The organism is Pseudaestuariivita atlantica (genome assembly GCF_001205715.1).
Lineage (GTDB): Bacteria > Pseudomonadota > Alphaproteobacteria > Rhodobacterales > Rhodobacteraceae > Pseudaestuariivita > Pseudaestuariivita atlantica.
This window is the reverse complement of record NZ_AQQZ01000001.1, coordinates 222,617-449,547: the sequence shown is the minus strand read 5'-3', so window position 1 is coordinate 449,547 and position 226,931 is coordinate 222,617. Positions and strand designations below refer to the sequence as shown.

Genomic DNA, 226,931 nt, shown 5'->3' with positions numbered 1-226,931 from the left:
CGCGGTCAGCGCGGTGACCAGCGCCTGCGTCAGCCGCGCGTAATAGGGCCGCACGGCCAGCGGGCGCGGGCCGTCGCTTTCGGTGGCATCGCCCGCGTCGTAGATCACGATGAGGTCAAGGTCGGACCGGGCGTGCAGACGCGCCGCGCCAAGCGATCCCATGCCCAGCAAGGCAACGCCCCGGCCCGGCGGGGTGCCGTGCTTGGCCGCGAAATGCGCGACGATCACGGGCCAGAGCGCGCGCATCACGGCCTCGGCCAGGTCGGCATAGTGGCGCGCGGCCTCCTCGGGTGGAACGATCCCGCGCAACAGGTGCACGCCGATGCGGAACTGCCAGTCCTTCCGCCACCGCCGCGCGGTATCGAGCTGCGCCTCGTAATCGCGCTCCTCCGCGAGTGCTGCCGCGAGCGCCTCGTGCATGGTCTCGACACCCGGCCACGGCGTGAAGAACTCGCCGGCGATCACCGCGTCGAATACCTCCGCATGGCGCGACAGGTAGCCTGCCAGTTCCGGCCCGACCGACACGATTTCCACAAGCAAGTCAATAAGTTGCGGATTGGCGTCGAACAGCGAGAAAAGCTGCACCCCCGCCGGCAGCCCGGACAGGAAGCGATCGAAGGCGGCGCGCGCCTCGTCGGGGCGGTCGGCGGTGGCGAGGCGGGCCAGGATGCCCGGTTGCAGACGGCGAAAGATCTGCGCCGCCCGGTCCGACCTGAGGGCGGGATAGCGCAGCCAGCTTTCATCGGCGACGGCGGGCGCCACCGGCGCCGGATCCGATGGCAGGCGCCCGGCATCGCGGTCGAAGAAGCGGTCGGTGATCTCGTTCACCTCTTCCAGCGCCTCCGACAGGTGCCGTTCCAGCGCCGCGCGGTCCATGTCCATGAAGGCCGCCAGCCGTTCGAACCCCGCCGCGTCGCGCGGCAGGTCGTGGGTCTGCGCGTCGCGCAGCATCTGCACCCGGTGCTCGGCCTCGCGCAGCGTGCGGTAGTGCCGGGCGAGCGCACCCGCGGCATCCGCATCGACCCACCCCTTGCGCGTCAGGCGCTCCAGCCCCTCGGCCGTGCCGCGCAGGCGCAGCGACGGATCGCGCCCCCCGGCGATGATCTGCCGGGTCTGGGTGAAGAACTCGATCTCGCGGATACCGCCGCGCCCCAGTTTCAGGTTGTGACCCGGCAGGGTGATCGGCCCGTGCAGCCCCTTGTGTTCGCGGATGGCGAGGCGCATGTCGTGGGCGTCGCGCACCGCCGCGAAATCGAGATGCCGGCGCCAGATGAAGGGCCGCAAATCGGCGATGAACCTGTCCCCCGCCTCCATGTCCCCGGCACACGGCCGCGCCTTGACCCACGCCGCGCGTTCCCATGTGCGCCCGTGGGTCTCGTAATAGGTCTCTGCCGCGGACATCGCGATGCAGACCGGCGTCGCGCCCGCATCGGGCCGCAGGCGCAGATCGGTGCGAAAGACATATCCCTCGTCGGTGACGTCGTTCAGCCAGCCGGTCATGCGCCGGATCACGCGGGCAAGGCCCGAGCGCGCCTCGGCCACCTCGGCCGGGCCAAAGCCGCGATCGTCGAACAGGCAGATGAGGTCGATGTCAGAGGAATAGTTCAACTCGAACGCGCCCATCTTGCCCATCGCGAAGATCGTGGGCATCGGCGGGGCACCGCGCGCCCGCGCCATCGCCGCGCCAAGTGCCACGGAACAGGCGGTATCGGCAAGTTCGGTCAGGGCATGGGTGATGTCCGCCAGCGGCCAGAGGCCACCCAGATCCGCCAGCGCCGTCAGCAGCGCCGCCCGGCGCTTGGCGGTGCGCAGGGGGCTGGACGGGTCGGCCTCGGGCGGCAGGTCGCGCAATACGGCCAGTTCGGCATCGAACGCGGCGCGCGGATCGGGCGCGGCGGTTTCCAGCCAGTCTCCCTCCGCCGCGACAAGCTGCGCGATATAAGGCGCGCATCCCGCCGCGCCCGCGACAAGATCGGCCAGCGGGGCATCGGCCCATGGCACGGCGGCGCGTGCCTCTGCACCACGGTCGGCATTGTAGGGGCGCGGGCAGCGCGTCACGGGGGCAAGCGCGGTCATGCGTCCAGCGTGTGGCGCGCGGCCAGCGGCGTCAATGGCTTGACCTTGCGCGCCGTCCCTTGGACGGTTCCCGCGACAGGCGAGCAACAGGCAAGGCGGCCCACGGCATGAGCAAGAGTTTGAAACGCGTGCGCGCGGCACTGCAGGCCGAAGGGCTCGCGCCCGAGATCGTGGAACTGGTCAATGCGCGTACCGCGCAGGAGGCCGCCGACGGGGTCGGATGCATGCTCGACCAGATCGCCAAGTCGATCATCTTTCGCGGGGAGACGAGCGGCACCGCCGTACTGTTCCTGACGGCGGGCGGTAACCGGGTGGACGCGGCCAAGGCCTCGGCCATTGCGGGTGAGGCGCTTGGCAAGGCCGACGCCGCGCTGATCCGGGCGCAGACGGGTTTTGCCATCGGCGGGGTCGCCCCGGTCGGTCACCTCTCCCCGATCCGCGCCTTCTGGGATCCGCGCTTGTCGGAGTTCGACGTAATCTGGGCGGCAGCCGGCACACCGCGCCACGTTTTCGCGGTCTCCCCGGCGGTTCTGCTGCGAATTTCCGGTGCGCAAATATCTGAATTCACGTCATAAAACCGATTAATGTAAAAAACCTTCACATAACCCCTTGTCAGACCCGACCCCGCCCCCCATCTTCAGTGATGTGAAAGGCATTTACATTGCCCGCCACAGTAACCTGACATTGAACATGGAGACCCACATGACCTCGCTCGCCCCCACGGCTTCCCCCACCACCCACCGGATGGGATGGTTTGCCCGGTCCGAGGCCTGGCTGGACGAGAAAGGCAAAGGCGCCTGGATCGCGGCCATGGTTCTTGGCTTCATCTTCTTCTGGCCTACCGGCCTCGCCCTTCTGTTCTACATGATCTGGAGCAAACGCATGTTTTCCAAAGGCTGTTCGCGGTCATCCTATCGCTCGGCGCGGTACGCGATGACGAAAACCACCGGCAACACGGCGTTCGACGCCTACAAGGAAGAAACGCTGCGCCGCCTGCAGGACGAGCAGGAGAATTTCGAGGCCTTCCTCGAACGCCTGCGCGCCGCCAAGGACAAGGCCGAGTTCGACCAGTTCATGGACGAACGCGAAGAGGCCACCAAGAAACACGACGAAGAGGCATAATCCGCCCGTCGTCCCCTCCGCGCCCGGCCTGTCCGGGCGTGGACACACGTTTTCAGCAGGGAATTTCCAAGATGACCCACACCCCGGATACCTCCGCCGCCCCGGCAACCGCGCCCCGCATGAACGGCTTTGTCCTGATCGTGACGATGGGCATGTACGCGGGATTTGCCATCCCCGTATCGATCATCGCGATGGACCAGTCGTTCTACGTCGGCATCGTGCTGGCCGCGTTCCTTGCATGGCAATGGGGCAACCTGCCCCGGATGCTGATGGGTGCGCCCGCGCAGATGCCGTGGTCGTCCATCGCCCCGCAGACACCGTCACCGGCAGAGCGTCCGTCGGGCAATGCCAGCTTCGACGCCTACCGCGCCGAGCTTCTGGACCGGCTGGAGCATGAACAGGAGCGGTTCGACGGTTTCCTCGACCGTCTGCGCGCGGCCAAGGACCAGGGCGAGTTCGACCAGTTCATGGATGATCGCGCCGAAACCGTGCGCCAGGCCAATCCCGCTCCGATCCTTCCGGCGCGGGCCTGACCCCTCCCCCACCCTTCACAGGCTTACACGATGAGCTATACCTCCCACTCTCCCGATCCCCTCGCGCAACCGGATTTCTATGACAGCGTGCCGACCAAGCGGTTCTTCGCGTGGCTGGTGGACGTGGCGATCATCACGCTTGTCTGTCTTGTCCTGACGCCCTTCACCGGGTTCCTGAGCCTGCTTGTCTGGGCGCCCTTCTGGTTCCTCGTCAGCTTCCTCTACCGGTGGGGCACGCTGGCCGGAGGCTCGGCCACCTGGGGCATGCGGCTGATGGCGGTGGAGATGCGCGATGCCGACGACCGGGCGTTCAGCGCCGGCACCGCCTTTGCCCACACGCTGGGCTACACGGTGTCCATCGCGATCCCGGTGCTGCAGGTGATCTCGATCATCCTGATGCTGACCTCGGCGCGTGGACAGGGCCTGACCGACCATGTCCTGGGCACGGTTGCGATCAACCGCCGATTGCGCCGGGGGCTGTAACCCTGCGACCATTCGGGGGTTGGCGCGGCGCGGCGGGATTGCTAGGCTTTTGAGACAAGCTTGACCGGACCCGCATGCGCCACACTCTTCCCATCGCCCCGCAGTTCTACGTGACTGCGCCGCAACCTTGCCCGTATCTGGAGGGCCGGATGGAGCGCAAGCTGTTCACGGCGCTGCAGGGCGAAAGCGCGAAGAAGCTGAACGATTCCCTGTCGAAACAGGGGTTTCGCAGGTCCCAGAACGTCCTTTACCGCCCCTCCTGCGCCGATTGCGCGGCCTGCCTGTCGGCGCGGATCGACGTGTCGAAATTCTCGCTCTCGCGCAGCCAGAAGCGCATCCTGCGCCGCAACGACGCCCTTGAACGCCGCGCCACCAGCCCGTGGGCGACCGAAGAGCAGTATGACCTCTTCCGCACCTACCTCGACAGCCGGCACGCCGATGGCGGCATGGCGGACATGGACGTGTTCGAATTCGCCGCGATGATCGAGGAGACGCCGGTGCGCTCCCGCATCGTGGAATACGTGGACAAGGGCAGCAACGAGTTGATCGGGGCCTGCCTGACCGATGTGCTCGATGACGGGCTGTCGATGGTCTATTCCTTCTACAACCCCGACATGGTGAAGAATTCGCTGGGCACCTACATGGTGCTCGACCATGTCGACATCGCGCGCGAGGCGGGATTGCCTTACGTCTACCTTGGCTACTGGGTGCCCGGATCGGACAAGATGGGGTACAAGGCGCGCTTTTCGGGGCTCGAGGTCTATGCCGGGAACCGCTGGCAGGCGCTGACCGATCCGCACGAGTTCGATGCGCGCCGCCACCCGCTGTCGAACGACCCGATTGCCGAGCAGGTGGCCAACATCTCCCTGCCCGGTTCGGAACCGGCGCGCGGAACCGAGTGAGCCAACACCTTCACGCCATCGCCATCCTCGTGCCGGACTACGATGCCGGGATCGCGTTCTACGTGGGCAAGGCCGGGTTCGACCTGCTGGAAGACACCGACATGGGCGGCGGCAAGCGCTGGGTGCTGGTGCGCCCGCCGGGTGGGGAGACCGCGCTGCTTCTGGCGAGGGCCGTGGGCGAGCAGGCGCGCGGGATCGGCGACCAGTTCGCGGGCCGCGTGGGCCTGTTCCTGCACACCGACGACTTCGCGGGCGACCACGCCCGCATGCGCGCCGCCGGGATCACGTTCGAGGAAGAGCCGCGCCACGAACCCTATGGCACCGTCGCCGTCTGGCGCGACCCGTGGGGCACACGGTGGGACCTGCTGCAACTGGCGCGTCCCTAATCCTCGGGCAGGTATTCGAGGATGTCACCCGGCTGGCAGTCGAGGGCGGCGCAGATCTTTTCCAGCGTCTCGAACCGCACGCCTTTGACCTTGCCCGATTTCAGCAGGCTGACATTCGCCTCCGTCAGGCCGATCCGTTCGGCCAGCTCCTTGGACCGCATCTTGCGACGGGCCAGCATGACGTCGAGTGTTACGTTAATTGCCATGCGTAAACCTCAGACAAAGCTGCGATTTTCGGCGTCGACCCGCGCGGCTTCTGCCAACACGTGGCCGAAACAGACGACGATCAGGCCGGACAGGATCGTGTGCAGGTCGAAGGCCTGGAACGACAGCGACACGCGCCCCTGCCCGCCGATCCCCGCAAGCACGGTCAGCGCGCCCGTGCCCAGCACCTCGGCCAGCATCCCGGCAGGTGCCAGCGCCACCATCAGCCAGCCGATCCGCCGCACCCCGCGCGCCGCGTCCAGATCGAAGATCCGCCCGCGCGCCATGCCCGCGAACAGCCGCGCCCCGAGGATGAAGAGCCACAGCGCCAGCCCCGACGGCGCGAGGATCAACGCCGCGCCGATCGCGCGTTGCGGCAGGCTCAGAGGCGTGACCTCTCCGGCGACGCCGAACACAGCGGCGATGTCGAAACCGAAACGCGGGACGGCCACGGTGACAAGCACGAACAGCATGGCGAGCACGACGCCAAGCGCCGCGACGGTGCACCCGATCGAGGCGATGCGCGCGAAACGCTGCGCGGGGTTGGCTGGGGTTTGCATCGGGACCTCCAAAATCACGTTACAGAAATTGATTATTGCAAAACAATAATTTTTGCAAGTAAGGAAATAGGTATTCGATTCCTCGGAAAGGATGCCTGACATGATGAAAACCCTGCCTGCCGTGGCGCGCGCCACGGCCCGATCCCTTGCGGCCTGCGCCGCGCTCGCCGCCTGCGACACGACACCCGTCAAAAGCGCCCTGGCGCTGGCAAAGGTCGATCCGCTGACGACGCGCGCCGATGCCCTGCAGCTTGCCGTTGCCGTGCCCGACACGGTGCGCCTGCGCGAAAACCGGCTGCCGATGACGGCGACGCTGGCCTATCGCGACGGGCGACCGGGCAGCGTGCACCGGTTCGACCTTGTCCCCGTCAAGGCCGGCGCGCCGGGGCTTGGCGACGCGCCCGGAGAGGTCACCGTGTTCGCGCTGGACGGCGCCGAGGCGCAGGCGCGCTTCACCGCCTTCCAGTCCGAAGTGCGGGCGGCGGAGTCGGCGGGGCTGAAAGGTTCGGGCGCGCTCAGCACCGATCCGCCCCTTTGCCGGACCACGACTGACCTGCCGCCGACGCTGCCGGTGATCGTCTACATCAAGACGGCGGAGCTTGCGCGGTTCGTGCCGCTGAACCGACCCCTCGACACCCTGCAGGATGCCCGGCGCGCAGGCGCGGATGCCGCGATCATCGACGCCGCCCTGCCCCGCTGCACATGAAAAAGGCCGCGTCCCTTGCGGGGCGCGGCCGTCTGTCCGGGTATGCCCGTTAGGATCAGGCTTCGTCTTCCATCTCTTCGATGGCTTTCTGAAGCTCGCCCTTGGACACTTCCTTTTCGGTCACCTGCGCCAGTTCGGCGATGTAGTCGATGACCTTGTCCTCGAAGATCGGCGCGCGCAGTTGCTGCTGCATCTGCGGGTTCTGCTGCACGAATTCGAAGAACTGGCGTTCCTGTCCGGGATACTGGCGCGCCTGCGCCATCACCGCCTGGCTCATCTCGGCATCCGACACCTCGACCTCGGCCTTCTGGCCGATCTCTGCCAGCAAAAGACCCAGACGCACGCGGCGTTCGGCCAGCTGGCGATGCTCGTCCGTCGGCTCGATCTTGTCGTGGTCGTGGCCCTCAACATCGGGGTTCTCGTCATGCCACAGCTGGTGCGCGATCTGGTCGGCCTCGGCATCCACCAGCGACGGCGGAAGCTCGAACGACACCAGCTTGTCCAGCTCGTCCAGCAAGCCACGCTTCATGACCTGCCGCGCGGCACCGGCGTATTCGGCTTCCAGGCGCTCCGCGATCTGGCCTTTCAGCGCGGCGAGGTCCTCAGCACCGAATTTCTGCGCCAGCTCGTCGTTGATTTCCGCCGCGGCGGGGGCTTTCACCTCTTTCACCGTGCAGGTGAAGACCGCTTCCTTACCGGCCAGATGCTCGGCCTGGTACTGTTCGGGGAAGGTCACGGTGACCTCTTTCTCCTCACCGGCCTTCACGCCGACCAGCTGCTCTTCGAAGCCGGGGATGAAGGAGTTGGAGCCCAGAACCAGCGGGTAATCCTCGGCCGAGCCGCCTTCGAACGCCTCGCCATCGACGCGGCCGACGAAATCCATCACGACCTGGTCGCCGTCTTTCGCCTTGGAGCCCTTCTTGCGCGGCTCGAAGTTCTGCGCGGTCTCTGCCAGGTTGCCCAGCGCCTCGTCGACGGACGCGTCGTCCGCCTTGGCGACCAGACGCTCCAGCTTGACCGATTTCAGGTCGACGTCGGGAATTTCGGGCAGCGCCTCGTAGGACATCTCGACGGTGACGTCGTCGCCCTCTTTCCATTCCTCGCCGTTCTGCATCTCCACCTTGGGCTGCAGCGCGGGCTTGTCGCCGGATTCCTCGAAATGCGCGGACATCGCGCCGTCGATGGTCTCCTGCATCGCTTCGCCCAGCACGCGGGGGCCGAACTGCTTCTTCAGCAGCGCCATCGGCACCTTGCCCTTGCGGAAGCCCTTCATTTCGACTTCGGGCTGCGCCTCGGCCAGCTTGGCGTTCACCTTGTCTTCCAGCTCGGCGGCGGTCAGGGTGATGGTATAGGCGCGTTTGAGGCCTTCGTTCAGCGTCTCGGTGACCTGCATTGTCGCTCCCACATAGCAGAAAGAGGCCCCACGCTGGAGCCCCGGTCAAAATCTGCGCCTTACTAGTGGCCGCCGGGTGCGGGTTCAAGGCGAAAGTTGCGCGTTCAGCGGGCCCATGCAGGGCGCGAAAGCCGTGCAAGGCACGCAATCATTGACATGTCACATGACACAAAATACCGTTAAGGTTGTGGTCGAAAGGTTCGGACACGTCTGTTTTGAAATCGTTTCACCCGGTGCGCGGCCCCACCGCCCCTCACCGCCCGTTCATTGCCCGTCGCGAGCCTTCCCTTCCGCGCAACGCAACTTTGAACAGCGAGTCATTTCATGCACCCCTCTCTCCACCGTCTTGCCGCCGCCAGCGCCTGCCTGATCGGCGCCTCCACCCTTGCACAGGCCGACGGGCACCTGCCCGACTGGGTCACGATGAGCGACCGCGAATTCGCCGAGGCGCATGTCGACATGGCGTTCTCTGACGACCTCGAAGCGCAAAGCGCCGTGGCGTGGATGCTCTTTGCCCGCGCCAACCAGCAGGTCGACACCGCGACCGGGCAGATTTCGGCGTGGCACACGTGGCCGACGGATGCCGATACCTTCCCGGCACCGGGCGGGACCGCCTCTTGCGCGGTCACACCGGTGATGCGCGACATTCCCGCTTTCGTGAAGTCCAAGAAGGTGCTGGCGGGCAAGGCCGACGCGCAGGCCAGTGCCGCCAAGGGCGGAGAGGAGGTCACCCGCAGCCCCGAAGGGTGCGAATACCTCGTGAACAAGGGGCTCAACACAAAGGCGGGCGTGGCCGGGTATTTCCAGGACCCCGACGCCTTCGTCGACATGCCGATCGGCGCGGTCGAGATCAAGGCACGCTGGGCCGAACCGGGCACCCCCACGACCGAGGGCGCCTATTCCTACCGCGGCGCCTCGGGTGAATACGCGCTGGTGGGGCTGCACCTGATGGTCAAGATGGCCCCGACGCCGCGCGACATGTATACCTCGGAACAGCCAAGCTGGTTCTGGACGACGTTCGAGTTCGGCAAGAATCCGGGCCTCGCCAACGTCCGGTCCCTCGTCACCTACAACGACGCGCTGCCGCAGGATGCCGCGCTGGAGTTGCTGAACGAGGCGGGGCTGGATGTGGACACCTTCGGCCTCTATTCGCCCAACGGCACGCAGATCCGGTTCTCGGACAACGACGGCAAGACCGGCATCGTGCTGGGCCATTCGATGATGGAGGATTTCGCGGGCGTGAACATCAACATGAAGGATCCCGGCCCCTTCCCGGCGGACTGGACGATGTTCAACTCGTCCTGCCATGCCTGCCACGCAACGGCCGCCTATGACACCGCCAATGCCAGCTTCACCCAGATGCCGCTGGTCGTGGGCCGCCTGCCGAAGTCCGAGATGGACATCCTCGCCACGCACAAGCCGCTGGATTTCATGTGGCCGATCGCCTTCCAGGCGAAGTGACGGGTCAGCTTTCCGCCCGGGCCAGCGGTCCGGGCGTTTCCCGGATGGGCAGGTGCAAGAGGGTCGCCAGAAGGCCCAGCGCGATGGCCGTCCACCACATCGCGTCATAGCTGCCCGTCGCATCGTAAAGCCGCCCGCCCAGCCATGCGCCGACGAAGCTGCCGGTCTGGTGTGACAGGAAGACGAGGCCCGCAAGCGTCGACAGGAAGCGCAGCCCTTGGGTCTTGGCCACCAGCCCGGTGGTCAGGGGCACGGTCGCCAGCCACAAAAGCCCCATGACGGACGAGAAGATGACCACGCTGGCAAAGCTGATGGGCAGCAGGATGAAGGCCGTGATGACGACCGCGCGGCCGGCATAGATGCCCGCCAGCACATTTTTCGACGACAGGTGCTGGCCCGACCATCCGGCTCCGAACGAGCCGACGATGTTGAACAGCCCCAGAAGCGCAAGCGATATTCCTCCTATCGCCACCCCGAGGCCCTCGTCCTGCAGGTAGGCCGGCAGGTGGGTCTGGATGAAGGCGACGTGGAAACCACAGACGAAAAACCCGAAGAACAACAGCACGTAAGAGCGGTCGCTGAACGCCATGCGCACCGCGTCCCCCACCCCGCCGCTGGAGGCCGACGCCGTCGGCGCAGACACGCGGGCGATGAAGATTACCGCCGGAAGGATCAGCAGGAACGAGGCGGCGATGATCAGGATCGCGGCCTGCCACCCGAACACCGACATCAGGCCAACCGACAGGGGCGCGCCAAGAAGCATGCCGGTGGACGCGGCGGCGGTTCCAAGTCCCATGACGAACGGGCGTCTTTCCGGGGCGACGATCTTGCCCAGTGCGACGATGACAACCGGGAAGCTCGACGCGCCGGTGCCGATGCCGACGATCACACCGGACGCGACAAAGACTTCAGGGCTTTCGGTGACCCCCCGGATCCAAAACCCCAGCGCCGCCATGAGCGCACCGAAGGCCAGCACCCGGCCCGTGCCGCGCCGGTCTGCCACGATACCCGCGAAGGGTTGCGTCAGGCCCCAGCACAGAAGCTGAACCGCGATGGACAGCGAAAAGACCTCCCGCGACCAGCCCAGCGCCTCGGACATCGGGCGCAGGAAGACGCCGAAGGCGGCGACCATGCCGAACCCCACCAGCGCGATGAAACAGCCCGCGATGATGGCGGCATTGATTGCAGAGGACGACAGGCGTGTCATGTAATCGGCTCCGGAACGATCCGGGCCACGCTGACATGCACACGGTCGTTGCACCAGCCGAAAGTGTGAAATGACGGGCCTCCGACCACGCGGGGCGGAGGCCCTTCTTCAGGTCACGCCGAGAGCAGGACGCGTGCCTGGTGTGCGTTGAGTGTCGCGCGGGCGGCAGGATAGACCTGCGCCGGTTGCCCGTCCGACAGTTCGGGGAACAGGGCGAGGATCTCGTCCCGCGCCTCGGTCCCGATGGCGCCCAGCGTCAGGTCGCCCGGCTGGAAGCTTTCGGTCCAGCAACCGTCCGACATGACGACCTCGTGGGTGTCGAACATGAAGTGGATGTAGGTCACCGCCTCGACATCGACCTCGTCGACACCGTCCAGCAGCGTCAGGTGGCGTGCGGCGACCAGCACCTCGTCCTCGCCGAACCACAGCTCGGTCATGGCGCTGCCGATCAGCACGCGGTGCTGCGGGGAGACCAGCATGTCCCGTTCCGGAACGCCCATGCCCAGCGCGCCCGCGCGGATGCGGATCGGCTTGAGCCCCTTGTTCTGCGCCAGCATCGCGGCGTCCACGTCGCGCGCGCCGGCCCAGACCACCGCCTGGTAGCCGTGATCGCGCGTCAGCACCCGCGTGCCCGGCGCGATGTCCTCGACCGGCATCTCGCCCCGGTCGGTCTTGACCAGCGTGCCCGGCGTGAAGCACGGCACGTAATTGATGGTCTCGATTTCCGAGAAGGTGACGACCTCGCCCGTGTCGTAATAGGTGATCGTCCCGCTCTCGTTGTCGAGAGAGGTATAGACGATCTCGGCCGGGCCGGTGATGTTCAGCGTGTCGCCGACCGTCTCGCCCGTCTCGCCGCCGACGATGGTGAGGTTCGTACCGTCCAGGTCGGCGGGCGTGAGGTTGAAGACGTCGTCGCCGTCGCCGCCCGTGGCGATGTCGCCGGAGCCCACGTTCAGCGTGTCGGCACCGGCACCGCCCACCAGCGAATCCGCGCCCGCGCCGCCGGTCAGGACGTCCGCGCCGCCGCCACCGACAAGGGTATCGGCCCCGGCACCGCCAACAAGGCTGTCCGCGCCCTCGCCGCCCGCAAGGCTGTCGTCGCCCGAGCCGCCGATCAGCGTGTCGGCACCCGCGCCGCCATCGACATCGACGCCCAGCGTGTCGAGCGTCGCATCGACGCTGTCGTCGCCCGCGCCCATGCGCAGGGCCTCGATTTCCGAGAAGACCGCGCTGTCGGTACCCGTGACCATCGTGCCGGCTTCGTCGCCGGTATAGGTGACCGTCGTGGCCGAGGTTGCGGTGGCGTCGATCGTGTCGGCGTCAAGGCCGGTCTCGCCACCGATGATGGTGTCCTGGCCGTAACCGTCCGCCACCGCGATGACGTCGGCATCCGCGCCACCGTCAAGGGTGTCGAGGCCCGCACCACCGACGAGGCTGTCGCCGCCGCTGCCGCCGACAAGGCTGTCGGCACCCGCGCCACCCACAAGCGTGTCATCGCCCATGTTGCCGAAAAGCGTGTCGTCGCCCTCGCCGCCCGCGATGCTGTCATTGGTATCGGCATCGTCGATGACGACGGTCTGGTTGCCGCCCAGCGCCAGCCTGATGTCAGTGCCCGACGTGTCGCGGATGATGAAGTTGTCACCTGTCAGCGCCGGAGCAGAGCCCGACCCGCCCGCGTTCACGCTCGAAACGAAGACCGGTGTCCCGGTGGCGTCGATCTGCCAGATCTCCAGCACCTCGGCCGTCTGGTTCGACAGGACGAAGGTCGTCGCGGTGCCGGTTCCGGCAGAGGCATGCTCGGCCGGGTCGATGGTGACGCCGTCGCCGAGGACAAGGTCGTTGTCCGCACCGGCAAGCACGGTGTCGCTGCCCGCGCCAGCCTCGATGATGTCCTGGTCGGCGGTCTGGCCCGCGAATTGCGCGTCGTTCGCATCGACGCGGTCGCCGTCGGGATCGCCAAGATAGGCCGTGTCGATCAGGTCGGAGGCCGCGGTGCCCGACACGATCCCGTCGGTTCCAAGCGGGATGCCCATGGCGTTCAGCGCCAGCGGATCGGTGACCGAGGCGGGCGCGATGCCCGCAAGCGTGACGCTTTCGCCGTTCGGGAAGGTCAGGACCGCGTTACCGAGGCCGTCGTCGGTGACGGTGACGTCGTTGGTGTTGACCGGGTTGCCGAGGTTGTCGTTCAGCGCCGTGACGTCGAACTGGTCCAGCCCGGTGAAGGTGCCGTCGCCATTGTCGATGGGACCTTCGAAATCGGCGACCGTGTCGTTGCCCGACCCGTCCTGCAGCACCACCGTGTCCACCGCGCCATCGGCGGGGCCCACGTTGATCATGTCGTCGCCGGTGCCGCCGTCGACGGTATCCGCGCCCGACCCGGTGACAAGGCTGTCATTGCCCGCCCCGCCCGACACGCTGTCGGCGCCGATGCCCGAGAAGACGGTGTCGTCACCGCCACCCGCGATCACGGTGTCCGACCCGGCGCCCATGATCAGCGTCTCGTTCCCGGCCGACCCAGTCACGCTGTCATTGCCCGACCCGGCGGTGACCTGTTCGATTTCCGAGAAGGTGGTGGTCGCGGTGCCGTCGGTGATGGTCCCGGCCTCGGGGCCGGTGAAGTCGATGGTCAGGTCCGCGGTCTGGGACGAGGCGTCGATCACGTCGCCGGTGGTGTCCTCTGCCGCCTCGCCGCCGACGATCGTGTCGTTCTGCAGCGTCTGGTCGAGCGCGATGGTGTCGTCGCCCGCGCCTGCGTCGATGCTGTCATCGGCAAGGCCGCTGTCGATGACGTCGTCGCCCGCGCCCGCGAGGATCGTGTCGACGTTGTCGCCCGACCCGTTAACGTTGTCGTTGGCATCGACCCGGTCGCCGTCCGGATCGTCGGTATAGGCGGTGTTGATCGTGTCGTTGCCCGCGGTGCCCGACACGATGCCGTCCGACAGCGGGATGCCGATGGCGTTCAGCGCCACGGCGTTGTTCTGCACGTCCGCAACCGGCAGGCCGAAGAGCGTGATCGACTCGCCGCCCGGGAAGGACAGGACCGCGTTGCCGGTGCCGTCATCGGTCACCACGACGTTCGAGGTCGTGACCGGGATGCCGCTGAGGTTGTTCAGCGCCGACACGTCCAGCTGGTCGAGCCCCGTCCAAGTGCCGTCGCCATTGTCGACCGGACCCTGGAAAGCATAGACGGTGTCGTCGCCCGACCCGTCCGCCAGCGCGATCGTGTCATTGCCCGCGCCGAGGACGATGTTCTCAATTTCTGCAAAATTAGCTGTATCGGTGCCGCTGGTAACGATGCCCGCCTCGGGGTCAAAGGCCGTCAGGTCGACGGTTACGCCGGTGGTGGTGCCGGACAGGTCCAGCGTGTCGCCCACCAGTTCGCCGGTCTCGCCGCCGATGATGGTGTCCGCGCCGAACCCGTCGGTCAGCACGATGGTGTCGTCGCCGCCCTCGCCGAGGATGCTGTCCGGCCCGGTGCCGCCATCCAGCAGGTCAGCGCCGTCACCGCCCAGAAGCGTATCGCTTTCGCTGCCGCCGAAGATCGTGTCGTCACCCGTGCCGCCCAACAGGCTGTCGGCCCCGGCATCGCCCGAGATGAAGTCGTCCTCGATCCCGCCGTCGATCGTGTCGGCATCGTTGCCGCCGTAAAGCGTGTCGTTGAAGGCGCCGCCGAAGATGCTGTCGGTGCCCGCCCCGCCGAGGATGCTGTCGCCCGACAGGCCGCCCGACAGGGTGTCGTTGCCGAGGCCACCGATGATGGTGTCGGAATCCTCGCCGCCGAAGACACTGTCATTGCCGTCCCCGGCATCGACATAGTCGGACCCGATGCCGGCATCGATAATGTCGGCGCCGTCACCCCCAAGTATCGAATCGTTGCCGGCCCCACCGAGGATGTTGTCGTTGCCCAACCCGCCGGACAGCGTGTCGGCATTGTCGCCGCCGTCGATCGTGTCGTTTCCGATGCCGCCAACGATGCTGTCCAACCCGGCCCCGCCGACTAGGCTGTCGTCGCCCGCTTCGCCGAAGATCGTGTCATTGCCCGCGCCGCCATCGATCGTGTCGGACCCGGCCAGACCGGCGGCATCGCCGCTTGTCCCGAAAAGGCCACCGTCATTGCCACCGACGATGTAGTCGTTACCCAAACCGCCCGAGATCGAATCCGCGCCCGCGCCACCGGCAATCGAATCGTTACCGGCCTCGCCGAAGATCGTGTCGTTGCCGAGTTCGCCAAGGACAGTGTCGTTGCCACCGCCCGCGGTGATCAGGTCGGCGTCGCCGCCGGTCTGGTTGTCGCCCGCATCGACCATGTCGCCCTGCGGGTCGCCGACATAGGTCCCGTCGATCAACTCGCCCGCGGCGGTGCCTTCGACGATGTAGTTGGGCGCGGGAATACCCATCGCGACCAGCGCGGCCGGGTCCGTCACGTCCGCCGGGGCCACGCCGCGCAGGGTCAGCGATTCACCGTTCGGGAAGGTCAGGACGGCGTTGCCGCCGCCATCGTCCGACACCACAACGTCATCGGTGTTGACCAGCGCGCCGTTGGCATCGTGCAGGTTCGAGACGTCGACCTGGTCGGTGCCGGCATAGACGCCGGGCGAGACCTCGATCGGGGCCTCGAAATTCATGATCGAATCCGCGCCATCGCCGTCGGACAGGACAACCACGTCCACTTCGGCGTCGTTCGCGCCAAGGTCAAAGATGTCGTCGCCCGCGCCGCCTTCGACGGTGTCGGCGCCCGCACCCGTGGCAATGCTGTCATTGCCGTCCGAGCCGATGACGCTGTCACTGCCCGCGCCCAGCGTCACCGTCTCGATTTCCGAGAAGGTGGCGGTGCTGGTGCCGTCGCTCAGCGTGCCGGATTCGGGATCCGCGCCCGACAGGTCGAGCGTCGTACCAACCGTCAGGCCCGAGGCGTCGATGGCGTCGAAATCAAGCCCGGTCTCGCCACCGGTGATCAGGTCGTTGCCGAATGCGTCGCCGATGACGAACGTGTCGTTGTCCGCGCCGCCTTCCAGCGTGTCCGCCCCGGCGCCGCCGAGGAGCGAATCCGCGCCGGCATCGCCCATCAGCGAGTCCGCGCCCGCGCCGCCGAGAATGGTGTCGTCGCCGGTGCCGCCCGACACGGTGTCGTCGCCCGCCCCGGCATCGACGCGGTCGGCGCCGCCGCCGGCCTCGATGGAATCCGCGTTCGATCCGACAACCTCGCCATGGGTGCCCAGCGCATCGCTGCCATCGACCGCGGTCCCGTCATGGTCGACATAGCCCGCGCCGATCACCTCGCCCGCATCGGTACCGGACACGATGTTGTCGTTGGCGTTCAGCTGTTCGATGTTCTCGAACTGCATGGTCGTGCCGTCGGCGAAAGTCACGATGCCGTTCTCGGTCGGGCCGGTGACCGGGTTGCCCGCGTCGTCGAAATACTGGATCGCGGCGACGTTGGTCAGGTTCAGAACGTCGATATCGCCGTTCAGCGGGTCCTCGCCGCCATCGACGCGGTCGCCCGCATCGGCGGTGATCGTGTCGCTGCCCGTCCCGCCAAGGACCACGTCGCCCTGCGTCGCGGCCAGTTCGGCCGGGGTATAGGCACCGTCCCAGATCTCGAAATGGCCGATCGTGCCGTCCATGAATTCCTGCACGCCGACGTCGGTCGCGTCGCCCGAAACGGTCTGGCCCGCGCCCAGCGTCCACGGCTCGGCATTGCCTTGCAGCGTCACCGGGGCAGCCACGGTGCCGACCGAGGCGCCGTTCAGGAACATCTCGATCTGGCCGGTCGCGTTGTCGAACGAGACGTGGATCGAGTAGTCGACGCCGGTCTGGATCGTGCCCGGCGCGGTGGTGATGTTGTAGCTTGCCGTGTCCGACTGCCAGCGCAGGTCCAGCGTTCCGTCGGCCAGCGTTTCGATGGTGAAGTGGCCGCCACCGTCAAAGCCCGAAGAGTCGCGCGACAGGATGCCGGTGGTACCGGTCAGCGTGTCGAGCGTGAAATCGACCCGGACGGTTGCGCTCGTCAGGTCATAGGCGGTGTCGTGCGGGATGCGGACATAGTCGCCCGCCCCGTCGAGCGCGATGCCGCCCGCGCCATCGGGCGTCGCGCCACCGACGAGCTGCGCGTCGTTGTCGAGCACCGCCTGGTCATCCAGCGGATCGGCATTGTCGAATTCCCACAGACCGACAAGCGTCGGCGTGGGCGTGACCCCGGCACCGCCGCTCAGGCCGTTATCGGCCGCGTCGATGATGTCGTCACCCGCGCCGCCGTCCAGCGTGTCGGACCCGACGCCGCCATCGACCGTGTCGGCGCCCGCCCCGGCCTGTACGAAATCGTCGCCGCCGCCCGCGGTGATCGAATCCGCGTCGGACCCGATAACCTCGCCATGGGTGCCAAGCGCGTCGCCCGCGTCGACCGTGGTGCCGTCGGCATCGGTATAGCCCGCGATGATCGCCTCGCCCGCGTCGGTGCCGGACACGATGTTGTCCGGGACCACGGGGTTGCCGTTGATCACGAAGTTCTCGATCTCGGTGAAGACCGCGGTGGTGCCGTCGTTGAAGGTGACGACGCCGTCATAACCGTTGCCGTTGGAGTCGACGCCGGTGATGTTGAAAGACTGGACGTTGTTGGCGATCAGCGTGTCGTTGTCGACGCCGGTCGTGACCGCGCTGCCGCCATCGACCGTGTCGTTGCCGCCCGCGGTGATCGTGTCGGCATCGGCGCCACCCACGAGGCTGTCATTGCCGGTGCCGCCGGTGATGCTGTCGGCGCCGTCGCCCCCGTCGAGGACGTTGTTCGACCCGCCCGTGACCGAGATCGTGTCGTTGCCCGCGCCACCCAGCAGCGTGTCGTTCGACCGTGCGTCGGTTTCGGCCGAGGTGATGACGTCGTCGCCCGCGCCGCCGTCGACAAGGTCGTCGTCGCCGATGTTGCGTTCTTCGCCCGCCTCGATCGTGTCGTTGCCCGCGCCGCCCAGCAGCGTGTCGTTGCCGTCGCCACCGTCTATCAGGTCGTTGCCGGTGCCACCGTCGATGGAGTCGCCCACGGCGTTGTTGACCGATGCGATGACGGTGTCGTCCCCGCCGCCAGCGTCGATCGTCATCGGCCGGTTGACCGAGATTGACTGGTCGATCAGGTCGGCCTGATCGGTCGCGATGATGCTTTCGATCTGGGTGAACGTGACGCTGTCGGTGCCGGCGGTGGCCGTGCCCTGTTCGGCACCGGTGAAGGTGACATTGACGCCGGTCGTCAGACCGCTGAAATCCAGCGTGTCGTTGTCGATGCCGGTGGTCGCGGTTTCGCCGCCGACGACGGTGTCGGTGCCGAAGCCGTCGGTATAGGTGAAGGTGTCGGCATCGGCGCCGCCGATCAGCGAGTCGTTGCCCGCGCCGCCGACCAGCGTGTCGCTGCCCGCGCCGCCATCGACGCTGTCCGACCCCGCACCGGCCAGCACAAGGTCATCGCCGGCGCCCGCCTCGATGCTGTCGGCCTGCGATCCCGCAACCTCGCCGAAGGTGCCGGTTGCGTCCGAATTGTCGACGAAGTTGCCGTCCGGGTCCCCGGCATAGGTAGCGTCGATCGTGTCGGCGCCTGCCGTGCCGGACACGATGTTGTCGCTGACAAGCGCGTTCAGCGTCTCGATGTTCGAAAACGTCGCGGTGCCGCCGTTGATGAAGGTGACGATCCCGAATTCCGAGGTGCCGCCAACCGGGTTGCCCGCCGCGTCGGTATACTGGACCGAGGCCACGTCGTAGACATTCAGGATGTCGGTATCGCCGCCATCGGGGTCTTCGCCACCGTCGATCACGTCGCCCGCGCCGCCGGTGATGACGTCGTTGCCGGAGGCGCCATAGATCGTGTCGGCACCAAGGCCGCCGTCGATGGTATCGGCCCCGCCATCGCCCGAGATCAGGTCGTCGCCTTCCCCGCCATAGATGCTGTCGTCGCCGTGCAGCATCTCTGTGAAGACGGGGTTGGGCAGGACTTGCCCGTTGAAACCATAGCCCGCGCCAAATTCCACGACGCCCAGCGTGACGTTGATCTCGCCCTGCGCCTCGAAATAGCCGGTGAACCAGGCGTCGGTATCGGCCGCGCCATTGCCTTCGGTCCCGGTCGCGGTCGCGCCCGAGGCGGTGGTCGTCGTGGTCAGCGACGAGCCCTGGTTGACGGCCGAGCCGTAGAAGTTGTTGGGGCTGAACGTGACGAATTCTTCACCGGCGCCAGTGTTGTTGTCGATATCCATGACCGTGGCCTGGCCCGAGATCACGATGGGCTGGTCGGTGGCCTGGTCGAGGAATTCGATGTTGAACGTCGCGGTCTGGCCGGCATTGGCCGCGCCGTTGCCCGTCAAGAGGATCGGGCCGTTGGTGGCGTTGTAGTTCAGCTGAACCGTCACCGTGGGGGAGGTCAGCTCGGTCAGCGTGACGCGCATCGCGACCACGGTGCCGTCCGGCAGCGTGCCCGCGTTGTCATAGATGATGCTGTCGCCTTCGACGGCATTGGCCGGGTCGCCCGTGGCCGATCCCGCCCGGATGTTGCCCGCCGTCATCAACAGCGACCCGGCATCGCCGAGGCTGGGCGTCGGCGCCGCCGCGGTGTCGCCATAGATCACGTCGCCGCCGCTGCCGCCTTCGATCTGGTCGGCGCCCATCGCGCCCGTGATCGTATCGGCCCCCGCACCCGCATCGATGGTGTCGTTGCCGAACGTGGCCGAGATCAGGTCGAAGAATTCGAACAGCGTCGTGCCGCCAAGCGTCGCGTCGTAGGTCCCGGTCGCGTTGGCGTCACCCACGGTGAAGGTGGTGGCACCATCGGACAGGGTCAGTTCGCCCGAGGCCGCGTCGAGCGCAACCGAGTAGGACGACGGCAGGGAATCGAGGTCGAGGTCATGCCCACCGGCCGCCTCGTTGATGCCGGACCAGAAGGTCGGCGAATTCCAGTTGGCGGTGGTGACGGTATAAATTGCCATCTCGTGAACCCCTTACGTGCCGGAACCGGTCGCGGAACACACGTGCGACCGGGCGTGAAAAGACGAGGTGACCTGCAGATGCAGCGACGCGTTCCGGCCTTGCCCAAGGTGATCGATCAGCGGCTTGCGTGCCGCGCACGCGAAGATAGGTGACCTGTTTGGGAAGCGCCTGTCGTACATTCTGCCTGGTCCTCGATAGTCCTGTGCCTGCAAGCCAAACCGGAAAACCGGGACCGGCCCACGACACATGCCTGGCTCTACTCCAGACACATCGAGCGTTTTCGACGCAAAAGCGGGCTCCTTGATGGGCCAATCGGGACAATTTTAGGAATGATGCCGGGACGCGGCTGCCGAATTGCGGTCATGAACTGACCCTGCGGAATATTGAAAATTTGACATCATCGGCGACGGCAAACCGGTCGCTTTCCTTTGAAATTTGAAGATTTTTCAACCATTAGGCGCAAAGGCGAAACTGTGTGTCGCGTGAAAGGAAACGCGCGATTCATGCGGAAATGTGACGCGATTGCCCGATTTGCGCCTTGATCGCCCGATTGTCCCGAAAAGAAGGCGCATATCGCGCGAAACCGGGAAAGGGCGGAGCCATCGGCCCCGCCCTTCGCGGTACAGGGGCTCCTCCCCCGCACCAGTGTCGTGCTGCATATATGTGTCGGCCGCCCCCGGCGCTTATTTCACAAGCAGCTTTGCTTCGTGCTTTTTCAGCGTCCGGCGGGCAGCGGCGTAGTCCTTGAGCCCTTCGGTCGTCTCCAGTTCAGGGAACAGTTCGAAAATCTCGTTGCGCTGCGAGTTGCCCATGCCGCTAAGGGTGTAGTCACCCGGCTGGAAGCTTTCGGTCCATGCGCCGTTCGACAGGACCACCTCGTGGCGGTCGAACAGGAAGTGCATGTAGGTGACACCCAGCGTCCCCACCTCGTCCACACCGTCAAGACCGGTGAGGTGCTTGGCCGCGACCAGGACTTCGCTTTCTTCAAAGTAAAGCGCGGTCTTGTCGTTCGACACCAGCATGCGGTGGTTCGGCGACACCAGGATGTCCTGCTCGGGCAGGTTCGGGCCAAGCGACCCGGCCTGGATGAGGATCGGACGCAGGTGCGGGTTGCGTGCCAGCTCGTGGCCCGTCAGCTCGCGCTTGCCGACCCAGCGGATTTCCTGCAGCCCGTTGTCGCGGGTGATGATCCGGTCGCCTTCGCGCAGGTCCTCGACCAGGCGTTCGCCCAGCGGGGTTGCGATCACGGTGCCCGGCGTGAAGCAGGGGATCACGTTCTCGATCTCGACGAAGTTCAGGACCTCGCCCACCTGGTTGCCGTCGGCATCCTTGAAGCGGACGAAGCCGTCTTCGCGGTCTGCCGAGGTGTAGGTGATGTTGAGGCTGCCACCCGTCGGCGCGGAGCCGGTCAGGTCGAGCGTGTCGAAGTCGTCGCCGCCTTCCGAGCCGTCAACGAAGTCGCCTTCGTTGCCGCCGATGAAGACGTCACGGTCATCGCCACCCGTCAGGCTGTCGCGGCCCTGGCCACCGGTGATGGTGTCGTTGCCCGACCCGCCGAAGACGGTGTCTTCGTCGATGCCCGCATCGATCAGGTCGTCATCCGCGCCACCGTCGATCGAGTCGTCGTCGTCGCCGGTGGTGATGGTGTCGTCGCCCGCGCCGCCGAGGACTAGGTCGCGGTCGTTGGCGTCGTTGATGTCGACATCATCGGTCTGCGCCAGGTCGATGCCGTTGGTGATGACCGACGAGGTCGTCTCGATCCCGGCGGTGATCAGGTCATCGCCCTGGCTGCCGTCGATCGTGTCGTTACCGTGGCCGCCCAGGATCGTGTCGTCACCGGTCGCGCCGTCGACGCTGTCGTCGTCGATGCCCGCGTCGATGAAGTCGTTGTCGGCACCGCCGTCGATGGTGTCGTCGTCGTCACCGGTCACGATCGAGTCGTTGCCCCGGCCACCCATGACGAAGTCGCGTCCGTCCTCGGTGTTGGTGTCGAAATCGACGTTCGCCGCGGTCAGGATCGGGTTGTCGACATCGGTGTCGTCGAGGAACGTGTCGACGCCCGCGAGGATCGTGTCGTCGCCCTGCCCGCCATCGATACTGTCGGCACCCTGCGGGTCGGTGATCAGGTCGTTGCCCACGTTGCCGAACACGGTGTCGTTGTCGATGCCGCCATCCAGCGTGTCGTCGCCGCCACCACCGGTGATGAGGTCGGCGTCGTCGCCGGTCGAAATCACGTCGGCGCCCGCGGTACCGGTTTCGGTATCCTGATCGTCGGTGGGATCGGGGTCCTCGTCGGTGCCGGCAAAGGCATCAAGGCCACCGCCGACCGGCGTCAGGATGTCGGCGTCGATCAGCGGGCCTGCGCCCACGTTGATCGTGACGGTCGCCATGTCGGTGCCGCCATTGCCGTCATCGATCGTGTAGACCACGGTCGCCGGGCCGGTGAAGCCTGCGTTCGAGGTGAAGACGATCGATCCGCCTTCGATCACGACCGTGCCATCGGCCGAGGTGGCCGAGGTGATGGTCAGCGTGTCGCCATCCGGATCGGTGTCGTTGGCCAGCACGGGCACGGTGATCGGCGCGCCAGTGGCACCCGAGCCCGTGTCGTCGTTCGCCATCGGCGGCTGGTTCACGTCGGTCACGTCGATCGACACGGTCGAGGTCGCGGTGCCGCCGTTGCCGTCGCTGATCTCGTAGGTCAGCGAGGCGATGCCGGTGAAGCCCGCGTTCGGCGTGAAGAACACGCTGTTGGGCGTGCCCGCGTCGATGGTCACAGTGCCGTCGGTCGAGGTGGCCGAGGTGATGGTCAGCGTGTCGCCATCGGCGTCGGTGTCATTGCCCAAGACGAAGATCTGGACGGTCGTCGCTTCGGGCGTGGTCGCGTCGTCAGGGTTGGCGACCGGCGGCGTGTTGCCGCCGCCACCGCCATCGTCGTTCACCGTGATGTTCACGGTGCCCATGTCGGTGCCGCCGTTGCCGTCGGACACGGTGTAGGTGAAGCTGTCGGACCCGACATAGCCCGGATTGGGCGTGTAGGTGACCGACCCGGTATCGCTGCTGAGCGCGATGGTGCCGTTCGCCGGGCCCACAACGCCGACCGTGGTCAGCGTGTCGCCATCGGCGTCGGTATCGTTCAGCAGGTGCGCGACGGTGACCGCTTCGCCGACCGTGGTGGTCGCGAAATCGTCAACCGCGACAGGCGCTTCGTTGGTGTCATCGGTGTCAACGGTGGAGAAGTGCACGTCCGAGACAAGCACGCCCTGTTCGCCGGTATCACCGTTGTCGTAATCGATCTCGATCCGCGCGACGGGGCCCGTGATGTTCACGAGGACCGAATTGTCGGGATCGGTGTTGGAGCCGTCACCCGAACCGGTCAGCGTGCCGCCGGTATTGGTCACGTCGGCGCCTTCGGTCAGCGACACGGGCACGAGGTTGCCCATCGCGTCGTAGGCACGCACGGTCACGATGTCGAGGAAGCTGAGCCCGCCTCCGCCACCACCGCCATCCGCGCCGCCGGACGCCGCAAAGGAAGGGCCGCCATCGATGTCGTTGAACATGCCACCGTCGATATCGCTGATGCGGAACGACACGTTCTGCACGTTGTCGGTGAACATCGGATCAGTCGATGCGAAGGTCATGGTGGTGGTCGAGGTGTTGTCGACCCCGCCTTCACCGCCCTGGCCGAACAGCTTGAGGCCCGAGAACGGGTCGAACGGCTCGCCGCCGGCCACGTAGCCTTCGCCGTTGAACGTGGTCGCGGACGCGTATTCGTCTTCTTCCACGACGTCGACCGTCACGGCTACGCCGCCGGTATCCACCGTGTTGGTGCCGTTGATGACAGAGCCGTAGCCGCCGCCGAACAGTCCCCAATCCAAAATCAGATCAGCCATTGCCTCGATCCTTCTCCTTCAAGCCGGGGCGTGCCCCATGGCCGCAAGCGGCCAATGGCAGCGCGCGGCCACCAGATGACGGTTTCATGCGACGGTTGAGATGAAGGACAGCGGGCCGTCTTGCGCAAAACGCGCTGACTGCCACACCAATCGGTCTGAATGGACCTGTCCCGCACCCCTCACGTGATGCACAACGATGTGGTGGTCGCCCCCGTGACCAGCAGACTTTGGACCCCCCCAGTCGAGGTCTCAGGCATATTTGTACGCGGGGCATTCCGATCAACAAAGGAAAAAGTGTCTGAAAAGTGTCGTGAAGGGTCGGGAAAGAGGCGCAATAAGGGCAAGTTGCCGCCACAATTTTCTCGCTATGGTTGCTGAAATTTGGAATACGCACCACTTTTTCGAGAAAATGTGGCGCGGAACCGAGTTAATCGCTGGTTAATTCGACGTTTTTAGCGAAATTGATCGCAACTGGGCAACAACCGGAGAATGTGGCGTGCCAACACACCTGTTGCCCATTTTTCGCCACGGGTTCCAGGCGCACTGTTTCCGTCGGTCGCTCAATCCGCGACCTATCCCCGACTGTCCCCGGTTTCCGAAACAACGCCCCTCCGAATCGCGACGGAACCGGGGCAGGCCCTGCCTTGATGCCGTCACATTCGGGAAAGTCGCTGGTGCGGGTGAAGGGACTCGAACCCCCACGCCTTGCGGCGCCAGAACCTAAATCTGGTGCGTCTACCAATTCCGCCACACCCGCACAGGCCTGCGATGGGGCCGCTCTATCAAAGGGTTTCGGGGCAGGCGAGCAAAAAACGGGCCATTTTGGTCACGACATTTACCGAATTTTGTCGTATTCTGCGGATCAATAAGAGGCACCAGAGCAGGATTGCCCCCATGTCGAACGATGTGTCGCGTCTGGCGGCCGAGGTTGCGTGCCTCGGTGCTGACGCCGTTAACGTGAATGAAACCGGCCTTGTCGAAGGCAGCCTCGTCCTCACGCGGGACGGCGAGTTGCCCGTCGAATACGTGGGGCTCAGCGACCACCTGATCACCCGCGATGCCGGATACGTGCCCGTCAGCGCGGTCTATGCCGAGCGGCGCGACATGCGCATGGTACGGATCGCTCCGGGTTCGCTGGGCCATACCCGTCCCGAGGTGGAGATGCTGCTGCCCTGGTCGCAACTGGTGCTGGTGCGCGACTGGCGCGCGTCGGCGCTGTACAACACGCGCACCGCCATGGTGCCCGCCTACCGCCTGATCGATGGCGAATTCGTCACCGATGCCGGAGTGCGGGACGTGACGATCTACAGGCTGTCCTGCGATGCGCCGCACGTGATGTATGCGGGTGGGCTGGAACTGGCCACGGGCGTCCGCCAAGCCGCCATCGCCGCCTAGGCCATCAGCGCGCGCAGGACCTTCGGCAGCTCCTCGGGAAGATCTTCGGCGATCAGGCCGGGACCGAAGGACCGCGCACATTCCACATGCAGCCAAGCCGCCGCTTCGGCAACGCAGAACAGGTCCGGACCGGTGTGCGAGGCGGCCTGCCCCGTGATCATTCCCGCCAGCACGTCCCCTGCCCCGGCGGTCGCCAGCCACGGCACTTCGCGCCCGTAGGCGGCAGAATGCAGCGATGCGCCGCCTCCCGGTTCGGCGATCACCGTATCGGCGCCTTTCAACAGGATCACGCACCCGGCCCGCGACGCGGCAGCGCGAACGGCATCCACCTTGGACAGGCCCGGCCCGCGACGCGATTGCGCGAGGTCGGGGAAGAGGCGCGCGAACTCGCCCTCGTGCGGGGTAAGGATCGCCCGCGGGTGCAGCTGGTCGAACAGCGTCTCGGGTGCGTGCGCGAAGGCGGACAGCGCATCGGCGTCCAGCACCACCGCGGGCGCACGCCATCGTCCTTCGGTTTCGCCCTCGGCCAGCGCGGCAAGCACAAGGCCGCGCGTCCGTTCGCCGGTGCCCATGCCGGGGCCAAGGCAGAACGCGGTCACCCGGTCGTCGATCACCGCGCCCAGCCCATCGGCATCCGCGACCGCCCGCAACATGATCGCATCGAGGTGACAGGCGTTTTCCTGCAGCGCCGATGGCGGGCACAGCACGGTGACGAGCCCCGCCCCGATCCTCAGCGCCGCACGCGCCGCCAGCCGCCCGGCCCCGCCACTGCCCACGCCGCCGGCCATCACCATCGCGTGGCCGAAATCGAACTTGTGCCCCGAGATGCCGCCGATCTTGGGAACGAGACTGCCGGGCCAGATGCGCGCTGGAACGGATTGGCGCCTCAAAACGGGCGATGCCAGCCGCAGGCTGTCGGGGGCAGGCGCCGTGCCCAACGGTGACACCGCCACGTGAGGCAACCCGATATCAACGACCTCGAGCGCGCCGCACATCATCGGGCCAAGGCCCAGGTAGTGCCCGCATTTCGGCGCGTGGAACGTGACCGTCAGATCGGCGCGCACCACGTGGTGCGGCCATGGATCAAAGTCCGGGTCATCGGCCTGACCCGTGAAAGGCACCATCCCGGTATCGAGGTCGAGACCCGATGGCCCGTCGACCGCGACCCGCCGGATCGCGTGACCGCGCTTCCAGCTGGGCGCACCTTTCTGGTCCAGAACCTCGGCGACTTCGGCCGGCAAGGGCCGCGTGAGGCCGATCCCGAACACCGCGTCGACGATCAGGTCGGGCCGGTCGGTCCCGTGGATCGCGTCCACGTCCCAGCCGTGGATATCGACATCGGCGGCCAGAAGATCGTGCATCTTTTTCGCATCGGGCGGCAGACGCGCGGCCTTGCCATAGAGAAAAACGGCCACGCTCCAGCCCCGGTCCCGCAGGCGCCGCGCGATCACGAAGCCGTCGCCGCCATTGTTTCCCGGCCCGCAAAGCACCAGCGCCCGGTGCGGTCCGGCCCCCAGATCGGGCCAGCGATCCAGCACCGCCGTGACGAGACCGCGCCCCGCGCGCTCCATCAATTGCAGACCCGTCACGCCGCCTTCGGCCATGGTCTGCTCTTCGATTGCGCGCATCCGTGCGGCGGTCAGGATCTGGGTCATGGGGGAGTTTTCACAAACTGAGTAAATTTTGTGCAGATTGCACGATTCACAGGCGGTCCCTCTGGATTCTCGGTGGGACGCCATGCCAAGGCAACCTACGCGATTGTGGGCCTACAAGAGAAGTGGTCTCACGCCCCTTAGCGCTGCGGAGGACATCACATGAAAAAGATCGAAGCGATCATCAAGCCGTTCAAGCTCGATGAGGTGAAAGAGGCGCTTCAGGACGTCGGCGTTCAGGGTCTGAGCGTTCTCGAGGTCAAGGGTTTCGGCCGCCAGAAAGGCCATACCGAGCTGTATCGCGGTGCGGAATACGTGGTGGATTTCCTGCCCAAGGTGAAAATCGAGGTCGTGATCGACGACGGTGCGGTCGATGCGGCAATCGACGCGATCGTCGCGGCGGCCAAGACCGACAAGATCGGCGACGGCAAGATTTTCGTCTCCCCCGTCGAACAGGCGATCCGCATCCGTACCGGCGAAACCGGCCCCGACGCGCTGTAACCCGCGCGCAGGGCCCGTCACCAGAACAACCTCAACTTAGGGACTTAGGGAAAAGATGAGTGTAGACAACGTCTTGAAGACGATCAAAGACGAGGACGTCGAATACGTCGACATCCGTTTCACCGACCCGCGCGGCAAGCTGCAGCACGTGACGGTCATGTCGGACCAGGTCGATGCCGATTTCCTCGAAGAAGGCTTCATGTTCGACGGTTCGTCGATCGCCGGCTGGAAATCCATCGAAGCGTCGGACATGAAACTGATGCCCGACACCGAAAGCGCCTATATCGATCCGTTCTACGCCGAAAAGACGCTCTGCGTACACTGCTCGGTCGTCGAACCCGACACCGGCGAAGCCTATGACCGCGACCCGCGCGGCACCGCCGAGAAGGCAGAGGCCTACCTGAAATCCTCGGGCATCGGCGACACCGCGTTTTTCGGCCCCGAGGCAGAGTTCTTCCTGTTCGACGACGTCAAGTTCTCGACCGCGATGAACAAGGTCTCCTACGAGGTCGATGCCACGGACGCGTCGTGGAACACCGACACCGATTACGAGATGGGCAACATGGGCCACCGTCCCGGCGTCAAGGGCGGCTACTTCCCGGTGAACCCCACCGACGAGGCGCAGGACCTGCGTTCGGAAATGCTGTCGACGATGAAGCGCATCGGCATGAAGGTCGACAAGCACCACCACGAGGTGGCGTCGTGCCAGCACGAGCTTGGCCTGATCTTCGACTCGCTCACCAAGCAGGCGGACGAGCTGCAGAAGTACAAGTACATCATCCACAACGTGGCGCACGCCTACGGCAAGTCGGCGACGTTCATGCCGAAACCCATCGCGGGCGACAACGGCACCGGCATGCACTGCAACATGTCGATCTGGAAAGACGGCAAGCCGCTGTTTGCTGGCGACAAGTACGCCGACCTGTCCCAGGAAGCGCTGTACTTCATCGGCGGCATCCTTAAGCACGCCAAGGCGTTGAACGCGTTCACCAACCCGTCGACCAACAGCTACAAACGCCTGATCCCCGGCTTTGAAGCACCGGTTCTGCGCGCCTACTCGGCCCGCAACCGTTCGGGTTGTGTCCGTATCCCGTGGACCGAGTCGCCGAAAGCCAAGCGCGTCGAGGCCCGCTTCCCCGATCCGTCGGCAAACCCCTACCTGTGCTTTGCCGCACTCCTGATGGCCGGTCTGGACGGCATCAAGAACAAGATCGATCCCGGCGAGGCGATGGACAAGAACCTCTACGACCTGCCTGCCGAGGAACTGGCCGACATCCCGACGGTCTGCGGCAGCCTGCGCGAGGCGCTCGAGGAGCTGGAGGCCGACATGGACTTCCTGCTGGCGGGCGACGTGTTCACCAAGGACCAGATCGCCGGTTACATCGACCTGAAGATGGAAGAGATCGAGGCGTATGAACACACGCCGCACCCGATGGAATTCCAGCTTTACTACAGCTGCTGACCGCCTCTCCCTGCCGCGTGCCTTCTTTTGCTGGCGCGCGGTTTCCACAGGTCGGCAAATGCGAAGGCGCTCCGTTCCGGGGCGCCTTCTCTCTTTTCAGGGAAACGAAAAAGGGCGCCTCGCGGCGCCCCTCGCTTCCTGTCCCGACCTGATCCTATTCGGTGGATGTCTTCAGCTTGACGACGATCTCGCGTCCCGACCAGCTCTTGCCTTCGGCGGCGCGGTCGAGCACCAGCCGGTGCAGCGTGTCGACGCATTTCTCGCCCGGATTGATCCCGGCCTTGATGAGGATCTCGCGGCCTTCCCGTGATTGCGCCCATTCGACGATGGCCGTTCCACCGGAACCATCGCGTTTTTCATCTTCAGCGGCTTCCTCAACGGCAGTAACCACGAAACCGGCAAAAACTCGTTTAACTCTATCCGCCTGAGTACGGCTTTGCTTGGGAAACTGAGTGTCCCTCGGCATCCTGTCTGCTCCTTTTATTGTCTTTGGAGATGCGCCGATGCCATACACCCGACCCGGACCACCCCTCGCCCAAAAACAACTCTAAAGGGAAATGTGGCAGCAATGTGGCAAGACCTACGATTCTGTTAGTATTTCGTTAACTTTCGTTAAAATTGCGTTGTTTCTGTAAGCTGCAGGCCGTGGGTTGTGACAGAATGTCGCTCCGGAAAAGGTAACACCCTGCAATCCCGACACTTCGTTGCGCGTAATCTGCAAGGCCACGCCGCCTCGGGACCGGATGCGCGGGACCTTGCTGACCCAAGTCGGCATCTTGCCGGATGGAGGCGGTCTGTTAATCTCCGGGAAATCTTGTTCCGGAGACCATTCATGCGCCGTATCCTCGCTACCCTTTGCCTTGCCGCCCTTCCCGCCCTGCCCCTGCAAGCCGCCACCTGCATCACGTCGAAAGGTGCGTTCGACGGGTACAAGAACGGCCTCGCGCAGGACGCACGCGCCAGCGGCGTGCAGCAACGGGGTTTGCAAGCCCTCGCAAACGCGCGCCTGTCCGGCATCACGTGGCGGTTCGAAAGCCGCCCCTCGAGCCAGTCGGGCACCTTGCAGGCAGACCCGGCGACGTTCCTCGCCAAGCGGTCCGGCTCGACGGCCGAGGCGTTCATTCGCGCCGCGCGGAACAAGAAGGCGCGCAATCCCAACACCTTCGCCTCGATCGAGCGCCGGTTCGGCGTGCCGGCAGGTATCCTTGCCACGATCTGGGGACTGGAGACGTCGTGGGGCGGCTATCTTGGCGAAACGCCCATCGTCGGCGGCGCGGTCACGCTGGCCAGCTATTGCCGCCGTCACCCCCGGTTCGAACCGCATGCCATCGCGGCGTTGCAACTGGTGGATCGTGGCGTGATCTCGGCCAATACCCGCGGCGGCCCGTCGGGTGAACTGGGGCACATGCAGTTCCTCGCGGGCAACTGGGTGCGCTACGGCGTCGACGGCAACGGCGACGGCAAGGTCGATCCCTATTCGGCGGTCGATGCGCTCGCCTCGGCCGCGAACATGCTGGCCCGGAACGGCTGGCAGAAGGGCGCGCCCTATGGCGAAGGCACCCGCAACTACAACGTGCTGTCGGTCTGGAACGACAGCGGCAACTACCTGCGCGCCATCGTCTACGCGGCGCAGCGGGTCGACGGCTGACCGCAGTCCGGACGCACGGAAACGCACAATCCCCGCCAGGGCCTCTGGCGGGGATTTTTCATTCTGAAGAGACGCTTAGAGCGCGTTCTCCATCTTCCCGATGAAGTATGAAGGTGTGGATCGCAAAGACGACCGCGCCGGTGCGTGGCAGGCGCCGCAACGTCTGGCGTTCGGTGCGCAGGTAGTCGCCGTGGCCGTAATCCGGCTTGTCGCGCCGCGCATGGATCGACCGGGGCTGGAACAGGGCCGGGTCGTGGTACCAAAGCGCGTTGTGGCGCATCAGGATCGTGCCGGGTCTGATCGCGTCGAACAGGCGCTGCACCCGCCGTTCGAGCGTGCCGTCATACTCCTCCACCGGATCGTGGATCCCCGACAGGGGCCGCCCGATCTTTTCCGACAGCATCCATGACGCGGGAAAACACAGCACCGCCCCCGTCATGACGTGACCGTCGGGCCCTTCCTCCATCAGGCACAGGTCCTCCTGCACGATCCGCGCGGCCGTGCCGAGCGGATCGGACCTATCGATCGCAACCCCCCGCCCGTCCGGACATGCCACCCTGTCCGAGCTCACCTCGAACCCCGGCCAGCCCGACACTTCTGCAAGGATCGCCTCCAGCAATTCCTCCGCCGCGGCGCGACCCTCCGGCAGCAGCGCGTGAACCTCGTCCCGCCGGTCGCGCAACAGCCGCACCCGCTCGGCCATCTGCGCGGCATAGGCCTCGTCCCGGTGCAGCCAATCCTGCGTCGGCCCGATCCCCGGCAGACGCGCATGCGGATCGACGGGATAGGGAACGGAGGTTTGCAGGATCGCCATGGCCCTACCCTGCCCCGCCGGGTGACGGAGGAAAAGAGGGGGTGACCGCCCAGTCCCGCCTTCCGAAAACGGCATGGATCGGGTCGCAATCTGACACGACGGCCCATACGCGCGCACGCAACCTTGCCCAAAAGGGAGGCACTGCGCATGAATCAGCACTACCGCGACACCCGCAAGATTGATCCGACCCGTGGCGCGACGCTGGGCGACGGCTCTCCGAATGATTCCGACCGGATCGAGATCGGGCCGACGCAGCTGGCCTTCCGCGAATGGGAAGCCGCCGGGCTGGAATTGCCGAACCTTGCCGCGATGCGCGAATACCGCTGGAAGCGCTTGACGCAGCACATCGTCGACCGCGATTACGCGGGCCTTCTGATGTTTGACCCGCTCAACATCCGCTACGCCACCGACTCGACCAACATGCAGCTCTGGAACACGCACAACCCGTTCCGCGCCGTGCTGGTCTGCGCCGACGGCTACATGGTGATCTGGGACTACAAGAACTCGCCCTTCCTGTCGTCATTCAACCCGCTAGTGCGGGAGGCGCGGTCGGGCGCGGACCTGTTCTATTTCGACCGGGGCGACAAGATCGACGTGGCCGCCGACGTCTTCTCGAACGAGGTGCGGCGTCTGTGCGCCGAACACGCGCCCGGCAACATGCGGCTCGCCGTCGACAAACCCATGCTGCACGGCCTCCGCGCGCTGGAGGCGCAGGGGTTCGAGGTGATGGAGGGCGAAGAGGTCACCGAAAAGGCCCGCTCCGTCAAAGGCCCGGACGAGATCAAGGCGATGCGCTGTTCGTCTCACGCCTGCGAGGCCGCGTGTTACGCGATGGAGGATTTCGCCCGCAGCCAGATCCCCGGCGGCGGCGTGTCCGAGGATGACGTCTGGGCGATCCTGCATGCCGAGAACATCCGGCGCGGCGGCGAATGGATCGAAACCCGCCTGCTCACGTCAGGCCAGCGCACCAACCCGTGGTTCCAGGAATGCGGGCCGCGCATCTGCCAGAACAACGAAATCCTCGCCTTCGACACCGACCTTGTCGGCGCCTACGGCATCTGCACCGACATCTCGCGCACGTGGTGGATCGGCGACGAAAAACCCCGCCCCGACATGATCTATGCGATGAACCACGGGATCGAGCATATCCAGACCAACATGGAGATGCTGAAACCCGGCGTGATGATCCCTGAACTGACGGCGAACTGTCACAGGCTCGACGACAAGTTCCAGGCCCAGAAATACGGCTGCTTGATGCACGGTGTGGGCCTGTGTGATGAATGGCCGCTGGTCGCCTATCCCGACAAGGCCGTGCCGGGCGCCTTCGACTATCCGCTGGAGCCGGGCATGACGCTTTGTGTCGAGGTTCTTCTGGGCGAGGTCGGCGGCGATTTCTCGATCAAGCTGGAAGACCAGGTGCTGATCACCGAGGACGGGTACGAGAACCTGACGAAGTACCCGTTCGATCCGCGCCTCGTGGGATAGCGGCCCGCGCTATTCCAGCGCGTCGAGGATGGTGCCGAGGTTGTGGCGGAACATCGCGACATAGCTGGTCGCCGGCCCGCCACGTTCGGACAGGGCATCGGAGAAGAGCCGCCCGCCTATCTCTAGCCCGGTCTCGTCGGCGATCTGACGGACCAGCGCGGGGCTGGTGATGTTTTCCACGAAGAGCGCCGCAACGCCCTGTTGCCGGATTTGCGCGATCAGCGCGGCGAGGTCGCGCGCCGACGGTTCCGCCTCGGTATCGATGCCGACGGGTGCGAGGAAGGTCAGGCCGTAGGCATCGGCGAGGTACCCGAAAGCGTCATGCGCGGTTACAACCGTGCGTCTGTCGGTGGGCAAAGCGGCCAGCCGCGCCCTGGCCTCGTCCTCCAGCGCTTCGAGTTCGGCGATGTAGGCGGCCGCGTTGGCCTCGAATTCGGCAGCGTGGTCCGGCATCACGTCTGACATGGCCTCGGCGATGTTGCGGACGTAGAGGACACCGTTCGACAGCGCGTTCCAGGCATGCGGATCGACGCCGCCCTCGATCATGACGGGGTCGATGCCGCGCGTCGCCACAAACACGGTCGCCGCGGTCCCGGACTCGGCGATCAGCGTGTCCGACCACGTCTCGAACCCCAGCCCGTTGACAAAGATCACGTCGGCCCCAGCCACCGCGCGCGCATCTGCGACCGAGGGCTGATAGACATGGGCATCCGCGTCCGGCCCCACGATGGTCGTGACGCTGGCGCGTTCGCCCACCACCTGTTCGACCATGTCGCCGAGGATCGAGAAGCTGGCGACAACGTTCAGCTTGTCGGCCTGCGCCGGCATTGCTGCCAGCCATAGAAGCGCCGAAGCGAGGAAAGGTGCAAAGATGGCGCGCAGGATCATTGGCGTGTTCTTTCGGTGGCAGAGCGTGACAGCGCCGATGGCCGTCGCCGCACCGACCGGCGCGGCGACAGGCCAAACCCCAGCGGCCCGGCAAGGACGGACAGCAGGAAGAAACCACCCGCCGTCAGCACGATGGCCGGGCCGGACGGCGTTTCAGGAAAGAGGTAGGACAGGGTCAGCCCCAGCCACGAGCTGGCCAGCGCGAACAGGAACGACAGGACAAGCTGCCCGGTGATCGTGCTGGACCAGTACCGCGCCGAGGTCGCGGGCAGGATCATCAGGCCGACCGCCATCAACGTCCCCAGCGTCTTGAACGCGGCCAGCAGGTTGAGGACAAGGATCAGCATGAATGCCTGCTCCACCAGCATCGGCCGCCGCGTCTGCGCCTCGAAGAAGACCGGGTCACAGGTGCTGACGATCAGCGGCCGCAACAGCACGGCGAAAGACACCAGCGTGACCGTCGCGACGGCGCCCACAAGGATCAGCGACGCGTCGTCGATGCCAAGGATCGACCCGAAGAGGAAGCTTTTCAGTGGCACCGCCGACCCGGCGGCGGACAGGATGAAGATGCCAAGCGCCAGCGCGATGAGATAGATCGAGGCAAGGCTCGCATCGCTGCGCAGGATGGTCTTGCGCGCCAGCACCGCCGTCAGGATTGCCGCCCCGACCCCGGCGATCAGACCGCCGATCAGGAGCGAGAACACCGACAGGCCCGCCACCACGAACCCGATCACCACGCCGGGTGATATCGCATGCGCCATCGCCTCGCCCGCAAGCGACAGGCGGCGCAGGACGAGGAACGCACCCACGGGCGCGACCGAGGCCGACAGCACCGTTGTCGCCACGAAGGCGCGCTGCATGAAGGCATAGCTCCACATCTCGGCCAGCAGATCAAACATGCGCGGCCTCCGGCGTCTCGGCCCGGAACATCCAGTCGGCCTGGCTGCGGGACATGTAGGCCTGCGACACAAGCCGTTCCGGCGTCAGCAGCGACCGGACCGGGCCGAAACTGGCCTCCCCGTTGCCCAGAAGCAGCGCGTGGTCGCAATGGTCGAGCACCGACGACAGGTCATGCACGACAAGGACCACCACGCGGCCCTCGTCGCGCCAGCGGTCGAGAATGGTGAGAAGATGCGCCTCGGTGCTTTGATCGACGGCGGCAAAGGGTTCGTCCAGCAGGATCAGCGGCGCGTCCTGCATGATGACGCGCGCAAAGAGCGCCCGTTGCAACTGCCCGCCCGACAGCGAATGCAGCGACCGGTCCGCGATATCCAGCACGCCCGCCGCATCAAGCGCCGCCGCGACCTTGTCCTGCATCCCGCGATCGAGCCGCCCGCGCGCACCAAAGCCTTTCCACGCCCCCATCGCGGCAAGGTCGCGCACGCGGATCGGGAAACGCCGGTCGAATTCGGTCATCTGCGCAAGGTAGCCGATCTCGCGCGGTCGCCCGCCGGTCCATGTCAGGCGTCCGGCCAGCGGATCGACAAGGCCGAGGAGCATCTTGACGAAGGTGCTTTTCCCCGACCCGTTGGCGCCCAGCACGGCCAGCGTCGTTCCGGCTTCAAGATCCATCGACAGGCCGCGGAACAGCGTCAGGTCGGGATACCCCAGCGCGAGGTTGCCGATTTCAAGGACGGCCGCCATCAAAGCACCGCCCAGATGCCCAGCCACAGCACGGCGGACACCACCAGCGCGCCAAGGACGAGCGTTGCGATGCTCATGTTCGTCAGGCAGAAGCTCTGCCGTTCATGTGTCAGGTCTGGTTGCTGATGATCGTCTGCACCGCGCATCGCCGCCTCCGCTGCGGCGGGGATATCGAGATACATCTATGTAAGTCAGCGACGTGCGCGTCGAACATGCTTGTCTCCCTCCAGGACACCCCGCCTGGGTCAGTTGCTATTCGCGATGGCAGGTCTCCTGACTTGCGGGTCTAGGCTTTCCCGAACCTTCCCAGACGTCCCGAACCGGGAGCCCAGTGGTTTTTGCCGGGGTCGCTCACCGCCTACAGTTGCGGGGGCAGTCACGGATTTGGCGCCTGTTGGCTACACCTCACCGTGTTCCCATTTCATCTCGCCGACTCAACGTCCTGTGAGAACCATCCCAAGCAGGTAAAGCGGTCGCGTCTTGGGGGTCAAGAACAAATGCCACCGTTGCGGGCGCGCCCCGTGCCTGCCGTTACGGCGGCCTGACATGTCGCGCGGCTCGGCTGTGGCAGTGTTCTACCCTCGGGGTGCAGTCGGGATGCGGCGCTCCTTGCGCAAGCGGCACGCTATGCGGATAGACTTGGGGCCTGCGTGGCCGGCCCGGCCCAAGATGAGAAGGAAGCGCGCCCCATGGACCAGTTCTTCACGACCCGCATGCCGGGCCTGCGCTTTCTGCGCAACGTGCTGATGTTCAGCGTGGCGGGCCTGCTGCCGGTCCTTATCGTCTATGTCCTTTTGACCCCCGGCTTCGCGGCGGCGCTCGGCAAGGGCGGCGCGAACCTGTCGCGCTTCGTGCGGCAGGTTCTGACGAATGGGCTGCCGGTCGTCTTCGTGGTCAATTACATCGGGTTCTTCATCTACGCGCTTTCCCGCGAACCGGGGCGGACACAACGGGACCCGGCGTGGTTCATCGCCGTGGACGTCGTCTTGCGCGTCTCCGTCTTCTTCGCGCTTCACGCGGTCATTTACGTGCTGTCTGCCGACTGGTTCGGATCGTTCGGCGGCAGTCGCGCGACCGCGCTGTCGGTCGTGGCGCCGACGCTGGCGCGCTCCGCGATGTTCGAGAATATCTCGGGCGTCTACCTGTATGCGACGCTGGTCAGCGCCGTGCCGCTATACGTGTCGCTCGCGGGACGCTCGACGGCGCTGCGCCCGGTTCTCACCCCCCTGCCCACGCGTTCCGGTCCACTCGTTGTCGCCGTGATTGCCTTTGTGGCTGGCGTTGCCTTGCTGACCGTCTTGGCGCGCGCCGTCGTCTGGTTACAATCCTTGCCGACCTGAGCCAGCCTCGCAAAAAAGGGTGTTGGCCAACCGAGGGCTCTTCCCCGGTTGGCCGGTTCGTGTCACGCGGTGCAGGTCCAGTAGCCGGTGAAGCCGACTGCCAGAGGGGTGTCGCCGGTCAGTTCGAACAGCAGAGTCGCGTCTTCGCCCTTGTCCTCGCCACCCGGTGTCAGCGTCATGCGGCCGCCATCGGCCTGAAGAACGCCACCATCGGCCACGCTGCCAGCGGCATTGAACATCACCAGCGCGCCCGAAACCTTGGCCACGCCGCGCCCGTTGCCGTCGGTGGCAAGCACCGGATCGGCGTTGACGGCGCGTTCGAACACGCAGGCGGGCGTCGAGCCAAGCGCGCGGGTGATCTCTTCATCCGTCAGCGTCGCCGGGCGGATGCCCGCGATCACCGGCGTTGAGACGGCCTGCGTCAGCCCCTCGATCGGTGCGGGGCCCTCGGTTTTGCCAAGCGGCCAGTCCGGACCGGCCTCACCATTGGCCGCGATGTCGTCCAAGAGGAAGCGCATCTCGGAAATCTCGCGGTTCTGGGCATGCACGATCTCTGCCGCCAGCGTCGCAACGCGCGGATCGGTGATCTCGGCGCGGCTGCTGGTCATGATCGCGATCGAGTGGTGCGGGATCATCGCGCTCATCCAGCTTTCGTCCTGGATCGTTTCCTGGCTGCGGACGAGCCAGAGAGTCGCCGCGAAAAGCACGGCGGACCCCGCAAGGATCGCCACGTTGGCGGCCCGGTTGCGGTACATGCCCCACATGAAGAGCAGCATGACAACCGCCATCACGGCGCCCATCACGAAGGTCATGTAGAAGCGCGTTTCGCTCCAGTAGACGTGTTCCCACGCATAGGTGTTGAGATACATCAGCCCGAACATCAGTGCCGTCGAGGTGCCCACCATCAACAGGAAGCGGCCATAGCTGCTGCCCGAATGGCTGTCATCCTTGCTCGTCGCGGCGTGATTGGCTGAAAACGAACGGTTGTTGTAGCTTCCGTCGGTCGTGCTGGCCATTTCCATCTCCTCTTGACGATTTGATGGCTAACGACGTTCCAGTGCTGGAAGGTTCCGGATTTTGTGCAAAAGGTTGGGCACAAATGCCTTCACGGCGCATGCAATCCGCCGTTCAGGACCGGGATCCGCTGCCCGACAGATCGCTCAGGATCGGGCAATCCGGGCGGTCGTCGCCGTGGCAGGACCGGACGAGGTGGGCGAGCGTGCCGCGCATGGATTGCAGCTGCGCGATCTTGTCGTCGATCACCGCCAGGTGCTCTTCCGCGATGGCCTTGACCTGCGCGCTTTCGCGGCCCTCGTCCTCGTACAAGTCCAGCAGCGTGCGGCAATCCTCGATCGAGAACCCCAGCGCGCGGGCCCGTCCCAGGAAGGCGAGCTTGTGCAGGTCGGATTCGCGGAAGGCCCGGTAGCCGTTGCCGCTCCGTTGCGGACGGACCAGCCCGATATCCTCGTAATAGCGGATGGTCTTGGGCGGCAGGCCCGAACGCTCGGCGACTTCTCCAATGTTCATGGGCATAGTCTCCTATTCTGCGGGCTGGGCCTGGGGGATGGTGCGCGCGGGCGCGGGTCCCGGCGCCTGCTCGGACAGTGCAGGGACAAGGCGGCGCAGGCGCAGCGCGTTCGTCAGGACGGAGACCGACGACAGCGCCATCGCCCCGGCGGCAAAGACCGGCGACAAAAGCAGGCCGAACGCGGGGTAAAGCACGCCCGCCGCGACCGGGATCAGCGCCACGTTGTAGCCGAACGCCCAGACAAGGTTCTGGCGGATGTTCGACATGGTGCGCCGCGAGACGTGAACCGCGTTCACCACCCCGCGCAAATCACCCGACATCAGCACCACGTCGGCGGATTCGATGGCGACGTCCGTTCCCGTGCCGATGGCGATGCCCACGTCCGCATGGGCCAGCGCCGGGGCATCGTTGATGCCGTCGCCCACGAAGGCGAGCTTGCCGCCCCCTGCCCTCAGATCGTCCAGCGCCGCGACCTTTCCGTCGGGCAGCACCCCGGCGATCACGTGGTCGATGCCGGTTTCCCGCGCGATGGCGTCCGCCGTATCCTGCTGGTCGCCGGTGATCATCGCCACCTTGAAGCCGAGGTCGTGCAGCGCGGCGATGGCGGCGCGGCTTGACGGCTTGACCGGGTCGGCCACGGCGATCACCGCGGCGAGGACACCATCCACCGCCGCGAAAAGTGCCGTGCGTCCGCGGCGCGCAAGATCGCGTTCGGAATCCGCCAATGGTCCGACATCCACGTTCTCGCGGGTCATGTAGCGTTCGGCTCCGACAATGACCCGCCGCCCCTCAACCACCGCGGACACGCCATAGCCGGTGACCGACTGGAAGCCGGTCGCGGTCGGCACTTCGACGCCATCGGCCTCCGCTCCCCGCACGATGGCCTCGGCGATGGGATGTTCGGACTGTGCCTCGACCGCCGCGATCAGGCGCAGCACTTCGTCGCGCGCGAGCCCGTCCGCGACCACCACGTCCGTCAGCGTGGGCTGGCCCTCGGTCAGCGTCCCGGTCTTGTCGAGCGCGACGATGTCCACCTCGGACAGCGCCTGCAGCGCATCGCCCTTGCGGAAGAGCACGCCCATCTCGGCGGCTCGCCCGGTGCCCACCATGATCGAGGTCGGTGTTGCCAGCCCCATCGCACAGGGACAGGCGATGATCAGGACCGACACGCCCGCCACCAGCGCGAAGGTCAGCGCGGGATCGGGCCCGACCGCCAGCCAGACCGCGACCGTCAGCGCGGCCAGTGCCATCACGGCAGGCACGAACCAGAGCGTCACGCGGTCGACAAGGCCCTGGATCGGCAGTTTCGCGCCCTGCGCGTCCTCGACCATGCGGATGATCTGGGCCAGCGTCGTGTCGGCCCCGACGCGCGTCGCGCGGAAGGTGAGGCTGCCGGTGCCGTTCACCGTCCCACCTGTGACCGTCGCGCCCGTCGCCTTGGCCACCGGCACTGGCTCGCCGGTGATCATGCTTTCGTCGACATTGCTCGCACCGTCCACGACCTCGCCATCGACGGGGATACGCTCCCCCGGCCGGACGAGGATCACGTCGCCCGCCGCCAGCGCGTCCACATCGGTCTCGACCGTCGTGCCGCCCCGGACCACGCGCGCCGTGCGCACCTGCAGCCCCAGCAGCGCCTCGATCGCCGCGCCGGTCCGACCCTTGGCGCGGGCCTCCAGCCAGCGACCGACAAGAATCAGGACGACGATGACGGCGGCGGCCTCGAAATAGACGGCGCGCACGCCCTCGGGCAGAAAGCCCGGCAGGAAGGTCGCCACCACCGAATAGGTCCACGCCGCCCCGGTCCCGAGTGCCACGAGGCTGTTCATGTCGGGCGTGGCGCGCATGAGCGCCGGAAAGCCCTTGGCGAAGAACTGGCGCCCCGGTCCGAAGAGGACCAGCGTGGCAAGAACAAACTGGATGATCCACGAGGCGCGCATCCCGATGCTCGTCTCAACCAGCGCGTGAAAGGCCGGGATCAGGTGAGCGCCCATCTCCAGCACGAAGACCGGCAACGTCAGCGCCGTGGCCACCAGCACCTTGCGGCGTAGGTGGTTGGCCTCGTCCGACTTGCGGGCGGCGCGCGACGCGCTCGCATCGGCCTCGGCGATCTCGGCGGCATAGCCAATGCCTGCCACCGCCGCCACGAGGTCAGCGGGGCTGACCGCCCCTTCAAGGTATTCGACCCGCGCATTCTCTGCCGCGAGGTTGACTGCGACCGACAGCACGCCCGGCACCTCGGCCAAGGCCGCATCGACCCGCCCGACGCAGGACGCGCAGGACATTGACGCGATGTTCAGCGTGATGGTCGCGGTGCGCGGCGGGTAGCCCAGCGCCTCAAGCGCATGTGCCACGTCGACAAGGCGCCGGGGCGCGTCGACACTCACCTGCGCCTTTTCGGATGCAAGGTTGACGGATACGCCCGTCACGCCATCCAGCGCCCCAAGGGTTCGTTCGACCCGTCCAACGCAGGACGCGCAAGACATCCCCTGGATGTCGAGCGTTGCTTGTATTTCCCGAGACATCGCCTGTCGCCTCTGATTGTTCGTCGGGTGGATATAGGGCTTCCAGTAACTGGAAGCTCAAGACCCGGCCAGAAGAAAATGCGTCAGAAAAGAACGGCGAGGCTGATCGCCACGACCGCCCCACCCGCCAGCACCTGGAACAGGCCGGCTGCCACCGACAGTCCACCAAGGTTACCGACGCCCGCCAGCTGGCGCGCGAAGACACCGGAGACGGCGACACCGCCGTTCAGAACGGCGGTGCCCAGCCCCATCGTCAGCGTCGCCAGCGCGCCCAGCCAGAACAGGTCCAGCCGCGCCGCGATCACCAGAAGGATCAGCGCGCCGGTGCAGGGCCGCACCGCGATGCTGAGGATGACGAAGGCGGCCTCCTGCCAGTTCGTGACCGCGTCGGCCTGTTCGGCGGTGGGGCCGTGGGCGTGGGAACATTCGCCGTGGCCACCGTGCGATCCGTCTTCGCGCAAGCGCAACAGGTTGATGCCACGCAGAACAAGGACGCCACCGATCAGGAGGAACAGGGCATAGCTGAACGGTCGCAACCAGTCCTCGGCCAGCGCGACCGCGTCGCGCCCACCAAGCCACCGCGCGCCCTCGACCAGCGCGCCGACCAGCAGGATCGCGCTCAGCGCCTGCGCCAGCGCCGACCCCGTCGACAGCAGCACCATGCGCCCTACGCCGGACCGTGTCGCAACAGCCGTCGCGCCAAGGATGATCTTGCCATGCCCCGGCCCCGCCGCGTGCACAACGCCATAAAGGAACGTCGCAAGGCACAGCGCCAGCACGGCGGCGACATCGCCACTCCGCGCGGCGCGGAGGCTGGACGCCATCGCGTTCTGAAACCCGCGCTGCGCGTCCGACGTCAGGGCGATGAGCGCCGGCCATTGCAGGTACAGAATGAACGCGGCGGCCACGATCACGACGACGACGACGATCGCCCTCACTTGCATGTCACCACCATCCGGTCGGCCAGAAGGGCACCGACATTGCTGTTCTCGGGCGTTTCTTCCCGTCCCAGCTTGGCCAGGGCCGCGCGCATCTCGTCCGTCTGCGACGACGGTTCGAACTTGGTGATCGTCGCGCTGCACCTGTCTTCGGCCTCGCCGAAGCGCGGCTCGTCCGTCAGGCTGAACGCAAAGAAATAGGTCCGTTCGTAGAACGCGGCATGCAACTCGGTCGCTTCCAGCGCCAGCGGCTCCATGAGGTCCCGGTAGAACGCCACTTCCAGCCGGTCGCCCACCATCCGCGCCGTCAGGTCGCGCGGCCATGCCAGCAATATCGGCTCACCCTTGGCCCGAAGGTGCACCGACCCGTCGAAATCCGGCGCGAAGCGGCCCAGTTCGCGTTCGACCAACGCGCGTTCGGAATCCGTGAAATCCGCGCCCGCGGCGGGCGTCACGTCCAGATCGGACAACAGGAACAGCGTCTCAAGCTCGTCATAGCGCCACGTCACGCGGATGGCTTCGAGCGTGCCATCCTCGGTGATCTGGAAATCCACACCGCCATCGACGAAGACGTGCGGGTGCGCGCGCGCGGGACCGGGGCCGAACACGACCCACCCGGCCGCAACCAAGGCGAGCCCCCTCAGAACGTTCTGGAAAATGGAGATTACCATGCCCCCGCCTTTCCGGTTCGCAGGCCGATTTGCCCTGAAAGCCCGATACCGGCCAGCGGTACCGGTGTCACGATTTGTGTCGCGTCCAAAAGACATCCCGGCCAATACCCGCGCAAGCCCGGCAGCAGGCCACGACGACCCACCCTATTGTAAGTTTTTGTCACACCCGGCCGGTCAAGCGGGGTCTTCACCCTTGACCTTCCGGCTTGTGACCGCAGCATCTGCCCAAACCCGATGCGATCGGAAATCGCAGCCCCCGATTCGGGACATGCCCGGTACCAGTGCAGGAAAAGACGCCACGCCATGACGAACACTTGGAACATCACCCTCCCCAAGCCATTGAAAACAATCGCGTTCGGCCTTGTCGTTGCCGGATGCACGACGGCGCCCGAAGTCGATATCGACGGGGCCTACGTGGAGCTTCCCGAACCGCTTGTCGGGCTTGCCGCGCCTTACCAGAACCTCCAGAAGGTCCGGCTGAACCCGGACGACAACTGCTTCTGGTACCTGCATGACGGCCCGGTCGAGGCGACCTGGCTGCCCCTGCGCACGGCAGCGGGCAACCCGATCTGCCAGGCGAGCGAGGACTAGACCGGACGCGGTGGCGGTCCGGTCCGCCCACCCTTACGCGCTGACGGAGTCTTCGGGCGGGTAAAGGTAGACCGTCTTGCCCGTCTCCACGTTCTCGTAAAGGTCGATGATGTGCGCCATGACCATGCGCACGCAGCCCGAACTGGCCCGCCCCCCGATCGAACGCGGCAGCGGCGTCCCGTGAATGCGCAGATACGTGTCGCGGTTGCCCTCGTAGAGGTACAGCGCCCGTGCCCCGAGCGGGTTGCGCGGCCCGCCGTCCACCCCGTCGGCATCCCGCGCATACTTGCCCGGCTCGCGTTCGATCATCGCGTCGGTCGGGCGCCATGTCGGCCACTTGGCCTTGCGCCGCAGCGAATAGGTGCCCGGTTCGTACAGGTTGCCCTTGGCGATGGCGACGCCATAGCGCATGGCGGTGCCGCCTTCCTCGATATGGTAGAGGTAGCGCGCGACCGCATCGACATGGATGTCACCCGGCGTCAGCCCGGCCTTGGCCTCGACCCGGACCGGCAGCAGCCGCGGGTGCAGGCCCCAGGGGTTGTAGGACGCCGGATCGTATTCAGGCGGGCGCACCAGCAGATCCCATGCATCCCACTTGGACCGGTCAGACACCGGCGCGGCGATGGCCTGTCCCGCCAGCGGTCCGGAAAACAGCAGGGCGGTCCCGCCCAGGAAATGTCGACGTGTAAGACGTGTCATGTGGGTACTCCGTTCACTGCCCGCACATTAAACGCGCCAAGGCCGGAAATGGTAGCGGCGATCTAAAAATGTCTCGGAATGTATTCTTGACCTTCCCGGCGGTGCACCCGCCATAAAGTTCGCAAAACGGAGGGCAAGATGGCTGAAAACACGGGCGAACCCGCGAAAAGGGGCTTTGGCCTCATGCATGCCGGAATGGCGGTCTGTTGCGCGGTGATGCTGCTTCCGGTGGCGGGATTTCTGATCGCGGGCGGCACGCTGGCGGGGCTGGTGGGCAACCTTGCCCTGTTTGCGCCCATCGCCGCCTGTATCGCGATCCACGTGGCCATGTTCGCCGTCTTGGGACGATCCTGCCACGGCGACGCGAAACGCGAAGAGGCGGCCGAGGCGACAAGCACGCTGCAACCCACGCGCATACCGGCGATCCGCACGAAATGAGGCAGCCGGCGGCTTCGCAGGACGCGCCGGGCCCTTGCGGTCCGGCGCGTCCTTGCCGAAGCTGCGGCCTGAAGCAGTCCCGTTGCACGGGAACCGGGTCGCGCCGCTTGTTCAGCGCGGCCCGAACAAGGACAGGGAACACACGCCGATGGTGGACATGACAGCCGAACACCGAACCACGATCCCTCGCCGCGCGTTTCTTGCGGGTGCGTCAGGCGCGGCGGTGCTCGCACCTTTCGCCGCCTCCGCGCAAGAGGCCGACATCTGGTCCGCCGCCCGAGCGCGCGAGGCAATGCAGGCCGACACGGTCCGCCTGATCGACATCCGCTCGCGCGAGGAATGGGAAGAGACCGGCATCGCCCAAGGCGCATGGCCGATCAGCCTGCACGAGCCGCGCTTTGCCGAGCGGCTGTTCGCGGCACGCATGGCAGCGGACGGACGCCCGGTCGCGATCATCTGCGCGACCGGCGGGCGGTCGGGGTTCGTTCTGCGGCAATTGCGCGAGGCCGGGTATGGCGGGTTCATCGACGTGTCGGAGGGGATGCTGGGCTCTGCCCGTGGTCCGGGCTGGATCGCGGCGGGACTGCCGGTCGTGACGCTGGACGAGGCGCTCGCCGTTTTGCCCGCGAACCTGCTTTAGCGGCCCCTACCCGACCCGCAGCCACGTCGCCATGCCGTCCGCCTGGTGGCTCAGCATGTGGCAATGCAGCATCCAGTCGCCCGGATTGTCGAGCACGCACAGGATGTCGCGCGCCTCCCCGGCGCCGACCAGTGTGCCATCGCGGTAATCGCCGGGCGCGCCGTCCGCCGACAGTTCCCGGAAGTGATGGCCGTGCAGGTGCATGACATGGTCGAAGGCGGTGTCGTTGCGCAGCGTGATCCGCGCCGTCGTCCCGCGCCGCACGTTCAGAAGCGGTTTGCGCGGAAGGCCCGACACGTCGTTCAGCGCCCACGTGCCGAACCCGGCATGGGCGGACCCGCCCGCCCCGCCCTGCATCACCACCGTGGCGCGCGCCTCCCGCCCGTTCGGGCGCGGCATCGGGTTGGGGACCAGCGCCGGGATCGCGGTTGCCCGCCGGGGACGCTGACCGGACGACGCGATCCGGCCGAGGTCCGGCGCATCCGCGTCCCGGAACACGATATCGCCTGTCACGTCACCGATCAGGTCGCAACGCTGCCCCGGTGCCAGCACGATGCCGGGCGCGGCGCGCGGCGCTTCCAGCGGCATCCCGTCCAGCGCCACGATACGCCCGTCCAGCCCGTCGATGCGCAGGTCGTAGACGCGGTCGATCGAGGGGTTGATCAGGCGCAGCCGCACCCGCTCCCCCACCGTCACCCCGTCGGATGACGCGAGCGCCATCGCCACGTTGCCAAGACGCCCGGCGGCAGTGAACTGTTCGGGGCCCGTGTCCTCGTCATAGACCCCATCCGCGTCCACCAGCATGTCGAACAGCTGCACGGTGATGTCGCGGTCCACGTCCGGTTTTTGCCGTTCGTCGATGATGAGAGGCCCGAACAGCCCACGGCTCACCTGGTCGTAAGAGATGTAGTGGGAATGGTACCAATAGGTGCCCGCATCCGGCAGGTCGAAGCGGTAGTCAAAGCTGCGTCCGGGCGGGATCACGTCCTGCGTCAGGACGTTCACGCCGTCCATCCGGTTGGGCACGCGAAGTCCGTGCCAATGCACCAGCGCCCCGTCCTGCAAGCCGTTTTCGACGCGGATCCGCATCTCGTCGCCCTGCCGCGCGCGCAGTTCCGGGCCGGGCCACGAGCCGTTGAACCCCAGCAACTCCTGTTTCACGCCGCCGATCCGGGCGGTCACCGCGCCCGGACGCAACACGAAGGACCGCGCGCCGGCAAATGCCGGGCCATGCCCCGCCGCAAGCGCGGCGAGACCTGCGCCCAGAACTTTCCGACGCGTCCAGAACATGCGTCAGTTCGCGGCCTCGCGCGCGACCTCGACCTGTTCGATCAGGACATCCGCCTCGACATAGCCGGGGATCAGGGCGTCGCCGATCACGAAGGACGGCGTGCCGTTGAACCCCAGCGCGCGGGTCAGTTCCATCGATGTCTGGATGTGCTCATCGACCTCGGGCGCCTCCATGTCCTCGCGCAACCGGTCGATATCGAGCCCGACTTCGCGGGCGATCCGCAAGACGCTGGCCTCCACCGCGCGGCCTTCCATCCCCATCATGGCGACGTGGAATTCCTCGTACTTGTCCTGCTTGCGGGCCGCGAGCGCGGCGCGCGCGGCAAAGACGCTGCCTTCGCCAAGGATCGGCCACTCGCGGTAGACCAGCCGCACGTTCGCGTCATGGGCCACCAGCGCATCCACCTGCGGCATCACGCGCCGGCAATAGGGGCAGTTGTAGTCAAAGAATTCGACCACGGTGACGTCGCCTTCGGGATTGCCTAGCACGATGCCGTTGGGGTCTTGCTCCAGCCGGTCGCGTTCGTTCTCCAGCATTGCCGACGCGGCGGCCTGCTGGTCCTGCTGCTGGCGCTCTTCCAGCAGGCGCACGGCATCCATGATGATCTGCGGGTTTTCGAGGATCGCCTCGTAGACCAGCTCCTTGACGCGGTCTTCCGACAATTCGTCGGCCGACACCGCCATCGGGAAAGTTGCGGCAAGGCAAAGCGCCGTCCGCGCAAGCAATCTGGTTGTCATGATATGTCCTATTGTCCTTCGGCCCGTGTGCGTTCGGCCTGTATGTCCCTGATCCTGTCCGGCCAGGTGGATTTGATAAAGGCCAGAACGTCGTGAATTTGCGCATCTGTCAACCGATCGCCGAAACCGGGCATGCCGCTTTCCATCTCGATCCCCATGCGCTGCATCAGGACGGCCCCGCCCAGCTTGGTATATTCGAACAGCAATCCGTCCGCGTGATGCCACGTATGGCCGGTTTCGTCATGCGGCGGCGCGGGCAGCATGCCATCGGCATCCGGGCTTTGCCAGTTCGCCTGCCCTTCGAGGTTCGCACCATGGCAGGACGCGCAGCTTTCCGCGTAGATCCGCTCCCCCGCGACGATATCCGCCGTGCCCGCACCCGCGGCCTGCGCCGTGGTCGCCACCGGGCCGGTCCAGAAGAGCGCGCCCAGGGTCAGGACCATAACCGCGACCAGGGCCAGCACGATCCGCATCACGCAACCTCGATCCGGGTGGTCATGCCCGACGCCGCGTGAGACAGCATGTGGCAGTGAAACAGCCAGTTGCCCGGATTGTCCGCGACAAAGGCGATCTCGCGCGTCTGGTCGCCGAAGATCAGCGTCGTGTCCCGCAAGGGGCCAAGCGCGCCATTCTCTCCGATCTCGTGGAAATGCATGCCGTGCAGGTGCATGGCATGGGGGAAGGCCGTGTCGTTGCGGATCTTCAGGCGGACATGTTCGCCGCGCTCCAGCTGGGCCAGCGGAGCGTCTTCCATCCGGCCAATCGCACCGTTGAAGGCCCAGAACTGACCCTCGTTGACCAGTCGCCGGAAGCTGAGACGCTTGCCGTCGAGCGTGGCGGCCCGCAACCCGCCCATCGCGCCGCCCTCCATGTCGAGCGTGAGCTGCCGCGCGCCATCAAGGCGGACCATGTCATGCGTGTTGTCCTGCAGCGGTGTGGGCATGCCCCGCCGCGCGAGGCTGGCGCGGCCGGTGACGTCGAACTTGACCTGCGACAGCCCCTGCCCGTCCAGCACGGCCAGCAGGTGGGCTTCCCCGCCTTCGTCCGCGATAACGTCGACGAAGACATCGGCGCGCTGGCCGGGGCCCAGCAGAAGGTAGTCGCCGAACGCTTGCGGAGCGGCCAGCGGCATCCCGTCATAAGCCATGATCCAGCCGTCGAGCCCCTGCAGCCGCAATTCGAAGATGCGCGCGTTGGCGGCGTTGATGATCCGCAGCCTGCGGCGCTCGTGCTGGCGCGCGGGCTTGGTCAGCGCGTAGACGCCGTTCGCCGCGATGAAGTTGCCGTTTCGGCCTGCATGGCTGCGGTCGTGCATCGCTTCGAAATCGTCGTCGATCTGGGCGGTTGCGGGGTCGATCAGCCAGTCGTCGAGGACCAGCACGTCCTCTTCGTCCACGTCGGGCGCCACCGGCTCCTCGACGATCAGCGCGCCGTAAAGGCCGCGCGCGACCTGTTCCACCGACCGGTTGTGCGCGTGGTACCAGTAGGTCCCGGCATCCGGCGCGACAAAGTCATAGTCGAACCGCCCGCCCGGCGCGACGGCCTCCTGCGTCAGTCCGCTGACCCCGTCCATCGCGTTGTCGATGCGGATGCCGTGCCAGTGGATCGACGTGGCCTGCGGCAACTCGTTCACAAGCGTGCGCTGCACGCGCCCGCCCTGCGGCACGCGCAGGACGGGGCCGGGCATGGTGCCGTCGAACCCCCAGATCCGCGTGCGCCCGTATTTCGCGGGCAGAAGCTGCATGTCGGCCGCGCGGGCGGTCAGGGCTTCCGCGCCGGATTGCGCCAGCAACCCGGTGGGCGCGGCCGCAAGGGCCGCGCCTCCAAGAAGGACTTGCCTTCGGTTCATCTTCACCTCGTCACCCTTTCCATTCGTACCGGTCAACCATGGTCGTCCATCAGGTAGGTCGCGATCGCCTTGCGGTCCTCGTCGGTCAGGAACTGCGTACCATAAAGGACCACTTCGCCCATTGCATTGCCGAAGGCATCGCCCGAAGGCGTGATCCCGGTGCGCAACGAGTAGGCAAGGCTGTCGACATCCCAACCCCGCGCCATCAGCGTCTTGTAGTCGATGGCCGGGGCCTTGCCGCCGCCGGGCAGCATGTCGCTTCCCTTGAAATGCTCGGTATCGGTGTTGCGCGCACCCAGCAGGTTGCGGCCGGTGTGGCAGGCGGCGCAATGCGTCGCGCCCTCGACCAGTTCCCGCCCGCGGTTCCACAAGTCGCCGTTCCCCGGCACCGGGTCCGTCCGAGGCGATTCGAGGAACAGCGCGCGCCAGACTTTGAGCGTGGCGCGCTGGTTGAACGGGAACGGCATCTCGGGCTCCTTCGATGGCTCGGCCACCGGCGGAACCGTCTGGAACGCGGCCCAGAGATCGGCGATCTCCTGATCCGTGAACTTCTGGTAGAACGGATAGGTGAAGGCCGGGTAATAGGGCTCCCCCTCGGGCGAGATCCCCTGCCGGACCGCGACGGCGAACTGGTCGATCGTCCAGTCGCCGATGCCGTGTTCCGGATCGGTCGTCAGGTTCGGCGAATAGAGCGAGCCGAACGGCGTCTCCAGTTCCACACCGCCCGCCAGCGGCGCGCCGCCTTCGGGATTGGTATGGCACGCGATGCAGCCCGAGGCGCGCGCAAGATACGCCCCCCGGTTCACGTCTCCGGTCAGGTTTGCAAGATCCGGAGACGGCGCGGCGCCAATAGGCCAGCTCGACAGCGCCAGGAAACCGATTGCCGCAAGCGCGGCAAGCGATCCTGCCCCAAGGACATACCTGCGCATGTCAGTTGGACTCCGCCCGGTACTTGGTGTGGCATGCCGAACAGGTCTGGCTGATCCGCGTGAACAGCGCGTCCGCAGGCATCGCGGCCAGCATGTCGGCATCCATCATGCCGTCATCCGCCTGCCCCATCATGCCGCCCATGGTCGCCTGCCCGCCCATCATCGTGGTGGTCCCCATCATGCTGCTGCCCGAGGTGGTTCCCATCATGCTGCTGCCAGAGGTGGAGGCCTCCGCCGACGCCATGCCGTTCTCGGACGCTTCGCCCAGCGCGCGGCCCAGAACTTCCAGCTCCACCGCCAGCTTCTCGAACCCTTCCCAGTCGGACCAGACGGAGTCCTTTGCCTCGGACGGTTTGCCGCCGGTGCCTTCCGGGAACAGCTTGGTCATGGCTTCGCCGGAATGCATTTCCACCGATGCCGCGAAGGCGCGCACCGCTTCGGGATCGTAATCGACCTGGCCCCGCATGATCGGCGTGATCGCCTTGACCGCCTTCTGCATCGCGGCCATCCCGTCCATGCGCTGCTTCACGACACCCGTCGCCCCGCTATGTGCCAGCGCGATACCGGCCGACAGGCTTGCAACCACGGCAAGCGTAACTTTGATAGATTTCATCATGTATTCTCCGTGTAAGATGTTCAGGTTGGACCTTTCATCTTTCACGGATCGGGACGGGAGGATCGCGCCCCATGGACAGGCCGCTCTGGCCGGTTCCCGCCGCCACGTCATAGCGCGCACGCGGCAACGGATCGGAGTCGCCGTTGACGACGTCTCCGATGAAAAATGTCACGACGCATTCAACTGCGCCGTGACAATGCGCCTCCCCGTCCGACGTGTCCAAGGAGAGTTCAACGGACGGTTCGGCAACAAGCGATGCGTGGGCCGCGGCATCGTCCGGCACAAGGGCCAGCACCATGCCGGCCAGGACGCTGAAGACGGCCAGCCGAAGGTATACAGCGATCTGCATCACCCTTAGTCGATCCCGTTTGCCCGCTGCAATTCGCGGACATACATCGCCACGTACTTGGCGTCAGCGTCAGTCACACCCTCGATCCGGGGCATATTCCCGAATTTCCAGTGATGCGCCCGCACGCCGTTTTTCGCGGCGATAACGAACGCCATGTCGGAATGGTGCGAAGGCTCATAGATCTTGTGAACCAGCGGCGGCGCGACACCTTTCTGACCGACGGCATTGGTGCCGTGGCACTGGGCGCAATTCGCCTCGAAGATCATCTTGCCCAGCTGCGCGTTTTCCGACAGCGAGGCGGGCACGGTGATCTGCGCGATGGCACCGCCATCCTCGACCCCGCTCATATCGGGCTGCTCCATGGAGTGCCCGACCTGTTCCGGGGGAACGAGAAGCTGGTAACCGAACGCTCCGATACCCGCGACGAGCGCGAGGCCGACGAAAACTGCTGACTTGTTCATCAGATGAGCTTTACCTGTGTGCCGATCGGTGTACGGTCATACACCTCTTCTATTTGCTCATTGTAAAGACCGATGCACCCGTTGGACGAGCGCCGCCCGATCTTGCGCGTGTCCTGTGTACCGTGGATGCGGTAATAGGTCCATGACAGGTACAGCGCCCGCGTGCCCAGCGGGTTTTCCGGGTCCCCGCCTTTGATGACCAGCGGCCATTCGGGGTTGCGTTCGCGCATCGACGGCGTCGGTCGCCAACTCGGGTTCTCGCGCTTCTCCACCACCTCGGTATAGCCGCGCTTGGTCAACTCGTCGGTCAGCGGCACCGAAGTCGGGTAGATCCGCATTTCGCCGTCCGCGGTCCAGTGCTGCAGCACCTTGGTGTTGGTGTCCGACAGCAGGATGCCCTTGCCCAGGCCATCGAAATGGTCCTGCCAGCGGTGCAGCGCGAAGGACGAGATGTTGCGCCGCACGCCGCCCGGCCCGCGCGCCTGCGCAAGCGCCAGCGACGGGGTCGCAAGGATCGATGCAGTCGCGACAAGTGCCTGCCGCCTCGAGAAAAGTCGGGAATTATCAGCCATGCTCTGCCTCCAGTGGGCGTTTTCCGTGGCCTAGCACCCTGCCTTGCGAATGTGGTGTATCAATTTGTAACGGCGGCAGGTCTTCGCCCGCGCGCCCGATCACAACCGCTCCCGGAAGCGTGATCAGCGCGCGCAGACCGCCTTCGGGCCGGTTCTGCAGCGACAGCGCCCCGCCATGCTCCAGCACGATGCTGCGCGCGATCGACAGGCCAAGCCCGGTGCCGCCGGTCTTGCGCGACCGGCTTTGTTCAAGACGCACGTAGGGCTCGAACACCCGCTCGATCTGGTCATCCGGGATGCCGGGGCCGGTATCGTCGATGCTGATCTGCAGGTCCTTGCCGTCGATGCGCCACGTCACCTCCGCTCCGCAGCCGTAACGCCGCGCGTTTTCCACGAGGTTGCGCAAGGCGCGCGTCATCGCCGTGGCCCGGACCGACACGGTCACGTCGCCCGGCGCCTCACTTGGCGAAGCGCCCGCGCGGTCAAGCAGATCAGCCAGCGGTAGGCGTTGCGGCGCCTCCTCGGAGCCCACGCCACGGGCATAGGCCAGCGTCGACTCGACCATGTCCGACATCTCGTCCAGCGACCGGCCAAGGCTTTCGCGGGTCTCGGGGTCTTCCACCATCGCCGACTGCACGCGCATCGCCGTCAGGGGCGACCGCAGGTCATGCGCAAGTGCTGCCAGCATCATCGTCCGGTCCGACACGAACCGGCGCAAACGCTCCCGCATCACGTTGAAGGCGCGGGTCAGCGTCCTGACCTCGGGCGGACCGGCGGGTTCGAGCGGCGTGACCTGCCCGCCGCGACCCAGCGCTTCGGTGGCGCGCGTCAGCGCCGTCATCGGCCCCGTCAGCCGAGCGATCACGAACCAGAACACGGCCACCGCCCCCAGCCCCATCGACAGCAGGATCGAGATCAGCGAGGCCGACGACACCTGCCACGGCGGCCGTTCGAACAACGTGCCCACGTTCAGCCACCCGCCACCCGACAGGGCGATGGACACCTGCAATTCGACGGCGGCAAGCGTGCCCTGCATCATGTCGGCGTGAAGCTCTGCCATGTCCGGCGTCAGGTTCGGCAAGGGCAGCATCCGGCCTTCGATCTCGTGCATCTCCACCCGGATGGCGCGGCTGAAACTGTCGCCCATGAGCGCGCGGATGCGGGCTTCGATCGCGGCATCGTCGTGATGCATGCCGTTGGCAACGGTCGCCTCGGGGCTGATGGCGAAGCGCACCAGCTGGGTGCTGGCCGCCTGCACGATCTGTTCGTGCAGTTCGGGCGGCGCGTCCTCGATCAGGCGGGCGACATTGGCGGCGCGGCTCGCCGTCTCCGCCCCCAGCGCCGCGCGCACCGCCAGCGACCGTTCATCGGCGAAGAAGACGAGGCTCAGCACCTGCCCAAGCAGGAACGCCGCGCCCACCAGCAGCACCAGTTGCGTCCGCAGGGGAATGTTCACGCGGTTCAAGAGACGATCTCGACATCGCAGGACAGCGAATAGCCACCGTTGCGGATGGTGGTGATCAGGCGCGGGCGCAGGATGTCGGGTTCGATCTTCTTGCGCAGACGGCTCACCTGGTTGTCGATCGTCCGGTCGAACGGGCCCGGCACGCGGCCCGCCGATTTCATTAGCAATTCGTCGCGGCTGAGCGTGTCGCGGGCATGTTCGATCAGAACGCAGAGAAGGCTCGCCTCGCCGGATGTCAGCACCTCCGTCCGCCCGTCCGCCCGTTCGACCACGCGCGCATCGACGTCGTAACTCACCCCGCCAAAGCGGGCCGTCTTGCCCGCCAGGCCGGGCCGTTCGGCGGGCCGGGTATCGTCGGCAGGTGTCCGGGTGCGGCGCAGGATGGCCTGTATCCGTGCAAGCAGTTCCGGCGGGTTGAAGGGTTTGGACATGTAATCGTCCGCCCCCGTCTCGAACCCTTTCAGAAGGTGGGTGTTACCGTCCAGCGCCGTCAGCAGCAGGACGGGCACATTGGTGGTGTCGCGCAGGCGCGCACAAGCCGACAACCCATCCTCGCCCGGCATCATCACGTCGAGCACGACGAGATCGGGCCACCGCAGGTCCATCTGCCGATCCATGTCGGCGGCGGTTTCCGCCGTGGCGACCTCCATCCCGTTGCGCGCGAGATACCGCGCGACCGAGTTGCGGATTTCGCGGTGATCGTCGACGACGAGGATTTTCGGTTTCGACTCCATGAGGTGCACATATAGCGACCGGCGGCGGCATGCCTGCCCGGTTTTGTCGCAAAATGTAACGAAACGCGGGGCCTAGTCCAACGCCGCAGGCGTGCCCTGCACCAAAACGACGGTGCTGCGACGTTCGTCCAGGGGATGCGTCCAGGCGAGGAACACGTCGCCGCCCATGCGCGCCATGCGGGGGAAGTTCAGCGACGCCGACAGGCCGTTCCGCACCAGCAACTGGCTGGCGACGCACCCCTTGTCCGCAACGACCCGGCACAGGCGCAGGACCTCGTCATCGCCCTCCCATTCCAGCCAGCTGACAAGGACCGATCCGTCCTCCAGCATCAGCGCGTCGACCCGGCCCAGCGGCTCCGACACGTCGATGCGCATCGGCGCGGCAAAGCTCTGCCCGCCGTCCCCGGAGAAGGCCACGTTGACCTTGGCAACGTCGTCCGCGCCCGTGAACCACGCCACGGCAACTTGCGATCCGCCGGCCACGATCGCCGGGCCGTTCACCGGGCAGCCCGCGATCTCCCACCCGTCACGGTGCACCGTGACCGGTTCGGCCCAGTTGCCATCTGCAAGCCGCACGACCGAGATGTCGCGGATTTCCGCGTCGGTTCGGTCGCGGTAGGCCACCACCAGCGACCCGTCGCCCAGCCGGGCCGAGGATGTCTGGCAGCATGAACAGGTCTGCAAATCGACCGCGCGGTCCTCGCCCAGTTGCCCGGACCCGTCGACGCTGACCGCGCGCAACTGCATCGCGTCGGGCGTGTCACGGAACCCCACCTTGTCGTAGGACCGCCCGTCGAGCCACAGCAGGTCCAGCGTGCCATCCGGCGCACCGCTCATCGTGGCAAACCCGTGCTGGGACGCCGAGCGGTCGGTATGCGGGATGAACGCGTCGGACCAGGTGGCGCCAAGGTCGTCCGACACCGACATCTCGATGTCATAGGCGAACCCGCGCGGCTCCGATTTCCGCAACCAGTGCAGCGCAACGCCCGTCTCGCCGAAGAACGTGACGGACGGAAAGTCGGCCCAGTTGAGGAACAGGTCACGCCCCCGCGCGACCTCGACCGGTTGCGACCACCCCGCCCTGTCCATCCGCGCGAACCGGACCGAGGCACCCGAGCGGTCGAGCGACAGCCACGACATCGCCAGCATGTCGCCGCTTGCGGCAAGGAACGGCTCCTGCGCCTGTCCCTGAACAGGTGTTTCCACCTTCCGCAAGGTTTCGAAAACCGGCCTGTCGGCGATGGCCGGACCCGCCCAGAGAACGGCGCAGGCCAGCAGGCTACCAAGCGTGGACCATTTGTGTGTTGCGTCAGGCGGTTGCGACCTTGGGATGCAGTTCGACCCGCGCCCCGATCTCGACCCGGTCATAAAGGTCTTTGACATGCTCATTGGTCAGCCTCGCGCAGCCGTTGGATACTGCCGAGCCGATGGTTCCCGGCTCGTTCGTACCGTGAATTCGCAAATACGTATCCCGACCCGCATCATTGTAAAGGTAAAGCGCGCGGGCGCCCAAGGGGTTGTTCGGACCGCCCGCGACGCCGTCCTTGAAGCGCGCGTATTTGTGCGGCTCGCGCCGGATCATCGCGTCGGTCGGGCGCCAGCGCGGCCACTTGGCCTTGCGCCCGACGGTGAAGGTGCCCGCCGTGTAAAGCCCCTTGCGCCCCACGCCCACGCCATAACGGATCGCCAGCCCGTCCTGCAGCATGAAGAACAGGAAGAAGTCATCGGGAAGGACATGCAGGGAGCCGGCCTCCCAGTCCTTGCGCCCGGTATTGACCAGTTGCGGGAGGTACTTGTCCGGCAGGGTGACGGGATGCCCAACAGCAAGCGACGGGAAGGCACCGACGGTGACAGCGGCGGCGACAAAAGCACGCCGGGTCAGAATAGGGTCCCGTTCCGGCCCGTCGGCCCGCAAATCCTGCATCGAAATTCACCTCACTGCTCAATCTTGATCACGATGCTAGAGGCACCGCCCCAGCTTCACCCAATCACTGTTTGTCACCAAATGTAACTGTTGCCGAATTGCCCTTGACCTTCCAGTTACTGGAGGCTGCAAGCAGGACCGATGACGCGCGCATCACCGCTTTCGAAGGACACGCCGGCGGGAGGCCCCAACGGCGACACCTTTCATGCGCCGGCATGGATCGGGGCGGCCCTGTTTGCCCTGACCGTGCCCGTGCACCTGGTCGTCGGGCGCGATGTCTCCATCGTCGTGGCGGCCGTCACGCTCGCCCTGATCGGTGGCGCGTATATCGGGTTCGGGGCGGCCGACGGGCGGCGCCGGGTGTTCTGGTCCGAACTTGCCGTCGCCCTGCTTTTCGGGCTGGCGGCGATACTGGGCATTACGTGGCACTGGGCGGCTCTGCCGGCGGGGCTGGCGCTGCATGCGGGATGGGACCTTGTGCACCACAATGCCCGTCACCTCGCCCGTATTCCGAAATGGTATATCCCGTTCTGCGTGGTCTATGACCTTGCGGTGGCCGCCTTCCTCGTCCTGCTTTATGCAGGCAGGGTATGACACGGCTTTTTCTGCTGGGCGTGATCGTGCTCATGATCCTTGCATGGATCTTGCGCCGTCAGCTCGGGTTCGACTTCGACCTGCCCGACCGCGACGATCTCAGGCGCTGGATCGACGCGGCGGGCGTGTTCGGCCCGGTCTTGATCGTCGCGCTGATGGCGCTGGCCATCGTGGCGACCCCGATCCCGTCCGCCCCGATCGCGCTGGTCGCGGGCGCGGCCTATGGCGACCTTCTGGGAACGATCCTCACCGTCACCGGGGCCGAGATCGGCGCGCTGGCGGCATTCCTGATCGCGCGCGGGCTTGGTCGGCCCTACGTCGAACGCCATCTCGGGCAGAGACTGGGACAGGGCCTATTGGGATCGCAGAACATGCTGACATTCCTCGTCTTCGGCAGCCGATTGCTGCCTTTTTTGTCCTTCGACATGATCAGTTACGCGGCGGGCCTCAGCAAGCTGCACCTGTGGCGCTTTGCCGTTGCGACGCTGGCCGGGATCATCCCGGCGAGCTTTATCCTGGCGCATATGGGCAATGCGGCGATGACCGGGGATGCGCGCGCGGCCACATGGACGGCACTCGCGCTTGGCGGCTTCACCGCGCTGTCGCTTCTCGTGGCCGTCTGGCGCGAACGGCGCATGAACGGTGACCGAAACACTGAGTAACCGATCCGCGTAACGCCGGAGCGGCACCGCGATGGCATGTCCATTTTGCCGCGCTCGACTCCCCTGCGCGCGGCGCTATTCTGTCCGGCATCAAGAATGGAGACACCATTGAAACGTCGAGATTTCCTTCTGTCGGCCTCGGCCACCCTGCTCGCCGGCCCCGCGCTTGCCGGCTCCGATACCGTGATCCGCGTCGTGAAGTCACCGACCTGCGGATGCTGCACGGCCTGGGTCGCGCATGTGCAGGAGGCGGGGTTCACCGTCGAGGCGCAGGACGTCGACCAGGACGCGCTTTATGCCGTGAAGGACCGGCTGGGCATCACGCCGGAACTGTCGGGATGCCACACGGCGCTGGTCGACGACTATTTCATCGAGGGCCACGTGCCCGCATCCGACATCGCGCGCCTTCTGGCCGAACGCCCGGATGCGCAGGGCCTGACGGTCCCCGGCATGCCGATGAGCTCGCCCGGAATGGCCGGGCCGGGCGCGGGCGATGCCTTCGACACGCTGCTCGTGGCAAACGACGGGTCGACGTCCATCTTCGCGCGGCACAGCTGAGGCCCGGTTGCGACGGGCCGTCAGACCAGCTTGATCCACGCCGCGTTGCGCGCCGAACTGCGCACGCAGGCATCGACGAACACGACCCCCGCCAGCCCATCCTCCACCGTGGGATAGATCACGCCCTCCGGGACCGGGGAGCCGTCCCGGTGCGCACGGATCGCAGCCGCAGCCTCGGAATAGATGTTGGCGAAGCCTTCGAGGTAACCTTCCGGATGGCCCGGCGGAACGCGGCTGACGCGGCCCGCGGCCTCTCCGGCCCCCGCCCCGCCGCGGGTGATGAGGCGCTTCGGTTCACCGAAGGGCGTGTACCAGAGGTAATTGGGATCCTCCTGCGCCCATTCCACCCCCCCCGTCTCGCCATAGACGCGCAGGCGCAGGCCGTTTTCATTGCCCGGCGCGACCTGGCTGGCCCACAGCATGCCCTTTGCCCCGCTGTCGAACCGCAACAGCACATGCGCGTTGTCGTCCACCCGGCGGCCCGGCACGAAGGCGGCGAGGTCGGCGGCAAGTTCAGTCGCCGTCAGGCCGGTCACGAAACAGGCGAGGTTGTAGGCATGGGTGCCGATATCCCCCGTCGACCCGCCTGCGCCGGACTGCGCGGGATCGGTGCGCCATGCGGCCTGCTTGAAATCCTGTTCGATGGTCAGCCAGTCCTGCGGGTATTCCACCTGCACAACGCGCACCGCGCCGATTTCGCCGTTGGCCACCATCTCCCGCGCCTGACGCACCATCGGGTAGCCGGTGTAGTTGTGCGTCAACACGAACAGCGCCTCGGACTCCTGAACCGCCTTCACCATCTTGCGCGCGTCCTGCAGGGTCGAGGTCAGCGGCTTGTCGCAGATCACGTGGATGCCGCGTTTCAGAAACTCCCGCGCGGCGGCGAAATGGACATGGTTGGGGGTGACGATCGACACCGCCTCGATCCCGTCCTTTCGCCGTGCCTCGCGGGCGGCCATCTTCTTGAAATCGTCGTAGATGCGCGGCAGACCCAAGGCCTCTCCGCTGGCGCGCGACTTCTCGGGGGTGGAGGACAGCGCGCCTGCCACCAGTTCGTACTGGTCGTCGATGCGCGAGGCGATGCGGTGCACCGCGCCGATGAAGGCGTCGTTGCCGCCGCCGACCATGCCCAGTCTGATCCGGTCCGCCATCACGAGATCCCCAGCATCTTGCGGTTGCCCGCGTCGTCGGTGCCGCCATCGGCGAAGTCGTCGAAGGCGACCTCGGTCGGGCGGATGATATGGTCGCGGACAAAGGCCGCGCCTTCGCGCGCGCCGTCCTCGGGATGCTTGATCGCGCATTCCCATTCCACCACGGCCCAGCCGTCGAACCCGGCCGCCGTCAGTTTGGAAAAGACGGCGCGGAAATCGACCTGCCCGTCGCCCAGCGAGCGGAACCTCCCGGCGCGGTCGACCCATGACTGGTAGCCGGAATAGACACCCTGCCGACCCGTGGGATTGAACTCGGCATCCTTGACGTGGAACATCCGGATTCGGTCGCTGTAGATGTCGATATTGTCAAGGTAATCAAGGCATTGCAGGACGTAATGCGACGGATCGTAAAGCATGCAAGCGCGCGCGTGGTTGCCCGTGCGTTCAAGGAACATCTCGTAGGTGACACCGTCATGCAGGTCTTCACCGGGATGGATTTCATAGCAGACATCGACGCCGCACTCCTCGGCATGGTCAAGGATCGGACGCCAGCGCGCGGCCAGCTCGTCAAACGCGGTCTCGATCAGTCCTGCGGGCCGTTGCGGCCACGGGTAGACATAGGGCCATGCCAGCGCGCCCGAGAAGGTCGCATGTGCCCCGATCCCCATGTTGCGCGAGGCCGACAGCGCCTTCTTTACCTGGTCGACGGCCCATTCCTGCCGCGCTGTCGGGTTGCCCCGCACCTCGGGCGCGGCAAAGCCGTCGAACGCCGTGTCATAGGCGGGGTGCACCGCGACAAGCTGACCTTGAAGGTGGGTGGAAAGCTCGGTCACCTCGACCCCGTTCTCGGCCGCGACGCCCTTGAAGTCGTCGCAGTACCCCTTGCTTTCGGCGGCTTGGGCGAGGTCGATCAGGCGGCCATCCCAGCTGGGAACCTGCACACCCACGTACCCGCAATCGGCGGCCCACTTTGTGATCGCGTCCCACGAATTGAACGGGGCGTCGTCGCCTGCGAACTGCGCCAGAAACAGCGCCGGTCCCTTGATCTGTTGCATCGCTTCCTCCCTAAAATGTCTTACGTCATGGACGGCAGGTTCTCCCTCAGGACGATGTCGATCCGGATGGTCTCCTGCGATTTGATCACGGGTGTCTTGTCGCACTTGGCGCGCAGCACGCGCAGGGCGCTGCGGGCAAGGTGGCCGGTGTTCTGGGTAATGACCGCGTCGATCACGCCCTCGCGCAGAAGCGCGGCGGAATTTTCCGTCAGTTCGTGGTCGATCAGCACGGGGCGTTCGGGCAGATGCGCGCGGGCGATGGCGCGGCCGATGCCCTGCACGCTGGCCCCGACAGAGTAGATGCCGATCGTGTCGGGATGCTGCTGCAACGCGCGCAGCGTGACGCGTTCGGTATGGGCGGGGTCTTCCTGCCCCTCGATGCTGGGCTGCGGGTCGAGATGCGGGAACTCGGCGCTGACCACCTGGTCGAACCCGTGGCGGCGCTCGATCATGTCGCGGGACTGGCGGTTGGTGATGACAACCAGCACCTTGCCCTGCCGTCCGCCGGTGAAGCGGCCAAGAAGCAGGCCCGCCGTGCGTCCGGCAGCGACGTTGTCGATGCCCACGAAATGGTCGCGGTCGCTGTTGGGCTGGTCGGACACCAGCGACACGACCGGCACGCCCCGCCGCCGCAGATCGGCAATGGCGTCACGTACAAGCGGCGTTTCCTTGGCCATGATGGCAAGCCCGTCGGTCTCTGCCGGGTCAAGATCGGCCAGCGTGCGGGCCAGTTGGGTGTGATCGTGGTTGGGCACGCGGATGGTGCGCACCTCGGTCCGCTCCTGCCGGGCGTTCAGCAGGCTTTCCGACAGGCCCCGTTCGATGCTGGCGAGGAACTGGCCCTTCCAGTCGGGCAGGACGAACACGAACCTGTAGGTCTTCTGCCGCGCGAGGTTGGCCGCCGCCGTATCGCGGACATAGCCAAGCTCGTCGATGGCGGCCTGCACCTTGCGGATCGTCTTGTCCCGGACACCGGGACGTTCGTTCAGAACCCGGTCGACCGTGGCAAGGCTCACCCCTGCAACACGGGCAATGTCATTGACCGTGGGCTTGGCGACGATCCTGAGGTCCGGTTTGGCCAGCTTATCTCTCCATTTCCCTCGCAAGCGCGCCAAAGATCAGCGCGACCGCCTCGGCACCCGGATCGTTATGACCCTTCAGGTTCTCCTCGGGCACATACGCGGCGCGGCCTGCCTTGGCACGGTGAATGTTGGCGGTGCTGTCGGCACCTGTCCGCGCGGCCTCTGCCGCGGCGGCGATCCCCTGCGGCAGCGCAGCCAGCGCCGGCGCCAGCGCGTCGACCATCGTGCGGTCGCCGACCTCTGCCCCGCCGACCTGGCTGACGCGTGCCAGCCCGTCGCTCAGCGCCTGCTGCACGGACGCGCCGTTGGCGCAGGCGTCACCTGCCGCGTTGAAATAGATGGCGAGGATCACGCCGGACGAGCCACCCATGGTCTGGCTCAGCTCGTTGCCCAGCGCCGGGAAAAGTTGGGTCAGGTCCGCGAGCGGCATCCGGTCGAGGCTCGATTTCAGCGAGCGCGCGGCGGTGGCGAGCGTGCTGCCGGTATCGCCATCGCCCGACTTGGCATCCAGCTCGTTCAGCGGCCCTTCGGCAGAGATCAGCAAATCCGCCACCTTCTCGATCACGTCCCGCGTCTTGTCGTTGCGGGACGGGATGGGCTCGATCGGGGTCAGGCCATCGGGCAGGCCCAGGACCGGCGGCGTCACCACCGGGGACATCCCCGGCCAGGCAGGCATCGGCACGGGCGCCGAAAGCGCGTCAAGCGCGGCCGCGTCGACCTCCATCACCGAGATCGAAAACCCGTGCATGTCGAGCGAGGTCATCAGCGGCGCGGGGCCGATGACGTGGGTCGCGAGCCCCGATTTGGCCAGGGTCTGCGACAGGACCGACATCTCAAGCGGGGTCGTGGAGCCGAGGTTGTTGAGGATCGCCACGACATCGCCGCCCGAGGCATGGCCGCGCAACTTGTCGATCACCGTCTCCATCGCACCCGCCGCGGTCGAGAAATCGATCTGGCGCACGCCCGGTTCGCCGTGGATACCAAGGCCCAGTTCCGCCTTGCCCGCGCCGATCCGGTTCTCCTTGGCCGATCCGGGCACGGTGCAGGTATCAAGGCTCATACCCAGCGAGGCGACCTTCCCGATCACGTCCTGCGCCGCACGGGCGACGGTGCCAAGGTCCGCGCCCGCCTCGGCCAGCGCGCCCGCGATCTTGTGCACGAACAGCGTGCCCGCCACGCCGCGCGGTTGCGGCAGGTCCGGCAGCGCGATGTCGTCGTCGACGATCACCATCTCCACCTTGCGCCCCAGCGCCCGCGCGCGTTCGGCGGCCAGCCCGAAATTCAGCCGGTCGCCGGTATAGTTCTTCACGATCAGCAGGCACCCGGCATCGCCCGTGACGGCAAGGATACCGGCCAGCACCGCCTCGACCGAGGGGGAGGCGAAGACCTCTCCACAGACCGCCGCCGTCAGCATCCCCTGCCCCACGAACCCGGCATGCGCCGGTTCGTGCCCCGACCCGCCGCCCGACACCAAAGCGACCTTGGACTTGTCCCAATCGGTGCGGAACACGACCTTGATATGCGGATACCCGTCCAGCCGTGACAGGCGCCCGCCCGAGGTGGCCAGCACCCCGTCGATGGCCTCGGTGACGAGGTCCTCCTTGGCATTGATGAATTGCGCCATGTTGTCCTCCCTTATGCGACCCGCGCGCCTTGGGCGTCGAAATAGAGTGGGTTTTGCGGGCTGATCCGGATCATCGCGTCGCTGGAATAGGTCCGGTGCGGATCGGTGAGCGTGGTAATCGCGTGGCCCTGCACGTCGAGGTGCAGGCGCGTCTGGTCGCCGAGGTGTTCGGCCCGCACCACCCGCGCCTCGACCCCGTCGCCCTGCCGGATGTTTTCCGGCCGCAATCCGATCTGCGCGCCCTTGTGCGCACCGGGAAACAGCCCCGACGGCAGGATGTTGATGCGTGGCAGGCCCAGCCGCGAGGCGACATAGACGCTGACGGGATCCTCGTAGATCTCCTTGGGCGTGCCGAACTGCACCAGCCGGCCCTCCTCCAGCACCCCGATCTTGTTGGCCATCGTCATCGCCTCGACCTGGTCGTGGGTGACGTACAGAAGGGTCGAGCCGAGCTCTGCCTGGATGCGCTTCAACTCGACCCGCAGGTCGGCGCGCAGCTTGGCGTCGAGCGAACTGAGCGGTTCGTCCATCAAATAGATCGACGGGTCGCGCACCAGCGCCCGCCCGATCGACACGCGCTGCATCTCGCCCCCCGACAATTCGGTCGCTTTGTTGTCGAGCTTGTGGGGGATCTGCAGGACCTCGGCGATCTCGTGCACCTTGCGGGCGATCTCGTCCTCGGGCGTCTTGAGGATGGGGGAGCGCAGCGGGAAGGCGAGGTTGTCGCGCACGGTGAGGTGCGGGTAAAGCGAGTATTGCTGGAACACCATCGCCACGTCGCGCTGCGCGGGCGTGTCCTGCCCCACGTCGCGCCCGCCGATATGCACGCTGCCCGCATCCAGCTTTTCCAGCCCCGAAATCAGCCGCAGCGTAGTTGTCTTGCCCGCCCCCGTCGGCCCCAGAAGGACGACGAATTCGCCGTCCCCGATGGTCATCGAGATATCGGACACGGCCTGCGTCTTGCCGAAGGCCTTGGAGACGTTCGAAAGCGTGACTTCAGCCATCGAGAACCCCCTCGTTCAGGGCAGAGCGCAGGGCCCGGCCCGATCCGCGCTCGAACAGCGTGATGGTCGCCGGGTCGAACGTCATGCCGACCGTGTCGCCCGGTTGCGCGACCTGCCCCGAGGGCACCCGCGCCTTCACCTCGCCGCCCGCGGTGGTCAGCGTGACGATCTGCGTGGTGCCAAGGTATTCTGTCGCCACCACCTCGCCGCGATAGGGCGCGTCGTCGGCAAGGTGGATGTGCTCGGGCCGGACCCCCAGCGCCATCTGTCCGGCAAATCCTTCCCGCGCCTGCGGGATGCCGAAACTCGCGCCCTGCATGTCGACCTCGTTCGCCCCCGCCCCGATCTGCCCGTCGAAGGACAGGAAGTTCATCGACGGCGAGCCGATGAAATCGGCCACGAACATGGTGGCGGGCTTGTCGTAGATTTCCTGCGGCGTGCCGAACTGTTCGACCACGGCGTTGTTCATCACCACGATCTTGTCGCCCATCTGCATGGCCTCAAGCTGGTCGTGGGTGACGTAAACGGTGGTCGCGCCCATCCGGTCGTGCAGCGCGCGCAATTCCTCGGCCATGTGTTCGCGGAACTCGGCATCAAGCGCGCCCAAGGGTTCGTCCATCATGAAGGCCTTGGGTTCGCGCACGATGGCGCGGCCCAGCGCCACGCGTTGCCGGTCCCCGCCCGAAAGCCCGCCTACGGGCCGGTCGAGGATATCCTCGATCCCGAGAATGCGCGCGACCTCGGCCACCTTGGCCTTTACCGCCGCGCGGGACATGCCCTGGCTCACCAGCGGGTAGCTGATGTTGCGGCGCACGTTCATGTGCGGATAGAGCGCGAACATCTGGAACACGAAGGCGATGTCGCGTTCCGAGGGCGGGCGCTGGCTGATCTCTTCCCCGTCGAGGTAGATCTCCCCCGAGGTCGGCAGTTCCAGCCCCGCGATCATCCGCAGCGTCGTCGTCTTGCCGCAGCCCGAGGGCCCGAGCAGCATGAAGAACTCGCCGTCCTCGATGGTGAACGAGCTTTCGCGCACGGCGGTGAAATCGCCGAACTCTTTCTTGAGGTTGTTGATGACGATCTGCGCCATGCTCACTCCGGGAAATGGCTGACGATGATGAACATCACCGTCCCGACCAGTGTCGTGATGAAGGAATAGGTGAAGGCCCAGATGACGAAGGGCTGCATCAGCATGAACACCCCGACCGCGATGATGATCGTGGCCAGCATCTCCCACGGGCCGCGCCGCATCTTCAGAAGGCCGTCGAAAAACTTGGTCATTTGCGCACCGCTCCGAAGGTGATCCCGCGCAACAGGTGCTTGCGCAGCAGGATGGTGAAGAACATCACCGGCAGCAGGAAGATCGTGACCCCCGCGGCAATCGCCGGCCAGTCGAGCCCGCCGATCCCGATGATCGTGGGAATGAAGGGCGGCGCGGTCTGGGCGTTGGCGGTCGTCAGCAGCACGGCGAAGGCGTATTCGTTCCACGCAAAGATCAGGCAGAAGATCGCGGTTGATGCGATACCGGTCGCGGCCTGCGGCAACACCACCTTGTAGAACGCCTGGAACCGCGTGTAGCCGTCGATCAGGGCCGCTTCCTCGTATTCCGTCGGGATGCCGTCGATGAAGCTTTTCAAGAGCCAGACGGCGAGGCTGATATTCACGCCGGTATAGAGCAGGATCATCCCCAGATGCGTGTCCGACAGGCCCAGCTGGCGGTACATCAGGAAGATCGGGATCGCGACCGCGATGGGCGGCATCATCCGCGTGGACAGGATGAAGAACAGCAGATCGTCGGCCAGCGGTATCTTGAACCGGCTGAACGCATAGGCCGCGAGCGTGCCGAGGAAGACCGACAGGAAGGTCGACCCGAACCCGATGATGACCGAGTTCAGGAACCGTTCCCCGAATTTCGAGGGGCCGACGATGACCATGCCGTATTGCCGCACGATGTCGTCCGCCCATGTCTCTGGCGGATTGGCGTCAAGGAATTCCGGCGTCTGCCGGGTGCGGGTGGTGAAAAGGTTCACGTAGCCTTCCAGCGTCGGCTGGAACCCCGCCTCGCTGTCGCTGCCGATGATGTATTTCGGCGGATAGCTGATCGCGTCGGCGGGGCTTTTGAACCCGGTCAGCGCGATCCATGCCAGCGGCACCATGGTGATGAGCGCGTAGGCGATAACCAGCACGCCCGCAACCCATTTCATCCGGCGCGACGGTTCGGTGACGGAATAGCTGCTCACGACGGTTGGTCCTTGTTCGCATCCCGCGTCACGAACGGCGCGTCACGGGTCGTCAAAAAGTTCGTCCGGCGCGCATGCGCCATGCCCGACCTCCCCCCCGGGAGGGCATTCGTTGCATCACCGGCAGCACTCACACCGCTGCTGCTTTGTAGAAGATCGGTTGGCGCTGGCGTGTCGGCCCTCCCGAGGTCGGGCATGGCGCACCCACAAGTTGCACGGTGGATGGACTTGGCATGGTTCATCATCACCGCTCCTTCACCTTGTTCAGCGCCTTGACGTAGATCGAGGCGAGCCCGAACACCGTCACGAACAGGATGATCGCGTAGGCCGAGGCATAGCCGGTGCGCCATTTCTCGAATGCCTCGCGCTTGAGGTTGATCGAGGTCAGCTCGGTCGTCGATCCCGGCCCCCCGCCTGTCAGCTGCACGACAAGGTCGAACATCTTGAAGTTCTCGATCCCGCGGAACAGAACGGCCAGCATCAGGAAGGGCAGCACCATCGGCACGGTGATCGTGAAGAACTGCCGCAGTTTCGACGCGCGGTCGATCTCGGCCGCCTCGTAGATGTAATCGGGGATGGATCGCAGCCCGGCGAGGCAGATCAGCATCACGAAGGGCGTCCACATCCACGTATCCACGATGACGATGGACCATGGCGCAAGGTTCACCTGCCCCAGCATCTCGAAACTCGACGGGTCGCGTCCCGTGAAGAAGCCGACGATGTAATTGAACAGGCCGATTTGCGGCTGGTAGAGGAATTTCCAGAAGTTGCCGACCACGGCGGGCGACAGCATCATCGGCAGCACGATGATCGTCGTCCACAGGTCATTGCCCTTGAACTTCTTGTTGATCAGCCACGCCAGCGTGAAGCCAATCAGCACCTGCAGGATGATCGTCCAGATCAGGAAATGCGCGGTGGCCTGCATGTTCAGCCAGATGTCGCTGTCGGTCAGGATCCGCTCGTAATTGCGCAGCCCGATCCATTCCGGTTCGCGGTTCACGCGGTTGGCCTTGTAGTTGGTGAAACTCAGCCGGATCGTCCAGATCAGCGGGAAGATGTTGATCGCCAGCAGCAGGAAGATCGTGGGCCCGACGAAGATCCAGGCGATGGCCCGGTCGGACAACCCCTTGATCTTGCGCGCAACGGGGGTGGGCGTTGCCGCCGCAACGCGATCTATGGTCCGTTCAGACATGTCCTGGGCCCGTATCGTTTGGAATGTACCGGGGCCCATGGCCCCGGCACAGGGTCGTTGCGGTGCGCTGAGGGGCGCGCACCGTCAGGGAGAGACCTACAGCTTTCCTTCGTCCTCGAAGACCTCGGTCCAGTCCTCGATCAGCTTGTCGAGCGCCTCTTTCGCGGTGCCCTGGTCGGCCACCACGTAATCGTGGATGCGCTTCTGCATCGCCAGCAGCAGTTCGGCATAGGCCGGCTCCTGCCAGAAGTCCTGCACGCCATCCATCGCGACGAGGAAGTCACCGGCGAACGGCTGGCTGTCGACGAAGCCCGGATCCTGCAGGACCGAATTGTGCGCCGAATAACCACCCAGCGCCCACCACTTGGCCTGCACGTCGGGCTGGGCGAACCACTTGATGTATTCAAGCGCCGCGTCCTGCTTGTCGGAATAGGCCACGACCGAAATCCCCTGCCCGCCCAGCGTCGAACCGGCCTGGTTCTGCGGCGGGTTCACGAAGAAGTCGATCTTGTCGCCGCCGGTGTTGGGATCGGCGTAAAGGCCGGGGAAGAAGGCGAACCAGTTCATCGCCATCGCCACCTGCCCCGATTTGAACGCATCGAGCGATTCACCCATGTAGGAGTTGGTGTAGCCCGGCGGCGTCGCGGTTTCGTAGAATTCCTTGTAGAATTCCAGCGCCTCGACCGCCTCGGGCGAGTTCACCGCGCCCTCCATGTCGTAGGACCCCGGCGTGTTTTCGTACTTGAAACCCCACGGATACAAGGCCGAGGTCACGCCCATCGTGATCCCTTCGGACCCGCGCTCGGTAAAGATCGCGGCGCCGTAGACGGTTTTGCCGTCGATCTCGCGGCCTTGGAAGAACTGCGCGATTTCCAGCATTTCCTTCTGCGTCTTGGGTTCGGCCAGCTCGCGGCCGGTCGCGTCCTTGAACGCGGCGCGGATGTCATCCCGCGCGAACCAGTCCTTGCGGTAGAACCAGCCGTTGGCATCGCCCATCGCCGGCAGCGCGTAATAGTTGGGCGTGCCCTTGGGCCATGTCGAATAGGCATAGACGGTCGCGGGCGCGAAATCGTCCATGCTGATGCCCTCGGCGTCGAAGAAGTCGTTCAGCTTGACGTAATGGCCGTTCTCGGCCCCGCCGCCGATCCACTGGCTGTCACCGATCAGCAGGTCGCACAGCTTCCCGCCCGAGTTCAGCTCGTTCAGCATCCGGTCCGCGAAATTCGGCCATGGAACAAACTCGAAATTCATGGTGTGGCCGGACTGGGCCTCGAATTCCTTGGACAGCTCGACCAGCGCGTTGGCCGGGTCCCACGCAGCCCAGCACAGGGTCAGATTCTCGGCTTGGGCCGAGGTCACGACACCGCTGGCAGCAAGTGCAATGGCGCTGGCAGTTGCCAGTTTCGTATAAGACATCCGTTCCTCCCGTTTTATCCGCCGCCGGGTGCAGTGCCCGAATCGCGGCGTGCTTTTACGCTACTTGAGGTACGCACCTCACGTAAACGGATTTTTGAGGTGCGTAACTCAAAAACTGAGGTACTTCAATTTTTACAGTGCCTTGCCGGACGTTCTTCAATCTAAAATGCCCCCGCCCCTCGCGACCCCGGCGCGCGCCGTGGCGAGTCCCCCGGCCGCGCCCGCGTCGGGGCACGGACCACGCCACGCCTCCTCCGGGCCGAAAAAGCGACACGTCCGGCTCACCCCGCCTCACACCCCCGTGACACGCTTGTCACGGACCTTGCCCCGGCGGACGGCTCTGCCCAAACTCTGGGGACACGGGCAAGGAACACGCGATGAAACCTTTCACCTTCAAGGGAATGCAGGGCCACCAGCTGGCGGGCCGTCTCGACATGCCGCAAGGCAAGCCGCTGGCGACGGCCCTTTTCGCGCATTGCTTTACCTGTACCAAGGACATCGCCGCCGCCCGCCGCATCGCGCAGCGCCTGACCACGATGGGCATCGCCGTGCTGCGGTTCGACTTCACCGGGCTCGGCCATTCCGACGGCGAGTTCGAGAACACCCATTTCACCTCCAACGTGGGCGACCTGAAAGCGGCGGCAGAGGCGCTGGCGGCGCAGGACATGGCGCCCGCGCTGATGATCGGTCACAGCCTTGGCGGAGCGGCGGTGCTCAAGGCCGCGGGCGACATCGACAGCGTGAAGGCGGTCGTCACCATCGGTGCGCCGTTCGATCCCGGCCACGTCACCCACAATTTCGGCGATGCGCTGGACGAGATCGCGGCACGCGGAAAGGCCGAGGTCTCGCTTGCCGGGCGGCCCTTCACGATCAGCCGTGACTTCGTCGAGGACGTGAACGCCACCAACCTCGAACCCGCGATCGCCAACCTGAAAAAGGCGCTTCTGATCCTGCATGCGCCCAAGGACACGACGGTGAGCATCGACAATGCCGCCGCGATCTTCATGGCGGCGAAGCACCCGAAAAGCTTCGTCACGCTCGACACCGCCGATCACCTCGTGACCGACCCGTGCGACGCGGAATACGCCGCCGACGTGATCGCGACATGGGTGTCGCGGTACGTGCCCCTGAAACCCCCTGCCCCGCCCATCGGTGCGCCCGAAGGCATCGTGCGCGTGGCCGAGGCCGACCCGGACGGGTTCCTGCAGGACGTGAACGCGGGGCCCTTCCACCACACGCTCGCCGACGAGCCCGAGGCCTATGGCGGCACCAACCGGGGCATGACGCCCTATGGTTTCCTGTCGGCGGGCCTCGGCGCGTGCACGTCGATGACGATCCGGATGTATGCGCGGCGCAAGAAATGGCCGTTGCACCATGTCAGCGTCGATGTGAGCCACGACAAGGTGCATGCGCAGGACGCGGGCTATGCCGGGACCCAAAACATCGACGCCTTCATCCGCCGCATCACGCTGCAGGGCCCCCTGACGCTGGAACAGCGCGAGAAGCTGATGGAGATCGCCGACAAGTGCCCGGTTCACCGGACGCTCGAGCGGTCCTCGAAAGTCATCACCGAACTGGTGGGCGCGTAGGCCGACACCATCGTGTAATCCTTGCGCGGCCCTGTGACCTCCCACGTGGCGGTCCACCGGGGCCAGCGGGTGAAATCATACGTCACGCGGTAGGTGTCGGGCGGGCAGTCGTGCAGCGCCGCCGGTGCGGCGGGCGTGAAGCGGTGGAACGGGCGGCCATCTTCGAAAAAGACCTCGATCCCCTCGCGCCACAGGTAGCGGCGAGAGCCCTGCAGGCGCGGGCCGGTCGCGGGCTGGAGCCAGCCTGTTTCCGTCAGGGTCAGGCCGGTGCCGTCGGGCGCGAAGACGGCGGTGCCGTCGAACGTCGCCTCCTGCCCCGCGCGGCGGTCGTCTATCCGGCGGGTGAGGCTCCACCGCCCCTCGAAATCAGCGAGGCCAATCATCGTGGCCCCCAAGAGGCCGCTCGCCTGCCCTGGTGGGCAGTCTCGCAACTTGCGACGGGAGAAACGGAAACGGCGCGGGTCATGGGCCGGTCTTAGCCCATGCGCCCCGCGCCGTCGCGTGCAATCGGTGTCAGAGGAAGTCGGCGCCGTGTTGTTTGAAGAGCGCGCGAACCCGGTCCGTCATGAACCCCTTGCCGCTGGCATATTGCGGCAGGGTGAAGGACGAGCCTGCATTGACCTCGATCACGACCGGTCCGTCATTGGTGATCGCGATGTCGTTGCTTTGATATTTCAGCGGCGCGTGCAGGTGCGCGACATGGGCGTTGACCTCGAGCAGGCGATCCCAGTGCGGCAGTTTCTGCCCGATGATCGCGGCCCCCTGGTCGGGGTGGCTGTCATGGGATTTCAGCACCGGCCCGTCCGATCCCACCAGCGTCAGCACCTCGCCGGTTTCCGGGTCGATATTGGCGAGGAGGTTGCCCTCGCGCCAGAAATTGTCCGCCGGGTTGCCCTTGGCGGGCAGTTTCAGGACCGCCGCCGGGGTATAGATGCCGTCACCGTCGATCATGTTGACCATGCGCACCGTGGCCGCCGCGCGGCTGAAGGTGCGGATGAAATCGCAATTCTCGACGCAGCGCTGAAGGATGAAGGCGTCCTGCCCGATCACGTTGCGGAAGAACGCGGAATAGCTCATCTCGCCCACGTCGCGCAGCAGGATGTAGTCGGCGGTGGCGTCGTCGATGATGAAGACGCCGACGCTGCCCAACCCCTTGTTGTGCTTGCCGAACAGCGGGAAGTCGACGCCGCCCGTTAGCAGCGCCTTCAGGTCCTCGGGCGTCGCGATGCCCTTGCCGCCGTGATACCGGCGGCCCGACGCGTCGATCATGCCCAGCGTGTCCGGAACCGGCACGCCATCGGCGTCGAGGAACATGGACGAATTCCACTTGTCCTCGGTCACGCCGAACCACGACACGTCGTTGACGGCATGCAGGCACTTGTTCTGCAGCATCATCGAAATGAACTCGCCGCGCTCCTTCTCGGTGTGGCGGGCATGGTCGTAGAGGCCGAATTTCACGTATTCCCACAGCCGGATCTCGGCCTTGGACTTGCGGTAGCGGCGCGCTTCCATCGCCACGCTGAACGCGCTGCGGCCCGAGGCCCGCGCGGCATGCACAAGCAGCGCAGCCGGGCTGTCGGCCTGCTGTGCCTTTGAATACTGCGCCTTCTCGCGCTCCACGACATTGGTCGTTTCGATCGTTGCGTCGGTCATGGTTCTGCCCCTCGAGCCGGTTGATCCGATATCTGCCTGATTGTTGATGCTGATGGGACAATCCGGCCAGAATATGGCCGATCCGGGCATTTTCGTGGAAAATACCGCCGATTTGATCCGTATTGGCGCGGATGCGCCATCGGGTTGTGACGCCCCCCACCCCGGTCTAAGAGACGCGCGACACGCACCCACAAGGAGCCGCTGCCCGTGATCCCCCGTTATTCCCGCCCCGACATGGTCGCCATCTGGTCGCCCGAGACCAAGTTCCGCATCTGGTACGAGATCGAGGCGCATGCCTGCGACGCGCAGGCCAGGCTGGGCGTGATCCCGCAGGAAAACGCGGACGCGGTGTGGAAGGCCAAGGACGTCGAGTTCGACGTCGCCCGCATCGACGAGATCGAGGCCGTGACCAAGCACGACGTGATCGCTTTCCTGACCCACCTGGCCGAGATCATCGGCAATGACGAGGCGCGGTTCGTCCACCAGGGCATGACGTCGTCCGACGTGCTGGACACGACCTTCAACGTGCAGCTGGTCCGCGCCGCCGACATCCTGATCGCCGACCTCGAAGGCCTGCTCGCCGCGCTGAAGCGCCGCGCGTACGAGCACAAGGACACGGTGCGCATCGGGCGGTCGCACGGCATCCACGCCGAACCGACTACGATGGGCCTGACCTTCGCCCGTTTCTATGCCGAGATGGACCGCAACCTCAGCCGCATGCGCGATGCGCGGGCGGAGATCGCCACGGGCGCGATCTCGGGCGCGGTCGGCACTTTTGCCAATATCGACCCGGCGGTCGAGGAGCATGTCTGCGACCAGATGGGGCTGGTGCCCGAACCGATCAGCACTCAGGTGATCCCGCGCGACCGGCACGCGGCGTTTTTCGCCACGCTGGGCGTGATCGCCAGCAGCATCGAGAATATCGCGGTGGAGATCCGCCACATGCAGCGGACCGAGGTGCTGGAGGCCGAGGAGTTCTTCTCGAAAGGCCAGAAGGGCTCGTCCGCGATGCCGCACAAGCGCAACCCGGTCCTGACCGAGAACCTGACGGGCCTCGCCCGCCTTGTGCGCATGGCGGTGATCCCGGCGATGGAAAACGTGGCGCTCTGGCACGAACGCGACATCTCGCATTCCTCGGTCGAGCGGAACATCGGCCCGGACACCACCGTCACGCTCGATTTCGCGCTGTCGCGCCTCACGGGGGTGATCGACAAGCTGGTCGTCTACCCCGACAACATGCTCGCCAACATGAACAAGTTCCGCGGGCTGGTCATGTCGCAGCGCGTGCTTCTGGCGCTGACGCAGGCGGGTGTCAGCCGCGAAGACGCCTATCGCCTTGTGCAACGCAACGCGATGAAGGTCTGGGAGGACGGCAAGGACTTCAAGACCGAACTTCTGGGCGATGCGGACGTGACGGCGGCCCTTTCGCCCGGCGAGATCGAGGAAAAGTTCGACCTTGGATACCATACCAAGCATGTCGACACGATCTTTGCCCGCGTCTTTGGCGAGGATGCCTGACCGCAGCCTGTGACCCCGGCGGATTTTCCGCTATGCTGATACCCGGTTCCGGCGCGCTTTCGGGCGACGGGACCGGCGCGAGATGTCTTTGCGAACGACTTGCCACGGGGACGCTCGCCGGTACGGAAGGAAATTTTGAACCCGGATGCAGGTTCGGCCCGTATCTAGGATAGTGATAGTCCTCAGGGAGACCAGACATGTTCAAACCCTTGCTCTTTACCGCGCTCATGGCCCCCGGCCTTGCACTGGCGGCCGGCGGCGGCAGCGCGCCCTCCACGACCTCGACCACCAAGGTCTGCACCGATGGCAAGATCTACGACACGACCACGTCGAAATGCGTGGACGCGCAGGAAAGCTCGTTGAGCGATGACGCGCTGTACGAGGCCGCCCGCGAATTCGCCTATGTCGGGCAGTACGGCGCGGCACGCAACGCGCTGGACGCGATGAAGGCGCAGGATGACGGGCGGGTGCAGACCTACCTTGGCTTCACCGCGCGCAAGATGGGCGACATGGACCGCGCGATGCTGCATTACGCCGCCGCGCTGGCGCAGGACCCTGACAATATCCTCGCGCGGTCGTACCTCGGCCAGGGCCTTGTCGAATCCGGCGACCTGATCGGCGCCCGCGCGCAGCTGAGCGAGATCCGCGCACGCGGCGGGCGCAACACGTGGGCCGAATTCAGCCTTGCACAGGCGATCCGGTCGGGCGTCGGTTACTCCTACTGACGCGACCCTTGCGAAGTCGGGGCCTGCCCGATACATCACGCCCGGTTCTCAGAGCCGGGCGTTTTTCATGACCGACACACCCAATCCCGACACGACCGCCCACCTGGGACACTGGTTCCAGAACCTGGTGCTGCGCGGGGTGATCCGGGGATTGCTGCTGCTGCCCTACGAACGCCGCGTGCCGCTGATGGGCTGGGCGGCGCGGCGGCTGGTGGCGCCGGTCGCGGGCTGGCGGCAGCGCATCCGTGACAACCTTGCCTACGTGCTGCCCGATCTCGACCCCGCCGAGGTCGCGCGCCTGACCGACGCCGTGCCCGACAATGTCGGCCGCACCCTGATCGAGATCTACTCGGGCGAGGAATTCGCCGCCCGCGCCCGGCAGGCCCCCATTACCGGGCCGGGCCTTGACGCGCTGGAGACCGCACGGGCCGAGGGCCGCCCCGTGATCCTCGTCACCGCGCATTTCGGCAATTACGACGTGGCGCGCGCCAACCTGATCGGGCGCGGGCACAACATGGGCGCGCTCTACCGGCGGATGTCGAATCCGTATTTCAACGATCACTACGTCTCTGCCATCTCGACCATCGGGGAGCCGATGTTCGAACAGGGCCGCAAGGGCATGACGCAACTGGTGCGGCACCTGAAATCGGGCGGCGTGCTGGGCATCCTGACGGACCTGAACGCCTATGGCGGGCCCAAGCTCGACTTTTTCGGCAAGCCCGCCTTCACCTCGACCATCACGGCCGAACTGTCGCTGAAATTCGATGCCGCCCTGATCCCGATCTATTCGATCCGCCAGCCCGACGGGCTGTCATTCGAGGTGCGGGTCGAGGCGCCGATCCCGCCCACCGACCCCGAGACGATGACGCAGGCCGTCAACGACAACCTCGAGGCGCTGGTGCGCGATCACATGGACCAGTGGTTCTGGATCCACCGGCGCTGGAAGCCCAAGCGCAAGAAGAAAAAGCCGGCTGACGCCTAGCGGATGCGCGCGGCGGCAAGAACGGCACCGTAACCCGCCTCCTGCACGATCACCACGACAGGCGCGTCACCCGGTGCGTCCGCCGTGAGCGTGGTGGCCGCCTGCCCGTCCCACTCGCCGATGACGGCCCAGTCGGTGACGATGTTGTGGTAGGTCAGCCGCCGCCCGCCATTCTCGCCCCGCGTGATGTCCACCGTCTGCTCGGGGATGTAACGCACCAGCTGGACCACGCTGGCGGGCGCGTTCCCGACCGGCGCGATGTCGATCGTCACCTCGTCGCCCGCGCGCGCGATCGACACGGTTGCAACCTCGGGCGCCATGGCGTGTTTCTGGATCAGCGTCGCCACGTCCATCGGCCGCGATCCGACCACCGGGTGCAGCCCGCCGATCACCATCTGCGGCGTGTAGATCGTGCGCTGCCGCCACGCGCGCGCATAGGCGCGCTGGCGCTTGGTGAATTGCGGCGATGCGAAGCTGTCTTTCCAGCCGATATAGTCCCAGTAATCCACGTGCAGCGCCAGCGGGATCACGTCCTCACGCTGCGCCAGCTTCCCCAGCAGCCGGTCCGCCGGAGGACAGGAATTGCAGCCCTGGCTGGTATAGAGTTCGACCAGCACCGTCCGCCCCGCATCCTGCGCCGACGCGACCGACCCGAGCGACGCAACGGCGAACAACATCAAAGCCAGGATTTGGCGCATCGGGGTCTTCCTTGGATCGGCAGCACGTGCAGGACACATAGAAACATCAAATGCCTGACGCCAATCAAGCCTTGGTGAGGTGGCCAGACTGTTTCCGCCGCGTCGCGCGTCGCGCGGGCCACGCGCCAACACGCCCGACCCCGCCCGCCACCGCCAGGCGCGCGGGACCGCCGTTTTTTCAGTATGCAATCGTACACAAATTGTCGCGTCCCCCTTGCGACCCATCCTGCCGGGGTCTATTGCAGCGCCAGAGATTTCCCATTCCGCCAGCCACAGGAGCCCGCGTAATGCCCATCACCGTCGGACAGGATACTTCGAACACCCGCAAGACCCTCACCGTGGGCGGCCAGTCGGTTGCCTATTACTCCATCGACGCCGCGACCGAGGCCGGTCTGGGCGACTTCTCGAAACTGCCCGCCGCGCTGAAGGTGGTGTTGGAGAACATGCTGCGGTTCGAGGATGGCAAGACGGTGTCGGTCGACGACATCAAGGCGTTCGCGGAATGGGCCGAAAAAGGCGGCAAGAACCCGCGCGAGATCGCCTATCGTCCGGCCCGCGTGCTGATGCAGGACTTCACCGGCGTGCCTGCGGTCGTGGACCTTGCCGCCATGCGCGACGGGATCGTGGCGCTGGGGGGCGACCCCGAAAAGATCAACCCGCTGAACCCCGTCGACCTGGTGATCGACCACTCGGTTATGATTGACGAATTCGGCAACCCGCGCGCCTTCCAGATGAACGTGGACCGTGAATACGAACGGAACATGGAACGCTACACGTTCCTGAAATGGGGCCAGTCGGCGTTCAACAACTTCCGCGTCGTGCCGCCCGGCACCGGCATCTGCCACCAGGTGAACCTGGAATACCTCGCCCAGACCGTCTGGACCGACAAAGACCAGAACGGGGCCGAGGTTGCCTACCCCGACACGCTGGTCGGCACCGACAGCCACACCACCATGGTGAACGGCGCGGCCGTTCTTGGCTGGGGCGTCGGCGGGATCGAGGCAGAGGCCGCGATGCTGGGCCAGCCCATTTCCATGCTGATCCCCGAGGTCATCGGGTTCGAGCTGACCGGGTCGATGGTTGAAGGCACCACCGGCACCGACCTTGTCCTGAAGGTCGTGGAAATGCTGCGCGCCAAGGGCGTCGTCGGCAAGTTCGTGGAATTCTATGGCGCAGGCCTAGACCACCTGCCGCTCGCGGACCGCGCGACCATCGCCAACATGGCCCCCGAATACGGCGCCACCTGCGGCTTCTTCCCGATTGACGGCGAGACGCTGCGCTACCTGCGCGTCACCGGACGCGACGAGGACCGCATCGCGCTGGTCGAGGCGTATGCCAAGGAAAACGGCTTCTGGCGCGGCGACGACTACGCGCCGGTCTACACCGACACGCTGCACCTCGACATGGGCACCATCGTGCCCGCCATCTCGGGCCCCAAGCGCCCGCAGGATTTTGTGGCGCTCGACGATGCCAAGGCCGCCTTCCGCCGCGAGATGGAAGAGACCTTCAAGCGCCCGATGGGCAAGGAAGTCGCCGTCGCGGGCGAGGATTACACGATGGAGTCGGGCAAGGTCGTGATCGCGTCGATCACGTCGTGCACCAACACCTCGAACCCCTACGTGATGATCGGCGCGGGAATCGTGGCCCGCAAGGCGCGCGAACTGGGCCTGAACCGCAAACCGTGGGTCAAGACCTCGCTCGCTCCGGGATCGCAGGTCGTGTCGGCCTACCTTGAAGCGGCGGACCTGCAGGACGACCTCGACGCCATCGGCTTCAACCTCGTCGGCTATGGCTGCACCACCTGCATCGGCAACTCGGGCCCCCTGCAGAAAGAAATCAGCGACGCCATCGCCGAAGGTGATCTGGTCGCCACCTCCGTCCTGTCCGGAAACCGCAACTTCGAAGGGCGGATCTCGCCGGACGTGCGCGCGAACTACCTCGCCTCGCCCCCGCTGGTCGTGGCCTATGCGCTGGCCGGCACGCTCGACATCGACCTGACGACCGATCCCATCGGACAGGACAAGGACGGCAACGACGTCTTCCTCAAGGACATCTGGCCGTCGAGCCAGGAAATCGCGGAACTGGTCGAAAAGACCGTCACCCGCGAAGCCTTCCAGGAGAAATACGCCGAGGTCTTCACCGGCGACGAGAAATGGCGCTCGGTCGAGACGACGGACCAGAAAACCTATGACTGGCCGCCCACGTCGACCTATGTGCAGAACCCGCCCTACTTCCAGGGCATCACGATGGAAACCAAGGCGATCGAGAATATCGAGGGCGCCAAGGTCCTCGCCCTGCTGGGTGACATGATCACCACCGACCACATCTCGCCCGCCGGGTCGTTCAAGGAAACCACGCCCGCCGGTCAGTACCTGACCGAACGGCAGGTCGCCCCGCGCGAGTTCAACTCGTATGGCTCCCGCCGTGGCAACCACGAGGTGATGATGCGCGGCACCTTCGCCAACATCCGCATCAAGAACGAGATGCTGGACGGCGTCGAAGGCGGTTACACGCTGGGGCCGGACGGCAAGCAGACCTCGATCTTCGAGGCGGCCATGGCCTACCAGGAGCAGGGCACGCCGCTGGTGATCTTTGGCGGCGAGCAATACGGCGCCGGGTCGTCCCGCGACTGGGCCGCGAAAGGCACCGCGCTCTTGGGCGTGAAGGCCGTGATCGCGGAAAGCTTCGAACGCATCCACCGCTCGAACCTTGTCGGCATGGGCGTGATCCCGTTCGAATTCACCGGCGGCGTGACGCGCAAGACGCTGGGCCTCGACGGATCGGAGACTGTTTCGATCCACGGGCTGGAAGGCGTGCAGCCCCTGCAGGAGGTGCCCTGCACCATCACCATGGGCGACGGCACCGTGCACGAGATCACGCTCAAATGCCGGATCGATACCGCGGTCGAGATCGACTACATCGAAAACGGCGGCGTCCTGCACTACGTGCTGCGCAACCTCGCCAAGGCGGCGTAAGCCGGGGCGGAAAACCGGGTGTCCCCATGGGGGCACCCACCCTATTCCCCGGAAATCGTTTATAGAGCCCGGAATGAAAACGAGGCTTTCAGACTCGGTGCCGGCCCGGTTCCGAATTGAAGTGGTGCACAAACTATAAGCACCCTTCGGAATTTTGCGGAAAATCTGCAACCTATGTGAGTGCAGCCGCCCACCAATTCCCTGCAAAATTGCAAAGCATACGTTTTTCCTAACAAATTCCGATTTTTTTCAACAAAAACAATTGACCGGTGAAGCAGTGACGATACCGTCGCCTCGGAATTTGGAGACATCCGGCAATTTTATCAGCAGCGTGTTCGTGCGGCTGCCCGGCGACCACTGGTAGCCGCGTAACGGTAGTTTTCTCGCGACGATCAGGAAATTTGGGAACACAAACATGCCTGCAACTGAATCCTTTGCCCATTACTACAGCCTTGGCAGCTCTTTCGGCCCGACGTCAGCATACGGTCCGGCGTCGTCGGGGACATACACCATAACGGATAACCGGGATGGCACCGACGACAACCAGACCGCCCAAGGCGATGAAGTCACATCCAATGTATATGATACCGAATTAACCTATAAATTTATCGCGTTTACTTCGAACAACGAACCGATCCTCCAAGTTTCAATTGGCGGATCCATTATTCTCGATTACGTCGTCCTGTCCAACACCAACTATGATTCCTCGCCGGGTGCCACGATCGGCAACACGGTGAACGGCGCGTACACCTACTGTTTCGCCGCAGGCACGTTGATCGCCACCCCGGATGGCGAGATCGCGGTCGAAACCCTGTCCATCGGCGACCTCGTGATCGACCAGCACGGCAACACAGTCCCGGTCAAATGGATCGGTCGCCAGACCGTGCACAAACTCTTCTCCGGCCAGCGCATGCAGCCCGTCCGGTTCCGCGCCGGAGCCCTGGGCCACGGCCTGCCCCACAGCGACCTCGTCGTCACTGGCGACCATGGCATGATGCTTGACGGGCTGGTGATCAACGCCTCGGCCCTCGTCAACGGCAACACCATCGACTGGGTGCCGATGGCCGAGCTGCCCGACCAAAACACCTATTACCACGTCGAGACCGAAAACCACGACGTCATCCTCGCCAACGGCGCACCCGCCGAGACGTTCATCGACTACGCGGACCGCGCGGCATTCGACAATCACGACGAATACCTTGCGCTGTACGAGGCCGAACGCATCATCCCCGAACTGCCGCATCCGCGCATCTCGGCGGCCCGGCACCTGCCCGCGCATATCGCGCAGCGGCTGGGGATCGAGACCCGGATCGACACGATGTTCGAGACGCGCGCAGCCGCGTCCTGAAGCGCCCTGCCCGACGAGTTGCGCAACTTCGCCAAGGCGGCATAGCGTCAGGATTTGCGTGCCATGGCGACCATATCGTGATGCGTATGTCGCCTGCCCGTTTGGCAAGACGATGGCCGAGCGCTTTGACAAGCGTTCGGCTTTTGTCTTTTCGGTCGTGGTCACTTGGCGGTACCGGCGGAGTTGAATGGGGCGCATCGGCTCTGCGGCCCGAAGGGGTCGCGCCGGTTCAGTCTGGCAAACCGACGCGCGAAAGATGAACGACGGGAGCCGCTACGCCGCCTGGTTGTATCGCAGGGCGTTGTTATGCAGAGATTTTTTTGCAACAGATTGTCAATTCATGCATTCGAAATTCTTGATGTCCCTTCGTCGGATTGATCCCTGCGGCTAACCTTCCCGCGATTTCATTGAGGAGAAGGTGCCAACATGCCCAATTTCAGCGGAGACTTCTACGTAGCGGTGGGAAGCACACCAAGTTCATCCCTGACCTTCTATTCAGACGCCAACGGTTTTGGGTCGGAGTCGATTTTGATCGACGATGATGGAACGCTGGACAGCGGCGATGTGAATATTGCCCAAATAAGCGCGCTGGGTGGTAACCGGGATATCCTGGAACTCAACACCGCGACCTATTCCATCGGCGGCAATGTCTACAGCGTCTGGACCGCCCACATCTCGACGGGCCCGCAGGATTTCTTGATCATGGGCCAGGTCGGCGGCGGAACGATCCCAGAAATCGATGCCGTACCCTCTGGAACCAGCGCCGGAACCTTTACCAACATCCAGCCAATCACCGCGTCAGGGGTCACGGCCACCTGTTTCCTTCCCGGCAGCCTGATCGCCACGCCGGACGGAGAGGTCCCGGTTGAAACCCTGAAGATCGGTGATCTGATCTGCACGGCAGACGGTGGTGCGACGCCCGTCAAATGGCTGGGCCGCCAGACCGTGACCACGTTCAACGGCGTGGCAGAGCGTAACAGCCCCGTGCGCATCGCCGCCGGTGCCTTGGGCCTTGGCCTGCCGCACAGCGACCTGACGGTGACCGCGGATCACGGCATGGTGGTCGACGGCTACGTGATCAATGCCTCGGCGCTCGTGAACCACTCGACCATCACCTACGTGCCAATCGCCGAAATGGGTGCGGCATTCACCGTCTACCACGTCGAGACCGAGGCACATGACGTCATCCTCGCCAACGGCGCACCTGCCGAGACGTTCATCGATTATGTCGGCCGCGCTGCCTTCGACAACCATGATGAATACCTCGCCCTTTATGGCGCGGAACGCATCATCCCCGAACTGCCGCAGCCGCGCATTTCTTCGGCGCGTCTGGTGCCACAGGTGATCCGCGAACGGCTGGGAATCGCGGACGCGCCACATCTGCTGACCGCCTGAAAAGCCGCATCCTTGCATCGCCTGGTGCATACGCGCCCGCCTACAAAGCGGTTTGCGCGCCAGGTCATTCTCGTAAAAAGGGTGTGCGATCAATTCAGATCAATCGAGCATCATTGTCTAGTTCAAATTTATCGAAAAAAAGTTGACAGACCATGATGTTATACACTCAATTTATTGCAATGAAACGAAGTTTGCTGACGTTACGCGAAGGCATGCCGGAGTTTGAATAATCGAGCGGTTGCAGGTCAATTCAGAATTCCCGACCCCCGAACGCCTACGCGCGTACGGCGATCTGTGCTTTCTGTATTTCCGCTCGGACGCGCATCGCGACAAGAGCTTTGGCCTGATGCGCTGGATCGTGCAGGTGCCCGTGGACCTGGGCCAGTACAAGATAATGTATGCAACGGACATACCCCGCGCCGGTTTCACCTATGCCATGCTTGACGACGCGGCCGAGCAGAAGCTGCTGGGCGGCACGGCGCTGCAGCCCGCCGAATGGCGCTCGGGCCGGCAGATGTGGATCATGGATGTGCTGGCACCTTACGGACAGGGCAGTGCGCAGCAGATCATCCGCTGGATCCGGCACCATACTGCCCCTGACATCACCTCGATCCGAACGCTGCGTCCCAACCCAGGCGGCGGCACGCGGATCGTCGAACACACACGCATTGACGGGGCCCGTTGGGGGGCACGGAAAATAGGAGAAATTTGATGGGCGCCAATATTTATGTTTCGGGAGCAAGTGGCCTTGACACATTCAATTCGATCGATCTGTCGCCCGGAGAAACCATGGTTTTTCAGGGTGATTTGGAACACAACGACTGGGTTAATGGTAACATGGGCGATCTGGGTGCCTACACGTTTGGCGATCCCGGACCCGGCTCTTTCACGTCGCAGGATGCGTCTACCGGCCTCTTTACGTTCGAATTGACATACGCGGAATGGATCGCGGCCGGGCAACCAGCGACTCTAAACTTCACTTGGTCCAGCCCCTACAACGACGGGATTGACACATCTTCAGGCTCTTATCCGGTGAACGTCACATGCTTCCTTCCCGGCACCCGGATCGCGACACCGGACGGCGAGCGGGCGGTCGAGACGCTGAAAATCGGCGACCTTGTAAAGACAGCGGATGGCACGGCGGTGCCGGTCAAGTGGCTGGGCCGCCAGACGGTGCGGACGCTGATGACCGCCACACCCAAGCTCGAACCGGTGCGCATCGCCAAGGATGCGCTGGGACCGAACGTGCCCCATACCGACCTGACGGTCACCGGCGATCACGGAATGATCGTCGACGGCCATATCATCAACGCTGCGGCGCTGGTGAACGGCACGACGATCCGTTTCCTGTCACTTGAAGAGGTCGAGGTGGATTTCGTCGTCTACCATGTCGAGACCGAGGCGCATGACGTGCTCCTTGCAAATGGCACCCCTGCGGAGACGTTCATCGACTATCTCGGGCGCCGCAACTTCGACAACCACGACGAATACCTTGCCCTGTACGGTGCCGAACGCATCATCCCCGAACTGCCGCAACCGCGCATTTCTTCGGCACGACTGGTGCCGCAGGTGATCCGGGATCGGTTGGGAATCGGGGACATGCCGGACCTCATGTCGGCCTGAACACGTCCACCCACAAAGTGCTGCGCGGCTCTCGGGCACGCCTTTGAAACTGCATGGACGGGCCATGCTTCCCGTATAAAGAGAACGTTGCCAAATTCATTTTCGCAGCGCGCCGTTCTCGGGTTGTTTATCGCAAAACAATGTTGACAGCGCATAGCGATTTTTGTCCAACTATTTGCAATCAAATGAAAAGTTCTGCGCGTTTTGCCAGGTCACCGGGGGAACTGGATTATTCAAAGAGTGCAGATCAATTCCGAATTCCCGACGCCGGAACGCCTGCAGGCATATGGCGATCTGTGTTTTTTATATTTCCGCTCGGACGCGCATCGCGACAAGAGTTTTGCGCTGATGCGCTGGATCGTGCAGGTGCCTGTGGACCTAGGCCAGTACAAGATCATGTACGCCAACGACATCCCGCGCGCCGCCTTCACCTTTGCCATGCTGAACGACGCCGCGGAGCAGAAGCTGTTGAGCGGCACGGCATTGCAACCCGCCGAGTGGCAATCGGGCCAGCAGATGTGGATCATGGACGTGCTGGCACCTTACGGACAAGGCAGCGCGCAGCAGGTCATCCGCTGGATCACAACGCACACCCCGCCCGAGATTTCATCGATCCGAAGCCTGCGCCCACACGGCAACGGGCGGATGAGGATGATCGAGCTTAACCGCATTGACGGACCCCGCTGGGGCGCAAGAAAATTGGGAGAGATTTGATGGGCGCAACCATTTCCGTACATAGCCCCGGAGGGCTCGACAGTTTTGACGCGGAGTTCCAGCGAGGCACCATCGACCTGTCAGTCGGGGAAACCCTCGTTTTCACTGGCGATCTGACTCATACGGACTTCACTTCATTGTCTGGTGATCTCGGCCTTTACACGTTCACCGAGTCCGGACCGGGCAGTTTCACGTCCACAGCCGCGAACAGCGGTGCATTTACGTTTGAGATGACGCAGGCCGAATGGGTCGCAGCCGGGTCGCCTGATACTTTGAATCTCACCTGGAACAGCGACTTTGTGAATACGTTCGCATTTCCGTCTTCAGGGCTTTTTCAGCTAAGCGTCACCTGCTTCCTCGCAGGCACGCAGATCACCACGCCCGAGGGCGAACGCGCGGTCGAGACGCTGGAGATCGGCGATCTGATCCGCACGGCGGATGGCACGGCGGTGCCGGTCAAGTGGCTGGGCCGCCAGACGGTGCGTACGCTGATGACCGCCTCACCCAAGTTAGAGCCCGTGCGCATCGCCAAGGATGCGCTGGGACCGAACGTGCCCCATGCCGACCTGACGGTCACCGGCGATCACGGAATGATCGTCGACGGCCATATCATCAACGCTGCGGCGCTGGTGAACGGCACGACGATCCGTTTCCTGTCACTTGAAGCGGTCGAGGTGGATTTCGTCGTCTACCATGTCGAGACCGAAGAGCATGACGTGATCCTCGCCAATGGTGCGCCAGCGGAGACGTTCATCGACTATCTCGGACGCCGCAACTTCGACAACCACGACGAATACCTCGCGCTGTACGGGGCCGAACGGATCATCCCGGAACTGCCGCAACCGCGCATCTCGGCCGCCCGGCACCTGCCCGCGCATATCGCGCAGCGGCTGGGGATCGAGACGCCGATTGTTTCATGGGACGAAATGCAATCTGCCGCTTCCTGAGGTAAGCGCGCCCTCCGCAAATGCGGAGGGCACATTACTGCAAATCACGCTGACCGACCGAATCGTTGCCTCAGTCGAGACCGCCAATGCCAAACCCGCCGGCATCTCTCGACGTGAGGCGCAACCATGCAAAGACGGCCTGCCCCTCGTCGATACCAGTGGGGCAAGCCAATTAGTCCTTTGCAGAACGCGCGTTAACCCGATCGAACAAGGCTGGGCACAGCGCGGCAGGGGCTTGTCTGACACCCGTCGTTGACTCGTGGCAGATCATCGCTAACCTATTCATTAGATGATATTTTTATGGGTGGAAAAGACACTTGAAAAGTGTCTTGTGACATATTTCAGATGCAGCGTAAGACCAAGGTCATTACCGTCAAACAGAACGATCCAACGGCCGAGCAAATCGCGCTCTACGGGGCGTTTGCTTTCCTCTACATGCGCAGCTCTTCTCACTCTGGCGTGCCGATTGGTGCTGCGCGCCTGGGACTTCAGCCACCGGTCCTGCTGGGGTATTGCCGCATCTTCCACGACCAGAACGGCGTGCCTCGGGCCGGGCTGACCTGGGCCATGCTGTCGGACGAGGTCGAGGAAAAATTCCTGAGAGGCGAGCCCTTGACCATGGGCGACTGGACGTCCGGCAGCAACTTCTGGGTGATGGAGATCATCGCGCCGTTTGGACGACCGGGCGGAGCGCAAGTCATGAATTGGCTGCGCATGGAGATGCCCAAGCACGTGACCCGTGTCCGGTACGTGCGGCAGGGCATGAATGGAAAACCGCACCGCGTGATTGAATGCAACCTGCTGGAAAATGGCAGAGCCGGCGCACGCGTGATCAAGACATTTACGTTGGAAACTGGGGGGAAAGATGGGGCTGTATCTTAACGAACTGAGCGTCGGCATCGATTACGGAGTAATGGAAAACGGACAAGACGTCTTCGAGCCTGGGTTATCCAGCCTTGAGACCACGTCACACTATTTCCATACGGATGTCATCGATATCTCGTCCGGGACGTCTTTGACGATCACTGGTGATTACGAATACTTCCCAAATGCAAGTAATCCAGAGCCTGATGCAATCACGCTTACGATCTTCCCCGCATATTCGTATCTTGATTTCACTGATGAAGGCGACGGCACATTCACACTCGATATCAACCTTAACGAAATGAGGGATGCCCTTGCCTCTGGTGGTACACTTGACACCAACGTTTTGTTAACCGCACGAGCTACCGGTGAAGGTGTTGTCGACGTAGGTGATTTACTGTTTATCAACTTCGAGATGTGTTTCGCCGCCGGCACCATGATAGCAGCCCCTGGCAAATCCCGGCCTGTCGAAACGCTCGCCATCGGCGACCGCATCCTCAATGCCGAGGGACACGAGGTCGAGGTTCTCTGGCTGGGCCGAAACACCTGCCACAAAATCCGCTCTGGTGCTCGCATGCAACCCGTCCGCATCCGCAAGGGCGCGTTGGGCGGCGGCCTGCCCTACGCTGACCTGACCGTCACCGCCGACCACGGCATGGTCATCGACGGGTATGTCATCAACGCCTCGGCGCTGGTGAACGGCCACTCGATCGACTTCGTGCCGATGGCCGAACTGCCCGAGTTCGTCACCTATTACCACGTCGAGACCGCCGCACATGACGTCATCCTCGCCAACGGCGCACCGTCGGAGACATTCATCGACTATCTGGGCCGCGCCGCGTTCGACAACCACGACGAATACCTCGCGCTTTACGGCGCCGAGCGCATCATCCCCGAACTGCCGCAACCGCGCATCTCGGCCGCGCGGCATGTCCCCGAACATATCCGGATGCGTCTTGGGTGCGCTGCCGCCATGGAATTCCCGGGCCAGGTCGCCTGACGGGGCCGACACGCCGGCTACACTGACGCAGACAGGTCCAGTGCCATTCAGAAGCTTGCGCGATTGAGCGCGAGCTATTAACGTATTTGCGTTTTTGCAAACGCGCTGGAAAACCAAGTGCGGCGAGGTGATTTTTTACGATTTGCCGGCGGCAAGCCGCCGTCGGTTTCCATGACGAAAGGCACGTATAAGGGAACAGATCATGGCAATTAATGCCGGCGGAATTGGCTTCATCAGCTACAGCTCGGACGGAAGCGACGATTTCTCCTTCATCGTTCTGGAAGACATCGCGGCAGGCGAGGTTCTGAACTTTACCGACCGCGGGATCTTCTACGAAGTTGATGTTGGAATAGAAGAATTCATCGGCCCCGAACAAATCGTGACCTGGACCAACAACACCGGGGCTCCCATCCCCGCCGGCACGGTCGTGGATTTCATAGACAATGTCGGGTTCAGCGTGGGTGCGACATCGGGTGACCCGGGGCTGGGATTGGCTCAAGCCGGTGATCAGATCATCGTTTATCAGGATGTTAGCGGCTCTCCCACGTCCTTTGTTGCCATGATCCACATGAATGGCGATTACGAAGCAAGCGCCACGAACACGAACACGTCCAAACTTCCATTCGCCCTGACGGACGGCATCCACGCGATTTCGATCGCCCCCGAAGTCGACAATGCCGCCTATACCGGGCCGACGACGCCGACGGACGCCGATGGATGGCGTCTGCGCCTGTTCGACGAAGCCAACTGGACAGGCGACGATTTATCCGCGAATTCCAGTTCCGTCACGGGCAGCAGCGTGACCGTCAGCTGTTTTCTTGCCGGCACGATGATCGCCACGCCGGGTGGCGAAGTCGCCGTCGAGACGCTCGAGATTGGCGACAAGGTCCTCACCGCCGACGGGCGCACGACCCCGGTGAAATGGGTGGGCCGGCAAACGGTCTCGACCCGTTTCGGACCGGCGACACGCAATTTTCCCGTTCGCATATCGGCGGGTGCACTGGGTCGCGGCACGCCTCATCGCGACCTCACCGTTACCGCCGATCACGGGATGGTTCTGGGCGGATATGTCATTGACGCCGCCGCTTTGGTGAACGGCTCCACCATCGATTTCGTGCCGCTGGCGGAGTTGGGAGAGGCCTTCACCGTCTACCACATCGAAGCACCGGATCACGACGTGATCCTCGCCAACGGCGCACCGTCGGAGACGTTCATCGACTATGTCGGGCGTGCGGCCTTCGACAATTACGACGAATACCTCGCGCTCTACGGGGCCGAGCGGATCATCCCCGAATTGCCGCAACCGCGCATCTCGGCCGCGCGGCACGTGCCTGCGCATATCGCGCAGCGGCTGGGGATCACGGCGGGGCCGGATTTCGACATTCACGCGCCAAATACCCAAGCCCTCTGCGGCTAGACCGCGTTCACCGGGCAGCAGGACAAGCAAGGATGTGCCGGTGCGCCGGCGTGTCCTCGCCATTCGCCAATCCGCCTGATTTGCCGCGCTGGTTCTTGCGGATTACTTACTCTACAGTTGCAGGGGGGAGGCACAGCTCTACTTTCCCCTGAATGAGCCCGCGGTGACGGCAATACGTTCCGCCGTACCGGCCCGTTTCTGTGAGGAGTACCTGAAAGTATGGCGACCTTTTCCTACCTGTCTTACGAAGTTTACGATCAAAACGGAGCCAGCGCGAACTACGCGGCGCAGAACCTCGAAACGGATCTGTCCGGCACGATAGATGACAGCGCGGCGGATACGACCTTTGTCGTGGGCGAAACCATGACGGCCAATGTGGGCGGGTCCACGCTGACACTCACGTTCCAGGGCATCGACACTTCTTCACCCCTGACGCTGGTGGCGCTGACCGATGGTGCCGGGACGATCTACCTCTTTTCGCCGCAAAGCGTCGCGGACACGACCTTCCCCAACCAGGTCAATTCCGGCACGCTCGCGTCAAACGCATCGGGCGGGTTCACGACCTGCTTCGCGCGCGGCACCGAAATCGCGACGCCTGCCGGTCACACGCCGGTAGAGGACCTGCGCATTGGCGACGACATCCTCACGGCCGATGGACGTGTCGTGCAGGTGAAATGGCTGGGGCGGCAAACGGTCGACACCCGGTTCGGCCCGGCAGAGCGGCTGATGCCCGTGCGGATCGCCGCGGGCGCGCTGGGGCGGAACCTGCCCTCTTCGGATCTGACCGTGACCGCGGATCACGGCATGGTGCTGGGCGACTTCGTCATCAACGCCTCGGCCCTCGTGAACGGCCATGCGATCTCCTACGCACCCCTCCGCGATCTTGGAGAGCGCTACACCGTCTTCCACGTCGAGACAGAGGCGCATGACGTGATCCTCGCCAATGGCACGCCGACCGAGACGTTCATCGATTACGTCGGCCGCGCCGCGTTCGACAATCACGACGAATACCTCGCCCTCTACGGTGCCGGACAGGTCATTCCGGAAATGCCGCACCCGCGCATCTCGTCGGCGCGGCATGTGCCGCAGTCGATCCGCGACCGGCTGGGGGCTGCCGACGCCGCTCAGGACTGGTTCGGGCTGGCACATTCGGCCTGATCTTCCTACATCGGGTCAAAGGCGCCTGTTCCGGCGTCGTTGATCCGAGGTATCGCCATGTCGCTCAAGTTCCCGCCCCTCTGGACCCTCGCCGCCATCGTGGCCGCGATGGTGCTGAACGCCGTGCCGATCCTTGAACTGGGAAGCCGCACCTTCGGCGGGCTGGTGATGCTGGTCGGGGTCGGGCTGGCCCTGTGGGCCGGCATGGGGTTCCGCACGCGCCACACGCCGATCCATCCCGGCCACACGCCCACGGCCCTGATCACGACCGGCGCGTTTTCGATCAACCGCAACCCGATCTACACCGGCATGGTGCTGATCACGCTTGGCATCGGGCTGAGCCAGGGAAGCCTCTTGGGCATCCTGCCCGCGGTGGCCCTTTGGTACGGGCTGGACCGGCATTTTGCCGCGCCGGAAGAGGCGAAGCTGATCGAGACCTTCGGGGACGAGGGCCGCGCCTATGTCGAGAAGGTGCGCCGCTGGTAAGCGACCATGCGGCCTCTCAGAGGTCCCCTTCCCGTTGCGTCACTTACCTTGGGCACCCGCCGCGACCGTCGGCTGCGGACAGACCGGCCCGTCAGCGCGCGGCGGCGGTCTCCAGCGCGGGGCGGACCGTCTCTTCCAGTACCCGCGAGGTCACGGGACCGGCAAAGCGCAGGATGACGGTGCCGTCGCCGGACAGAACGAAGGTTTCGGGCAGACCGTAGACCCCCCATTCGATCGCCATGCGTCCCTTCGGATCGGCCTTCAGGCCGACGTAAGGGTTGCCCAGCTCGGCCAGGAACCCGGTCGCGTTGGCGGGGCTGTCCTTGTAGTTGACGCCGTAGATCGGAACGCCCTCCTCGGCGAGGCGCGTCAGGATCGGGTGCTCCACGCGGCAGGGCGCGCACCAGCTGGCCCAGAAGTTCACGATTTTCACCTTGCCGTCGCGCAGGTCCGCATCGTCGAAGCCGGGCTCGCCCGTGAAGGGCTCCGCAAGGACGGCGGGCGCGGGCTGGCCCTCGGCCTGGCTGGGAAGCGTGTTCACGCCGTCGCGCGTCATCCCGAAATAGGCGGTCGCGGCAAAAGCCGCGAACAGGATCGGCGGCAACAGCATCAAAAGGCGTCCGCGTGCCATCACTTTGCGTCCTTTTCCGCGCGGGACAGGTCGCGCGCGGCCCGGCGATACTGCGCGACCGAAATCCACACGATCCCCACCAGCAGCACGAGGCTGCCGGCATAGGCCAGCAGCACTTCGGCTGTGTATTTGCCAAGGTCTAGGTTCATGCCCGCACCGCCTTCATCTCGATCACCGCAAGCCGCCGGGTGCGGATCAGCGTCACCGTCCGCGCCAGCACCAGCGCGACGAACAACAGGCCGAAGCCCACCATGCAGGCCACGAGCGGCAGGAAGTAGACATCCGCGACCGACCGCCCCCCCGTCGCCACGGGCACTGACGTGCCCTGGTGCAGGCCCTGGTTCCAGAAGTTCACCGCGTACCGGCTGAGCAACGCGAAAACCGACCCCACGAGGCACAGGACCGAGGTCAGGTCGGCGGCGGTATCGGGATCCTCGATCGCGGCCCACAGCGCCATGTAGCCAAGGTAGAACAGGAACAGGATCAGGAACGAGGTCAGCCGCGGATCCCACGCCCACCACGTCCCCCACATCGGCTGCCCCCAGACCGCCCCGGTCCAGAGCGCGATCAGCGTCATCACCATGCCCACCGGCGCCGCCGCCCGCGCTGCAAGCGCGCTGACATGGTGCCGCCGGACCAGCCAGATCAGCGACCCGGCCAGCATCATCAGCCACGCATTGATCGCCATCAGGGCCGACGGCACGTGCACGTAGATGATCTTGACGGTGGATTCGAAACGGTCGGCATTGGGCGTGAAGGCGAAGCCCCAGATCAGCCCGCCGATGGTCAGGATGGCCGCGGCCCACGCCACCCACGGCAACAGGCGCGTCGCGGTGGCGGTGAACTTGCGCGGATTGGCGTATTCCCAGATCGACATGGTTTCGTGTCTAACCCCGATTTCCGGCATGAACCAGTGACATGCGCGTTATTGCCTCACCTCAGGTTGATGCGCAGCACGGCGGCGCTGGCAAAGGGCAAAAGCGCCAGCGTGGCCAGCGTGACCCCCGCCAGAAGCGCCAGCGTTGGCCCGATGGGCAGGCCCTCCGCCCCGCGCCGCGCGACCTCGGCCCCGAAGATCAGCGTCGGCACGTAAAGGGGCAGGACCAGGAGCGACAGGAGCAACCCTCCGCGCTTCAGCCCCACGGTCAGCGCCGCACCGAACGTCCCGATCGCGCTCAGCGCGGGCGTCCCGGCCAGCAAGGACAGGACCAGCCACCCGTACCCCGCCGCCGGCAGCGACAAGAGCACCCCCAGCACCGGGGCCGCCACGATCAGCGGCAGCGCCGTCGTCAGCCAGTGCGCCAGCGCCTTGACCGCAGTGACGGCCTCCAGCGGCAGCGGCGCAGTCGCCAGAAGGTCAAGCGAGCCGTCTTCATGGTCAAGCGCGAACAGCCGGTCGAGCGATAGGAGACAGGCCAGCAAGGCCCCCAGCCAAAGGACGCCCGGAGCGATCCGCGACAACAGCACCGGGTCCGGCCCGACCGAGAACGGCACCATCACCACGAGGATCAGGAAGAAGGCCAGCGCAAGACCAAAGCCGCCCCCGGCCCGCATCGCAAGCCGCAAGTCGCGGAACAGAAGCGCCCTCATGCGAAGGCCTCGTCGAACCCGACGGGGCCACGCGGCGCGGCCCGGAACGGGCCGACATCCAGCACGCGCGCGTCGAGGCCGATATCGATATGCGTGGCCACGATCAGCGCGCCCCCCGCCGCGAGACGGGCACGCAAGAGCCCGGCGAGCGCCTCGACCGTGGCAGCATCCAGCGACACGGTGGGCTCGTCCATCACCCACACCGCGCGATCCGCGACCAGCATCCTTGAAAGGCCCAGCCGGCGTTTCTGCCCGGCCGACAACCGCCCCGCCGGGCGATCCGCAAGCGCGCGCAGGTCGAAGGCATCAAGCGCGGCCTCGATCCCGCCGGCGTCGAATACTTGGGCCCAGAAAGACAGGTTCTCGGCCACGGTCAGGGTTGGCTTGATGCCGTCGGCATGGCCGGAATAGGCCAGTGTGTCTGGATCGGCCTCGACCCGGCCCTCCATCGGCGGCATCAGGCCCACCAGCGTGCGCAGCAGGGTCGTCTTGCCCGCCCCGTTCGGCCCGCGCAGGATCAGCGCCTCACCGGCCGCGACCTCGAATGACAGCCCTTCCAGCACCGGCGTGCCGCCGCGCCCCACCGCAAGGTCGACCGCGCGCAACAAGGGCGTCAGACCGGCAGGAGCGCCGCCGCGACGCGGCGCCCTTCGCTGAGAAGGATGTTGTAGGTGCGGCAGGCCGAGGGCGAGTTCATCATCTCGATCCCGAGGCCTGCACCCTCCATCGCCTCGCGGAACGACGCGGGCGGATGCGCGATCTCGGCACCCGTGCCGATGAAGACGACGTCGACATGTTCCTTCAGCGCCAGCACGGCGTCGATATCGCCGTACCCGCCCCATCCGCGCGTGCCCGAAGGCGCGACAACCTGCGCCCCTTCGTACACCTCGCCGCCGATGCGGAAGAAACCGGGGCCGTAGCCGTCGATCGGTTGCGCGTCGTTGTAATCGATCTCGTTCAGGCGCATGGCACGATCCCCCGCCCGTCAGGCATCCACGTTGGCGAACTGGGTGCCCGCGGTCGCATCGGGTTTCGACCAGTCGCGCTTGACCCCCAGCCACAGCAGGATGGCCGATGCCACGAAGATCGACGAATAGGTGCCCACGATCACGCCCCAGATCATCGCGAAGACGAAGCCGCGGATCACGTCACCGCCCAGCACGTAGAGCGAAACGAGCGCCAGCAGCGTCGTGACCGAGGTCATCACCGTCCGGCTGAGCGTTTCGTTGATCGACATGTTCAGCACTTCCTTCAACGGCCGGTTCTTGTATTTCCGCAGGTTCTCCCGCACCCGGTCGAACACGACCACCGTGTCGTTCAGCGAATAGCCGACGATGGTCAGAAGCGCCGCGATGATGGCCAGATCGAACCGGATCTGAAGCTCGGAAAAGATGCCGATGGTCAGCAGCACGTCATGGATCAGCGCCGCCACCGCGCCCAGCGCGAATTGCCATTCGAACCGCAGCCAGATATAGATCAGCACCGCCCCGATAGCGAGCACCACGGCGATCACCGCCGTCTGAATCAACTCACCCGACACCTTGGGTCCCACCGATTCCACGGATGTGAACCGGATATCCGGGGCCACGCCCGTCAGGGCGCCGCGCACGTCCTCGACCATCGCGCCGGTCACGGCCTCCTCGCCTTCCTGCGCCTGGATGCGCACCATGGCGACGTTCTGGTCGGGGCCGAAGGTCGGGTCGAACACCTCGGTGATCGTCACGTCGCCCAGTTCCAGCGCATCCAGCGCGGCACGATAGCCCGCCACGTCCACCGGTTGCGCGCTTTCGGTGCGGATCGTCGTACCACCCCGGAAGTCGATGCCGAAATTCAGGCCCTGCACCATGAAGGAGATGAAGGCGACCACCATCAGCAGCGCCGAGATGCCCAGCCACAGCTTCGAGCGCGAGAAGAAATCCCAGTTGGTTTCCTGCGGAACGAGTTTCAGGCGCATCTCACACCTCCAGCGTTTTCGGGCGGCGGCGTTCGAACCACATTACCACCAGCAGGCGCGTCACGAAGATCGCCGTGAAGACCGAGGTCAGGATACCAAGCCCCAGCGTGACCGCGAAGCCCTGCACCGGGCCGGACCCCATCGTGAAGAGGATCACGGCGGTGATGAAGGTCGTGATGTTGGCGTCGAGGATCGCCGAAAGCGCCTTTTCATACCCAAGTTCGATCGCGCGCGCCGGGCCCTTGGCCGTTTTCACCTCTTCGCGTATCCGTTCGAAGATCAGCACGTTGGCGTCTACCGCCATGCCGATGGTCAGCACGATCCCCGCGATGCCCGGCAGCGTCAGCGTCGCGCCGATGGCCGACAAGAGGCCAAAGATCAGGCCCACGTTGATGATCAGCGCGATGTTGGCGAAGATCCCGAACAGGCCATAGCTGAGGAACATGAAGACCAGCACCGCCGCGAAGGCGACAAGGCAGGCGACCTGTCCCGCGCGGATGCTGTCGGCGCCCAGTTCCGGGCCGATGGTCCGCTCTTCGAGGAAGGTCAGTTCCGCCGGCAGCGCGCCCGCGCGCAACAACACGGCGAGGTTGGTCGATTCCTCGACCGTGAAACTGCCGGTGATGATCCCCGACCCGCCGGGAATGTGCGACTGGATCACCGGCGCGCTGATGACCTGGTCATCCAGCACGATGGCAAACGGGCTGCCGATGTTTTCCGCCGTGTAGTCACCGAACTTGCGCGCGCCCGAGACGTTGAAGGTGAAATTCACCGCCGGACGGCCGTTCTGGTCGAACGAGGGCTGCGCGTTGGTCAACTCCTCCCCCGTCACCACCGCCGCCTGTTCGAGGATATAGAACACCCCCGGCTGGTCGAGCGACGGCAGAACCTCGTTGCCAAGGCCCGGCGCATCGTCGATCGAGCTGGTCTGCCCGACCACCGGCTGGAACGTCAGCTGCGCCGTGGTGCCGATGATCTCTTTCAACTCGCTGGCCGACCCGATGCCCGGCACCTGGATCAGGATGCGGTCCCCGCCCTGCCGCTGGATCGTCGGTTCGCGCGTGCCGACCTCGTCGATCCGGCGGCGGATGATCTCCAGCGCCTGTCGCACCGTGCGTTCGTCGGTCGCGGCCCGCTCGGCCTCGCTCAGCCGCGCGATCAGCACGTCGCCTTCCGCGGTGAACTCGTAATCGGTCGAACCTGCACCCGTCAGCGTCTGGATCGGCTGGGCAAGGCCGCGTGCCACCGCCAGCGCCCGCTCCATCCCCTCGGGCCGCGAGATGCGCACGCGCAACTCGTCATCGGCCGAGGGCTGCAGCCGGATCGTGCCGACCGTGTCGCGCTCGGGCCGCAGGGCATCGCGCAGTTGCGGCCACAGCGCCTCGATCCGCGAGGCATAGACGTCCTCGACCTGAACCTCGGCCAGAAGGTGCGCGCCGCCGCGCAGGTCGAGACCAAGGTTCACGAGGCTCGACGGCAGGAAGGACGGCCAGAGGCCCGCATCCCCTTCCACCGCCGCCCGCGCCTCGGCGCCCGCCGTCTCGTCGATCAGGACGGCCTGTGCGTCATTGTACCGCTCCACCCGGTCGTAGAAGGCGTTCGGCAGCGCAAGCAGCAGCCCGAAGGCGACCATCAGCCAGATCAGGATGCGTTTCCAAAGGTCGATCTGCAGCATCCGCCGCTCCTCTTGCCCGAGGGTTGGGGATCAGGACTTGGCGTCCGCCGGTTCGGTCTTGTTCAGAACGGCGCTGATCGTGTTCTGCACGACGCGCACCTTCACGCCATCGGCGATCTCGACCTCGAGATTGCCGTCGCCGGGCACCTTCGACACCTTGCCGATCAGCCCGCCCGCCGTGACCACCTGGTCACCACGCCGCAGTGCCTCGACCATCTTCTGGTGGTCCTTCATCTTCTTCTGCTGCGGCCGGATAAGCAGAAAATACATGATCGCGAAGATCAGGATCAGCGGAATGAACTGGCCGATGGCTTCCATGGGTGCCCCTGTAGGTCGTGTCTCGGGGCCCGTTCGGCACCCCCTGTTGATCGCGCGGAACCTATGCGCGGGCGGGGTGAGTTGCAAGGCGCGACGATGCGCTTTCGCGCTTTCGATTCGCCGCGGAATGGTGTTGGCTGACGCTGATGCGCGACACGACCACCATAACGCTGCCGATCCCGCCCGAATACGCGCTGGGGCTTGCGGTCCTTCTGGGCTTTGTCGGGCTGTGTCTGGCCGTGTCGTTCCTGCTGCCCCTGCCCGGCAGACAGGACAGCCCCCCGTTCGAGGCGATGCGCACCCGGCTGGGCATGAAAATCCTCGACCCCGGCCTGTTCCTGTTCCTTGCCACGCTGTGGCTGGCGATCTTCCTCGTCCTCCTCTCCGGGCTTCTGTTCGTCCTCTGGGGCGTGGTGACCGGAGGCGTGCCCACGACCGACGAGGCCGTCAGCGCCTTCCGCTTCGCGCTGGCCCAGATTGCAGCCCTCACCGCGATCCTCGGCGCCGTCATCACCCTGCCCATCACCCTGATCCGCCTCAAGATCACCCGCGACCAGAAGGACATCGGCGACGAGGCGCTGTTCAACGACAAGATCAATCAAGCCTCGACCCAGCTGGCCGCGTTGCGGCAGGTGACGCAGGTGACCGGGCGCGGGAAGATGCGGCAGGTCGATCACGTCTGGGAAGACGACATCGTCGTCCGCGCTTCGGCCATCGACCGGCTGGAGGGGCTGGCGAACGAACGCCCCGACGAAATCCCCCGCATCGCCCGGATGCTGAGCGTCTATGTGCGCGAACTCTCCCGCGCGTCAGAGCCGAAAACGCCGCCGGAATTGGATGTGGACGACGCCGGAGTGCCGACTTGGGAAAGTCGCTTGGCGCTGCGATCATGGGCGCAGTCCCTCACACCCTTCAGACCCGACGTGGAAAAGGCCGTCCAGTCACTTGGCCGCCTGCAAATGATCGAAGGCGCGGACCTGTCCAAGATCGACATCGACCTGCGCGACACAAACCTTCAGGGCTTCGACCTACGCGGTCTGACATTCGAGTCGGGCAAGGTCCAATTGGGCGGAGCGCAGTTGCAGGGGGCGAACCTCTCAGAGGCGCGGTTGCGGGGGGCGGGCCTCGGCGAGGCGCGGTTGCAGGGAGCGAAACTCGTCGGGGCGCGGTTGCAGGGGGCGAACCTCAACGGGGCGCGGTTGCAGGGGGCGAACCTCGTCGGGGCGCGGTTGGACGAAAAGTCAGACCTCACGCAGGCTATTCTTCGAGGTGCCTGCGTGTGGTCTGCCGATGATACAACCATAGCACAACTTGCCCCGTTTCTCGACGATCTCTTTGTCGCGTGGGACGTGCTGGCCGACGCCGAAACGCCGCCGCCCAACCGCGCGACCGAAGCGCAAACCAGGGACCCGCAAAAATTCTACGAAGCCTGGCGCGCGTGGCAGCTCTCCATCGGGCAGGACCCGGAGAACCCGGCCTGACATGCGCGCGCTGATCCTCGCCCTGCTGACCGCCCTGCCCGCCTTTGCCCAATCCCCCCTCCCCGCCCTGCCCGAGGCCGACAGGCCCGCATGGGCCGCCGTGGGGCGGATCAATATCGCGGGGTACAAGGATCGGTCGTTCTGTACCGGCACGCTGATCGCGCCCGATACCGTGCTGACAGCGGCGCATTGCGTGGTGGTGGACGGCGCCCCGCGCGACCTCGCCCGCATGACCTTCGTCGCCGGCTGGGATCGCGGGACGCTTCTGACCTTCCGGCGCATCCGCGCGCTCTCCCTCCATCCCGGTTTCGACATCACCGGCGCGACGCGGCGCGCGGGCAATGACCTCGCCCTACTCACGCTCGACAAACCCATCGCGCAGCGCCAGTTGCCCGGCCTGCCGCCCCGCGCGCTGGGGGATGGGGCCGCGCGGTTCGCCATCCTCGGCTACCACCGCAAGCGCCCCAACGTGCTGAACGGACGGTTCGATTGCCGCTGGCTGGCGCGCGGGCGGGACGTGATGACGCTCGACTGCGCCGTGATCGCGGGCAATTCCGGTGGGCCGGTCCTGATGCAGACGGGCGATGGCTGGCGCGTGGTGGCGGTGGCCGTCGCGCGGTCGGCGGATGAGAACGGGCCCGGCGCGATAGCTGCCTTGGTCGACGCGTGGGTTCTGCAAGGGGCGTCGGCTGGCAAGCAGCCGACCTACACCACCACGCGCCCGTAGGTCGGCTGATCCTCAGCCGACCCCGCCCAAGGGTACGCGGCTTTCACTGGACGGCCCTGCCCCCCTCGCGTAGACCCGCGCCACGAAACACACGAGTGCCAACCGGAGAAGACCCATGCACGACATCCGCGCCATCCGCGACAACCCCGCCGCCTTCGACGCGGCGCTGGCCCGCCGTGGAGATGCGCCCATGTCGTCAGAGCTTCTGGCCGTGGACGAAGCCCGCCGCGCCCTGATCCACGCGGCAGAGACCGCGCAGGCCGATCAGAACAAGGCATCGAAGGAAGTCGGCGCCGCCAAGGGCCGTGGCGACGAGGCGGAGTTCGAACGCCTGCGCGCGCTGGTTGCCGCCAAGAAGGCCGAGGTGGCCGAGTTGCAGGAAAGGGCCAAGGCAGAGGATGCCCGCCTGACCGACATGCTCGCCCGCATCGCCAACCTGCCCGCCGACGACGTGCCGGACGGCACCGACGAGGCCGACAATGCCGAGGTCAACCGCTGGGGCAGCCCGCGCAACTTCGCCTTCACGCCGAAAGAGCATTACGAGATCGCGGGCGTCGCCCCGAACATGGATTTTGAAACCGCCGCGAAGACCTCCGGCGCGCGCTTCGTGATGCTCAAAGGGGCCGTGGCCCGCGTGCACCGCGCACTCGCGCAATGGATGCTCGACACGCACACGTCGGAAAACGGCCTGACCGAGGTGCAAAGCCCCGTGCTGGTCCGCGACGCGGCCATGTACGGCACCGACAAGCTGCCCAAGTTCGGCGAGGACAGCTACCAGACGACCAATGGCTGGTGGCTGATCCCCACGTCCGAGGTTACGCTCACCTATTCCGTCGCGGGCGACGTGCTGGACGAGGCGCAACTGCCGATCCGGCTGACCTCGCACACGCTCTGCTTCCGGTCCGAGGCCGGAAGCGCGGGCCGCGACACGGCGGGCATGCTGCGCCAGCACCAGTTCGAAAAGGTCGAGATGGTGTCGATCACCCATCCCGACGCGTCGGAGCAGGAGCAGAAGCGCATGCTGCGCTGTGCCGAGGCGCTGCTGGAGGCACTTGGCGTGCCTTACCGCACGGTGGTCCTCTGCACCGGCGACATGGGGTTCGGTGCGCGCCGCACCTACGACATCGAGGCATGGCTGCCGGGGCAGGATGCCTACCGCGAGATTTCGTCCGTCTCCACCACCGGGGATTTCCAGGCGCGGCGCATGAACGCGCGGTTCAAACCGGCGGGCGGCGGCAAGCCGGAATTCGTGCACACGCTGAACGGGTCGGGCCTTGCCGTGGGGCGCTGCCTGATCGCAGTACTGGAAAACGGCCAGCAGGAGGACGGCTCCGTCGACCTGCCGGAGGTGCTGCACCCCTACCTTGGCGGCAAGACCCGGATCGGGGCGGACGGCGTGCTGGCCTGACCGGCCACGCGCATCCCCAAACCATCAACCGAGCGCGGACCCGGCACCCGGCCGGGTCACCCGCCTCCTGTTTGGCGCAACTGGTCGATCACGCGGTCAAGGCTCGCGGGCGCATAGCCCAGTTCGCGCGCCCGGATGCGCGCCGTCATCGACACGTCATCGACCGTCTCTGGCCCCGAGCGTGGACCAAGCAGCATGCCCGCAAGGTTCGCCATGCCCGCGTGCTGGGCAAGGGGCGCGTTGCGGGCGAGCGGGTCGGCGCGTTCCAGCACCCGCTCCATCCGCTTGGGATCAAAGATCAGGCCCGCGCGGCTCGCGCCCGCCGCCATCCACATCGTCACCTCTGCCGACAACCCCGGAACCGGGCCGGACCCGCCGACGATGCCGTGATTGCCCGGAAACCACAGCTGCTGGTAGGGCCTGTCGTCTCCCTTCGCCTCGCCGTTCATGCGCTCGATCTTGCTGTCCCACAGCGTCGGCGGGAAGAGCTTGCGCTGCTCGTCCAGCGCCACGGCATGACGCGCAGCGGCGACGAGAGAGGTCAGCTTCTGGTCGTGGAAGGTGTATTTCTTGTTCACCGCTCGGGCGACGGCGCCCAGCATGCCGGGCATCCCCATCGCGCCCACCGTGTCCCAGACGCCAAGATAGTTGATCCGCAGCAATCCCGCCTGCCCGTAGCCCTGCTTGTCGCGCCACGCGACCTCTTCGCGCGAGGTCGCCATGTCGGGCGACAGGATCGCGCGGAACTGCATCGAGGCCTCGGTATCGGGATGGGTTTTCGGATCGCGGTCGCGGTAGCGGTCGATCGCCACCGGGATCGCGGCGATCTGCGACCGGTCGGGCAGCCCGGTCGACCGGATCAGCCCGGTCAGCGACCGCGCGGTGTAGGCCCCGCGCGAGAAGCCGAAGATATAGATCTCGTCGCCGGGTTCGTAACAGAAGACGAGGTTGCGATAGGCGTCATGGATGTTCTCGGTTAGGCCCCAGCCGAAAGCACCGCCCCCGGCCCGGTCAAGCGCACGGGCGAACTTGGTACCGCCCCGCCCCGATCCGACACCGGGCATGTAGAAGACCTGCTGCTTGACGCCGCTGGGGTCGGTCGGCATCACCGCCTGCGCCAGCCGGACCACGCTGGTGGGGTTGTGCGCGTCCGACCGGTTCCATGTTCCGTCACAAAAGAGCGCGATCCGCTTCATCTGTCTCTTCCCCCCGGTTTGCACACAGCCTATCTCAAGCCGAACGGAACCGCAGCCCGTGCTGTGCGTCCTATGTTAAATGTTTAAACGGAGCCGCACCATGCCGCTTGTCTGGTCCATCGCCCACCTGGTCGCCGCGATCGTCTTCGCACTGGCACCCTTTGCCACGCCCGATTTCGGCGGGTTCCGGCCCGACCAGTTCCCGGTGCCGCAAACCGACGCGCCGGTGCAACCGGCGGGCTATGCCTTCGCGATCTGGGGCCTGATCTATGTGTGGCTGGTGGCGGGTGCCTTTGTCGGACTGAACCGGTGGCGCGATGCGGACTGGGCCGCGATGCGTCCTCCGCTGGTTCTGAGCCTCGTGCTGGGTGCGCCGTGGCTCATGGTCGCCAAATCCTCGGTCCTTGGCGCGACTGTGCTGATCTGGCTCATGCTCGCCACGGCCCTCGTGGCACTCTTCCGCGTGGGCGATACCGACCGCTGGTGGCAACAGGCGCCGGTCGCCGTCTATGCCGGCTGGCTGACGGCGGCGTCCTCGGTCTCCATCGGGTTGATGCTGGGCGGTTACGGGATCCTCGGGCCCGTCCTGTCGGCGCTGGTGGCGCTTGCCATCGCGCTCGCCATCGCGGTGACCGTGCAGTACCGGCTGCACCGCGCGCCCGAATACGGGCTGGCGGTGATCTGGGCGCTGGTGGGCGTGGTCGTGGCCAATGTCAGCCCGCTCAACATCGCCGTGGCGGGCCTTGCCGTCATCGGCATCCTTTCGCTTCTGTCCCTGCGCACCCTCGACACCGAGTGACCGCGCAGGATCAGGCGGCAGCGGCAAAGCTCACCATACGGCGCTTTTCCTCGTCGTACAGCTTCCAGCCATAACACGACATCGCCTCGCGCCAGCCGATCTCGCGGCTGTGCAGGCCCTCGCCGGCATCCTCGTAACAGCGCTTGAGGTTGTAGCACGGCACGTTGGCGTTCAGGTGATGCAAGTCGTGATAGGCGATGTTCAGCGTCAGCCAGTCGAACAGCCGCCCGAACCGCAACACCGACGATCCCCGCAACGCCCCGTCCTCGTAGGTATAGGCCGGGCGGCGGTTCCAGTAGACCTCTTCGAAATTGTGCACGACATAGGGAATGATCGCGCCGAAGGTCGCGCCCACGTAGATCGAGCCAAGCAGGATCGCGACGCCCGTCCACCCCGCCGCGGCCCAGACCACGACGAAATATCCCAGCACCAGCGCATCGTGCAGGATCACGTTGCCGACGCCCGTGACGATGCCGTTCCGCGGGAAGCGGCGCACGACCAGGTACAGGATGAACGGCCCGACCACGAGCAGCGTGAAGGGAGAGCGGTAAAGCCGGTACCACGCCCTCCGCGCGGGTGAGGCCGCGCGGAACTCCTCCACCGTCATGATATCGATCTCGAACGCCTCCCGGTGATCGAGGTCACCGACATGCGCGTGGTGCAGGTTGTGGTTGTGGCGGGTCGCGGCATAGGGCGACAGCGCGACGACAGACAGCGCGTTGCCCCAGAAATCGTTGAGCTTCCGGTCCGAGAAAAGCGAACCGTGCATGCAATCGTGCTGCAGCATGTAGACCCGCACCCCGAACAGCCCCATCAGCACCGTCAGCGGCACGACCAGCCACCAGTTCGGCGCCGCGAGAATGGCACCGACAAGGCACGCGACATACAGCACCAACGTCGTCGCAAGCTCACTCCACGCGCGCGCATCATCCTTGGCCACGTAGGCCCGCGTATGTTGCCGGATGTTCATATTCAGTTCCTGTCGATCACGTTTCAAAAAGTCGGCGGCCAAATCCGCGGGCCGCAGTCGCTGTCGCGCAGGCATAAGACAGGTCAATCCGTCATGCATCAAGGCATTTCGGCGCAGGACATGGCGGGATGTGGAGAAGCTGCACCGCTCCCGCACCGCGAACTGCCGCTTTTCGCGGCAGGCCGCTTACGGTTTCGGACCTTGCAGGTGCTTGCGCAGCTTCGAGGGGCCGGGTTTCTTGCGGCCCTTGTAGGGGTTCTTGTCCGACTGCCCGCGCAGGGTCAGCCGGATCGGCGTGCCCGGCATGTCGAAATCGGCGCGCAACCCGTTCACGAGGTAACGCCGGTAGCTTTCGGGCATCTTGTCGGGATGCGAACACATCACCACAAAGCCCGGCGGCCGCGTCTTGGCCTGCGTGGCATAGCGCAGCTTGATCCGTTTGCCCTGCGGCGCGGGCGGCGGGTGGGCGGCCACCATCCCTTCGAGCCAGCGGTTCAGCGCCGCCGTCGGCACGCGGCGGTTCCAGACCTCGTGCGCCTTGAGGATCGCGGCATGCAGCCGGTCGAGCCCCCGGCCCGTCTTGGCCGACACAGTCACAAGCGGCGCGCCCTTGAGTTGTGGCAGCAAGCGATCGAACGCGTCCTTCAGCGCCTTTAGCTTGCCCTGCCGGTCTTCCTCGATGTCCCACTTGTTGACGGCGACGACGACCGCGCGGCCCTCGCGCTCGGCGAGGTCGGCGATGCGCAGGTCCTGCTGTTCGAACGGGATCGCGGCATCCAGCAAGACCACCACCACCTCGGCGAACTTGACCGCGCGCAGGCCATCGGACACCGACAGCTTTTCCAGCTTTTCCTGCACCTTGGCCTTCTTGCGCATGCCTGCCGTGTCGAACAGGCGCATCGGCGTTCCGTCCCAGTCGACGGTGAGAGAGATCGCGTCGCGGGTGATCCCGGCCTCGGGCCCCGTCAGCAGGCGGTCCTCGCCAAGAATGCGGTTGATCAGCGTCGACTTTCCGGCGTTCGGGCGGCCGACGACGGCCACCTGCATCGGCTTGTTGTCTGCCTCCGCCTCGATATCCAGATCGGTCTGCGGCAGGCTGTCATCATCCGCCTCGGCCTTGGCCTCGATCAGCGGCGCAAGGCGGGCGTGCAGGTCGCCCATGCCCTCGCCATGCTCGCCCGACAGCGCGACGGGGTCGCCAAGACCCAGCCCGTAGGCCTCGATAACGCCGGCCTCGGATGCGTTGCTTTCGGACTTGTTAGCAGCCACGATCACCGTCGTGCCGCTGCGGCGCAGGATGTCGGCAAAGACCTGGTCGCTGGGCGTCACGCCCACCCGCGCATCGAGCATGAAGAGGCAGGCATCGGCCATGCCCACCGCGCGTTCGGTCAGCCGCCGCATCCGACCCTGCAGGCTGTCATCGGTCGCTTCTTCCAGCCCCGCCGTGTCGATCACGGTGAATTCGAGGTCGCCCAGCCGCGCCGCGCCTTCGCGCAGGTCACGCGTCACGCCCGGCTGGTCGTCGACCAGCGCAAGGCGTTTGCCCACAAGGCGGTTGAACAGCGTCGATTTGCCCACGTTGGGCCGCCCGACAAGGGCGAGGGTGAAGGTCATGGTCTGGTCTGGTTACGGGTTTCACGGGGTCAGACCCGCGCCATACACCCTTCCCGCGTCAACGGAAAGCGTGCAACGTCCCCTGCCCCGACACGACGTAGAGCGTACCGCCCGCAACGACCGGCGCGGTAGAGGCACCGCCCGGCACCGCAAGGCGCTGCACCTCGTCGCCCGATACCGGGTCATAGGCGCGCACCGATCCGTCGCCGGTCGAGACATAGATCAGCCCCCCCGCAAGGATCGGACCGTGATGGGCAAAGATCTCGGCCCGGCGGCGCGGGTTACGGCGCGGCTTGAAGCCCGGCAGGTTCGTCGTCCACACCACCGATCCGTCCTCTGCATCGACGCGGACAAGCTGATTGAGGTCATTCACCACGAAGATGCTGTCACCCGCCGGCCAGACCGGCGCAAGCGCGCCCATCTGCTGCGTCCACACCCGGCTGCCCGAGTTGACGTCCATCGCGACAAGCCGCCCGGCATGGGTGCCGACGAACATCCGCGATCCCGACACGACCGGGTCGCCCGTCACGTCGTTCACCGTTGCCGCCGCGATCCCGCGGCGCTGCCCCACGATGGCCGAATTCCAGAGCCGCAGCCCGCCTTCGCGGAACGCGGCCTGCACCTCGCCCGATCCATAGGCGAAGATCACCAGCGTGTCGGTGATCGCGGGCGCCGGGGCGCCCTGCACGTTGTTGCCGTCCTGCACGCCGTCGATCTGCCAGCGGATGCGGCCGCTGTCGGCCTCGATCGCCCAGGCGGTCGCGTCTCCGGCGACAAGGTAGACAAGCCCGTTCGACACGATCGGCGCGCCCGTGCCGGTCGCACCCAGCTTCTGAACCCAGATTTCCTCTCCCGTCGCGGGATCAAGCGCGGTCAGCGTGCCGTAGGCCGAGGCCACGTAAAGAACACCGCCGGCATAGGCGAACTGCCCGCCCGCCGCCTCGCCCGACCGGTCGCGCTCGGGCGTCAGGTCGCGCTCCCACAGCCGCGCACCGGCGGTCGAGGTGGCGACGACAACCGAACTGCTGTCCATGGTGAAGACCCGCCCGTCGGCCACGACGGGATCGGCAATGATACGCTGGCGCTTCTTGTCGCCCGCGCCGATGGCGGCCTGCCACAGCGGCTGCAACCCGGAGCCCAGCGCCGCGTGCCCGACCCGCGTCGCATCCGATCCCGGTCGCTGCGCCCAGGACGCGTTCGCCTGCTGCGGCGGCAGCGAGATGGCCCGCGCGGTATTCTCGGACGCCTCGACAAGGCGGAACGCGCCGGTTTCGTCGGCACCTTCGCGCAGGGCTTCCCGCTTGCCGGGAAGAATGACTTCGGGTTCGGCGCAGGCGGCCAGAAGGGCCAGCCCGCAAAGGCCCGCGATCCAGGGTCGTGATTGGCGTCCGGTCACCCGTGATCCTCCTGCTGCTCGCTGCTCCCGCGGCTTGATGCGCGGTGAGCGGCCTTACCCGGCCTCCGCCGCAATGCGCGGCGGCTCGCCTCCAAGGGCCACAATCAACTGTGTTGCCCGCTGACGCAAGCCCGGCGTCGCCTCGGCATCCGACGCGATGCGCACCAGGCGGTCGATCGCGGCCTGCGTGTCGCCCTCTTCGAGGTCGATCAGCGCGATCTGCTCTTCGGCAAGCAACCGCAAGGTGTTGCCCGGAATGGCCAGTGCGCCGAATCCCTGCCGACGCTCTGCCGCGGGCGTCTCGGTGCCCTGCGCCAGCAGCGCCTTGAAGGCGGCGATCTGGCGGTAGATTTCCGGCACCTCGGTGTCGGTCGCAACCGTCTGCAGACGGTCCGCTGCCTGCGCCCCGTTGCCCGCCTCGGCCTCCTCCGCCGCGATCAGGAGCGACAGCATCGCCGCACCGCCGGACGTTTCCGGCGTGACCGTGCGCAACGCGGCCACGCGGTCTGCCGGTTCGTTGGCCTCCAGCGCGCCAAGGATCGCGTCGCCCAGCGCCTGCGCGCGGGCCTCCGTCTGCGCCTTCTGCCACTCGTTCCATGCCGCGCCACCGACGATGGCCACGACGACCACGGCGCCGATCCATCCATAGCGGCGGAACAATTGGAAAAGGCGGTCGCGGCGGACTTCCTCGGTGACTTCCTCGATGAAACTGTCGCTTTCGCTCACGGGTCGCGTCCTTATCCCAGTTGGGCGGGGTTTACTCGGCCTGCGCGGTGCTGCCAAGTCCTGTCGACAGGACGCCTGACGCCCTTGCACCGGCCACCTGACTGTGGCAAAAGTGAACCGATTGGTTCAGAATTTGCGCCCGCGCCATTGCAACCCGCGTTCGCTCCCCTAACTGGACCCGCATCTGCCGTGCTCCTCCGCGGCGTCCGACAAGGCTTTGCTTAATGCGACTGATCCCGATTCTGACCGCCGCACTGGTACTTGGTGTGCTCTACATGCTGATCCTCGAACGCGACACGCTGCTCGCCTTCGCGCGCGGGGACGAGGTGGACGTGGCCGAAGTGCTGGACGGCCCGGCCCGGTCGAACGAGAAGGACGAGGTCGAACCCGTCGCCATCGCCGACGCCAGCGCCGCGCGTGACCGCCCCGCCGTTCGCGTGATCGCCCGCGCCTCGACCGCCGCCGAGGTCGACAGTGCCGTCGTTCTGCGCGGAGAGACCGCCGCCGTGCGGCAGGTGGATGTCCGGGCGGAAACCACCGGGACCATCGTGTCCGATCCCCTGCGCAAGGGGGCCGAGGTCAAGGCCGGCGACCTGCTGTGCCGGATCGATCCCGGCACGCGCGGTGTCTCACTCGACGAGGCGCTGGCACGGCTGGCCGAAGCGGAATCGCGGGTTCCCGAAGCCGCCGCGCGGCTGAGCGAGGCCGAAGCCGCCCTGCCCGCCGCCCGCGCCCGCATCGCCGAGGCGCAGGCCGCCGTTCCCGCCGCCGAGGCGCAACTGGCCGAAGCCCGCGCCAGCGTCCCCGCCGCCGAAGCGCGGCTGAAGGAGGCACGGGCCCGCGTGCCCGAGGCAGAGGCGCGACTGGTCGAGGCCGAAGCGCGCGTGCCCGAGGCACAGGCCCGCCTTGCCGAAGCCGCCGCGGGCATTTCCGCCTCCGAGGCGCGGCTCGCCGAAGCGCAGGCCGCCATCCCCACCGCCGAAGCGCGCCTGAGCGAAGCGCTCGCCAACATCCCCGCCGCCGAGGCGCGACTGGCCGAAGCACAGGCCGGTATCCCCACATCCGAGGCGCGTCTTGCCGAGGCCCGCGCCGCGATCCCGACGTCAGAGGCGCTGCTGGCCGAGGCGATGACCTCGATCCCCACCGCCGAGGCACGGTTGGCCGAAGCGCTGGCCGCGATCCCCACCGCAGAGGCACGGCTGGAAGAAGCGCTCGCCGCGATCCCCACGGCGGAAGCCCGTCTGGAAGAGGCCCGCGCGGCCGTTCCCGCCGCCGAGGCGCGCCTGAGAGAAGCCCGCGCCGCCGTCCCCGCTGCCGAGGCACGCCTGCGTGAGGCCGAAGCCAACGTCCCCGCCGCCCGCGCTCGCCTTGCCGAAGCCGAAGCGCGCATCCCCGAGGCGGAAGCCCGCGTCGACGAGGCAGAGGCCCGGATCGAGGAGGCGAAAATCAACCTCAACGCCGCCGAACGGCTGTCGCAGGACGGGTTCGCCTCGCAGACCCGGCTGGCCAATGCCCGCGCCGCGGCCTCTTCGGCGCAGGCGCAGGCTCAGGCCGCGCAATCGCAACTGAAATCGGCCATCGCGGGCGTCGAGTCGGCCAAGTCCGCCGTCGCGGGCGCCCTTGCCGGGGTGGAAACCGCCCGCAGCCAGCTTGAAAACGCCCGCGCCGCGGTCGAGACCGCGCTGAGCCAGGTCGCCGCGGCCAAGGCGGGCGTGCAATCGGCGATGGGCCAGGTCGCCGGGGCCAAGGCGGGCGTGCAATCCGCCAAGGGCCAGGTCGAAAGCGTGAAGACGCAGGTGCAATCGGCGCGCGGCGCGGTCGAGAACGCCAAGACGCAGGTGCAAAGCGCCAAGGGCCAGGTCGAAAGCGCCAAGGCGGGCGTACAATCCGCGCTTGGACAGGTCGAAAGCGCCAAGGCCGCCGTGCAATCGGCCAAGGGCCAGATCGAAAGCGCCCGCGCAGGCGTGCAATCGGCCAAGGGGCAGGTCGAAAGCGCCAAGGCCGGCGTGCAATCCGCCCGCTCCTCGATCGAGGGGGCGAAGGCGATCGAGCAATCCGCGAAAAGCCAGGTGCAGAACGCCGCCGCCGGCGTGCAGACCGCCAAGAGCCAGGTCGAGAACGCGCAGGCGGGCGTCGAATCCGCGCTCAGCGCCATCGAGGGCGCGCGCGCCGCCGTCCAGTCCGCCACCTCGGGCGTCGAAGGCGCGAAGGCCGCCGTCGTGTCGGCAGAATCGCAGCTTGAAGGGGCCGAGGCCGGGATCGAAAGCGCCCGCGCGGGCATCCAGAACGCGAAATCCGGCATCCAGTCGGCGGAGGCGGGCGTCGCCACCGCGCGCAAGGAAATCGAGCGGCTCGACATCCACGCGCCCTTCGACGGGCTTCTGGAAAGCGACACCGCCGAACTGGGCGCGCTGCTGCAACCGGGTGGGCTCTGCGCCACGATCCTGCAGCTTGACCCGATCAAGCTGGTGGGCTTCGTGCCCGAAACCGAACTGTCACGCGTGGCCGTCGGCGCCCGCGCTGCCGCGCGCCTTGCGGACGGAACCGCCGTGTCCGGCACCGTCGACTTCCTGTCGCGCTCTGCCGATGCCACGACGCGCACCTTCCGCGTTGAGGTCGCCGTGCCGAACCCGTCGCTTGGCATCCGTGACGGCCAGACCGCCGAGATCCTGATCGAGGCGGACGGCCAGCCCGCGCACCTCTTGCCGCAATCGGCGCTGACGCTGAACGATGACGGGGTGCTGGGCGTGCGGGTCGTGGACGAGGCAAGTGCCGCGAAATTCATCAGCGTCGAACTGTTGCGCGACACCGCCGACGGTGTCTGGTTGACCGGTCTGCCCGACACCGCCAACGTCATCCTCGTGGGGCAGGAATACGTGACCGACGGCGTTCCCGTCGAGCCGAGTTTCGAGGAGGTGCTGCAATGACCGGCATCGTCGACTGGGCCGCGTCCCGCGCGCGGATGGTGATCGCGTTTATCGTGCTCTCGCTGCTGGCGGGCGGTTTCGCCTATGTCTCGCTGCCGAAAGAGGGCGAGCCGGATATCGAGATCCCGGCCCTTTTCATCTCGGTCCCTTTCCCCGGCATCTCGGCCTCGGACAGCGAAACGCTGCTGATCAAACCGATGGAGACCGAGTTGTCGGACCTCGACGGACTGAAGGTCATGCAGGGCACGGCGTCCGAAGGCTATGCCGGGATGGTGCTGGAATTCGAGTTCGGTTGGGACAAGACCAAGGTCATGGCCGACGTGCGCGACGCCATGAACAACGCCGAGGCCGACTTCCCCGACGGGGCCGAGCAATACTCGATCAACGAATTCAACTTCTCGGAATTCCCGATCATCATCGTGAACCTGACGGGCGACGTGCCCGAACGCACGATGAACCGGATCGCCAAGGACCTGCAGGACGAGATCGAGGGCATGGATGCCGTGCTCGAAGCGGGGCTGACGGGCAACCGCGACGAGATGCTCGAAGTGCTGATCGATCCCCTGCGGCTTGAATCCTACAACGTCACGGCGGGCGAGCTGATCAACGTCGTTCAGAACAACAACCAGCTGATCGCGGCGGGTGAGGTCGAAACCCGCAACGGCACCTTCTCGGTCAAGATCCCGTCGTCGTTCGACGATGCGCAGGACGTCTATGACCTGCCGGTCAAGACCAACGGCGACCGCGTTGTCACGCTGGGCGACCTTGCCCGCATCCAGCTGACCTTCGAGGACCGGACAGGTACCGCAAGGTTCAACGGCGAGAGGTCGGTGGCGCTGCAGGTGGTCAAGCGCAAGGGCTACAACCTCATCGATACCACCGCCGCCGTGAAGGATGTGGTCGAACGCGAACGCGCCTCGTGGCCGCCGGAATTGCAGGCCGCCGTCACGCTGGGCACGTCGAACGACCAGTCGCGCACCGTCGCGTCGATGGTCAGCCAGCTTGAAGGCTCGGTCCTGACCGCCATCGCGCTGGTGATGATCGTGGTTCTGGCCGCGCTCGGCACCCGCCCCGCCCTGCTGGTCGGCTTCGCCATTCCCACCTCTTTCCTTCTGTGCTTCGTCCTGCTGGCGGTCATGGGCATCAGCGTGTCGAACATCGTGATGTTCGGCCTGATCCTTGCCGTGGGGATGCTGGTCGACGGCGCGATCGTCGTCGTGGAATACGCCGACCGCCGCATCCAGGAAGGCACCGGCCCCATGTCGGCCTATGTCGAGGCCGCCAAGCGCATGTTCTGGCCCATCGTGTCGTCGACCGCGACGACGCTCTGCGCCTTCCTGCCGATGCTGTTCTGGCCCGGCGTTCCGGGCGAGTTCATGGGCATGCTGCCCGTGACGCTGATCTTCGTCCTGTCGGCCTCGCTGATCGTGGCGCTGATCTACCTGCCGGTCATGGGCGGCGTGTCGGGCCGCTTTTCCCGCGCGCTCGACGGTGCGTCGGACTTCGTGAAGCGGGTCTTGCCGTGGTGGGCGGCCCGCGCCGCGCTGGTCGTCGTCGCCATCGTGATCACCTATGTCGGCGCCCGCACGGTGCTGGCGCCCGAATGGCTGTTCGGCAGCGGCGGCACCGGGCCGACCATCGCCGCCACCGTGATGTTCCTCGGCGGTGCGGTCCTGTTGTCCATCGCCATGGGCGCGGCCCGGATCGAACGCCGCGAGAAACGCGTGCGCGCGGGCTACCGCCGCACGCCTTTCGGCCATTTCATCAACTTCATCGTCGGCAACCCGATCATGCCCATCGTGTCCATCGTCGCGGTGATCGCCGTCGTGATGTACGTCTTCTCGTGGTACGGGCGCGACAACCTCGGGGTCGAGTTCTTCGTGGAATCCGAAACCGAACAGGCCATCGTCTACGTCAAGGCGCGCGGCAACCTCTCGCTCGACGAGAAGGACGCGCTTCTGGAACGGGCCGAGGCCATCGTGCTGTCCCATCCCGGCATCGACAACGCCTTCGCCTTCGCCGGACAGGGCGGGCTGAACGCCAATACCGGCGGCTCGGAAGCTCCGGGCGACACGATCGGCCAGATCCAGCTTGAAACCATCCCGTGGGAGGAACGCGCCAACCGTCCCGACCTCGACGGTGACGTCGTCGTGGCCGAGATCGAGGAACGACTCGCCACCCTGCCCGGCGTGCAGACCGAAATCCTGTCGCTGTCGCGCGGCCCGGCCTCGGGCAAGCCCGTGCACCTGCGGATCAAGGGAGATGATTGGGAAGACCTGCTGGCCGCCACCGCAACCGCCCGCGAGAAATTCGAGGCGACCGAGGGCCTGACCCTGATCGAGGACACCCTGCCCCTGCCGGGCATCGACTGGCAGATCGACGTGGACGTGGAAAAGGCGGGCCGCTACGGCGCCGACGTCGCCACTGTCGGCGCGATGGTGCAACTGGTGACGCGCGGCATCCTGCTCGACACGATGCGCGTCGACACCTCGGACGAGGAAATCGAGATCCGCGTGCGCCTGCCGGAACAGGACCGCGTCCTGTCCACGCTCGACACCCTGCGCGTGCGCACCTCGGACGGGCTGGTCCCGCTGTCGAACTTCATCACCCGCAAACCGGTGGCCAAGCTCGCGCAGATCAGCCGCGTCGACCAGAAACGCTATTTCGACGTCAAGGCGGACGTTGCCCCGAACCTCGTCACCTTCAGGACCGGGGACGGCGATGCCGCCCAAAGCCTTGGCACCGGCCGGCTGAAAGAGGACGGCACCGGCGCCATCACGATCGAGGACAAGTCCTATGACCTCGTCTCGCTGGCCGATGGGACCTCGGGCGCGGTTCTGGCGCAGATGGCCGACGATGGCGACCTGCGCGCCGCGCCGATCAACGCCAACGAACGGATCGCCGAGCTGACCAAGTGGCTGGACACCTCGCCCCTGCCCGCCGGGCTCGACTGGGAATGGACGGGCGATCAGGAAGACCAGGCCGAAAGCCAGGCCTTCCTGTCCTCGGCCTTCTCCGCCGCGCTGGGGCTGATGTTCATCATCCTCCTGGCGCAGTTCAACTCGTTCTACAACGCCACGCTGGTGCTTCTGGCCGTGGTTCTGTCGACCACGGGCGTGCTGTGGGGGATGCTGGTGATGCAACAGCCCTTCTCGATCATCATGACCGGCACAGGGATCGTGGCGCTGGCCGGGATCGTGGTGAACAACAACATCGTCCTGATCGACACCTACCAGGAGTTCCGGCAATACATGCCCCGGATCGAGGCGATCACCCGCACCGCCGAGGCCCGCATCCGGCCCGTCCTGCTGACCACGATCACCACCATGGCCGGCCTCACGCCGATGATGTTCGGCCTGTCGCTCGATTTCTTCGCGGGCGGCTTCTCGATCGACTCGCCGACCGCGCTCTGGTGGAAACAGCTGGCCACCGCCGTGGTCTTCGGCCTTGGTACCGCAACCGTCCTGACACTGGTCTTCACGCCCTCGATGCTGGCGCTGCGCGTCTGGTTCACGGCCTACGTGCTGGCCTTCGCGCGTCTGCTGGCGCGCCTGTCCATGCCGCGCGGCAGCGCCGCGGCCCGCGACTGGGCGCTGCGCCGGCAGGCCCGCCGCACCAAGGCACCGGAGATCCTGTGGGAGGACGAACCCGCCGAGGCCGGTACATCGGACGATACCGAGGACGAGCCCGCGGATGTCGAGGACCAGACCGAGTTCGTCTTCCCCGGCCCGATCCGCGCGGCGGAATAACTAACCACCGCGCGGCGCCACGGCGTCAGAAGAAATACATGCTGCCGTTCAGGTCCGCCACGGCCTGACCGCTCAGCGCGAAATCCTCGAAGATCACGGTGAGCGTCGCGGTGACCTCGATCACGTAGTCATTGCCCACGAACCCTGCGGACTGGAAATCGGCCTGCGACGTGATGCCCGGCAGGCTGAACCCGACCTGGTCGTTGTCGGCAAAGGTCCAGTCAGTGACGGTGACGGTGCCGTTCGCCGCATCCATGAATTCGAACGCGTCCGCAGCGGCGCCTCCGGTCATCGAGGATACACCGACACTTTCGGCGGCGATCAGCCGGTCGCTGTCCGCCCCGCCCGACAGGGAGGCCTGCGCGTTCACGACGGCAAGCTGGTCCTCGCCCGCGCCGCCTTCAAGCGTCGAGGTGCCGGAGGGCGCGTCCTTGGCCAGAAGCTCGTCATCGCCGTCGCCACCGGTCAGCAGGTTCGACCCGTCATCGCCGTAAAGCGTGTCGTTGCCCATCCCGCCATCCAGCGTGTCGGCCCCGTTGCCGCCGGTGAAGAAGTCGTCGCCATCGCCACCGTCGAGATGATCGTTGCCGCCGCCGCCCTCTAGCCGGTCGTTCTGATCCTCGCCCAGCAACGTGTCATCGCCCGACCCGCCTACCAGCGTGTCGTTTTCCGTGCCGCCCATGATGCTGTCATGGCCGCGTCCGCCAGCGAGAAAGTCGGCCCCGCCGCCCCCGTCAAGCGTATCTTGCTGGTCCTGTCCGTAAAGGCTGTCGGCATCTACGCCGCCTGACAGGCTGTCACGGCCATCGCCGCCCAACAGGATGTCCGTTCCGGCCTCGCCCAACAGCGTGTCGTTATCCGCCTCGCCCGACAGGCGGTCATTGCCGTCGCGCCCGGCGATGCTGTCATGCCCGTCGCCGCCCTGTGCCGTATCCCGGCCAGCGCCGGCATCGATCGTGTCGTTGCCAAGACCGCCCAGCACAAGGTCGTTGCCGTTGCCGGCTTCGATCAGGTCTGCGTGGTCGCCGCCATCGATGGTATCGTTGCCGTCCTGACTGCGGATCGTGTCGAACCCGTTGCCGCCGAGAATGCTGTCGACCCCACCACCTGTAACGATGGTGTCACTGCCCTTGCCACCATCGACCATCGTCGCGGCGGCGCCGCTGGTGATCGTGTCGTTGCCGTTGCCCCCGGTGATGGTGACGGCGGTGCCCCCCAGGTTCCAGATGATGTCGTTGCCGCCGCCACCGTCGATCGACCCGAATTCGATCCCGCCGATCAGCCAGTCGTTGCCCGACCCGGCCAGCACGGTGTGGGTCCCCAGTCCGCCGAAGCGCACCTCGTCATCGCCCGGTCCGGCATCGATCAGGTCGCCGCCATTTGGCCCCGTGGTCCCCGCCGGCACCGCATTCGAGATCGTGTCGTTCCCCACTCCCGTGCGCACCGTGTCCGACCCCCAGCCGAAATTCACGCTGTCACTGCCGTCCCCACTGACGATGGAATCGTCGCCGAACCCGGACGCGATGCTGTCATTGCCCGACCCACCAATAATGGTGTCGCCACCATCCTCGCCGTCGATCGTGTCGTTCGCGTCGCCGCCATGCAGGAAATCGTCGCCCTTCCCGCCGTTGAGGTAGTCTGTGCCTGCCTCGCCGTAGATCGTGTCGTTCCCGGCAAAGCCCCATATTCCGTCGCTGTGGTCCCCACCGAACGCCACATCGTTGCCCGCGTTGAAGTTGAAGCCGAACAGGTTGGTGGTCAGGCTGTTGGTCGGGTCGTTCGGGTCGAACGTGTCGAGATAGATATAGTCGGACCCGCCCTGCCCGCGCACGGTGTCGTTGCCGGGACCGGCATAGACGATATCGCGATACCCGTCCGACCCGACGATGCTGTCATGCCCCGCGACGAACAGCGCGGCCTGCAGCGCCGCCTGGTTGGCGGGCGATTGCAAGGTCAGGTCCACCGCGTTCAGGTCCGAAATCGCGTGATCACCATGCACGATGGACATCACGTTGGCATAGATGCCGGGGCTGTTCGGCGACGCGCCGGTATAGGGGTTGTCGACGATGATCGTGTCGTTGCCGAAGCCGCCGATCAGCGTGTCGGCAGCGCCACCGCCCGTGGTGCCGGACGCGGTGCCCGAAAAGAGGATATCGTTCCCGGCCCCCGCGCGGGCCGCGTTCACCTGTGCCAGGACGTCCATGACGAACGTCCGGTCGCCATAAACGAGGTCGTCGCCGGCGTTGCCGAACACGCTGTCGGCATCGTCGCCGCCATAGATCGTGTCGTCGTCGTCATTGCCGCGCACCCGGTCGAGGCCTGCCAGCCCGTCCAGCGTATCGTCTCCCGCGCGTCCGTTGATCGTGTCGTTGCCTGCAGTGCCGGGAAGGCTGTCGGCGCCGGGGCCTCCATTGAAAATGGGCATCTCGAATATCCTTGATCTAAAAACTTGAGTGACAGGCGCGCGCCAAAAATTCGCACGCCGAATACTGCCAATATAAACAGTTTATTATCCTGAATGTCAAAGCGAGGCCGCGCAACCCGGCGTGGGTGACCCGTCAGGCGGCCTCTTCGCGTTCCTGCATCTGCCACAGCTGCGCATAGCGGCCGTCGCGGGCGAGGAGGTCGGCATGGGTGCCCTCTTCCACCACCTGCCCCTCCTGCAGCACCACGATGCGGTCGGCATCGGCGATGGTCGACAAACGGTGCGCGATGGTGATGACGGTCCGGCCCTCGCCGGCATGGGCCAGCGCCTCCTGGATGTCATGCTCGGTCTCGGTGTCTAGGGCCGATGTCGCCTCGTCCAGAAGCAGGATCGGCGGGTTCTTCAGCAACGTGCGCGCGATGCCCACCCGCTGCTTTTCCCCGCCCGACAGTTTCAACCCGCGCTCACCCACCGCCGTGTCGTACCCGTCCGGCAGGCCCGTGATGAAATCGTGGATCTGCGCCGCCTTCGCGGCCTCCACGATTTCCGCCTCGGTGGCGCCGTCCCGGCCATAGGCGATGTTGTAGCGGATCGTGTCGTTGAACAGGACCGTGTCCTGCGGCACGACGCCGATGGCGCGGTGCAGGCTTTCCTGCGTCACGTCCCGCACGTCCTGCCCGTCGATGGTCAGCGCGCCGCCGCCCACGTCGTAGAACCGGAACAGGAGCCGCCCGATGGTCGACTTGCCCGAGCCCGAAGGCCCGACGATCGCCACCGTCTGCCCCGCGGGCACCGTGATGTCTACACCGCGCAGGATCGGCCGCGCGGCGTCATAGCCGAACGACACGTTGTCGAGCCGCACTTCGCCCCCCGACACCTGCAGGTCATGAGCGCCTTCGCGGTCCGAAATCTCGGACGGTTGCTCCAGCAGGTCGAACATCTCGCCCATGTCGACCAGCGCCTGCCGGATCTCGCGATACACGGTACCAAGGAAATTGAGCGGCATGGTGATCTGGATCATGTAGGCGTTGACCATCACGTAATCGCCCACAGTCAACACGCCGTTCTGCACGCCGATCGCGGCCATGACCATCACGATCACCAGCCCGCCAGTGATCAGGAAGGCCTGCCCGAAGTTGAGAAAGGCCAGCGAATACGACGTCTTGAGAGCCGCGCGTTCATACCCCGCCATGGCCGCGTCGTAGCGTGCGGCTTCCCGCGCCTCGGCGCCGAAATACTTGACCGTCTCGAAATTCAGCAGGCTGTCGATGGCCTTCTGGTTGGCATCGGTGTCCTGGTCGTTCATCTCGCGCCGCAGCTTCACGCGCCATTCGGTCACTTTGAAGGTGAACCAGACGTACAGCCCGATGGTGACGGCCACGACCACGAGGTACCACACGTCGAACAGCGCAAAGAGCACGCCCGCGATCAGCAGGAGTTCGAGGATCAGCGGCCCGATGGAGAACAGCAGGAACCGCAACAGGAATTCCACACCCTTCACGCCGCGTTCGATGATCCGGCTGAGGCCCCCCGTCTTGCGCGTGATGTGATAGCGCATGGACAAGCGGTGGATGTGCTGGAACGTCTCCAGCGCGAGCATCCGCAGCGCCCGCTGGCCCACGGCGGCGAAGATCGCGTCGCGCAATTGCTGGAACCCGTTCGACAGAAGCCGCGCCATGCCGTAGGCGACGGTGATGCCCACCGCGCCGAGGCCCAGCAGCCATCCCGCCATGACAGACGTGTCGGCACTCGCCTCCCCCGCCAGCGCGTCGACTGCCAGCTTGTAAAGGATCGGCGTGCCCACCGCGACCAGCTTGGACACGATCAGCGCGACCATGGCCCAGATCACGCGGTATCGGACCCAGCGCGGCTCGTCCGGCCAGAGATACGGCGCGACCTTGCGGATCGTGCGCAGGCCCGAGCGCTGTTCGTCCCGCGCGCTGCGCGTTTGCGGATCGGCGGCGGCCGTCATCCGCGCACCCCGGTTTCGATGAAATGACACGTCTTCATGGGGCCATCACCTAGCCCGCGCCGCGGGGGATGACCAGTGCGGCGCGGCTCATTCCGGGATGGTAAAGACCTGGCCGGGATAGATGAGGTCCGGGTCGCGGATCTGGTCGCGGTTGGCCTCGAACACGCGCACGTATTCCACGCCCGCGCCGTAGCGCGTCTCGGCAATCGCCCAGAGGGTAGAGCCCGGTTGCACGGTGACCGCCGCGATGGGCACATCGGCCTCCGCCACGCGCTCTGCCGCCTCGGCCAGCACCTCGTCGCTTTCGCGCTTGAACGGCGTCTCGACCCGCCCCGTGACGTCGCCGCTGTCATCCAGCCGGTCGACCCGCAGGGTGTAGACCCCGGTATCGACCTCGGGCAGGTCCACGGCCCAGCTTCCATCCTCGGTGATCCGCGAGGTCGAAACCGGCGCGTTGTCGAGGTAGATGCGCACGAAGCCGCCCTCGGCCCCGCGACCGGCCAGCGCCACGTCGCCCTCGTTGGAATAGGAGATCGAATCGAGCGCCAGTGACGTCGGCACTGCCGGCCCCCTCTCGGGCGTGCGCGGCGCCTGCAGCACCTTCACACCGCTGCGGCTGGCAAGGAACACCGTCGGCGCGCTGGGTGCACCGCTCGCGGCCTGCGGCGCGGACGGCGCGGCGGGCTGGGTGGCGTCAAAGACCGGTGTCGCCGGTTGCGGCACGTCGGGCAAGGCGGCAACCACGTCCGGCAGCGCCGGATCGGCGGCATCGGCCACGATCTCCGTCTGGGCGGTGGGGGCCGCGTCGGACGCGGCGACCACGTTACCGGTCCCCGTGGCTTCACCGCCGGGAGCCTGCGCCGCACTGGCCGCCTGCGTCGCGGCGACCGGATCAGCGGTATCACCCTGCGCCTCACCGGCATCAGTCGCCGCGGCAACGTCTGTCGATGCGGTTGCCGTGTCGTCCGACACGGCGACATCCGCCACATCCGCTGCCGCCGCTTCCGTTTCCGTGGGGGCCGCCGCCGCATTTGCCACGTCCGTTGACGCGGGAGAGCCTGTTTCAGGCTCCGCATCGCCGGTATCGGCGAGGGCAAGCTGCACGCTGTCGTCCTGCGTCTCGGGTGCCGCATCGCCCGTGGTCTCTGCTACCTCGGGCGCATCCGGGGCGTCACCTGAGGCGACCTCGGCAAGCGCCGACCCTTCAACAGGCACGGCACCTTCGGCGGTTTGAACGGCCTGCGGGGCATCGACCGCTTGCGCGGTTTCGGTGACTTGCGTCGCTTCGCCGACAGTGGCCCCGGTGTCGGTCTCGACGGATGCGAGGACCTGCGGAGCGTCATCACCCGTCACGCCCGTGTCCGACCCGACCGCCTCGACCGTATCCGCATCGGGCGCATCCGCCTGCGCGGCATCCGCCACGACCACCTCGGGCCCTGCGCTGTCAGCGGCCTCACCGGTTGCGGGGTCGGTGGCCTGAGCCACGTCGTCCGCGGCCTCGGTCTCGACCGCATCCGCCGCCGCCCCGGTCGTTCCGGCAGCATCGGCCAGATCGACAACGGCCGGTGCGGCAGCCACGATCACCTGGTCTTCGGACGGGGTCAGCTTGTCGCCCAGCATCGCGTCGAGCGTCAGAAGCCGCGTCTTGCCATTCGGCGCGATGGTGAGGAAGGCGGCGAACTTGCCCGCGGGATCGGCGATCACCTCTTCCAGCGTTTCGCCATCCAGCACCAGCCGCACCCGCGACCCCGGTTCGGCGGTCCCCGCGATCAGCGCGCTGCCGTCGCTTTCCACCCGTACCACGTCGAAGGAAGGGGCAAGGCTTTCCGGCGCGGGCACGTCGGCGATGTCGGTGTCGGGCGTCTCCGGCGCGGCCTGCGGAAGCGCCGCCGCGTCGTCGGTCTGCCCTGCCTCGGGAACGCTAGCAGAATCCCCGGTCGGCTGGGCCTCGGGCGCGCTTGCGGCATCCCCGGTCGACTGGGCCTCGGGCGCGCTTGCGGCATCCCCGGTCGACTGGGCCTCGGGCGTGTTTGTGCCCGTCTCGGGCTGCTGCAGGGCGGCGACCTGCGGATCGGCGTCCTGCGTGATCGGGGCCGGGTCCTGCAGGCCCAGCGTCTTGGCACCCCACGGCCAGACACCGGTCACGGCCAGCCCACCGGCCACCGCGCCCGCGGCGACGGTCAGTACGACGGCAGGTTTGCCCGCCAAGGATGACAAAAGTCCGGCCATGTGTGCCCTTTTCCCCAGAACCCGTGCACAGAGTTGAGCGTACATAGCAACCGCCGTATCAAGACACAAACGATCATGGCGCTCGGCATTGAATGGTCTCGTGGGCGTGGCGACCCGTCACCACCGCCTGCCCGCCCGTGGCCCGACCGGCAAGGGAGAACCCATATGGCACGACTTTCGGTATGCGTGTTCTGCGGCGCGCGGCCCGGCGCCCAGCCGGCCTATGCCGCGATGGCCGATGCAACGGGGCGCATGCTGGCGGAATTTGGCGCGCGGCTGGTCTACGGCGCGGGCGACATGGGGATCATGGGCGCGGTCAGCGCCGCCGCGCAAGAGGCGGGCGGCGAGACGCTGGGCGTCATCCCCGGCCACCTTGTCCCGCGCGAACGCGGCGGGCGCGTGCCGCACGGCCAGCTGGTGACCGAGACGATGCACGAGCGCAAAAAGGTCATGTTCATGAATTCCGACGTGACCCTGCTGCTGCCCGGCGGCGCGGGATCGCTGGACGAAGTGTTCGAGGTCCTGACATGGCGCCAGATCGGCCTGCACGACAAACCCATCGTGATCCTGAACGGGCTGGGGTTCTGGACACCGCTTCTGGACCTCGTCGATCACGTGATCGCCGAAGGCTTCGCCGATGCCTCGCTGCGCGACATGCTGACGGTCTGCGATGATGTGGAGGCGGTGAAGACGACGCTCGAGCGCCTCGCCTCGTCCTGAGACGCGACCGCGCTGTCAGGGATCGGGCGAGACCACGTCGACCACGGTGATCTCGGGCGGGACACCCATCCGGACGGGCGCATCGGAACAGCCGATCCCGCCGGACACGATCATGCTCTTGTCGCCCGACACGTACAATCCGTAGGAATAGGTCTCGGTTTCCGCAGCCATGATCGCGGGTGACCACCACAGGATGCGCACCTGCCCGCCATGGGTGTGGCCCGACAAGGTCAGCCCGACCTGATCAGGCACGTCCGGAAAGATGTCGGGTTCATGCGCCAAGAGGATCGCGGCGGCATCTTCGGGGACATCGGACATGGCCGTCTCGATATCGTCGAACCCCTCTTCCTCGGGGTCAAGCGACAGGGGGCGCTGGTCGGCAAGGCCCACCAGCCAGAACTGGTCCTGCCCGTCGCGCAGCGGCACGGCGGCGTTTTCCAGCAGCGGGAAATCATGCGCCGCCAGCGCGTCGGCGGCATCCGGCAGGCGCCGGTCTTCGGCGGCCTCCTGGTCCTGCCACCAGTCGTGGTTGCCGAGGACCGCGTAGGTGCCCAAGGGCAGGCGGAATTCGGTCAGCGCGGCAATGATGTCATGCTTGCTGAGAAGCCCCACCGTGAACCGGTGCGCGGCGGCGTAATCGCCCAGCAGCACGCCCACATCTCCGTTCAGTTTCAACGCCTTGCGCACGATCCACCGCACCCGCGACGCGGGCACGTGCGGCCCGCCCGCATGCAGGTCCGAGATGATGACGATGCGCAAGGGCGCGCGCCCCGCCCAGACCTTGGGCGCGACGCGGTAGCGCACGACCTTCAGCCGCCACGCCGGTTCGATCCAGAACGCGTAAATGACAATGGCCAGGAGCACCGCTCCCAGCCAGAGGAGGATCGTCACGGCGACGACCTACATGCGCGAGGCGACGTTTTCCCAGTTGACGAGGTTGTCGAGGAAGTTCGTCAGGTACGCGGGACGCTTGTTGCGGAAATCGATGTAGTAGGAATGCTCCCACACGTCGCAGCCCAAGAGCGCGGTCTGGCCGAAACACAGCGGGTTCACGCCGTTTTCCGTCTTGGTGACCTTCAGCGAGCCGTCGCTGTCCTTCACGAGCCACGCCCAGCCCGACCCGAACTGCCCCGCGCCGGCGGCGCTGAACGCGTCCTTGAACTTGTCGACCGACCCGAAGGCTTCGGTCAGGGCGCTTTCCAACTCGCCCGGCATCTTGCTGTCGCCGGGGCCCATCATTTCCCAGAACTGGTTGTGGTTCCACAACTGGCTGATGTTGTTGAAGATACCGTTCTGCGCGACGGCGTTCGGATCATAGGTGCCCTTGATGATCTCTTCGAGCGACTTGCCCGCCCACTCTGTGCCCTCGATCGCCTTGTTGCCGTTGGTGACATAGGCGTTGTGGTGCAGGTCGTGGTGGTATTCCAGCGTCTCTTTCGACATGCCCTTGTCGGCCAGCGCGTCGTGGGCATAGGGGAGATCGGGAAGTTCGAATGCCATGAGAGGATCCTTTCGTCTTAAGCAATCCGTTGCTCTACCCATGTGCGCGGGCAGTGGCCGCCGTCAAGGGGCGCGGGCCTGATTTCGGCAGGGATGCGCGCGCGCGGGTCAGGAATCGGTCTTGATCTGCTTGATCTCGCAGGTGCCGCGCCCGCTCAACTGCCCGCGCAACTCCGTCACCCGCGCGGCAAGGAAGATGGCCCCGGTCTTGCGGTTGATATCCACCTCGTACCGCAAGCGGACGGTGCGGTGATCGGTGGTGCGGGGCCCGCGCACCGTCCAGCGGAACACCGCCTTTTCGGAATTGACGCGGACCGCCTTCGCCTCCATCGGCTGGTCGTCGTTGAAATGCAGGACGATCGGGTCCGACACGATCGCGGTTTTATCGCCCGACCGGTGCCCGATGAACAGGATCTCGGGCACGAGGTCGATATCCTGCTTCTTCTGGATCGTGCAGGTATAGGCCGTCGCAACCTGCGCCAGCGCGGGCGCGGCCAACGGCGAGGCGATCCCGAGGATTGCGGCGGAAAGGCAAGCGGCAGGAAACCTGTGCGTCATGAAATGCTCCGGCAAGAATGGTCAGTTTCCGAACCATAGCCTCACATACCATCGTGACAACCGCGGAAACCTATCCGCGCGGCGTGGGCCGGGATCAGCCGTGCCAGCCCACCGGCGCGTCGGGGTCCGCCGCCACCGACAGAAGCTGCATCACGTAGTCCGCGACTGACCGGAAACAGACGATGCGGATGGTCCCCGCTTCGGTCGGCCAGACGGCCGCCGCGACCTGCGCCAGCCGCGTGCGGCGCATCGTGCCGGGGGCGAACGCCCCATCGCGCAGGTCCGCCGGTGTCAGCTTGGCCAGCACGTCCCGCGCCGCCGCGCCGTCCAGTTCGAACACCGCCCGCGCGTCCGACACGTTGGCGACCAGCGCGTGACACTCCGCCAGCGCCCCCTGAAGGACCGCGACCTTGTCCCATGCCTCGGCATAGTCGCAGAAGACCAGCGCCTCGTCGGGTGACATCCACGCGATGGCGCAGCCCTCCCCTTCGACGATCCGGCCCGTGCCCGGCATGTCGAGCCCGGTGACCGAGCCAACCGCCCCGGCGACCGCCTTGTCCGACAAATCGGCGCGAATGGTGATCATGCCGGTCAGGGGGCGTTCGCGCACCGCGACCAGCCCGTTGAACGAAGCGCCGCCCAGCGCCGTGACCGCCTCAGACATTCTGCTTCTCCCCTTCGCGGTCATAGAAGACCGGATCGACGATCTTGGCCCGCACCGTCGTGCCGCCGGGTACGGGGAAGTCGAGCACTTCGCCCATCCGGTCCGGCCCGTGGCGCACCAGCCCCATGGCGATGCCACGGCCCAGTGTCGGCGAATGGTAGGTCGAGGTCACCCGCCCCTGCACACGCCGCTGGTCATTGTCGTTCCAGCCCGCTTCCACGGCATAGGCACCATCGGGCAGGACCGATCCGTCGAGCGTTTCAAGCCCCACAAGTTGCCAGCGGTCGGGATCGGTCATGTGATCGCGCTCCTGCGCGCGCTTGCCGAGGTAGTCCTCTTTCTTCTTCGAAATCGCCCAGTTGAGGCCAAGGTCCTGCGGGATCACCGTGCCGTCGGTTTCGTCGCCGATCATGATGAACCCCTTCTCGGCCCGCATGATGTGCAGCGCCTCGGTGCCGTAGGGCATCACGCCGAACTCTTCGCCCGCCTCCATCAGCGCATCCCAGAAGGCCTGCCCCTGCCCGGCATCGACGGCGATCTCGTAACTCAGCTCGCCCGAGAAGGAGATGCGGTAGACGCGGGCACGGAACCCGCCGATCTCTCCATCGGCCCAGGCCATGAAGGGCAGCGCATCGGCGCTCACTTCCATGCCGCCCAGCTTTTCCAGCACCTTGCGGGCGTTGGGGCCGACAACCCCGACCTGCGCGAACTGCTCGGTCGCGTTCACGACCCAGACCTTCCAGTCCCACCACTCGCATTGCAGCCAGTCTTCCATGTGGCCATGGATGCGGTCGGCGCCGCCGGTGGTGGTGTGGCACAGGAACGTCTCGTCATCGATCCGCGCGACGACACCGTCGTCGATCAGGAAGCCGTTTTCCGAACACATCAGGCCATAGCGGCAGCGCCCCGGTTTCAGCGTCGACATCATGTTGGTGTACATCATGTCGAGGAACCGGCCCGCATCCGGGCCTTTCACGATAAGCTTGCCAAGGGTCGAGGCGTCGAGCAGGCCGAGGTTCTGGCGCGTGTTCGTCACTTCCCGCATCACCGCGTCGTGCACGTCCTCGCCGTTTTGGACAAAAGCGTAGGGACGCCGCCATGCGCCCACCGGCTCCCAATCAGCGCCATGCGCATCATGCCAGTCATGCATCGGGGTGCGCCGGATCGGCTGGAACAGCGCGCCCCGCGCCTCGCCCGCGATCGCGCCCATGCTGATCGGCGTGTAGGGTGGGCGGAAGGTGGTGGTCCCGACGGCGGGAATATCCTTGTGCAATGCATCAGCAAGGACGGCGAGTCCGTTGATATTGCTGAGTTTCCCCTGATCGGTCGCCATGCCAAGCGTGGTGTAGCGCTTGGTATGCTCGACGCTTTCGTACCCCTCGCGCGCGGCAAGGCGCACGTCGGACACTTTCACGTCGTTCTGGAAATCGAGCCAGGATTTGCCCTGCAACGCTTTCTCGGCCTGCGCCGGCATCTGCCAGACGGGCGACAGCGGGGCTTCCTCCCAGTCCTCGGCACCGTCGAGGATTTCCGGCAGCGTCAATGCGCCACTCGCCGCGCCCGCAGCGCGGACGAAGGCCTGACCGTCCGCCCCGGTCGGCGCGCGCGCGGGGTCCGGAGCGAAATGCGCGCGCGTCTCGTTCCAGTTGAGCTTGCCGCCGCAATGGGACCACAGGTGCACGACCGGCGACCAGCCGCCCGACATCGCCACCGCGTCGCAGGCGATCTCGTGCAGGGCCGACCCGTCGCTGTCCATCCGGCAGATCCCGACACCGGTGACGCGCTTGCCGCCAAGGAGGCGGCCCACGCCCATGCCGAATTCCACCCGGATGCCGCGGTCGCGCGCGGCCTCGGCCAGCGGGCCGCCTTCGGAGCGGGCATCGACGATCACCGGCACCCCGACCCCCGCATCGGCCAGCGCCAGCGCGGTGCGGTAGGCGTCGTCGTTGTTGGTCGCAATCGCCACGCGCCTGCCGGGCGTGACGCCGTAATTCACGACGTAGTCACGCACCGCGCTCGCCAGCATGACGCCGGGAATGTCGTTGCCGGCAAAGCTCAGCGGCCGTTCGATGGCGCCCGTCGCGGTCACGATCTCGGTGGCGCGGATGCGCCACAGGCGGTGGCGCGGCGCGTCGTTGCCCGGCTGGTGATCGCTGACCCGTTCGTAGCCCAGCGCGTAACTGTGGTCGTAGACCCCCGCGCCCATCATGCGCAGGCGCATCCGCACGTTGGGCATCTCGGCCAGCGCCGCGACGGTTTCATCCACCCACTTGTCCACAGGGCCGCCGCCGACCGAGCCGCCATCCACCGGCGCACGCCCGCCCCAATGCGCGGTCTGTTCGATCAGCAGAACCTCCTTGCCCGCCTCGCCGGCGGCGCGCGCTTCCTGCAGGCCGGCGACACCGCCACCCACGACCAGCACGTCGACATGCGCGTACATGTGCTCGTAAGTGTCCACATCCCGCGCCTCGGCATCCGGCGCCTTGCCGAGGCCCGCCGACTGGCGGATGAACGGCTCGTAGACGTGCTTCCAGAACGGACGCGGGTGGATGAACATCTTGTAGTAGAAACCCGCCGACAGGAATTTCGACAGCGCGTCGTTCACCACGCCGATATCGAAATCGAGCGAGGGGAAGTGGTTTTGCGACTTCGCCACCAGCCCGTCGAACAGCTCGGTCGTCGTGGCGCGCTGGTTCGGTTCGAACCGGTCACCGGTGCCGAGGTTCACCAGAGCGTTCGGCTCTTCCGCGCCCGAGGCCACGATGCCGCGCGGGCGGTGGTACTTGAACGACCGCCCCACCAGCATCTGGTCCGACGCCAGAAGCGCGGAGGCGAGCGTGTCCCCCTTCATCCCGCGCATGGCACGGTTGTTGAAGCGGAAGGTGCGCGGCTTGCGGCGGTCGATCAGGCGGCCGCCCTGCGGCAAACGGTGGCTCATCGGTAGGACCCTTCGACCGGGTGGAGGCCGTGGGAGCCTCCGGCGGACATATTTGGAAAGAGAAGAAGCAGGGGCGCGCGCATCAGTTCGACATCTCCCGCCAGGACCAGCCGGGGCGTTTGGCGCTGATGGCGTCCTTGATCTCTTGCGGAGGTTCGAGCGTCTGGGCGGGATAGGTGCCGAAAACCTCGAGCGTGACGGTGCAGCGGGCGGCGTGGAAATACTTGCCGCAGCCATAGGCGTGGCGCCAGCGTTCGAAATGGATGCCCTTGGGGTTCTCGCGCTGGAAGAGGTAGCCGGTGAAATCCTCGTCCGACGATCCGGGGCCGAAGCGTTTCAGGTGCGCCTCGCCTTCGGCATGCAGTTCGGTTTCGTCGGTCATGACCCCGCAGCAGGGGCATTTCAGGGTCAGCATGGGGCGTCTCCGCACGACAAAAGGGCGGACGCCGCGAGGCGCCCGCCAAGGAAGAGGTCGGTGGTAATGGGGTTATTCGGTTGGCGTGACCGGGGCCGTCGGGGCCACGGGAGCCGTTTCGATCGCTGCGGGCGGAGCGCCGTCAGTCGGCGCAGGCCCGCCCGAGAAGGCGAGTGCGACGATGAACACGACGAAGAGCAGGAGCCCGCCGCCGATAAGCCATCCCGTCGCGCCCGACCCGCCGGACCGTGAGAAATTGGTATCTGCCATGAGATGTCCTCCGTGGTTGAGGAGGTCAGGATGGCAGTTTCGTGGCGCGGGTCGATATGAGCGGAAATCCCCGGTGGATTTGCGCGGTGGGTGGCCTGTTCAAGCGTTTCTTTACAGCAACAAGCAGCCGACACTCCAAACACATTTCTTGAGCGGAAACAGGGCAGTAAAGAGCGTGCATTCTCCGGATGCTGCATGTGTGAATATTGGGTGGCCTCAGAAATCAAACCTATTCGAGGCACGCATGAACCCTTTCGATGCAAGCTACCTGATTGATCTTGAAGTGTGGGCAAGCACTCATGCTTCGCGAGATGTGCGAGGCCTGTATAGCGCGTGGCGGAACCAAGACGACCAAGATGCACTTCAGCGCTTGGTAGACAAATACAACTCCGAAACCCAACGGTCTCCCAAGCCACATTCGTACGGATTGCGATGGTGATCAATGCGCCACCCCCGCGGCGACGCTTTCGTCGATGAACCGGCCCTCGGTGAACCGGTCCAGCCCGAATTCGGCGGTCAGGGGCGAATGTCCCTTGGCCATCAGTTCGGCAAAGCCCCAGCCCGAACCGGGGATCGCCTTGAATCCGCCGGTGCCCCAGCCGCAGTTGATGAAGACACCCTCGACCGGCGTTTTCGACAGGATGGGGGAGCGGTCGCCGGTCACGTCCACGATCCCGCCCCAGTGGCGCAGCATCTTGAGGCGGGAGATCATCGGGAACGTCTCGATCAGTGCCCGCACCGTTTCTTCGAGGTGGTGGAAGGACCCGCGCTGGGTGTAGGCGTTGTAGCCGTCGGTGCCGCCGCCGATCACCATCTCGCCCTTGTCGGATTGCGACATGTAGCCGTGCACCGTGTTGGCCATGACCACCACGTCCATGCAGGGCTTGATGGGTTCGCTGACCAGCGCCTGCAACGGCACGGATTCGATGGGCAGGCGGAAGCCCGCCATCTCGGCCACGACGCCGGAATGGCCCGCGACGACGACGCCCAGTTTCGAACAGCCGATGGGGCCCTTCGTGGTCTCCACGCCCGTCACCTTGCCGCCTTCCGAGCGGACGCCGGTGACCTCGCATTGCTGGATGATGTGCATGCCCATGTCCGAGCACGCGCGGGCATAGCCCCACGCCACCGCGTCGTGGCGGGCGGTGCCGCCGCGGGGTTGCCAGAGCGCGCCCATGACCGGGTAGCGCGGGCCTTTCAGTTCGATGATCGGGCACAGCTCCTTGACCCGCTGGGGGCCGATGAATTCGGTCTCCACCCCCTGCAGGTTGTTGGCGAAAGCCGTGCGCTGGTAGCCGCGCACCTCGTGATGGGTCTGGGCCAGCATCATCACGCCACGGGGGCTGAACATGATGTTGTAGTTCAGATCCTGGCTCAGCGTCTCGTAGAGAGACCGCGCCTTTTCGTAGATCGCGGCAGAGGCGTCCTGCAGGTAGTTCGAGCGGATGATCGTCGTGTTCCGGCCCGTGTTGCCGCCGCCCAGCCAGCCCTTTTCGAGGATCGCCACGTTGGTGATGCCGAACCGCTTGCCGAGGTAATACGCGGTGGCCAGCCCGTGGCCGCCTGCCCCGATGATGACGACGTCATAGGCGGGTCGCGGCTCGGGTGCGCCCCAGGCGCGTTGCCAGCCGGCATTGCCGCGAAGGGCTTCGCGGGCAACGGCAAAGGCGGAATATCGTTTCATGGCTCACCCCGGGTGTCGCGTCTGGTCTCAGATGCCCGAGGCCGGATTTTTTCATCTTGCCCGATGCGGCACAAGACGCGCCGGTTGCGACATCGCCGCACGGGTTGACGGAATCGTGGGTTTTGTCCCGGCGCAAGGCGCAGTAAACGGGGGGCGGCAAAAGGGAAGGACACCATGGGCAGCATCGGTTTCTGGGCAGCGACAATCCTGATGGCACTGGCGTCCTGCGCGCTTCTGTTCCTCGCCATGCGGCGCGGCGGCGATGCGGCGCAGTCGGATTACGACGTGCAGGTCTACCGCGACCAGTTGGCCGAGGTCGATCGCGACCTCGGCCGCGGTGTGCTGGACCCCGAAGACGCCGAACGTGTCCGGACCGAGATCGCCCGCCGCATCCTTGCCGCCGATGCCGGCCGCGAAGGGCTGAAAACCGGGCCGGGCAAGCGGGCGACGCTGGTCGCAGCGGGCCTGTCGGCGCTGGTGATCGCGGGCGGTGCCTTCGCGATCTACACCCGGATCGGGGCGCCGGGTTACGGCGATTTCGGGCTGAAGGCGCGGTTCGCGCAGGCCGAGGAGGCGCGCGCCTCCCGCCCCTCGCAATCCGAGGCGGAGGCACGGGTGCCCGCCACCGCCCCCGATGCCAGCGCGCGGGTCGAGACGCTGGTGGCGCAATTGCGCGAGGTGGTGAAGGACCGCCCCGACGACCTGCGCGGCCAGTCGCTCCTGGTGCAATACGAAGGCGCGCTTGGCAATTACGCCGCCGCGTACCAGGCGCAGGACCGCGTGATCGCGATCAAGGGAGAGGACGCGACCGCCGCCGATTACGGCGCCAAGGCAGAACTGATGATCCTCGCGGCGGGCGGGATCGTCACGCCCGAGGCCGAAGCCGTCCTGAACGAGGCCCTGACCCGCGATTCCACGCTTGGCGCATCGCGCTATTACATGGGCCTGATGTACGCCCAGACCGGGCGCCCCGACATCACCTTCCGTTTCTGGTCGCAGCTTCTGGAACGCGGCCCCGAAAACGCGCCGTGGATCGCGCCGATCCGCGCGCAGATCGGCGAGTTGGCCCAGATCGCCGGTGTCCGCTACACCCCGCCCTCCGTCGACGGCCCGCGCGGCCCGACGCAGGACGACATCGCCGCCGCCGCCGACCTCACGCCCGAGGAACGGATGGAGATGATCCGCGGCATGGTCGGGCGCCTGTCGGACAAGCTCGCAACCGAAGGCGGCCCGCCGCAGGAATGGGCGCAGCTCATCCGCTCGCTCAGCGTGATCGGGGATTACGCGCAGGCCGAAGCGGTGTGGGCGAACGCGCAGGAGGTCTATGCCGACGACCCCGGCGCGCTGGTCCCCATCCAGCGTGCGGCGCAACAGGCCGGGCTTGATCAATGATCCACGACGACATCGCCGGGTTCGCCGCCGCGCTGCCCGCCGGTCGCGCGATCCTCGGCCTCGACCTCGGGGAAAAGACCATCGGGATCGCCCTCAGCGACCGCCTGCTGCGCACGGCGACGCCGGTCGACACGATCCGGCGGAAGAAGTTCACGCTCGACGCCGCGCAGCTTCTCGACCTGGCCACCAAGCGCGAGGTCGCGGGGCTGGTGATGGGCCTGCCGCGCAACATGGACGGCACCGAGGGCCCGCGCTGCCAGAAGGCCCGCGCCTTCCTGCGCAACCTGTTGCCGCTGACCGACATGCCCATGACCTTCTGGGACGAACGCCTGTCCACCGTTGCCGCCGAACGCGCGCTGTTGGAGGCGGATACGTCGCGAAAACGTCGCGCCGAGGTCATAGATCAGGTCGCCGCCGCGTATATCCTGCAAGGAGCGCTGGACCGGCTGGCGCATCTGAAAGAGGCCGCATCGTGACCGACGAGATCTGGAAACGCGACGAGATCCAGTCGCCCTGCGTCAAGATCTGCGTGATCCAGCCAGACGTGCGCCTGTGCGCCGGGTGCCTGCGCTCGATTGACGAGATCGCCGCGTGGTCGCGCCTCACGCATGAAGAACGCGCCGCGATCATGGACGAACTGCCCTCCCGCGCGGGCCAGTTGAGCAAACGGCGCGGCGGGCGCAACGCTCGGCTGTCCAAACGTCCCCTGTCCTGATCTCTTGATCCACGGGCGCACGGGGCGCGCGCCATGCGTCCCGCGACGCATTTTGAGGATCGCCTGACCGCGCGATTCGTGCTTTAGTTCACGGCGGCGCAGCAGAACGGACGTTTCGATCCGTCGCGCCACAGGGGACAGACCGGGACCATCCATGACACGGCACGCCGCCGACACACGCTCGCTTTCCGCCAACTGGCCGATGCTGGCCCTTCTGGTGACGTGCTATGGCCTGTGGACGGTCGCCACCGTGCTCCTGCCGGCCTGGGCGGCGATCCCGGTCCTCGTGCTGGTGCTGACCCTGCATGCCTCGCTCTCGCACGAGGCGCTGCACGGCCATCCGACCCGCAGCGACATGCTGAACGCCGTGCTGGTCTTCCCGGCCCTCGGCCTTGCCGTGCCGTACCTGCGGTTCCGCGACACGCACCTGGCCCACCACCGCGACGCGGTACTGACCGATCCCTATGACGACCCGGAAACCAACTACCTCGACCCCGCCATCTGGTGGCACCTGCCCCGCATCGTCCGGGGCGTGCTGGCGGTCAACAACACGCTGGCCGGGCGCATCCTGATCGGCCCGGCCATCGGGCAGGCCCTGTTCATGTGGTCCGACCTGCAAGCCATCCGGCGGGGCGACATGCGCGTGCTGGCGAGCTGGCTGCTGCACGTCCCGGCCGTGGCGCTGGTCGTCTGGTGGCTGATGGCGGTGGGTACCCTGCCCGCATGGGCCTACCTGCTCGCCGCCTACGGCGCGATGGGCGTACTGAAGGTGCGCACCTTCCTCGAACACCAGGCCCATCACCATGTCGGAGGCCGCACCGTCGTGATCGAGGATCGCGGCCTGATGGCGCTTTTGTTCCTCAACAACAACTACCACATCGTGCACCACATGCACCCCGACGTGCCGTGGCACCGCCTGCCCGCGCTCTATTTCGACAACGCCGCGCGCTATCTGGGCCGCAACCACGGCTACCGGTACCGCAATTACGCGCAGATCGCGCGGCGCTACCTGTTCCGCGCCAAGGACAGCGTGCCGCATCCCCTGTGGGACGGGCCGGACGCACCGCGCTAGGCGCCTTGGCGCTGCCATTGCCCCGCGAAACGCCGTAAGGACGGGCCATGGACCTCTGGATCGTCGCCACGCTGGCCGCAGCCTTCTTCCAGACGCTGCGCTTCATGCTGCAAAAGCACCTCGCCACGGCGGCCCTGTCGGCAACCGGCGCGACCTTCGCGCGGTTCGTCTATAGCGCTCCGCTCGTCACTCTGGGGCTCGCGCTGTGGCTGTTCGCGACAGGCACCACCCTGCCCGCGCTGTCGCCCGCCTTCTGGGCCTATGGCGCGCTTGGCGGGCTGGCACAGATCGCGGCCACCGTCTGCGTTGTCCTGATCTTCAAATCCCGCAACTTCGCCGTCGGCATCACCCTGAAAAAGACCGAGGTGCTGCAAACCGCCCTGATCGGCCTTGTCCTGCTGGGAGAAAGCGTCAGCCGCGCGGGCCTCGCCGCGATCCTTCTGGGCTTCGTGGGGGTCCTGCTGCTCAGCGACCCGCCCCGCGACGGGCGGTCATGGCGCGACCGGGTGTTCAGCCGCGCGATGGGGCTGGGCCTTGCCTCGGGCTTCCTGTTCGGGATCTCCGCCAACGCCTACCGCGCGGCGTCGCTCGCGGTCGACAGCGACCAGGCGATCCTGCGCGCCGCGATCACCCTGTCGGCGGTCACGCTGATGCAGACCGCCGCGATGGCCGCGTGGCTGCGCCTGCGCGAAGGCGGAGAGATCGGGCGCGTCCTGTCGGCATGGCGCGTGGCGGTCTGGGTCGGGCTGGCCTCGATGGCCGGATCGCTCGGCTGGTTCACCGCCTTCACCCTGCAGAACGCGGCCTACGTGAACGCGTTGGGACAGGTAGAGCTGATCTTCAGCCTCGCCGCCTCGACGCTCTTCTTCCGCGAACGCGTGACGGCGCGCGAACTTCTCGGCATCGCGGTGCTGGCGTTCAGCATCGTGACGCTGATCCTGATCCTCTAATCCTGCGCCTCTTCCCAGCGGCGCGCGCCGGGGCCTTCCGCGCCCAGCGCGTCGTTGCGGTTGTAGAGAGGACAGTTTTCAAGGCTGAGACAGCCGCACCCGATGCAGTGATCCATCTGGCCCGCCAGCCGCTCCAGCAACGCGATGCGACGGCGCAGCCGGTCCTGCCATATGGCCCCCGCCTTCGCCCAGTCCGCCGCCGTCACAGCTCGCCCGCTCGGCAGGCCCGACAGCATCTCCCGCACCTCGCGCAAGGGGATGCCCACCTGCAAGGCGACGCGGATGATCGCCACGCGCCGCAACTGCCGCCGGTCATACCGGCGATGGTTTGCGGGCGTGCGCCAGCTTTCGATCAGGCCCTCGGCCTCGTAATAATGCAGGGTCGACACCGCCACGCCCGCGCGCTTCGCCATCTCTCCCACGCTCAGATCGTTGGGGACTGCCTTCGTCGCCATTTTGTGCTTGACCTCAAGTTTGCTTGAGGAATTAGCTTGGTCTGCATCCAACCCCTCGTCAAGGAGTGACACGATGCAAAATCCCCTGAAATGGCTCGTCCGGGCGCAGGCCCGCCACCGCGATGCCCGCCGGTTCGACGCCGTCCGCAGCGACCCGCACCTCGCCCGCGACATCGGCCTGCCCGACCACTGGGTGAAGAAATGACCGCCCTGCGCCACGCCCTGCGTCTGTGGCAACCCGCGCATCGCTGCGGATCGCTCTGCCGGGCGGTCGGCGAGGAAGTGGAACTGATGCGCCGATCCCAAGGTCGCTGACCTCTTGCACCTGCTGCCCAACTGGGCGACCCTTCTCGCAACTTGCAAGGAGGGTCGCCCGATGCCCAAAGGATACTGGATCGTCCATGGCGACGTGCACGACGCCCAAGGATACGAAACCTACAAGGCCGCGAACGCGGCGCCACTGGCCGAACATGGCGGACGCTTCGTCGTGCGCGGCGGCACCCGCGAGTTGAAGGAAGGCACGGCCCGCGCGCGCACCGTGGTGATCGAGTTCCCCAGCTACCAGGCCGCGCTCGATTGCTACAATTCGCCCGACTACCAGGCCGCGATCGCGCTGCGCCGCGACATCTCGGACAGTGATCTGGTGATCGTCGAAGGCTACGACCCGTGATCGTCGACCGCATCCTTGCGCTGTTTGGCGGCACCGCGACGGAAGAGCTGCCCGAACCCGACGCGCGCCTTGCCCTCGGCGCGCTGCTGGTGCGCGTGGCCAAGTCGGACGACCGTTACCGCTTTTCCGAAATCCAGCAGATCGACCGCATCCTCGCGCTGCGCAACGCGCTCAACCCGATCGAGGCCGCGAAACTCCGCGCCACCTGCGAGAAGATCGAGGCCCAGGCCCCCCCGACCGAGGAATTCGCGGCGCTGATCCGCGAAAACGTCAGCTATACCGAACGCTTGGGCGCGGTGCAGGCGCTGTGGCAGGTCATGCTGGCCGATGGCATAAGGCACGAGAACGAGGACGCGCTGGTCGCCCTGATCGAGGGCACGCTGGGCGTCAGCCGCGCCGACAGCGCCGCAGCGCGGGCCGAGGTCGCGGGCGGCGGCGCGTGATCTGCGCCCCGCCCCTTGGCACCTGCCCCGCCGCACCCTAGCTTGCCCCCATGTTCGAAGCACTCCTCAACCGCCTTACCCAACCCAACCCGCAAACCCTGCCCGACGAAGATGCGCGGCTGGCCCTGTCGGCCCTGCTGGTCCGCGTCGCGCGCACCGACGGCACCTATTCCGCGGTCGAACAGGACCGCATCAGCCGCATCATCGCCACCCGCTATGCCCTGTCGCCGTTCGAGGCGCAGAAACTGCGGGCCGAGGCCGAGACGCTGGAGGAGGAAGCCCCCGACACCGTCCGCTTCACCCGCGCGATCAAGGAGGCCGTGGCCTATGAAGACCGCATCGCGGTGATCGAGGCGCTGTGGCAGGTCGTGTTGGCCGACGGCGTGCGCGAGGCCGAGGAGGATGCGCTCCTGCGCCTCGTCGCCTCGCTTCTGGGGATCAACGACCGCGACAGCAACCTCGCGCGGCAGCGCGTGCAGGCGGGGTGACGGCCAGCCTGCCGATGTACGCGCGGCCCGAGACGCAGGCCGCGACCGACCGGTTGTGGACGGCGATCCGCGCGGCCCTCGGACACGGCCCCGCCACGCTCGACACGCCCACGGACCTGATGGCGCATTGGCGCGACCCGGCGCTGGTGCTGTCGCAGACCTGCGGCCTGCCCTACCGCGCGGCGCTGCACGGCCACGTGGACCTCGTCACCACGCCCGACCACGCCCTGCCCGGCTGCCCGCCCGGTTACTACAACTCGGTCCTCGTGACCCGCGCCGGGCACGCGGGATCGGGGCCGGAGGACTGGGCGCGGATGCGGCTGGCGGTGAACGGCGGCGACAGCCAGTCGGGCTGGGCCGCGCCCGCCGCCCACCTTGGCACGACCGGCCACGCCTTCGCCCGCGTCACCGTGACCGGCGCGCACGCGCTGTCTGCCCGCGCGGTCCTGACCGGCGCGGCCGACCTCGCCTCGGTCGATGCGCAGACATGGCGGCTGCTCTTGCGCCACGAGCCCGACCTGCGCGCGCTGCACGAGGCCGCGCGGACCGAGCCCACGCCGGGCCTGCCGCTCATCACCGCGCTGGGGCGTGGCGGCGCGGTGCGGCAGGCGGTGCGGGCGGGCCTCGCCGCGCTGTCAGAGGACGACCGCGCCACGCTAGACCTGCGCGGGTTGGTCGACATTCCCGCCGCCGCCTATACCGCGCTGCCCTTGCCTCCGCCCCTCCCGTGACAGCGCGGCATGGACAAGCGTCCGCCCGCGGGTGATAACCGCGCAAGCCACTGCAAGGATCAGGACACCCGTGCCCGACACCGTTCCCGTCATCGAAATCCACGACCTCCACAAGGCGTATGGCGACCTCGAAGTGCTCAAGGGCGTGTCGCTGACCGCGCGCGCGGGCGAGGTCGTGTCGCTGATCGGCTCGTCCGGGTCCGGCAAGTCCACGCTTCTGCGCTGCGCCAACCTGCTGGAACACAGCCAGCAGGGCGAGGTGATCTTCCAGGGCGAACCGGTAACGTGGAAAGGCCAGGGGCCGCACCGTCGCCCGTCCAACCCCAAGCAGGTCACGCGCATCCGCACCAACCTCAGCATGGTGTTCCAGCAGTTCAACCTGTGGGCCCACATGACCGTGCTGCAGAACGTGATGGAAGCGCCCCTCACCGTGCTCCACCGCGACCGCGCCGAGGTCGAGGAAAAGGCCCGGTACTACCTCGACAAGGTCGGGATCGGCGACAAGGCCGACGTCTACCCGGCGAACATGTCGGGCGGCCAGCAGCAGCGCGCCGCGATTGCCCGCGCGCTCTGCATGGAACCGCAGGCGCTGCTGTTCGACGAGCCGACCTCGGCGCTCGACCCGGAACTGGAACAGGAAGTGGTGCGGGTGATCCGCGCGCTGGCCGAGGAAGGCCGGACCATGATCATCGTGACCCACGACATGCAGATGGCCGCCGATGTCAGCGACCACGTCATCTTCCTGCACCAGGGACTGATCGAGGAAGAAGGCACGCCCGCCCGCGTCTTCGCCATGGCGGAATCGGAGCGGCTGAAGACCTTCCTCAACGCCCGGCAGGCCGTCTGAGGCACCGCGCCACCGCACCGCCCGCCCGCCGATTGGCGGGGGCGGACGGAAATCAGGCTTGCAGGCGCCCACGCCCCAACCTACTGATTTAAAGATGCCAGCCGCGCACCCTGACCACCACTCGGACCGCGGCACCGGGCGGCCATGCCGCCCCGGTCGGGCATGTCAAAGGGAGAACGACATGAAGAAACTGATTCTGACCACAGCCGCCATCGCGCTTGCCGCCGGTGCGGCTTTTGCCGACGGTCACGCGAAAACCGTGCGCATGGGCACCGAAGGCGCCTACCCTCCGTACAACTTCCTCGACGATAACGGCGAGGTCGCGGGCTTTGAACGCGAACTGGGCGACGAGCTGTGCGCGCGCGCCGAACTGACCTGCGAATGGGTCACCAACGAGTGGGATTCGATCATCCCCAACCTCGTCAGCGGCAATTACGACACCATCATCGCCGGCATGTCGATCACGGCAGAGCGTGACGAGGTGATCGATTTCACCCAGAACTACACCCAGCCCGACCCGTCGGCCTACCTCGCCGCCTCGGCAGACGTGGTGCCGGGTGAGGGCCCGATCGCGGCGCAGACCAACACCATCCAGGCGGCGTTCATCGCCGACAAGGGCTGGGCGCTGATCGAATTCGCCACGCCCGAGGAAACCATCGCGGCCGTCAAGAACGGCGAAGCGGACGCGGTGCTGGCGGATGCTTCCTACCTTGCGCCCATCGCGGCGGACGATCCCGACCTCGTCATGCTGGACCAGAAAGAGCTGATCGGCGGCGGCGTGGGCATGGGCCTGCGCGAATCGGATGGCGAGCTGAAAACCAAGTTCGACGCGGCGATCCAGTCGATGAAGGACGACGGCACGCTCAACGCGCTGATCGCCAAGTGGGAAGTCGGCGAGCAGTTCTGAGCCGCCCCCCATCCCGACATCAGGAAAGGGCCGCCCGTTCGGGTGGCCCTTTTTCGTTTGGCCCGCCTCAGGCGAAACGCTGCGGTCGAAACTGCGCGAGCATCGCCGTGGACGTGTTTGACGGCCCTTCGCAAATCTCCTGCGCGGCCAATTCCCCCGTGATCGCCGCCAGCGTCAGGCCCGAATGCATCGTTGCGGCATAGACGCCCGGCGCCGCCGCCCCGATCACCGGCAGGCCGTCGGCGGGCATCGGGCGATGCGCCAGCCGCACCTGCGCCCAGTCCCGCCCGGCCTGCGGCAGAACCTCCTGCAACCGCGCCAGCGCCGCATCCGCCGCCTCGCCCGGCGCATCTTCGAGAGCGGCGGCATCGTCGCGCTGATGCGCGGCGGAAGTCGGCATGACGATCACGCCATCGGCCCGTTGCCGCACCTCGCCACCCGTGGTGGCCAGCACCCGGTTCAGCATCCGCGGGCGCGGCGGCGTCTCAAGGATATAGGCCGGGCGCGGCAGCATCGGCAGCGCGATGCCCGCGCTCCGCAATACCGCCTCGCTCGCCGTGCCGGCAGCGACCACGACCATGTCCGCCTCGATCCGCCCGGCGGTGGTGTCGACGCCGCTGACCCTGTCGCCGGACATGACCAGCCCCGTCACCGCCACGCCCCGGATCGCGCGCGCGCCCCGCGCCAGCGCCGCCGCGCCCAGCGCGCGGACAAGGGCGGCGGGTTCCGCGACCGCCTCTGTTTGAAACAGCAGGCCCTCTTCGGGCGCACCCTGCAAGGCGGGTTCAAGATCGGCCATGCGCGCCGCGTCCACCCGCTCCACCGGGTAGCCAAGGCCGGTCAGTTCCCCGTGCACGCGGGCCAGTTCCTCCCCGGCAAACTCCCAACTGAGGCACCCCGCCCGCGTCAGCGGCAAATCAAGGTCCCGCGACAGGCGGCGATAGGCCTCGAGCCCCTCGGACCGCAGGCGGAAATGATCCTCGCTCAGGTAGAAACTCGCATTGATCCAGCCGAAGGACGCATCGCTTGCCCGCGCCGCCCCGGCATCGACCAGGGTGACCCGCGCGCCCCGTTCCTGCGCCTTCAGCGCGATGGCGGAGCCGATCACGCCCGCGCCGACGACCACGATATGCTGTACCAAGTCCCGCATCCTCCCCCGTCACCCTTGCGCCACCGGCAAGACGTTGTAAACGCTGGCGTGCCGAAGCGGTTTTTACGCGCAGCGAAAAGCTTTACTCTCGGTCCTCAGAATCACCGAACCGCGGACCTGTCGCCATCTTTTCCTACTGCTCCGATCCTTCCGTGCTTGAAGGGCTGACATGGCTCAGCTGCTACATGACCACGGGCAAGCACCTGACGGCCTACTGGTCGTTCGTGACCGTTCTCGTGCTGCTGGCGATCACCGCACCCACCGCGCTTGTCTTCGGGTTCGGCGGCGCGGTGGCCGCGCGGTCGCGGATCGCGCCGCTGCGCTGGTTCGGCAAGGGATATATCGCGGTGGTGCGCGGCGTGCCCGACATCGCGTTCTTCCTGTTCTTCGTCATCGCGCTCGACCAGGCGTTCGAATGGATGCGGCACAAGGCGCTCTGCCCCGACTGGACCGACCCGATCCGGCAGGGCAACGATTTCGTCGTCTGCCAGGCGGCGAAACTGCCGCTCAGCTCATCCCCGCAATGGGTGCACGAGGTCTATGGCTTCGCGCTGGCCGTCCTGACCTTTGCCATCGTGTTCGGCGCCTTTGCCGCCAACGTCCTGTTCGGCGCGATGCGGGCGGTGCCCAAGGGCCAGATCGAGACGGCGGAAGCCTACGGCATGACCCCGCGCCAGACCTTCTGGCGCGTTCTGGTGCCGCAGATGTGGGTCTACGCGCTGCCCGGCCTGTCGAACCTGTGGATGGTTCTGATCAAGGCCACGCCGCTCTTGTTCCTGCTGGGCGTCGAAGACATCGTCTACTGGGCGCGGGAGCTGGGCGGCATCAAGACCTCCCGCTTTACCGACTATCCGCATGGCGACTGGCGGCTGTGGTACTTCCTTGCCCTGCTGGTGTTTTATCTCGCCTTTACAAAGCTGTCCGAGGTCGTCCTCGCGCGGTGGACGAAGAAACTGAGCCATGGTCAGGCCACGCTGGGAGAAATGGCATGACGGGCCTCCTCATCCGCCCTGATGGGCGGCCTCGGACCCTCGGAGTGCGCGCATGAGCTGCCTGCAGACCCTGTCGGATTACGGCCTGCGCGCGATCGGATATGGCGAGCGGATCCTGCCGCGCGAGGATATCACCCTGTGCGAGCAGTTCGTGCTGATCGGGTCGGGCATGATCTGGAACGTCTATTTCGGCACGCTGGCGCTTTTGTCCGGATTCGTGCTGGCAAACGCCGTGGCGGTCGCCAAGGCCTCCCCCAACCCTCTCCTGCGCAAGCCTGCCGAGTGGTTCATCCTGATTTTCCGCGGCTCGCCGCTCTTCATCCAGTTCTTCCTCGCCTACTTCATCTTTCTGCGGCTGAAGAACGGCATTCCGGGGACCGATTTCCTGACCTCCGCCGCCGCCGGCGCGCTGGTCGTGTTGTTTCTCAACACCGCCGCCTACTCGGCCGAGATCTTCTATGGCGCTTTGCGTTCGGTTCCGAAGGGAGAAGTCGAGGCGGCGGATGCCTATGGCCTGTCGGGCTGGGCGCGGTTCCGGCGCATCCTGTGGCCCACCCAGATGCGGCTGGCATGGCCCGCCTATACCAACGAGGCGATCTTCCTCTTCCACGCCACGACGCTGGTCTTCTTCACCGGCTTCCCGGCGCTGCGGCAGCAGGGGGACGCGCTTTATTACGCCAGCTACTTCGCCGACAAGACCTTCAACCCCTTCGTGCCCTACCCGATCCTCGCGATGTATTTCATCATCCTGACGCTCGTCATCCTCGGGATCTTCGGGCTGGTGAACCGCCGGCTCAACCGGCACATGCCGCACACGGTGCAGGCCGGGATGCGCGCGCCGCGCGCGATCTTCCGGTAGCCGCGCATGTCCACCGACACCAGCCCGCCGCCGCCCGTCCGCATCGCTGCCACCGACCTCAACGGCCAGTGGCGCGGCAAACGTGTGAGCGACCCGGCCAAGGCGCGCGCGGGCGTGCGCATGCCCGTCTCGGCCCTGTCGGTCGACATCCTCGGGGCCGACATCGCCGCCTCGCCCCTCGTCTTCGCCACCGGTGACGCCGATGGCCTTCTGCGCCCCACGGGGCGCGGGCCGGTGCCCCTGCCATGGCTGGCCGCGCCGCAGGTGATGGAGCCCGCGTGGATGTTCACCGAGGACGGCGCGCCCTTCGCCGCCTGTCCGCGCCAGGCCCTGCAATCCGTGCTCGACCGCTACGCCGCGCGCGGCTGGCTGGTCCGCGCCGGGATCGAGATGGAATTCACGCTGGTCGACGATACCGGCCCGGTGCTCGCCCCCCCGCGCGACCCGTGGTCGGGCCGCCCGCTGCGGGGAGAGGCGATCCTGTCGATGCGCCAGCTCGACGCTTTCGACGGCTTCGTCTCGGCCCTCGCCGACGGGGCGGCCGCCATGGGCATCCGGGTGGAGACCGTGACCTCGGAAGCCGGCATCGGCCAGTTCGAGGTGACACTCGCCGCGCGCGACGCGATGCGCGCCGCCGACGATGCCGCGCTTTTCAAGCTGCTCGCGCGCGGCACCGCGCGGGCGCACGGGCTGGCCGCGACCTTCATGGCGAAACCCTATCCCGACGACGCGGGCAACGGGATGCATGTGCATGCCTCTGTCGTGGATGCCGACGGCGCGAACGTCTTCGACGATGGCGGGGCCGAGGGCAGCGCGCTGTTGCGCCACGCCATCGCCGGGTGCCTCGACATGATGGGACCCGCCACGCTGATCTTCGCGCCGCATGGCAATTCCTATGACCGGATGGTGCCCGGCGCGCATGCGCCCACCTCCGCGCAATGGGGATACGAGAACCGCACCGTGGCCCTGCGCGTGCCCGGCGGCCCGCCCGCCGCGCGGCGGCTCGAACACCGCGTTCCGGGCGGCGATACCGCGCCCCACCTCGTGGTGGCCGCGATCCTTGGCGGGATGCATTCGGGGATCGAGGACGCGGCGACGCCCCCCGATCCCGTGACCGGCAATGCCTATGACATCGCCGCGCCCGGCCTTGAACCCGACTGGACATCGGCCATCGACCGGTTCGAGACCGCTCCGCAGATCGCCCGCACCTTCGATCCGCTCCTGATCGAGACGCTGGTGCGCACCAAGCGGCAGGATTTCGACCGCGTGACCGGCATCCCGCCGGAAGACCGCTGGCAGGTGTGGCTGGAAACCGTCTGAGCCTTGCCGCCCCGCCCCGCCGGGCGTATCAAGAAGGCGCAGCAACCTCCTGAGGCCCCATGCATATCGGCATTCTTGTCGCCGGGCACGCGCCCGAACCCCTCGTCCCGGAATACGGCACCTATCACGACATGTTTGCCCGCTTTCTCGACGGGCACGGGCTGACCTTCACCGGCTACACCACCGTTGACGGCGAATTGCCCGGCAGCGTGCACGACGCCGATGGCTGGCTCATCACCGGATCGAAACACGGGGTCTACGAATACCACGCTTTCATCCCCCCGCTCGAAGACTTCATCCGCGACGCCCACGCGGCCCGCGTGCCCATGGTCGGCATCTGCTTTGGCCACCAGATCATCGCGAGGGCGCTTGGCGCGCGGGTCGAGAAGTTCGCGGGCGGCTGGCGCGTCGGCCCGACGGTGTACGACACCCCCGACGGGCCGCTGGAACTGAACGCCTATCACCAGGACCAGGTGCTGACGGTGCCCGAGGGCGCGAGCGTCATCGCCTCGAACCCCGGCTGCGCGATCGCGGGTTTGCAATACGGCGACTGGGGCTGGTCTATCCAGCCGCATCCCGAATTTCCCGATGCCTTCGTCTCTGGCCTGATCGCCTCGCGCGGGCGCGGGGTGGTGCCCGACGACATCCTCGACATCGCCGAGGCGCGGCTGGACGGGCAGAACGACAACGCCCGCGTCGCCGACCGCATCGCCCAATTCTTCCACGCATCGAAGGCGCGCGCCGCATGAGCGACTGGATGAAGAACCTGCCCGAAGCCGCGCAAAGCTACCTCGCGGGTCGCACCCTCGACGAGGTCGAATGCATCATCGCCGACACGCCGGGCATCGCGCGGGGCAAGGCCGTGCCCGCGACCAAGTTCGCGCGGCAATCCTCGTTCCACCTGCCGAACTCGATCTTCTTCCAGACGCTCACGGGCGGCTGGGGGGAGGCGGCGGGCGACGAGGGGTTCACCGAACCCGACATGGTGCTGAAACCCGACATGACGACCGCCACCGCCGCGCCGTGGACCGCCGACTGGACCCTGCAGGTGATCCACGACGCCTATGACCGGGACGGCGCGCCGATCCCGTTTGCCCCGCGCAACGTGCTGAAACGGGTCGTGGCGCAGTACCGGGCGATGGGCCTCACCCCCGTGGTCGCGCCCGAGATGGAGTTCTTCCTCGTCGCGCGCAACACCGACCCCGCCAAGCCGATCGAGCCGATGATGGGCCGCTCGGGCCGGCCCGCCGCCGCGCGGCAGGCCTATTCCATGTCGGCGGTCGACGAATACGGCCCAGTGATCGACGACATCTACGACTTCGCCGAGGCACAGGGGTTCGAAATCGACGGCATCACGCAGGAAGGCGGGGCCGGACAGGTGGAAATCAACCTCCGCCACGGCGACCCCGTCAAACTGGCGGACGAGGTCTTCTACTTCAAACGTCTCATCCGCGAGGCCGCGCTGCGCCACGACTGCTTTGCCACCTTCATGGCGAAACCCATCGCGGACGAACCCGGTTCGGCCATGCACATCCACCATTCGATCCTCGACACGGTGAGCGGGCAGAACATCTTCACCGGCCCGCAGGACGGGGAGACCGAGCGGTTCTATCACTTCATCGGCGGCTTGCAGGAACACCTGCCCTCGGCCATCGCGGTGATGGCGCCCTACGTGAACAGCTACCGCCGCTACGTGAAGGACCACGCCGCGCCCATCAACCTCAGCTGGGCGCGCGACAACCGCACCACCGGCATCCGCGTGCCGGTGTCGTCCCCGCAGGCGCGGCGCGTGGAAAACCGCCTCGCCGGGATGGACTGCAACCCCTATCTCGGCATCGCCGTGTCGCTCGCCTGCGGCCTTCTGGGCCTGCACCAGAAATGCAACGCGGGGCGCGCCTACAAGGGCGACGCTTACGAGGAAGAGACCGTCCTGCCCCGCGATCTCGGCCATGCGCTGGACCTGTTCGACGCGGCGGGCGATTTGCACGCGATCCTCGGCCCCGATTTCGCACGGGTCTACTCCATCGTGAAACGCGCCGAATATGACGAGTTCCTGCAGGTGATCTCGCCGTGGGAGCGCGAGCATCTTCTGCTGAGCGTCTGATCGTGGGCGCAGGCGGCACGCGATGACCAACCTTCTGTATGCCAACGATAAAACCGGCGCCTACCCGCCCAGCTATTACGCGGCCACCGTCGACCTGCCCGACCCGCGCCCCGCGCTGCGCGGAGAGATGCGGGCCGATGTCTGCATCGTCGGTGCGGGCTTCACCGGGCTCTCGGCTGCGCTGCATTGCGCGCAGGCGGGGCTGGACGTGGTGGTGCTTGACGCGCAGCGCGCGGGCTTTGGCGCGTCTGGCCGCAACGGCGGGCAGCTGGGCAGCGGCTGGCGGCAGGAACAATCCGACCTCGAAGCCGCCCTTGGCCTCGACGCCGCGCGCACGCTTTGGGACATGTCCGAAGAGGCCAAGGCGCTGACCCTGCGCCTGATCGACACCCACGCCCCCGCCGCCAACTTCCGCCCCGGCATCGTGAACGCCGACTGGCGCGCCCGCGACGTGCCTCATTCCCATGCCGAGGCCGACCGGCTCACCGAAACCTACGGCTATACACGGATCGAGAAGCTTGACCGTGCCGCAATCCGCGACATCGTGAAATCAGACGCCTACCAGGGCGGCACCATCGACCACGGCGCGGGCCATATCCACCCGCTCGCCTACGCGCTGGGGCTGGCCCGCGCGGCAGAGGCCGCAGGCGCGCGGATATTCGAGGGCAGCGCCGTGCACCACATCGCCGACGGCGCACCCGTCAAGGTGCAGACCGACCGGGGCCACGTGATCGCCGATCACGTGATCCTTGCGACGAACGGCTATTCCGCGCTCACGTCAAAGCTGCGCGCGCGGGTCATGCCGATCAACAACTTCATCTCCGCCACAGCCCCCCTGCCTGACCCGACCGCCGTGCTGGGCCGCGACGTCGCCGTGGCGGATTCGAAATTCGTGGTGAACTATTTCCGCATGTCCGAAGGGCGGCTGCTGTTCGGGGGTGGCGAAAGCTATGGCTACCGGTTCCCGCGCGACATCGACGCCAAGGTGCGCGCGCCCATGCGCGAGGTCTTTCCCCAGATCGCCGATATCCCGTTCGACTATACCTGGGGCGGAACGCTCGCCATCACGATGGAGCGCCTGCCCTTCTTCGCCCGCCTCGCGCCCAATGTCTGGACGGCGGCGGGATTCTCCGGTCACGGCGTCGCGCTGGCGGGGTTCTCGGGCAAAGTCATGGCCGATGCCGTGCAGGGCACGATGGGCCAGTTTGACCTGCTGGCAAACCTGCCGGGCCGCAACTTCCCCGGCGCGGGCGCCTTCCGCGGCCCGCTCCTTGCGCTTGCCATGACGTGGTACGCCACCCGCGACAGGATCGGCCTTTAACACTTGCGCTGTCCCGGCAGTAGTTTTAGTAAATCCGAAAAGCAATTTCGGAGAATCTGAAATGATCGCGCCGACTGCCCTCCCCAACACCCACGACGCCGAACCGATCCCGCCCGAGGCTCGGGCCGAGATCGACCGCCTCCTGCAAACCGGTGACCTCTTCCGCTACACCGCGCCCGAGGATGCGCCCGTCGCCCTGCTCGAAGCCGAATTCGCCGGGATGATGGGCATGAAATACGCCCTCGCCGTCGCCTCATGCTCTGCCGCGCTCTTCCTGTCGCTCAAGGCGCTGGGGCTGCCGCCCGGCGCGCGCGTCCTGATCCCCGCCTTCACCTTCGCCGCCGTGCCATCGGCGGTCGTGCACGCCGAATGCGTGCCGGTCCTGTGCGAGGTGGGCGAGAATTACCGCATCGACCTTGACGATTTCGCCGCCAAACTACCGGGCGTCGATGCCGTTCTCATCAGCCACATGCGCGGCCATACCTCCGACATGGACGCGATCATGGAACAGGCCGACGCCGCCGGCCTGCCGGTGATCGAGGACGCCGCCCATTCGCTCGGCACGCTCTGGTCGGGGCGCAAGATCGGCACGATCGGGCGCGTCGGCTGCTTCTCGTTCCAGTCCTACAAGATGATCAACGCGGGCGAAGGCGGCATCCTCGTCACCGACGACGCCGACCTCGTCGCGCGCGCCGTCATCATGTCCGGCGCGTACGAGCACAACTGGAAGAAACATCCCGTCCTGCAGGCGCCCTTCGCGCACTGGCAGAACCGGCTGCCGCTTTATAACACGCGCATGTCGAACCTGTCGGCGGCGGTGATCCGCCCGCAACTGCCCGCGCTGGCGCGGCGCGTGCGCGACGGGCTGGCCAACCACGATCACATGGCCGCGCGGCTGAACGGGTCGCCGTGGATCGACGTGCCCCCGCCCCTGCCGCAAGAGGCGCGCGCGCCGGATTCGATCCAGTTCAACCTTGTCGGCATGAGCGACGCGCAGGTCGCCGCCTTCGTCGACCAGACGGCGGCGGCAGGCATGAAGGTGCAGGTGTTCGGCCTGTCCACGGACAATGCGCGCGCCTTCTGGAACTGGCAGTTCCTTGGCGATGTGCCCGATCTGCCCCGCACCCGTGCCATGCTGGCCCGCGCATGTGACCTGCGCCTGCCCGCCCGCCTGACACGGGTCGAGGTCGACGCCATCGCCGACATGGTGCTGGGCGCGGTCGACGCGGTCATGCCCGCCCGCGCCGCCTGATCCGTCAGGGAGAGGCGCGGTGCAGGGTCAGGTGATCCTGCATCCACGGCATCCGGTCGATCGAGGGCGCGATCACGTCCCGGTTCAGGATGTCGCGCAACTCGGTCGCGACCCGTGCGGGCATGTCATGCAGGATCTCCCGCCGCGCGATCAGGGAAATCGTGCGTTCAAGCTTCTGGAACGGCAGCGGGAAGACGTCGATCATGTCGGAAAAGCGCGTCGCGCGGTTGAGCGCGAGAGGCGTCAGGATCGTCCACCCTGCCCCCGACCCCACCAGCGCGAGGATCGCGTGATAGCTGTCCAGCTCGAACCGCCGCGCGACGGTCAGGTTCTGCCGCGCGAGGTGCGACGCGATTTGCCGCCCCATCGCGTGGCGCGTCGTGTATTGCACCAGCGGCAGGGCCGTCACCTGCGCAGCGATGTCGCCATCGGGGTCGATCACCCCGCGCGGCGCCGCGCCCACGTAGCGTTCGGTCACCAGCGGGTGCACCTCCATCCACGCGGCTTCGGCCCCCATCTCGGCGGCGACGATCACGTCCAGCGCGCGCGCGTCCAGCTGGTCATAAAGCGCATGGCTCGCGCCGGTATCCAGCAGGAACTGGCAGCCGCGCAATTCCTCGGCCATGAAGGCCAGAAGATGCGGGGTCACGTCGGCCTCGAAATCCTCGATCATGCCCAGCCGGAAGCGTGTCAGCGCGCCAAGGTCGGCCATGCCCAGTTCCGCGCGGGCCTGCGCGGCCTCGTTCAGGATGGCCTGCGCGCGGCGGCGGAACGTCTCCCCGGCGGGCGTCAGCGTCATCGGGCGCTCGCCCCGGTTCATCAGCGACACGCCGATCGCGTCTTCGAGGTTGGTCATCTGCTGGGACACCGCCGATACGCTCGCGCCCAGCCGCCGCGCGGCGGCGGAGACCGACCGCTCCTCGGCACAGGCCACGAACACCTCGATCCCCCACAGGGTGATCCGGCGCGGAGAGTTCGACACCCTATTTGCCCATGCGTGACAGTTTGTCCTGCAGATCGGCCAACTGCGCCTTGATGTCGTCGAGGTCCTCGGAAGTGTCCTGCCCGCGACCTTCCTTGGCCGGGGGCGCGGTCGTTCCGGCACCCGTGCCGGGCCAGTTGCCCATGCCGCCGGTCATCGCCTTCATGAAGGCTTCCTGGCTGGCCTTCATCGCCTCGAACCCCGGCATGTTCGACATCGGGTTCATCGCGCCCATGTTTTCCATCAGCTTGGACTGACCGTCCCGCAGCATGTCGAACGACATTTGCAGGAACTCGGGCACCACCGTCTGCGCCTGCGTGGTGTAGGTGCGGACAAGGTCGGTCAACACGTTGATCGGCAACACGTTTTCGCCACGGCTTTCATGCTCGGCAATGATCTGCAGCAGGTATTGCCGGGTCAGGTCGTCGCCCGATTTCAGATCGACGATCTGCACCTCGCGCCCGTCCCGGATGAAGCCCGCGATGTCTTCGAGCGTGACGTAGTCGCTGGTTTCGGTGTTGTAGAGCCTGCGGCTCGCATAACGCTTGATCAATAGCGGATCGCCGGTCGCGGCCATGTGTCAGCTCTCCCCGATGCTGCAGTGAAGCAAAGCCTACGGCAGCGCAGCACAAAAAGAAAGCCCGCGCGCACAACGCAAAAGGCAGGCCGCTGGGGCCTGCCTTTCGGTGGCGCCGTTCGACCGGCGCCGGGGAGGGTTCGCAAATTACTTCGCGGCAGCGGTCGCTTTCTTGGCGGCTGCGGTCATGTCCTCGGTGGCTTTCTTCATCGCCTTGGTGGTGTCCTCGGCCATGTCCTTGCCAGCCGACATCATCAGCTCGACAGTGTCCATCTGGACCTTCTTGGCGATCTCGGCGAAGGCGGCCATGTTCTCGGCTGCGACTTCGGCCTGTGCCGATGCGAAATCGGTCATCGCCTTGGCGTAGTCCGCGGGCTCCGACTTGGCTTTCGCCATGTCGCCCAGCTTGGCGAGGGTGTCTTTCGTCCACTTGGTCGAGATGTCGGCCGATTTTTCAGCGGCGTCGAGCGCCACGGCGGTCAGTTTCTCGTTCATGGTTGCGGTCGATTTGAACGCTTCTTCCACGGCGGCGGTGTCCACCGGGAACGCACCCATCATGTCTTTCAGGATGGTGTTCATGTCTTGGGTCTTGGCGGCCATTGGTCATATCCTTCGATGTCTGTGGCGGAACATCCCGCCGTTTCTGCATCTGCGAGATATATAGATGCTGCAGCGCGGCATTGCAAGTTTTTTCTGCACCGCAGCATCAGGAAAGTGACGCAAGGTCACCAATGCCGCCCACGGTCAGGCGGCGTCGGCCGCCTTGACCTTGACGTAGCTTCCGGGCGCGTCTTCCAGCACCGGGTGATCGGCATCGCCGGGCATGCGCGCCGGGACCTGCTTGCCCGAACGGGGCTTGATCCACGCCTCCCAGCGCGGCCACCAGCTGCCTTCGTGGAAATCCGCCCCTGCCTGCCAAGCGTCCTGGTCCAGCGTCAGGTCGTCATTGGTGTAATGGCCGTATTTCACCTTGCTGGGCGGGTTCACGATGCCCGCGATATGGCCCGATTCCGACAGGATGAAGGTGCGGTCCTTCGACCCGAATTGCTGCAGGCCAGCATAAACCGACCGCCACGCCGCGATGTGGTCGGTCTCGCACGCGATCGAGATCACGGGCACCGACACGTCCTTCACGTGCACGCGCGTTCCAAGGATCTCCATCCCCTCGCCCACGAACGTGTTCTCGCGGCACAGGTCGTCGAGATACTGCATCACCATGCAGGCCGGCAGGTTCGCCCCGTCGCCGTTCCAGTACAGCAGGTCGAAGGCCGGCGGCGCCTCCCCCATCATGTAGGACTTGATGGCGGGCGTGTAGATCAGGTCGTTCGAGCGCAGGAACGAGAAGGTCCGCGCCATGATGACCGAGCGCAGGATGCCGTGCTCTTTCACCTCGTCGCCGATCCCGTGGTAGAAATCGTCCTGCAGGAAGGGCGTGAACTCCCCCTGGTCGCCGAAATCGGTAAGCGCGGTGAAGAAGGTCGCCGACTTGATCGAGCGGTCCTTCTGCTGCTTCAGGTAGGCCAGCGTCAGCGCCAGCGTGGTGCCCGCGATGCAGTAGCCGACCGCGTTGATCTGCTTTTCGCCGGTGATCCGCTTCACGTGCTCGATCGCTTCGAGGTATCCGTCGCGGATGTAGTCGTCCATCGACACGTCGGCATAGGCCGGGTCCGGGTTAACCCACGACACCACGAACAGGGTGTATCCCTGGTCGACCACCCACTTGATGAACGAGTTCTTCTCTTTCAGATCAAGAATATAGTACTTGTTGATCCAGGGCGGGAAGATCACGATGGGCGTCGCGTGAACCTTTTCGGTCGTCGGCGTGAACTGGATCAGCTCCATCATCTTGTTGCGGTAAACGACCTTGCCGGGCGTCGTCGCGATGTTGCGGCCCACCTCGAACGCGTCCTCGTCCGCAAGCCGCACCAGCAACTCGCCCTTGTTCGCCTCGATATCCGCGACAAGGTTCTCCAGCCCCTTCAGAAGCGAGGCACCGTCGGTCTCCACCGCCCGCTCCAGCGCGTCGGGGTTGGTGCCAAGGAAGTTGGTGGGCGCCATCAGGTCGGCGATCTGGTCGGTGAAATAGCGCAACCGCCGCTTTTCCATCGGGTCCATGTCATCAAGGTCGGCCACGGCGGCGCGCATCGCCTCGGCCGCGGTCAGGTACTGGCGCTTGATGAAGTTGAAATAGGGATGGGTCTGCCACAGCGGGTTCTGGAACCGGCGGTCGACGGGGCCGGGATCCTCGGGCGCGGCCAGCTTGCCCTGCGCGAACATCTTCTGCGCTTCAAGGTAGTGGCGCACCGAGTTGCCCCAGTAGGACACCTGGTGCTGCCACATCTTGGCCGGGTCCTGCATCCACGTCTGCCAATAGCTTTGCGCGGCCTCGGTCCACAGCGACGGATCGGGCCCGCCCAGCGACGGGTTGATCGGGTCCCGCTTGCCGATTGCCGCAACCAGACGTTGAGACAGCTCTTCGATCTTCGCCATGTTCTCGTTCAAACGGCGCAAATTCGGGTCGGTTTCGTCGTCGGTTGTTGTCATGTAAACGAATTCCGTCTAGGCTTTCGCTGCAATGCAGCATATGTTGGGCGAGCAGTAGCGTCCCTGCGCGGATTTGACCAGCCCGGTGCGTGGCATACCTGCCATGCGCGCGCAAGACGGCTGGAATGGAGGTTCCCGATGCGGTTCATGATACCATACGACATGATGGAGACGCTACGAAACACCAACCAGTGGTTGGGCGCGTCCGCCAAGACGCTTGGCGCCTATCCCGCCTTCGCCGCCCTGCCGAATCCCGCGCTCACTTGGCTCGCCGCATGGGGCGAAGTGACCGAACGCACCTTCGAACGCATGGTGACCAAGCCCGGCTGGGGCATCAAGTCGATGACCTGCGAGGACGGCAAGGACCACGTCGTCCAGAAAACCCACGTCCTTGAACGCCCCTTCGGCGACCTTTTGCATTTCGAGGTGCTGGGCCGCGCCCCGCGCCCGCGCAAGGTGCTGCTGGTCGCGCCGATGTCGGGCCATTACGCCACCCTCCTCCGTTCGACGGTCATTTCACTGCTGCCCGATTGCGAAGTCTACGTGACCGATTGGCACAATGCCCGCGACATCCCCGTCTCCGCCGGCAAGTTCGATGTGGAGGATTACACGCTCTACCTCGTCGACTTCATGAAACATCTCGGCCCCGACGTGCACGTGATCGCGATCTGCCAGCCCGCGCCGCTGGCGCTCGCCGCCACCGCCTACCTGGCCGAGGAAGACCCCAAGGCGCAGCCCTCTTCGCTGACCCTCATCGGTGGCCCGATCGACCCGAACGCCGCCCCGACCGAGGTGACGGATTTCGGCCGCACCGTGACCATGGGGATGCTGGAAGAGACGATGATCCAGCGCGTCGGCTTCAAGTACAAGGGCGTCGGGCGGCTGGTCTATCCGGGCCTTTTGCAACTGGCCTCGTTCATGTCGATGAACGCGGAACGCCACACCAACGCCTTCGTCAACCAGATCACCAACGTCGCCCGCGGCGAGGCATCCGATTTCGACAAGCACAATTCCTTCTACGACGAATACCTCGCCGTGATGGACATGCCCGCCGAATTCTACCTCTCCACGGTCGAACGTGTGTTCAAGGAGGCCGAGATCGCGGCGAACGCCTTCTCGGTCAACGGCAAACCGGTGGATATCGGCAAGATCACCAACGTCGCGGTCAAGACCGTGGAAGGCGCCAAGGACGACATCTCGGCGCCGGGCCAGTGCGTCGCCGCGCTCGACCTGCTGACCGGCCTGCCCGACGACAAGAAAGCCAGCCACGTCGAACCCGAGGCGGGCCATTACGGCATCTTCGCGGGCAAAAGCTGGCGCAACAACATCCGGCCGCTGGTGCTCGATTTCATCGACGCGAACAGCCGCAAGAAACCCCGCAAGGCCGCCAACAGGAACGCCGCCTGAGGCAAGGACCTTTTTCCTGCGAAAAAGGTCCGTTCCGCCCCGGCGCCACGCACATTCTTCGCACGAAGAATGTGCGTCCTCTCAGCCCCGCGCGCGCGCGAATACCATGTCGATCATCGCCTGCGTGCCCCGGCTGAATTCCAGCGGACAGGGATATTCCGCGCCCTCGCGCACCGACCGCCCGAACGCCTCGACCTGCTGGACGTAATGGTTGACCGCCGGGAACCGGGTGGTGACCACCTCGAAACCGGGGCGATGCAGATGCACCTCCGCCTGCCCGAAAACCTGCGGGTTGAAGGGGGCGGTCAGGCGCACGAACCCCTTGGATCCGTGGAACGTCATCTCCTGTCGCGCCGCCATCCGCATCGAGGTGACCGCGTGGTACTGGAACGAGGGGAACCGCGCGCAGACCCGCGCCCAGACATCCACGCCGTTCTCCCACGTGATCTCGGCATGGGTGATCTCTTCGGGCTCCTCACCGGTCACGAACCGGGCCGAGCCATAGGTGTAGACGCCGATATCCGGGATGCCGCCGCCGCCGGTATCGGCGCGGTTGCGGATATTGCCGGTGTCAGTGCGGTTGTCATAGGAAAACACGCCGTCGACCTGCACCAGCTCGCCAATCTCCCCCGACCGGACGAGTGTGCGGGCGAGGTGCCATTGCGGGTGATGCACGATCATGTAGGCCTCTGCCGCGACCAGCCCCGTCGCGTCGCGCTTCGCGATCACCGCGTCGAACTGGTCGGCGCGCATCGCCAGCGGCTTTTCGCACAGCACATGCTTGCCCGCGTCCAGCGCCTTCAGCGTCCAGTCGACATGCAGGTGGTTGGGCAGCGGGATGTAGACGGCATCGATCGAGGCATCGGCAAGCAGCGCGTCGTACCCGTCATGCACGTCGATCCCCGGCGCAAAGGCGCGGAAGGGCGCCGCCTTGTCCGGCGAGGACGTCGCCAGCGCCGCCAGGTCCGCCCCCTTAGCCGCGTGGATCGCGGGCCCCATGTGTTCGCGCGCGAATTTCGCCGCACCCAGGATGCCCCAGCGCACCGGTTTGTCCGTCATCTGTCTTCCCCCCTGCTGCCCCCGGCGCTCACGCGATCCGTTCCAGACAGAACGAGAAATGCGCGCCGCTTTCCAGCGTGACATGGCGATAGCGCCAGCCGCGGGTCACGCAGAACTCGTTCACCGCCTGCACCACCCCGTAAAAGGTCGGCTTGTCGGTGTTGCCGGTGCAGAAATCATGCCCCGCGATCAGCCCGCCCGGCGCCACGACCCGGTCGCAGATTTCAAGCTCGGCCTTCGTCGTGGGATAGGAATGATCGGTGTCGATATAGGCCCAGTCAAGGCTCGCATCGGCAAACTCGGGCAGCCGGTCCGTCGACAGGCCCGGATGCAGCACGACCTGCCCCGCCGCGATCTCGGACGCGAACCGTTTCTCGACCTGCGCCTGCGCGGGGCGGTAGCGGGTGGTGTGCCACGCATCGACAAGGTGCAGAACCTGCGGCGTGCAGCGTTCGAGGATCTGGGTCGAGAAATTGCCCTGCGCCACGCCAATCTCGGCCACGCGCGCGCCCTTGGGCATCACGTCCAGCAAGTGCAGCCGGTCCGGCAGCAAGGTGCCGCCCTGGGTGTGGGACAAATCCAGTTTCGCGCGGGGAAGGGCCTTGCGCCGCGCCCGTCGCCGGGTCGCGGCAGAAAGTCTTTTCAACATGAGAGTGTCACAGTCCTGAAGTCGCACAAGGGCTATGGCAGCCCTTGTGGACCTGTCAAGACGCGCGCGACGCTCAGGCGTCTTCGGTGATCGGAACGCCTTCGGCCTTGGCCAGTTCGCGCATCTTCTTCTGCAGCTTCTCGAAGGCGCGCACCTCGATCTGGCGGATCCGCTCGCGGCTGACGCCGTATTCCGACGACAGGTCTTCGAGCGTGATCGTCTGCTCGCTCAGCCGCCGCTTCACGAGGATGTCCTTCTCGCGGTCGTTCAGGACGTCCATCGCCTGCGCCAGCAATTCGCGGCGGAAATCCAGTTCGTCCTTGGCCTCGTAATCGGCGGCCTGGTCGGCGTCTTCGTCCTCCAGCCAGTCCTGCCACTGCATCGACCCTTCGCCGTCCGACCCGATTGTCGCGTTCAGCGAGGCATCACCGCCCGACAGGCGCCGGTTCATAGACACCACCTCGGCCTCAGTCACGCCCAGGTCGTTGGCGATCTTTTCGACATGTTCGGGCCGCAGATCGCCCTCTTCCAGCGCACCGATCCGGTTCTTGGCCTTGCGCAGGTTGAAAAACAGCTTCTTCTGGCCCGACGTCGTGCCCATCTTCACGAGGCTCCACGACCGCAGGATGTATTCCTGGATCGAGGCGCGGATCCACCACATGGCATAGGTCGCAAGGCGGAAGCCCTTCTCGGGGTCGAACCGCTTCACCGCCTGCATCAGGCCCACGTTGGCCTCGGAAATGACCTCGGCCTGCGGCAGCCCGTAACCGCGGTATCCCATCGCGATCTTGGCAGCCAGCCGCAGGTGCGACGTCACCATCTTGTGCGCCGCCTCGCTGTCCTGTTCCTCGACCCAGCGCTTGGCCAGCATGTATTCTTCCTCTGGTTCCAGCAGAGGGAACTTTCGGATTTCCTGCATGTACCGGTTCAGGCCGCTTTCGGGGCTCGGGGCCGGAAGATTGGCATAATTGCTCATGGTGTCCCTTTCAGGTCTCGCGCGTTACTAATGTAACAACGCTTAACATTCCATTTAAGACATGTTCTCCGGGTTTCAAGAACCCGTCTGCCTCGAATGTCTAACGTCAGTAAGGCCGTTTTCCGTCGCATCTACAACTCACGGACCCGTTATATCACGCACAGGTGAAGCTGTATTTCAAACTTCTGTGCGCAGGCGCGCAATAAGGAGGGCCATATCGGTGGGATCAGGCGCCGAGAAACGCAAGGATTCGCCGGTCACCGGGTGCACGAACCCCAGCTCCGCCGCGTGCAGCGCCTGCCGGTCGAACGCGCCCGCGCCCGCGCGCAGCTTGCGCCGCCCGCCATAAACCGGATCACCGACCAGCCCGTGGCCGACATGCGCCATATGGGCGCGGATCTGGTGGGTGCGCCCGGTTTCCAGCTGGCAGGCGATCAGCGCCGCTCCGTCGAACCGCTCCAGCACCCGCACCCGCGTCACCGCGTGGCGCCCGCCACCGCCGAAAACCACCGCCTGCTTCTGCCGGTCGGTCCGGTGCCGTTCCAGCCCGCTGGTGATCTTGATCACGCCGCCGGGTTCGACCGACACGCCGCGCGTGCCCACCAGCCGGGGATCGCCCACGTCGGGAACCCCGTGACAGACCGCGCGATAGACCCGGTGCGCGGTATGTGCGCTGAACTGCTCCGCCAGCCCGTGATGCGCCGCGTCCGATTTCGCCACGACCAAGAGCCCGCTTGTGTCCTTGTCGATCCGGTGCACGATGCCGGGGCGCTGCACGCCCCCCACCCCCGACAGATCCCCGCCAAAATGGTGCAACAGCGCGTTGACCAGCGTCCCCCCCGGCGTGCCGGGCGCGGGATGCACCACCATGCCGGCGGGCTTGTTCACCACGATCAGCGCGGCATCCTCGTGCACGATGTCGAGCGGGATGTCCTCGGCCACCATGTCGGTCTCGACCGCCTGCGGCACCGCGATCACCACCTCCGCGCCCTCGGCCACCTTGGCGCGCGGGTCGGTCACGACCGAGCCACCCACGCGCACCGCACCCTCGGCAATCAGCCGGGCAAGGCGCGAGCGTGACAACGCCGCCTCCTCTGGCACATCGCGGGCCAGCGCCTTATCAAGGCGGGGCGGCGGATCAGCCGCGATGCAGAACGAGACTTCCGTGACCGACGACGACATCCCTCAGCCCATCGACCCTGCGCTGGTGCGATACCTCAAGGTACTGGTGACCGCGCTCACGGCGGTAATGATCCTTGGCCTCGTCGCCATCGTCACGCTCCTTGTCGTCCGGCTGGGTTCGGCACCCGCGCCCGCCCTGCCCGACCAGATCACCCTGCCCGAGGGCCTCACGCCCCTCGCCGTCACTTATGGCCCCGACTGGTACGCCATCGCGACGGCGACGCAAATCCTGATCTACACGCCCGACGGAACATTGCGCCAGACCATCGACATCCAGACCGATTGAAGGGGGTGGTACCACCTCCCCGGCTCGAACGGGGGACCTCCTGATCCACAATCAGGCGCTCTAACCAACTGAGCTAAGGCGGCACTTGGGGCTCAGATATCCCTCGCGCCCAGCGATTGCAACCCTATCGGAAATCGATTTCCCACGTTTGCTCGGTCAGATCGACACCGAAAGAGCGCACCGGTTCGGACCGCAGACAGCGCCAACCGGCCCGCTGATAAAGCGCACAGGCGGCGCGGTGTTCGGCATGGGTCCACAGCACCATCCCGCGATATCCGCGGGCCTGCGCGAACCCCATGCACGCCTCCAGCAGCCGCGCGCCCAGCCTCTGCCCGCGCGCGACGGGATCGACCAGGAACAGCCGCAGCTTGGCCCGCCCGTCCCCCGCATCGACGCAAAAGATCGACCCGACAGACCGGCCTTCGACCTCCGCCACCCAACCCGTCTCGCGGGCAGGATCATGGCCCGCCTCGAACGCGGCGAGGATGTCGTTCACAAGCGGCGCAAAGGTGTCGTCGAACCCCTCGTCCCGCGCGTAAAGCCGGCCGTGCGCGGCCACCAGCCACGCCCGGTCCGCCGGGACATATTCGCGCAATACCGCATCCATCGCCCAACCGTCGCAACCGCCCGCTTGCAGCGCAAGCCAGTTTCGCGCTACCTGCAGCGCGGCAATAGTCGGAGTGCGACATGGGCATCAACACCGAACGCGAGATCGAAGCGAACCTGCAGATCGGCCCCACCGATCAGGGCATGGTGCGGCTGTTCGTCTATTCCGACAAGCTCGAGATCCCGATGGATTTCGAACCCGACGAGGCGCGCGAGATCGCCGAGGAAATGCTCGCCGCCGCCAAGGCCGCCGAGCAGACCAAGTAACGCCGCCTAGCCCACTTCCGTCTGCACACCGGGATCGCGCGCCGCCATCAGCCGCCGCGCCGCATGGGTCGCGAACCGACGGGTAACCGCCTTGCGCCGCGCCGCCGCCAGCTTTTCCTCGGGCGCCATGCGCAGCACTTCCGCGTCATAAGCATCGCCGATGATCAGCCCCGTGCCTTCCGGCAGCAGGTCGGTCGGGAACGCCTCGTCCACCGCCCAGAAGTACCTGTCACACCATTCGAGGTAACCCTGCCACTTGCCATCGGCCATGAAATCGGCGCGCGATGACTTGCACTCCACCACCCAGATCTCGCCCTTCGGCCCCATCGCCATCACGTCCACGCGCTTGCCGCGCTCGGGCGTGAACTCCTCGATACAGACCATCCCCAGCGATGCGAGGTGGCGCACCACGCCCCGCGCCAGTAACTGGCCGGGCTGGAGGGAAGGCATCAGGTCATCCATCCCCTAAGAATGAACAAAAAGTGAACGTCTGACAAGAGGCTTGACGTGATACCAATCGGTATCCTATCTAATGCAATACCAAACGGTATCTCTTTATCCGGAGGCTCCATGACCCAGCCCACCTTCCGGGCGCTGGCCGATCCCACGCGGCGTGACATCCTGCAGATGCTTGCCACGGGTGACATGACCATCGCCCAGATCACCGACCGCTTCGACATGACCCGCGCGGCGGTCAAGAAACACCTCACCGTCCTGTCCGACGGCGGCCTCATCACGACCGAGGTGCGCGGACGCGAACGCATCAACCGGCTTGATCCCGCAGGGTTCGCCCCGGTGCGCGACTGGCTCACCTTCTTCGACCGCTTCTGGGACGACCGCCTCACCGCCCTCACCGACGCCATCGAAAAGGACCAGCCATGACCGGCATCACCATTTCCAAGTCCGTGTACCTGCCCACCGACCCCGCCACCGTCTGGGGCTACCTGACCGGGGCGGAAAAGCTTGGCCGCTGGTTCCACCCCGCCAAGGCCGACCTGTCGGATGGGGCGGATTTCACGCTGGTCTCCGCCAAGGACGGCGACCGCATGTGCTGGGGCCGCGTCACGGGCATGGACGCACCAACCCGCATGACATGGGATTTCACCGTCGGCCCATTGGGCGGCCACATGACGCAAGTCACATGGGACCTCGCCCCCGCCCCCGGTGGCACCCGCCTCACGCTCACCCATACCGGCCTGCCCGACACCGCCGACGCCTATGGCCTCGTCCTCGCCCTCGACAAGGGCTGGCACGGCTTCCTCGGCAACCTGCACGACATGACCTGACGCCGCACCCCTTGCGCGGGACCACCCAGCGCCCTATCTCTCGCCGAGGCGGGTTCTGCCCTTCTCGATATCGGTAGCATTCCGGTGGCCTTAAGCAATTCCGAGGGAGCTGGCTCTGTCCGAGCCCTGGTTCGGTTACCTGGCGCCCACCTGTATATACAGGTCCTCGGGAATGAGATTACCCATCGGTTGGTGCGGTCCCGCCGCCTTCGCACCCCCTTAAAACGACAAAACCCCGACGGATGCCGGGGTTTCGAACCAAAACAGGGGCGTGATCAGATCTTGCGCTTCGGCTTTTCGGCCTTCACCGGGATCGGCACGTAATCCCGCGCGCCTTCGGGCTCGACAAGGCCATCAAGCCAGTCGCGCAGCGCCTTCAAAGCGTCCGAAAGTCGGGATGTGAGTATCAGCATCTTCCCCTCCGTGTGCACAATACAAGTTACGCGAACCTCGCGCGGTTTCAAGCGCCTCGGGCGCTATCTCGCCATTTTTCTGTCAAAATTCGGTGAACCGCTTGCGCATTGCGCGATTATCCGCCGCTATGACCCGGCATTTTCACGCAGGAGCACATGATGCCCGACCCCACGCCTTCCGGCTACGAACTGCGCCAGGCGCGCGAGATCGCGCACCACCTGGGCTGGCTCGACACGATAACCGGCACCGCGCTTGGCGTTCTGGCCTGCGCTTCGGGCATCTACACCTATCTCGGCGTCTCCTCGCTGCTTGACGGCACCGGCGCGCTCAGCTTCCTCGCCGCCGCCGCCTATTCCATCGCCGTATCCGTGGGCATCTTCGTCTTCTGGTCCTACATGCTCCGCCTGTTTCCCGCGATCCGCACCGCGGGACGCCGGGCGCAACTGTTCGTCGCGATGTGCCTCGGATCGGCGGCCATCGTGGCGATGTCGTCATGGCTGAACGCCGCCGCGCTTGCCGGATCGGCTGCCGTCGAACAACACCTCGCCCGCACCGTGCAGGATTACCAGACGGCGCTGGAACAGGCGAACCTGATCGCGGTATCGGGCCAGTCGCTCGAACGCGATGTCGCGCGGATGCGCACCACGCTCGAGGACCTCAGCGAACAGGAGGCCGCGGGCGATCTCTCGGGCCTCGCCGGGCGCGGCGCCGTCTTCCGCATCCTCCGCCAGAAAAGCGCCGAGCTTCAGGGGCTCGAGGCCCAGATCGCCGCGCAATCCCCCCGCGTCGCCGCCGCCTTCGACGAAGGCAACGCCATCCTGTCCCGGATGCGCGCGCTTACCGTCGAACAGGGCGCGGTCGAGGCCCGTTCGATCCTCTTCTCCGAAGAAGCCGTGCGCCTCGCCGGCCTCATCGCCAAGCTGCGCCAGCTGTCGGTCGCCCCCCTCGTCGAACGCGCCGCGCAAGACCTCGCGGCGGTGGTCGTCGTGCCCGACCTCGACGCCCGCGCCGACGTCGCCACGGGCCAGCAGGCCACGATCGACGCTGTCCTCGCCGCCATGGCCCAGCGCGCCGAAACCCTGTCGCTCGCTGCGCAAGCCGTCATGGCGCTCCCCGCCCCGGCAGAGACGACCTACACTCCCATCTCCACCGCCGACGCGGTCATCCGCTATGCCGGGGACTTCGTGCCATCCTGGGCGGGCGCCATCGCCATCGACCTCCTGCCCGGCGTGCTCGTCCTCATAATCGCCGTCGCCCACGCCGCCATGCGCGCGTCCGAGGCCCGCGTGCCCATCGAGGACACGCTCACCCTGTCGGAACTCCGCGCCGCCGTGACCGCCCTGCGGGAGGTGGAACGCGCCTCGCATCCCGCCCCGCAAACCTCCGAACCGCCCGCCCCCGTGCCCCTCAACCCCGACAAGCGGAGCGGCGCATGACTGACGCCACCGCCCCCGATCCGCTGCCCGACACGCAAAGGCGCGGCCCCGGCTATATGCTGCGGGTGATCCTGCTTCTGCAGGTGGCGATCGGCCTCGTGATCCTCACGGTCGACATCGCCCCCACCCTGCCGCGCCTCCTGCAACCCTCGCAGGCCCCGAATCTCACCCAGCCTGTGCTGCCAGGTGACCAGACCCGCCGCTACCGCACCGACTGGGAGCCGCAACCGGGCCGCCCCGCCTCGCCCCTGCAAACGCCGGGTGACATGCCCTCGCAACTCCTCTTCACCCCCGGCGCGGACAACACGATGACGCTGACCGGCACGATCCGCGACGGCGACGCCCCCCGCTTCCGCGCGGCGCTCGACGCCGCCCCCGCAACGCAATCCATCCGCCTCCACTCACCGGGAGGCTCGGTCCCCGACGCGCTCGCCATCGGCCGCATGATCCGCGGCTCAAACCTCGCCACGGTGATGCAAGACGGCGACATCTGCCTCTCCGCCTGCCCCTACATCTTCGCCGCCGGCACCTCCCGCACCGCCGCCGACGACGCCGCCCTCGGCGTGCACCAGCACTATTTCGGCGAAAACACCGTCCTGCCCGCCTTCCTCGCCGTCTCCAACATCCAGCGCGGCCAGGGCAAGGTCATGGCCTACCTCGACACGATGGGAATCGACCCGCTCATCATGCAGCACGCCCTCGTTACTCCGCCGGATGAAATCTACCTGCTCCTGCCCGAGGAACGCACGCGCTACCGCCTCACCACCCCGTCACCGGACTGATCTTCTTCGGTTCGACAAATACCTCGGGGTCCGGGGCAGCGCCCCGGCATGGGGGTCTGGGGGGCTGGCCCCCCAGGTGGGAAAAGCACGCCCTCGGGCGTTCATTCCGGCAAGACGCGGCTCAAAAGGCGTCCGGCACCGCCTCGCGCGCCATGTGGTCAAGGACCGCGTTCACGAAACTCGGCTCCCGGCCCTCGGGGAAGAAGGCGCGCGCCACGTCCACGTATTCGGTGATCACCACCTTGGGCGGCGCGTCCTTAAGGCCGAACTCGGCCCCCGCCGCGCGGAAGAGCGCCCGCAGGGTCGGATCGATCCGCGCGATGGGCCACTTGGCCACCAGCGCCCGGTCCGTCATCTGGTCGATCGGCGCCTGGTAATTGACCGCCCGCTCGATCACCGCGCGGAACAGGTCCACGTCCCCGTCGATCCACTCTTCGCCATCGACCACCGCCCCGAACCGGTGGTCGAGGAATTCCCGCTTCACCCGGTCGACCGTGTGGTCCGACATCTCCATCTGGTACAGCGCCTGCACGGCGTAAAGCCGCGCGGCAGAGCGCATCTTGCGCTTCTGGTTGCCCGACAATTTCGGCTCGGTCATACCGTCGTGCCCCCGGTGGCAAGGATCGTGTCCTCGCCCAGCGGCTTGAAGCCGACTCCGCCCCGCGCCCCGCCGAACCGGCGGGTCAGCGCGATCAGGTGCAGCGCCGCTGCCGCAGCACCCCCGCCCTTGTTCTGCACGCCGGCGCGCACTTCGGCCTGCGCACGGGTCTCCACCGTCAGGATGCCGTTGCCGATGCACAGACCCTGCAGGCCCAGCAGCTGGATCGCGCGCGACGAGTCGTTGCACACGGTCTCGTAATGCGTCGTCTCGCCCCGGATCACGCAGCCCAGCGCCACGTAGCCGTCGAAATCGCCCAGCCGTTCGGCGATGCCGATGGCCGTGGGCACTTCCAGCGCTCCGGGCACCTCGACCACCTCGCTGGTGCCACCCGCGGCCTCCACCTCGGCCCGCGCGCCCGCGACGAGGTCGTCGGCGATGTCCTTGTAGTAAGGCGCCACCACGATCAGGATCTTCGGCCCCTCGTCAAAGGACGGACGGTCAAGCGTGTAATGCTGTTCGTTCGCGGCCATCAGCCCAGCTCCGATATCTTGCGCGTGCCCACGATCTCCAGCCCGTAGGCATCAAGACCCACCACCTTTGGCGCCGACGAATTGGTCAGCAGGACAAGGTCCGACAGGCCCAGCGACGACAGGATCTGCGCCCCCAGCCCGTATTGCTTCAGCGTGTGCGGCGACACGCCCGCCTCGGGTTGCAGCTTCATCGTGGTGTCGCGCAAGAGCACGATCACGCCCCGGCCCTCGGCCTCCACCGCCATCATGCAGTCGCGGAACTCGTCGGCGCGGCCCTTGGGGCCGATCCCCACCACGTCCAGCATCGGGTCCATCGCGTGCATCCGCACCAGCACCGGCTCAGAGGTCGAGATATCGCCCTTGATCAGCACGATATGCTCGGCACCCTGCGTTTCGTCGGTATAGATGCGCAGCGTCCATTCACCGCCGAACTCGCTGGTGATCGTCTCTTCGCGGCGCACGCCGACAAGGTTGTCGTGACGGCGGCGATAGGCGATCAGGTCGCTGATCGTGCCGATCTTCAGCCCGTGCAACTGCGCGAAGGACACCAGCTCCGGCAGGCGCGACATGCTGCCGTCCTCGTTCATGATCTCGCAGATCACGCCCGACGGGTTCAGCCCCGCAAGGCGCGAGATATCGACCGCCGCCTCGGTGTGACCGGCCCGAACCAGAACGCCGCCCTTCTTGGCGCGCAGCGGGAAGACGTGGCCGGGCGTGGCGATATCCGCCTCGGTCGAGGCGCTGTCGATCGCCACCGCCACCGTGCGCGCGCGGTCATGCGCGGAAATGCCCGTCGTCACGCCCTCGCGCGCCTCGATCGACACGGTGAACGCGGTTTCGTGACGCGAGGAATTGTTGGTGGACATCAACTCCAGCCCCAGCGCGTCCAGCCGCTCGGCCGTGAGCGACAAGCAGATCAGACCGCGCCCGTGCTTGGCCATGAAGTTGATCGCATCCGGCGTCGCCATCTGGGCGGGGATAACGAGGTCGCCCTCGTTCTCGCGGTCCTCGTGGTCGACAAGGATGAACATCCGCCCGTTGCGGGCATCCTCGATGATCTCCTCGACCGACGAGATCGCGTCGCGCCACGTTTCTTCGACCGGTCCGGGTTGTTCATAGCTCATGGGAGGTGTCCTTGCGCTCGTCCCGCGCCACTTAAGACATACCGGCCATGGTGACCAGCCCCGACGCTGCGGCGAAAACGGACAAAGCCGCGCATCGCGGGGCCGCGGTGCGGCGATCCATGATCGGTTCTAAAGCGCTTTATGCCTGCCAAACCCGCCCTGCGCGCGGGCGTTGCGCTGGCGTCAGCCAAATCGCCGTGCCGGGGGGGGCGGCCCGGCGATGCGCGGCGGCCTGCGGCCTTGATTCCGCGCAGGGCGCATCAGCGGCTCAGTCGAAAATATCCTCGATCGCGTCGAACGCCTCGTCGAGAAACCACGCCATCCCGCCCTTGCGCTTCTTCTTGCCCTTCGACTTGACCTTCTTCTTCCGCATCTGCCGCAGCTCGGCCTTGTCGTGCAGCGTGCTGAAGAACCCGCCCAAAGGCTGCGCCGCCTCTTCATGGGCGACCGCGCCCTTCGCCTTGGCGCTCGGCAGCATTTTGAGGTTGTGCAAGGGCGCCCCGCAGGCGGAACAGGCCAGTTCGTGCCGTTCACGCCCTTTCAGCACCAGCGCCGCGCGGGTTCCACAGTAACAACAGGTGGCGATCTTGGTGGGGTGCGGCATGGTCTCTCCCTTGGCGTTCCGGCCGATATTGCGACCGCACCCCAAGGTTTCAAGGCCGGGTTTGGTCCGACATGCAATCTATGGTAGTATCAAGCCATTGATTGACGACATTTCAGCACGGAGAATTGCCATGAAACAGATGACCCAAACCACCGGGCCGGGTGACGGCCTGCCGTTCCGGGTTTCGCTGGAAGCGGTGAACAAGGGCGTGGGGCTGGTCGCGCTCGGCCTGCCCTTCGTGCTGCTGGCGGTGACGTGGCTGGGCAATACCTGCCCCGACATCGATTCCATAAGCCACTATTATTACAGCCGTCTTGGCGGCGACATCCTCGTCGGATCGCTGTGCTTCATCGGCGTGCTGCTGCTGTTCTTCTACCGCGCGCCCGTCGCGGTGGACGGCTACCTCGGTCATCACCCGCGCGACATCTGGCTGGCACGCCTCGCCGGTCTCGCCGCGTTCGGCGTGGCACTGGTGCCGACGGCGGGGTCGGGTTGCGAGGATTTCGCGGGCAACACCGTGCGCCTGTTCCTGACCGGGGCGGCAGGCAAGGACGGGCTCGACCTGCCTGCCGCGCGCGAGATCATCCTGTCAGCCGATCCCGACAAGATCGCCGATCTGGTCGCCGCGCTGGAACCGGCGCGCGTCGGGTTCGATTTCTGGAGCACGCTGGGCATCTCGGGCGGGATGCTGACCTTCATCCATTACGGCAGCGCGCTGGTGATGTTCCTCGTGCTGGCCTATTTCGCCTATGTCGTCTTCCCGCGCCCCCAGACCGTCGCGGCGCAAGCCCGTGCGCACCAAGACGATCCTCGCAAACGCCGGCGCAACCTCCTCTACAAGACCTGCGGCATCCTGATCCTCGTCGCCATCGGCGCGCTGGGTGCCAAGTTCCTGTTCCTCGGCGAAGACAGCCCGGCGCTCGCCACGTGGAACCGCTATGACCTCACCTTCTGGTTCGAGGCGCTGGGGCTTGTCGCCTTCGGCGTCAGCTGGTCGATCAAAGGGCGCATCTTCGAGTTCCTGCGCGACACCGACGAACCGATGCAAAGCAGGAAGGGTTATCAGGTGTTCCGCACCGCATAAAGCGCCACCGCCGCGGCGTTCGACACGTTGAGCGACCCGAACGCGCCCGCGAACGGGATCTTCACCACTTTGTCCGCCACGTCCTTGGTGCGTTCGCGCAAACCCGGCCCCTCGGCCCCGAAAACCAGCGCGATGGGATGGTCGGCGACGGGTGCTGCCGCCTCTTCCAGCGTCTCGTCCGCCTCGCCGTCCAGCGCCAGCACGGTATAGCCCATCTCCTGCAGCGCCTTGATCGTCTCGGCGAGGTTGCGCTCCCGCAGGTAGGGCTGACGCTCCAGCGCGCCCGAGGCCGTCTTGGCCAGCGCGCCCGTCTCCGGCGCGGCATGGCGCAAGGTCCCGATCACCGCCCGCGCGCCGAACACCTCGGCCGAGCGCAGGATCGCACCCACGTTATGCGGATCGCTCACTCGGTCGAGCAGCACGACGCGGTCCGCCCCCACGGGCGCACAGACCTCGGCCAGCGGCCCCCAATCCAGCGCACGCACCTCCAGCGCGGCGCCCTGGTGCACCGATCCGGAATCCAGCGGCACCGGGAACTTCCGCGCATCGGCGATCTCGGGCTCGATGTCGCCCACGGCGTCCCCCAACCGGTCGAGCGCGTTTTTCGTCACCACCAGCCGCAGTTTCTCGCGCCGGGGATTGCGCAGCGCATCCCGCACCGCGTGCAGGCCGAACAGCCACAACGTCTCCGACGCCTCGGCACGGCGCGCCTTCTCTTTCTCGATGACCCACTTGGGTTTTTTCATGGCGCAGACCCCCGCGTTGCGTGCTCCTCAAAGCCCGATTTTGCGCCTTGACGCAACCCTGCCCCTTGGGTATCCCGCCCGGACGTGGGCGACAGGCCGCAAGGTGTGGCAGGGGACTGTAACTCCCTCGCGGAGACGCACGCTTGGTTCGATTCCAAGGTCGCCCACCACTTTCCCCCCGATCTGAACCCGGTGAAAACCCTCGCGATTCGCGTCGGGCACGTATCCCGCGCAACCCAAGGTCTTGAGGATTTTCCGGCCATTTTCGCAAAGCGTGTTCGAATTAAGATTTTTTAATTCAGGTAATCGTGAAAATTCCGTTAATGCGTGATATTTACGCAGTCCTAAATTGGCGCGTTACATCGCCGGAAAATCGTCGGCACGCGAATGAAATCGACAAAGCCAAATGTTTTTCGGGAACTTACAATTTACAACGGCTCAAATTCCGCCAATCACCCCGAATTCGCGACCACTCCCTGTTACAAAATAACGGTTGAAGACGCCGCGCATGCCGCCAGAAGCTTGAGGCACGGGGTCGATGCCCTGCCTGTAATCTGCCGGGGTTCCACGCCCTTGCGTTGCGCTAGCGCCCATGAACGGCGTTTGTTTTTATTGAGTATGTTCGGGTGACAGAAATTTGAGAAAGTCATAGGGGAACACAATGGCACATTCCGACGAAACCACTTTGCACATCGCACACGCCTGGTTTCTTGCATCTTCAGCCGAACCGATCGAGGCGGACGAGGAGCGCGACCTGTGGAATTCGAACCGCGAGGAATTCATGGGAAAAACCCGGAAATTCCTTTCGCTGCTTGACCGCAAGGGAATGTCCGTTTCCGAAACGGAATAATCCCAATCCCACATTTTCGGTAATCTACGCTTTACGGGAATGAAGCCTTGAACCGGCGTCGCGTCTGTCATCTTGACCATCTGTCAAACAGCACCCTTTCGGGATGGGCGGCCGACCTCGATTCCTCTAGGCCGGTGCAGCTTGAAATCCTGATCGACGGGACAAGCGTCGGCATGGTGCGTTGTTCCGAGTTCCGTCAGGACCTGAAGGACCGGGACATCAGCGACGGCTTTGCCGCCTTCAAGTTCGCCATCCCGCACGGGTACCGCGACGGGCGCGCGCACCGGATCGACCTGCGCCACCGGGGCGAGGACGGCGTCGTCGTGGGTGCGCCGCGCAAGGTCATCTTCGGCGCTGACGAACGGGCCCGCAAATGGGTGAAACGGTTCCGGTCCTACATCGTGCAGGGCGGGCCGACCAATGCACAGCGCGTGCGGCTGAACTCCGCCTTCCTTGGCGGTGCGCGGCACAAGGTGGCCGTGATGGTCGGCTATACCTCGGGGATCGATCCGGCCGCGTCGTCGAACCGGCTGATCGATGAATTGCGGGCCAACGGCTTTTTCGTCCTGCACGTCCATGCCAGCCCCGCCGCCGACACCGCCACCTCGTGGGAGATCACGTCCTCGGCGGATGCGTACTTCCTGAAACACAACGTCGGTTACGATTTCGGGTCGTGGCTGACCGGCCTCGCCATGGTTTGGAAGTTCCGCGAACAGATCGACGAATTGCTGTTCGTGAACGATTCCAACCTCGGCCCCGTGCATGCCCTGCGCCCGGCGCTGGCCCCGTCGCACCTGGACCGCCACGACATCTTCGGCCTGATCGACAATTTCGACACCGCCCACCACCTGCAATCCTATTTCGTGCGCTTCTCGCGCAAGGTCCTGCAAGGCAACTTCCTGCCCGCCTTCGCCGCGCAATACCCGATCACCGCCGACAAGTCGGAAATCGTGAAACACGGGGAAATCGGGCTGTCGCAGATGGCGCGGGATTTCGGCCTCGATGTCGGCTGCCTCGTCGATACCGACACGGTGCGCCGCACGTGGATCCGCAAGTACGACAGCTACCGCACCGACGCCATCCGCGCGGTCTGCGATACCGGGTTCTCGGCCATCGCCGAAGACACCTACAACCGGTTCGAGGAGATCAAGACCGCCACCGTGCGCGGCGTCGCTCTAAACCCCACGCATTACTACCGGCGCACCCTGTTCGAAGAATTCCAGTTCCCCTTCGTCAAGCGCGACCTCATTCTCCGGAACCCGGTGGACATCCCTGACTGGCACCTGATCCCGACCGTCCTGTCGGCGAAATCGCGCGAGTTCGGCAACTGGGTGTTCGAACTGGCCACCGACAATGCGGGCCTCGTCCCGCTGTCGGCCTCTCCCTTCGCCGCAATGGGCGACACGCCGGCGCGGATCGACGCACCACTCTCCGAGAACAAGAAAGGCCAGGTATGAACCAGCAAGTTGTTCAGAACGCACGGAAATTACAGCCGGCCTTCACGATCTACGGCACCCCCGACAGGGAGGTATTCACCCCCGTCATCCTCGGCACGCCCCGCGGCGGCACCTCGATGCTGTCGGGGCTGTGCCGGATCTTCGGGATCGACATGGGGGATACGCTCGATCAGGCCAACAACGAGGACCAGGATTTTCTTGTTCACGGTGGCGACCGCATCCTGCTGACCGGGGACAAACGCACACGGAAGCGAAAGGACGTCATCAACCGGATCGGCGAGGTGATCGACACCCGCAACGCGGCCAAGTCGACCTGGGGCTGGAAGGACCCGATGGCGGCCTTCTACATCGACGACGTGTTCCACAAACTGCGCAATCCCGCCATTCTCGCGGTCCTGCGCGATCCGGCCGCAGTGGGTATCCGCGAAATCCACGCGCGCGGCATTAATGAGAATGAGGACCTGCGCAAAATGCTGCAGGTGCAGAACGCGGTAGAACAGCACAACCGCATCCTCACCGTGATCGAACGATCGAAGGTGCCGACGTTCGTGTTGAGTTATGAACGCGCTCTCCGCCACCCGGAACCGGTCGTCGAGGGGCTCGCAGCCTTTCTCGGAATTGATCTCGAAAGCGCGCCCGACATCGCGGAAAAGGCCATACGCTTCATCGTGCCGGAACGGGACACCGCCAATATCTCCATGACCCCGCGACACGTAAGGCCCAACAACCAACCGGCCAAAGATATCGTCGATGATCCCGTCCTGCGCCGGGCGAAGGACGTCGTGGTCCGCGACGGACCGCTGCACGCACTCGATCCGCAATCGCTGAGCATCGAGGCGAAGGAAGCGGAGAAACGTCTCGTCGGGCAGGACCCCGACGGCTGTTTCGACCAGGCGCTGCGGATTTTCCACGGCATGGGCAAATCATTCCCCGTCCTGTCGCGGCACCCCTTCGCGCTGGAACGGCGCGAGGCCTGGGCCGATGCGGCGGACTGGCCAAGCGCCGTGGCGAAGCTTTGGTTCTTCTGCGGGCTCGCCAACCTTCAGGGCGGCGATCCGGAACTGTCCTTCCACTACCTCCGCGCCGTGCTGCACTATTTCGACAAGTTTCCCGCGAAATACGACCGGCGTGGCGCGGCGGTGCCCTATTGGGCGGCGCTCTATCATCTTGGCTTCGCGGGCGAGGTCATCGGGCGGCAGGACGAGGCCAAGAACGCCTATGTCCGCCTGTTGGCCGGCGTGCAGATGGGCCTCGGGGTAAAGCGTCTGGCCGCCGACCGCGAACCCGACGAGTTCCAGACCTACTCCGCCCGCGCGCAGGAGCGGCTCGACCGCATGGTGAAATAGCGCACCGCGCCCCCGGCTTGTACGCGGCGGCGGCTTGGGGTACATCCTGCGCGACCGGGCCCCCGTGCCCGAGACTGCGGATTTCCCCGGAAATCCCGCCTGGACCTGCGGGTATGGTGAAAAGGTATCACGCGAGCTTCCCAAGCTTAAGTTACGGGTTCGATTCCCGTTACCCGCTCCAGTCCAATCCGGCCTCGTGACGCATCTTTCGGTCCTTCTCGGCGCGTGCGGCATCGCCCTTGCGGGCGGTGCGGTGGCAAGCCTTCTGCCCGTGCCGCTGCCCTGGATGACCGGGGCGCTGGTTGCAACCGCGCTTCTGGCGCGGTTCGGGGCCACCACCCTGCCGCCAGACTTCAAGTTCCCGCAGGCCCTCCGGGACTGTGCCGTCGCGGCGATCGGGGTGACGATCGGCGCGCAGGTCACGCCTGAACTCCTGTCGCAACTCCCGTCGCTCGCCCTGACGACGGCGGCGCTTCTGCCGTTTGTCCTGCTGCTCCTGGCCGGGAATTACCTGATATTTCGGCGACTTGGAGACTACCCTCCGCCGCTGGCCTATTACGCGGGCGCACCCGGCGGGCTGATCGAGGCGATCACGCTGGGCGAGGCGGCGGGTGCGGACCCGCAGCGCCTGATCGCGCAGCAATTCCTGCGGCTCATCCTCGTCCTGATCGCGATCCCCGCGATCCTGTCGGTCTGGCTGGGCGTGCCCGTGGGCAGCGCGGCGGGCCTTGGCTTCGGCACAGGCACGGCGGCCACCCTGAGCGATCTCGCCGCCTTCGCCGTGCTGGCGGCGCTGGGGCTGTGGCTCAGGCGTGTCTTGAAAATCCCCGCCGGGCAGATCACCGGGCCGCTGCTGGTGAGCGCGCTTGCGGCGGTGACGATCCTGCCGGGGCTGACGACGGCGACGTGGCTTCTGAACCTCGCACAGGTGGGGGTCGGCGCGTCGCTGGGCCTGCAATTCCTCGGCATCGACGGACCTGCCCTGCGGCGGGCGGTGGGGCTGGCGGTGGTGTCCTGCACCTTCATGACCGCCGTGGGGATCACGCTGGCGCTGACGCTTGCGCCCCTGTCACCGCTCGACCCGCTGGCGCTGATCGCGGCCTATGCGCCGGGCGGCGTGACCGAGATGTCGCTGGTCGCGCTGACGCTCGGCGCGGCACCCGCCGCCGTGACCCTGCACCACCTGCTGCGGATCGTGCTGACGGTCCTGATCCTGCCGCCCCTCGCGCGGCGGCTGGGGATCACCGCAAACGACAAGGGCGACGCCGAAGCGTCGCCCTGAAAGCCGTCTGGAAGAGGCTTAGGCCTTTTCGATGAACGACACCGCGTCGCCGAAAGTCTGGATCGTTTCCGCCGCGTCGTCGGGGATCTCGATGCCGAACTCTTCCTCGAACGCCATCACCAGCTCGACCGTGTCGAGGCTGTCCGCGCCAAGATCGTCGATGAAGGATGCGCCTTCGGTCACTTTGTCCTCGTCGACACCCAGGTGCTCGACCACAATCTTCTTCACGCGTGCTGCGACGTCGCTCATCTGTTCTTCCTCGTTCCTTTGGGCGGTTGCGCCCGTTTTGTCTCGTACCCTCGGGCACGGTATAGGTCTGATCGGGCCACAGACTGGCCCCCACGCAAAGGCTGGACCCCTGCCTGATCTGCGCCGCCTATAGCACAGCGCGCGGCAGAGGCAAACGGAAACGCAAAACCCCCGCCGGCGGCGCTTACAACATGGCCATGCCGCCGTTGATGTGCAAGGTCGCGCCGGTGACATAGCCCGCCTCGGTGCTGGCAAGGTACAGGACCGCCGCCGCGATCTCGTGCGCGTCACCCATCCGTCCCGCCGGGATCTGGCCCATGATGTTCGACTTCTGGTCGTCGGTCAGCTTGTCCGTCATGGCGGTGGCGATGAAACCGGGGGCGACGGCGTTCACGGTGATCCCGCGGCTCGCCACCTCGTAGGCCAGCGATTTCGACATCGCCACCATCCCCGCCTTGGACGCGGCATAGTTCGCCTGGCCGGGATTGCCGGTCGCGCCCACGATGGACGAGATGTTCACGATCCGGCCCCAGCGCGCCTTCATCATGCCCCGCATCACGCCCTTGCACAGTTTCATCGTCGCGGTGAGGTTCACGTCCAGAACCGATTGCCACTCGTCATCCGACATCCGCATGAACAGGTTGTCGCGCGTGATGCCCGCGTTGTTCACAAGGATATCGACACTTCCCATCGCCTCGATCGCCTGTTTCGGCAATTCGGCCACGGCTTCCATGTCGCTCAGGTTGCACGGTAGGACGTGCGCCCGGTCGCCAAGTTCGCCTGCCAGCGCCTCGAGCGGGTCGGTGCGCGTGCCGGACAGGCCCACCGTCGCGCCCGCGCCATGCAGGACGCGGGCGATCTCGGCGCCGATCCCGCCGGATGCGCCGGTGATGAGGGCTGATTTGCCTGTGAGGTCGAACATTCTTGTCTCTCCTTCATCTCATGTCTCGCGCGAGACGCGCATCGTCGGGCCGCGGTGCGGCGATCCAACCGTGTTTCTGCGCACCTTTATGGGTGCCAAGTCCGGACGACATGCGAGCGATGCGCCAAGACCAGCCAAATCGCCGTGCCGTGGGGGCGGCCCGGCGATGCGCGGCGGCCTGCGGCCTTGATTCCGCGCAAGCAATTACCCCGCCGTCACCGCCGCCACGTCCTCGGGCGTGCCGACCTGGCTGCAGGCGATCTCGCGGTCGATGCGGCGGATCATGCCCGACAGGGCCTTGCCCGCGCCGATCTCCCACACCTCGGTCACGCCCTGCGCCGACATCCACATCACCGACTCGCGCCAGCGGACCGACCCGGTGACCTGTTCCACCAACAGCGCCCGGATGGTCGCGGCGTCGCTCACCGCCTCGGCCCGCACGTTGGCGACGACCGGCACGGCGGGGTCGCTCATCGCGACCTCGGCCAGCGCGCTCGCCATGACCTCGGCAGCCGGCGCCATCAGGTCGCAATGGAACGGGGCAGAGACCGGCAGCAGCATCGCGCGCTTGGCACCCTTGCCCTTGGCGATCTCGACCGCGCGTTCGACGGCGGCCTTGTGGCCCGACACGACGACCTGGCTGGGGTCGTTGTCATTCGCGGCCTGGCAGACCTCGCCCTGCGCCGCTTCCTCGGCCACCGCGCGCGCGGTGTCGAAATCGAGCCCCAAGAGCGCCGCCATCGCGCCCACGCCTACCGGAACCGCCTCCTGCATCGCGCGCCCGCGCGTGCGCAACAGCCGCGCCGCGTCGCCGACCGACAGCGCGCCCGCCGCCGCCAGCGCCGAGTATTCACCCAGCGAATGGCCCGCGACAAAGGCCGCGTCGGTGACCTTTACGCCCTCGGCCTCCAGCGCGCGCATCGCCGCCATCGAGGTCGCCATCAGCGCCGGCTGGGCATTGGCCGTCAGCGTCAGCGTCTCGGCATCGCCCTCCCAGATCAGGTTGGACAGCGCCTCTCCCAGCGCCTCGTCCACTTCCTCGAACACCGCGCGGGCGGCGGGATAGGCGTCTGCCAATGCGCGTCCCATCCCGATCGTCTGGGCGCCCTGCCCCGGAAACACGAATGCCTTCACGCGAACCTCTCCGCTGTCGTTTTCACCGTGGCGCCCGTGTTACCCAGCCGCCCTGTCTCGCACAAGCCCTGTGCGCCATGGCCCGATTGCATCCCCGCCCCGCCGGGTTATGTCTGGATCGTCACCGTTTGTATCACGCCCCGAGGTCCGAGGTCCGCCATGCCGCTTGCCAATTCGCCCACCACCTACGGGGGCGTGACCAAGTTCCTCCACTGGCTGACCGCGCTGCTGATCTTCACGGTGATCCCGCTGGGCATCGTCGCCTACGACATGCCCTATGACACGCCCGAAGACCTGGCCCGCAAGGCGCAGCTCTTCTCGCTGCACAAGACGGTTGGCGTATCGATCCTGCTGACCGCGCTGGTGCGCATCGCCTGGGCGCTGACACAGCCCAAGCCGACGCCCCTGCACCCCGAACGCCGCCTTGAAACGCTGGCCGCCGAAACCGTGCACTGGCTGCTTTACGGCTCGCTCGTGCTGGTGCCGCTGACGGGCTGGATCCAGCACTCCGCCACCACGGGCTTCGCGCCGATCTGGTGGCCCTTCGGCCAGTCCCTGCCCTTCGTGCCCAAGGATGACGACGTCGCGGGCACCTTCGCCGCGCTGCACACGATCTTCGAACGGGTGCTGGTCGTGTCGCTGCTCTTGCACATCGCGGGCGCGATCAAGCACGCGGTGATCGACCGCGACGCCACGCTGCGCCGGATGCTGCCGGGCCGCGTTCAGGTGAGTGCGCCGGTGCATCCCCACCGCCTCGCCACGCCCATCACCGCCGCGCTGGCGGTCTGGGCGCTGGCCATTGGCATCGGCGGCGGCCTCGGCCTCTTCGCGGCCAAGGCGCAGGCGGTGCAGGTGGCCGAATTGCAGGAGGTCGTCTCGGACTGGCAGGTGACCGAGGGCGAGATCGCCCTCACCGTCACCCAGTTCGGATCGCCCGTCACCGGCCGTTTCGCCGACTGGACCGCCGCCATCACCTTCGATGACCCGGACGCGCCCGGCCCCGCCGGCGACGTCACGGTCGAAATCGCCATCGGCTCCCTCACCCTTGGCTCGGTCACCGACCAGGCGATGGGCCCCGACTTCTTCGATGCCACCGCCCACCCCACCGCGACCTACGCCGCCGAGTTGTTCAAGGTCACCGACGGGTACGAGGCGCGCGGCACCCTCACGCTCAAGGGCACCAGCCTGCCCGTCAGCTTCCCCTTCTCGCTCGCCTTTGCCGAGGACGGCACCGCGACCATGTCCGCGCAACTGACCCTGCAACGGCTCGACTTCGGGATCGGCGCGAACATGGGCGACGAAAGCGCGCTCAAGTTCCCCGTCGAGGTCGCGCTGTCCCTGACCGCGTCACGCCCCGCTTCCGAATAGCTGGCGCTGCCGAGGGGGGCTGCCCGACACGAAACAGGCGCGCACCCCTCGGCGCGCGCCTTGCAAGGCCCAACTGTCCTGGCGGGGATCACTCGGCCTTCATCGCCTCGATCGAGATCCGCACCTCAAGCTCGTCGCCCACGAAGGGGGCGAACGCGCCCACCCCGAAATCGGACCGCTTCAGCGACGTGGTCGCGTCGAACCCTGCCCACGGTTTCTTGGCCATCGGATGCTCGCCCACCTGGTTCAGCGACGCGTCGAGCACGACCGACTTCGTCACCCCGTTCATCGTCAGATCGCCGGTGATCATGGCGGTGTCGTCACCCGTCACGTCGATGGAGGTCGAGGTGAAGGTGATCATGTCGCCCTCCGCCGCGCCGAAGAAATCGTCAGACATCAGGTGGTTGAAGCGCGCTTCCCAGCCGGTCAGCATCGATCGCACGGGCATCGCCACGCTGACCGAGGAATTGGCGGGATCGTCCTGGTCGAACATGATCTCGCCGTCGAAGCCCGAAAACATGCTCCACGTCGTGGAATAGCCAAGGTGGTTGTAGGAAAACAGCACCTGGCTGTGGCTGGCATCCAGCACGTATCTTTCAGGGGCGGCAAAGGCGGCAGAGGCCGCGATCAGCGCGGCGGCGCTGGCAAGGGCAAGGCGGGACATGGAAAACTCCGGTTACGGTATCAGGTCCGCGATACCTAGCGTCCCTCACCACCCGCTCAATTCCCCATGCGCCCACAGGCCCTGTGCGCGCGATCACACAGACCGCGCGACAAGGGGCACGCCCTAGCGGCGGCGGATCGTCAGGCTCAACGCCCCGGTGATCGCGAAGAAGCAGGTCAGCCCCAGCTTCAGAAGCGCCAGTTCCGCGGCCCAGTTCGCACCGGGCGCGATCCACAGCCCCACGGCGGCGGCGAGGAAAACGACGCCCACGAAGCGCGCGAGATAGGGAACGACGGGAACCTCGACCGGCTCGGCCGACCGCGGTTTGGAGAAGGTTTCGGTGATAGCCATGATATGCCTCGACTGCTCGTTTTTTATTGTTCTCGATTTCGCAACAAAACTGGGCGTCTCGCGGGCATGGTTGCGGAATTTCGGGGGTGGTTTTCCGGCAGGCGCGCGGCGCGATTGCGGCCCTTGCGTGGCAGGCCCCGCGGGACTTGCGCTTTGACCCCGTTGCCCCTATGACGGCGCATCCCTGTACGAGCGATCACCCGCGCGGTCTCTCGTGGATGGGGGTGCAGGGATTTCTGCCCCGTCCTTTGAAACGCGCCTCGATATAAATGGAACGGAGTAACCATGCCTCTTTACGAGCATGTCTTTATCTCGCGTCAGGACCTGTCCAACACGCAAGCCGAAGGCCTCATCGAACATTTTGGCACCGTGCTGTCCGACAATGGCGGCAAGCTCGTGGATCACGAGTACTGGGGCGTCAAGACGATGGCCTACAAGATCAACAAGAACCGCAAGGGCCACTACGCCTACCTGCGCACCGATGCACCGGCACCGGCCGTGCAGGAAATGGAACGCCTGATGCGGCTGCATGACGACGTCATGCGCGTGCTGACGATCAAGGTCGACGAACACGCCGAAGGCCCGTCGATCCAGATGCAGAAACGTGACGAACGCGACGGCCGTCGCGAGCGCCGCTAAGACAGGAGACCCGACAGATGGCAGCAAAACCCTTCTTCCGTCGCCGCAAGGTCTGCCCGTTCTCGGGCGATAACGCGCCCAAGATCGACTACAAGGACACGCGGCTCCTGCAACGCTACATCTCGGAACGGGGCAAGATCGTCCCGTCCCGGATCACGGCCGTTTCGGCCAAGAAGCAACGCGAACTGGCCCGCGCGATCAAACGCGCCCGCTTCCTCGCGCTTCTGCCCTACGCCGTGAAGTAAGGAGACCTTCGACATGCAAGTTATCCTTCTGGAACGCGTGGCCAAGCTGGGCCAGATGGGCGACGTCGTCGACGTCAAGCCCGGCTATGCGCGCAACTACCTCCTGCCGCAGAAAAAGGCGCTGACCGCGTCCGACGCCAACATCGCCGACTTCGAAGCGCAGAAAGCGCAGCTCGAAGCGCGCAACCTGGAGACCAAGAAAGAGGCCGAGGACATGGCCGAACGTCTGGGTGGCCAGCAGTTCGTCGTGATCCGCCAGGCATCCGACGGCGGCAACCTCTACGGCTCGGTCACCACCCGTGACGCCGCAGACGTCGCGACCGAGGCGGGCTTCTCGATCGACCGCAAGCAGGCGATCATCGAGAACCCGATCAAGGAACTGGGCCTGCACACCGTGCTGATCACGCTCCACCCCGAGGTCGACTGCACCATCACCCTCAACGTCGCGCGTTCGCCGGAAGAGGCGGAACTGCAGGCCTCCGGCAAGTCGATCCAGGAACTGGCGGCTGAAGAGGAAGCGCAGGCGGAATTCGAGATCGCCGAACTGTTCGACGATATCGGCGCGGCCACGTCCGACGACGAGGACCTCGCCGAGGCCGTCGAAGATCAGGGCGAAGACGCACCCGCCGAAGACGAAGACTGAGTCCTCGCTTCACCAGACCATGCAAAAGGCCGCGCCGGGATCACCCGCGCGGCCTTTTCATGTGTCCCGAAGCCCCGGCGCCAGCGCGGCGGGTGGCCCGTGTCAGAAGATCAGCGTGTCACCCGCGCCCAGCACCAGCCCCACATCGTCCAGCGCCGCGTCCAGTTCGACACCCAGCACGGTGACCCGCCCCGCATCCGCGCCGGTGCCCGCGTGGTCGAAATGCAGAACGGTGTCGAGCTTGCCGTCGCCGTCCACGTCGCGGATCACAACCTGGTCCAGTTCGATCCCGGCGGCTGTGCCCTCGATCTCGATCCCGTCAAAGCCCTCGCGCATGTCGGTGATGGTGACGTTGCGCAGATGCGCGTCGGCCTCGTCCGTCCAGCGGAAGATGAACGTGTCGGCATGGCCGCCACCCGTCAGGGTGTCGTTGCCGTAATGATCCGCCACGCCCTCGACGATCAGAGTGTCTTTGCCGCCGCTGCCGTTGAGTGAATCGTGGCCGTTGCCGCCGATCAGCACGTCCGCGCCCGATCCGCCGCCCAGCATGTCGTTACCGGCGCCTCCGTCCAGCACGTCGTCGCCCGATCCGCCGCTCAGCGTGTCGTGGCCGATGCCGCCGAACAGCTCGTCCGCGCCCGCGCCGCCGCCCAAAACGTCATTGCCCGCGTCTCCGTAAAGCGAATCCTCGCCCGTGCCGCCGCTCAGCGTGTCGTGCCCGTCTTCGCCGCACAGCACGTCCGCGCCGCGCCCGCCGATCAACTCGTCCGCGCCCATGCCGCCCGACAGCGTGTCGTTGCCGCCACCGCCCTGCAGCCAGTCGTCGCCGCCCTGCCCGCACAACACGTCGTCGCCCACCGACCCGTCCAGCCGGTCATTGCCCCAGCCGCCGTTCAGCGTGTCGTCGTCGTGGTTGCCATACAGGCTGTCATCGCCCGACCCGCCATCCAGCTGGTCGTTGCCGCGCCCGCCGGTGACGCTGTCATTGCCGTTGCTGCCATACAGCAGGTCGGGATCGGCGCCGCCGCGGATCGTGTCGTCGCCCAGCCCGCCATTGATCGAATCGAACCCGGTATGGCCGCGCAGCAGGTCGTTGCCGTCGCCGCCCTCCATCAGATCGTGACCCATCCCGCCGTTGAGGTAATCGGCGCCCGCGCCGCCCCACATCCGGTCGTCACCGCCCTCGCCGCGCATGAAGTCGTCGCCATCGGCGCCGATCAGCAGGTCGTTGCCCGACTCGCCTCGCATGAAGTCGTCGCCGTCATTGCCGAACAGCGAGTCGTCGCCCAGGTCGCCCCGCAGCGTGTCGTCGCCCTCGTTGCCGATCAGCGTGTCGCGCCCGAAGCCGCCGCGCAGGTAATCGTTGCCGAACCCGCCCTTCAGCGTGTCATGGCCCTCGTGCCCCATCACGGTGTCGTCGCCGTCACCGCCGAACAGGAAATCGTTGTCCTCGCGGCCCAGAAGCGTGTCATTGCCCAGCCCGCCGGTCAGCCGGTCCGACAGCGCCGTGCCCAAAAGCAGCAGGGCATCCGTCTGGGTGCCCGACGCGGTAAAGACCGCACCCCGGCCACCCGGCGGGTTCGAGAAGACGCTGAGGTCCACGTCCTCGCACTCGCAATCCTGCCAGTCGGTCGTGCCCGTCGGCCCCTGCCGCCCGGACGTCCCGTCATCCACGCCGCCGCTTCCCGTGCCGGTGCCGCCCGTGTCCGAGCCTTCGCCACTGCCGCCGCCCGAGCCGGTGCCACCGGTATCCGAGCCTCCGCCACCGTCGCCGCCCGAGCCGGTACCGCCGGTATCCGAGCCGCCGCCACCGTCGCCGCCCGTGCCGGTACCGCCCGAACCGGTGTCGCTCCCGCCCGTGCCGGAGCCACCCGTCCCGCCGGACCCGGTTTGCGTACCACCTGTATCGGTGCCACCGCCGCCGCTGCCCGTGCCACCGGCACCCGACCCGCCGGAACCTGAATCGTCGTCGGACGTGTGGCCGTCGCCACCCGATTCGCCAGAGCTTCCGGTGTGGTCTGTGTCGTCGTGATCCGAACCGGTGCCGCCACCGGACGTGTCGTCGGGCTCGCTCACCACGCGGTAATTGTCGCTGCGTCCAAGCCGTTCAAGCTCGTACCCGGCCGCGATCAGGTCGTCGTATTCCTGCTGGGTCGGGACATGCGCGATATCGCTGTTCCCGCGGTACTCGGGATAGACGTTTCCGTCGGCATCGTAAGGCATCAACACACTCCATCGCGCGCAAGGCCACCGCGAACCGGCGGTGACCAACGAGAAATGGTTAATGCGAGTCTGGGGTTATTTTGTGGCGACAAGGCGGTGACAATCAGCACCGCCCTGTCGCCGCAGGGATCAGTTCGGGATCAGGCTCGGCACGATCGTCACGATCGACGGGAAGGACCACAACAACGCCAGCCCCACCACCTGGATCAGAACGAAGGGCACGATCCCGCGATAGATATGCGCCGTGGTGACCTCCTTCGGGGCCACGCCGCGCAGGTAGAACAGCGCGAACCCGAAAGGTGGCGTCAGGAACGACGTCTGCAGGTTCACCGCGATCATGATCGTCACCCATTTCGGATCGAACGTCCCGCCATAGATGACCGGCCCCACGATCGGGATCACGATGTAGATGATCTCGAGGAAGTCGAGCACGAAGCCAAGGATGAACAGGACCAGCATCACGATCAGGAAGACCTGGAATTCGCTGTCGAACGATTTCAGGAATTGCTGGATGTAATGCTCACCCCCGAACGAGATCACCACGAGGTTCAGGATCTGCGACCCGATCAGGATGGTGAACACCATCGAGGTCACCTTGGCCGTTTCCCGCACCACCGGCGTCAGCACGCCGTTGGTGTAAAGGATCCAGCACGAGAACAGCAGTCCGAACAGCGCGTACAGGTAGGCGGCATAGGCCACGAAGAAGGCGATCCAGCTTTCCGCCGACACGTCGTCGAGGTTGATGCGCAGGTCGAAATTGATGCCCACGAGGATGCAGACCACGATCGCCAGCGTCGACCAGATGATCACCTTGGGCGACCGGTCGATATCCTTCAGCTTGCGGTAGGCCGCCAGCATGATCGCCCCGCCCGCGCCCAGCGCCGCCGCCGGTGTCGGGTTGGTGATACCGCCAAGGATCGAACCAAGCACGGCAATGATCAGGATCAGCGGCGGGAAGACCACGCGGATCAGCTCGTTCTGCGCGCAGCGCTTGGCGGCTTCCGCCGCACCGTAGAGGATCAGCGCGAAGGGTATCGCCATGATCGCCACATAGGCCGATGACGACATCGCCGGTCCGATCAGCAGGATATCCGCGATCAGCGCCAGCACGATCCCCAGCGCCCCGATCAACAGCGGCCTTGGATCGGCGGTGGGCTTGACCCCCCGCGCGATGGCAATCACCAGCCCGAGGATCACAAGCATTACCGCCGTGCCGGTCCCGATGGGGGCCGCGTCGTCGATCTTGGCCTGCGTGGCGGCGGCGATCTCTTCCTCGGTCAGCCGTTCGGACTGCCCGACGCCACCCTCGGCATCCAGCGCCGCCTGCTGCGCGACCGCCTCGTCCCACTTCTCCTGCCCGTGCAGCTCGATCATCGAGGCCTTGCACTCGTCGCTCACATTGGTGCGCAGGGTGGCGGATTGCTTGATGTCGCTGAAGCCCGACACGACGGTCGACTGGCTGCCGACCATGCCCACCTGACCCAGCACGATGGTGCCGACGACGATCAGGACGGGCACGCCCAGGAACCAGGTAAAGGCCTCGCCCCGCGTCACCGGCTCCCCGGTCGCTTCGCCGGTCGCGACGGCAGGCGCCTTGTCGGGGTTCAAGAGCGCGTAGCCGAAGGCATAAAGCGCGTAGAGAAGCGCAAGCAGGATGCCGGGCAGCAGCGCCGCCTGGAACAGCGTGCCGACCGACACGACCGCCGGTTCGCCAAGATAGGTCAGCGCGTCGGTACAGCCCTCGGACTGCGCGCGCTTCTCCTGCGCGGCGGAATACAGGTCCCCCGCCAGCGTGCCCAGAAGGACGATCACGATGGAGGGCGGAATGATCTGCCCCAGCGTGCCCGAGGCCGCGATCACGCCGGTGGCGATCTCGGGCGAGTAGTTGTTGCGCAGCATGGTGGGCAGCGCCAGAAGGCCCATCGTCACCACCGTCGCGCCCACGATCCCGGTCGAGGCGGCAAGGAACGCCCCCACCACCACGATGGACACGGCAAGGCCGCCCGGCAGCGGGCCGAAGACGCGCGCCATGGTGGTCAAGAGGTCGTCGGCGATCTTGGACCGCTCCAGCGTGATGCCCATCAGGACGAACATCAGCACCGCCAACAGCGTCTCGATCGACTGGCCGGCCAGGACGCGCTCGTTGATGCGGTTGGTGATGCCGGCGATGACGCGCTTCATCGCGTCCTCGTAGCCGCGCGGGAAGACCTCTTCCGAAATGGTCGGCAGGTCCGGGTATCGGAACAGCGATATGTCGTTGGGATGCACCCCGCTCGACACGAGGTCGCGATAGGCCTGCGCGGTCGGGTCCGCGGCCACGTGGATCAACAGGCCCGCGCTGTCCAGCGCGGCGATGATCCCGAAGGAGATGATGCCCGCCCCGCCAATGGCAAACGCCACCGGGAAGCCGGACAGGATGCCCCCGAACAGGCACAGGAACACGATGATGAGGCCGATCTCGACGCCGTCTAGTCCAAACATATCAATCGTCCGATCTTAGTGTGTGCCTTCATAGGCATCTTCGCCCTCGCCCAGCGTATCGCGGTCGAGGTATTTGCCTTCGCTCTCCTCGCCTTCGACGAATTCGAGGTACGAGCGGTAGAAGAACGCGATCGCGTGCAGGAAGATGAGCCCGGCAAAGGCCACCAGCAGGATCTTGAAGATGAAGTAGCCGGTGAACCCGTTGGGGCTGAACCCCACCGTCTCGACGTTCCAGCGCAGCGCGCGCGCCTTCAGGACCAGCCGGTCCAGCCCGTCGGTCGCGTTCACCTTCGGCACGATCAGGTGCCGCCACAGGAAATACCAGCCGTACATCCAGACAAGGATCGCACCCGGCATCATGAAGAGGATCGAACCCACCATGTCGATCACCCGCTTGGTGCGGTGCGACACGGCGGAATAGATCAGGTCGACGCGCACATGCCCGCCCTGCACGAAGGTGTAGGTGACGCACAGCGCCACGACGAGCGCGTTGTACAGCTTCAGTTCCTCGGCGAACCACGAGATGTCGAATTCCAGCGGGATGCCGAACCCGATCGAGATGTCGGGCCGCGTGAAGATGCGCTGCATGAACACGATGACGATCTGCTGCAGCACCATCAGCAGGCCCGCCCAGGCAAAGAAGCGCCCGACGCCGTTGGCGATGGCCTCCAGCCCCACGGTCACGCGCCACATGAAGCGGTTATTGTAGAAACCGTAGGCCGTGACGGCGAGCACGATCACGAGCGTGATGAAGAAGAACTCCACCGAACCGCCGTAATAGACGAATTTCATCAGCGATTGCTTGTCAGGCAGGGAATTGTCCCAGCTCAGCCAGTTGAGGATGCCGATCTCGGCCGGGTCCTCGCTGGTGCGCCACAGGCTGCCGGTGAACACCGACAGGATGTTGAGGATCGCGGTCCAAAGCTGGGCGAAAAACCATCCGGCACCGCTCACCAGCGCCGATCCAAAGCCCGCGGCCTGTTCGGTTTCCATGAAGTCCCCCCTCGGCCCGGCTTGGCGCGGGCCCGGCAATCGTCAGGAAAGGCCCGCCGCGACGGGCGGGCCTTCCGGTAGCTTGATGGCTTATTCGCCGCCCAGCACGCGAACGCGCTGCTGGACGTAGTAGCCGTCCGACTTGCTGATCCACGAGGCGGAGTTCGCCAGCGAGGCTTCGAACGACTGGCGGACACGTGCAAACAGCTCGTCGCCCATGTTCTCGTCCATGACCTTCTTCGATGCCGCGCCGAACGCATCCCAGACATCGTCCGAGAATTGCAGCGTCTTGACGCCCTGCTGCTGCAGACGCGCCAGCGCCGCACCGTTGTTCGACAGGGTTTCGGCCAGCTGGTAATGCGTGGTCGCCATCGACGCGTAACGCAGGATCGCCTTGTGCTGGTCGCTCAGCTCGTTCCAGACGTCGAGGTTGACCGATGCCGCCAGAGCCGAGCCCGGCTCGTGGAAGCCCGCGGTGTAGTAGATCTTCGCGACTTCCTGGAAGCCGGCGCGTTCGTCGGCCATCGGGCCAACCCACTCCAGGCCGTCCAGCGCACCCGAGGACAGCGCCTGGTACAGTTCGCCGCCGGGGATGTTCTGAACCGATGCGCCCAGCTCGCCCAGCACCTTGCCGCCAAGGCCCGGCATCCGGAACTTGAGACCGTTGAAGTCGTCGGCCGAGTTGATTTCCTTGCGGAACCAGCCACCCGACTGCGAGCCCGAGTTACCGGCCAGCAGACCCTTCAGGTTGAAGATCTCGCCCAGCTCGTCGTGCAGCTGCTCGCCGCCGCCATGGTAGTACCAGTTGGTCACTTCCTGCGCGGTGCCACCGAAGGGCACGGCGGTGAAGTAGGCATAGGCCGGGTGCTGACCGATGAAGTAGTAATCGGCCGAGTGGTATAGGTCCGCCTGGCCCGACGACACCGCGTCGAACACTTCCAGCGCACCAACCAGCTCACCCGGAGCCTTCTTGTCGATGAGCAGGGTGCCGTCCGACATTTCGCGAACCATGTTCTCGAAATAGGTGGCGGCATCGTCCAGCACGGCAAACCCGCGCGGCCACGACGTGACCATGGTCAGCGTGCGTGCGTGGCTGCCGGCAACTGCCGGTGCGGCCAGCGCGGCGGCGCCTGCGCCACCCAGTGCGGACGTTTTCAGAAAGGAGCGACGATCCATGAGGTTTCCTCCCGTATAACACAAGCGCAACGCGGAAGCTCCCGCGCGCGCGGATCGTGATCAGTGCGCGAAACCTACGCCGAAGGCCCGCGCCGCTGAATACCCAATGCTACGGAGTTTGGCCGCCAATCCTGCCAAAAATGACCTTTCCTCCCGGTATACGTGTCACGAAGCCGCTGAACTCACTCCGATTCGCGCTTTGATTCGGGCCGCGGGATGGCTACGATTCGTGCCATGAACGGACATCTCGCCCGCCCCCGGCTCAGCTATGGACAAAAGCTGTTTCTGCTGGCCACGGTGCCGCTGATCTGCGCGGTCGCGGCGATCTCGGTGCTGGTGCTGAACCAGTCCCGCGCGCTGGCCGAACGCGAGATCCGCCAGCTCGAACGCCAGATGATCGAGGCCAAGAAGGCCGAACTGCGCAACTACGTCACGCAGGCCCGCAACGGGTTCTACTTCATCTACGGCCGCGCCGCGCCCGATGACGACGAGGCCAAGCAGCAGGTGATGCAGATCCTGTCGGCGATGATCTATGGCGAGGAGGGGTTCTTCTTTGTCTACGATTACGACGGCAACAACCTTGTCTCTCCCCGCCAGACCGACCTGATCAACGGCAACTGGATCGACCTGAAAGACAGCGCCGGCACGCCGGTCGTGGCCGAGTTCATCGAAACCGCGCGGTCGGGCGCGGGATATGTCGAACATCTCTGGCCGAAACCCTCCACCGGGCAAGAGGCGCAGATGATCACCTACGTCACCTCCTTCCCGTCATGGCGGTGGGCGGTGGGAACGGGCGTCTTCATCGACGACGTGCTCGCCTCGGTCGCCGCCGCGCGGGCGGACGTGGAACAGCGCGTGCAGCAGACCTTCCTGACCATCGGCGCGATCACGCTGCTGGCGCTGATGCTCGTGTTTACCTCGGGCATGTTCATCAACGTCCGCGAACGCCGCCTTGCGGATGTGAAGCTGAAGGCGCTGACCGAACGCGTGTTCGACGCGCAGGAGGAAGAACGCGGCCGCGTGGCGCGCGAATTGCATGACGGGATCAGCCAGTCGCTGGTGGCCGTGCGCTACGCGCTCGACGCCGCGCGGCGACGCCTGACATCCGGCACCGACGGGGCCGCCGACACGCTGGATCGCGGGATTTCACAACTCTCCGGCGCCATCAACGAGGTCCGCCGCATCAGCCGCGACCTGCGCCCCGGCGTGCTGGACGACCTTGGCCTCGGCCCCGCGCTGAAGGCCCTGACCGACGATTTCCGCACCCGCACCGGCATCACCACCGATTTCTCCACCGTGGTCTTCCGCAACCGGCTCGACCCCGATGCCAAGATCGCGCTCTACCGCATCGCGCAAGAGGCGCTGACCAACATCGAACGCCACGCCCAGGCCAGCCACGTGTCGATCGACCTGCGCGGCCACCGCCGCGGCGCGACCCTGCGCATCGCCGACAACGGCGTCGGCCTCCCCGCCGACCAGACCGGCGCCACCCGCGGCCTCGGCCTGCGCAACATGCAGGAACGGATCGAACAGCAGGACGGTACCCTGCGCATCCTGTCGAGCCGCAACGGCACGGTGATCGAGGCACAGGTGCCGCTCTCGCACATCCTGCGACCCGAGGCGACCAGCGCCGAAGAGCAAGACAAGGCCCGCGCATGACACTCGACACCCCGCCCCTGCCCACCCGTGTCGTGATCGTCGACGACCACCCGATGGTGGCCGAAGGGATCGAGGCGATCCTCGAAAGCTATGACGACATCGCCGTCGCCGCGACCCTGTCGGATGCCCGCCAGATCGTCGACCAGGTGTCCGACCTCGCCCCCGACGTGGTGCTTCTGGACCTGAACATGCCCGGCATGTCCGGCCTCGCCGCGACCGAACTGATCCTCGAAAAACGGCCCGAGACGCGCATCCTGATCCTGTCGATGCACGACAGCGCCGAATATATCTCGACCGCGATGAGCCACGGCGCGATGGGCTACGTGCTGAAAGACGTACCGACGGACGAAATCTATACCGCGATCACCCGCGTCATGGCCGGAGAGACGTATCTGTGTACCGGCGCCAAGGGATCGCTCACCCCTCCTGATGGAGGGTCTCGCGAGGCGCTCACGGGCCGCGAGCAGACGATCCTTCTGCAACTGGCGCAGGGCAAGTCGAACAAGGAAGTCGCCATCGCGCTCGATATCTCGGTGCGCACGGTCGAAACCCACCGCAAGAACATCAAGCGCAAGCTGGGCATCTCCTCGACCGCCGGGCTGACGCGCTATGCGCTCGAACACGGCGTGCTGCAGGGGTCAGGCCCCTTGCGCTGAGGGCATCTCGGGCGGGCGCGCATCGGGCCAGCCCGTCGCGCGGTGCCACATCTCGGCCATCCCGATCAGCGCCGCGTCGCTGCCCTGACGACCAACCAGTTGCAGCCCCACGGGCAGGCCGTTTGTGCCGAACCCCGCCGGCACCGCGATGGCGGGCAAGCCGATCAGGCTCGCCGGGATCACCACCTCCATCCAGCGGTGATAGGTGTCCATCGCCACGCCCGCGATCCCGGTCGGATGCACCAGATCCACGTCGAACGGCCAGCACTGTGCCGTCGGCAGCGCCAGCGCGTCCACCTCGTCAAACAGCCCTGCCGCCCGCGCGAACCAATCTGACCGGATCACGCTCGCCGCATGGACCTCCGCCGCGCTCAGCGCCCGCCCGCGCTCGATCTCCCAGATCGCCGCCGGTTTCAGCGCCGCGCGCATCTCCGGGTCGTCGTAAAGCGGCCCCAGCGCGCCCGCGACGGCCCAGGACCGCAGGCAGATCCACGACCGCCACAGCGCACCCGCGTCGAACGGCGCCGCCATCTCGACCACCTCGAACCCCGCGCGCCGCATCTCGTCCAGCGCCGCCTCGCAGGTCGCCAGGACGCCCGCCTCCATCGGATAGGCCCCGCCCCAGTCGCCCAGCCAGCCGATGCGCCCCGTCCTCGGCTCCACATCCTCCGCCCGGAACAGCCCGCGCCCATGCGGCTGCATCGGATCCGGCCCCGCCTGCACCTCCAGCAGTTGCGCCAACCCTTTCGGGCTGCGCGCCATCGGTCCGTTCGTGGCCAGCATGTTGAGAAACGTGTCGCCCTTACGCGCACCTGGCACCAACCCGAAGGTCGGCCGCATGCCATAGACATTCGCCCACCCCGCCGGGTTGCGCAGCGACCCCATCATGTCCGACCCGTCCGCGATCTCCAGCATGCCCGTGGCCAGCGCCACCGCCGCCCCGCCCGACGACCCGCCCGCCGACAGCGCGGGGTCATAGGCGTTGCGCGTCGCCCCGTGCACCGGGTTCACCGTGTGACTGCCCAGCCCGAATTCAGGCGTGTTCGACTTGCCGATGACGATCGCCCCGGCGGCCCGCATCCGTGCCACGAACAGGTCATCCTCCACCGCCACCTGCCCCGCGAACAGGGGTGACCCCATCGAGGTCGGCAACCCCTCCGCATTCGCCAGGTCCTTGATTGCCACCGGAACCCCCGCCAGCGGCCCCTCCCGCGCGCCCCGCGCCTCTGCCAGCAAATCCGCCTCGGACCGAAGCGACACCAGCGCGTTCACCTCCCCGTTCACCGCGCGGATTTGCGCCAGCGTCGCCTCCATCACCGCCTCGGGCGTGGCGGCAGAGGACAATCGCGCGGCAATGTCGGCAAGAAGCATCGAAGTCATGACAGGTCCCGGATCAGGTTCGACCCATGCTGCGATCCGGCTCAGCCGGTTGCAAGCCTCTCGTGAAACACCCGGTACCCGCTGATTGGCGCGGGACAGGCAGGTCCCTCCTCGGTCTCCGCCAACAGCAAGTCCTCCACCACCCGCGTGGCAGTCGGGTACCACGGACGTCCCGTCGCAAGCGGCGTGTCGTCCGACCCCACATCGTACGGCAACGGCAGGATCAGCAACACCCTGCGCGGCGCGAGCCACGGCTTCTCATGCACCGGCGCCCGCGCCACAAGGGCGTCATGCATGGGCCGCGACAGGAACAGCGACAGATCGAACCGCCGCCCGTCACCCTCCTCGTCCCGCCCGACAAGGTTGGCGCGTTGCTCCAGCCGACACCACGTCGCCGCATCCGGGCCCTGCATCGCCACCCGGATACGCACGTTCCCCACCAATCCGGTCCACAACGGCACGCCGATCTGCGCACCCCACACCCGCGCCTCGTCCCGCGACAGCCACTGCCCACTCAAGGAAGACACCCCGAACCCCGCACGCCCCGGCTCCTCCGGCACCCCCGCCAACACCGTCACGGCCACGCAGTCCGGATCGCCCGGCAACTTCGCCCCCCTCGGCAAAACCGAAGACGTCAGACCCTCGACACGCGGCACCTCCGGCACCCCCGCACCACGCCGGTCATGCGGCTCCAATCGCCACCCGCGCTCCCGCGCCACCGCCTCGAACTCCGCGATCCGCTCCGCATACCGATCCATCACCGCCCCCTCGCGCGACCCGGCCATGCAAAAGACCACACCCGCACCTTCTTCTCTTCCAAAATATGTCCGCCGGAGGCTCCCGCACCCCGCCACACGCGCACCATCCAAACCCTGCGCACCACCCCTGCAAAACGAAAGGCGCGGGCCGTCAGGCCCGCGCCCCCGCCGCGACGCGCGTTAGCGCGGCGCAAAACCTCAATCGTCGGATTGCGCGTCCGCCCGGCTCATGCCGGCCACGTCCATCGCCAGCGTCGCCGCCATGAACCCGTCCAGATCACCGTCCAGCACCCCCTTGGTGTCCGATGTCTCGTAATTGGTGCGCAGGTCCTTCACCATCTGGTAGGGCTGCAACACGTAGGACCGGATCTGGTTGCCCCAGCCGGCGTCACCCTTGGCCTCGTGCGCCTCGTTGATGGCGGCGTTGCGCATGTCCAGCTCGCGCTGGTAGAGGCGCGATTTCAGCGCCTTCATGGCGATGTCGCGGTTCTGGTGCTGCGATTTCTCCGAACTCGTCACCACGATGCCGGTCGGCACGTGGGTGATCCGAACCGCCGAGTCGGTGGTGTTCACATGCTGCCCGCCCGCGCCCGAAGACCGGTAGGTGTCGATCCGGATATCGGCCGGGTTCACCTCGATCTCGATGTCGTCGTCAACCACCGGGTAGACCCAGACCGAGGAAAACGACGTGTGCCTCCGCGCCGACGAATCGTAGGGAGAGATGCGCACCAGCCGGTGCACGCCCGATTCCGATTTCAGCCAGCCATAGGCGTTGTGCCCGCTGATCTTGTAGGCCGCGGACTTGATCCCCGCCTCCTCGCCCGCTGTCTCGGACTGCAACTCGACACTGTATCCCTTGCGCTCCGCCCAGCGCACGTACATCCGCGCCAGCATCGAGGCCCAGTCGCAGCTTTCGGTGCCGCCCGCGCCCGAGTTGATTTCAAGGAAGGTGTCGTTGGCGTCGGCCTCCCCGTTCAGCAAGGCCTCCAGCTCCTTCTGCGCCGCCTTCTCCCTCAGCGCCTTCAGCGCCGCCTCGGCCTCGGCCACGACCTCGGCATCGTCCTCCATCTCGCCCAGTTCGATCAGCTCGATATTGTCGGCAAGGTCCTGCTTGATGCCGTCATGGGTGGCGATCTGGTCGACCAGCGTCTGGCGCTCGCGCATCACCTTCTGGGCATGGGCCGGGTCGTTCCACAGTTCGGGATCCTCGGCACGGGCGTTGTATTCCTCCAGCCGGTGATCGGCGGTGTCGCGATCCATCCGCTGGGCCAGAAGCTCCAGCGACTTCCCGATCTCTTCGACCACGTTCTGAATTTCCGCGCGCATCGGCCTGCCTCGTCCGGGTTCGGTGTGTTGCAGGGTGATACGGGGCAAACACGGGGAGAGGCAAGACCTCCCCCGCCCTGATGGGCGGTGTCCGCCCGGTCAGCCGGTCAGAACAGGCCGCCCGACGACAGCGTGCCGAAACTCGCCTTCGGCCCGACCTTGACGGTCTTGCCGGTGGTCGTGGTCACGGTGGTCGCTGCGGTGTCGCTGTTGAACAGGTCGAAATTCGACCCCATGGCAAAGCCGCCATCGAAGGTGATGCCGAAAACCGGCGTCTCGCCCTCGCGGAAACACTCGGCCACCACGTTCTCGCCCTTGGCGCCGTCCGACAGGCGTGCGCCGGTGAAACGGTCGATATTGATGAACTCGCAGCCTTCCGGCACCTCGAAGGCGCCGCCGCCATAGACCTTGACCGCGTCCGCCATGAACCGCTGGAAGACCGGTCCACACATGCCGCCGCCCGACGCGCCCTTGCCCAGCGACGACGGATCGTCGAACCCGATATAGCAGCCCGCGACGATGTTCGACGAAAAGCCCACGAACCACACGTCCTTGGAATCGTTCGTCGTGCCGGTCTTGCCCGCGATGGGCACGCTCAGGTTGATCGCCCGCTTGGCCGTGCCGCGTTCCACCACGCCTTCCATCATCGAGGTCAGCTGGTACGCCGTCACCGGGTCCATCACCCGCTCGCGCTGCGACACGATCCGGGGCCCGCGCCCCTCGTCCAGCGCGGGCGCGTCGCAGTTCACGCAGGTGCGCGGGTCGTGGCGATAGACGGTCTTGCCATAGCGGTCCTGCACCCGGTCGACGAGCGTGGGTTCCACCCGCTCGCCGCCATTGGCGAACATCGCGTAGGCCGCGACCATCTTGTAAAGCGTTGTCTCCTGCGCGCCCAGCGCGTTGGCCAGCACCGGCACCGCCGTGTCGTAGACCCCGAACCGCTCGGCATAAGAGCCGACGGTGCGCATCCCCACCTCTTCGGCCAGGCGGATGGTCATCAGGTTCCGCGACTGCTCGATCCCGGTGCGCAGAGGCGTCGGCCCGTAGAACTTGTTGGACGAGTTCTTGGGCCGCCACAGGCCCTGCGGCGTGTTGATCTCGATCGGCGCGTCGACCACGATCGTCGCCGGTGTATAGCCGCTGTCGAGCGCGGCTGCATAGACGAACGGCTTGTAGGCCGAACCGGGCTGGCGTTTCGCCTGCGTCGCGCGGTTGAAGACCGAATGCTGATAGCTGAACCCGCCCTGCATCGCGATCACGCGCCCGGTGTTCACGTCCATCGCCATGAACGCGCCCTGCACCTCGGGCACCTGCCGCAGCGTCCAGCGGATGAAGGAGCCATCGGCATCCGCCGTCATCGCGCGCACATGCACCACGTCGCCGGGTTTGAAATTGTCGACGAAGGATCCGCGCATCCACTCGATATCCTTGCGCGGCACGACGGAGGGGCGCGCCTCGGTCTCCTCGACGCCCTCGATCCCCAGCCGCATCTGCCGGTCGCCCACCTCGCGCACGACGGCGACCTTCCACGGGTTCTCCAGCACGATATCGCGCGGCACGTTGACATCCGACAGCGCCTCGCGCCACGCGGCCTCGTCGCCCAGCGTCTCCGCCGGGATGGTCTTGCCGGTGCCGCGCCACGTGCGCAGGCCCCGGTCGTACTGCTCCAGCTGGCGGCGCAGCGCGTCGGCGGCGGACAATTGCATCTCGGGGTCGATGGTCGCGCGCACCGTCATGCCGCCGGTAAAGAACTCGCCCTCGCCGAACTCGCGGCTCAACTGGCGGCGGATCTCGTCGGTGAAGTAATCCCGCGGCGGCAGCGCGCTCTGGAAGCTCTCGAAATCGCCGTTCTGCACCGACCGCACCGGCATCTCCACCTCGGTCTCGTAGACCGCCTCGGAGATGTAGCCGTTCTCCTTCATCTCCTTCAGGACGAAGTTGCGGCGGTTCCGCAGCCGCTCCACCTGCCGCACCGGATGGTATTGCGACGGCGCCTTCGGCAGCGAGGCAAGGAACGCCGCCTCGTGCGGTTTCAGATCGCTCAAGGGCTTGTTGAAGTAGGTCTGGCTCGCCGCCGCCACGCCATAGGAGTTCTGCCCGAGGAAGATCTCGTTGAGGTACAATTCGAGGATCTGGTCCTTCGACAGCGTCTCTTCCACGCGCGAGGCAAGGATGATCTCCTTGATCTTCCGCTCCGCCCTCCGGTCACCCGACAGAAGGAAGTTCTTCATCACCTGCTGCGTGATCGTCGACGCGCCGCGCACGTTCGACCCGCGCGACCGCACCGCGTCCACCGCCGCCGATGCGATGCCGCGCACGTCGTAGCCGTCATGCACGTAGAAATTCTTGTCCTCGGCCGAGATGAAGGCCTGCTTGACCAGCGGCGGGATTTCGTCCGCCGGCGCGAACAGGCGGCGTTCGCGCGCGAATTCGTCGATGATCCGGCCCTCGGCGGAATAGATGCGGCTGATCGTGGGCGGCTTGTAGCTGGCCAGCGATTCGTGGCTCGGCAGGTCCTGGCTGTACATCCAGAACACCGCGCCGATGGTGATCCCGACCATCATCGCCCCCAGCGTGATGACGCTGAAGATCCCGCCGAAAATCGAAAACACGAAACGGATCACGTGATTCTACCGCCTTGCTGGGTCAAACACCTGCGCCCCCCGCGCCGGATACGTGCCCCGGATATACTCTGACCCGCCAGCAGGGTCAAAACACGAACCCATCCGGGGGCGAATTGCCGCCGCGCATCGGGGAAACACTCCGCCGCGTTGCACGGGTTTGTTTCCATATTGGAAACGCCGGGCGGTCATTGCCGCCTCAGCGGGGCCAGCGCCGCATCCTCCAGCACCCACGCGATGATCCCGTCGCGCACGCCCATCACCATGCGCCCGCGCCACTCGGCATCCTGCAACCGGTCAAGATCCGCCTGCGTCGACAGGAAACCCACCTCGACCAGCACGCTGGGAATGTCAGCGGCCTTCAGTACCGAGAACGACGCCCGCCGCAACGGGCGCTTGTGCACCTCGCCCACCGCGTCCTCGATCCGCTCGACAAGATGCCGTGCCAGAGCCTCGGACCTCGGGGCCGTCTCGGTCCGGGCCAGGTCCATCAGCACCCGCGCCACCTCGTCCTCCGCCCCGGTCAGGTCGACACCCGCCAGAAGGTCCTCGCGGTCGTGCCGCTCCGCCAGCGCGGCAGAGGCCGCGTCCGACGCGTCCTCGTCCAGCACGTAGACCGTCGCCCCCTGCGCATGACCGTCGGCCAGCGCGTCGGCATGCAGCGACACGAACAGGTCGGCATCCGCCGCCTTGGCGAGCGCCACCCGGCGTTCGAGGGCCACGAAGGTATCGCTGTCGCGGGTCAGCACGGCATCCAGCCCCTCGGTCCGCCTGATCGCGTCGCGCAATTCGCGCGCCAGCCGCAACATCAGGTCGGCTTCCTTGACGCCCGCCGCCTCCGCCCCCGGATCGATCCCGCCATGGCCCGGATCGATCATCACCACGATCGCGCCCCCGGCGCCCAGTTCGGCGCGCGGCGGCGCGACGTCCGCCGGGTCGGGCAGGTCCCAGCCGGGCAGGTCCGGCACTGCCGCGACGGCGGCATCGAAGGTCTCGCGGTCCGCCCGCGCCATCTCTACCGTCAGCACCGCGCCGCCGGTATCGACCTGCAGCCCGGCCTCGGTCACCACCATCGGCTCGGCCAGGTCAAGCACCAGCCGCGACCAGCCCGGCTGGAACGGCCCGAACCGCACGCCGCCCACCCGGTCCGACCGGTCGAAGCCTTCCGCAGTCAGGCCGGTCCAGTCCACTTCCCGGAAATCGAGGATCACCTGGTCCGGCGCGCTCCGCATCCGCACGCGGAACGGCACGCCCTGCGACAGGTGCAGCGCCATGCGCGCACCGCCGCGCCGGTCCTCCAGCACCGACGCCCCGGCATCGACGCGGGCCAAGGCGGAAAAGTCCTGCGCCGCGGCGGCGCAGGCCACAAGGGCCAGCAATCCCGTGATGATCCACGTCGTCCAGCGCATCGCCCGACCCGGTTGTTCCTGCTCTGCCGCCACTATCGCGCGGCGGCCGCGCCGGGTGCAAGCGCCCTCAGCGATCGGCCATGAAGGCGGCAAGCCTGCGCAGCCCCTCCTCGATATCCTCGGTCGCGCCGGCATAGGAAAAGCGCACCGTGCGGTTGCCGCGCACCGGGTCGAAATCGAGCCCCGGCGTGATCGCCACGCCCGCCTTCTCCAGCACCTCGGCACAGAAGGCGAGCGAATCGTCGGTATGTTCGGACACGTCGGCATAAACGTAGAACGCCCCGTCCGGCGGCGCGATCTTGTCGAACCCCGCGCGCAGCAGGCCCTTCAGCATCAATTCCCGGTTTCTCGTGTAGACAGACAGGTTTGCCTGGCATTCCTCATGCGCTTCCAGCGCGCCAAGTGCGGCCACCTGCGCGGCATGCGGCGCGCAGATGAAGAGGTTCGCGGCAAGGTTCTCCACCCGCCGCACCATGTGGTCGGGCACCACCATCCAGCCCACGCGCCAGCCCGTCATGCTGAAGTATTTCGAGAAGGAGTTGATGACGATCACCTCGTCCGACACCTCCAGCGCGCTGACCGCGCGGGTTCCGTAATCCAGCCCATGATAGATCTCGTCGCTGATAAACGCCGCGCCCGCCTCCTGCGCCGCTTCGATCAGCGCCGCCAGCGCCGCGTGGTCCAGCATCGTGCCCGTGGGGTTGGCGGGCGAGGCGACCAGCAGCCCGTCCAGCGCATGCGCGGCAATGTCGTCCGCCACCGGTTGCAGGCGGTTTTCCGCCCGCGTCTCGATATCCACGGCCTCGATCCCCAGCGCGCGCAGGATCTGGCGGTAGGACGGGTAACCCGGCCGCCCGATCCCCACCCTTTCACCACTGTCGAACAGCGCGCTGAACGCAAGGACAAAGGCCCCCGACGCCCCCGCCGTGACCACGACGCGGGCGGGGTCGAGCGTGATTCCGTACCACTTGTCATAGAGTTGCGCGATGGCCGCGCGCAATTCCGGCAGCCCCGTCGCCTGCGTGTAGCCCAGCGGATCGCCGCCCAGCGCTTCGGCCAGCCGGGCGGTCGCTGCGGCGGGGGCGCCGGTGGCGGGCTGGCCCACCTCCATATGCACGATATGCCGCCCCGCGGCCTCTGCCGCGCGGGCCGCCGCCAGCACGTCCATCACGATGAAGGGATCGACCGCCCCGCGCCTTGAGTTCCGCATCTCTCCCCCCCTATGGTCGCGCGACAGGACGCCCCGCTCCGCGGGCGTCGCAAATGGAGCCGCCCTCGTCAATGCACCGCGCCCTCGTTCGCCTCGGCCTCGCGGCCTGTCTCGTGGCCGCCACCGCGTTCGCGGCACAGGCGCGCGGCCTGCTGCGCGACGCCGACATCGAATACGCGCTGAAACAGGTGGCGACGCCGGTGCTGCGCGCCGCCGGGCTCAGCCCCAGCTCGGTCCGCATCCTCGTGGTGAACGACAACACGCTCAACGCCTTCGTCGCCGACACCCAGCACATCTTCATCAATTACGGCCTGCTTCTGAAGCTTGACAGCGCGCCGGCCCTGCAGGCGGTCATCGCGCACGAGGCCGCGCATATCGCCAACGGCCACCTCACCCGCCGCGCGGGCAACCTGCGCACCGCGCGCACCGTCGCGGGCCTTGGCGCGGTGCTCGCCGCCGCCGCCGCCGTCAGCGGCTCGCCGCAGGCCGCCGCGGGCCTTGCACTCGGCACCGCCGGATCGGCCCGGCGCGTCTTCTTCGGCCATACCCGCGCCGAGGAGTCAAGCGCCGACCAGACCTCCATCCGCCTGCTGGTCCGGGCGGGCATCCCGGTTCAGGGCGCGCTCGACGTGATGGAAATCTTCGCGGGGCAGGAACTTCTGCGCCCCGGCCGTCAGGACCCCTATGCCCGCACCCACCCGCTGTCGCGCGACCGCCTGCGCGCGCTGCGCGCGCAGGCGCAGGCCTTCGAGGATCGCGGCAAGCCGAACCCGGCCGGCGAATACTGGTTCCAGCGCGCCAAGGGCAAACTCAGCGCCTTCACCCGCGCGCCCGGCTGGACGTTCCGCCGGTCCAAGGAAAGCCCCTCCGCCGATATCCGCCACATGCGCGAAGCCATCGCCTATCACCGCCAGTCGAACCTGAAAAAGGCCACCGCCTCGATCGACAAGGCGCTGGCGCTGCGCAAGAACGACCCGTTTCTCCTTGAACTCAAGGGACAAATCCAGCTTGAAAGCCGCCAATACGCCGCCGCCGTGGCGACCTACAAACGCGCCTCCGCGCTCGCACCGGGCGAGGCGCTGATCCTCGGCGGCTATGGCCGCGCCCTCTTGGCGGCCAAGCAATACCGCGCCGCGCTGCCGATTCTCGAACGCGCCCGCGCCGCCGATTTCCGCGATGCCCGCATCCTGCGTGACCTGTCGGTGGCCTATGCGCGGTCGGGCCAGAACGGCATGGCCTCGCTCGTGACCGCCGAACGCTATGCCCTGCAGGGCCGCCTGAAGGATGCCGAGTTGCACGCCAAGCGCGCGGTCGACCTGCTGCCCCCCGGATCGGGCCCCGCCCGCCGGGCGCAGGACGTGCTCAGCGCCGCGAAACGCGCCAAGCGCCGGTAAGCCAAGCGGCGCGCGCCAAAACTCCCAGGACCTTTCCAGGCCCCGTCACTCCGCCGCCTGCACCTCCGCTTCGGCGGCGTCGATCTCGGCGGCCTTCTTCTCGACCTCCTCGACGATGTGGTCGATCATCTGCTCGTTCGACATCTTGTGGCTGGCCTTGCCCGCAAGGTAGACCATGCCGCTGCCCGCGCCACCGCCGGTAAAGCCCACATCGGTCATCAGCGCCTCGCCGGGTCCGTTCACCACGCAGCCGATGATCGACAGCGACATCGGCGTCTTGATGTGTTCCAGCCGCTTTTCCAGCGTCTCGACCGTCTTGATCACATCGAACCCCTGCCGCGCGCAGGACGGGCAGGAGATGATGTTTACGCCCCTATGCCGCAGGCCCAGCGACTTGAGGATCTCGTATCCGACCTTCACCTCTTCCACCGGGTCGGCGGACAGCGACACGCGGATCGTGTCGCCGATCCCCATCCACAAGAGGTTGCCAAGCCCGATGGCCGACTTGATCGTGCCGCTGACCAGCCCGCCCGCCTCGGTAATACCCAGATGGATGGGCGCGTCCGTCGCCTCGGCCAGCTGCTGGTAGGCGGCGGCGGCCATGAACACGTCCGACGCCTTGCAGCTGATCTTGAACTCGTGGAAATCGTTGTCCTGCAACACCTTGATATGGTCGAGGCCGCTTTCGACCATCGCATCCGGGCACGGCTCGCCGTACTTTTCCAGCAGGTGCTTCTCCAGCGACCCGGCATTGACCCCGATCCGCATCGAACAGCCGTGATCGCGCGCCGCCTTGATGACTTCGCGCACGCGCGTCTCGTCACCGATATTGCCGGGGTTGATGCGCAGGCAGGCCGCGCCCGCCTCTGCCGCTTCGATCCCGCGCTTGTAGTGGAAATGGATGTCCGCGACGATCGGCACCGGGCTTTCCGCCACGATCTCCTTCAGCGCCTTCGACGACGCCTGGTCAGGCACCGACACGCGCACGATATCTGCGCCGGCCTCTGCCGCCGCCTGAACCTGCGCGATGGTGCCGGGAATATCGGTGGTGACCGTGTTGGTCATCGTCTGCACGCTGATCGGCGCATCGCCCCCCACGGGCACGTTGCCCACCATGATCTGGCGCGACGAGCGGCGATAGATGTTGCGCCACGGGCGAACGTGGTTCAGCGACATGGATGGGGCTCCCACAGCGTGATGTCAGGGATACTGTAAACTCAACTGGACAGGTTTCAATCCCCTGCCCCCGCGGTCAGTTGTCCAGCGGCAAGGGCCGCGCGAGTTCCGCGACGACCTTCTGCACGTCTTCCGACAGGCGCGTCGGATCAACCGGGTCATAGGCGCTGGCCAGCGCCGTGGCCGTCAATTGCTGGTTGTCGCGCACTGCGCCCCGGTCCCCGTAAGGCCCAAGCGTCTCACCACCGACGTTGAAGTAGACGGCACCGGCATTGCCCGTGCGGATCACCGGCGGGTTCTCGGTCTGCGGCACGGTATAGGTATCGCCCGCCTGCAGCACCGCCTCGAACAACCGCGCACCGGCAGCATCCTTGATCAGCACCCACGTCTCGGCAGAGGCCAGAACCGTCACCACCGGTTGCCCGTCTTCATAGACGCGCGGACGACCCGGCAAAGCGGGCGTCGCGATCTGCACCGGCGCACCGCCGGTCGCGGCGGCGGGCCGCTGGTTCACGTCCAGTTCCGCAACCAGCGTCTTCAGGTCCTCATCCGCCGGGATGTCAGCCAGCGCGAACCGCTCCAACACGGCCTCCCGCGTCAAATCGATCCCGCCCAGCGACTGGCCTTGCGGCCCCGTGGGGCCATAGACCTGCCCGTCCACCATCAGGTAGACCGCCCCAGCCCGGCCCACGACCAGCGACGCGGTGTCCTCCGACAGCGGATAGGTGTCGCCCGCGTTCATCGTGCCCTCGAACAGCACGCCATCCGCGCCCTCGATCTGCATCCACGACGGACGCGCCGCCATGACCGTCACGCCCTTGTGGCGCGAGATCGGCAGCGCATCGGCAGGCGCCGTCGCGATGCGCGGCGCGCTGTCCTCGACCGGCGAGACGAAGCTGCCCGTCCGCCGCGGATCAAGGGTCGAGATCGGCGCATCCCGCGCGATCAGCACCGGCACGTCCAGCGCCTGCGGGCGGTACAACCGGTCCAGCGCCTGCGTCGGCGCGTCCAGCTGCGCGACCTGCTCGGTCTCCACCCGGTTGGTGGCAGCGGTCAGGGGATCAAGGTCGGACACCGCGATCGGCGTCTGCTCGACCGGGGACAACTGCACTTTCTGCACTTCCTGCAATACCGTCCAGCCGCCATAGCCGATGCCGCCCAACAGCAGCGCCAGGACCAGCACCGACCCTACCGCGCCCGGCTCGATCCGGGTCAGCATGGTGTCGGTCGGCGGTACGAAGGCGGTGCGCGGATCGACCAGCGGATCGGACTTCACCGCTGCCGCGCTCATATGCGCCTCCACATCGTCGCGCTTGCGCGAGGACGCCTCCGACGACATGCCATGCGCCGTGGCAAATCCGCTTTCGTCGCAGAAGGCCTGGAAGACAAGATCGGGGTCCATGCCGAGGTAGCGCGCATAGGACCGCACGTAGCCCGCGATGAAACCGGGCGTCTCGAACACCGAGGGATCGCAATTCTCGATCGCGGCGATATAGGCCGCCTTGATCCGCAATTCCCGCTGAACATCAAGAAGGGACTTGCCGAGCGTCGCCCGCTCGCCGCGCATCAGGTCACCCAGACGCGTCTCGTAGTCGTCAAAGCTCTTCGGCTCTGCCGTCTCGATCTCCGTGTTCTGACGCCCCTTGCGTCCGATCATCGGAAGCCTGTCCTTCCCGTGAATCGCGCACAGGCGCGATTCGTCCCCAGTCCGTTTGGGGGGTTGCTTAGCACATTGGCGCTAACAGAACAGGGAAAACCCCCCGTCACGCACTCATTTCGGCGCGATTCAGCGCACAATGCGCCCAAAGTTCGTCCAATGCTTTCACCAACTTGTCCATTTCATCCGGGCCGTGAACCGGGCTCGGCGTGAAGCGCAGACGCTCGGTCCCGCGCGGAACGGTGGGGAAGTTGATCGGCTGCACGTAGATGCCGAAATCGGCCAGCAACTGGTCCGACAGCTGCTTTGTATGCACAGGGTTACCCACAATCACGGGCACGATATGGCTGCCGTGATCGATCAGCGGCAGGCCCAGCGCCTTCAGCCGCGTCTTGAGGATCTTCGCCTGCGTCTGGTGCGCCTCGCGCAGCGTGTTGTCCTGCTTGAGGTGCCGCACGCTCGCCACCGCGCCCGCCGCCACCGCCGGCGGCAGCGAGGTGGTGAAGATGAAACCCGGCGCGTAGGACCGCACCGCGTCGACCATCTTGGCGCTCGCCGCGATATAGCCGCCCATCACGCCATAGGCCTTGGCCAGCGTGCCGTTCACGATGTCGATACGGTGGCCCAGCCGGTCGCGCGCCGCGACGCCCGCGCCGCGCGGCCCGTACATGCCCACCGCGTGCACCTCGTCGATATAGGTCAGCGCGCCGAATTCCTCGGCCAGGTCGCAGATCTCGGCGATGGGGCCGAAATCGCCATCCATCGAGTAGACCGACTCAAACGCGATCAGCTTGGGCGCGGCCGGGTCGTCGGCCTCCAGCAATTCGCGCAGATGCGCCACGTCGTTGTGGCGGAAGATGCGCTTGGCCCCGCCATTGCGCCGCACACCCTCGATCATCGAGGCATGGTTCAGCGCGTCGGAATAGATGATGAGGCCGGGAAAGAGCTTGGGCAGCGTGCTCAGCGTGGCATCATTGGCGATGTAGGCCGAGGTGAACAGCAGCGCCGCCTCTTTGCCGTGCAGGTCGGCCAGTTCGGCCTCCAGCGCGTTGTGATAGACCGTCGTGCCCGAGATGTTGCGCGTGCCGCCCGATCCCGCGCCGGTGGCGTCCAGCGCCTCGTGCATCGCCTCCAGCACCGCCGGGTGCTGGCCCATGCCAAGATAGTCGTTGCCGCACCAGACCGTGATCGGGCGTTCCGTCCCGTCCGCATCCCGCCAGACCGCGTGCGGATAGGCGCCCTGCCGCCGTTCGATATCGATGAAGGTGCGATAGCGTCCTTCTTCATGCAGACGGGTCAGGGCGGTGTCGAGGGCGGCAAGATAATCCAACGGGCTTCTCCGGGCAGATATCGGGGCGAGCAGCGGCGTCATACACGCAATCTTCACCCGCTGCACCCCAGATAGGAACACAAACACGCCGCGTCAGTGGTCAAATTGCCGCGACCGGCGCCGGGATTGAGCCATGATGGCCTCTGCGATAGCCTATGGGAAACACGACGACCCGAGCAGACGATGACCGCCCAGACCATGACCTTCACCATGACCGACGCGGTGCATGACCTGCTCGCCTCGCGGTACATCCACCAGAAACGCACCGGAATGCGCAAACCGCGCCCGCTGTCGCATTACGTCAAGCGCATCAAGCCGGGCCGCAAGGTCGCGATCCTGAGTGACGCGGTGGTCGAGCCGTTCACGACCTTCGCCGTGGGCTATCATCTGCCTGAAATGGGCGCGTTCACCGAACTGGCCTCTCCCTTCCCCGCCAAGTCCCGCTTTGGCCGCTATTGCAGCGTGGGGGAGAACATCTCCTTCATGGGCTACCGCCACCCGATCGAGGCGGCGTCGTCCTCCTCGCTCTTCTTCAACAGCAACCGCGAATTCTTCACCGCCTACCAGGATGCGCGGGAGGCCGAGACCGGCACGCGCCCGACCTTCCGCGAGCCCGTGCCCTCGCCGCAGCCGCAGCGCGGCATGCTGATCGTGGGCCACGACGTCTGGATCGGCGACAATGCCGTTTTGCGCGGCGGTATCACCATCGGGGACGGCGCGGTGGTGGCGGGCGGCGCGGTCGTGACCCGCGATGTGCCGCCCTATGCCGTCGTCGCGGGCAACCCCGCGCGGGTGGTCAAGCACCGCTTCCCCGAGGAGGTGCAGCAGGGCCTGCAGGAATGCCGCTGGTGGGAGATCGAGCTCGAGGCCCTGTTCGACCTGCCCATGCACGACCCCGTGGCCCTGCCCGACGCCATCGCCCGCGCCGGCCAATTGCCCCGCTTCACCCCCGACCGCACCCCCCTGATCAAGGCGATCCGGGCGTTGAAGTAAGCACCACGTCTGCAGACGGGCCGCGGCGCGTCGATCCACCCGCCCCGCTAAATTCCTTTATCCCCGCAACCCCGCACTCCGCCCACGCTGCGCACCAAGCCCAGCCAAATCGACGTGCCGGGGGGCGGCCCGTCGATGCGCGGCGGCCCGCGGCCTCGATTCCGCGCCAGACACAAAGCGGCAACGTCCCAGACGGGCCGCGGCGCGTCGACCCAACCGACCCGCTACATACCTTTATCTCCGAAACCCCGCTCTCCGCCCCAGCGAAGCACCCAGCCCCACCAAATCGACGTGCCGTGCGGGCGGCCCGTCGATGCGCGGCGGCCTGCGGCCTTGATTCCGCGCATGGCTCAAAGCGGCATCATTGGCGAAGAGAAACACAGGTGCAGATGCTTCCCAACACCCCTTCACCCCACCGAAAGCTCAGTAAACATACCCGAACCGCGCCTCCAGATCGGGATCAAGCTGCGACAGCATGAACTCCGCATCCGCATCGCCGATCTCCTCGGGCGTCTCCCGGTGATTGCGCACGGACTGGTTCCACTTGTTGCCCAGCCGCCGCGTCACCTGCTTGAAATGCGGCACCTTGCGGGTCACGTCGAACGCCTCGCACAGCTGGTGCAGGTAATCCTCGCCCAGCACGTGGAACACCTCCAGCTGCACGAACACGAACGAACAGCCCCGGTTGGCGATCCCCTCAAGCGCCCGCAGCTTGGCGGTGCGCAGCCGGAAAAGGTTCTCGAACGGCAGGCCGGTGATCGGGTGGCGATCATATTGCAGCGTCGCGCCCTGCCCGTGCAACTCGTCACTCAGCATCTCGAAATCCGGCGGGCGATCCACGACCGACCGCCACTCCGCCCGCAGGAACTCGGAAAAGCCCAGCGCCTGCACCTCGGGCGCGACATGCCACGGGCGCTTGTGCATCGACAGTGCCCACGCCGCGGCGTTGCGCACCACGCAGACAACCAGCAGGTCGTCAGGGATACAGACCATGTGCGGAAACCCGTGCTTCCAACCCAGCCCCTCCACCCGCATCAGGCGCAGGTTCTTCTCCATCGTCTTGCGCACCACGTTGGTGCCCGACCCGCGCTCCCCCAGCACCTGGAACTGGGTGATGGGCACGTCGGTCGCGCGATGCAGGCTGAGGCCGGTTTGTGACAGATCGATCATCGGCTGCTCTTTTGCCTCATTCATGATTCACAAACGCCCCCCTGTCTACTAATGTCGCGCCCGAGGCCCGCCAAGAGGCCCCGTCACGAGGTCGCGCATGCAATCCACCGCAGCCGCAATCACCATGGTGCGCGACGACGCGTTCTTCCTGAAGGCATGGCTCCGCCATTACGGCACCATGCTGGGACGCGAGAATTGCTATATCGTGAACCACGGTCGGGGGGAGGAGATCGCGCGCCTCGCCAAAGGCTGCAACATTATCGGCATCCCCGGCGACCCGCACAAGAATTTCGACATGAAACGCTGGCGTCTCCTGAACGGGATCGTGTCGGGCCTGCGCAGCTATTACGACCACGTCATCGTGGGCGACGTGGACGAACTGGTAGTGATCGACCCCGCCGCCGGGATGTCCCTGCTGGACTTCCTGCGCGACGCTCCGATCCGACGGGTGCTGACGCCTGTCGGGCTCGAAGTCATCCACCGCATCGATCTTGAACCCGACCCCATCACCGACACGATCCTCGGCCCCCGCCGCCACGTCCGCCTCGCCCCGCATTATTCCAAACCCTGCGTCGTGTCGCTCGGCACCAAGATCGCGCGCGGCGGGCATTTCACGCAGGCCTCGAAACTCTTCACGCCCGACCCGCTCTACCTCTTCCACCTGAAATTCTGCGACTTCCCGAACTACGTCGAGACGATGAACCAGCGCAACGCCGTCACGACCGAGATCGGAGGCACGGTCAAGGAAGTCGCCATCGGCCGCCACTGGTTCGCCGAGGCGCGGGGCGAGGACCGCGCCGTGTTCGACGCTTTCGCGGACCTCAAGATGCAGGACGGGTTCGACCTTGGCTGGCTGCGCGACGCGATGCACGCCACCTTCCGCCCCCGTGGCGACACTGGCTTCTTCCAGTTCGACCGCCCCGATTACGACCTGCAATACTTCCTGCCGGAGCGGTTTTCAGGCCTCTTCTGAGTCACTTGCACCGCGTTCTTCAAGGAACGCCGCAAGTGCGGCCGCCGTCACCTCGGGTGCCGTATCGGGAAAGAAATGCCCGCCCGGAATGCCCTGTGCCTCCATGTAGGTGCACTTGGGCGCCCATGTTTCGGCCACGTCATAAAAACGCGCCATAACCCCCTGTTCTCCATAGAGGATCAGCGCCGGGCACCGGATGCGCGCGCCGAGGTCGGCGCAGTCATCCTCGAAATCCCGCGTCACGCCCGCGCGGTAATCGTCGCACATGCCGCGAATGCGCTCGGGCTGGCGCCACGCCGCGCGATAGGCGTCCAGCTGCGCCGGGTCGAACGCCGACAGCCCGTCACCACCCCAGCCGCCAAGGCAGGATTCGAAATAGGCATCCGGGTCGGCGGCGATCATCGTGTCCGGGAACGGCTCGGGCTGGGCAAGGAAAAACCAGTGGTAATAAGCGGTTGCCACGTCATGTTGAAGCTCTGACAAAAGCGTGTGCGTCGGCACGATGTCCATCAGCGCCACCCGGTCCACCCGGTCCGGCGCATCTAGGCACAGCCGGTGCGCCACGCGCCCGCCCCGGTCGTGCCCCACCAGTGCGAACCGCTCCACGCCCAAATGATCCAGCAAGCCCAGCACCGCCTGACCCATGGCGCGGAAACTCGCACCCTCCAGCCCCGGCGTATCGCTGTCGCCATATCCCGGCAGGTCGGGGCAGATCACGCGATGGGTGAGCGCCAGAATCGGCGCGATATGCGCCCACATCGCGTGGGTCTGCGGAAACCCGTGCAGCAACACCAGGGGCGGCCCCTCGCCGCCTGCGGCATAGGCCAGCCCGCCCTGCCGCCCGGTGTCGAAGCCCGCGATCACGTCAGCGCATCAAGGATCCGCGCCCAGCTGCGGATGCCCTTGTGGAAACACTCAAGGTCGTATTTCTCGTTCGGGGAATGGAGCTGGTCGTCGTCCCGCCCGAACCCGATCAGCATCGCATCCGTTCCGGTGATCGACTTGAAATAACCCGCGATCGGGATCGACCCGCCACAGCCCACGAAGGCCGCCGCGTTCGGCCATTCGTCCGACAAGGCACCGCGTGCGGCCTCGAACGCCGGATGCTCCGTCGACATGGCGGACGCCGGAGAAGCCCCCATCCCGTCCACGAAATCCACCGTGCAATCCTCGGGCACCCGGTCACGCACGAACTGGCGGAACGCGGTGCTGATCTTGTGCGGATCCTGGTCACCCACCAGCCGGAAACTGATCTTGGCATGGGCCTTGGACGGCAGCACCGTCTTGAACCCCTCGCCGGTATATCCCGACCACATGCCGTTCACTTCCGCCGTCGGTCGGGACCAGATCATCTCCAGCCCCGAACGCCCCTCTTCGCCCGCCGGATGCTTCAGCCCCACCTCGCCAAGGAACTTGCCCGCGTCGAAATTCAGCGCCTCCCACTGCGCCGCGATGGCGGGCGGGAGTTCCGGCACGTCGTCGTAGAAACCGGGCACCGTGACCGCGCCCTTTTCGTCATGCAGCGCCGCCAGCACGTCCGTCAGCACATGCGCGGGGTTGCGGGCGATGCCGCCGAACATGCCGGAATGCAGGTCCTTCGACGGGCCGGTGATCGTGACCTCCTCCTGCAACATGCCGCGCAGCATCGTCACGATGGCGGGCGTGTCATGGCCGAAAAGGCCCGTGTCGCAGATCAGCGCGATGTCCGAGGTCAGCTCCTCGCGGTTCTCCTTCATGAACGGCACCAGCGACGGCGAGCCCGATTCCTCCTCCCCCTCGAAGAAAAAGGTGATGCGGCACGGCAGGCTGCCATGCACCGCCTTCCACGCGCGGCAGGCCTCGACGAATGTCATCAACTGGCCCTTGTCGTCCGACGTGCCGCGCCCGCGCAGCACCCGGCCCTTGGGCGTGTCCTGCAATTCCGGCTCGAAGGGCGGCGTGTCCCACAGTTCAAGCGGATCAACGGGTTGCACGTCGTAATGGCCGTAAAACAGAAGGTGCGGCCCCTCGCCCTCGACATGGCCCACGACCATCGGGTGCCCCGGCGTGGCGCGCTTTTCCGCCCTGACGCCCAGCCCGCGCAGATCCTCCACCAGCCAGTCGGCGGCGCGGTCGCATTCGGCGGCATAGGCCGGGTCGGTCGATATCGACGGGATGCGCAGCAGCGCCATCAGGCGGTCGACGGCGGCATCGAGATCACTGTCGATCCGGTCCAGAACTTCGGTGAGGGACATGGGCACTCCTTGCGTCTTTCACGCTACCCTAGACCGCCCCCGGCCCAAGGGAAACCGCGCCTATTTCAGCCAGCGCACGGCCACCGGCGCACCAAGGATCACGACGAAGATGCGCAACACGTGATGCGCCACGACAAAGGCCGTGTCCGCCCCCACGATCAGCGCCAGCACCACCAGTTCCGCCTGTCCTCCCGGCGCGAAGGCCAGCACCGCCTCCATCCCCGGCGCGAGGCCGGTGGTATAGACCAGTTCGACCACGGCCAGCGTCAGCACCACCAGCAGCGCGCAAAAGCCCAGCCCCGCCACAAGGTCGCGCCGCACCTCGGCCCAGGTGATGCCCGCGTATTTCGCGCCCACCGTCATCCCGATAAAGAACTGCGCGGCCCAGATCGCCTCCACCGGCGGGCGGTGCTGGATCACGCCGGTAATGGTCAGCGCCGCCGTCAGGATCAGCGGCCCGAGGATCGACGCCCCGAACATCCCCAGCGCCTGCGCCCCCTTCCAGCCCGCGATGGCGGCAAACGCCATGATCGCCATCTCCGACCACGGCAGCGTGGCCGCCGGAGCACCCGGCGGCCGGTCGAGAGAGGCGCCCCACACCCATGACAGCAGGAAGGGCAGCGCCACGACAATCACTGCCACCCGCGTCGCGTGGATCAGCGACAGCGTGCGCACGTTGGCGCCCGCCTCCTCGCCAAAGACCAGCATGTCCTGCAACCCGCCCGGCATCGCCGCGTAATAGGCGGTGACCGGGTCATAGCCGCAGACGCGCCGGAAGAACGGCACCCCCAGCAGCCCGATCGCCAAGACCATCACCGGCACCATCGCCAGCGTCGGCCACATCGCCGGGATCGTGCCAAGGATCGCGGGCGTCAGCGTCGCGCCCACCGCCACGCCCAGGATGGTGCGCATCGCGTCGTTCAGGGGCTTCACCCCCTTCATCGGCACGCCCAGAAACGCCGCGCCCAGGCAGGCAAAGATCGGCCCAAGAAGCCACGGCAACGGCAGCGAGGCGGCATGGAACGCCGCCACACCGAGCCCGGCCACCAGCAGCAGGGAAAGGCGCGGGATCACCCGGCCTCTCCCAAGGCGCGCAGCCGGTGCCGCAACGAGGTCTGCAGATGCGCCGCCGCCGCCTGCCCCGCCGCCTCCTGATCGCCGTCGCGAAGCGCGGCGATGATGGCGGCATGCTCGGCCACCACCTCGTCCACCCTCGGCCCCTCGGCAAAGGTGGTCGGCCCCAACAGGATCAGCGCGTTGTTGAGCGCCGCCGCCGATTGCACGAGGAACCGGTTCCGCGCGGCGTGATACAGGCCCCGGTGGAAGGACTGGTTGATCGCCGCCGCCCGCGCGGGCTGCGAGCGCTCGGCCGCGATGTCGCCGTTCAGCGCCTCCAGCGTGTCGAACTCGGCCGCCGTGCCATGCTTGGCCGCCATCTCGGCCGCCGTGCGCTCCAGCACCAGCCGCATCTCGTAAAGCTCCACGACCTCCGCATGGGTCAGCTGCCGCACCACCGCGCCCAGGCGCGGGCGGTGGGTGACCAGCCCCTCCGCCTCCATCCTCCGCAAGGCCTCCCGCACCGGCGTGCGCGACAGCGACAGGCGCTGCGCCACGTCCTCCTCGCGCAGCCGGTCACCGGGGGCAAAGACGCCCGCCCGCAACGCCTCGATCAGTGCGGCATGGGCGGCCTGCCCGCTCGACATCTCGGACCGTGCCATCGCGGCCTCCTTGTATCCGATTGGATACATAAACGCATACGCCCCCCGCCCGCCCCTGTCAAAGCCCCGCTTGTCGCCCTGCGCAGGCCGCGACATACTGCGGCCACCGCACGGGGGGATCACATGAAACTGGGCCTGATCGGCGACGACTTCACCGGGTCGAGCGACCTTGCCAACACGCTCGCCAAGGAAGGCATGCGCGTGGTGCAATATACCGGCGTGCCCGAACACGATGCCGACCCATCGGTCGAGGCCGGCGTCGTCGCGCTCAAATCCCGGTCCATCCCGGTGGCCGACGCCGTGGCGCAGTCGCTGGCCGCGCTCGACTGGCTGCGCGCGCAGGGCTGCACGCAATTCTTCTTCAAATACTGCTCCACCTTCGATTCCACGCCTGAGGGCAATATCGGCCCCGTCGCCGATGCGCTCGCCGATGCGCTGGGGGCCCGGCAGGTGATCGTCTGCCCCGCCTTCCCCGGCACCGGGCGGTCGGTCTACCAGGGGCACCTGTTCGTGAATGACCGGCTTCTGAACGAGTCGGGCATGCAGAACCACCCCCTGACCCCAATGACCGATCCCGACATCCGCCGCTGGCTCGCGCCGCAGACCACCGGCACCGTCGGCCACGTCGCCACGCAAGACGTCTTTGCCGGGCCGGAGGCGATCCGCGCGGCGCTGGCGCGCGAGGATGCGGCCGGGCACCGCCTGATCGTCGTGGACGCGATCCGCGATGCCGACCTGCGCGACATCGGCACCGCCGCGCGGGATTTGCCGCTGGTCACCGGTGGCTCTGGCGTGGCGCTTGGCCTGCCCGCGAATTTCGGCTGCATCCCCGGCACGCCCGACTGGCAGGGACAGGCAGGCCCCGCGATCTGCCTGTCGGGCTCCTGCTCCATCGCCACCCGCGCGCAGGTGGCCGAACACCGCGCCCGCAACCCCGCCCGCGAACTGGGCGCCGAAGAGGTGATAGAAGGCAGGCTCGACCCGGACGAGGTCGCCCGCTGGCTGCTCGCACAGGACGGCCTGCCGCTCGCCTATTCCTCCGCCGACCCCGACATCGTGGCAGAGGTGCAGGCACGCTATGGCCGCGACCGCGCCGGCCACGCGTTCGAGGAATTCTTCGCCGCCACCGCCCGCGCCGCCGTGGCACAGGGCGCAACCCGCGTCATCACCGCAGGCGGCGAAACGTCCGGCGCCGTCGTCGAAGGCCTCGGCCTTGGCGAATTGCGCATCGGTCCCGAAATCGATCCGGGCGTTCCCGCGCTGCGCGCCCGCGATGATCTGGTCCTCGCGCTCAAATCCGGCAACTTCGGCGCACCCGACTTCTTTGACAAGGCCAACCGGCTGCTGGCAGGCGCATGACCGAAACGAAACTCCGCGAAGATATCTGCACGCTGGCCGCCTCGCTGTTCGATCGAGGCCTGACCCACGGATCGACCGGCAACATCTCGGCCCGGACCGAAGATGGAGGCTTGCTCGTGTCGCCCACCGGGTCGAGTTTTGGCCGGCTCGACCCCGCCCGCCTGTCGCGGTTCGACGCGTTGGGCCACCACATCGCGGGCGACGCGCCGACCAAGGAGATGCCGCTCCACTCCGCCTTCTACGACACCCGCTCGCAGGCTGGCGCGGTGGTGCACCTGCACTCCTGTCACTCGGTCGCGTTGTCGATGCTTCCGGACGCGGATGAAGACACCTTCATCCCGCCCCTGACGCCCTATGCCGTGATGCAGCTTGGCCGGGTCAGGCTGCTGCCCGTCTTCGTCCCCGGTGATCCGGCGATGGGCGACGCGGTGCGCGGTCTGGCGAGCAGGCACGCGGCGGTCATGCTGTCCCATCACGGGCCGGTCGTGTCTGGCAAGACGGCGCAGGCCGCCTGCAACGCCATCGAGGAACTGGAAGCCACCGCCAAGCTCGCCCTGATGCTGCGCGGGATGGACTTCAAGGCCCTTGATCCATCGATGATCGACGCGGTCGTCACCAAGTTCGACATCGACTGGGACTGACGCCCCAGCGCGGAATCAAGGCCGAAGGCCGCCGCGCAATCGCCGGGCCGCCCCCACGGCACGGCGATTTGGCAACCGAACGCGCACCGCATGAACAGCGTCAGAGCTTGGCAACCATAAACCGCGCAGCCCTATCCTCGGATCGCCGCACCGCGGCCCGACTCAGCGCGGCTCGGCACCCGTGAACAGACCGCGCGCCACCCGTTGCGCCATTCAGGCCAAAATGCTCATTCCGCGGGGGTCTTCTGTACAGATTGCACAAACTTCGCGAGGTCGCGGGCGATGGCAAAGGCGCCCTTGATCTTGTCGCTGTCCTTTTTCCAGTCCCTGCGCACGACGATCTTGTTGTCCTTAACCTTTGCCAATCCGCGCTGGTCCTGGATGAATTGCACCAGCCCTTCGGGGGAGGCGAACTTGTCGTTGTGGAACTGGATCGTCGCGCCCTTCGGTCCCGCATCCAGCTTGGAGATGCCTGCCTTCTTGCATTCCGCCTTGATGCGAACAACCAGCAGCAAGGTATTGACCTCTTTGGGCAATTTTCCGAACCGGTCGATCAGCTCGGCGGCAAACCCTTCCAGTTCGACCTTGGTCTGCAACCCGCTCAGACGGCGATACAGACCCAGCCGCACGTCGAGGTCCGGCACGTAATCCTCGGGGATCAGCACCGGCACGCCGAGGTTGATCTGCGGCGCCCACTGGTCATCCGCATCGCTCAACCCACTGATTTCACCGGCTTTAATCTTGGCAATCGCCTCTTCCAGCATCGACTGGTACAACTCGTACCCCACGTCCCGCATCTGGCCTGACTGCTCTTCACCCAGCAGGTTGCCCGCACCCCGAATGTCGAGGTCCTGGCTCGCCAGCGTGAAGCCCGCGCCGAGACTGTCGAGGGAGCCCAGAACCCGCAGACGCTTCTCCGCCGTGGGCGTCAGCCGCATCCGGGGCTTGGTGGTCAGGTAGGCGTAAGCCCTTGTTTTCGCGCGTCCCACCCGGCCCCGGATCTGGTACAACTGCGCCAGTCCGAACATGTCGGCGCGGTGGATGACCATCGTGTTCGCCGTGGGAATATCAAGGCCCGACTCGACGATCGTTGTCGCCACCAGCACGTCGTACTTGCCGTCGTAAAAGGCGTTCATCCGGTCGTCGAGCTCCCCCGCCGCCATCTGCCCATGCGCCACGACGTAACTCACCTCGGGCACCTGGTCGCGCAGGAACTCCTCCACCTCCGGCAGGTCCTTGATCCGCGGCACGACGAAGAACGACTGCCCGCCGCGATAGTGCTCGCGCAGCAGGGCCTCGCGGATGGTGATGGCGTCGAATTCGGACACGTAGGTGCGGATCGCCAGCCGGTCGACCGGCGGAGTGCCGATTATCGAAAGATCCCGGACACCTGAGAGCGAAAGTTGAAGCGTCCGGGGGATCGGCGTCGCGGTCAGGGTCAGCACGTGGATGTCGCTGCGCAACTGCTTCAGGCGCTCCTTGTGCTGCACGCCGAACCGCTGTTCCTCGTCGATGATCAGCAGGCCGAGGTTCTGGAACTTGACCGACTTGGCCAGAACCGCGTGGGTGCCGACCACGATATCGCAGGTTCCGCGCGCCAGCGCCTCGCGCGTGGCCTGTGCATCCTTTGCACCAACAAACCGCGACAAGGGCCTGACTTCGATGGGAAAACCGCGAAAGCGCTCGGCAAAGCTCTTGTAATGCTGACGCGCCAGCAGCGTGGTCGGCGCGATCACCGCGACCTGCACGCCGGACATCGCAGCGATGAAGGCCGCGCGCATCGCGATCTCGGTCTTGCCGAAGCCCACGTCGCCGCAGACCAGCCGGTCCATCGGGGTGCCGGCGGTCAGGTCCGTCACCACGTCCTCGATCGCGCGCAGCTGGTCGTCGGTCTCCTGGTATGGGAAGCGGGCGGCGAAGGCGTCCCACATGCCCGGCGGCGGCTCGAGGATCGGCGCACGCCGCAGCGCGCGTTCGGCGGCCACCCGGATCAGCCGGTCCGCCATCTCGCGGATGCGTTCCTTCAGCCGTGCCTTCTTGGCCTGCCACGCCCCGCCGCCCAGCTTGTCCAGCAGGCCTTCCTCGTGGCCGTATTTCGACAGCAGTTCTATATTCTCGACCGGCAGGTAAAGCCTTGCGCCCTCGGCATATTCCAGCAGCAGGCATTCATGCGCCGCACCCGCCGCCGTGATGACCTCCAGCCCCTGGAACCGCCCGATCCCGTGATCGACGTGTACAACCAAGTCACCGGGAGAGAGCGAACCGACCTCGGACAGGAAATTCTCGGCCCGCCGCCGTTTGCCCGGTTTGCGGATCAGCCGGTCGCCCAGCACGTCCTGTTCCGAGATCACGGTAAGACCGGGCGCGGTGAACCCGTGTTCCAGCGCCCAGACGGCCAAATGCAGGCCGGTCTTGCCGACGCGGGTGAAGTCGGTGACGGGGATGGTCTCGGCCAGCCCCTCGTCCTCGATCAGGCCCGAAAGACGCTCGCGCGCGCCCTCGGAATAGGACGCGATGACGACGGGGCCGTCTTCGAGTTTCGCGCGAACATGATCGGCCAGAACACCGAAAAGGCTGATGTTTTCCTGCTGGCGATCCGGCGCGAAATTGCGCCCGATCCGGCCGCCCGCATCCACCACGCCGGGGCCAGAAGCTTGCGGCAAGGGATGGAACTGCACCACCCGGCGCCCCTCCATCGCCGTGGTCCAGCCCGCGTCGTCAAGGTACAGCCCGCCGGGTGCGGCAGGTTTGTAGACGCTGTCGAACCCGCTGCGCTGTTCCAGCGCGTGGCGGCGCGTTTCGTACTGGTCGACGATCATCTCCCACCGGGCGAGCCGCGCGGGCTCCAGCTGGTCATCCAGCGTCACGCCCGCATCGGGCAGGTAGTCGAACAGCGTCTCAAGCCGCTCGTGAAACAGCGGCAGCCAGTGCTCCATCCCCTGGTGTTTGCGGCCCGCGCTGACCGCTTCGTAAAGCGGATCGTCGGTGCCCGCTGCGCCGAACTCGATCCGGTAATTCTGGCGGAAACGCGTGATCGCGGCCTCGTCGAGGATCACCTCGGACACCGGCGCAAGCTCCACCACGTCCAGCTTCTCGATGGTGCGCTGGGTGGCCGGGTCGAACCGCCGCGCGCCGTCCAGCACGTCACCGAACAGGTCGAGGCGTACGGGTCCCGTCTCGCCCGGCGGGAAGATGTCGATGATACCGCCCCGCACGGCATAGTCGCCCGGTTCGGTCACGGTCGGCGCCTGCACGAACCCCATCCGCACGAGGAAGGCACGCAGCGCGGGTTCGTCGATGCGGGATCCGACGCGGGCGCTGAAGGCGGCATCGCGCAGAAGCTCGCGCGCGGGAACCTTCTGCGTGGCGGCGTTGAGCGTGGTCAGAAGGACGAACCGCCCCGGCATCCCGTGCACCAGCGCCGCCAGCGTCGCCATGCGCGTGGCGGACACATGCGCGTTCGGAGAGACGCGGTCGTAAGGAAGGCAATCCCAGCCGGGGAAGGTCATGACCGGCATGTCGGGCGCGAAGAAGCGCAGCGCCTCGGCCGTGGCTGCGAGGCGCTTGTCATCGCGGGCGACATGCACGACCGGGCCCTCGGCGCGGGCCACTTCCGACAGGATCAGCTGCGCGTCGAACCCCTCCGGCGCGCCCCCCATGATCACGCGGGTCATGTCAGATCACCCCGTAGCTGAGATTCTGGAACATCCCCCAGAGCGCGGTGACAAAGATCGACACGACCCCCATCGCCTGCACCCAGACCCGGTGGATCGACAATTGCCGGCGCAGTGCCTCGCCCGTGAGGCCCGCGGAGTTGATGACCCGCGCGGTGCGGATGTTGAGAAGCGTCAGAAGCGCCAGCGGCAACAGCAAAAGGAACACCGCCTGCGCGAATTCCACGCCATAGAAAAAGCCCAGAACCGCCAGCCCCGACAGCAGGAAGGACGTCAGCGTCAGCAGGGAAATCCCCGAGACTTCAGAGATATACAGGATGCGGTTCACGTTGATGTTGACCATCGTTTCAAGGATGTCCTGCGCCTCGCCCCCGTTGCGGCGGGCGCGTGACACCATGTCGAAGGGCACACCTAGTACCCAGTGGCTGGCTGTCGACCACATCACCGCCAGCGCGATCCAGAACCACAGGTTCGAGAACGACCGCATGTCGATGACTTCAAAGATGCGCAGGCCCAGGTCCAAGTGCCACCTCAGTGCGAGGGGGCCGGACCCGGCGGGACAGCCCCTCTTGTTTCCAAGGCCCTTTCCATGCCACCCAATCGGGCAGTCTGCAAGAGAACCGGCCCGTCAAATGCACCCCACCTTCGCCCCCTACCCCACAACCCGGTTTCGCCGCCTGCGCGCGACGCCGGCGCTTCGCGACCTCGTGCAGGAGACGGTGGTCACCGCCGCCGACCTGATCTGGCCCGTCTTCGTCGTCGATGGCGAGGGTGTGGAACAACCGGTGGTGTCCATGCCCGGCGTCGTGCGCCGGTCGGTCGACAAGGTGGTCGAGGCCGCGCAGGAGGCTGCCGACCTAGGCATCCCCGCGATCTGCCTCTTTCCCTATACCGATCCGTCCAAGAAGACGCTCGACTGTGCCGAGGCGTGGAACCCCGACAACCTGAGCAACACGGCGACCCGCGCGATCAAGGCCGCCGTGCCGAATATCGCGGTGATGACCGACGTGGCGCTCGATCCCTATTCGGCGACGGGGCATGACGGGTTCGTGGTGGACGGCGAGATCGTGAACGACGAAACCGTCGAGGCGCTGGTGAAACAGGCCCTCAGCCAGGCCGAGGCGGGCTGCGACATCATCGGGCCGAGCGACATGATGGACGGGCGGATCGGCGCGATCCGGGGCGCGCTGGAAGGCGCGGGGCACCAGAAGGTCTGCATCATGTCCTATGCCGCGAAATACGCGAGCGCCTATTACGGCCCGTTCCGCGACGCGGTGGGGGCCAGCGGTGCGCTGAAGGGCGACAAGACCACCTACCAGATGGATGCGGGCAACAGTGACGAGGCGATGCGCCTGATCGCGCGCGACCTGGCCGAAGGCGCGGACATGGTGATGGTCAAACCCGGCCAGCCCTACCTCGATATCTGCCGCCGCGCCAAGGACACGTTCGGCGCGCCCACCTTCGCCTACCAGGTGTCGGGCGAATACGCGATGATCGAGGCGGCGGCGCAGAACGGCTGGATCGACGGCGACCGGGTGATGATGGAAAGCCTGCAGGCCTTCAAACGCGCAGGCTGCGACGGCATCCTGACCTATTTCGCACCGCGCGTCGCCCGCGCGCTGGCCTGAGGCGGGCGTCAATCCGCACATGGCGCGTCTGCCCGCGTGACAGGAGCGATCGCCCGCGTTATGTTGCCCCTGTCAGCCCGGCGGCAAGACCGGGCCATCCGAGACATCGAGCGGTAAGAGACAGGCCATGACCCATATCACCCGGCGCGCTTTCGCGCTTTCCGCCCTTGGTGCAACCGCCGTTCTGGCGGGCTGCGGCAACGGCATCGGCAATACCAACGCCTCCACAATCGACGCGCGCGTCGACGCCACGCTGGCCAACCTGTTCAGCGAATATCCCAACATGCGCACGCTCGAAGCGAAATCGACGGGCATGCTGGTCATGCCGCTGATCACCGAGGCGGGGCTTGGCATCGGCGGTGCCTTCGGGCGCGGCGCGCTGCGGATCAACGACGTGACGGTGGATTACTACTCGGCCACGCGCGCCAGTGCAGGTTTGCAGATCGGCGGGCAGCAATACAGCCACGTCCTGTTCTTCATGACCGAAGAAGCGCTGGCCGATTTCCGGCGCTCGCCCGGCTGGGCCGCCGGCGCGGATATCGAATACGCCTTCCCCGACCGGGGCGAGACGCTGAAGGCGGAAACGACGACGGCGCTTGACCCGGTGATCGCGGTTGTCTTCGGTCAGGCCGGGCTGCGGCTGGGTGCCACGATCGAGGGCACCAAGTATACCCGCATCATCCCCTGACGCCATGCGCGGCGGCGTCCGCGATCACGCGGGCGCGCCGACCCCGGTATCGAACCGGACGCTGAAACAGGTGCCGTCATCGCGGTTCTCGGCGGTCAGTTCGCCGCCAAGCATCGACGCACCCGACACGCAGACCGTCAGGCCAAGCCCGCCGTCGCGCATCAGGTCGAACCCGTCGGGCAGGCCCGCGCCCGCATCGGTGACGCTGAGCGTCGCCTCCTCCTCGCCCACCCGGTCAAGAGAGACCGACACCAGCACCTCGCGGTCGGGATTGTGCTTGATCGCGTTCTGCACCAGTTCGACCGCGATCAGGCCGAGATGCGAGGCCTTGGCCCCCGCCACCATCAGCCCCGGCGCAAGCGACAGGCTCACCCGGTTGTCGTTGCCCATCACGCTGCACAGGTCGTCCATCAGCTTGCGCACGTAGTCCGAGGCATCGACGGTGCGGTCCTGCTTGCGCTCCTGCAAACCTTCATGCACCCGCGCGACTGCCATCACCCGCATCGCCGCGGCGTCGAGCGCCGATACAGCGGCCTCGTCTTGCAGGTCGCGCTGCTGCATCCGCATCATGGTCGACACCAGCGAAAGCGAGTTCTTCACCCGGTGGTCCATCTCGGCGATCAGGTGGTCGCGTTCGGCCAGAAGCGCCTCCACCTCGGCAAGGCGCTTTTCGGCTTCGTCCTTCTTGCGGTGCAGGTCCTCTGCCAGCGTCACGCGTTCGGTAATGTCGCGGGACGAGGCCATGATCCGTTCGACCGTGCCGCTGTCATTCATCACCGGGATCACCGTCACGGCCCAGACGCGATGCGCGCCCTTGGCGGTCGGACAGGTCGCCTCGAACTCGGCGGAATTGCCGTTGCGCGCCTCTTCCACCGCTTTCGCCACCAGCGCGCGATTCTCTTCCGGCCACAGGTTGGGCCAGGGCGCGCCGCGCAACGCTTCGAAATCGTCGATCTCCATCGCGCGCATGCCGTTGCAGGACATGAAGGTGAGGTTGCCGTCGGCGTCCAGCACCTTCACGCAGTCGTCCGTGCCCGCCAGCAGCGATATGGTGAACGCCTGGGCCGTGCCGCGGATGTCTTCGAAGACTTCCGCATCCTGGATGTTGATCGGGGGGATCAGGTTCATGGTTTTCGGCCCGTCAGGTCGTTCCACCATACACATAACGCGATCTGCGTCCAAATCATTCCCCGACAATGCGATTTTCCCTGCATTTGCCGTTTGTCCCATCATCTTGGGGATGGTAGAAGAACACACAACCAAATCCTGAAGAACCTGCAGGCCGTTTCCCGTTGACCGACACCCCCGAAGACGACGACATCCGCCCCGAGCGCCCGGCCTATGACGGGCCCACGATCTCGATCACGGCAGAGATGAAGACCAGCTACCTCGATTACGCGATGAGCGTGATCGTGAGCCGCGCGATCCCCGATCTGCGCGACGGGCTGAAACCGGTGCACCGGCGCATCCTGTACGCGATGCACGAAACCGGCAACACCCACGACAAGTCCTACCGCAAGTCGGCGCGGCCCGTGGGCGACGTGATGGGCAAGTACCACCCGCACGGCGACAGCGCGATCTACGACGCGCTGGTGCGGATGGCGCAGGATTTCTCGATGTCGCTGCCTTTGCTGGACGGCCAGGGCAACTTCGGGTCGATGGACGGCGATAACCCCGCCGCCATGCGGTACACCGAGGTGCGGATGGACAAGCCTGCCGCCTTTGTGCTGGCCGATATCGACAAGGACACCGTCGACTTTCAGGACAATTACGACGGCAAGGACCGCGAACCGACGGTCCTGCCCGCGCGCTTTCCCAACATGCTGGTCAACGGGGCGGGCGGCATCGCGGTGGGCATGGCCACCAACATCCCGCCCCACAACCTGGGCGAGGTCGTGGACGCGACGCTGGCGCTGATCGAAGAGCCAGACCTGTCGTCCGAGGACCTGATCCAGTACGTGCCCGGCCCCGATTTCCCGACCGGCGGCATCATGCTGGGCCGTTCGGGCGCGCGGAAGGCCTACCTTGAAGGCCGCGGCAGCGTCATCATCCGCGCCAAGACCCGGATGGAGGAACTGCGCAAGGACCGCTGGGCGATCATCGTGGACGAGATCCCCTACCAGGTGAACAAGGCCGCGATGATCGAAAAGATCGCCGAAGCCGTGCGCGAGAAGAAGATCGAGGGCGTGGCCCACGTGCAGGATGAATCCGACCGCAACGGCGTGCGCGTCGTGGTCGAGTTGAAACGCGATGCCACGGCCGAGGTCGTGCTGAACCAGCTTTACCGTTTCACGCCGATGCAGACCTCGTTCGGCTGCAACATGCTGGCGCTGAACGGCGGCCGGCCCGAGCAACTGACCCTGCGGCGGTTCCTGACCTCGTTCATCGACTTCCGCGAGGACGTGGTCGCCCGCCGCACCGCGTTTGAGTTGCGCAAGGCGCGCGAGCGGTCTCACATCCTGTGCGGCCTCGCCGTGGCGGTGTCGAACGTGGACGAGGTCGTGGCCACGATCCGCGCCAGTGCCGATGCCGCCGAGGCCCGCGAAAAGCTGATGACGCGCCGCTGGCCCGCGGCAGAGATCGAAAGCTACCTGCGCCTGATCGACGATCCGCTGTCCAAGATGAACGACGACGGGACCTATAACCTGACCGAAGTGCAGGCCCGCGCGATCCTCGACCTGCGGCTGCAGCGCCTGACGCAACTGGGCGTGAAGGAAGTCACGGACGAGCTGGAACAGCTTGCCGCCCGGATCAAGGAATACCTTGAAATCCTGTCGTCCCGCGACCGGATCATGGGGATTATCGCCGACGAGTTGCGCGAGGTGAAGGACCAGTTCGCCGTGCCGCGCCGGACCGAGATCGTCGAATGGTCGGGCGACATGGAGGACGAGGACCTCATCGAGCGTGAGGACATGGTCGTCACCGTCACCCAGTCGGGATACATCAAGCGCACCGCGCTGGCCGATTTCCGCGCGCAAAAGCGTGGCGGCAAGGGGCTGTCGGGCATGTCGACCAAGGATGACGACGTCGTCACCACCCTGTTCGTCGCCAACACCCACACGCAACTTCTGTTCTTCACGACCGACGGCATGGTCTACAAGCTGAAGACGTGGCGGCTGCCGCAGGGCTCGCGCACGGCCAAGGGCAAGGCGGTCGTCAACATCCTGCCCATCCCGCAGGGCGTGTCGATCGCGGCGATCATGCCGGTCGACCGGGACGAGGATGAATGGGACCAGTTGCAGATCGTCTTCGCCACCTCGGCGGGCGACGTGCGCCGCAACGCGCTGTCGGATTTCACCAACGTGCGGTCCAACGGCAAGATCGCGATGAAACTGCCCGAAGACGTGAGCCTCGTGAACGCGCGCATTGCGACCGAAGATGACGATGTGATGCTTGTCACCAATTCCGGCCGCGCGATCCGTTTCCGTACAACCGACGTGCGGGTCTTCAAGGGCCGCGATTCGACCGGTGTGCGCGGGATCAAGCTGGGCGGCGGCGACACGGTGGTATCGATGTCTGTCATTCGCCATTTCGAGGCCGAGGCCGACGAGCGCGCGGCCTATCTCAAGATGCGTCGCGCCATGGCGGGGCTGGCCGACGATACCGAGGCACCGGACGATGAAGAGGGCAATGCCAACGCACAGCTTCCGCAGGTACGCTATGCCCAGATGTCCGCAGCCGAAAACCTGATTCTGACCATCACCGCGCAGGGCACCGGCAAACTGTCCTCCAGCCATGACTACCCGGTGCGCGGGCGCGGTGGCATGGGCGTGGCGGCGATGGACAAGGCAATGCGCGGCGGCGAGCTTGTCGCGTCCTTCCCCGTCGAGATGGACGACCAGATCATGCTTGCCACCTCGAAAGGCCAGTCGATCCGGGTTCCGGTCGACGGCATCTCGTTCCGCTCCCGCAGTGCGGGCGGGGTCAAGGTGTTCAACACCGGCAAGGGTGAAGAGGTCGTGTCGGTCGCCTGGATCGCCGAACAGGGCGAGGATGACGAGCCTGACAACTGACACCGATAAATCGAGTGGGTGATGTCACCCACTCGATTCCGTCAGATCAATTTGTCGAACTGCTGCTGGCACCAACGGCCAGCGCGGCAAGAATTAGACCGACAACGCCGACCCCGACACCGCCGCCGGTACCGGTGATGCCCGCGAACGGATCCGAGGAATTGGCCGCAACCACACCTTGCGGGCGGCACCTGCGAACCTTCTGGCCATCACGGTTTTCGATTTCAGGAAGACATTCGTACAAGTTGCCGTCTGCACCCTGGACAAGCGTCGTGTAGACCGGGTCGTCAGTCGTACCGACGACGCCTGTCTGGGCGACCTGAGCATGTGCGGCACCTGCAGCGATACACATCGACAAGGTCAAGATACGGGCATTGGTAAACATGGAAACCTCTTACTCATTGTTGAGCCATGACCGTAAAACACGGCACAACGGAAGTCACGGTGAAAAACCGCGCCGGCGCATCGTATCCGGGGATACTCGATACACCGGGCGGGCAGAGCGGCGCATGGTCCTCACACGCACATCGCCCGAGGACTGAATCAACCCGGTGAAGACATCCCGGCGCACGAGCATAGTGGACGGAAAGCGCCCGCCTTTTTTTGCAATTCCCATTTTGGAATTTTCGCGGATTTCGACGACTTGCCGACAATCTGCCCGGAACGGGCTGTCCGGATCTGTATCAGGTGACGCCCCAAAAGCGCGCTGGCGGCAGGTGATACGCGCCCATCATATCCTTTCGAGACGTGTAAATCCGCTTTTGAGCGTGCTGCTACCCCGGTGACGCGATTGTTGCAAACTCGTCAGTGCGGCATTGGAAGGGTGCAATGGCATGGGGCGCAAGTGCTTGTTTCTGCGGTGTGTTGGACCCAATCTGACCCTATCCTGTGCGAGTGCCGTGAATAAACCGGGGGAAGGCATCAAGGTGGATAACTGGGACGATCTGAAATTCTGTTTGGCTCTTGGCAGACACAAGACGATGTCGAGCGCGGCAAAGTGGCTCGGGACGAATACAGCAACGGTTTCACGCCGGATCGAGAAGCTGTCGGTGGAACTGGACGCGCAGCTTTTCATCCGTGACGGCCAGCACTGGAGCATGACCCCGCTGGCCGAGGCGATGTTCAAGCTGGCCGAGGACGTGGAAGCGAACCTGATGGCGGTCATGCAGAACCGCGACGTGGTTCTGGGTCAGACGCATTTCAGGATCAGTGCCGATCTGACGATCCTTCAGACCGAAATCATGAGGATTCTGAAAGACTTGATCACCGACTTTCCGGCTGTTGACTTCGATATATCGATGTTTCCGCAAAGCCTTGCCTTGGGCGAAACCGACCTTGCCCTGACCTACCAGGAACCGACCGAAGGGCGTGTCGTGCGCTCGAAACTGCTGGTGGAAACACTGGCGCTTTATACCTGCCGCTTCCACAAGGAGCGAACGGAGGAATGGATCAGGATCGTCATCGGACCCAACCAGCAGGAATGGACCGATCAGTTGGAAGGTGTCTTTGGCCGCCCGGCGCGGTTCACCGTGCACGGGCTGAACGTCGCACGTCAGGCAATGGAACGCCTGCCGCTCGCCGCGGTCCTGCCCAAGCGATACGCCGAACGCTATCCGCACCTTGTCGAGCAACCGGGTTTCCAGGAAATACAGATGCCCGTCTGGATATGTTTCCATGAAAGCCGGCGGCACGATCCCGTCCTTCGGGACATCGTGACATGGCTGAAATCGTCCCTCGCGGGCAATCCGACCAGCTGATTGCATCCATGCAAACATGGGCTGCACACGCGATGGGCTAGTGGCCCGCGGGGCAAGTGACCTAGCATCGAGAAAAACAACAGGTCACATTTCGAGGCAGGCAGAATGAAACTGGATACAGCGACTTTGAGTCTGGCATTGCGACTGGTCGGCGCCACCTCCCTTGGCACCCTGACCCTTCTCAAGATGCTGGGCCTCCCCAACGGAGCCGCCGGAATGAACCGCGCGGGCCCGTTCAACATGTCCACCGGGATCGAATTGCTCGACCGCGCGGACGTGTACCTGCTCGCCGCGCTTGCCATCTGGATCGCCCTCGGGATCCGGACGCGCGTGGTCGCCGCCTTCGGCGCGGTATACCTTGGCCTGCATTTCCTGTGGATCGGACTCCCGGTTGATCCGGGAATGTTCACTCACCAGGCCACGGCGATGCAGGTTCTCCTCAGCAGTGTCGGTCTGACATCCCTCCTGTGGCTGACCGTCATCGGCGGAGGCACCTTTTCACTGGTTCGTCGGGGTTGGAGCGGTTTGATGTAGATATGCCCATATGTTCCGCTTCGCCGCCTACCGGCGCAACTTGGCGGGGGATGCAAATCCCCCGCCCTTTTTTCGTCTCGCACCTCAGGCGGCGAGCGCGGTGAACTTGTCGCGCAGGTAAGCCATCAGCGGCGCGGACGAGGGCGCGGCCCCCTTGCAGGCATGGGCAATCGAGTCGCGGGGCGTGCGCAACCCGCCATGCACCTGCAGCGCCTCGCGCAACCATGTCAGCGCCGGTCCGACCTCCCCCTGCGCCAGCGAGGCATCCAGATCGGGCAGGTCCGCGCGCATCGCTTCGAACAGGCACCCGGCATAAACGTTGCCAAGGCTGTAGGTCGGGAAATACCCGATCAGCCCTTCGGACCAGTGCACGTCCTGCAACACCCCGTTCGAGGCGCGGTCGACCGCGTACCCGAAATCGGCCGCGAACCGGTCGTTCCACGCGGTTTCAAGCTCCGCAACGGGCAGGTCACCCGCCAGCATCGCACGTTCGAGGTCGAAGCGCAGCATGATATGGAGGTTGTATTGCAGCTCGTCCGCCTCGGTCCGGATATATCCGCGCCGCACGGCGTTCACGGTGCGATAGAACGCATCCGCATCCGCGACCCCGAAATCGCCGAACGTGTCGCGCATCACCTCGTAAAGCCAGCCGGTGAAGGCGCGGCTGCGGCCCAGCTGGTTTTCGTAGATGCGGCTTTGGCTTTCATGCACGCCCATCGACACGCCGTTGCCCAGCGGGGTCAGCAGGAAGGCGTCGTCGATGTTCTGCTCATAGGTCGCGTGCCCGACCTCGTGGATGGTCGAGTAGAAGCAGTTGAAGGGATCGCGCAGCGCGGTGCGCGTGGTGATCCGCACGTCCTGCCCCGAACCGGACGAGAACGGGTGCAGCGCCTTGTCGATCCGGCCCGTCTGCAGGTCATAGCCGAAGGTCTGCGCCAGCCGGGTCGACACGGCCAATTGCAGATCCTCGTCGAAGCTGCCGGTCAGTTCCGGCGCGGGCGCGGCGTCGAGAGCCGTCTTGCGCAACTCCACGAGGTCCGGGCGCATGCCGTCGAACATCGCCGCGATCTCTGCCGCGGTCATGCCCGGTTCGTAATCCTGCAGCAGCGCGTCGTAGTGGTCGCCGCCACCATCGGCCAGCGCCTCTGCCTCGCGCACGCGCAGTGCCACGACTTCTTCGAGGTGCGGGCGGAAGGCGGCGAAATCGTCCTCGGCCCGCGCGGCGGCCCATGCCATGTGGGCGGCGGTCGTCTTGCGCGCCAGTTCGGCGGCAAGGTCCGCCGGGACGCGGGTCGCCCGGTCGAAGGCGCGGCGCACCTCGCGCACCTGCGCCTGTCCGACCGCGTCCAGATCGGCGGGGTCGATGGCCGCCAGCCACTCGCCCACGCGCGGGTCGACGCGGCGGGCGTGCAGCACGCCTTCCATCGCCGCCATCTCCTCGCCCCGCTGGTGCGCGGCGCCGGGCGGCATCATCGTCTGCTGGTCCCAGCCCAGCCTGCCGGCCACCTGTGCCAGCGCCTGCGTTTCCCGAACATGCGCCATCAGCGCGTCATAGGCCGACATCGGTGACTACCCCCGGATGGATTGGGTGAGCGGATAACGCGCGAGGAACCGCGCCCGCAGGATCAGGACCCACAGCACCACCGCGCCCAGCTGGTGCACGATGGCGATATGCAGCGGCGCGGCATAAAGCACGGTCACCACGCCCAGCACCATCTGCACGATCAGCATGGCGAAGACCGCGTTGAAGGCGAACCGCGTGGACCCGTTGGGCGACCGGCGCGACCGCATCCAGACACCGATCCCGAACAGGAACAGCAGGTACCCCGCCATCCGGTGCATGAACTGTACAAGGCCCTCGTCCTCGAAGAAGTTGCGCCAGACGGGCTCCAGTTCAAAGGCATAGGCGGGGAAAAACTGTCCCGCCATCAGCGGCCAGTCGGTATAGGTGCGGCCCGCGTCGATCCCGGCCACCAGCGCGCCCAGCAGGATCTGCAGGAAGGCGAAATGCATCAGACCCGTGCCCATGCCGAACAGCGCCCGCTCGCCCGAGCGGCGGGCCTGCATCAGGTCACGCTCTTCGCGGCCCAGCGCAAAGGTGTACCACGCGATGAAGCCGAGGATGACGAAGGCAAGCCCCAGATGCGTCGCCAGCCGGTAGGACGCCACGTCGAGCATCGTGCCCGTCAGGCCCGACGACACCATCCACCAGCCGATCGCACCCTGCGCGCCGCCCAGTACCCCCAGCAGCAAGAGCCGCCCGGTCCAGCCCGGCGGGATCTTGCGCAACAGAAGGAACCCGAAAAAGCCCAGCGCCCAGACAAGGCCGATCACCCGGCCCAGCTGCCGATGGCCCCATTCCCACCAATAGATGACCTTGAACTCGGACAGGCTCATGCCCTTGTTCTGCAACTGGTATTCCGGGATCGCCCTGTATTTCTCGAACTCGGCATCCCAGGCCTCGGCGCTCATCGGGGGCAGAGCGCCCGACACGGGCGCCCATTCGGTGATCGACAGGCCACTGTCGGTCAGCCGGGTCAGGCCGCCAACGGAAATCATCACCACGACCAGCGCGAACAGCAGCATCAGCCACAGCCGGATCGCGCCACGGGCATAGGTGCGGCCCCGGTCGATCACGCCGGCGGCTGTCGCCTGCGGTTTGGGCGCGTCGCCGACCTCTTCGAACAGTTTGCGTTTCTCGGCCATGATGCGATCCGATCCTGTTTTGGCGGCAAACTAGGGTTCCGCGCGGCAAGGGGCAAGCGGTGCCACGGGAGGCGTTCTGTCACGGGGGTCAGTGCGTGCGCGGCGGTGCGTCCGCATCCTCGACCACGCCCTCGGCCTCGCCATCGCGTCCCGCCACGCGATAGGTCCCGCCCAGCCACCGCGCGAGATCCACGTCGGCGCAGCGGCGCGAGCAGAAGGGGCGCACCGTGGGTGAGGTCGCGTCTCCGCAGATCGGGCAGGACATGGGCGCTTACTCCTTCGGCAAGAGCGGCAGGATGGGCGTGCGGGCGCGGGCGCGTTGCAGTTCAAGATGGCCCAAGGGCGTCCAGCCCACCACGTTCGTCTCGACCCCGTCGGCGCGCAGCGCGGCCTTCAGCGCGCTTTCCACGGTGCGGCGGTCCTTCTTGGGCATCGGCGCGAGGTCGAGCGTGACCTGCCCGCCCAGCCCCCGCAGCCGCAACTGGCGCGGAAGGTCGCGCACCGCGGCGAGGTTGGCTTTCAGCCCGGCGGCGAAACTGGTGTCGCGGCCCGTGTTCACGTCCACCGCCACCAGCGCGCGGGTGGGTTCGACGAACATCGACGCGCCACCGTCAAGCTCGACCCGCGGCGACCGCAGGTCTTCCAGCGCATCAAGCACACCCCGTTCGGCAAAAGAGCCGTCGGCGGTGTCGATCTCTGCCGGGTCCGTCCAGTCGCGCCATGCCAGCACGTGCGGCCCGTCGCCCGGATGCAAAAGCGCCGGTTCGGCGGGGGCGGCGAGCACCTCGTCCGCCAGCGCCTCCATCGCCGCGATATCCTCGACGATCTCGCCATCCTCGGCCTCGGCACAGGCCGAGCGCAGGATCAGGCCGTGCACGCCTTCGGTCACGCCGTGAGCGATGCCGCGCAGGTCCTCGGCGCGGTCCTCGTCGCGGATCGCGCGGCTCACGTTGATGCCCGGCGCGTCGGGGGTGACGATCACGTAGCGGCTCTTGAACAGCAGGCGCGGGGTGACGGGGATCGCCTTGCCCGGTTCGGCATGGCTCGTGACCTGCACCTTCAGCACCTCGCCCGGCCCGATCCCCTTGCCCTGCCGCAGGAACAGCTTTGCCCCCGGCGCATCGAGGAAGAGGCCGCCCTGCCCCTTGGCGGGCTTTCCGGTCGTCGCGGCATAGATCGCGCCGGGGCGCGGCGCGTCGCTTGCGATGAACAGGTCCTCCAGCCGCCCGTCGACCATCCGCGCGGCGGCCTCGCGCCCGCCGAGGTGGTCGAGACAGATCAGCGCGCCCTTCATGGCCGCCACAGCGGGTAACCCGCCGCCTGCAACAGGTTGGCCGTCTCGTGCACGGGCAGTCCGACGATGGCGGTGAACGATCCCGAGATCCACGGGATGAACGCGCCCGCAGGCCCCTGGATGGCGTACCCGCCCGCCTTGCCCTGCCAGTCGCCGGTGGCGAGGTAGCCCGAGATCTCGTTGTCCGAAAGGGTTTTCATCTTCACGCGGCTCTCCACCGGGCGGGTCCAAAGCTGATCGCCGCGCTTCACCGCGACCGTAGTGATGACCCGGTGCCGCCGCCCGGACATCATGCGCAGGAACGCCGCCGCCTCGTCCGCGTCGCCGGGTTTGCCGAGGATGCGACGGCCCAGCGCGACGGTGGTATCGGCGCACAGCACGATATCGTCCGGCGCGGCCTCGACCACGGCGGCTTTCTCAGCCGCGATGCGGATGTTGTAGGCGCGCGGCAACTCAGCCGGCTTCGGGTCCTCGTCAATCTCGGGCGGGCGCACGTCGTCGGGGACGACGCCAATCTGCGCAAGCAGGTCCAGCCGCCGGGGCGAGGCGGAGCCAAGGATCAACCGGGTCATGTCAGCGAGGGGCGCGTGCAGCCACGCGCCTTACTTGAAGCGGTAATTGATGCGGCCCTTGGTCAGGTCATAGGGCGTCATTTCGACTTGCACCTTGTCGCCTGCCAGAACGCGGATGCGGTTCTTGCGCATCTTGCCCGCCGTGTGAGCGATGATTTCATGGCCGTTTTCAAGCTCGACCCTGAATGTCGCATTCGGCAGGAGTTCCTTGACGACACCGGGAAATTCGAGCGTATCTTCCTTGGCCATGGTCTCTCCTTGATTGCCGGCGGCAGTGCCGCCCGTGGGGCGTAAATGGGCCGATCAGCGCCGCAAATCAAGGAAAAACTGGCAATTTCAGCGCAGTGTGATGAGCTTTGGCGTGGCGTCACGACCTGATTGCTCGGACCAGTGGGACGCGTTGAGCACCACGCCGTCGCGCCGCACATGCGCGATCGCCTCCGGCGCGACATCGGCATAGGTCCAGCCGGGTTTGTTTTGCTTGCCCAGCGCCAGCACACCATCGGACGGAAAGCCCGTATCGGGCGGGCCGAACACGCCGCCCGCGCCGGTGTTTTCGTCCACCGCCGGGGACCATGCCGCTGATCCAACGGTTGAAGACATGACCGTAACACACTGGTTTTCCAATGCTCTTGCCTGCGCCCCGATCCGGACGCGGGCATAGCCCGAGGCCGCCTCGGTGCAGGAGGGCACGAGGATCAGGTCGGCCTCGGCAAGCGCGCGACCCAGCAGCGGGAACTCGGCGTCATAGCAGATGAGGATGCCGATCCGGCCCAGCGCGGTGTCGAACAGCGCGAGCGGGCCGCCCGGCACGACGTCCCATGTCTCGCGCTCGAACCGGGTCATGATCTGCTTGTCCTGGTGCGCCCGCCCGCCGCCCGGCGCGAAGAACCGCGCGCGGTTGACCGGGCGCGCGCCGCCGTCAAACACCGGGGCCGACGCCGCAAGGATGTGCACGCCGAACCGCGCGGCCAGATCGGAATGCAGGTCGTCCGCGTCCGGGATCCGCTCCGAAACGGCATGCAACGACGCTTCCAGATCACCCGCCGCCTCGGCCCCGGCGAGCGTCGCCAGTTCCATCGCGCCGTATTCCGGGAAGACGAGAAGCCCTGCGCCCTGCCCCGCGGCCTCGCTCACCCAATGGGTGAGCTTTGTCGCGTAACCCTGCCAATCGGATAGAAAATCCATTGGGTATGCCGCCGTCGCAACACGCATCACAGCGCCCGCGCCCAGAATTGCAGCGATTGCGTGGTGGGCCGCGCCAGCCCCACTTCCTTCCAGTCGAACCGCGCCACGGCACCGGGGATCGGGGCATAGCCGCGCTTGCGCCAGAACCCGTCGAGCGGGCGATACGCCTCGGGCCGTCCGGGGTGATCGGGATCGCGGATCACCGCGCAGAAGGCCGAGTGGCCAAGACCCAGCGCGCGGGCATGGTTTTCGCGCATGTCGAAAAAGGAATGGCCCAGCCCCTTCCCGCGATATTCGGGCAGAAGCACGCTTTCGGCGCAGTAGAACACGTTGTCCAGCGGCAGGCCGGAGCCGTCGAGCGCGCCCGCGAACTCCTCGGCATGGTGGCGCAGGGGCATGCCGGTGGCGGCGCCCACGATCTCGTCCTCGTCCATCGCCGCAACGACGATCGCGCCCTCGCTGGTCGCGTAACTTTGCAGGTAGCGCTCTTCATAGGCCGTGTCGCCGTCATAG

At 66.2% G+C, this 226,931-nt stretch carries 214 protein-coding genes, 4 tRNA genes and 1 riboswitch (2 of these 219 running past the window's edge); of the genes, 92 read left to right on the top strand and 126 right to left on the bottom strand.

Features of this window, described 5'->3' with window-relative positions; translation table 11 throughout:
- Positions 1 to 2,076: the 5' portion of a [protein-PII] uridylyltransferase family protein gene (locus tag ATO11_RS02180; RefSeq protein ID WP_050529169.1), read on the bottom strand. 681 nt of this gene lie to the left of the window's left edge; only the first 2,076 of its 2,757 coding nucleotides appear in the window; its start codon is at positions 2,074 to 2,076; its stop codon lies off the left edge, out of view.
- 107 nt (positions 2,077 to 2,183) lie between these two features.
- Between ATO11_RS02180 and ATO11_RS02175 the strand changes: the two genes are divergently transcribed.
- From ATO11_RS02175 to ATO11_RS02150, 6 genes are all read left to right on the top strand, one after another.
- The gene (locus tag ATO11_RS02175; protein ID WP_050529168.1) at positions 2,184 to 2,651 is read left to right on the top strand and encodes a YbaK/EbsC family protein; all 468 of its coding nucleotides are present in this window, start codon (positions 2,184 to 2,186) and stop codon (positions 2,649 to 2,651) included.
- Between the two features lie 127 nt (positions 2,652 to 2,778).
- On the top strand, positions 2,779 to 3,198 hold the full coding sequence (locus ATO11_RS02170; protein WP_050529419.1) for a DUF2852 domain-containing protein: 420 nt from the start codon (positions 2,779 to 2,781) through the stop codon (positions 3,196 to 3,198).
- 71 nt (positions 3,199 to 3,269) lie between these two features.
- On the top strand, positions 3,270 to 3,731 hold the full coding sequence (locus ATO11_RS02165) for a DUF2852 domain-containing protein (protein WP_050529167.1): 462 nt from the start codon (positions 3,270 to 3,272) through the stop codon (positions 3,729 to 3,731).
- A 30-nt stretch (positions 3,732 to 3,761) separates the two neighbouring features.
- Positions 3,762 to 4,214, top strand: a complete 453-nt coding sequence (locus ATO11_RS02160) for an RDD family protein (protein ID WP_050529166.1) — start codon at positions 3,762 to 3,764, stop codon at positions 4,212 to 4,214.
- A 74-nt stretch (positions 4,215 to 4,288) separates the two neighbouring features.
- On the top strand, positions 4,289 to 5,116 hold the full coding sequence (locus ATO11_RS02155; RefSeq protein ID WP_050529165.1) for an arginyltransferase: 828 nt from the start codon (positions 4,289 to 4,291) through the stop codon (positions 5,114 to 5,116).
- Entirely contained in the window at positions 5,113 to 5,502 is a 390-nt protein-coding gene (locus ATO11_RS02150; RefSeq protein WP_050529164.1) for a VOC family protein, read from the top strand. Before ATO11_RS02155 ends, ATO11_RS02150 begins: the two co-directional genes overlap by 4 nt.
- Here the strand turns inward: ATO11_RS02150 and ATO11_RS02145 are convergent.
- Complete coding sequence (locus ATO11_RS02145) at positions 5,499 to 5,708, bottom strand: helix-turn-helix domain-containing protein (RefSeq protein ID WP_050529163.1); 210 nt, start codon at positions 5,706 to 5,708, stop codon at positions 5,499 to 5,501. The two genes, ATO11_RS02150 and ATO11_RS02145, sit on opposite strands and share 4 nt — an antisense overlap.
- 9 nt (positions 5,709 to 5,717) lie before the next feature.
- Positions 5,718 to 6,266, bottom strand: coding sequence for a DUF2975 domain-containing protein (locus ATO11_RS02140; RefSeq protein WP_050529162.1), 549 nt, complete (start codon positions 6,264 to 6,266; stop codon positions 5,718 to 5,720).
- A 100-nt stretch (positions 6,267 to 6,366) separates the two neighbouring features.
- Between ATO11_RS02140 and ATO11_RS02135 the strand changes: the two genes are divergently transcribed.
- Positions 6,367 to 6,972: a hypothetical protein gene (locus tag ATO11_RS02135; RefSeq protein ID WP_050529161.1), complete on the top strand. Its 606-nt coding sequence runs from the start codon at positions 6,367 to 6,369 to the stop codon at positions 6,970 to 6,972.
- Between the two features lie 55 nt (positions 6,973 to 7,027).
- Here ATO11_RS02135 and tig read toward each other — a convergent pair whose 3' ends face one another.
- Positions 7,028 to 8,365, bottom strand: a complete 1,338-nt coding sequence (gene tig / locus ATO11_RS02130) for a trigger factor (RefSeq protein WP_050529160.1) — start codon at positions 8,363 to 8,365, stop codon at positions 7,028 to 7,030.
- A gap of 324 nt (positions 8,366 to 8,689) precedes the next feature.
- Here tig and ATO11_RS02125 point away from each other — a divergent pair, with 324 nt between their 5' ends.
- A complete protein-coding gene (locus ATO11_RS02125) occupies positions 8,690 to 9,826 on the top strand; it encodes a hypothetical protein (protein WP_050529159.1) in 1,137 nt (378 codons plus the stop codon).
- Positions 9,827 to 9,830: 4 nt separating this feature from the next.
- Here ATO11_RS02125 and ATO11_RS02120 read toward each other — a convergent pair whose 3' ends face one another.
- The 4 genes from ATO11_RS02120 to ATO11_RS02105 form a co-directional block, all read right to left on the bottom strand.
- Positions 9,831 to 11,033, bottom strand: coding sequence for an MFS transporter (locus ATO11_RS02120; protein ID WP_050529158.1), 1,203 nt, complete (start codon positions 11,031 to 11,033; stop codon positions 9,831 to 9,833).
- A 113-nt stretch (positions 11,034 to 11,146) separates the two neighbouring features.
- On the bottom strand, positions 11,147 to 19,987 hold the full coding sequence (locus ATO11_RS02115) for a Hint domain-containing protein (RefSeq protein ID WP_050529157.1): 8,841 nt from the start codon (positions 19,985 to 19,987) through the stop codon (positions 11,147 to 11,149).
- Between the two features lie 684 nt (positions 19,988 to 20,671).
- A complete protein-coding gene (locus ATO11_RS02110; RefSeq protein ID WP_050529156.1) occupies positions 20,672 to 23,878 on the bottom strand; it encodes an Ig-like domain-containing protein in 3,207 nt (1,068 codons plus the stop codon).
- Between the two features lie 672 nt (positions 23,879 to 24,550).
- A tRNA-Leu gene (locus tag ATO11_RS02105) sits at positions 24,551 to 24,635 on the bottom strand.
- A gap of 137 nt (positions 24,636 to 24,772) precedes the next feature.
- Here ATO11_RS02105 and ATO11_RS02100 point away from each other — a divergent pair.
- Positions 24,773 to 25,273, top strand: a complete 501-nt coding sequence (locus ATO11_RS02100; RefSeq protein ID WP_050529155.1) for a Hint domain-containing protein — start codon at positions 24,773 to 24,775, stop codon at positions 25,271 to 25,273.
- Here ATO11_RS02100 and ATO11_RS02095 read toward each other — a convergent pair.
- Complete coding sequence (locus ATO11_RS02095; RefSeq protein ID WP_050529154.1) at positions 25,270 to 26,928, bottom strand: bifunctional ADP-dependent NAD(P)H-hydrate dehydratase/NAD(P)H-hydrate epimerase; 1,659 nt, start codon at positions 26,926 to 26,928, stop codon at positions 25,270 to 25,272. The genes ATO11_RS02100 and ATO11_RS02095 overlap by 4 nt on opposite strands.
- Before the next feature lie 159 nt (positions 26,929 to 27,087).
- On the opposite strand from ATO11_RS02095, the gene ATO11_RS02090 reads away from it, so the two are divergent.
- Together ATO11_RS02090 and glnA are read left to right on the top strand one after the other, a co-directional pair.
- Positions 27,088 to 27,426, top strand: a complete 339-nt coding sequence (locus tag ATO11_RS02090) for a P-II family nitrogen regulator (RefSeq protein ID WP_050529153.1) — start codon at positions 27,088 to 27,090, stop codon at positions 27,424 to 27,426.
- Between the two features lie 55 nt (positions 27,427 to 27,481).
- Positions 27,482 to 28,888 carry a type I glutamate--ammonia ligase gene (gene glnA / locus ATO11_RS02085; protein WP_050529152.1) on the top strand — a complete coding sequence of 469 codons (1,407 nt, stop codon included), beginning with the start codon at positions 27,482 to 27,484 and terminating at the stop codon, positions 28,886 to 28,888.
- Between the two features lie 154 nt (positions 28,889 to 29,042).
- On the opposite strand, the gene ATO11_RS02080 is transcribed toward glnA, so the two are convergent.
- On the bottom strand, positions 29,043 to 29,354 hold the full coding sequence (locus tag ATO11_RS02080; protein WP_134643049.1) for a DUF6280 family protein: 312 nt from the start codon (positions 29,352 to 29,354) through the stop codon (positions 29,043 to 29,045).
- Between the two features lie 366 nt (positions 29,355 to 29,720).
- On the opposite strand from ATO11_RS02080, the gene ATO11_RS02075 reads away from it, so the two are divergent.
- On the top strand, positions 29,721 to 30,536 hold the full coding sequence (locus ATO11_RS02075) for a lytic murein transglycosylase (RefSeq protein WP_050529150.1): 816 nt from the start codon (positions 29,721 to 29,723) through the stop codon (positions 30,534 to 30,536).
- Positions 30,537 to 30,594: 58 nt separating this feature from the next.
- On the opposite strand, the gene ATO11_RS02070 is transcribed toward ATO11_RS02075, so the two are convergent.
- Complete coding sequence (locus ATO11_RS02070) at positions 30,595 to 31,350, bottom strand: heme-dependent oxidative N-demethylase family protein (protein ID WP_050529149.1); 756 nt, start codon at positions 31,348 to 31,350, stop codon at positions 30,595 to 30,597.
- A 147-nt stretch (positions 31,351 to 31,497) separates the two neighbouring features.
- On the opposite strand from ATO11_RS02070, the gene dddP reads away from it, so the two are divergent.
- Positions 31,498 to 32,835 (top strand): dimethylsulfonioproprionate lyase DddP, encoded by a 1,338-nt coding sequence (gene dddP, locus ATO11_RS02065; protein ID WP_050529148.1) that lies wholly within the window; start codon positions 31,498 to 31,500, stop codon positions 32,833 to 32,835.
- Between the two features lie 9 nt (positions 32,836 to 32,844).
- On the opposite strand, the gene ATO11_RS02060 is transcribed toward dddP, so the two are convergent.
- Genes ATO11_RS02060 through ATO11_RS02045 form a run of 4 tightly spaced genes read right to left on the bottom strand, consistent with a single transcriptional unit; the run spans position 32,845 to position 35,549 of the window.
- A complete protein-coding gene (locus tag ATO11_RS02060; protein ID WP_050529147.1) occupies positions 32,845 to 33,723 on the bottom strand; it encodes a metal ABC transporter solute-binding protein, Zn/Mn family in 879 nt (292 codons plus the stop codon).
- Positions 33,720 to 34,622: a metal ABC transporter permease gene (locus tag ATO11_RS02055; RefSeq protein WP_242601332.1), complete on the bottom strand. Its 903-nt coding sequence runs from the start codon at positions 34,620 to 34,622 to the stop codon at positions 33,720 to 33,722. Before ATO11_RS02055 ends, ATO11_RS02060 begins: the two co-directional genes overlap by 4 nt.
- Positions 34,615 to 35,367, bottom strand: a complete 753-nt coding sequence (locus tag ATO11_RS02050) for a metal ABC transporter ATP-binding protein (RefSeq protein ID WP_050529146.1) — start codon at positions 35,365 to 35,367, stop codon at positions 34,615 to 34,617. The genes ATO11_RS02055 and ATO11_RS02050 overlap by 8 nt, the downstream gene beginning before the upstream one ends.
- A complete protein-coding gene (locus ATO11_RS02045; protein ID WP_050529145.1) occupies positions 35,367 to 35,549 on the bottom strand; it encodes a hypothetical protein in 183 nt (60 codons plus the stop codon). The genes ATO11_RS02050 and ATO11_RS02045 overlap by 1 nt, the downstream gene beginning before the upstream one ends.
- A gap of 64 nt (positions 35,550 to 35,613) precedes the next feature.
- Positions 35,614 to 35,838: riboswitch (cobalamin riboswitch) on the bottom strand.
- 218 nt (positions 35,839 to 36,056) lie between these two features.
- On the opposite strand from ATO11_RS02045, the gene ATO11_RS02040 reads away from it, so the two are divergent.
- Positions 36,057 to 36,707: a hypothetical protein gene (locus ATO11_RS02040; RefSeq protein ID WP_050529144.1), complete on the top strand. Its 651-nt coding sequence runs from the start codon at positions 36,057 to 36,059 to the stop codon at positions 36,705 to 36,707.
- Positions 36,708 to 36,769: 62 nt separating this feature from the next.
- Here the strand turns inward: ATO11_RS02040 and ATO11_RS02035 are convergent, their stop codons facing one another.
- The 5 genes from ATO11_RS02035 to ATO11_RS02015 form a co-directional block, all read right to left on the bottom strand.
- A complete protein-coding gene (locus ATO11_RS02035) occupies positions 36,770 to 37,723 on the bottom strand; it encodes a DUF6692 family protein (RefSeq protein ID WP_050529417.1) in 954 nt (317 codons plus the stop codon).
- Between the two features lie 112 nt (positions 37,724 to 37,835).
- Positions 37,836 to 38,234, bottom strand: a complete 399-nt coding sequence (cueR, locus tag ATO11_RS02030) for a Cu(I)-responsive transcriptional regulator (RefSeq protein ID WP_050529143.1) — start codon at positions 38,232 to 38,234, stop codon at positions 37,836 to 37,838.
- Between the two features lie 12 nt (positions 38,235 to 38,246).
- Positions 38,247 to 40,760, bottom strand: coding sequence for a heavy metal translocating P-type ATPase (locus ATO11_RS02025; RefSeq protein WP_050529142.1), 2,514 nt, complete (start codon positions 40,758 to 40,760; stop codon positions 38,247 to 38,249).
- 83 nt (positions 40,761 to 40,843) lie between these two features.
- Positions 40,844 to 41,704 carry a nickel/cobalt transporter gene (locus tag ATO11_RS02020; RefSeq protein WP_050529141.1) on the bottom strand — a complete coding sequence of 287 codons (861 nt, stop codon included), beginning with the start codon at positions 41,702 to 41,704 and terminating at the stop codon, positions 40,844 to 40,846.
- The gene (locus tag ATO11_RS02015; RefSeq protein ID WP_165586916.1) at positions 41,695 to 42,369 is read right to left on the bottom strand and encodes a DUF1007 family protein; all 675 of its coding nucleotides are present in this window, start codon (positions 42,367 to 42,369) and stop codon (positions 41,695 to 41,697) included. Before ATO11_RS02015 ends, ATO11_RS02020 begins: the two co-directional genes overlap by 10 nt.
- Before the next feature lie 303 nt (positions 42,370 to 42,672).
- On the opposite strand from ATO11_RS02015, the gene ATO11_RS02010 reads away from it, so the two are divergent.
- Positions 42,673 to 42,960: a hypothetical protein gene (locus tag ATO11_RS02010; RefSeq protein WP_050529139.1), complete on the top strand. Its 288-nt coding sequence runs from the start codon at positions 42,673 to 42,675 to the stop codon at positions 42,958 to 42,960.
- Between the two features lie 33 nt (positions 42,961 to 42,993).
- Here ATO11_RS02010 and ATO11_RS02005 read toward each other — a convergent pair whose 3' ends face one another.
- On the bottom strand, positions 42,994 to 43,659 hold the full coding sequence (locus tag ATO11_RS02005; protein WP_050529138.1) for a L,D-transpeptidase: 666 nt from the start codon (positions 43,657 to 43,659) through the stop codon (positions 42,994 to 42,996).
- Between the two features lie 138 nt (positions 43,660 to 43,797).
- Here ATO11_RS02005 and ATO11_RS02000 point away from each other — a divergent pair, with 138 nt between their 5' ends.
- Together ATO11_RS02000 and ATO11_RS01995 are read left to right on the top strand one after the other, a co-directional pair.
- Positions 43,798 to 44,097 carry a hypothetical protein gene (locus ATO11_RS02000; protein WP_050529137.1) on the top strand — a complete coding sequence of 100 codons (300 nt, stop codon included), beginning with the start codon at positions 43,798 to 43,800 and terminating at the stop codon, positions 44,095 to 44,097.
- Positions 44,098 to 44,245: 148 nt separating this feature from the next.
- Positions 44,246 to 44,737, top strand: a complete 492-nt coding sequence (locus tag ATO11_RS01995) for a rhodanese-like domain-containing protein (RefSeq protein ID WP_242601331.1) — start codon at positions 44,246 to 44,248, stop codon at positions 44,735 to 44,737.
- Positions 44,738 to 44,743: 6 nt separating this feature from the next.
- Here ATO11_RS01995 and ATO11_RS01990 read toward each other — a convergent pair whose 3' ends face one another.
- The 13 genes from ATO11_RS01990 to ATO11_RS01930 form a co-directional block, all read right to left on the bottom strand.
- Positions 44,744 to 46,027, bottom strand: coding sequence for a multicopper oxidase family protein (locus ATO11_RS01990; RefSeq protein ID WP_082176093.1), 1,284 nt, complete (start codon positions 46,025 to 46,027; stop codon positions 44,744 to 44,746).
- A gap of 3 nt (positions 46,028 to 46,030) precedes the next feature.
- Positions 46,031 to 46,765: a DsbA family protein gene (locus ATO11_RS01985; protein ID WP_050529136.1), complete on the bottom strand. Its 735-nt coding sequence runs from the start codon at positions 46,763 to 46,765 to the stop codon at positions 46,031 to 46,033.
- 8 nt (positions 46,766 to 46,773) lie between these two features.
- Positions 46,774 to 47,238 (bottom strand): c-type cytochrome, encoded by a 465-nt coding sequence (locus tag ATO11_RS01980; RefSeq protein ID WP_050529135.1) that lies wholly within the window; start codon positions 47,236 to 47,238, stop codon positions 46,774 to 46,776.
- Positions 47,238 to 48,614: a multicopper oxidase family protein gene (locus ATO11_RS01975; RefSeq protein ID WP_050529414.1), complete on the bottom strand. Its 1,377-nt coding sequence runs from the start codon at positions 48,612 to 48,614 to the stop codon at positions 47,238 to 47,240. The genes ATO11_RS01980 and ATO11_RS01975 overlap by 1 nt, the downstream gene beginning before the upstream one ends.
- 32 nt (positions 48,615 to 48,646) lie before the next feature.
- The gene (locus ATO11_RS01970) at positions 48,647 to 49,543 is read right to left on the bottom strand and encodes a c-type cytochrome (RefSeq protein WP_050529134.1); all 897 of its coding nucleotides are present in this window, start codon (positions 49,541 to 49,543) and stop codon (positions 48,647 to 48,649) included.
- Position 49,544: 1 nt separating this feature from the next.
- The gene (locus ATO11_RS01965; RefSeq protein WP_050529413.1) at positions 49,545 to 50,156 is read right to left on the bottom strand and encodes a c-type cytochrome; all 612 of its coding nucleotides are present in this window, start codon (positions 50,154 to 50,156) and stop codon (positions 49,545 to 49,547) included.
- Between the two features lie 37 nt (positions 50,157 to 50,193).
- Positions 50,194 to 50,508 carry a hypothetical protein gene (locus ATO11_RS01960; protein ID WP_050529133.1) on the bottom strand — a complete coding sequence of 105 codons (315 nt, stop codon included), beginning with the start codon at positions 50,506 to 50,508 and terminating at the stop codon, positions 50,194 to 50,196.
- Between the two features lie 5 nt (positions 50,509 to 50,513).
- Complete coding sequence (locus tag ATO11_RS01955; RefSeq protein ID WP_050529132.1) at positions 50,514 to 50,969, bottom strand: c-type cytochrome; 456 nt, start codon at positions 50,967 to 50,969, stop codon at positions 50,514 to 50,516.
- Positions 50,969 to 51,541: a L,D-transpeptidase gene (locus ATO11_RS01950; protein WP_050529131.1), complete on the bottom strand. Its 573-nt coding sequence runs from the start codon at positions 51,539 to 51,541 to the stop codon at positions 50,969 to 50,971. The genes ATO11_RS01955 and ATO11_RS01950 overlap by 1 nt, the downstream gene beginning before the upstream one ends.
- Positions 51,534 to 52,997, bottom strand: a complete 1,464-nt coding sequence (locus ATO11_RS01945; protein WP_242601330.1) for an ATP-binding protein — start codon at positions 52,995 to 52,997, stop codon at positions 51,534 to 51,536. Before ATO11_RS01945 ends, ATO11_RS01950 begins: the two co-directional genes overlap by 8 nt.
- Positions 52,998 to 53,002: 5 nt before the next feature.
- Positions 53,003 to 53,740 (bottom strand): response regulator, encoded by a 738-nt coding sequence (locus ATO11_RS01940; RefSeq protein ID WP_050529129.1) that lies wholly within the window; start codon positions 53,738 to 53,740, stop codon positions 53,003 to 53,005.
- A 72-nt stretch (positions 53,741 to 53,812) separates the two neighbouring features.
- A complete protein-coding gene (locus tag ATO11_RS01935; protein ID WP_050529128.1) occupies positions 53,813 to 54,946 on the bottom strand; it encodes a sialidase family protein in 1,134 nt (377 codons plus the stop codon).
- 103 nt (positions 54,947 to 55,049) lie between these two features.
- Positions 55,050 to 55,664 carry a L,D-transpeptidase gene (locus ATO11_RS01930; RefSeq protein ID WP_082176092.1) on the bottom strand — a complete coding sequence of 205 codons (615 nt, stop codon included), beginning with the start codon at positions 55,662 to 55,664 and terminating at the stop codon, positions 55,050 to 55,052.
- A gap of 141 nt (positions 55,665 to 55,805) precedes the next feature.
- On the opposite strand from ATO11_RS01930, the gene ATO11_RS01925 reads away from it, so the two are divergent.
- From ATO11_RS01925 to ATO11_RS01915, 3 genes are all read left to right on the top strand, one after another.
- Positions 55,806 to 56,258 carry a DUF6010 family protein gene (locus tag ATO11_RS01925; protein ID WP_050529127.1) on the top strand — a complete coding sequence of 151 codons (453 nt, stop codon included), beginning with the start codon at positions 55,806 to 55,808 and terminating at the stop codon, positions 56,256 to 56,258.
- The gene (locus ATO11_RS01920; protein ID WP_050529126.1) at positions 56,255 to 56,920 is read left to right on the top strand and encodes a TVP38/TMEM64 family protein; all 666 of its coding nucleotides are present in this window, start codon (positions 56,255 to 56,257) and stop codon (positions 56,918 to 56,920) included. Before ATO11_RS01925 ends, ATO11_RS01920 begins: the two co-directional genes overlap by 4 nt.
- A gap of 108 nt (positions 56,921 to 57,028) precedes the next feature.
- A complete protein-coding gene (locus ATO11_RS01915) occupies positions 57,029 to 57,478 on the top strand; it encodes a DUF411 domain-containing protein (protein ID WP_050529125.1) in 450 nt (149 codons plus the stop codon).
- A 20-nt stretch (positions 57,479 to 57,498) separates the two neighbouring features.
- Here ATO11_RS01915 and ATO11_RS01910 read toward each other — a convergent pair whose 3' ends face one another.
- From ATO11_RS01910 to ATO11_RS01865, 10 genes are all read right to left on the bottom strand, one after another.
- Positions 57,499 to 58,629: a Gfo/Idh/MocA family protein gene (locus ATO11_RS01910; RefSeq protein WP_110553512.1), complete on the bottom strand. Its 1,131-nt coding sequence runs from the start codon at positions 58,627 to 58,629 to the stop codon at positions 57,499 to 57,501.
- Positions 58,629 to 59,684, bottom strand: a complete 1,056-nt coding sequence (locus tag ATO11_RS01905; protein ID WP_050529124.1) for a sugar phosphate isomerase/epimerase family protein — start codon at positions 59,682 to 59,684, stop codon at positions 58,629 to 58,631. Before ATO11_RS01905 ends, ATO11_RS01910 begins: the two co-directional genes overlap by 1 nt.
- 20 nt (positions 59,685 to 59,704) lie before the next feature.
- Positions 59,705 to 60,790 (bottom strand): LacI family DNA-binding transcriptional regulator, encoded by a 1,086-nt coding sequence (locus ATO11_RS01900; protein WP_050529410.1) that lies wholly within the window; start codon positions 60,788 to 60,790, stop codon positions 59,705 to 59,707.
- Positions 60,768 to 62,390, bottom strand: coding sequence for a dihydroxyacetone kinase subunit DhaK (locus ATO11_RS01895; RefSeq protein ID WP_050529123.1), 1,623 nt, complete (start codon positions 62,388 to 62,390; stop codon positions 60,768 to 60,770). The genes ATO11_RS01900 and ATO11_RS01895 overlap by 23 nt, the downstream gene beginning before the upstream one ends.
- An 11-nt stretch (positions 62,391 to 62,401) precedes the next feature.
- Positions 62,402 to 63,394 carry an ABC transporter ATP-binding protein gene (locus ATO11_RS01890; RefSeq protein WP_050529122.1) on the bottom strand — a complete coding sequence of 331 codons (993 nt, stop codon included), beginning with the start codon at positions 63,392 to 63,394 and terminating at the stop codon, positions 62,402 to 62,404.
- Positions 63,387 to 64,481: an ABC transporter ATP-binding protein gene (locus ATO11_RS01885; protein WP_050529121.1), complete on the bottom strand. Its 1,095-nt coding sequence runs from the start codon at positions 64,479 to 64,481 to the stop codon at positions 63,387 to 63,389. The genes ATO11_RS01890 and ATO11_RS01885 overlap by 8 nt, the downstream gene beginning before the upstream one ends.
- A 2-nt stretch (positions 64,482 to 64,483) precedes the next feature.
- Positions 64,484 to 64,672: a hypothetical protein gene (locus ATO11_RS01880; RefSeq protein WP_050529120.1), complete on the bottom strand. Its 189-nt coding sequence runs from the start codon at positions 64,670 to 64,672 to the stop codon at positions 64,484 to 64,486.
- Positions 64,669 to 65,595 carry a carbohydrate ABC transporter permease gene (locus tag ATO11_RS01875; RefSeq protein WP_050529409.1) on the bottom strand — a complete coding sequence of 309 codons (927 nt, stop codon included), beginning with the start codon at positions 65,593 to 65,595 and terminating at the stop codon, positions 64,669 to 64,671. Before ATO11_RS01875 ends, ATO11_RS01880 begins: the two co-directional genes overlap by 4 nt.
- Before the next feature lie 280 nt (positions 65,596 to 65,875).
- Positions 65,876 to 66,823 carry a carbohydrate ABC transporter permease gene (locus tag ATO11_RS01870; protein WP_050529119.1) on the bottom strand — a complete coding sequence of 316 codons (948 nt, stop codon included), beginning with the start codon at positions 66,821 to 66,823 and terminating at the stop codon, positions 65,876 to 65,878.
- Between the two features lie 96 nt (positions 66,824 to 66,919).
- Positions 66,920 to 68,239, bottom strand: a complete 1,320-nt coding sequence (locus ATO11_RS01865; protein ID WP_050529118.1) for an ABC transporter substrate-binding protein — start codon at positions 68,237 to 68,239, stop codon at positions 66,920 to 66,922.
- A gap of 377 nt (positions 68,240 to 68,616) precedes the next feature.
- Between ATO11_RS01865 and ATO11_RS01860 the strand changes: the two genes are divergently transcribed.
- A complete protein-coding gene (locus ATO11_RS01860; RefSeq protein ID WP_050529117.1) occupies positions 68,617 to 69,828 on the top strand; it encodes a bifunctional alpha/beta hydrolase/OsmC family protein in 1,212 nt (403 codons plus the stop codon).
- On the opposite strand, the gene ATO11_RS01855 is transcribed toward ATO11_RS01860, so the two are convergent.
- Together ATO11_RS01855 and ATO11_RS21125 are read right to left on the bottom strand one after the other, a co-directional pair.
- Positions 69,774 to 70,211 carry a DUF6314 family protein gene (locus tag ATO11_RS01855; RefSeq protein ID WP_050529116.1) on the bottom strand — a complete coding sequence of 146 codons (438 nt, stop codon included), beginning with the start codon at positions 70,209 to 70,211 and terminating at the stop codon, positions 69,774 to 69,776. The two genes, ATO11_RS01860 and ATO11_RS01855, sit on opposite strands and share 55 nt — an antisense overlap.
- Positions 70,212 to 70,341: 130 nt before the next feature.
- Complete coding sequence (locus ATO11_RS21125) at positions 70,342 to 71,481, bottom strand: sugar-transfer associated ATP-grasp domain-containing protein (protein WP_050529115.1); 1,140 nt, start codon at positions 71,479 to 71,481, stop codon at positions 70,342 to 70,344.
- A 207-nt stretch (positions 71,482 to 71,688) separates the two neighbouring features.
- Here ATO11_RS21125 and purB point away from each other — a divergent pair, with 207 nt between their 5' ends.
- The 3 genes from purB to ATO11_RS01835 all read left to right on the top strand — a co-directional run bounded on the left by purB (position 71,689) and on the right by ATO11_RS01835 (position 74,706).
- On the top strand, positions 71,689 to 72,999 hold the full coding sequence (purB, locus tag ATO11_RS01845) for an adenylosuccinate lyase (protein WP_050529114.1): 1,311 nt from the start codon (positions 71,689 to 71,691) through the stop codon (positions 72,997 to 72,999).
- 197 nt (positions 73,000 to 73,196) lie between these two features.
- Positions 73,197 to 73,724 (top strand): tetratricopeptide repeat protein, encoded by a 528-nt coding sequence (locus ATO11_RS01840; RefSeq protein WP_050529113.1) that lies wholly within the window; start codon positions 73,197 to 73,199, stop codon positions 73,722 to 73,724.
- Positions 73,725 to 73,791: 67 nt separating this feature from the next.
- Positions 73,792 to 74,706 (top strand): lysophospholipid acyltransferase family protein, encoded by a 915-nt coding sequence (locus ATO11_RS01835; protein WP_050529112.1) that lies wholly within the window; start codon positions 73,792 to 73,794, stop codon positions 74,704 to 74,706.
- Here the strand turns inward: ATO11_RS01835 and ATO11_RS01830 are convergent.
- Positions 74,703 to 75,404, bottom strand: a complete 702-nt coding sequence (locus ATO11_RS01830; protein WP_050529111.1) for a DUF1223 domain-containing protein — start codon at positions 75,402 to 75,404, stop codon at positions 74,703 to 74,705. The two genes, ATO11_RS01835 and ATO11_RS01830, sit on opposite strands and share 4 nt — an antisense overlap.
- A gap of 287 nt (positions 75,405 to 75,691) precedes the next feature.
- On the opposite strand from ATO11_RS01830, the gene acnA reads away from it, so the two are divergent.
- From acnA to ATO11_RS01770, 12 genes are all read left to right on the top strand, one after another.
- Positions 75,692 to 78,379 (top strand): aconitate hydratase AcnA, encoded by a 2,688-nt coding sequence (gene acnA, locus ATO11_RS01825; RefSeq protein ID WP_050529110.1) that lies wholly within the window; start codon positions 75,692 to 75,694, stop codon positions 78,377 to 78,379.
- A 415-nt stretch (positions 78,380 to 78,794) separates the two neighbouring features.
- A complete protein-coding gene (locus tag ATO11_RS01820) occupies positions 78,795 to 79,727 on the top strand; it encodes a Hint domain-containing protein (protein ID WP_050529109.1) in 933 nt (310 codons plus the stop codon).
- A gap of 426 nt (positions 79,728 to 80,153) precedes the next feature.
- The gene (locus ATO11_RS01815; protein WP_050529108.1) at positions 80,154 to 81,122 is read left to right on the top strand and encodes a Hint domain-containing protein; all 969 of its coding nucleotides are present in this window, start codon (positions 80,154 to 80,156) and stop codon (positions 81,120 to 81,122) included.
- Positions 81,123 to 81,360: 238 nt separating this feature from the next.
- A complete protein-coding gene (locus ATO11_RS01810; RefSeq protein ID WP_050529107.1) occupies positions 81,361 to 81,834 on the top strand; it encodes a toxin-activating lysine-acyltransferase in 474 nt (157 codons plus the stop codon).
- A gap of 320 nt (positions 81,835 to 82,154) precedes the next feature.
- Entirely contained in the window at positions 82,155 to 82,745 is a 591-nt protein-coding gene (locus ATO11_RS22010) for a Hint domain-containing protein (protein ID WP_165586915.1), read from the top strand.
- A 240-nt stretch (positions 82,746 to 82,985) separates the two neighbouring features.
- Entirely contained in the window at positions 82,986 to 83,459 is a 474-nt protein-coding gene (locus ATO11_RS01800) for a toxin-activating lysine-acyltransferase (RefSeq protein ID WP_050529105.1), read from the top strand.
- A complete protein-coding gene (locus ATO11_RS01795) occupies positions 83,459 to 84,406 on the top strand; it encodes a Hint domain-containing protein (RefSeq protein WP_082176086.1) in 948 nt (315 codons plus the stop codon). Before ATO11_RS01800 ends, ATO11_RS01795 begins: the two co-directional genes overlap by 1 nt.
- Before the next feature lie 345 nt (positions 84,407 to 84,751).
- On the top strand, positions 84,752 to 85,288 hold the full coding sequence (locus ATO11_RS01790; RefSeq protein WP_050529103.1) for a toxin-activating lysine-acyltransferase: 537 nt from the start codon (positions 84,752 to 84,754) through the stop codon (positions 85,286 to 85,288).
- Positions 85,272 to 86,270 (top strand): Hint domain-containing protein, encoded by a 999-nt coding sequence (locus ATO11_RS21120; RefSeq protein WP_082176085.1) that lies wholly within the window; start codon positions 85,272 to 85,274, stop codon positions 86,268 to 86,270. The genes ATO11_RS01790 and ATO11_RS21120 overlap by 17 nt, the downstream gene beginning before the upstream one ends.
- Positions 86,271 to 86,472: 202 nt before the next feature.
- Positions 86,473 to 87,687: a Hint domain-containing protein gene (locus ATO11_RS01780; protein WP_050529101.1), complete on the top strand. Its 1,215-nt coding sequence runs from the start codon at positions 86,473 to 86,475 to the stop codon at positions 87,685 to 87,687.
- Between the two features lie 219 nt (positions 87,688 to 87,906).
- A complete protein-coding gene (locus tag ATO11_RS01775; RefSeq protein ID WP_050529100.1) occupies positions 87,907 to 88,845 on the top strand; it encodes a Hint domain-containing protein in 939 nt (312 codons plus the stop codon).
- A 57-nt stretch (positions 88,846 to 88,902) separates the two neighbouring features.
- Complete coding sequence (locus ATO11_RS01770) at positions 88,903 to 89,331, top strand: methyltransferase family protein (RefSeq protein WP_050529099.1); 429 nt, start codon at positions 88,903 to 88,905, stop codon at positions 89,329 to 89,331.
- A gap of 91 nt (positions 89,332 to 89,422) precedes the next feature.
- Here the strand turns inward: ATO11_RS01770 and ATO11_RS01765 are convergent, their stop codons facing one another.
- From ATO11_RS01765 to yajC, 9 genes are read right to left on the bottom strand one after another with little or no spacing between them, the layout of a single operon-like run.
- Complete coding sequence (locus tag ATO11_RS01765) at positions 89,423 to 89,962, bottom strand: DsbE family thiol:disulfide interchange protein (protein WP_050529098.1); 540 nt, start codon at positions 89,960 to 89,962, stop codon at positions 89,423 to 89,425.
- Positions 89,962 to 90,111: a heme exporter protein CcmD gene (ccmD, locus tag ATO11_RS21115; RefSeq protein WP_082176084.1), complete on the bottom strand. Its 150-nt coding sequence runs from the start codon at positions 90,109 to 90,111 to the stop codon at positions 89,962 to 89,964. The genes ATO11_RS01765 and ccmD overlap by 1 nt, the downstream gene beginning before the upstream one ends.
- Positions 90,108 to 90,839 (bottom strand): heme ABC transporter permease CcmC, encoded by a 732-nt coding sequence (gene ccmC, locus ATO11_RS01760; RefSeq protein WP_050529097.1) that lies wholly within the window; start codon positions 90,837 to 90,839, stop codon positions 90,108 to 90,110. Before ccmC ends, ccmD begins: the two co-directional genes overlap by 4 nt.
- Before the next feature lie 56 nt (positions 90,840 to 90,895).
- A complete protein-coding gene (gene ccmB, locus ATO11_RS01755; protein ID WP_050529096.1) occupies positions 90,896 to 91,552 on the bottom strand; it encodes a heme exporter protein CcmB in 657 nt (218 codons plus the stop codon).
- Entirely contained in the window at positions 91,549 to 92,157 is a 609-nt protein-coding gene (gene ccmA / locus ATO11_RS01750) for a heme ABC exporter ATP-binding protein CcmA (RefSeq protein ID WP_050529408.1), read from the bottom strand. The genes ccmB and ccmA overlap by 4 nt, the downstream gene beginning before the upstream one ends.
- Positions 92,158 to 92,165: 8 nt before the next feature.
- On the bottom strand, positions 92,166 to 92,519 hold the full coding sequence (locus ATO11_RS21620) for an Mth938-like domain-containing protein (RefSeq protein WP_050529095.1): 354 nt from the start codon (positions 92,517 to 92,519) through the stop codon (positions 92,166 to 92,168).
- Between the two features lie 18 nt (positions 92,520 to 92,537).
- Positions 92,538 to 93,506, bottom strand: coding sequence for a protein translocase subunit SecF (secF, locus tag ATO11_RS01740; protein WP_050529094.1), 969 nt, complete (start codon positions 93,504 to 93,506; stop codon positions 92,538 to 92,540).
- A gap of 1 nt (position 93,507) precedes the next feature.
- On the bottom strand, positions 93,508 to 95,181 hold the full coding sequence (gene secD, locus ATO11_RS01735) for a protein translocase subunit SecD (protein ID WP_050529093.1): 1,674 nt from the start codon (positions 95,179 to 95,181) through the stop codon (positions 93,508 to 93,510).
- Between the two features lie 30 nt (positions 95,182 to 95,211).
- Complete coding sequence (gene yajC, locus ATO11_RS01730) at positions 95,212 to 95,499, bottom strand: preprotein translocase subunit YajC (protein WP_050529092.1); 288 nt, start codon at positions 95,497 to 95,499, stop codon at positions 95,212 to 95,214.
- A gap of 146 nt (positions 95,500 to 95,645) precedes the next feature.
- On the opposite strand from yajC, the gene ATO11_RS22280 reads away from it, so the two are divergent.
- The 3 genes from ATO11_RS22280 (at position 95,646) to serS (ending at position 99,115) form a co-directional block, all read left to right on the top strand.
- A complete protein-coding gene (locus tag ATO11_RS22280) occupies positions 95,646 to 96,980 on the top strand; it encodes a pentapeptide repeat-containing protein (RefSeq protein ID WP_050529091.1) in 1,335 nt (444 codons plus the stop codon).
- A 1-nt stretch (position 96,981) separates the two neighbouring features.
- A complete protein-coding gene (locus ATO11_RS01720; RefSeq protein ID WP_050529090.1) occupies positions 96,982 to 97,707 on the top strand; it encodes a trypsin-like serine peptidase in 726 nt (241 codons plus the stop codon).
- 115 nt (positions 97,708 to 97,822) lie between these two features.
- Positions 97,823 to 99,115: a serine--tRNA ligase gene (gene serS, locus ATO11_RS01715; RefSeq protein ID WP_050529089.1), complete on the top strand. Its 1,293-nt coding sequence runs from the start codon at positions 97,823 to 97,825 to the stop codon at positions 99,113 to 99,115.
- Positions 99,116 to 99,171: 56 nt separating this feature from the next.
- Here serS and ATO11_RS01710 read toward each other — a convergent pair whose 3' ends face one another.
- Positions 99,172 to 100,311: a DUF2235 domain-containing protein gene (locus ATO11_RS01710; protein ID WP_050529088.1), complete on the bottom strand. Its 1,140-nt coding sequence runs from the start codon at positions 100,309 to 100,311 to the stop codon at positions 99,172 to 99,174.
- A gap of 100 nt (positions 100,312 to 100,411) precedes the next feature.
- Here ATO11_RS01710 and ATO11_RS01705 point away from each other — a divergent pair, with 100 nt between their 5' ends.
- Entirely contained in the window at positions 100,412 to 101,110 is a 699-nt protein-coding gene (locus ATO11_RS01705) for a hypothetical protein (protein ID WP_050529087.1), read from the top strand.
- 10 nt (positions 101,111 to 101,120) lie between these two features.
- On the opposite strand, the gene ATO11_RS01700 is transcribed toward ATO11_RS01705, so the two are convergent.
- The 4 genes from ATO11_RS01700 to ATO11_RS01685 all read right to left on the bottom strand — a co-directional run bounded on the left by ATO11_RS01700 (position 101,121) and on the right by ATO11_RS01685 (position 105,816).
- A complete protein-coding gene (locus ATO11_RS01700) occupies positions 101,121 to 102,080 on the bottom strand; it encodes a fatty acid desaturase (protein WP_165586913.1) in 960 nt (319 codons plus the stop codon).
- A gap of 186 nt (positions 102,081 to 102,266) precedes the next feature.
- On the bottom strand, positions 102,267 to 103,694 hold the full coding sequence (gene der / locus ATO11_RS01695) for a ribosome biogenesis GTPase Der (RefSeq protein ID WP_050529086.1): 1,428 nt from the start codon (positions 103,692 to 103,694) through the stop codon (positions 102,267 to 102,269).
- A 58-nt stretch (positions 103,695 to 103,752) separates the two neighbouring features.
- Positions 103,753 to 105,090, bottom strand: a complete 1,338-nt coding sequence (locus tag ATO11_RS01690) for a PQQ-like beta-propeller repeat protein (RefSeq protein WP_242601328.1) — start codon at positions 105,088 to 105,090, stop codon at positions 103,753 to 103,755.
- A 54-nt stretch (positions 105,091 to 105,144) separates the two neighbouring features.
- Positions 105,145 to 105,816: a tetratricopeptide repeat protein gene (locus ATO11_RS01685; RefSeq protein WP_050529085.1), complete on the bottom strand. Its 672-nt coding sequence runs from the start codon at positions 105,814 to 105,816 to the stop codon at positions 105,145 to 105,147.
- Positions 105,817 to 106,040: 224 nt separating this feature from the next.
- On the opposite strand from ATO11_RS01685, the gene ATO11_RS22470 reads away from it, so the two are divergent.
- A complete protein-coding gene (locus tag ATO11_RS22470) occupies positions 106,041 to 108,743 on the top strand; it encodes an efflux RND transporter periplasmic adaptor subunit (protein WP_050529084.1) in 2,703 nt (900 codons plus the stop codon).
- Complete coding sequence (locus tag ATO11_RS01675; RefSeq protein ID WP_050529083.1) at positions 108,740 to 112,492, top strand: efflux RND transporter permease subunit; 3,753 nt, start codon at positions 108,740 to 108,742, stop codon at positions 112,490 to 112,492. The genes ATO11_RS22470 and ATO11_RS01675 overlap by 4 nt, the downstream gene beginning before the upstream one ends.
- Positions 112,493 to 112,517: 25 nt before the next feature.
- Here the strand turns inward: ATO11_RS01675 and ATO11_RS01670 are convergent, their stop codons facing one another.
- The 3 genes from ATO11_RS01670 to ATO11_RS21105 form a co-directional block, all read right to left on the bottom strand.
- Entirely contained in the window at positions 112,518 to 114,917 is a 2,400-nt protein-coding gene (locus ATO11_RS01670; protein WP_050529082.1) for a calcium-binding protein, read from the bottom strand.
- A gap of 133 nt (positions 114,918 to 115,050) precedes the next feature.
- On the bottom strand, positions 115,051 to 116,889 hold the full coding sequence (locus ATO11_RS01665) for an ABCB family ABC transporter ATP-binding protein/permease (RefSeq protein WP_050529081.1): 1,839 nt from the start codon (positions 116,887 to 116,889) through the stop codon (positions 115,051 to 115,053).
- Positions 116,890 to 116,976: 87 nt separating this feature from the next.
- Positions 116,977 to 119,118 (bottom strand): LysM peptidoglycan-binding domain-containing protein, encoded by a 2,142-nt coding sequence (locus ATO11_RS21105; protein ID WP_242601327.1) that lies wholly within the window; start codon positions 119,116 to 119,118, stop codon positions 116,977 to 116,979.
- A 165-nt stretch (positions 119,119 to 119,283) separates the two neighbouring features.
- On the opposite strand from ATO11_RS21105, the gene ATO11_RS01655 reads away from it, so the two are divergent.
- Positions 119,284 to 119,838 carry an LOG family protein gene (locus ATO11_RS01655; RefSeq protein ID WP_050529079.1) on the top strand — a complete coding sequence of 185 codons (555 nt, stop codon included), beginning with the start codon at positions 119,284 to 119,286 and terminating at the stop codon, positions 119,836 to 119,838.
- A 15-nt stretch (positions 119,839 to 119,853) separates the two neighbouring features.
- On the opposite strand, the gene ATO11_RS01650 is transcribed toward ATO11_RS01655, so the two are convergent.
- The 8 genes from ATO11_RS01650 to ATO11_RS01615 form a co-directional block, all read right to left on the bottom strand.
- Positions 119,854 to 120,729, bottom strand: coding sequence for a metallophosphoesterase (locus ATO11_RS01650; RefSeq protein WP_050529078.1), 876 nt, complete (start codon positions 120,727 to 120,729; stop codon positions 119,854 to 119,856).
- Between the two features lie 9 nt (positions 120,730 to 120,738).
- Positions 120,739 to 121,338, bottom strand: a complete 600-nt coding sequence (locus ATO11_RS01645; RefSeq protein WP_050529077.1) for a superoxide dismutase — start codon at positions 121,336 to 121,338, stop codon at positions 120,739 to 120,741.
- Between the two features lie 108 nt (positions 121,339 to 121,446).
- The gene (locus ATO11_RS01640) at positions 121,447 to 121,896 is read right to left on the bottom strand and encodes a hypothetical protein (RefSeq protein ID WP_050529076.1); all 450 of its coding nucleotides are present in this window, start codon (positions 121,894 to 121,896) and stop codon (positions 121,447 to 121,449) included.
- Between the two features lie 94 nt (positions 121,897 to 121,990).
- Entirely contained in the window at positions 121,991 to 122,560 is a 570-nt protein-coding gene (locus tag ATO11_RS01635; RefSeq protein ID WP_050529075.1) for a sarcosine oxidase subunit gamma, read from the bottom strand.
- Positions 122,553 to 125,498: a sarcosine oxidase subunit alpha family protein gene (locus ATO11_RS01630; RefSeq protein WP_050529074.1), complete on the bottom strand. Its 2,946-nt coding sequence runs from the start codon at positions 125,496 to 125,498 to the stop codon at positions 122,553 to 122,555. The genes ATO11_RS01635 and ATO11_RS01630 overlap by 8 nt, the downstream gene beginning before the upstream one ends.
- 82 nt (positions 125,499 to 125,580) lie before the next feature.
- Positions 125,581 to 125,913, bottom strand: coding sequence for a sarcosine oxidase subunit delta (locus tag ATO11_RS01625; protein ID WP_050529073.1), 333 nt, complete (start codon positions 125,911 to 125,913; stop codon positions 125,581 to 125,583).
- A gap of 72 nt (positions 125,914 to 125,985) precedes the next feature.
- Positions 125,986 to 126,183, bottom strand: a complete 198-nt coding sequence (locus tag ATO11_RS01620; RefSeq protein ID WP_050529072.1) for a hypothetical protein — start codon at positions 126,181 to 126,183, stop codon at positions 125,986 to 125,988.
- Positions 126,184 to 126,622: 439 nt separating this feature from the next.
- Positions 126,623 to 127,867 carry a sarcosine oxidase subunit beta family protein gene (locus ATO11_RS01615; protein ID WP_050529071.1) on the bottom strand — a complete coding sequence of 415 codons (1,245 nt, stop codon included), beginning with the start codon at positions 127,865 to 127,867 and terminating at the stop codon, positions 126,623 to 126,625.
- Positions 127,868 to 128,041: 174 nt separating this feature from the next.
- Here ATO11_RS01615 and ccmI point away from each other — a divergent pair, with 174 nt between their 5' ends.
- From ccmI to ATO11_RS01590, 5 genes are all read left to right on the top strand, one after another.
- Positions 128,042 to 129,259 carry a c-type cytochrome biogenesis protein CcmI gene (ccmI, locus tag ATO11_RS01610; protein ID WP_110553507.1) on the top strand — a complete coding sequence of 406 codons (1,218 nt, stop codon included), beginning with the start codon at positions 128,042 to 128,044 and terminating at the stop codon, positions 129,257 to 129,259.
- Positions 129,256 to 129,735, top strand: coding sequence for a Holliday junction resolvase RuvX (ruvX, locus tag ATO11_RS01605; protein ID WP_050529070.1), 480 nt, complete (start codon positions 129,256 to 129,258; stop codon positions 129,733 to 129,735). Before ccmI ends, ruvX begins: the two co-directional genes overlap by 4 nt.
- Complete coding sequence (locus tag ATO11_RS01600) at positions 129,732 to 129,974, top strand: DUF1289 domain-containing protein (RefSeq protein WP_050529069.1); 243 nt, start codon at positions 129,732 to 129,734, stop codon at positions 129,972 to 129,974. Before ruvX ends, ATO11_RS01600 begins: the two co-directional genes overlap by 4 nt.
- A gap of 154 nt (positions 129,975 to 130,128) precedes the next feature.
- Positions 130,129 to 131,046, top strand: coding sequence for a fatty acid desaturase (locus ATO11_RS01595; RefSeq protein WP_082176081.1), 918 nt, complete (start codon positions 130,129 to 130,131; stop codon positions 131,044 to 131,046).
- A gap of 47 nt (positions 131,047 to 131,093) precedes the next feature.
- Positions 131,094 to 131,996 (top strand): DMT family transporter, encoded by a 903-nt coding sequence (locus ATO11_RS01590; RefSeq protein WP_050529068.1) that lies wholly within the window; start codon positions 131,094 to 131,096, stop codon positions 131,994 to 131,996.
- Here ATO11_RS01590 and soxR read toward each other — a convergent pair.
- The gene (soxR, locus tag ATO11_RS01585) at positions 131,993 to 132,451 is read right to left on the bottom strand and encodes a redox-sensitive transcriptional activator SoxR (RefSeq protein ID WP_050529067.1); all 459 of its coding nucleotides are present in this window, start codon (positions 132,449 to 132,451) and stop codon (positions 131,993 to 131,995) included. The genes ATO11_RS01590 and soxR overlap by 4 nt on opposite strands.
- A gap of 73 nt (positions 132,452 to 132,524) precedes the next feature.
- On the opposite strand from soxR, the gene ATO11_RS22465 reads away from it, so the two are divergent.
- From ATO11_RS22465 to ATO11_RS01555, 7 genes are all read left to right on the top strand, one after another.
- The gene (locus tag ATO11_RS22465; RefSeq protein WP_278044276.1) at positions 132,525 to 132,656 is read left to right on the top strand and encodes a hypothetical protein; all 132 of its coding nucleotides are present in this window, start codon (positions 132,525 to 132,527) and stop codon (positions 132,654 to 132,656) included.
- Between the two features lie 171 nt (positions 132,657 to 132,827).
- Positions 132,828 to 133,121 (top strand): DUF1330 domain-containing protein, encoded by a 294-nt coding sequence (locus ATO11_RS01580; RefSeq protein ID WP_050529066.1) that lies wholly within the window; start codon positions 132,828 to 132,830, stop codon positions 133,119 to 133,121.
- Positions 133,118 to 133,564 (top strand): tellurite resistance TerB family protein, encoded by a 447-nt coding sequence (locus tag ATO11_RS01575; protein ID WP_242601326.1) that lies wholly within the window; start codon positions 133,118 to 133,120, stop codon positions 133,562 to 133,564. The genes ATO11_RS01580 and ATO11_RS01575 overlap by 4 nt, the downstream gene beginning before the upstream one ends.
- A 50-nt stretch (positions 133,565 to 133,614) precedes the next feature.
- The gene (locus tag ATO11_RS01570; protein ID WP_050529065.1) at positions 133,615 to 134,052 is read left to right on the top strand and encodes a tellurite resistance TerB family protein; all 438 of its coding nucleotides are present in this window, start codon (positions 133,615 to 133,617) and stop codon (positions 134,050 to 134,052) included.
- Entirely contained in the window at positions 134,049 to 134,783 is a 735-nt protein-coding gene (locus ATO11_RS01565; RefSeq protein ID WP_050529064.1) for a phosphate/phosphite/phosphonate ABC transporter substrate-binding protein, read from the top strand. Before ATO11_RS01570 ends, ATO11_RS01565 begins: the two co-directional genes overlap by 4 nt.
- Positions 134,784 to 134,853: 70 nt before the next feature.
- Positions 134,854 to 135,630: an ABC transporter ATP-binding protein gene (locus tag ATO11_RS01560; RefSeq protein WP_050529063.1), complete on the top strand. Its 777-nt coding sequence runs from the start codon at positions 134,854 to 134,856 to the stop codon at positions 135,628 to 135,630.
- Between the two features lie 181 nt (positions 135,631 to 135,811).
- Positions 135,812 to 136,537 carry a transporter substrate-binding domain-containing protein gene (locus ATO11_RS01555; RefSeq protein WP_050529062.1) on the top strand — a complete coding sequence of 242 codons (726 nt, stop codon included), beginning with the start codon at positions 135,812 to 135,814 and terminating at the stop codon, positions 136,535 to 136,537.
- A gap of 67 nt (positions 136,538 to 136,604) precedes the next feature.
- Here the strand turns inward: ATO11_RS01555 and ATO11_RS01550 are convergent, their stop codons facing one another.
- A complete protein-coding gene (locus ATO11_RS01550) occupies positions 136,605 to 137,678 on the bottom strand; it encodes an NAD(P)/FAD-dependent oxidoreductase (protein ID WP_165586912.1) in 1,074 nt (357 codons plus the stop codon).
- A 134-nt stretch (positions 137,679 to 137,812) separates the two neighbouring features.
- Between ATO11_RS01550 and ATO11_RS01545 the strand changes: the two genes are divergently transcribed.
- The 7 genes from ATO11_RS01545 to ATO11_RS01515 all read left to right on the top strand — a co-directional run bounded on the left by ATO11_RS01545 (position 137,813) and on the right by ATO11_RS01515 (position 145,535).
- The gene (locus ATO11_RS01545; protein WP_050529060.1) at positions 137,813 to 138,679 is read left to right on the top strand and encodes an ABC transporter permease; all 867 of its coding nucleotides are present in this window, start codon (positions 137,813 to 137,815) and stop codon (positions 138,677 to 138,679) included.
- 52 nt (positions 138,680 to 138,731) lie between these two features.
- Complete coding sequence (locus ATO11_RS01540; RefSeq protein ID WP_050529059.1) at positions 138,732 to 139,538, top strand: ABC transporter permease; 807 nt, start codon at positions 138,732 to 138,734, stop codon at positions 139,536 to 139,538.
- Between the two features lie 6 nt (positions 139,539 to 139,544).
- Positions 139,545 to 140,858 carry a glutamine synthetase family protein gene (locus ATO11_RS01535; RefSeq protein WP_050529058.1) on the top strand — a complete coding sequence of 438 codons (1,314 nt, stop codon included), beginning with the start codon at positions 139,545 to 139,547 and terminating at the stop codon, positions 140,856 to 140,858.
- Positions 140,859 to 140,917: 59 nt separating this feature from the next.
- On the top strand, positions 140,918 to 141,607 hold the full coding sequence (locus ATO11_RS01530; protein ID WP_050529057.1) for a type 1 glutamine amidotransferase: 690 nt from the start codon (positions 140,918 to 140,920) through the stop codon (positions 141,605 to 141,607).
- Positions 141,604 to 142,962 carry a glutamine synthetase family protein gene (locus ATO11_RS01525; protein ID WP_050529056.1) on the top strand — a complete coding sequence of 453 codons (1,359 nt, stop codon included), beginning with the start codon at positions 141,604 to 141,606 and terminating at the stop codon, positions 142,960 to 142,962. Before ATO11_RS01530 ends, ATO11_RS01525 begins: the two co-directional genes overlap by 4 nt.
- A 22-nt stretch (positions 142,963 to 142,984) precedes the next feature.
- A complete protein-coding gene (locus ATO11_RS01520; RefSeq protein ID WP_050529055.1) occupies positions 142,985 to 144,283 on the top strand; it encodes an NAD(P)/FAD-dependent oxidoreductase in 1,299 nt (432 codons plus the stop codon).
- A 61-nt stretch (positions 144,284 to 144,344) separates the two neighbouring features.
- Entirely contained in the window at positions 144,345 to 145,535 is a 1,191-nt protein-coding gene (locus tag ATO11_RS01515) for a DegT/DnrJ/EryC1/StrS family aminotransferase (protein WP_050529054.1), read from the top strand.
- A gap of 4 nt (positions 145,536 to 145,539) precedes the next feature.
- Here the strand turns inward: ATO11_RS01515 and ATO11_RS01510 are convergent, their stop codons facing one another.
- The 4 genes from ATO11_RS01510 to ATO11_RS01495 form a co-directional block, all read right to left on the bottom strand.
- Positions 145,540 to 146,517: a LysR family transcriptional regulator gene (locus ATO11_RS01510; RefSeq protein WP_050529053.1), complete on the bottom strand. Its 978-nt coding sequence runs from the start codon at positions 146,515 to 146,517 to the stop codon at positions 145,540 to 145,542.
- 1 nt (position 146,518) lies between these two features.
- Complete coding sequence (phaR, locus tag ATO11_RS01505) at positions 146,519 to 147,094, bottom strand: polyhydroxyalkanoate synthesis repressor PhaR (RefSeq protein WP_050529052.1); 576 nt, start codon at positions 147,092 to 147,094, stop codon at positions 146,519 to 146,521.
- Between the two features lie 147 nt (positions 147,095 to 147,241).
- Positions 147,242 to 147,694, bottom strand: a complete 453-nt coding sequence (locus ATO11_RS01500) for a phasin family protein (RefSeq protein ID WP_050529051.1) — start codon at positions 147,692 to 147,694, stop codon at positions 147,242 to 147,244.
- 144 nt (positions 147,695 to 147,838) lie between these two features.
- Positions 147,839 to 149,638, bottom strand: a complete 1,800-nt coding sequence (locus ATO11_RS01495; protein WP_050529050.1) for a PHA/PHB synthase family protein — start codon at positions 149,636 to 149,638, stop codon at positions 147,839 to 147,841.
- Between the two features lie 138 nt (positions 149,639 to 149,776).
- Between ATO11_RS01495 and phaZ the strand changes: the two genes are divergently transcribed.
- Positions 149,777 to 151,045, top strand: a complete 1,269-nt coding sequence (gene phaZ / locus ATO11_RS01490; RefSeq protein ID WP_050529049.1) for a polyhydroxyalkanoate depolymerase — start codon at positions 149,777 to 149,779, stop codon at positions 151,043 to 151,045.
- Positions 151,046 to 151,126: 81 nt separating this feature from the next.
- On the opposite strand, the gene ATO11_RS01485 is transcribed toward phaZ, so the two are convergent.
- The 4 genes from ATO11_RS01485 to ATO11_RS01470 all read right to left on the bottom strand — a co-directional run bounded on the left by ATO11_RS01485 (position 151,127) and on the right by ATO11_RS01470 (position 154,911).
- Positions 151,127 to 152,104, bottom strand: coding sequence for a Gfo/Idh/MocA family protein (locus tag ATO11_RS01485; RefSeq protein ID WP_050529048.1), 978 nt, complete (start codon positions 152,102 to 152,104; stop codon positions 151,127 to 151,129).
- Between the two features lie 28 nt (positions 152,105 to 152,132).
- On the bottom strand, positions 152,133 to 152,753 hold the full coding sequence (locus tag ATO11_RS01480; protein ID WP_110553504.1) for a class I SAM-dependent methyltransferase: 621 nt from the start codon (positions 152,751 to 152,753) through the stop codon (positions 152,133 to 152,135).
- A 73-nt stretch (positions 152,754 to 152,826) separates the two neighbouring features.
- The gene (gene rpoH, locus ATO11_RS01475) at positions 152,827 to 153,729 is read right to left on the bottom strand and encodes an RNA polymerase sigma factor RpoH (protein WP_050529047.1); all 903 of its coding nucleotides are present in this window, start codon (positions 153,727 to 153,729) and stop codon (positions 152,827 to 152,829) included.
- 177 nt (positions 153,730 to 153,906) lie between these two features.
- Positions 153,907 to 154,911: an RluA family pseudouridine synthase gene (locus ATO11_RS01470; RefSeq protein WP_050529046.1), complete on the bottom strand. Its 1,005-nt coding sequence runs from the start codon at positions 154,909 to 154,911 to the stop codon at positions 153,907 to 153,909.
- Between ATO11_RS01470 and ATO11_RS01465 the strand changes: the two genes are divergently transcribed.
- On the top strand, positions 154,895 to 155,197 hold the full coding sequence (locus ATO11_RS01465; RefSeq protein WP_242601325.1) for a DUF6476 family protein: 303 nt from the start codon (positions 154,895 to 154,897) through the stop codon (positions 155,195 to 155,197). The two genes, ATO11_RS01470 and ATO11_RS01465, sit on opposite strands and share 17 nt — an antisense overlap.
- A gap of 6 nt (positions 155,198 to 155,203) precedes the next feature.
- Here ATO11_RS01465 and ATO11_RS01460 read toward each other — a convergent pair.
- Together ATO11_RS01460 and ATO11_RS01455 are read right to left on the bottom strand one after the other, a co-directional pair.
- Positions 155,204 to 155,280 (bottom strand) — tRNA-His (locus ATO11_RS01460).
- A 41-nt stretch (positions 155,281 to 155,321) separates the two neighbouring features.
- Positions 155,322 to 155,804, bottom strand: a complete 483-nt coding sequence (locus ATO11_RS01455) for a GNAT family N-acetyltransferase (RefSeq protein ID WP_050529045.1) — start codon at positions 155,802 to 155,804, stop codon at positions 155,322 to 155,324.
- A gap of 80 nt (positions 155,805 to 155,884) precedes the next feature.
- Between ATO11_RS01455 and ATO11_RS01450 the strand changes: the two genes are divergently transcribed.
- Positions 155,885 to 156,070: a DUF6324 family protein gene (locus ATO11_RS01450; RefSeq protein WP_050529044.1), complete on the top strand. Its 186-nt coding sequence runs from the start codon at positions 155,885 to 155,887 to the stop codon at positions 156,068 to 156,070.
- Positions 156,071 to 156,076: 6 nt separating this feature from the next.
- On the opposite strand, the gene ATO11_RS01445 is transcribed toward ATO11_RS01450, so the two are convergent.
- Positions 156,077 to 156,532 carry an MmcB family DNA repair protein gene (locus tag ATO11_RS01445; RefSeq protein ID WP_110553502.1) on the bottom strand — a complete coding sequence of 152 codons (456 nt, stop codon included), beginning with the start codon at positions 156,530 to 156,532 and terminating at the stop codon, positions 156,077 to 156,079.
- Positions 156,533 to 156,640: 108 nt separating this feature from the next.
- Between ATO11_RS01445 and ATO11_RS01440 the strand changes: the two genes are divergently transcribed.
- Entirely contained in the window at positions 156,641 to 156,952 is a 312-nt protein-coding gene (locus ATO11_RS01440) for an ArsR/SmtB family transcription factor (protein WP_050529043.1), read from the top strand.
- A complete protein-coding gene (locus ATO11_RS01435; RefSeq protein WP_050529042.1) occupies positions 156,949 to 157,356 on the top strand; it encodes an SRPBCC family protein in 408 nt (135 codons plus the stop codon). Before ATO11_RS01440 ends, ATO11_RS01435 begins: the two co-directional genes overlap by 4 nt.
- A gap of 275 nt (positions 157,357 to 157,631) precedes the next feature.
- On the opposite strand, the gene ATO11_RS22005 is transcribed toward ATO11_RS01435, so the two are convergent.
- Positions 157,632 to 157,769, bottom strand: coding sequence for a hypothetical protein (locus ATO11_RS22005; RefSeq protein WP_165586911.1), 138 nt, complete (start codon positions 157,767 to 157,769; stop codon positions 157,632 to 157,634).
- 159 nt (positions 157,770 to 157,928) lie between these two features.
- Between ATO11_RS22005 and ATO11_RS01430 the strand changes: the two genes are divergently transcribed.
- Positions 157,929 to 159,206 carry an AAA family ATPase gene (locus ATO11_RS01430; protein WP_242601324.1) on the top strand — a complete coding sequence of 426 codons (1,278 nt, stop codon included), beginning with the start codon at positions 157,929 to 157,931 and terminating at the stop codon, positions 159,204 to 159,206.
- Positions 159,203 to 159,988, top strand: coding sequence for a COG3904 family protein (locus ATO11_RS01425; RefSeq protein WP_050529040.1), 786 nt, complete (start codon positions 159,203 to 159,205; stop codon positions 159,986 to 159,988). Before ATO11_RS01430 ends, ATO11_RS01425 begins: the two co-directional genes overlap by 4 nt.
- 121 nt (positions 159,989 to 160,109) lie before the next feature.
- On the opposite strand, the gene nusB is transcribed toward ATO11_RS01425, so the two are convergent.
- From nusB to ATO11_RS01405, 4 genes are all read right to left on the bottom strand, one after another.
- Positions 160,110 to 160,586, bottom strand: a complete 477-nt coding sequence (gene nusB / locus ATO11_RS01420) for a transcription antitermination factor NusB (protein WP_050529039.1) — start codon at positions 160,584 to 160,586, stop codon at positions 160,110 to 160,112.
- Positions 160,583 to 161,119 carry a 6,7-dimethyl-8-ribityllumazine synthase gene (locus tag ATO11_RS01415; RefSeq protein ID WP_050529038.1) on the bottom strand — a complete coding sequence of 179 codons (537 nt, stop codon included), beginning with the start codon at positions 161,117 to 161,119 and terminating at the stop codon, positions 160,583 to 160,585. The genes nusB and ATO11_RS01415 overlap by 4 nt, the downstream gene beginning before the upstream one ends.
- On the bottom strand, positions 161,119 to 162,243 hold the full coding sequence (ribB, locus tag ATO11_RS01410; protein WP_050529037.1) for a 3,4-dihydroxy-2-butanone-4-phosphate synthase: 1,125 nt from the start codon (positions 162,241 to 162,243) through the stop codon (positions 161,119 to 161,121). Before ribB ends, ATO11_RS01415 begins: the two co-directional genes overlap by 1 nt.
- 268 nt (positions 162,244 to 162,511) lie before the next feature.
- Positions 162,512 to 162,847: a hypothetical protein gene (locus ATO11_RS01405; RefSeq protein ID WP_050529399.1), complete on the bottom strand. Its 336-nt coding sequence runs from the start codon at positions 162,845 to 162,847 to the stop codon at positions 162,512 to 162,514.
- Positions 162,848 to 162,977: 130 nt separating this feature from the next.
- Here ATO11_RS01405 and ATO11_RS01400 point away from each other — a divergent pair, with 130 nt between their 5' ends.
- Positions 162,978 to 163,931 (top strand): hypothetical protein, encoded by a 954-nt coding sequence (locus ATO11_RS01400; protein ID WP_050529036.1) that lies wholly within the window; start codon positions 162,978 to 162,980, stop codon positions 163,929 to 163,931.
- Here ATO11_RS01400 and ATO11_RS01395 read toward each other — a convergent pair.
- Positions 163,910 to 164,677, bottom strand: coding sequence for a TrmH family RNA methyltransferase (locus tag ATO11_RS01395; protein WP_050529035.1), 768 nt, complete (start codon positions 164,675 to 164,677; stop codon positions 163,910 to 163,912). The genes ATO11_RS01400 and ATO11_RS01395 overlap by 22 nt on opposite strands.
- An 86-nt stretch (positions 164,678 to 164,763) precedes the next feature.
- Between ATO11_RS01395 and ATO11_RS22000 the strand changes: the two genes are divergently transcribed.
- The 6 genes from ATO11_RS22000 to ATO11_RS01370 all read left to right on the top strand — a co-directional run bounded on the left by ATO11_RS22000 (position 164,764) and on the right by ATO11_RS01370 (position 169,612).
- Positions 164,764 to 164,847, top strand: a tRNA-Tyr gene (locus ATO11_RS22000).
- 491 nt (positions 164,848 to 165,338) lie between these two features.
- Positions 165,339 to 165,527, top strand: a complete 189-nt coding sequence (locus tag ATO11_RS01390) for a hypothetical protein (RefSeq protein ID WP_050529034.1) — start codon at positions 165,339 to 165,341, stop codon at positions 165,525 to 165,527.
- Between the two features lie 134 nt (positions 165,528 to 165,661).
- Positions 165,662 to 166,984 (top strand): rhamnan synthesis F family protein, encoded by a 1,323-nt coding sequence (locus tag ATO11_RS01385; RefSeq protein WP_050529033.1) that lies wholly within the window; start codon positions 165,662 to 165,664, stop codon positions 166,982 to 166,984.
- Positions 166,981 to 168,330 (top strand): sulfotransferase family protein, encoded by a 1,350-nt coding sequence (locus ATO11_RS01380; protein WP_050529032.1) that lies wholly within the window; start codon positions 166,981 to 166,983, stop codon positions 168,328 to 168,330. The genes ATO11_RS01385 and ATO11_RS01380 overlap by 4 nt, the downstream gene beginning before the upstream one ends.
- A gap of 107 nt (positions 168,331 to 168,437) precedes the next feature.
- A tRNA-Gly gene (locus tag ATO11_RS01375) sits at positions 168,438 to 168,511 on the top strand.
- Between the two features lie 15 nt (positions 168,512 to 168,526).
- Positions 168,527 to 169,612, top strand: coding sequence for an AbrB family transcriptional regulator (locus ATO11_RS01370; RefSeq protein ID WP_050529031.1), 1,086 nt, complete (start codon positions 168,527 to 168,529; stop codon positions 169,610 to 169,612).
- A gap of 18 nt (positions 169,613 to 169,630) precedes the next feature.
- On the opposite strand, the gene ATO11_RS01365 is transcribed toward ATO11_RS01370, so the two are convergent.
- From ATO11_RS01365 to fabD, 3 genes are all read right to left on the bottom strand, one after another.
- A complete protein-coding gene (locus ATO11_RS01365; protein ID WP_050529030.1) occupies positions 169,631 to 169,861 on the bottom strand; it encodes an acyl carrier protein in 231 nt (76 codons plus the stop codon).
- Positions 169,862 to 170,045: 184 nt separating this feature from the next.
- The gene (gene fabG / locus ATO11_RS01360) at positions 170,046 to 170,783 is read right to left on the bottom strand and encodes a 3-oxoacyl-[acyl-carrier-protein] reductase (RefSeq protein WP_050529029.1); all 738 of its coding nucleotides are present in this window, start codon (positions 170,781 to 170,783) and stop codon (positions 170,046 to 170,048) included.
- A gap of 204 nt (positions 170,784 to 170,987) precedes the next feature.
- Positions 170,988 to 171,917: an ACP S-malonyltransferase gene (gene fabD, locus ATO11_RS01355; RefSeq protein ID WP_278044273.1), complete on the bottom strand. Its 930-nt coding sequence runs from the start codon at positions 171,915 to 171,917 to the stop codon at positions 170,988 to 170,990.
- Between the two features lie 195 nt (positions 171,918 to 172,112).
- On the opposite strand from fabD, the gene ATO11_RS01350 reads away from it, so the two are divergent.
- Positions 172,113 to 173,285 carry a cytochrome b/b6 domain-containing protein gene (locus tag ATO11_RS01350; protein WP_341271322.1) on the top strand — a complete coding sequence of 391 codons (1,173 nt, stop codon included), beginning with the start codon at positions 172,113 to 172,115 and terminating at the stop codon, positions 173,283 to 173,285.
- Between the two features lie 88 nt (positions 173,286 to 173,373).
- Here the strand turns inward: ATO11_RS01350 and ATO11_RS01345 are convergent, their stop codons facing one another.
- Together ATO11_RS01345 and ATO11_RS01340 are read right to left on the bottom strand one after the other, a co-directional pair.
- Entirely contained in the window at positions 173,374 to 173,949 is a 576-nt protein-coding gene (locus ATO11_RS01345) for a YceI family protein (RefSeq protein ID WP_050529027.1), read from the bottom strand.
- A gap of 123 nt (positions 173,950 to 174,072) precedes the next feature.
- Positions 174,073 to 174,300, bottom strand: coding sequence for a hypothetical protein (locus ATO11_RS01340; RefSeq protein ID WP_050529026.1), 228 nt, complete (start codon positions 174,298 to 174,300; stop codon positions 174,073 to 174,075).
- Positions 174,301 to 174,585: 285 nt separating this feature from the next.
- Here ATO11_RS01340 and rpsF point away from each other — a divergent pair, with 285 nt between their 5' ends.
- From rpsF to rplI, 3 genes are read left to right on the top strand one after another with little or no spacing between them, the layout of a single operon-like run.
- Positions 174,586 to 174,939 carry a 30S ribosomal protein S6 gene (rpsF, locus tag ATO11_RS01335; protein WP_050529025.1) on the top strand — a complete coding sequence of 118 codons (354 nt, stop codon included), beginning with the start codon at positions 174,586 to 174,588 and terminating at the stop codon, positions 174,937 to 174,939.
- A 17-nt stretch (positions 174,940 to 174,956) separates the two neighbouring features.
- Entirely contained in the window at positions 174,957 to 175,184 is a 228-nt protein-coding gene (rpsR, locus tag ATO11_RS01330) for a 30S ribosomal protein S18 (RefSeq protein ID WP_005982441.1), read from the top strand.
- A gap of 13 nt (positions 175,185 to 175,197) precedes the next feature.
- Complete coding sequence (gene rplI / locus ATO11_RS01325) at positions 175,198 to 175,827, top strand: 50S ribosomal protein L9 (RefSeq protein ID WP_050529024.1); 630 nt, start codon at positions 175,198 to 175,200, stop codon at positions 175,825 to 175,827.
- Between the two features lie 102 nt (positions 175,828 to 175,929).
- Here the strand turns inward: rplI and ATO11_RS01320 are convergent, their stop codons facing one another.
- The 4 genes from ATO11_RS01320 to ATO11_RS01305 all read right to left on the bottom strand — a co-directional run bounded on the left by ATO11_RS01320 (position 175,930) and on the right by ATO11_RS01305 (position 182,700).
- Positions 175,930 to 178,050 carry a calcium-binding protein gene (locus tag ATO11_RS01320; protein ID WP_050529023.1) on the bottom strand — a complete coding sequence of 707 codons (2,121 nt, stop codon included), beginning with the start codon at positions 178,048 to 178,050 and terminating at the stop codon, positions 175,930 to 175,932.
- 129 nt (positions 178,051 to 178,179) lie between these two features.
- Positions 178,180 to 180,531 carry a TRAP transporter large permease gene (locus ATO11_RS01315; protein ID WP_050529022.1) on the bottom strand — a complete coding sequence of 784 codons (2,352 nt, stop codon included), beginning with the start codon at positions 180,529 to 180,531 and terminating at the stop codon, positions 178,180 to 178,182.
- 15 nt (positions 180,532 to 180,546) lie between these two features.
- The gene (locus tag ATO11_RS01310; RefSeq protein WP_082176080.1) at positions 180,547 to 181,524 is read right to left on the bottom strand and encodes a TRAP transporter small permease subunit; all 978 of its coding nucleotides are present in this window, start codon (positions 181,522 to 181,524) and stop codon (positions 180,547 to 180,549) included.
- A 90-nt stretch (positions 181,525 to 181,614) separates the two neighbouring features.
- Positions 181,615 to 182,700, bottom strand: coding sequence for a TRAP transporter substrate-binding protein (locus ATO11_RS01305; protein ID WP_050529021.1), 1,086 nt, complete (start codon positions 182,698 to 182,700; stop codon positions 181,615 to 181,617).
- Between the two features lie 234 nt (positions 182,701 to 182,934).
- Here ATO11_RS01305 and ATO11_RS01300 point away from each other — a divergent pair, with 234 nt between their 5' ends.
- Positions 182,935 to 184,359: a cache domain-containing protein gene (locus tag ATO11_RS01300; RefSeq protein ID WP_050529020.1), complete on the top strand. Its 1,425-nt coding sequence runs from the start codon at positions 182,935 to 182,937 to the stop codon at positions 184,357 to 184,359.
- The gene (locus ATO11_RS01295; protein WP_050529019.1) at positions 184,356 to 185,015 is read left to right on the top strand and encodes a response regulator transcription factor; all 660 of its coding nucleotides are present in this window, start codon (positions 184,356 to 184,358) and stop codon (positions 185,013 to 185,015) included. Before ATO11_RS01300 ends, ATO11_RS01295 begins: the two co-directional genes overlap by 4 nt.
- Here the strand turns inward: ATO11_RS01295 and ATO11_RS01290 are convergent.
- The 6 genes from ATO11_RS01290 to ATO11_RS01265 all read right to left on the bottom strand — a co-directional run bounded on the left by ATO11_RS01290 (position 184,998) and on the right by ATO11_RS01265 (position 193,719).
- Positions 184,998 to 186,395 carry an amidase gene (locus ATO11_RS01290; RefSeq protein ID WP_110553500.1) on the bottom strand — a complete coding sequence of 466 codons (1,398 nt, stop codon included), beginning with the start codon at positions 186,393 to 186,395 and terminating at the stop codon, positions 184,998 to 185,000. The genes ATO11_RS01295 and ATO11_RS01290 overlap by 18 nt on opposite strands.
- 41 nt (positions 186,396 to 186,436) lie before the next feature.
- Entirely contained in the window at positions 186,437 to 187,180 is a 744-nt protein-coding gene (locus ATO11_RS01285) for a hypothetical protein (RefSeq protein ID WP_050529018.1), read from the bottom strand.
- Between the two features lie 171 nt (positions 187,181 to 187,351).
- Positions 187,352 to 188,479, bottom strand: coding sequence for a peptide chain release factor 2 (gene prfB, locus ATO11_RS01280; RefSeq protein WP_050529017.1), 1,128 nt, complete (start codon positions 188,477 to 188,479; stop codon positions 187,352 to 187,354).
- 107 nt (positions 188,480 to 188,586) lie between these two features.
- Positions 188,587 to 191,103, bottom strand: coding sequence for a penicillin-binding protein 1A (locus ATO11_RS01275; protein WP_050529016.1), 2,517 nt, complete (start codon positions 191,101 to 191,103; stop codon positions 188,587 to 188,589).
- A gap of 185 nt (positions 191,104 to 191,288) precedes the next feature.
- Entirely contained in the window at positions 191,289 to 192,509 is a 1,221-nt protein-coding gene (locus tag ATO11_RS01270; protein WP_050529015.1) for an N-acetylmuramoyl-L-alanine amidase, read from the bottom strand.
- A gap of 67 nt (positions 192,510 to 192,576) precedes the next feature.
- Complete coding sequence (locus ATO11_RS01265) at positions 192,577 to 193,719, bottom strand: pyridoxal phosphate-dependent aminotransferase (RefSeq protein ID WP_050529014.1); 1,143 nt, start codon at positions 193,717 to 193,719, stop codon at positions 192,577 to 192,579.
- Between the two features lie 71 nt (positions 193,720 to 193,790).
- Between ATO11_RS01265 and ATO11_RS01260 the strand changes: the two genes are divergently transcribed.
- Complete coding sequence (locus ATO11_RS01260; protein WP_207382927.1) at positions 193,791 to 195,113, top strand: M48 family metalloprotease; 1,323 nt, start codon at positions 193,791 to 193,793, stop codon at positions 195,111 to 195,113.
- A 45-nt stretch (positions 195,114 to 195,158) separates the two neighbouring features.
- Here ATO11_RS01260 and ispG read toward each other — a convergent pair whose 3' ends face one another.
- The 3 genes from ispG to hemA form a co-directional block, all read right to left on the bottom strand.
- Positions 195,159 to 196,289 carry a flavodoxin-dependent (E)-4-hydroxy-3-methylbut-2-enyl-diphosphate synthase gene (gene ispG / locus ATO11_RS01255; protein ID WP_050529012.1) on the bottom strand — a complete coding sequence of 377 codons (1,131 nt, stop codon included), beginning with the start codon at positions 196,287 to 196,289 and terminating at the stop codon, positions 195,159 to 195,161.
- 76 nt (positions 196,290 to 196,365) lie between these two features.
- Positions 196,366 to 197,946 (bottom strand): helix-turn-helix domain-containing protein, encoded by a 1,581-nt coding sequence (locus ATO11_RS01250; protein WP_082176079.1) that lies wholly within the window; start codon positions 197,944 to 197,946, stop codon positions 196,366 to 196,368.
- Between the two features lie 106 nt (positions 197,947 to 198,052).
- Positions 198,053 to 199,276 (bottom strand): 5-aminolevulinate synthase, encoded by a 1,224-nt coding sequence (gene hemA, locus ATO11_RS01245; RefSeq protein WP_050529011.1) that lies wholly within the window; start codon positions 199,274 to 199,276, stop codon positions 198,053 to 198,055.
- Positions 199,277 to 199,459: 183 nt separating this feature from the next.
- Between hemA and ATO11_RS22460 the strand changes: the two genes are divergently transcribed.
- Positions 199,460 to 200,269: a DapH/DapD/GlmU-related protein gene (locus ATO11_RS22460; RefSeq protein ID WP_050529010.1), complete on the top strand. Its 810-nt coding sequence runs from the start codon at positions 199,460 to 199,462 to the stop codon at positions 200,267 to 200,269.
- A gap of 423 nt (positions 200,270 to 200,692) precedes the next feature.
- Here the strand turns inward: ATO11_RS22460 and ATO11_RS01235 are convergent, their stop codons facing one another.
- Positions 200,693 to 201,439, bottom strand: coding sequence for a hypothetical protein (locus ATO11_RS01235; protein ID WP_165586910.1), 747 nt, complete (start codon positions 201,437 to 201,439; stop codon positions 200,693 to 200,695).
- 97 nt (positions 201,440 to 201,536) lie between these two features.
- On the opposite strand from ATO11_RS01235, the gene ATO11_RS01230 reads away from it, so the two are divergent.
- Positions 201,537 to 202,412 (top strand): glycosyltransferase family 2 protein, encoded by an 876-nt coding sequence (locus ATO11_RS01230; protein ID WP_050529008.1) that lies wholly within the window; start codon positions 201,537 to 201,539, stop codon positions 202,410 to 202,412.
- Here ATO11_RS01230 and ATO11_RS01225 read toward each other — a convergent pair.
- The 4 genes from ATO11_RS01225 to ATO11_RS01210 are packed head-to-tail and all read right to left on the bottom strand — an operon-like array spanning position 202,398 to position 206,364.
- On the bottom strand, positions 202,398 to 203,276 hold the full coding sequence (locus ATO11_RS01225; RefSeq protein ID WP_050529007.1) for an alpha/beta fold hydrolase: 879 nt from the start codon (positions 203,274 to 203,276) through the stop codon (positions 202,398 to 202,400). The two genes, ATO11_RS01230 and ATO11_RS01225, sit on opposite strands and share 15 nt — an antisense overlap.
- The gene (locus tag ATO11_RS01220) at positions 203,273 to 204,646 is read right to left on the bottom strand and encodes a M20/M25/M40 family metallo-hydrolase (protein ID WP_050529006.1); all 1,374 of its coding nucleotides are present in this window, start codon (positions 204,644 to 204,646) and stop codon (positions 203,273 to 203,275) included. Before ATO11_RS01220 ends, ATO11_RS01225 begins: the two co-directional genes overlap by 4 nt.
- 60 nt (positions 204,647 to 204,706) lie before the next feature.
- Positions 204,707 to 205,720 (bottom strand): AbrB family transcriptional regulator, encoded by a 1,014-nt coding sequence (locus ATO11_RS01215; protein WP_110553498.1) that lies wholly within the window; start codon positions 205,718 to 205,720, stop codon positions 204,707 to 204,709.
- Positions 205,717 to 206,364 carry a GntR family transcriptional regulator gene (locus tag ATO11_RS01210; protein WP_050529394.1) on the bottom strand — a complete coding sequence of 216 codons (648 nt, stop codon included), beginning with the start codon at positions 206,362 to 206,364 and terminating at the stop codon, positions 205,717 to 205,719. The genes ATO11_RS01215 and ATO11_RS01210 overlap by 4 nt, the downstream gene beginning before the upstream one ends.
- Positions 206,365 to 206,487: 123 nt before the next feature.
- On the opposite strand from ATO11_RS01210, the gene otnK reads away from it, so the two are divergent.
- The gene (gene otnK / locus ATO11_RS01205; protein ID WP_050529005.1) at positions 206,488 to 207,723 is read left to right on the top strand and encodes a 3-oxo-tetronate kinase; all 1,236 of its coding nucleotides are present in this window, start codon (positions 206,488 to 206,490) and stop codon (positions 207,721 to 207,723) included.
- Entirely contained in the window at positions 207,720 to 208,364 is a 645-nt protein-coding gene (gene otnC, locus ATO11_RS01200) for a 3-oxo-tetronate 4-phosphate decarboxylase (protein WP_050529004.1), read from the top strand. Before otnK ends, otnC begins: the two co-directional genes overlap by 4 nt.
- A 227-nt stretch (positions 208,365 to 208,591) precedes the next feature.
- On the opposite strand, the gene mfd is transcribed toward otnC, so the two are convergent.
- Together mfd and ATO11_RS01190 are read right to left on the bottom strand one after the other, a co-directional pair.
- On the bottom strand, positions 208,592 to 212,038 hold the full coding sequence (gene mfd / locus ATO11_RS01195) for a transcription-repair coupling factor (RefSeq protein WP_050529003.1): 3,447 nt from the start codon (positions 212,036 to 212,038) through the stop codon (positions 208,592 to 208,594).
- Between the two features lies 1 nt (position 212,039).
- On the bottom strand, positions 212,040 to 212,561 hold the full coding sequence (locus tag ATO11_RS01190) for a hypothetical protein (RefSeq protein ID WP_050529002.1): 522 nt from the start codon (positions 212,559 to 212,561) through the stop codon (positions 212,040 to 212,042).
- 109 nt (positions 212,562 to 212,670) lie between these two features.
- On the opposite strand from ATO11_RS01190, the gene hemB reads away from it, so the two are divergent.
- Positions 212,671 to 213,666 (top strand): porphobilinogen synthase, encoded by a 996-nt coding sequence (gene hemB, locus ATO11_RS01185; protein WP_050529001.1) that lies wholly within the window; start codon positions 212,671 to 212,673, stop codon positions 213,664 to 213,666.
- Positions 213,667 to 213,793: 127 nt separating this feature from the next.
- Positions 213,794 to 214,354, top strand: coding sequence for a lipid-binding SYLF domain-containing protein (locus ATO11_RS01180; protein WP_050529000.1), 561 nt, complete (start codon positions 213,794 to 213,796; stop codon positions 214,352 to 214,354).
- 24 nt (positions 214,355 to 214,378) lie between these two features.
- On the opposite strand, the gene ATO11_RS01175 is transcribed toward ATO11_RS01180, so the two are convergent.
- A complete protein-coding gene (locus ATO11_RS01175) occupies positions 214,379 to 215,482 on the bottom strand; it encodes a sensor histidine kinase (protein WP_050528999.1) in 1,104 nt (367 codons plus the stop codon).
- Between the two features lie 245 nt (positions 215,483 to 215,727).
- Between ATO11_RS01175 and gyrA the strand changes: the two genes are divergently transcribed.
- The gene (gene gyrA, locus ATO11_RS01170) at positions 215,728 to 218,367 is read left to right on the top strand and encodes a DNA gyrase subunit A (RefSeq protein ID WP_423212694.1); all 2,640 of its coding nucleotides are present in this window, start codon (positions 215,728 to 215,730) and stop codon (positions 218,365 to 218,367) included.
- Positions 218,368 to 218,413: 46 nt separating this feature from the next.
- Here the strand turns inward: gyrA and ATO11_RS01165 are convergent, their stop codons facing one another.
- Positions 218,414 to 218,752: a hypothetical protein gene (locus tag ATO11_RS01165; RefSeq protein ID WP_050528997.1), complete on the bottom strand. Its 339-nt coding sequence runs from the start codon at positions 218,750 to 218,752 to the stop codon at positions 218,414 to 218,416.
- Between the two features lie 448 nt (positions 218,753 to 219,200).
- Between ATO11_RS01165 and ATO11_RS01160 the strand changes: the two genes are divergently transcribed.
- Both ATO11_RS01160 and ATO11_RS01155 read left to right on the top strand, forming a co-directional pair.
- Positions 219,201 to 220,124 (top strand): LysR family transcriptional regulator, encoded by a 924-nt coding sequence (locus ATO11_RS01160; protein WP_082176077.1) that lies wholly within the window; start codon positions 219,201 to 219,203, stop codon positions 220,122 to 220,124.
- 105 nt (positions 220,125 to 220,229) lie between these two features.
- A complete protein-coding gene (locus ATO11_RS01155; RefSeq protein ID WP_050528995.1) occupies positions 220,230 to 220,658 on the top strand; it encodes a hypothetical protein in 429 nt (142 codons plus the stop codon).
- A gap of 84 nt (positions 220,659 to 220,742) precedes the next feature.
- Here ATO11_RS01155 and ATO11_RS01150 read toward each other — a convergent pair whose 3' ends face one another.
- The 8 genes from ATO11_RS01150 to ATO11_RS01115 all read right to left on the bottom strand — a co-directional run.
- Positions 220,743 to 222,221: a carboxypeptidase M32 gene (locus ATO11_RS01150; protein WP_050528994.1), complete on the bottom strand. Its 1,479-nt coding sequence runs from the start codon at positions 222,219 to 222,221 to the stop codon at positions 220,743 to 220,745.
- A gap of 6 nt (positions 222,222 to 222,227) precedes the next feature.
- Entirely contained in the window at positions 222,228 to 223,364 is a 1,137-nt protein-coding gene (gene ctaA, locus ATO11_RS01145; protein ID WP_050528993.1) for a heme A synthase, read from the bottom strand.
- Between the two features lie 88 nt (positions 223,365 to 223,452).
- Entirely contained in the window at positions 223,453 to 223,629 is a 177-nt protein-coding gene (locus ATO11_RS01140) for a DNA gyrase inhibitor YacG (RefSeq protein WP_050528992.1), read from the bottom strand.
- Between the two features lie 6 nt (positions 223,630 to 223,635).
- Positions 223,636 to 224,658, bottom strand: coding sequence for a ribonuclease E/G (locus tag ATO11_RS01135; protein ID WP_050528991.1), 1,023 nt, complete (start codon positions 224,656 to 224,658; stop codon positions 223,636 to 223,638).
- Entirely contained in the window at positions 224,655 to 225,230 is a 576-nt protein-coding gene (locus ATO11_RS01130; RefSeq protein WP_050528990.1) for a Maf family protein, read from the bottom strand. Before ATO11_RS01130 ends, ATO11_RS01135 begins: the two co-directional genes overlap by 4 nt.
- Before the next feature lie 30 nt (positions 225,231 to 225,260).
- Positions 225,261 to 225,479 carry a translation initiation factor IF-1 gene (gene infA, locus ATO11_RS01125; RefSeq protein ID WP_005978431.1) on the bottom strand — a complete coding sequence of 73 codons (219 nt, stop codon included), beginning with the start codon at positions 225,477 to 225,479 and terminating at the stop codon, positions 225,261 to 225,263.
- A gap of 87 nt (positions 225,480 to 225,566) precedes the next feature.
- Positions 225,567 to 226,445, bottom strand: coding sequence for a carbon-nitrogen hydrolase family protein (locus ATO11_RS01120; RefSeq protein WP_050528989.1), 879 nt, complete (start codon positions 226,443 to 226,445; stop codon positions 225,567 to 225,569).
- Positions 226,445 to 226,931, bottom strand: partial view of a GNAT family N-acetyltransferase gene (locus ATO11_RS01115; protein ID WP_050528988.1) — the 3' portion only. 98 nt of this gene lie beyond the right edge of the window; the window shows 487 of its 585 coding nt (coding positions 99-585); the start codon falls outside the window, past its right edge; the stop codon is at positions 226,445 to 226,447. Before ATO11_RS01115 ends, ATO11_RS01120 begins: the two co-directional genes overlap by 1 nt.

Bases quoted from the DNA above. Each gene is read 5' to 3' on its own strand.
- ATO11_RS02175 (WP_050529168.1), top strand. From the start codon at position 2,184: ATGAGCAAGAGTTTGAAACGCGTGCGCGCGGCACTGCAGGCCGAAGGG.
- ATO11_RS02170 (WP_050529419.1), top strand. From the start codon at position 2,779: ATGACCTCGCTCGCCCCCACGGCTTCCCCCACCACCCACCGGATGGGA.
- ATO11_RS02165 (WP_050529167.1), top strand. From the start codon at position 3,270: ATGACCCACACCCCGGATACCTCCGCCGCCCCGGCAACCGCGCCCCGC.
- ATO11_RS02160 (WP_050529166.1), top strand. From the start codon at position 3,762: ATGAGCTATACCTCCCACTCTCCCGATCCCCTCGCGCAACCGGATTTC.
- ATO11_RS02155 (WP_050529165.1), top strand. From the start codon at position 4,289: ATGCGCCACACTCTTCCCATCGCCCCGCAGTTCTACGTGACTGCGCCG.
- ATO11_RS02145 (WP_050529163.1), bottom strand. From the start codon at position 5,708: ATGGCAATTAACGTAACACTCGACGTCATGCTGGCCCGTCGCAAGATG.
- ATO11_RS02140 (WP_050529162.1), bottom strand. From the start codon at position 6,266: ATGCAAACCCCAGCCAACCCCGCGCAGCGTTTCGCGCGCATCGCCTCG.
- ATO11_RS02135 (WP_050529161.1), top strand. From the start codon at position 6,367: ATGATGAAAACCCTGCCTGCCGTGGCGCGCGCCACGGCCCGATCCCTT.
- tig (WP_050529160.1), bottom strand. From the start codon at position 8,365: ATGCAGGTCACCGAGACGCTGAACGAAGGCCTCAAACGCGCCTATACC.
- ATO11_RS02125 (WP_050529159.1), top strand. From the start codon at position 8,690: ATGCACCCCTCTCTCCACCGTCTTGCCGCCGCCAGCGCCTGCCTGATC.
- ATO11_RS02120 (WP_050529158.1), bottom strand. From the start codon at position 11,033: ATGACACGCCTGTCGTCCTCTGCAATCAATGCCGCCATCATCGCGGGC.
- ATO11_RS02115 (WP_050529157.1), bottom strand. From the start codon at position 19,987: ATGGCAATTTATACCGTCACCACCGCCAACTGGAATTCGCCGACCTTC.
- ATO11_RS02110 (WP_050529156.1), bottom strand. From the start codon at position 23,878: ATGGCTGATCTGATTTTGGATTGGGGACTGTTCGGCGGCGGCTACGGC.
- ATO11_RS02100 (WP_050529155.1), top strand. From the start codon at position 24,773: ATGTCGAACGATGTGTCGCGTCTGGCGGCCGAGGTTGCGTGCCTCGGT.
- ATO11_RS02095 (WP_050529154.1), bottom strand. From the start codon at position 26,928: ATGACCCAGATCCTGACCGCCGCACGGATGCGCGCAATCGAAGAGCAG.
- ATO11_RS02090 (WP_050529153.1), top strand. From the start codon at position 27,088: ATGAAAAAGATCGAAGCGATCATCAAGCCGTTCAAGCTCGATGAGGTG.
- glnA (WP_050529152.1), top strand. From the start codon at position 27,482: ATGAGTGTAGACAACGTCTTGAAGACGATCAAAGACGAGGACGTCGAA.
- ATO11_RS02080 (WP_134643049.1), bottom strand. From the start codon at position 29,354: ATGCCGAGGGACACTCAGTTTCCCAAGCAAAGCCGTACTCAGGCGGAT.
- ATO11_RS02075 (WP_050529150.1), top strand. From the start codon at position 29,721: ATGCGCCGTATCCTCGCTACCCTTTGCCTTGCCGCCCTTCCCGCCCTG.
- ATO11_RS02070 (WP_050529149.1), bottom strand. From the start codon at position 31,350: ATGGCGATCCTGCAAACCTCCGTTCCCTATCCCGTCGATCCGCATGCG.
- dddP (WP_050529148.1), top strand. From the start codon at position 31,498: ATGAATCAGCACTACCGCGACACCCGCAAGATTGATCCGACCCGTGGC.
- ATO11_RS02060 (WP_050529147.1), bottom strand. From the start codon at position 33,723: ATGATCCTGCGCGCCATCTTTGCACCTTTCCTCGCTTCGGCGCTTCTA.
- ATO11_RS02055 (WP_242601332.1), bottom strand. From the start codon at position 34,622: ATGTTTGATCTGCTGGCCGAGATGTGGAGCTATGCCTTCATGCAGCGC.
- ATO11_RS02050 (WP_050529146.1), bottom strand. From the start codon at position 35,367: ATGGCGGCCGTCCTTGAAATCGGCAACCTCGCGCTGGGGTATCCCGAC.
- ATO11_RS02045 (WP_050529145.1), bottom strand. From the start codon at position 35,549: ATGTATCTCGATATCCCCGCCGCAGCGGAGGCGGCGATGCGCGGTGCA.
- ATO11_RS02040 (WP_050529144.1), top strand. From the start codon at position 36,057: ATGGACCAGTTCTTCACGACCCGCATGCCGGGCCTGCGCTTTCTGCGC.
- ATO11_RS02035 (WP_050529417.1), bottom strand. From the start codon at position 37,723: ATGGCCAGCACGACCGACGGAAGCTACAACAACCGTTCGTTTTCAGCC.
- cueR (WP_050529143.1), bottom strand. From the start codon at position 38,234: ATGAACATTGGAGAAGTCGCCGAGCGTTCGGGCCTGCCGCCCAAGACC.
- ATO11_RS02025 (WP_050529142.1), bottom strand. From the start codon at position 40,760: ATGTCTCGGGAAATACAAGCAACGCTCGACATCCAGGGGATGTCTTGC.
- ATO11_RS02020 (WP_050529141.1), bottom strand. From the start codon at position 41,704: ATGCAAGTGAGGGCGATCGTCGTCGTCGTCGTGATCGTGGCCGCCGCG.
- ATO11_RS02015 (WP_165586916.1), bottom strand. From the start codon at position 42,369: ATGGTAATCTCCATTTTCCAGAACGTTCTGAGGGGGCTCGCCTTGGTT.
- ATO11_RS02010 (WP_050529139.1), top strand. From the start codon at position 42,673: ATGACGAACACTTGGAACATCACCCTCCCCAAGCCATTGAAAACAATC.
- ATO11_RS02005 (WP_050529138.1), bottom strand. From the start codon at position 43,659: ATGACACGTCTTACACGTCGACATTTCCTGGGCGGGACCGCCCTGCTG.
- ATO11_RS02000 (WP_050529137.1), top strand. From the start codon at position 43,798: ATGGCTGAAAACACGGGCGAACCCGCGAAAAGGGGCTTTGGCCTCATG.
- ATO11_RS01995 (WP_242601331.1), top strand. From the start codon at position 44,246: ATGGTGGACATGACAGCCGAACACCGAACCACGATCCCTCGCCGCGCG.
- ATO11_RS01990 (WP_082176093.1), bottom strand. From the start codon at position 46,027: ATGTTCTGGACGCGTCGGAAAGTTCTGGGCGCAGGTCTCGCCGCGCTT.
- ATO11_RS01985 (WP_050529136.1), bottom strand. From the start codon at position 46,765: ATGACAACCAGATTGCTTGCGCGGACGGCGCTTTGCCTTGCCGCAACT.
- ATO11_RS01980 (WP_050529135.1), bottom strand. From the start codon at position 47,238: ATGCGGATCGTGCTGGCCCTGGTCGCGGTTATGGTCCTGACCCTGGGC.
- ATO11_RS01975 (WP_050529414.1), bottom strand. From the start codon at position 48,614: ATGAACCGAAGGCAAGTCCTTCTTGGAGGCGCGGCCCTTGCGGCCGCG.
- ATO11_RS01970 (WP_050529134.1), bottom strand. From the start codon at position 49,543: ATGCGCAGGTATGTCCTTGGGGCAGGATCGCTTGCCGCGCTTGCGGCA.
- ATO11_RS01965 (WP_050529413.1), bottom strand. From the start codon at position 50,156: ATGAAATCTATCAAAGTTACGCTTGCCGTGGTTGCAAGCCTGTCGGCC.
- ATO11_RS01960 (WP_050529133.1), bottom strand. From the start codon at position 50,508: ATGCAGATCGCTGTATACCTTCGGCTGGCCGTCTTCAGCGTCCTGGCC.
- ATO11_RS01955 (WP_050529132.1), bottom strand. From the start codon at position 50,969: ATGAACAAGTCAGCAGTTTTCGTCGGCCTCGCGCTCGTCGCGGGTATC.
- ATO11_RS01950 (WP_050529131.1), bottom strand. From the start codon at position 51,541: ATGGCTGATAATTCCCGACTTTTCTCGAGGCGGCAGGCACTTGTCGCG.
- ATO11_RS01940 (WP_050529129.1), bottom strand. From the start codon at position 53,740: ATGGAGTCGAAACCGAAAATCCTCGTCGTCGACGATCACCGCGAAATC.
- ATO11_RS01930 (WP_082176092.1), bottom strand. From the start codon at position 55,664: ATGCAGGATTTGCGGGCCGACGGGCCGGAACGGGACCCTATTCTGACC.
- ATO11_RS01925 (WP_050529127.1), top strand. From the start codon at position 55,806: ATGACGCGCGCATCACCGCTTTCGAAGGACACGCCGGCGGGAGGCCCC.
- ATO11_RS01920 (WP_050529126.1), top strand. From the start codon at position 56,255: ATGACACGGCTTTTTCTGCTGGGCGTGATCGTGCTCATGATCCTTGCA.
- ATO11_RS01910 (WP_110553512.1), bottom strand. From the start codon at position 58,629: ATGGCGGACCGGATCAGACTGGGCATGGTCGGCGGCGGCAACGACGCC.
- ATO11_RS01905 (WP_050529124.1), bottom strand. From the start codon at position 59,684: ATGCAACAGATCAAGGGACCGGCGCTGTTTCTGGCGCAGTTCGCAGGC.
- ATO11_RS01895 (WP_050529123.1), bottom strand. From the start codon at position 62,390: ATGGCGCAATTCATCAATGCCAAGGAGGACCTCGTCACCGAGGCCATC.
- ATO11_RS01890 (WP_050529122.1), bottom strand. From the start codon at position 63,394: ATGGCTGAAGTCACGCTTTCGAACGTCTCCAAGGCCTTCGGCAAGACG.
- ATO11_RS01885 (WP_050529121.1), bottom strand. From the start codon at position 64,481: ATGGCGCAGATCGTCATCAACAACCTCAAGAAAGAGTTCGGCGATTTC.
- ATO11_RS01880 (WP_050529120.1), bottom strand. From the start codon at position 64,672: ATGACCAAGTTTTTCGACGGCCTTCTGAAGATGCGGCGCGGCCCGTGG.
- ATO11_RS01875 (WP_050529409.1), bottom strand. From the start codon at position 65,595: ATGAAATGGGTTGCGGGCGTGCTGGTTATCGCCTACGCGCTCATCACC.
- ATO11_RS01870 (WP_050529119.1), bottom strand. From the start codon at position 66,823: ATGTCTGAACGGACCATAGATCGCGTTGCGGCGGCAACGCCCACCCCC.
- ATO11_RS01865 (WP_050529118.1), bottom strand. From the start codon at position 68,239: ATGTCTTATACGAAACTGGCAACTGCCAGCGCCATTGCACTTGCTGCC.
- ATO11_RS01860 (WP_050529117.1), top strand. From the start codon at position 68,617: ATGAAACCTTTCACCTTCAAGGGAATGCAGGGCCACCAGCTGGCGGGC.
- ATO11_RS01855 (WP_050529116.1), bottom strand. From the start codon at position 70,211: ATGATTGGCCTCGCTGATTTCGAGGGGCGGTGGAGCCTCACCCGCCGG.
- ATO11_RS21125 (WP_050529115.1), bottom strand. From the start codon at position 71,481: ATGACCGACGCAACGATCGAAACGACCAATGTCGTGGAGCGCGAGAAG.
- ATO11_RS01840 (WP_050529113.1), top strand. From the start codon at position 73,197: ATGTTCAAACCCTTGCTCTTTACCGCGCTCATGGCCCCCGGCCTTGCA.
- ATO11_RS01835 (WP_050529112.1), top strand. From the start codon at position 73,792: ATGACCGACACACCCAATCCCGACACGACCGCCCACCTGGGACACTGG.
- ATO11_RS01830 (WP_050529111.1), bottom strand. From the start codon at position 75,404: ATGCGCCAAATCCTGGCTTTGATGTTGTTCGCCGTTGCGTCGCTCGGG.
- acnA (WP_050529110.1), top strand. From the start codon at position 75,692: ATGCCCATCACCGTCGGACAGGATACTTCGAACACCCGCAAGACCCTC.
- ATO11_RS01820 (WP_050529109.1), top strand. From the start codon at position 78,795: ATGCCTGCAACTGAATCCTTTGCCCATTACTACAGCCTTGGCAGCTCT.
- ATO11_RS01815 (WP_050529108.1), top strand. From the start codon at position 80,154: ATGCCCAATTTCAGCGGAGACTTCTACGTAGCGGTGGGAAGCACACCA.
- ATO11_RS01795 (WP_082176086.1), top strand. From the start codon at position 83,459: ATGGGCGCAACCATTTCCGTACATAGCCCCGGAGGGCTCGACAGTTTT.
- ATO11_RS01790 (WP_050529103.1), top strand. From the start codon at position 84,752: ATGCAGCGTAAGACCAAGGTCATTACCGTCAAACAGAACGATCCAACG.
- ATO11_RS21120 (WP_082176085.1), top strand. From the start codon at position 85,272: ATGGGGCTGTATCTTAACGAACTGAGCGTCGGCATCGATTACGGAGTA.
- ATO11_RS01780 (WP_050529101.1), top strand. From the start codon at position 86,473: ATGGCAATTAATGCCGGCGGAATTGGCTTCATCAGCTACAGCTCGGAC.
- ATO11_RS01775 (WP_050529100.1), top strand. From the start codon at position 87,907: ATGGCGACCTTTTCCTACCTGTCTTACGAAGTTTACGATCAAAACGGA.
- ATO11_RS01770 (WP_050529099.1), top strand. From the start codon at position 88,903: ATGTCGCTCAAGTTCCCGCCCCTCTGGACCCTCGCCGCCATCGTGGCC.
- ATO11_RS01765 (WP_050529098.1), bottom strand. From the start codon at position 89,962: ATGGCACGCGGACGCCTTTTGATGCTGTTGCCGCCGATCCTGTTCGCG.
- ccmD (WP_082176084.1), bottom strand. From the start codon at position 90,111: ATGAACCTAGACCTTGGCAAATACACAGCCGAAGTGCTGCTGGCCTAT.
- ccmC (WP_050529097.1), bottom strand. From the start codon at position 90,839: ATGTCGATCTGGGAATACGCCAATCCGCGCAAGTTCACCGCCACCGCG.
- ccmB (WP_050529096.1), bottom strand. From the start codon at position 91,552: ATGAGGGCGCTTCTGTTCCGCGACTTGCGGCTTGCGATGCGGGCCGGG.
- ATO11_RS21620 (WP_050529095.1), bottom strand. From the start codon at position 92,519: ATGCGCCTGAACGAGATCGATTACAACGACGCGCAACCGATCGACGGC.
- secF (WP_050529094.1), bottom strand. From the start codon at position 93,506: ATGCGCCTGAAACTCGTTCCGCAGGAAACCAACTGGGATTTCTTCTCG.
- secD (WP_050529093.1), bottom strand. From the start codon at position 95,181: ATGCTGCAGATCGACCTTTGGAAACGCATCCTGATCTGGCTGATGGTC.
- yajC (WP_050529092.1), bottom strand. From the start codon at position 95,499: ATGGAAGCCATCGGCCAGTTCATTCCGCTGATCCTGATCTTCGCGATC.
- ATO11_RS22280 (WP_050529091.1), top strand. From the start codon at position 95,646: ATGCGCGACACGACCACCATAACGCTGCCGATCCCGCCCGAATACGCG.
- ATO11_RS01720 (WP_050529090.1), top strand. From the start codon at position 96,982: ATGCGCGCGCTGATCCTCGCCCTGCTGACCGCCCTGCCCGCCTTTGCC.
- serS (WP_050529089.1), top strand. From the start codon at position 97,823: ATGCACGACATCCGCGCCATCCGCGACAACCCCGCCGCCTTCGACGCG.
- ATO11_RS01710 (WP_050529088.1), bottom strand. From the start codon at position 100,311: ATGAAGCGGATCGCGCTCTTTTGTGACGGAACATGGAACCGGTCGGAC.
- ATO11_RS01705 (WP_050529087.1), top strand. From the start codon at position 100,412: ATGCCGCTTGTCTGGTCCATCGCCCACCTGGTCGCCGCGATCGTCTTC.
- ATO11_RS01700 (WP_165586913.1), bottom strand. From the start codon at position 102,080: ATGAACATCCGGCAACATACGCGGGCCTACGTGGCCAAGGATGATGCG.
- der (WP_050529086.1), bottom strand. From the start codon at position 103,694: ATGACCTTCACCCTCGCCCTTGTCGGGCGGCCCAACGTGGGCAAATCG.
- ATO11_RS22470 (WP_050529084.1), top strand. From the start codon at position 106,041: ATGCGACTGATCCCGATTCTGACCGCCGCACTGGTACTTGGTGTGCTC.
- ATO11_RS01675 (WP_050529083.1), top strand. From the start codon at position 108,740: ATGACCGGCATCGTCGACTGGGCCGCGTCCCGCGCGCGGATGGTGATC.
- ATO11_RS01670 (WP_050529082.1), bottom strand. From the start codon at position 114,917: ATGCCCATTTTCAATGGAGGCCCCGGCGCCGACAGCCTTCCCGGCACT.
- ATO11_RS01665 (WP_050529081.1), bottom strand. From the start codon at position 116,889: ATGACGGCCGCCGCCGATCCGCAAACGCGCAGCGCGCGGGACGAACAG.
- ATO11_RS21105 (WP_242601327.1), bottom strand. From the start codon at position 119,118: ATGGCCGGACTTTTGTCATCCTTGGCGGGCAAACCTGCCGTCGTACTG.
- ATO11_RS01655 (WP_050529079.1), top strand. From the start codon at position 119,284: ATGGCACGACTTTCGGTATGCGTGTTCTGCGGCGCGCGGCCCGGCGCC.
- ATO11_RS01645 (WP_050529077.1), bottom strand. From the start codon at position 121,338: ATGGCATTCGAACTTCCCGATCTCCCCTATGCCCACGACGCGCTGGCC.
- ATO11_RS01640 (WP_050529076.1), bottom strand. From the start codon at position 121,896: ATGACGCACAGGTTTCCTGCCGCTTGCCTTTCCGCCGCAATCCTCGGG.
- ATO11_RS01635 (WP_050529075.1), bottom strand. From the start codon at position 122,560: ATGTCTGAGGCGGTCACGGCGCTGGGCGGCGCTTCGTTCAACGGGCTG.
- ATO11_RS01630 (WP_050529074.1), bottom strand. From the start codon at position 125,498: ATGAGCCACCGTTTGCCGCAGGGCGGCCGCCTGATCGACCGCCGCAAG.
- ATO11_RS01625 (WP_050529073.1), bottom strand. From the start codon at position 125,913: ATGCTGACCCTGAAATGCCCCTGCTGCGGGGTCATGACCGACGAAACC.
- ATO11_RS01620 (WP_050529072.1), bottom strand. From the start codon at position 126,183: ATGGCAGATACCAATTTCTCACGGTCCGGCGGGTCGGGCGCGACGGGA.
- ATO11_RS01615 (WP_050529071.1), bottom strand. From the start codon at position 127,867: ATGAAACGATATTCCGCCTTTGCCGTTGCCCGCGAAGCCCTTCGCGGC.
- ccmI (WP_110553507.1), top strand. From the start codon at position 128,042: ATGGGCAGCATCGGTTTCTGGGCAGCGACAATCCTGATGGCACTGGCG.
- ruvX (WP_050529070.1), top strand. From the start codon at position 129,256: ATGATCCACGACGACATCGCCGGGTTCGCCGCCGCGCTGCCCGCCGGT.
- ATO11_RS01595 (WP_082176081.1), top strand. From the start codon at position 130,129: ATGACACGGCACGCCGCCGACACACGCTCGCTTTCCGCCAACTGGCCG.
- ATO11_RS01590 (WP_050529068.1), top strand. From the start codon at position 131,094: ATGGACCTCTGGATCGTCGCCACGCTGGCCGCAGCCTTCTTCCAGACG.
- soxR (WP_050529067.1), bottom strand. From the start codon at position 132,451: ATGGCGACGAAGGCAGTCCCCAACGATCTGAGCGTGGGAGAGATGGCG.
- ATO11_RS22465 (WP_278044276.1), top strand. From the start codon at position 132,525: ATGCAAAATCCCCTGAAATGGCTCGTCCGGGCGCAGGCCCGCCACCGC.
- ATO11_RS01580 (WP_050529066.1), top strand. From the start codon at position 132,828: ATGCCCAAAGGATACTGGATCGTCCATGGCGACGTGCACGACGCCCAA.
- ATO11_RS01570 (WP_050529065.1), top strand. From the start codon at position 133,615: ATGTTCGAAGCACTCCTCAACCGCCTTACCCAACCCAACCCGCAAACC.
- ATO11_RS01555 (WP_050529062.1), top strand. From the start codon at position 135,812: ATGAAGAAACTGATTCTGACCACAGCCGCCATCGCGCTTGCCGCCGGT.
- ATO11_RS01540 (WP_050529059.1), top strand. From the start codon at position 138,732: ATGAGCTGCCTGCAGACCCTGTCGGATTACGGCCTGCGCGCGATCGGA.
- ATO11_RS01535 (WP_050529058.1), top strand. From the start codon at position 139,545: ATGTCCACCGACACCAGCCCGCCGCCGCCCGTCCGCATCGCTGCCACC.
- ATO11_RS01530 (WP_050529057.1), top strand. From the start codon at position 140,918: ATGCATATCGGCATTCTTGTCGCCGGGCACGCGCCCGAACCCCTCGTC.
- ATO11_RS01525 (WP_050529056.1), top strand. From the start codon at position 141,604: ATGAGCGACTGGATGAAGAACCTGCCCGAAGCCGCGCAAAGCTACCTC.
- ATO11_RS01520 (WP_050529055.1), top strand. From the start codon at position 142,985: ATGACCAACCTTCTGTATGCCAACGATAAAACCGGCGCCTACCCGCCC.
- ATO11_RS01515 (WP_050529054.1), top strand. From the start codon at position 144,345: ATGATCGCGCCGACTGCCCTCCCCAACACCCACGACGCCGAACCGATC.
- phaR (WP_050529052.1), bottom strand. From the start codon at position 147,094: ATGGCCGCGACCGGCGATCCGCTATTGATCAAGCGTTATGCGAGCCGC.
- ATO11_RS01500 (WP_050529051.1), bottom strand. From the start codon at position 147,694: ATGGCCGCCAAGACCCAAGACATGAACACCATCCTGAAAGACATGATG.
- ATO11_RS01495 (WP_050529050.1), bottom strand. From the start codon at position 149,638: ATGACAACAACCGACGACGAAACCGACCCGAATTTGCGCCGTTTGAAC.
- phaZ (WP_050529049.1), top strand. From the start codon at position 149,777: ATGCGGTTCATGATACCATACGACATGATGGAGACGCTACGAAACACC.
- ATO11_RS01485 (WP_050529048.1), bottom strand. From the start codon at position 152,104: ATGACGGACAAACCGGTGCGCTGGGGCATCCTGGGTGCGGCGAAATTC.
- ATO11_RS01480 (WP_110553504.1), bottom strand. From the start codon at position 152,753: ATGTTGAAAAGACTTTCTGCCGCGACCCGGCGACGGGCGCGGCGCAAG.
- rpoH (WP_050529047.1), bottom strand. From the start codon at position 153,729: ATGAGCAATTATGCCAATCTTCCGGCCCCGAGCCCCGAAAGCGGCCTG.
- ATO11_RS01470 (WP_050529046.1), bottom strand. From the start codon at position 154,911: ATGTCGTCGTCGGTCACGGAAGTCTCGTTCTGCATCGCGGCTGATCCG.
- ATO11_RS01455 (WP_050529045.1), bottom strand. From the start codon at position 155,804: ATGGATGCGGTATTGCGCGAATATGTCCCGGCGGACCGGGCGTGGCTG.
- ATO11_RS01450 (WP_050529044.1), top strand. From the start codon at position 155,885: ATGGGCATCAACACCGAACGCGAGATCGAAGCGAACCTGCAGATCGGC.
- ATO11_RS01445 (WP_110553502.1), bottom strand. From the start codon at position 156,532: ATGGATGACCTGATGCCTTCCCTCCAGCCCGGCCAGTTACTGGCGCGG.
- ATO11_RS01440 (WP_050529043.1), top strand. From the start codon at position 156,641: ATGACCCAGCCCACCTTCCGGGCGCTGGCCGATCCCACGCGGCGTGAC.
- ATO11_RS01435 (WP_050529042.1), top strand. From the start codon at position 156,949: ATGACCGGCATCACCATTTCCAAGTCCGTGTACCTGCCCACCGACCCC.
- ATO11_RS22005 (WP_165586911.1), bottom strand. From the start codon at position 157,769: ATGCTGATACTCACATCCCGACTTTCGGACGCTTTGAAGGCGCTGCGC.
- ATO11_RS01430 (WP_242601324.1), top strand. From the start codon at position 157,929: ATGCCCGACCCCACGCCTTCCGGCTACGAACTGCGCCAGGCGCGCGAG.
- ATO11_RS01425 (WP_050529040.1), top strand. From the start codon at position 159,203: ATGACTGACGCCACCGCCCCCGATCCGCTGCCCGACACGCAAAGGCGC.
- nusB (WP_050529039.1), bottom strand. From the start codon at position 160,586: ATGACCGAGCCGAAATTGTCGGGCAACCAGAAGCGCAAGATGCGCTCT.
- ATO11_RS01415 (WP_050529038.1), bottom strand. From the start codon at position 161,119: ATGGCCGCGAACGAACAGCATTACACGCTTGACCGTCCGTCCTTTGAC.
- ribB (WP_050529037.1), bottom strand. From the start codon at position 162,243: ATGAGCTATGAACAACCCGGACCGGTCGAAGAAACGTGGCGCGACGCG.
- ATO11_RS01405 (WP_050529399.1), bottom strand. From the start codon at position 162,847: ATGCCGCACCCCACCAAGATCGCCACCTGTTGTTACTGTGGAACCCGC.
- ATO11_RS01400 (WP_050529036.1), top strand. From the start codon at position 162,978: ATGAAACAGATGACCCAAACCACCGGGCCGGGTGACGGCCTGCCGTTC.
- ATO11_RS01395 (WP_050529035.1), bottom strand. From the start codon at position 164,677: ATGAAAAAACCCAAGTGGGTCATCGAGAAAGAGAAGGCGCGCCGTGCC.
- ATO11_RS01390 (WP_050529034.1), top strand. From the start codon at position 165,339: ATGGCACATTCCGACGAAACCACTTTGCACATCGCACACGCCTGGTTT.
- ATO11_RS01380 (WP_050529032.1), top strand. From the start codon at position 166,981: ATGAACCAGCAAGTTGTTCAGAACGCACGGAAATTACAGCCGGCCTTC.
- ATO11_RS01365 (WP_050529030.1), bottom strand. From the start codon at position 169,861: ATGAGCGACGTCGCAGCACGCGTGAAGAAGATTGTGGTCGAGCACCTG.
- fabG (WP_050529029.1), bottom strand. From the start codon at position 170,783: ATGTTCGACCTCACAGGCAAATCAGCCCTCATCACCGGCGCATCCGGC.
- ATO11_RS01345 (WP_050529027.1), bottom strand. From the start codon at position 173,949: ATGTCCCGCCTTGCCCTTGCCAGCGCCGCCGCGCTGATCGCGGCCTCT.
- ATO11_RS01340 (WP_050529026.1), bottom strand. From the start codon at position 174,300: ATGGCTATCACCGAAACCTTCTCCAAACCGCGGTCGGCCGAGCCGGTC.
- rpsF (WP_050529025.1), top strand. From the start codon at position 174,586: ATGCCTCTTTACGAGCATGTCTTTATCTCGCGTCAGGACCTGTCCAAC.
- rpsR (WP_005982441.1), top strand. From the start codon at position 174,957: ATGGCAGCAAAACCCTTCTTCCGTCGCCGCAAGGTCTGCCCGTTCTCG.
- rplI (WP_050529024.1), top strand. From the start codon at position 175,198: ATGCAAGTTATCCTTCTGGAACGCGTGGCCAAGCTGGGCCAGATGGGC.
- ATO11_RS01320 (WP_050529023.1), bottom strand. From the start codon at position 178,050: ATGCCTTACGATGCCGACGGAAACGTCTATCCCGAGTACCGCGGGAAC.
- ATO11_RS01315 (WP_050529022.1), bottom strand. From the start codon at position 180,531: ATGTTTGGACTAGACGGCGTCGAGATCGGCCTCATCATCGTGTTCCTG.
- ATO11_RS01310 (WP_082176080.1), bottom strand. From the start codon at position 181,524: ATGGAAACCGAACAGGCCGCGGGCTTTGGATCGGCGCTGGTGAGCGGT.
- ATO11_RS01305 (WP_050529021.1), bottom strand. From the start codon at position 182,700: ATGGATCGTCGCTCCTTTCTGAAAACGTCCGCACTGGGTGGCGCAGGC.
- ATO11_RS01300 (WP_050529020.1), top strand. From the start codon at position 182,935: ATGAACGGACATCTCGCCCGCCCCCGGCTCAGCTATGGACAAAAGCTG.
- ATO11_RS01295 (WP_050529019.1), top strand. From the start codon at position 184,356: ATGACACTCGACACCCCGCCCCTGCCCACCCGTGTCGTGATCGTCGAC.
- ATO11_RS01290 (WP_110553500.1), bottom strand. From the start codon at position 186,395: ATGACTTCGATGCTTCTTGCCGACATTGCCGCGCGATTGTCCTCTGCC.
- ATO11_RS01285 (WP_050529018.1), bottom strand. From the start codon at position 187,180: ATGGCCGGGTCGCGCGAGGGGGCGGTGATGGATCGGTATGCGGAGCGG.
- prfB (WP_050529017.1), bottom strand. From the start codon at position 188,479: ATGCGCGCGGAAATTCAGAACGTGGTCGAAGAGATCGGGAAGTCGCTG.
- ATO11_RS01270 (WP_050529015.1), bottom strand. From the start codon at position 192,509: ATGCGCTGGACGACGTGGATCATCACGGGATTGCTGGCCCTTGTGGCC.
- ATO11_RS01265 (WP_050529014.1), bottom strand. From the start codon at position 193,719: ATGCGGAACTCAAGGCGCGGGGCGGTCGATCCCTTCATCGTGATGGAC.
- ATO11_RS01260 (WP_207382927.1), top strand. From the start codon at position 193,791: ATGCACCGCGCCCTCGTTCGCCTCGGCCTCGCGGCCTGTCTCGTGGCC.
- ispG (WP_050529012.1), bottom strand. From the start codon at position 196,289: ATGTCGCTGAACCACGTTCGCCCGTGGCGCAACATCTATCGCCGCTCG.
- ATO11_RS01250 (WP_082176079.1), bottom strand. From the start codon at position 197,946: ATGATCGGACGCAAGGGGCGTCAGAACACGGAGATCGAGACGGCAGAG.
- ATO11_RS22460 (WP_050529010.1), top strand. From the start codon at position 199,460: ATGACCGCCCAGACCATGACCTTCACCATGACCGACGCGGTGCATGAC.
- ATO11_RS01235 (WP_165586910.1), bottom strand. From the start codon at position 201,439: ATGATCGATCTGTCACAAACCGGCCTCAGCCTGCATCGCGCGACCGAC.
- ATO11_RS01230 (WP_050529008.1), top strand. From the start codon at position 201,537: ATGCAATCCACCGCAGCCGCAATCACCATGGTGCGCGACGACGCGTTC.
- ATO11_RS01220 (WP_050529006.1), bottom strand. From the start codon at position 204,646: ATGTCCCTCACCGAAGTTCTGGACCGGATCGACAGTGATCTCGATGCC.
- ATO11_RS01210 (WP_050529394.1), bottom strand. From the start codon at position 206,364: ATGGCACGGTCCGAGATGTCGAGCGGGCAGGCCGCCCATGCCGCACTG.
- otnK (WP_050529005.1), top strand. From the start codon at position 206,488: ATGAAACTGGGCCTGATCGGCGACGACTTCACCGGGTCGAGCGACCTT.
- otnC (WP_050529004.1), top strand. From the start codon at position 207,720: ATGACCGAAACGAAACTCCGCGAAGATATCTGCACGCTGGCCGCCTCG.
- mfd (WP_050529003.1), bottom strand. From the start codon at position 212,038: ATGACCCGCGTGATCATGGGGGGCGCGCCGGAGGGGTTCGACGCGCAG.
- hemB (WP_050529001.1), top strand. From the start codon at position 212,671: ATGCACCCCACCTTCGCCCCCTACCCCACAACCCGGTTTCGCCGCCTG.
- ATO11_RS01180 (WP_050529000.1), top strand. From the start codon at position 213,794: ATGACCCATATCACCCGGCGCGCTTTCGCGCTTTCCGCCCTTGGTGCA.
- ATO11_RS01175 (WP_050528999.1), bottom strand. From the start codon at position 215,482: ATGAACCTGATCCCCCCGATCAACATCCAGGATGCGGAAGTCTTCGAA.
- gyrA (WP_423212694.1), top strand. From the start codon at position 215,728: ATGAAGACCAGCTACCTCGATTACGCGATGAGCGTGATCGTGAGCCGC.
- ATO11_RS01165 (WP_050528997.1), bottom strand. From the start codon at position 218,752: ATGTTTACCAATGCCCGTATCTTGACCTTGTCGATGTGTATCGCTGCA.
- ATO11_RS01160 (WP_082176077.1), top strand. From the start codon at position 219,201: ATGGGGCGCAAGTGCTTGTTTCTGCGGTGTGTTGGACCCAATCTGACC.
- ATO11_RS01155 (WP_050528995.1), top strand. From the start codon at position 220,230: ATGAAACTGGATACAGCGACTTTGAGTCTGGCATTGCGACTGGTCGGC.
- ATO11_RS01150 (WP_050528994.1), bottom strand. From the start codon at position 222,221: ATGTCGGCCTATGACGCGCTGATGGCGCATGTTCGGGAAACGCAGGCG.
- ctaA (WP_050528993.1), bottom strand. From the start codon at position 223,364: ATGGCCGAGAAACGCAAACTGTTCGAAGAGGTCGGCGACGCGCCCAAA.
- ATO11_RS01140 (WP_050528992.1), bottom strand. From the start codon at position 223,629: ATGTCCTGCCCGATCTGCGGAGACGCGACCTCACCCACGGTGCGCCCC.
- ATO11_RS01135 (WP_050528991.1), bottom strand. From the start codon at position 224,658: ATGAAGGGCGCGCTGATCTGTCTCGACCACCTCGGCGGGCGCGAGGCC.
- ATO11_RS01130 (WP_050528990.1), bottom strand. From the start codon at position 225,230: ATGACCCGGTTGATCCTTGGCTCCGCCTCGCCCCGGCGGCTGGACCTG.
- infA (WP_005978431.1), bottom strand. From the start codon at position 225,479: ATGGCCAAGGAAGATACGCTCGAATTTCCCGGTGTCGTCAAGGAACTC.
- ATO11_RS01120 (WP_050528989.1), bottom strand. From the start codon at position 226,445: ATGCGTGTTGCGACGGCGGCATACCCAATGGATTTTCTATCCGATTGG.